Below are 230,686 nucleotides of genomic sequence, written 5' to 3'. Positions count from 1 at the left end.
AAAATATATGCTGATGATACCGGTAGTGGAAAAGGATGGAGAAGTTATACAGTATGGCAATTTAGATTATGTAACATTAATGGAACGTTTGTGACAAATCAAAGAGCCATTACGTGAGAAGAACATAGCTATTTTAGCCAACTAAATTATCATTCGCTAAATGAAGTAATATCGAATGAGGTAAAAGGTTATAAATAAAGCGAAAAAATTCGTTATTCTCTAGCCGAGAGAATAACGAATTTTATATTTTTAAACCTGTATATTCACGTTATTCACAAATTGTTCAATGAAAGCGTTATGAATATGAACAGTTTGTGAAGACCCTCACACAAAGCTTTCTTTTTTAAAAAATAGGAGTAGAATAAGAATCAAGTAAAGGTTGTTATAAAACAGTTTAGAAAAAGTACCACATTTTTACGTGGTTGTTATATTACAAAAATAAACTTAAAGGGAGATTTGACTATGTGGGTTATTACAGTATTTGAACAAAAGGACGTTCGTATTTTTGAATACACAAACAAAACGGAAGCTACAAAAGCTTTAGCAGGCTTCAAGAAAAACGCAGTATTGTCTTTCACTAAATAAGAACAAAGCCATCTCGCAATCAGAATGAATGATTGCGAGATTTTTTGTGCCAACAAAACAGTACAGCATGTCATTTTTACTATGCTAATAATGGGTGTCGCTATGTATAAAGGTTGTACTAGCAACACATACCATTAATTGCTTGCTCTTTTTTATAAAGCATATTATAATTAAATTGTAGGTGGGACATTATTTAATATAGTGGGATAAAAAACGACCCACTGTAAGTGAAAGGGAGTAGATAGATATGTTAACTGTACCTGAGGCACAGCGAAGACTACTTCCGGAAATGAATCCGCTTCTACAATCGAGATATCGTATTCTACAATCGGTACAGCTGATGCAACCAATTGGTAGACGAACGCTGGCAGAGTCACTAAAAATGACAGAACGTGAAATCCGTAAAGAAACAGATATTTTACGTGAGCAAGGGTTATTAGATTCCCAAAAGTCGGGTATGGTATGTACGAGTGATGGCGAATTAGTGATTGAACAGTTAAGAGCATTAGTGTATGAATGGTCGGGCCTTACTCAACTAGGCAAAGCGCTCGAACAACAATTAGGATTGCAACATGTGCTAGTCGTACCAGGTGATTACAACGATGACGAAACCGTTTTAACATTGCTCGGAAAAGAAGCGGCACAGCAATTTCTTTCGACTATTGCCAATGAGCAAGTAGTGGCTGTTACTGGAGGGAAATCAGTTGCCTCCTTAGCGCAGTTTTTACAACCAGTCGATCATCAGCAAAACATTACATTTGTTGCTGCTCGTGGTGGTATCGGTCATGAAATGCACATGCAGGCCAATACACTGGTTGCTACGTTCGCTATGCAAATGGATGCCCAGCACCGTACATTATTTTTACCAGAGCATTTAAGTGAACAGGCTTATCAAGCGATGTTAACAGAGCCTATGGTAACAGAAATAATGGCTTACTATGACCGCGCTGACTGCGTTATTCATGGTATCGGCTCTGCTGAAGAAATGGCGATTCGTCGTAATACATCTGCCGAAGATTTACGTATTCTCGAAGAAAAAGGTGCTGTTAGTGAAGCATTCGGCTATTATTTTAATGCCGAAGGACAAATTGTGCATCGTATTCGCACGATTGGTATTCAACTTGAACAAGTTGAAAAATGTAAGCATATTATTGCGGTGGCAGCAGGCAAACAAAAAGTGAATGCCATGCTATCTTATTTTAAGGTAGCACCGAAGCAGACGATTTTTATAACAGATGAAGCTGCAGCAAAGGCAATCGCTGAACGTTTACTGTAAAAATAAATCAATGAAAACATTATTGGAGGAATTGACAATGGCATTAAAGTTAGCAATTAATGGATTTGGACGTATTGGTCGTTTAGTATTTCGTGAAGCAATGAAGCATGATGAATTTGAAGTAGTTGCAGTGAATGACTTAACAGATGCTGGTCAGCTTGCACACTTATTAAAATACGATTCTGTACATGGTATCTATGATGCTGATGTAAATGCAGATGAAGATTCTTTCGTAGTGAATGGAAAAAAGGTTAAAGTATACGCTGAAAAAGACCCAGCGCAGTTGCCATGGGGCGAGCTTGGTGTAGATGTTGTCCTTGAATGTACAGGTCGATTCCGTTCAATGGAAGATGTAGGGAAGCATATTGAAGCAGGTGCTAAAAAAGCCATTTTATCTGCACCAGCTAAAGGAGATATGCCGACATTCGTAATGGGTGTGAACCATGAGGATTACAATCCAAAAACAGACGATGTCATTTCAAATGCATCTTGTACAACAAACTGTCTTGCACCAGTAGCCAAAATTTTGGATGAAAAATTTGGCATTGAACGCGGTATGATGACAACAATCCATTCTTATACAAACGACCAACGTATCCTTGACTTCCCGCACTCTGATCCGCGTCGTGCGCGTGCAGGGGCAGTGTCAATGATTCCAACAACGACAGGTGCAGCAGTAGCAGTTTCCAAAGTATTACCTCAATTAAAAGGTAAACTAGATGGATTTTCTATGCGTGTTCCAACACCGAATGTATCATGTGTGGATTTAGTGGTAGAACTAAAAGCAGATGTTACAAAAGAGTCTATTAATGCCGCTTTAAAAGAAGCTTCAGAAAATGAGCTAAAAGGTATTTTAGGCTACAATGAACTACCATTAGTATCAATTGATTACAATGGTAATCATCATTCTTCAACTGTGGATGGCCTTTCTACAATGGTTTTAGAAAATAGTATGGTGAAAGTTCTTGCTTGGTACGATAACGAAATTGGTTACTCTACTCGTTTAATGGATCTTGCATTATACATTGCTCAACAAGGGTTAAATCATAAATAAGTGTCATAATTCGCAATTTGAAGTAAAAAGTGTGACATAATACGGCTTTTTACGCAAAAATAGTATAGCCTTTATAATATCGAAAAGATATAATATACAAGGGTAATAGGAGTAAGGGATGTACCCTTACTCCTTTTTTTAATAAATATATTTAGAGCGCATGGCTTGTTATAACGTACACAGATATAGGAGATGTTAGATGCAAGACATCAAACGGTACTTTTGCTACTATTAAAATTGGTAAAGGTATACTTTCACTTGCTTGGACATTTTGCCATTCGATAAGCAAAGGAATTTTACAAGCATACTCGAAAAATCTTGTTACCAAAACTGTTATTCGCCAATTCAAAATGTGAACAGCCAAGATGGGTGAAGCACATTTTATTATGTCCGTACTACGAACTTTGAAGGGGGTTTCTTCATGTTAAATAAGAAAACAATGAAAGATATTGATGTAAAAGGTAAGCGCGTCTTCGTACGTGTTGATTTTAATGTACCAATGGCAGATGGGGTTATCACAGACGAAACGCGTATTCGTGCAGCCATTCCTACGATTGACTATTTAGTCGAACAAGGGGCAAAGGTGATTTTAGCATCTCATTTAGGTCGTCCTAAAGGTGAAGTAAAAGAAGATATGCGTTTAACAGCAGTCGGTATTCGCCTAGCTGAAATCATTGGCAAGCCTGTTACTAAATTAGACGAGTCCATCGGTCAAAACGTAGAAGCGACTGTCGCGAACATGCAAAACGGCGATATCGTTCTGCTTGAAAATGTACGCTTCCATGCTGGTGAAGAGAAAAATGATCCTGCATTAGCGGAACAATTTGCTAAAATTGCGGACGTTTATGTGAACGATGCATTTGGTGCTGCTCACCGTGCACATGCATCAACAGAAGGCATTGCTAAGCATGTTCCTGCTGTATCAGGTTTCCTTATGCAAAAGGAATTAGATGTGCTAGGTAAAGCATTATCAAACCCAGAGCGTCCTTTCACAGCCATTATTGGTGGCGCAAAAGTGAAAGATAAAATCGGTGTGATTGAGAGCTTACTTGAAAAGGTCGATCATTTAATTATTGGTGGGGGACTATCATTTACCTTCATTAAAGCGCAAGGTCATGATATCGGTAAATCTTTATTAGAAGAAGATAAAATTGAACTAGCAAAATCTTTCATTGAAAAAGCACAGGCAAAAGGCGTGCAGTTACATATGCCAATTGATGCGGTAGTAGCAAATGAATTTTCGAAAGATGCAGAGACAAAAATTGTCGATGTTGATGCTATTCCTGCTGATTGGATGGGTCTTGATATTGGACCGAAAACAGCTGCGCATTATGCAGAGGTGATTGAAAAATCGAAGTTAATCATTTGGAATGGACCAATGGGCGTATTTGAAATGGAACCATTCGCAAATGGTACGAAAACTGTAGCAGAGGCAATGGCAACAACTGCTGGTTACACGGTAATCGGTGGCGGAGATTCTGCAGCAGCAGTCGAAAAATTCGAAGTAGCTGATAAGATGGATCACATTTCGACAGGTGGCGGTGCTTCACTTGAGTTAATGGAAGGCAAAGAGCTTCCTGGCATTGTGGCATTAAACGACAAATAATAGCGTTTATTAAAGTAATCTTTTTAGCAAACATAATAGATAGGAGGCATAAACGATGCGTAAACCAATTATTGCAGGTAACTGGAAGATGTATAAAACATTTGAAGAGGCAATACAGTTTGTCGAAGCTGTGCAGGATAAACTACCTTCAAATGACAACGTAGATGCAGTTATTTGCGCACCGGCACTATTCCTACCAACGCTTGTGCAAATTGCTAGTGAATCTGAATTAGCAATTGGCGCACAAACAATGCATTACGAAAATGAAGGGGCGTTTACTGGCGAAATTAGCCCTGCGCAGCTTGCGAGCGTTGCTGTGGACTATGTCATCTTAGGCCACTCTGAACGACGTGAGTATTATAACGAAACAGATGAAGCTATTAACAAAAAGGTGGCTGCAGCACTTTCGCATAATATCGTCCCAATTATTTGCTGTGGTGAAACATTGCAAGAACGTGAGGCTGGTACGACAGAGCAAAAGGTAGCTGGTCAAATTACAGCAGCACTTGCCGGTTTTGCGGCACAGGATGTGGAGCATATGGTACTTGCCTATGAGCCTATCTGGGCAATCGGCACAGGTAAAACAGCAACGGCAGAAGATGCCAACCAAGTATGTGGTGCTATTCGCGCAGTTGTTGAAAAATTATACGATACCGCAACAGCACAGGCTGTTCGTATTCAATACGGTGGTAGCGTAAAGCCTGATAATATTGAAGAATTGTTATCAAAAGAGCATATCGATGGTGCGTTAGTCGGTGGTGCGAGCTTACAAGCCGAATCATATTTAAAATTATTGGAGGCGGCAGCAAATGCCTAAAAAGCCAGTAGCATTAATTATTTTAGATGGTTTTGCATTTCGTGATGAAACATTCGGAAATGCAGTTGCGCAAGCAAAGAAACCAAATTTTGATCGTTTTTGGAATCAGTTTCCACATGCAACATTAACAGCGGCAGGTGAAGCAGTAGGGTTGCCAAATGGTCAAATGGGGAACTCTGAAGTAGGGCACTTAAATATTGGTGCCGGTCGTATCGTCTATCAAAGCTTAACACGTTTAAACAAGTCGATTCGTGAAGGAGACTTCTTTAAAAACCAAGCATTTTTAGATGCTGTAGCGCATGTAAAAGCACATCACTCAAAGCTACATGTAATGGGTTTACTATCAGATGGTGGTGTTCACAGCCATTATGAGCATATGTTTGCGCTGTTAAAGCTAGCGAAGGAACAAGGCGTAGATGAAGTATTTGTTCATGCATTTTTAGATGGTCGTGATGTAGGTCCAACGACAGCAATCAACTATATTGAAGAAACTGAAAAACAAATGGCTTCGATTGGCATTGGTAAATTCGCTTCGATTCATGGTCGCTATTATGCAATGGACCGCGACAAGCGTTGGGATCGAGTGGCATTGACGTATAATGTGCTGGTGGATGGTGTAGGACAAACAGCGGACAGCGCAATTGCCGGTGTGACGGAGTCCTATGAGCGTGAAGTAACCGACGAATTTGTTATTCCATTTAGTGTGCAAGAACATGGTGAAGCCGTTGCGACAATTGCAGATAATGACGCGGTTATTTTCTTTAATTTCCGACCTGACCGCGCAATTCAATTATCAAAAGTATTTACAAATCCAACATTTGACGGGTTTGCGCTCTCTGCAAAACACCCGCAAAATGTAAAATTCGTATCGTTCACTCATTATAGTGATGAAGTGAATGCGCAAGTTGCTTATGAAAATGACAACTTAAAAAATACGATAGGTGAAGTGTTAGCCTCTAATGGGAAAACACAGCTTCGTATTGCAGAAACAGAAAAGTATCCTCATGTTACATTCTTTATGAGTGGTGGTCGTGAGGAGAAATTCGCTGGTGAAGAACGTATTTTAATTGCTTCTCCAAAGGTCGCAACATACGATTTAAAACCTGAAATGAGTGCATATGAAGTAACAGAAGCATTGCTTGCAGAGATTGCAGCCGATAAATTTGATGGCATCCTTCTTAACTTTGCGAACCCCGATATGGTGGGACATAGTGGCATGTTAGAGCCAACGATCAAAGCAATTGAAGCAGTGGATGAATGTCTTGGGAAAGTAGTAGATGCTCTGCTGGCAAAAGGCGGTGCAGCTATTATTACAGCTGACCACGGTAACTCTGACGAGGTTGTTACGTTAGAAGGGGAACCGATGACAGCTCATACAACAAATCCTGTTCCAGTAATTGTGACAAAACCAAATTTAATGTTAAGAAATGGTGGCATTTTAGCCGATTTGGCGCCAACCATGTTAGAATTATTAGAGGTGTCACAACCTATTGAAATGACAGGGAAATCATTAATCGAAAAAGAGGAGAATTAGTTATGCCATTTATTACACAAGTTTATGCGCGCGAAGTTTTAGACTCACGTGGGAACCCAACAGTAGAAGTTGAAGTATTTACAGAATCAGGTGCTTTTGGTCGCGCAATCGTGCCATCAGGTGCCTCTACAGGTGAATACGAAGCGGTAGAATTACGCGATGGTGACAAATCACGTTACCTAGGCAAAGGTGTATTAAAAGCTGTCGAAAATGTAAACACAATTATTGCACAAGAATTAGAAGGTAATTTCTCAGTTCTTGACCAAGTAGTAATTGACAAAGCTTTAATCGAGCTAGATGGCACAGAAAACAAAGGTAAACTAGGTGCGAACGCAATCCTAGGTGTATCAATGGCAGTTGCACATGCTGCAGCAGATTATTTAGATGTACCTCTTTATCAATATCTTGGCGGTTTCAACTCAAAACAATTACCAGTACCAATGATGAACATCTTAAATGGTGGTGCTCATGCAGATAACAACGTAGACATCCAAGAATTCATGGTAATGCCAGTAGGCGCAGAAAACTTCCGTCATGCATTACGTATGGGTGCTGAAATTTTCCACAGCTTAAAAGCAGTATTAAAAGACAAAGGCTACAACACAGCTGTAGGTGATGAAGGTGGTTTCGCACCGAACCTTGGTTCTAATGAAGAAGCAATCACTGTAATCCTTGAAGCAATCGAAAAAGCTGGCTACAAAGCTGGTGAAGAAGTGAAATTAGCAATGGACGTTGCTTCTTCTGAATTATTTAATAAAGAAGACGGCAAATACCATTTAGATGGTGAAGGTGTTGTCAAAACATCTGAAGAAATGGTGGACTGGTATGAACAGTTAACAGCTAAATACCCAATCATCTCAATCGAAGACGGCTTAGATGAAAACGACTGGGCTGGTCATAAATTATTAACAGATCGCATTGGCGCTCGCGTTCAATTAGTAGGAGACGATTTATTCGTAACAAATACGAAAAAATTAGCTGCTGGTATTGAGCAAGGCGTTGGTAACTCAATTTTAATCAAAGTAAACCAAATCGGTACATTAACAGAAACATTCGAAGCAATCGAAATGGCGAAACGCGCTGGTTACACAGCTGTTATCTCTCACCGTTCTGGTGAATCAGAAGATGCGACAATCGCTGATATCGCAGTTGCGACAAATGCTGGTCAAATCAAAACAGGTGCGCCATCTCGTACAGACCGCGTTGCGAAATACAACCAACTTCTACGCATCGAAGATCAACTTGGTGCAACATCAGAGTACCTTGGTTTAAACTCTTTCTATAACTTAAAATAAGGTGAATCGCTAGTACTAGCTGTTCCTTTTTGAAAATTGCCTCGAAAGCATGAATGTGCTTTTAGAGGCAATTTTTTTAGGCGAGTGCTAAAATTGTGTGAGTGCCTGGCACTGACGTGCGACATAGAGATTTTTTAGTATTATAAAATTCTGAATTGTTTCGGTGCCTGTCACCCTATATTCTGTGTTTGTCATGAGAACCTTTATTTGTTATAATATAGTATGTTGTGATGTTTCAAAGTTCGGGAGGTGCAGTGTATGCATACAGCAGTATTAGTAGCTTTAATTATCGTATCATTAGCATTGATTGTCGTAGTCTTATTACAATCTAGTAAAAGTGCAGGCTTGTCAGGTGCCATCTCGGGTGGAGCTGAACAACTATTCGGCAAGCAAAAAGCACGTGGTATGGATTTAATTCTTCACCGTACAACAATTGTATTATCCATTTTATTCTTTATTTTAGCAGTTGCGATTGCAAAACTATAATAGTTGAAGATATGCCGCCTAACCTCGAATGGTTGGGCGTTTTCTTTTATCTTTTAGTTCACTGAGTAGCATGCTGATATTATGTACATAGATAGTTATAGATAAATAAGTATGAATTATACTAAATATGCACTAAAATAAGCCAATGTATCATGGATATGGCTATAATAGAGAGTATATGTTTTACAGTGAAGGAGAACTTGCGAATGAACAAATCATTATCACAGCCATTTTTCTTTCAAGCAGGCCCTCGTGCCGTGTTATTATTACACGGCTTTACAGGTAGCTCGGCAGATGTGCGTATGCTTGGTAGATTTTTAGAGAAAAAAGGGTATACTACATTAGCGCCGCATTATAAAGGGCACGGTGTGCAACCTGAAGAACTCATTACAACTGGTCCAGCTGATTGGTGGCAAGATGTCAAAGCAGCCTACCAACAATTACAAGATGCTGGCTATCAAGAAATTGCGGTGGCAGGACTATCACTTGGCGGTGTGATGGCTTTAAATGTAGCGCTGAACAATCCTGTACAAGGTATTGTGACAATGTGTGCACCAATGACCATGCGAACAACAGATGTAATGTTCGAAGGCGTCTTAAAATATGCAAAAGACTATAAAAAATTTGAAGGTAAAACTGAAGCTGAAACTGATGCAGAAGTGGCGTTAATCGCTGACAAAGGGATGCCATCATTACAAGAACTTCGTGAGTTTATTGCGCAGACTCGAAAAGAAATCGATATGATTTATGCCCCTATATTTGTCATACAAGCGACAAATGATGAGGTAATAGAGACAGAATCTGCCAACATTATATATAATCAAACTGAGTCACTAGAAAAATATATCAAGTGGTATGAAAACTCAAAACATGTCATTACATTAGATCAAGAAAAAGATCAACTACATGAAGATATTTATCGTTTTTTAGAAGGGCTAAATTGGGCACACTAAATATGAATAAGGATTTTTATATGAAGGAGGCAATAGTATGACAGACAAAAAAGATTCACTACAAAGTCGTTTACTCGATTTTTTCGGTGAAGAAGAATATAAACCGTTAACCGTTGGAGAAATCGAAGACGAATTCGGATTTGAGGATGCAGAAGAATTTAAGGAGCTCGTCAAAACGCTCGTGCGAATGGAAGGGCAGGGCTTAGTTGTACGCTCACGCTCCAATCGTTACGGCTTACCGGAGCGCATGAATTTACTCCGAGGTAAGTTTATCGGTCATGCAAAAGGATTTGGCTTTGTGACACCAGATATTGAAGGGATGGATGATGTATTCATTCCACCGCACGAAGTAAATGGTGCCATCAATGGCGACACGGTCCTCATTCGCGTATTAAAGGAATCCTTTGGCGATCGCCGTGAAGGCACTGTGACAAAGGTTGTGGAACGTGGACAAACAACATTTGTAGGCACATTCCAAGCAAATAGAGGCTTTGGCTTCGTCGTATTGGACGATAAAAAACTACCAATGGACATCTTTATCGCAAAAGGCGATACATTAGGTGCGGTTGATGGTCACAAAGTTGTCGTGGAAATTGCCACATGGCCAGAAGATTTAAAATCAGCAACAGGCTATATTACAAAAATTTTAGGGCATAAAAATGATCCAGGTGTCGATATTTTATCGATTCTGTATAAACATGACATTCCACCAGAGTTTCCAGAAGAAGTCATCGCTGCTGCACAACGTGTGCCAGATGAAATTTCACCAGCCGATTTAGAAGGTCGTCGTGATTTACGCCATGAAACCATCGTTACTATCGATGGTGCAGATGCAAAAGATTTAGATGATGCGGTAACAGTGACAAAAAATGTAGACGGTACTTACAAGCTTGGCGTACATATTGCAGATGTTAGCTACTATGTAACACAAGGCTCTGTAATTGATATTGAAGCATATGACCGAGCGACAAGTGTCTATTTAACAGACCGCGTTATCCCAATGATTCCACATCGACTGTCAAATGGTATTTGTTCATTAAATCCACAAGTAGACCGACTAACGCTATCATGTGAAATGATTATTGATGGCAATGGGAATGTGATTGCACATGAAATTTTCCAAAGTGTTATTAAAACGACAGAGCGTATGACGTACAAAGATGTTTATAAAATTCTAGAAGAACAAGATGAAGCACTAATTGCTCGCTATGAGTCGCTTGTACCGATGTTTAAAAACATGGCAGAGCTATCGAAAATTTTACGCCGCAAACGTGAGCTACGTGGTGCTATTGACTTTGACTTTAAAGAGTCGAAAGTAATCGTCGATGAAGATGGCTGGCCAGTCGATATTGAACTGCGTGAACGCACTGTAGCAGAGAAGTTAATTGAAGATTTCATGCTTGCTGCCAACGAAACAGTAGCAGAACATTTCCACTGGATGAATGTACCGTTCCTATACCGTATTCACGAAGATCCAAAGCCAGAAAAACTACAACGCTTCTTTGAATTCGTCACGAACTTCGGTATTTTAATTAAAGGTACAGGCAATACGGTGCATCCAAAAGCATTGCAAGATGTGTTAACAGCCATTGAAGGCATGCCAGAGGAGCCAGTTATTTCGACGATGTTACTACGCTCTATGCAACAAGCGAAGTACTATCCAGAAAGCATTGGTCACTTCGGTTTATCGACAGATTTCTATACCCATTTCACATCACCAATTCGTCGTTACCCTGACTTAGTTGTCCACCGTTTAATTCGCACGTACTTAATTAATAAAGATACGTCGAAAGAAACGCTTGCACAATGGGCAATGGCAATGGATGAAATTGCCGACCATACATCTGAACGCGAACGTCGTGCAGTTGATGCAGAACGCGATACAGACTCGCTGAAAAAAGCACAATATATGTCTGATAAAATCGGTGAAGAATTCGAAGGTATTGTGTCTTCTGTTACGAACTTCGGTATCTTTATCGAGCTACCAAACACGATTGAAGGACTTGTGCATATTAGCAATATGACGGATGATTACTATCGCTTCGATGATCGCCAAATGATGATGATTGGGGAACGTACAAACCGCCAATTCCGCATCGGTGATGAAGTCAAAGTACGAGTTGCAAACGTCATTATCGAGGAGTCATCAATTGACTTTGAAATCGTAGGAATGGTAACTTCTTATGGAAGAACAAGAAAAGCCACACCTACTGTTATTCATGCACGTAAAAACTATAGCGACAACAAAGACGGACGCAGTAGCCGAAGCAATCGTTCAGGCGGTGGCAGAGGTCGCCGTGACGAGGAAAAACCAAGCCATGGCGACTCTTCAAAACGCAGAGAACGCGGTGACAGTGATCGCGATCCACGTGGCCGACGCAAAGACAGCTCAAGCCCTGGCCCGAAAAAAGGCGTAAAACAAAAACAAAAGTTTTACGAAGGCATCGCCAAAAAAGGCAAAAAGAAAAAAACAAAACGTAAATAATGAAAAAATCCAGCGTGAGCAGGCTAAGTCCTGCTCAACCTTTGAATAGAGGGTGAACTAAATGGCAAAAGGTACTGGGAAAGTATTAGCACAAAATAAAAAAGCGGGACATGACTACTTTATTGAAGACACAATTGAAGCGGGCATGGTACTAACAGGCACAGAAATTAAAGCTATTCGTGCAGGCAAAGTCCAATTGCGCGACTCATACGTTCGAATTACAAACGGCGAAGCATGGATTAGCAATATGCACGTTAGCCCATTCGACCAAGGGAACCGTTTCAACCATGATCCATTACGCGCCCGTAAATTGCTCCTACATAAAAAGCAAATCGGCGAACTAGTCGGCGCAGTCAAACGCGATGGTTACACCATTATCCCTTTAAAAATGTACATTAAAGACGGCTACGCCAAACTACTAATCGGCGTCGGCAAAGGGAAAAAAGACTACGACAAACGCGACGACATGCGCAAAAAAGAAGCAAAACGTGAAATGGAACGCACCTTCAAAGCAAAAAATCAATACTAGTAGATTACGAGGAAGGCTCACCACTTGTTGTGGTGAGCTTTTTTCAATGATGTTCGCAGGTATTTGAGAGGGTGAGGAGGTTTACCCGCAGAATTGTGGGAAATACCCGCGAAATGAGGTGATTTATCCGCGGAGTGAAGGAAAATACCGCTAAGAGAGGAGGTTTACCCGCGAAATAAGGGAGAATATCCCTGAAGAAATGTGTTTACCCGCGGAATAAAGAGAAATACCCGCGAAGAGAGGAGGTTTACCCGCGGAATAAAGAGAAATACCCGCGAAGTAAGATGGTTTACCCGCGGAACAAAAATAATATCACCTAAAGAACAAAAAATTTTCCATTTACTTGAGATTTTTTAAAAGTTTTTACGTTGTTAAAGTAAGGAGGTGGGGTCTCATGGATATGCAGCTGATACAAAAAATCATTGCCGGGGATCAACAAGCTTTTCGCATCATTGTTGACACATATAAGCAGCCACTTGTCAGCTATTTAACATATCAAACGAACGACGAGGAATTGGCGAAAGATATTGCACAAGAATCATTTATCAAATGCTATGAAAACTTACTTCATTTTAAAGGTGGCTCTTTTAAGGCTTGGCTTTTTCGTATCGCGATTAATCAACTGATTGATTTTAAAAGAAAGCATAAGGAAGATGCAACACCACTTGAGGAAACGCCCTCATTAGAAACACCAGAAGTATTAATAATCAAAAAAGAACAGAACGCGTTACTTCAGCAATGGCTTGCAACATTGGAACACAAAACGCACCAAGTTTTCGTCCTAAAGTATGCCAGTAATTGCTCTTATGAAGAAATCGCTGAGACACTTAATATTCCAATATCGGAAGTACGAAACCGACTGCATAGAACAAAGAAACGGCTAAGAAACGCTATGTTGAAGGGAGAGATTAATAATGAACTGCTTATCAACTGAAGAAATGCACGATTTTATCGATGGACGAATAGAAGATAACAAAATGATGCAAATGGACAAGCATATTCAATCATGTGCAACTTGCTCTGCATTATTGGATGAACAACTTGAAACTGAACAGCTACTAAGCTCCCTGTTTCCTCCAGTACATGTTGACGATTCATTTACAAATCAAGTGATGAATCAATTACCAAAGAAAAAGACTTCACTTACAAAAAAGCGAGACTGGCGAGCAACTTTTGTAGCAGTCGCATTCGTCACAGCGGCATTATTATTTCTAGTATTCTCGACTATGCAGCAGGAGCCAACAACTAGTTCTACACCCATTACGATAAAAGTAAAAGACGTTAAGCTCACAGACGCTTACATTACAGTGACTCTAGCTACATCTGGCTACAATGGTGATGAAAATTTCTTCAATGAAGCAACCGTGGGAGATGTAGCACTCGTACTACCAAGCGGAAAAAGTGAAATAGCTAGTTATGCTGCAGAGCAATCAATGAATGAAATTAAATTTGAGTTCCCCTTATTTAATGTGACACATGATGAATTTAAACTTCTTTTTAACTATCAACACATTTATGACGTAGATGGTCAGTGGACGTTTGAAGTACCGATTGATCGCAAGGAATTGTTAGCTCAAACAGAGACTGTCACACTACGTTCTGCGTTTGAAAAAGACGGCGTTGACGTAAACTTTATCCGTGCACAACATGGACCACAGAACTCTCTCTTCAAATTTGAAACAAAATTTACGGAGAACATGGCAACATTTGTAGAGCAACAAGTAGAAAAGTTTACAGCTGATTTACCGCTAGCTGAAAAAGAAGCTTATGCAGGCTATAATGCACAAATAATATATGACGTTATTGACGCTGATGGACAAAAATTACAACGCTCGATGCCTGAAGATAACGTCAATATTCAAAATGATCGCTACGCTCATACTGAAACAATTAGTGCCTATCCAAGTGTAAAAGAAGGCGGCTATATAGCTGTTACTGGTGCCAAGTTTGAGTTGCCGACGAATGTCCGACATCCGCTAACTTTGGACCAATTACCTTACTCCTTTACTTATAAAGATACAGTATATGAAGTAAAGCTCTTACCCAACCAACGTCTTGAAATTTCCTCAGACGCAAAGGCAACGACGATTAACGACTGGCATATTACAGTGAACAATAAAACAGCATGGGATACAGCCCGTGTTCGAAAAGATAAAGAAAAACAGTATACAACAATCACATTCGAAGAGGGTATTCAATTAGATTCGTTTATCCTTTACGGTCAAACAGAATTACAATATGTTTACTTTGATGATCCAATTCGTGTGGATATACGATAACCTAAAAACACCTTTTGATTAATAATTGTCAAAAGGTGTTTTTCATTTGCTATGCTTTTTGGCATTGAAAGGGGACCTATCAATCTGTAAATAAGGCACTATACTTGAAGTACAGCTTGGTTTGTTTTATAATATGTATTGTTAATGCCAGATGTATTGAAGCGTAGTACTACTCTTCAACCGTACTAGAAGCAATTCTAGCTCTTTGTTTGATCGACGCCACGTGCCTCGCATCATATTCAAGGGGACGTTACGGATTCGACAGGGATGGTTCAAGCTTTGGTCGCGCGTCGGAGGTCTCGGCTCCGTCATCAACGGAAGTTATATAATAACTGGCAAACAACAAAACTTAGCTTTCGCAGCGTAAGCTCGTAAGCGCTCTGCCTCTCTATCGCCCATGTAGAGTACGTAGGGCCCAACTTTAGTGGGATACGGTCGATGGTGCCACCTGAGTCACCGGCAAGAGATTTCCAGGTTAGCGTACAGGACGCCTGTTTGTCGGCATAATGCTACGCGAATCGCAAATGGACAAACTACACGCGTAGAAGCTGAAGTATTGGAGTCTTTGGACGCGGGTTCGACTCCCGCCGTCTCCATAATTGAATTTTCTAGAGTTGTCTAGAGTGGTCAAAACCCTTGTATATCAAGGGTTTTTTCTATTTTTGTTGTACTGAGTTTTCTGGGCTTTTCAGCAGAAACTGGCTAAAAAACTGGTCACTTTTGGGTCAAGTTTATGAGTTTAAGTACGTCACAAACTTATTAATTGTATCGTTTTTTGCACGCTTTGATAGGTGCGTATATATGTTGAGCGTTGTTTGCACATCTGTGTGACCTAATCGTTCTTGTACTTCTTTGACACTTGCACCTGCTTCAAAAAGTAAAGAGCAATGCACATGACGAAATGAGTGAACGTGTGTATAGGGCAAGCTGTAATTGTCGATGATTTTCATGAGCCATTTTCTAGGAACCGTTTGTTGCAATAAGCCGTTTTGTTCGTTTGTAAACATTAATTGGCTTTTGTCATTCGCTTTTGGAAATTTAACTTGCTGGATCTTTTTCCATTCAGATAAGATGCTGCATGTTTCATCATCAATTAAAAGCTGGCGTATCGTATCGGTTTTCGTTGATTTGATATAAAGCTTGTTATTTTTACCTCTTGAAAGAGCTTTTGTAATGAGCAGTTCCTTTGTATCGAAATTTAAATCCGCCCAGGTTAATGCAAGTGCCTCACCTTTACGAATACCTGAAAAAGCAAGCAGGTAGAAAAATGCGGTTATTTGAGCGTTACCATACTGCTTTAAGCATTGAAGAAAATCAATTAGCTGCTCTTTTGAATAGTAGTTGACCTCGGTATCTAATACAGCAGAAGCTTTGATTTTAGGTAGATCCACTAGCTTGAATGGATTTGAACTGATGTACTCACGCTTAATAGCGAAATCAATTACTTTAGAAGCGTAAGTTTTAACCATTCGAAATCTTTTTAGTTTCAAGGAACAGTCATCAACAAAGCCTTGGCAGATTGCTACACTCAATTTCTCAATTCGGTAGTGACCTAATGCAGGTAGAATATGATTCTTGAAAATTCCTAGCGTTTTGACAAAGGTGCTTTCTTCGACCGTTCTTTCGTAGTGTTGAATCCAAACATTATATAGATCCTCGTATGTTTCAGTTATAGGCTTCTTATATTCCCCTTTACTAACTTCGACTCTTAATTGAGCTAAAGTGAGACTAGCCTCTTTTTTTGTTAGAAAGCCTCGTCTAGTAACGTGAATTTGTTTGCCTGTTTGGCTATCTATTCCTAAATAAAGCTTAAACATGTAGTAGGTCTTGCCATCTTTTTTTGTATACGATTTAATAGGGTCTTTCATTAAAATGCCTCCTAGAACCATACAGGGAAACTAGGGATACAGTTAATGCTGCGATTAACTATATTGTTAGTATAGCTTATAAAAAATGGTTACCCAATAAATAAACTACCTTTGTTTTGGGAGCATTTAGTGTTTAAATAATGACGATAGTAAAAAGGCTATTTGTAATTAGTGGTTGAATATTTGCAAATTATTTTATTACACTACACAATTGAAACAAACGATGCATTAAGGGGGGATTATTTTGGGTACACAAAAAATAAATCTCTATGTGGATGATTTAAGAGATTGTCCGAGTGGTTTTGTTGTGGCAAGAACGTTTCAAGAAGCAATTCACTTACTTGAAAATCACGAAGTAGATATGCTTTCTCTTGACCATGATTTAGGAGAGGATCTACAAGGTAATCTATTGCCAACAGGTTATGACTTAGTAAAATATATTTGTGAAAAAGGGTTACGGGCAAACAAAATATATATTCATACGGACAACCCTGTTGGTAGAGAGAATATGTATCACACACTACGTGGAGCGAAACGGAGAGGTTTCATTGATTCAGATATTGAAATTTACCATTATCCGATTACTAAAAACAAGTACTCTGGTTAGTTAGTTGTAAAATTTTTGCTACACATTCGTTTGGAATTATTGAGTGCTTCATAGTATTTAAATAACGTTCCCAGATACTTTTGGAACGGGATTGGACTGGATTAGGTGGTGCATGTTTTAATTATTTTGGATAAACCTTCTCAAACCGAGTACAAACTGTCAGCATATCTTCCGTAAACTCCAAGTTATACTGAGGCAAAATGCGGCTAAAGAATGCCACATGTACTTCCTTCCATTCCTCATATGTACCTTCGCCTTCCGCTAGTGCAAAGTCTAATGGTACCTTGTTAAACGGATAAATATCGATGGCATAGGATTTTAAAATTGCAACTGGCTCATTGTGATTGTTCAATGCAATTTGATAATCGCCCATTTTAGGTAGTGGATTCCCCTCAATTTCATATAATGGATAGCTTAAGCATGTTGCTATTTTTATTTCATTCATTACTAAACTTGTAAGCAAATTTGCTTTCTCTCCAAATTGTAGTGTTTCCGTATAACGAATGTTTTCCAAACCTTCTATTTCACAATAATTTTGCCAAAATGCTTCGATTTTGTTCATTGTAATAACTCCTTTTATTAAAATTTTACCCATTGTTGGGACATTAGTATTGTAGAATCGTGAGGTGTATAGTTGTGGGTAAGGGCGAAGCAATGATGATAGCTATACGATTTTCAACACTTATCGTATCTGTAATTGCATTGTCATTTGCTTTTACAAAAAAATAAACCGCCCTCGCCCTGAAGTGACCCCCCAAAGTTGAGTAGTGGTTTATTTTTTTACTTTTTATTCGCGAATCGCCTTTGGATCGATTCTGCTTATTGCTAAGATTGTTTGGTGTACCACCACTAAACAGTCTTATTTATAATCTCTTGACACCGAATTATAGCGTGATTTTTGAATTTACTCAATATACTTTGAATTGATTTATTAATTATGTTGCTCTCAATAATGTATGATTTAGCCCTAGTAAAATGTGTTATTATATGATTCTTTAAAATGATTTTTCGGAGCATCTCAGAGCGTTATTTAATGTTAAAATTGAACCAACCTTGTCTTAAAGGAGAATTTTAATGAAAAAGCTATACAGGAGGGTCAAACATGGGCTTGAAACGTACTATAAAGAGAAAATCTACACAGCCTCACACCAAAGTAACTAATTTTGGATTTGATAACACGATTAAGAAAATTGATAAGGCGATTGCTCTGCTTGAACGAAAATAGCTCATTTAGTAAGCTTAAAAATTAGAAATTACTTAAAAAGTTCTTTGTGTGTATTTAAATTAATTCAAAGCGACATTTGATGACATTTTGCAATTAATCCATGCAAAAAATAAACACAGAAAAACCGCAGCACTCATGACTTCGATTTAAAATAAGCAAAAAAACTACAGATGATAGAACATCCGTAGTCACTTTCACTAAAAAAAGTAAACCGCCCTCGCACCCAAAGCTGAATAATGATTTATTTTCCTCGCTAATCGCCTATAAAGCACTTTTAATATATCAAAAAAAGAACGTTTGTTCCAATGAATTTTCTGTATTTTATTTTTTCTAATGTCGGTCGGTAGTAAATATATGTACAATTTTCTCGTTTTTTGTCTGTACCCCAGGTAATATAAAAAGATTAAAAAACCTCTTTTCGTATTTGTCCTGTGGAGAACGTTTAATTTATTCGACAATCTAGTTTATTTACCTACCAATTGAATATCGCGATTCAAAGCATGTAGATTGACGATACGAACACACTATGAAAGGAGCGATTCTTTGCAAGCACAGCAAATTAAGCACGATTTAACAGTAGCATTACAAGACGATTTCAATACACATAACCTGTACAAGCATGTAGCTCAGACGATTCGAACGCTACTTGACGCTCAGCTAGATGAAAAACAATACGTAGAATGCCATTTTAATGACTACATGGTGAGGGCTGGGGTAATAGAGCGTTCCGAAAATAAAGAACTCTCTATTATTGTTCTTGTATTTCGAGAAAATATTAACGGTGAAATATTGATTCAACTAAATATCGCTGGCAATTGGTTAATCTTGTACAATCAGTTTTCAAATGCAACGATTGAGATCATTGATTGGCGAAAAATAGAGTAGATGCATATTTTGCATCTCTTTTTTTTGCACAAAATGGGTAGGGGAGATTTAATACATGAATAAATACGAAGGGTGTATGCTGCTGTTTAAGCTATAGTATAAAGTTACTTTCTAAACAATTAAAAACATGTCTGATGGTGTATTAGAGAATATCGCAGTACACCACTTTTATAATATAATAGAGGAAACATTAGATATTATGGAGGTGATTGTATTATAAAAGAAGAAACAAGAGACATATTATTATATATTGCATCAGGTTTTTATTCGAGTATGCAACAAACCGCTAGATGCTTAGCCTACTTTTTTATCGTTTTCTATGTTCCATATGTGCTCGCTCATTGGGTGATGGTAACATATGCACAGGTTGATCCGCTACAATTCATACATGTATATGCGTATACAGTGACGCTGGCATTCCCATTAATGATGATCGTATCGCATTACATTCCAATGGAGCTAAATTTTGAAACGATGCAATTTGAGGTCGTTGACTAAATGGCTCTCAGTTGAATCGGGAATTAACTTTAAAAACAAACTTATCCATCTGAATTCATCTCATGCTTATTGGTCATATAAGATTGGTAAGCTTTTTTTATGATTACATACTGGCTATCTCTTTCCCTCTTCATTTTACATGTGTATAAATCGTTCGGACATTAGTATTGTAGAATCGCGAGGTGTAAGCTGTTGGTAAGGGCGAAGCAATGATGATGGCTATACGCTTTTCAACACTTATCGTATCTGTAATTGCATTGTCATTTGCTATTACTAAAAAAAATAAACCGCCCTCGCCCCCAAAGCTGAGTAGTGGTTTATTTTTTTACTTTTTACTCGCTAATCGCCTTTGAATCGATTCTGCTTATTGCTAAGATTGCTTGGTGTACCACCACTAAACAGTCTTATTTATAATCAATTCACATCAAATTATAGCATGATTTTTGAATTTTCTCTATATGGTTTAATTTGAATTATTAATTTTGATGTTCTCAAGTATGTTGATTTATCTCTAGTAAAATGTATGTTAAGTAACATTTTTACTATGCCTTTTAAACGTGAATTATGCCCGCAAAGAATCCGTGTAAAGCCTACCAGTAAACATGCTGTCTCGATGATCTTATCTACCAGAATAATCTAGTATTTCGGTTGCGATATGGCTCACATATCAATTACGAAATAAACGTCTATAAAACCATCGTTTAGTAGACGATTTGAAGATGGAGCTTAAATTAACGTTTAGGCTTCCTTTTTTTGTTGTTTTTGTCTATAAACTCGTCTATTATATAATGTATATAAAACGTATAAGTTTGTAGAAAGTGGTGTCTTAAATGGGACGAATAATAGGATATTGTCGTGTTAGTACGGAAGATCAAAATTTAGATATGCAGGAGCAAGCAATTGAAAAATATGCTAAAGAAAAAGGATTAGAACTAATCATGTATGTAGAAAAGATTTCTAGTCGTAAAGTAGGAAGGCAAGAACTTGAACATGCTATAAAAGCTGCAACTAGTGAAGATTTATTTGTTGTGTTTAAATTAGATCGTTTAGCTAGAAGTACGAAAGAGTTATTTACATTAACAGGTGAATTAAATGAGAAGGGCGTAGAATTTGTTTCAATTAATGATGCATTTGATACTACTACTCCAACAGGTAAAGCAATGTTTGGTATGTTAGCTGTATTCGCTGAATTTGAAAGGGATATTATTCAGCAAAGGACAAAAGCTGGATTAGAAAGTGCTAGAAAACGCGGGCGTGTTGGAGGCAGACCCGCTATTGATGATAAAGTAAAGAAGCATGTACGAGCATTGTTTGAAGCAGGAGAAAGTGCTACAGATATTGCAAAGGAGTATGGTATTGGTAGGGCAACCGTATATAAAATTATTAAAAATAATTAAATGTAAAGTAGGGGGAACTTGTATTAATGATTTGAGAGCGTACTGCATGACATCACTTCTAAGCCACCAGCAACAATTGAGACAATTGAGTGAAGATAATTAATAAAAATATAAAAAGCCTGGTAGAGCCTTATCTAATAAGGTTTTTGCCAAGCTTTTTTTATAATTAATATATAAATAAAAGGGTTAGTTTTGAGTATTTTTATACTTATTGCGAATACCTGTAAAAAAAATTTGAAAGAAAAAATGCCAAAATACAAATGTACTTTGGCACGAATTGAGATTCAACTAACAATCCCTTTTGCAGTATGATTAATTTACTTATCTGATAGAGTGTGTAATTCAGGAATACAATGAATATACGTATCTATCGTTGTTGCTATTTTTGAGTGACCTAAGAAACGTTGAATAAATTTTACATCATTCGTTTGATAATAGATACGAGAAGCACAACTGTGACGTAAGCCATGAACTGAAACGAGCTTTAAACCATGTTGGATTTGGAATCTTTTTAACCAGGCATTTAACTTGCAGTTATTATAAAAAGTATTTTTATTGTTTGGAAAGATAAACTGCTCGCTGCCTTGATGCTCAAGATTTTGCCACTTTAATTGCTCTGCTTGAAGTTCCTGCCAATTTAATAGTGCTTGGAAAGTTTCGTCATCAATATCAAGCGTTCTTTTGCCAAGATTCTTTGTACGTTTAATATAAGGCTTATTCGATTCGTCCGTACCAATTGCTTGATGAATGAGGATTTTTTTATTTTGAAAATCAATATCTTGCCATTGTAGTGCAAAAAGTTCTCCTTTGCGTAAACCTAAATTTACAAGCACGAGAAAAATTGCGATTTTTGAAATATCATCTGTTGCTTTCAGTTTTTGAATAAATGCATCCAATTCATCTGATGTATAAAACAGTTTTTCAATTTGTTGATTGTTTTCCTTACTTTCCTGCTTTTTTTCCCATGACCGCAATCCATTAAGTTTAATGGGGTTTTTGGGGATGTAATCGTTATAGAAAGCCTGTTGTAAGCATTTATTTAGTTCGATTGCTACCTTTGACGGTTTCCTTAATTTATCTTTCCATACTTCAAATGACCGTAAAGTATCTTGATAGGAAATATTTTTAAGCTTTAGATTTCCATAGAAAGGAAGGATGTGATTTTTAAACATACCTTTAATTTTCCCTAAAGTACTTTTTTCGAGATTACAAGTTAGAAGGAAGTCTTCATAGAAAGAATGATAGAATTGCTCTAATGTAAGGTTTGGATTATCAGTATCATTTCGTTGTAGCATTTCCGCTTGTTTTTGGGCATAAAAAGTTTTTGCTTCAGTTTTTGTTTTAAAACCACGCTTTGTAATATCGATTTGCTTTTTCGTATAAGGATCGATACCCCCATACATTTTCACCATATAATGAGGAACGCCTCTTTTCATATATTCTTTAACTGCTTTGTCCATTGTTGTCATTAGAATGATCTCCTTTTGTGTTTTCCATTATTTTTTATGCTTGTATATTTTTTAAAAAGTGATTGATTTCCGTTTTGGAGAATCGCTTGCTGCGACCAATTGAAATACCTTTAAGCCCTTGATCGATGAGCTTTTGTAAACTTTTATAGGAAATTCCGATATAGTCGCAAGTTTCCTGAATGTTCATCCACTCTTTAGCTGCATGCTCATTATGCTGACCAATTGTTTCACCAAGTTTTTTTTCAAGGATTTTTTCAAGGCTTTGTGTAATTAAGCTTTCAATTTTTTCTTCGATTGATTTTTCAATAGTTTGTTCCATTTGTTTGTTCCTCCGTAATAGATAGTAAGTGTTATTAAGTCAGTAAAGAATTGCTACCCCATGCTATACACTTGCAGAAATGAATATTCATAAAAAAAGTGTCGGACACATCCGATTGTCGGAAGATGTGAAGCCAGCTGAAGTATAGCTATGACACTCTACAAACTTGAAGAAATGAATATTCATAAAAAAGTGTCGAACACATCGGATTGTCAGTTATAAGATGTGAAGCCAGCTGAAGTATAACTACGACACTCTACAAACTTGCAGAAATGAATATTCATAAAAAAAGTGTCGGACACATCTGAATGTCGGTTATAAGATGTGAAGCCAGCTGAAGTATAGCTACGACACTCTACAAACTTGAAGAAATGAATATTCATAAAAAAGTGTCGAACACGTCTGAATGTCGGTTATAAGATGTGAAGCTAGCTGAAGTATAGCTACGACACACTACACACTTGTAGAAATGCATATTCATAAAAAAGTGTCGAACACATCGGATTGTCAGTTATAAGATGTGAAGCTAGCTGAAGTATAGCTACGACACTCTACACACTTGCAGAAATGGATATTCAAAAAAAAGTGTCGGATACATAGAATTAGCTATTCATCAGCATTCTAAGTACGACAAAAACCAAAATTAAGATAATTAAATTGTTTATTTCTAAACATATGAATTACGTAGCTATGTTGTTTGATTGGAAATTTTAGATGTGAGGAGAAGGATTACAGAGAGATGTTTATTTTGTATTTTAGGGTTGGAGCAAATACAAAATGTCATATTAAGTATAAGAAAGTCGACGCTAAACCATTTGAAGTAATGAAAGTAATTCTTAAATCTTAGGAAAAGAATTGCATCTATTGAGGTCTAAATACCAATTTATTTTTAATTAACAGTGTTTTGATATTCCATGATACGTGCTAGTAAACGAAATGGTATTAGCGTGCTTGGAGCGAATGTAATCTGTAAAGCTCGCTTGTAGTGATCTGACAACAAGTAGGCTTACGTACGCACGAATGTACGACAATATCTGCTTCTAGTTCGAAGGAGGAAACAAGTGCGTGCACACATATAGGAATTTGTTGTATACAGTTGTCATATTTCAGACGCCATTGTGGCATTCCTGCCGTAAAGTAATCAAAATCACAAGCCAATAATTTCAATCAAATAGGTGCACAAGAGCATTTAGATCAGTTGCTACATTTGAGGTCTAAATGCCCTTTTTTCTTTTTAATCGACAGTATTTTGATTTTATAATGCGAAAAAGTTATATAACAATTATACAACTTATGCAAGAAACAATATAAGTTATATGATATTTATACAACTTATATCGAAAAAGCCATAGGGTGTTTCTCGATTATTAATGCCGCATTTATATGGAAAATGATATAAGTTATACAACATTTATTTAACATTTATACAACTGTTATATAAGTTTAAAGAAAACTCAATAGGAAGAGAATGACCGAAAAAACTACAATTAGATTCTTCCAATGAAAAAGCTCATACAGAGCAAAATAATGCAAAAAAAGTTATATAACAATTATATAACTTATGCCAAAAACAATATAAGTTACATAACATTTATATAACTTATATCGAAAAAGGCATAGGGTGCTTCTAGGATATTAGTGCCGCATTTATATGAAAAATGACATAAGTTATATAACATTTATACAACAGTTATATAACTTATATATAACTGTTATATAAGTTTAAAGAAAATTTAAGAGGAAGAGAATGACCGAAAAAACTACAATTAGATTCTTCCAATGAAAAAGCTAATACAGAGCAAAATAATGCAAAAAAAGTTATATAACTTATATACAACTTATATCAAAAAAGCCATAGGATTTCTTGATTATTCAAGCCGCATTTATATGAAATTGGTATAAGATATACAGCATTTATATGAATAGAGGAAATTATCATTGGAATAAATTTACTAGAAAAACTATTGAATCATTCCTCCAGGACAAAGGGGATTAATTAGCGATGGAAGGATTCGACTAAAAAAACTATTATTTGATTCCTCCAAGGTTTTTAGCCTAATTAGAGCCTAAATTCTGAAAAAAATTTCGAAAAAAAAGTTGAAAAAAATATTTCATTTTTTTATTGTAAATCCTTTAGTATCAAGGGGTGAAGGGCATGATTGCTTCGGCAATATCCCCCTAACTAATCGCTTACACGTAGGAGAAATATTGCATTACTGAACTTGCTGTCATGGTTGAAGTTAAAACGGGAAAGTAGAAACGATTGCTTTCCGAATTTAGTGATGTTAAGTAGGTGGATCGGCAAAAATGATTAAACCATACACTTACTTGTATTTTGAAGAAGTTAATGAGCTTAGTTTCGTAACTACATAGATTGCTGATTCAATGTATGTAATCAGCATAGTAATTGAGAGGTTAAAAGATTTATGGTAATATATTTGATTTTATCCTTGAAGTAACCCTTTAATGAGAATAAAGTAAGAATAAGATATGAGATTTGTACTAATAATGTAATTGAGGTGTTACAGTTGGTTGTAAAACGTTTTTATCGAACACAGCGTGATTTAGCAAAGGCTATAAATGAAGTAGTAGATGCGTATTGGCAAGAGGCGATAACTGAAGAAGAGCTTATTTCAGATGTACATAGTATGTATTTAAATAACTCTGACAAGCTAATGAAGGATGGGGTTTTTACAAAAATCATTCAGCAGCAATGTGGAAAAAGAAGACTTTCATTGTTTAAGAAAATTGTAGGAATTAATTAGTGAAATAGTCTTGTAAGAGAGCGAGGAATCAATGACAATGGATATAGGATATTCTTCTGTCTTAACCGGTGCTGGATTTATGCTTTACGAGGTGAAGCAAGTAGCAAAATTAAAGCAACAAGGTTATTCGGATAAAGAAATTCGATATAAAATATTAGAAGAAAACATTTTTCAATTTGAAAAGCTATCAAGTGTTAAAAGAGCAATGCCGTATATTTTAAAGCGAGTGGACTTACTAGACGAATTACTAATGCAATTATTGATTGATGAACCGTATGAGGTGGGGAAAGTGATCAACCTTTATGCCATCATGAAATTTGATCTTCTTTTCTATGAATTCATGCGGGAAGTTGTAGCTGAAAAGTTAAACAACAATGATTATTACCTTGATAAGGTTGATGTGAATGTATTTTTTGCGGCAAAGATGGAGCAAAGTGAATTTATGGCTGGCTGGTCTGATACAACAGTAGCAAAACTTAAACAGGTATTCAAAAAAATCTTGTTAAATGCAGGTCTACTGAAAGATTTAAAATCCAATGAGTTAAACCGTTTGTATATCGATGAGCGTATAAAAATTCATCTGAATCATCTTGGTGATACTAAGTATTTACAAGCGATGGGGGAAGCAGGAGGCTATTATGGTTAATTTTAATGAGCGACTGGACAAAATTATTCCAAAGCTAAAAGAAGATAAGTTTATTGAAGGTAGAGGTCTAGGTAATGAAATTAGTTTCTATGTATTTGACTACGAACCTGTTCATGAGCTTGAAATGAGAGATTATATACAGCACATCAAAAAAGAATTCGACTATGATGGCTCAACACGCCAAATATTAGAAGTGGACTTATATAAGACGCTCCTTGAAATAACGAAAGAAAAGCGTATTTATGAGCGGATTTTTCAAATGGAAGAAAGGCAGGGCAAGGAAGCGTTGTTTAAAGCAATGACAACTTTTGCAAAGCCAGAAATCTTCCTCAATAAAATCAAAGAAAAATTAGACGGTCATAATGTGATTTTTCTTACAGGTGTAGGAAAGGTATATCCTTTTGTGCGTTCTCATAACATTTTGAACAACCTACAAGAAATTTTAGATAAGACACCAGTTGTTATGTTTTTCCCAGGGCAATATGATGGGCAATCATTACAGCTATTTAGCAAATTTAAGGATGACAACTATTACAGAGCATTTCGATTAATTGATTAGAATAGGGAGGCTTTTTAGATGATTTTAAAGGACATGTTTTTAAAGAGTATTGAGCGTGATATTCGTGGCGTTATTAAAGTAGCTCAAACGAGTGATAAAGATATTCATAATGAACTTGATGAATACGTTGTGACGCAGGAATTGAATAAGCACCTTTCGAAGTTTTATGAAAACTACCAACGAGGAATTGTTGGAAAAACAGACAAGATGGGTGTTTGGATTAGTGGTTTTTTTGGTTCAGGTAAATCGCATTTCTTAAAGATTTTAGCGTACCTATTAGAAAACCGTATGGTAGAAAATGAATACCCTGTAAATCTATTTGAAGATAAGATTAAAGATCCATTAGTATATGCCAATATGAAAAAAGCAGCAGATATTGAAACAGAAGTTGTTTTATTTAATATTGATTCAAAAAGTTCTTTAGATAACAAATCAAAAGAAGATGCCATTTTACGTGTGTTTATGAAAGTATTTTATGAGCACCGTGGCTATTACGGAGATATTCCAGGTGTTGCTGAAATGGAGAAATACCTTGATAAGCAAGGCAAATTTGAAGCATTTAAGCAGGAGTTCCAATCGCTTGTAGGCGAAAGCTGGGAAGAACGCCGTAGTACATTCTATTTTGATCAAGACTTTGTCATTGAAGCTTTAGGAAAAGTTATTAATCTGTCAGAGGCTTCTGCACGCAAGTGGATTGAAGAAAAAGTAGATGACTTTGAAATGGATATTCAAACGTTCGCGAAAGACGTAAAGGAATACATAGATTCAAAGGGGCCAAATTTCCATTTAGTATTTTTAGTTGATGAGATTGGACAGTATATCGGTGATAACCGTAATTTAATGCTTAATTTACAAACGTTAACAGAAGATTTAGGTACTTACGCCGAAGGTAAAGTATGGGTAATGGTTACTTCTCAGGAAAGCATCGATTCGATTATTAAAGTAAAAGGTGATGACTTCTCACGTATTCAAGGACGTTTTGATACTCGCTTGTCTTTATCTTCAATTTCAGTTGATGAAGTTATTAAAAAGCGTATTTTAGAAAAGCATCCGCATGTAACAGATAAATTAAATGCAATTTATCCAGAGAAAAGTGCGATATTAAAAAATCTAATTAGCTTCCGTGAAAGCACAGCAGATTTAAGGGGCTATGATCATGAACAAGAATTTGCGGAAGTGTATCCATTTATTCCGTATCAATTTAAATTACTACAAAATGTATTTGAACAGGTACGTAAGCATGGCTCATCAGGTAAGCATTTATCTGAAGGTGAGCGTTCGATGCTTTCTGCTTTCAAGGAAGCTGCTCTTTATTATAAAGAAGCAGAAGAAGGTACTTTAATTCCGTTTTATGCATTTTACGACACGATTAAAGAATTTTTAAACCCAGCTATTTCACGTGTAATTGAAGGGGCAAAAGAAAATCGAGCTTTAAAGGAAGATGAATTTAATGTCGATTTATTAAAAGTCCTATTCATGATTAAGTACGTGAAAGAGCTGCCAGCTACTATTGATAATATCGCAACATTGATGGTAACAAACATTGATGAGGACAAATTACAGTTAAAAGAGAAGATTAAATCCGCTGTTCGTAAATTGATTGCTGAAACATTAATTCAGAAAAATGGTGACTACTATGTGTTCTTGACAGATGATGAGCAAGATATTAACAATGAAATTAAGCAAGTGAATATCGATGAGGATGTATTAAAACGTGAGTTAGCAAATACGATATTCCTCGACCTTTATGATGAAAAACGTTTCAATTATTCGAAGCATTATGCCTTCCCATTTAATCAAAAGATGGATGAAAAAAATTACGGCAACCAGACGTCTTCGATTGGTGTGCAAATTATTTCACCATTATCGGATCATTATCAAAAATCACAGCAGGAACTAATGCTACTAACATCTGGAAGTGGAGAGCTGTTGATTAAGCTTGGTGCAAATGATTCTTACGTAGAGGAAATGGAAGAAGCATTAAAAATTGAGGACTATCGCAAAAAGAAAAATCCGTTACAGCAACCTGAAAACATTCAAAACATTTTAAATAACAAGCAGGTCGAAGTGAAAGACCGTAAACGGAGAGTAAGAGATTTATTAACAGAGGCGATTAAGGATGCAGAGTTCTACATTTACGGAGAAAAGGTAGAAATTAAAGGCTCTTCTGTAAAGGAAAAAATCAATATAGCATTTAAAGTTCTAGTAGATAACGTCTTTATTAAATTAGGCTATATTCAAGAGCATTTAGATAGCGAAAAAGACTTAGTTGCTTTATTAAATACGGATAACAGCCAGCTGTCATTAGATGATTCCATTGTGGCAAAACCTAACCAAGAGGCAAAGCGTGAAGTATTTGAATTTGTTGATTTACAGGATCAAATTAAGAAACAAATTACGGTAAAGAAAATATATGATCGTTATCAGGATAAGCCATATGGGTGGAAGCCGTTAGATATTGCTGCACTTATTGCTGAATTATTAACAGAGCAACGTATTCGCATTCGCTACAATTCTGAATATATCGAGCCTGCAAAAGATACAAATAAAATTATTACAACATTAGTGAAGTCGTCAGAATCAGAAAAAGCGATTATAGTAAAACGCACTAAAGTAGATGAAGCATTAATTCGAACTGCTAAAAGTATTTGTAAGGACGTGTTTAATACTACGAACTTAGCAGATGATGAGGATGGCTTACTAAAAGACATTCAAGGTTTAATGGAAACGCAAATAAGTGAAATTAAAGGCTATAAGGCTCGTTATGAAGGGCGTAAATATCCAGGTATGAGCTTATTAAATAAAGGGCTAGAGTATTTCGAGCAGTTTGATGCCAAATTAGATAGTGTATCGTTTTTTGAAAAGCTAAAAGAGTTAGAGGATAACCTGCTAGATTGGGAAGAAGACATTGCTTATGTGAAGAGCTTCTTTGAAACGAATCAAAAAGAGTTATTTGATAAAGGCTTAGCGGCATTTAAAAAATACGAGGAAAATAAATCCTACCTATTTGGTGAAGAAATTGAACAGCCAATGCAGCAGCTACAGGCGATATTATCTGATCCGATTCCATATAAGAAAATTAAAGAAATCCCAGAACTAACGAATGCTCTTGATATTTCATTTAATAAGGTCTTAACAGACAAAATTGCCTTTGCACAGGAAAGAGTACAGCTAGATTATGATGAGGTAGCATTATTATCTCGACAATATGGTGTATCTGAGGGAACAAAGCAAAATGTGGAAGCTTATTTTACGAAGCTATTAGCTGATGTTACAGTATTTACAGACATTTATAAGGTGGATGCTACGATTTCTCAAAGTGCAAGCTTGAAGGATAGAATGAGCCGCATCATCAATCAAGACATAGCACAAGAAGAAAAACGTAAAGCTGAGCAACAGCGTATAATCGGTGGGGAATCAAATGTCCCACCAGTAGAAGAACCGATTGTTCAAAAAGAATCTATAAAAGTGTCGAAATTAGTGCCAATGAAAACACTTGCGACGGAGCAAGATGTGGATCAATATATTTCAACGCTGTCTGCAAAATTAAAGCAAATTATCAAATCAAATAAACAAATTGAGTTTATTGAGTAAAGGATGTTGAACAATGAATAAATCGGCTTTAAAGAGCTTTGCAACAGAAGCACGCCTCGAACTACTTGAAAAAACCCAACTACAAGCACGTAAGCTAGGGATTACGCCTGACGCAATTCAGCATGCATCATTAGAAAGTTCGGACGCCATCTTTATTGATGGCAAGCCGCTTTCTGATGTTGAACGTAAGCAACGTAATAAATTAATTACACGTGTTAACGAAATTGGCTATGACCGTGTTATGGAAGAAGCTGCTTATACGTGGTTTAACCGTTTTATAGCCCTACGTTATATGGAAGTAAATGATTACTTACCAACAAAGGTACGGGTACTTTCTTCTGTGAATCTAGATAGTACAGAGCCAGATATGTTTAAAGAGGCATTGAATTTGGATTTACCGATCGATAAAGAGTTTGTGTATAACTTGAAAATTGAAAACAAGACGGATGAGTTGTTTGAATATCTGATTAAAGTTCATTGTAATGATTTAAATCGTTATATGCCGTTTATGTTTGAGAATGTTGAAGGATATCTGGAAATTTTGTTCCCTAAGGGTCTACTAGGAACGGATACATTTGTACGTAAAATGACAGATGTGAATGTGATTGCGGAAGAGGACTGGACAAAAGTTGAAATAGTTGGATGGTTGTATCAGTACTATATCTCTGAGGAAAATGAACGTGTAATTAAAGCGAAGAAGAAATATAAAAAAGAAGAAATTCCATATGCAACGCAGCTATTCACGCCTGAGTGGATCGTTCGTTATATGGTGCAAAATGCATTAGGACGTTATTGGATAGAGTCGCATCCTGAACAACGTGATTTAATAGGCAATTGGGAATATTACTTAGAGAATCCAAATCCTGAACCAGATTTTGATGAAAAAATTGCACCCTATGTTAATAAAGAGTTAAATGTAGAGGATATTAAATGTTTTGACCCAGCAATGGGAAGTGGGCATATCCTTGCCTATATGTTTGATGTGCTTTATGAGATTTATAGTAAATGTGGCTATATTGATCGTGAAATTCCACGTTTGATTATAGAGAAGAATTTATATGGATTAGATGTAGATAATCGAGCGTATCAATTAGCAAGCTTTACCGTGGTAATGAAAGCGGTACAATATGATAAACGTTTTCTACGGTCGATAAAAAGAGAAAGTTTGAAGTTAAATATTTTCACTTTTATTGAAAGTACAATTGATGATGACATTATTAATTATATTTGCCAAGGTAATGATTTTAGTCTAATTCAGATTGTAGAAACGTTAATAGCGGAATCTGTAAATTCAAAAATAATAGGATCATTAAAAATTAGTTCGTTAAGTAAGGATGATTTGAAATTATTGAAAAAAAGGATTCAGGAATTACTTAATAATAACACTCAAAATTTATTTGAAGTTGAATATCAGAGAATATTAAAAGAATTCTTTTTACCATTAATAAATCAAAACGAACTAATAGTAGATAAATTTGATATTGTAGTAACTAACCCACCGTATTTAAGTAGTAGTAAAATGGAAACTACTTTGAATTCATATATAAATAAATATTACCCTAAAAGTAAATCAGATTTATTCGCTGCATTTATCGAAAGAAGTTTTACTTATACAAAGTCTAATGGTCAAATTGGTTTTTTAACTCCTTTTGTCTGGATGTATTTATCCTCTTATAAAGAGTTAAGGGATATTATAGTTAATCAAAAAGCGATTACTTCATTAATTGAATTAGAGTATAATGCATTTCCAGAAGCTATGGTACCAGTTTGTACATTCACAATGAAAAATTATTTATCCAATTCAAAAGGTGAATATATACGTCTTGTAGATTTCCCAGGTCCTGATATTCAAAAGATTAAAGTATTAGAAGCAATAACTCAGGATTGTAATTATAGGTATTCTATAAACTCTAGAGCATTTTCATTAATAGAAGAAACACCTATTTCTTATTGGTTAACAAATAATGCATTAGAAATCCTTAAAAATAGCGAGGCACTTGGTATAGAGTTTGCTGCAGTTAAAAAAGGTATGAACACTTCAGATAATGAAAGATTCTTACGATTTTGGTTTGAAGTTGAAGAAGGAAAATTTGGGAAAGGGATAAAAAATAAGTTACAAGCAAAAGAATCAATGAAGAAATGGTTTCCTTACAATAAAGGTGGAGGGTTCAAAAAGTGGTATGGATATAATGAGTGGGTCATTAATTACGAAAATGATGGTGTAGAACTACAAAACTTTAAAGCCTCCGATATTCGTAATCCTCAATATTATTTTAGCGATTGTTTAACATGGTCTGCAATAGGGACTACTAAACCTTTTTCGATAAGGTTCTCTGATTATGGTGCGGTATTCGATTCAGCAGGTTCTTCTGTATTTTTAGGTGAAAATAATAAATTTATATATTATATTCAAGGTTTACTGCAATCGAGAGTAGCTAATTATTTTTTGAAGGCAATTAACCCAACTATTAATTATGGTGCAGGCACAGTATCTAAAATTCCATTAATAATTAATGAGCAACATTTAGAGGAAATTAATTCTTTAGTGAAAGAAAACATTAATATTTCTAAAAGAAATTGGGCTTATTTAGAGAAAGCGTTAGAGTATAAAAAACATTTTATATTAGATTATGAAGGTAACCTATTAGAAAGATTTAATAAGTGGTTTGAAGAGGAAAATCACTCTAGAGAGAAAGTATTGAGTAATGAAATTAAAATAAATGAAATTTTTATAGAAATTTATAATCTACAAGCAGAGATTGATTTAGCTGGTTTAGAGTCAGAAATGACTTTAGAAGTTTTTGATCAAGAGAGATTTATAAAATCCCTCTTATCATATGCAATCGGTTGGATATTAGGGAGATATTCGGGTCGTTCTAAAGATTATATCTTGTTATTTGATAAAAATGACTTAATAAATAAAATTAATTATTTTTTAGAAAATCAATTTGGTAAAGAAAATTTTACTTTTAATAAAAAATTTATTTGCAGTGTTCTGAGAAAAAAAGATGAAGCAGACGATGAGACTTTAATCAATTATTTTATTAATGATTATTACAATGATCATATTTCTGAATATAGTTCTCGAGGTAGAAAAGCTCCTATTTACTGGTTATTCACTTCAGGTAAAGAAAAAGCTTTTAACTGCTTAATTTACATTCATGGTTATGATAAAACAACACTTTCTCGTATTCGCACAGATTATGTACATGAAGTGCAAAGTCGAATGGATGCAGAGAAAAATGATTTATTAAATATTATTAATGGTGATTCAACTGTTAAAGAAATTGCAGCGGCAAAGAAAAAGCTAAAATCATTAGAAAAGAAAATTGATGAATTGAAAAAATATGATGAGCTATTGCATCATATGGCGGATCAGCAAATTGAATTCGATTTAGATGACGGTGTGAAGCACAATTATGAGCTGTTTAAAGGGTTAGTAGCACCGATTAAGTAAGTAAAAATAAAATGGAAGGGTATGCCAATTTGGTATATCCTTCTCTCGTATTCCAAGAATATTGAGGTGAAGTATGGCAAATTTAACTTTAAAGGAAAAAAGATTATTTGAAGAACTATTAGGCATGGGTAGTGGCTATGTTCTGGATTTTAGTAATAATTCATTTGCTCGTTTTATTATGGAAACTATAAATTTAGATATTTACGAAGGTCCAGGTTATACAGAATATTGTTCAAAAGCAAATAAGTTAAGACAAATATGGCAAAATGAGCAGGGTGGTATCGTTGGTAAACTAATGGAGGAATTGTTGGATTATTATATTGATCAATATAACTCTAGAGAGGCTGAGCCTACCGACAAAGAACAATTTTTGATTCAAGAATTGAAAGGTGTAGTTAAACGGCTTCAAGAAAATACAGCCGCAATAAACCTTCCATTAAAATCAGAAGATACATTAAAAACTTTATTAGAGGATATTCAAAGTTCTATAGCTAAAAATAAACCTGCATTAGTTTTAGACCGTTTACATACGTTTGCAGTAAAATATTTGAGAGATTTGTGTACAAAATATAGTATTGCTACGGAAGATCCGAATGGAAAGAAGATTGCACTACATGGATTAGCTGGTAAATTAAAAAAACATTATGAAAATAGTAGTGTGATTTCATCTAAATTTGCTTTAATGGCAATACAAAATAATATTTCCTTGTTTGATAGTTATAACGAAATAAGAAATGAAAAAAGTTATGCACACGATAATCCAATATTAAATGATATTGAAGCGGATTTTGTCGTTAGAGCGATGGCAAATGTCCTCACATTTTTAGATAAAATTGAGTTGCAAATTCAGCATTAAAGATTTCAACAAAGTGTACAACAAGATTTTGAAACAGAGCTGCCATTTTAAAAACTTATTTTATATACTGGATTCCTTACAAGCCTCTAAAATTAGAAGAGGCTTTTTTGTGTTTTCGGCTATAATATAAGGTGAGGTGATTCATTTGAATATCGAACAAATAGAATCTGCATTACAGGATGCATTTAGTGAGCCGTTGAAAAGTGGCGAGCAGCGTAAAATTGTATTCTGGGTAGATAAGGATCAAGAATTTATTGATGAAATTGATCAAATGACAATAGATGGTGTACACATACAGAAATTAACGAATAACAATCAATTTTATATGAAGCATTTATTAGAGGAAAAGGACACGCAATCGCATTATTTGATTTACACCAATTTGGAATTGAATTCCGAAGAAAATTGGTTGTACGATATTGTGCTTTATTCGAAAACATTTTTTGCGGATCGTATTTCATTAATTATTAGTGACTTACATATTGATCCATCGTTGCGAATGATTATTAAGAAATATGAAAAGTTCTTTAATAATAAAGACCGTTTCAAGAAGTTTCAGGCTTTTGGTTTAACGAACTATACAGAGGAATCGATTGAGCTTGCGATTATGAGCGTTCTTTGTGGCATTAAAACACCTGATTTTGAATCGGTCTTAAAAACGGTGTTAATAGATACGCTAGAAGATACTGAAAATAAATACATCGCACAGATGGAGAAGTTCTTTGATTTAGCTGCTTTTTGGAAACATGTAGAGCAGCTTTATGGCTATGAGCGTGAAGTAATGACCTTGAAAACATTATTTATTCATTTGACGGTTACGGCACTTAGTCATGCAATGAAAGAGGAATATTTAGGTGGATTAAAGGACTTTATAGCAGTTCGTAATCGCACGAATTCATTAGTATTCATCGACCATTGGCGACACCATAAAACGGATTACGCTGTATTTGATGAGTACGCAGCTGGAATTGAGCAAGAAGTGAAATTAGCAAGCATCATTCAATCGATTCCTGTTGAAGAATTCAAGCAAGCAGATATTTTTCCCTATTTTGATAAGGCAATCATTATTAAAATTGCGAATAGCTTGTTAGAGAATTTAGAGGACTTTGAAAATTATACAAAGCTAATTAAGCTGCGTAGAGCGAAGCATTATTATGAGCAATTCACATTTGTTTATGAGGCGTTGTACTATACCGTGAAAATGCACGAGTTTTACAAGGAGCATAAGCAGGGGCTTATGCAGGGGGAATCAATTGCGATACATGAGGCGTATGTGAAAGAGTATTACGCTATGGATATGTATTACCGTAAATTTTATGTTGCTTTTGATGAGGCTAGTAATAATGAATTGCTTAAAAAATTAAAATCACTAGTAGAAAACCTTTATACGAATTGGTTTGTGGCAGAGCTAAGTACGAATTGGTCACAGGCTGTGAAAGCTGAGATGACAGACGATTGGTCATTGCCAGGAGTGAGAAGCCAACAAAGCTTTTATTCGTCAGTTATTGCACCGCATATCCGTAAAGGTGAGCGAGTGTTCGTTATTATTTCTGATGCGATGCGTTATGAAGTTGGCGTAGAATTAGCAGAACGATTAAATGCCGAAACAATAGGTGATTGTGAGGTAGGCACGCTGTTAGGTGTAGTGCCTTCTGTAACAAAATTAGGGATGGCGGCTCTGTTACCTCATCGTAAGCTTGATTTTGATGCAACTGGACGAGTATTGATAGATGATACGGATTCATCTGGTTTAGAAAATCGTAAAAGAATACTTGAATCGTATGTGGAAGATAGTATTGCAGTGCATTTTCAGGATGTGTTAGATATGAATAAGGCAGGACGTAGAGAAGTCTTTAAAGGGAAGAAGCTCATTTACTTCTATCATGACACGATTGATGCAATGGGTGATAAAGCATCTACTGAAATCTATACGTTCAATGCCGTTGAAAAAGCGTTAGATCAATTATCAGCCTTAATAAAGGTAATACGTGATGATTTAAGTGGCTCGAATGTTTATATTACAGCCGATCATGGTTTCTTATATCAACGCGAAGAGCTTCCTGATAGTGATAAATTGGCGAAGGAGAAGATTGATTTAATAGAAGTGAAACGCCGCCATATTTTATCGAAGGAGCAGCGTGAACTAGAGGGGCAAATTGCCGTGGATTTATCTACAATTGTTCAAAATGATGAAGCATTAACGGTTTATTTACCAAATGGTACAATTCGAAATCGCCTGCAAGGTGCAGGTGTAAACTTTGTACACGGTGGAGCGAGCTTACAGGAAGTGGTTGTTCCCTTGCTAACATTTAAAAATAAACGTGCTGGTCAAAAAGGTGTTCAAGCGATTCAGAAAGTAGATATTAAGCTAACAAATACGACACGAAAAATTACAAACAGCATTTTTAACTTAGAGTTTTTCCAAACTGAAAAGGTAGAAGATAAGACGATTCCACGTACCGTTTTAATTTATATGACGGATGATGAAGGAAGCGTATTATCCAATGAAGAAACATTAATCGGGGATCATACATCTGATAAGCCTGAAGAACGTACATTTAAATTGCAATTTGCATTAAAAAGCATTACGTATGACCGTGCTAAAACCTATTATTTGAATATAAAAGATGTAGAAACGGGTGTCGTAATAGAGAAAATACCGTTTTCAATTAACTTAGGCATTGTCAGTGATTTTGACTTTTAGTAAAGAGGTGTGAACATGGACGAGGTTTCGACACTAAATTTAGATAAAAAATTAAATGAACATTTTGCTGGTCGAGTGGTACGTAAAGATTTAACAAAGCTTATTAAAGAAGGGGCAAACGTACCTGTTTATGTATTGGAGTATCTATTGGGTATGTATGCAGCTACGGACGATGAGGCAAGTATTCGTGAGGGCGTAGAGCGAGTGAAGAAAATCCTGGCTGAAAATTTTGTGCGACCAGATGAAGCAGAAAAAATTAAATCAAGAATTCGAGAGCTCGGTCAATATTCCATTATCGATAAAGTAACAGTTACTTTAAATCCTAAAATTGATACTTATGAAGCAGAGTTTTCAAACTTAGGACTAAAGGGCGTTCCTGTGCCACCAAGCTATGTGAAAGAGTTTGATAAGCTGCTAGTAGGTGGTATTTGGTGTATGGTGAAAATTGATTACTTCTTTGATGAGGAAGTACGTAATATCAATCCATTTAGTGTGAGCAATTTAAAGCCAATTCAAATGCCGAATATGGACATCACAGAGGTTTTTGAGGGGCGTAAACAGTTCACAAAAGATGAGTGGATTGATGTGTTAATTCGTTCAACAGGCATGGAGCCAACACAACTTGAAGAACGTGTGAAGTGGCACTTATTATTACGTTTAGTGCCTTTGGTGGAAAACAACTATAATATGTGTGAATTAGGACCACGTGGTACAGGTAAATCGCATGTATATAAAGAAATTTCACCGAATTCTATATTAGTATCTGGCGGTCAGTCAACTGTTGCCAACCTTTTTTATAACATGTCTACACGCAAAGTAGGTTTGGTTGGTATGTGGGATTGTGTCGCATTTGATGAAGTAGCAGGCATCCGCTTTAAGGATAAAGATGGAATTCAAATAATGAAGGATTATATGGCTTCTGGGTCATTTGCACGTGGCAAAGAAGAAAAAAATGCATCCGCATCAATGGTATTCGTCGGCAATATTAATCAAAGTGTAGATGTTCTTTTGAAAACATCTCATTTATTTGCCCCATTCCCACCCGAAATGGCGAACGACACCGCTTTCTTCGACCGAATGCATTATTATATGCCAGGCTGGGAAATTCCTAAAATGCGTCCAGAATTCTTTACAGATCGTTATGGCTTTATCGTTGATTATGTTGCTGAGTTTTTCCGTGAGATGAGAAAGCGTTCGTTTGCCGATGCAATTGACCGTTATTTTAAATTAGGTAATAACTTAAATCAACGAGACACAATTGCCGTACGTAAAACGGTGTCAGGCTTAGTTAAGCTACTATATCCACATGGTGAATATACGCGTGAGGATATTGAAGAAGTCCTGAAATATTCTTTAGAGGGACGCCGCAGAGTAAAAGAACAGCTGAAAAAAATTGGCGGTATGGAATTCTATGATGTAATGTTTTCTTATTTAGATAAAGAAACGATGCAAGAAGAGCATGTTGCTGTTCCTGAGCAGGGCGGTGGAAAGCTTATTCCAGAAGGGATGTTACGACCAGGGCATGTCTATGTTGTAGGTCAAGCACTGACAGGTATGATAGGTGTCTATAAATTAGAAAACCAAGTTGTCAGTGGCACAGGCAAATTTGATAAAGCTGGTATAGGCTCTAATCGAGAGGTGAGAGAAAGCCTCGATACCGCATTCCGTTATTTCACTGCCAATAGTAAGAGTGTCAGCAGCTCGATTAGTACCAAGACCAAGGACTATTTAATGCATCTTACAGACTTGCAGGGCATTGGATTAACAGCTCAGGTTGCAATTGCAGAATTAATCGGTCTCTGTTCAGGAGCGTTAGAAAAGCCTGTACAGGAAGGTCTTGTGATTGTTGGAAATATGACAGTAGGCGGGACGATTTCAAAAGTAGAGGAATTAGCAAATATTCTTCAAGTATGTGTGGATGCAGGTGCAAAGAAAATTCTGCTACCAGCACCATCAGCAGGAGACTTCTATACAGTACCATCAGATTTAATTGTAAAAGTTCAACCAATCTTCTATCTAGATCCTATAGATGCGGTTTATAAGGCATTAGGGGTGAGTTGATTAGCTTTAAGTATTGTTCTATATTCTGTAGTTTTTATTGTAAGTAATAGAGAAACGCCAATTATTTTTATTTAGTCTTATTGTAGTGAAACAGAGAGGGGAATGTTTAGTGGCAACAACAATAGAAGTGAACAAACAAAGTGTTAAACAATTGTTAGAAACAGGAAAAGTTAATAAGTTCATTATTCCAGAGTATCAACGTCCATATGCCTGGTCAGATGAACAAATTCAAACACTCTTTGAGGACTTAGTAGAGTATACAGAAAATAATAACGAAAGTACTTATTTTCTAGGAACAATTGTTTCTTATGAAAATGAGAATGGTGAACAAGAAATTATAGATGGTCAACAGCGAATTACCTCTTTGTTTTTATTATTACGTGCACTTTATTCAAAACTAAATTCAATGACAGAAACAAAAGAAGTTAAAAACTTCAAGGGACAAATTGAATCTGCATTGTGGGAACAAGATGAATTAACTGCTGAGGTTGATTTCGAAAAAACACTTATTGAATCCAGAGTAATGAGAGACGAGGGAAACAAAGTTTTTTCAGAAATACTTATTACAGGCGATATTGGGGTTTTGGCTAAAGATAACTATTCGTTAAACTACAGATTATTTACAGAGTTAATAGAGAGGTATGCTACAAATGAGCCACAGTTGTTTTTCTACTTCATTCGAAATGTACTAAATAAAGCGATTTTATTACCTATTACGGCAGATTCACAAGATACTGCATTAACAATTTTCTCTACTTTGAACGATAGAGGATTAGCGTTATCAGATGCAGATATTTTTAAAGCAAAAATCTACAATCAGTTGGATGCTGACGAAAAAGTAACTTTCATTGAGCAATGGCAAAAACTTGACGATGAAGCAACTAATGCGAATGAAAGTATTCAAAAATTGTTTTATTATTATATGTTCTATTTGAGAGCGTTAGAAAACGATAGAAATACCACAACACCGGGGATAAGAAAATACTATTCAAGAAATAATTTTGAACAGCTATACAAGAGCGATGTGATGGGAAATTTGAGTACTGTGCTTAACTTATGGCTTGTAGTGAATAATCGTGTAGAAATTGAAGATGAAGAATGGTCGAAAAATATTGAGATTAAACAAGTACTAGATATATTAACTTCATATCCTAATGAATTTTGGAAGTACCCAGTTGTTATATATTATCTTAAATACAATGATTCGGAAGATTTCGAAGAACTATTTTTGAAATTTCTAAAGAAACTACTTGCAGTATTGGCAGCGAGATATATAGTTACCCCGACTATTAACGCTGTCAAGAGAGGAATTTTGAATTTAAACTCTGAAATAATCAAATCACCAATTCCAACATTTGATTTTTCTAAAGTAAGTGAACAAGAATTAAAGGATAAAATCAAGCATGCTCATCGTAATACGGTTCGAATGATATTAAAAATTCTTGCTTATCAAAGTCAGAACGATATCCTACCTGAGAAATGGGAAATAGAGCATATCTTGCCTCAAAAATGGCAAACAAATTATTTTCCTAATAACTCTGAAAGTGAAGTACAAGAATTAGTAGAACATATTGGAAATAAGGTTCCATTTGAGAAAAAACTAAACATTATTGCAGGAAATGGATATTTTAAAAAGAAGCAACAAAGCTATGAAAAATCAAAAGTCCAACTAGTGCTTAATCTTTCTAAAAATCATAATGATTGGGGGTTAAATGAAATTCGAGAAAGAGATATTAGGATTTCTGATGAGCTATTAATCATTCTAAATGATTGGGGATTAAATCAACCTAATACATCTGCTCAGGATGAAATCTCTACAGTTCCAACGGCTGAAGAGTTAAAGATGATTGAAGAACTTAAAAGAAAAGGTTTAATTTAAAGTGTACTGCAAATCACGTTGACTATCTTATTGACTGTATATATTCGATTATATGATTCCCAATGCGATTAACGTGGATTAAGGAACACTAATCAACTTAGAAGGCAACATTGCCAAGAATAACGGTCATAAAAACCTACTTTTAACTTATATTAAATTCCTATCCTACATCGTAATTGGTGTAGGATTTTTTTCGCATATTTTCTTCACTCCCTCCGTTTTTCCTCTTTTAAATTGTTTGCAAAGTAACATTGAAAATAGATTTTGTGTAAATGAATTTGGCATTCAGTTTATATCATAAATGGCAATGAAGTATACTCGGCTTTTTGTAATATTATTCATACGTCTTGTCGTTAATTCAGGTTGATAAATACTATTATAAAGCTTCTTTGGCAAAGTATTTCATCATATCGAACGCCCGTGTAAAGCATAAACATTCATGTTTTTATGCATATCTACATTATCGTTTATAGCTTTTTTTAATTGACAAACATAGTGTGAAAAAATTTTTTTGAATAGTTTCTCTCGGAACTTTGTAGAATGAAAAGTCACTTGAAATATGAGCACTTAAGAGACGTAAATAAGCGGGAAATATGGCGTAAGTAAGAATCGGCAATGCGTTGATATAACTACGTTAAATAGAAAATATCCGCTTCAAAAGAGGAGAGAAAATATGATTCATACAGCAGAGTTTTCAATACAACTAGATTACGAACATATAAATTTTAGAAAGGACCACTATGGCAAGGAACCGATAAACCAAATTTTACACAGGCATATGATGAAAGGAATTAGTAGTGTGGAATACTCAAATAACTTTAATGCATTTTGTAAGATGGTAATAGATATTCCTTTAATTTTAAATAAAGGGAATGTAGAAGAAAGTGATTATGAGCAAGTTGAGCGTTATATTAAAGGAGCATTGAGCATCGTTTATGGGGATGAGCAGTTATTCGAGCAACATAATCTTAGTAGAGTTGATTATCGATTTGATATTGAGATTTCCAATGAAAATATTAGAAAGGTTTATTTTGAGTTATTCAGGAAGTTAAAAAAGAAAACCGCTCACTTGGAAAAAAAGATTTATTTTACGTCACAATATCATCAATGTAAAAGCATTCATACTATCTTCTATGATAAGGAACAAGAGCGGAGAGATAAAAATGAACATGTTGAAGTGTGGGAAAGAGGGATGATGAGGTTTGAGGTGTGTGTTAAAAAAGATCATTTGAAGTACAAAAAATATAAAAAAGGAGAGCCGCGGTTTTTAAAGGATTATTTTAAAAAAGAAAAATACGTCAACTATATGAGCAAGTACATTTTGAACATTTGCCCTACTGGTGATTTTTATTCTTATCCTAGGTTAGAAGCAATGATTGCTGCAATGGATTTATCAATTAGAGAAAAATCAGAATTGAAAAAATTCACAAAATATGTTTCTAAAGGAAACCTAGATACAACTACTAAGCATTATTCAGAAAGCACCTATCGAAAATATCTGAAACTGTTCAATGAGCATGGAATAAATCCAATCACGATTCCACCTAAGTACAAGCTAGATTATTTAGAAAGCTTAGTGAAGCAGGCTGCCTTGTAAATAGGAGTAATTTCTTCAGTGAAAAGCAAAATACCATTGCCTAATATGTACTAAGCAATGGTATTTTTTATTTACCAATAGAGTGTTCCTTTGAAATGTTCAGCAGATCGAGTGCCGTTGAAAGGATGATTTTTTTCATGTCTGTACTTATTAATTCACCATTGTAAAATATATCGTGCTCCAGCAAAAGTGATTCCAATTCTAATTTATCAGCTACTACGTTTATTCTCACTAGTCCTTTCCAATGGTCATAAAGACACCTTTTTTATTTGCTTGTTTACTATAAGCAGTAAGGGATGGAAAATTCCAATCTGATTTTATTTCGTTTTTCATTGGTATTTATCGATAGAATTAAAGATAGTGCTATTTAATTTAACTTCTAGAACATATAATAAAATTAAATAATATTTAGAGGTGACATTTATGGTGAAAATAATTAGAGGAGCTAATGAAAAAATTGCCTCTGCTGAAGATTTAGTTAGTTTTTTTGAGCATTTCGAAGATGACGGATTTTTATATTTGGGTTATCCGATTATTGGAAGTGTGGAAGGTGCATTAAATTTAGATGCAATTTATATTTCTGAGAAGTATGGAATATTAGCTTTTGATTTGGTTGAAAGTACAGTATATGAGGATAGAGAAGATATAAGGGATGAAATCTATAATAAATTAGAAATTAAATTAAAAGATTATAAAGCATTGGTAAAGAAAAGAAATTTAATGGTCGAAATTAATGTAGTTACATATGCCAATACATGGAATAATGTTGATGAAGATGATGTAATAATATCTCCGACTCATGAAAATTTAAAAAGTTATTTGGATAATATTGAGTGGGATAATCCCGAGTATTTTAATGTTTTACTACAATCTATTCAAGCGGTTACTAAGATTAGAAATAACCCTAAAAGAAAAAATGTTACTAAGGAAGATTCTAAAGGTGCTATTTTAAAGAAGTTAGAAGAAACAATAGCTAATCTAGATCATAAGCAAAGTGCAGCTATAATTGAAACAGTTAATGGTCCTCAAAGAATTAGAGGTTTAGCTGGTTCGGGAAAAACTATAGTCCTTGCTTTGAAAGTTGCTTATTTACATGTGAAAAATAGAGACTGGAAAATAGCAGTGACTTTTAATACAAGATCCTTAAAGAAGCAATTTGAAGATCTAATTACAAGGTTCACTTTTGAACTAAGTAAAGAAGAAGTTGATTGGGATATGGTTAGGATTATTCAAGCTTGGGGAAGTCCAAGGTCTGAAGGGATTTACTATAATGTATGTAAAGAACATGGCATTGAATATCACGATTTTAACTCAGCTAAGACATTATTTCCAATGGGTGATAATCAATTTGGAGGAGTAATTGACTTAGCTATATCTTCTATTTCACAGTATCAAAAATTGTATGATGTAATCTTAGTGGACGAGGCACAAGATTTTACACCAGGTTTTTTAAAGTTATGCTATGAGATATTAAAAGAACCTAAAATGTTAATTTATGCATATGACGAATTACAGACTTTAAATAAAAGAAGTATGCCTACACCTGAAGAAATTTTTGGGCTAGATAGAGATGGAAATCCTTTAGTTGTTTTAAGTAATGAAGAAGGTAATCCAAAAGCTGATATTGTGTTAGAAACATGTTATAGAAATTCTAGACCAATTCTAGCTACAGCCCATGCATTAGGATTTGGAATTTATAAAGACCCTATGGTACAAATGTTTGGTAATAAATCCCTTTGGAAAGAAGTGGGATATGTTGATGTGGAAGGTCAACTTAAAGATGGTGAGCGAGTAGTTCTACAAAGGACTACCAAAGCTAGTCCACCTTTTTTAGAGGAGCACTCATCTATAGATGATATTATTACAGTTAAATCTTTCGAAAGTGATTTAGAACAATCCCAATGGATAGCAAACGAAATTGAAAAAAATATTACTGTAGATGAATTAAGGTATCAAGATATTATGGTAATTCATACGAATCCTATTGATACTAAAAATAGAGTAGGCTTGCTAAGGAAATTACTTTTTGAGAAAGGTATTAATAGTCATGTAGCTGGTGCAGCTAACCCAGATATATTTACTGAAGAGAATTCTATCACTTTTACTGGTATTTATAGGGCAAAGGGTAATGAAGCAGCTATGGTATACGTTATTAATGGTCAAGAGTGTTATGATGGACCAGAGTTAGCGAGAAAAAGAAATATATTATTTACAGCAATAACAAGAAGTAAAGCATGGGTAAGAATTACGGGTTATGGTGCTGAAATGGTTAAATTAGTAAATGAATTTAAAAAGGTTAAGGAAAACGATTTTAAATTAGACTTTATTTATCCTACAGAGGACCAGCGTAGAAAAATGAATGTAGTAAATCGTGATATGACAGCTAATGAACAAAGATTTATCTATCAAACGAATCATGAATTGGGGAGAATAGTATCTGCACTAGAGAATGAAGAGCTATTCTTAGAGGATATACCTGAAGAAATTCTAAGATCCTTAAAAAAGAAAATTTTAGGTGAATGAGATGTCGACTAAAACTGATGTAGCGTATCTTGTAAAAGAAGAAATAGATAATATCATATCAAAACTTATTGAAGTAGGCTTATGTGTTAATCAGAACTTTACCAGTGATAAAATGATAGGAAATAATAAAGTAATAAGCTGGGGTCAAATTAAAGATCTATCTATAGTTATGAAAAATGTGGATTATGAAGATATTTACAAGGTGCTAGAAGAAGAAGGGAACTATAATATTAAACTTATAGATGGATCACTTATCCAAATGATGTATACCTTTAATTCTAATGATGAAATAATATCACATAGGTTGGGCTTCTTCCCTTCAATAAATTTATCTCCATTTGAAAAAGATCCTGAAGTTTATTACGAATTTGATATATATGCAGATATTTTAAAGAAGAATGTACTTCCCACGATTTTTAGATTCGATTTTGATTTAGATGATTCACTTTTTCAAGAGCTAGATCATTCTAAGAGTCATTTAACTTTTGGGCAAGTTGAAAATTGTAGGATACCTGTAAGAGGTCCAATCTCGCCTAATAGATTTATGGATTTCATTTTGAGGAATTTTTATCATAAAGCTATGAAACAGTATAACATCTGTTTTGATTTTATGGATTATTTCTCAAGAACTATTACTACTAATGAAGAAAATTTGATATATATAGATTTTAAATAGTATTTAGAGACACTTTCACCTTAAATCTTGTAATTACAAGTGCTTTTAGTTCACATACTATTCGATTTTATTTATATATAGTTTAAACGGTTAATGTAGTTGTAATTATAGTTGAGAGTATCTTTTTCATTTTGTAATTTCCATTTTGCTAAAAATTTTTTAGGATAAAATCTTTTTTTGATGAAAGATGTGAGCTTTATCTAGCTAACATTTCATTCGAACCAGTGTAGTAAGCCAGGTGCTTATAGAATTTACTATTTAGCGATAAAAAGAAACTAGTTCCCTGTATGGTTGTTTATTATACGGTGTTGGCACGTCTGGCTATAATCTGGCTAATAATAATCAGAAGTGCTTGGAAACGTTGATATGACTAGATTTATAAGCAATCGGTTTAAATACCCGCCGTCTCCATAATTTACCATACTATAAACAGCGGTATATCAACATTTTAAGAGCTAGGGGTATTGTACGGGAGTTGAACTCTTGAGCATTATCCCTTTTCTTATCCCTACGGAAATTACATATTTTAAGCTTATTCAAAGACCTTCTAAGTAAACATATTAGGAGGTTTTTTCTATGGCAAATAGAAAGCGAAAACATGGTGTATTCGCGGTAAATGGTGATGTAGTAGTTTTATCAAATGCTAAAGAAGAAAGAGAAGATTGTACGCACATTAATTACGCACTCGATACAGTATTTAATCAAATGCGAATTGCTGGTAATAGACCGCGCACGATTGAAAGTTATGAGTATATTTTTAAACAGTTTGTAGAGGTATGTCGCATTGAATATGTAGAGGATATTAACTTAGGTAAACTTTATCATTTTTTAGATGTATTACAAGTTACTGCCGCGACTAAACTAATCCGTTTGAAATCAATTAAAGCAGTTTTAAGTAAGTTTTTTAATAATGGTTGGATAAAAGACCGTTTTTGGAGCAACATTCAAATTAAGATTGATAAGGAAGTAAAAAAAGGAGCGGGGCTGGGTTGATTTAGGGCTAATATCAGACATATATATAGAAAAAATAGGTAGAGAATAGTTAATAGAAAAATTACAGCAATTATATATTTCTAAAGAGGTACCTGAAGAATCAAGCCAAGCGATAGTTGCTAGTATTCCATGGCAAAGAGTTTATAAAACTAATTATGATGATGTATTCGAAAAAGCAGCATCTACGAAATCCATAAAAAGAATACCAATCACATTAAGTAAATCTGCAAAAGAATATTCCAATAAGGATGTAGTTTTACATATTAATGGATTTATTAATGAATTAACTCCAAAGACATTACTTAGTGAGTTTAAATTGTCAAAAACTAGCTATTTAGTTGAGAATTTTAAAGATAGTAAAACTGGTTGGTTTGATATATTTAAATCTGATTTAGATGCGGTATCGGCAATTATATTTGTTGGAGTTTCTTTTGACTATGATATTGATTTACAAGAAGTGATATATAATAGTGAGAACTTTAAAGATAAGATTATTTTTATTGATAACATTTTACCATCAAACATTGATGAAGATGATATTACATTTAATTATTATAAAAGGAAGTTTGGTAGCGTTTATAATATAGGTATTGATGAATTTGCAACAAAATAGTAGAAATTTCAGATAAACATATTAAACAAAATAAATCTATAAATTATTCTTGTTTTAGTGAGGTAAAACAAGGGGAATTTGTTGAATTAAATTCAAATGTTAAAGGGCTTCATAAAAATTTAACGCTTAAATAACAACCAAAATATAGGCATTGGTTTATGGATTAATGACACAATGTTAGAAGATATCCTTTTAGGGAAAGAGAGTCGCAGAATTTAAATTCAACATAAAGTTGCGAATCTAAATATCGATATAAAACTAGAAGACTGTTAGGTGTTTGTCACTAGATCAAACGTCAATATTGTAACATTCTTGTTTGAACGAGCTAAAGTGAAATTGTAAGGTGGCTTGTACTTCACTCTGAAAAACATTCATTTTTATTAACATATTACTATAAGGTAAACAACACTAACATCCATGTGTTGTCAGACAAACTCCTTACATATGAAACGATGTTCACTGTTGATGCATAGGTTTAAGTAAAACGGAGATGTATTGGCATGGCAGAGGGACTTCATCGCCCTTCTTTATAAGTCTATAATAGCAATAGGGTAGATTTTTTAAAAAAATATTGTAGGAGGTACAGTTATACATGGATAGTAAAGAGAAAATTCCAAAGGTTTTTATTTCGTATTGTTGGACATCGGAACAACATATAAATTGGGTTCGTTCTTTAGCAGAAAAGTTGGTTGCTGATTCTGGTGTTGATATTATTCTTGACCAATGGCACGGTGAAATAGGACATGATAGATATCATTTCATGGAAGAAAGTATTAGAGTCGCTGATAAGGTATTAGTTATTTGTGATAAAAAATACTGTGATAGAGCTAATGATAGAGCAGGTGGCGTAGGAACTGAGACTAGAATAATTACACCTGAGGTCTATAGAAGTAATAAAAATGACAAGTTTATTCCCATTGCTTTGGAATTAAATGAACACGGTGAATATTTACTTCCTGATTTTATGAGCAGTAGGTTTGCATTAGGAATGATAAAAGAAAAAGAGTTTGATAGCAATTATAGAAAATTGGAAAGGCTGATTTGGCAAGTGCCTCTATTGAAGCCGCCTGTAAGGGGGAAGAGACCAGACTTTGAGAATAATAGGGAAAGTTATAAAGATAAATTTAATAAGCCGAAATTACTTTATCTATATGCTTACTTAGCTGAAAGCGGAATAAATCATATCAAGTCAAAGTCATTAATCGATGCTTTAAAAGAAAATTATGATATTCAATTGGCGTATGGAATATGTGAGGATGATACTTACCGGAAAATTAAAAATCCTAGCTTAAGGAAACAACTAATTCCAGAGAAGGAATTCATAAAAAGCTCTTTTCAAGTGATGATAATAGAAAATCGATTTGGGAAAATAGATGAAAATAAATTAAAAACAGAGAAGTTTAGATTAAATCTAATAGAGTTATTCATTCAAAACGGTGGACTTTGTATTTTCCTGTTAGCTGATGATATCATACAATATGGTACTTCGGGATATAATCAACTCCTTAAGAAGGCTGGCCTGCCATTGGTTAGAGAAGCTAGATCCAACTATGAATTTCCTTATCTACACTTAGTGGATGAATTGAATCTTTCGAAATACATAATTTATGGGTGGGATGAAAAATCTGCAATTGAATATCCAAGAACATATAAAATTATTGTAGATGATCAATACTATCGATTAGTTAATCGAGATGTACTTCCAATCTTTAAAGACGTTAAACAGTTAGTTGTAAGTTCGACAATGCAAGTTGATGTTGGAGTAGGAAATGTTTTGCTTACTGCAAATAAACAAACTAAAATGCTTGCAACTGGTGATTTGATGTGGGATGGAGACAATAGTCATTATTTTGGTAGTTATAAAGAAAATGAGTATGGAGTTGGTATTCTTATTGGTTCAAATATATGTAGCGATAATTTACTTTTTATGCATGAGACGGATTCGTTAATATTAATGGAAAACACTATTAATTATTTTTTGAATATTATAGAATCAAGAAAAAGTCTAATGAGTTAATTTAGTTTTTCCTCGAAATGATAAAAAATTTGTTATTGCGTTAATATAGAAAAATGATGGGGGAACATTTGTTAAAAATTGTTTTGTTTTTCCATTCATAAAGATCTCCTGGATTTTTAAATATTATAGTCCTAAAAAATTCTATATTTTAACAAGAAATGAAATTAAAATTCCAGAGTGAATATTAGGGAAACTAATATATAACTGGATTATTCATCAACCACAACACAAAATTTCATGGAAAACCTGACTTGTCGGATTTTTCATGGGATTTCCTTTAGAAGTTCTGCATTCAGCTCATGAAATTTGAGATATGTCCATGACAGAAAGCTATGTAGGAGATTTGATCTATCTAGCAACCTCTTGGTGGAAGACTTGTAGCATTTTTCAGTCCACTCTCTCAGCTAATGAGCTTTTCATTTTAAATGCTTTTTTACAATTTTTAATATAATATTTTATTCACGCGATTATCACGCCCTTTAAGAAACGGGGCACCATGGGGAATTTCATCAAAGAGGTCTTATAAAATGCATAAATAGTACAAAGGTCAAATTACAATTCAGTTAGGTACAATTGTTGAGACGCAAGAAGATAGCACAAAAGAACGCAACTCTGCACACGATGCTATCAATCTCGATTTTTTAACTGAATTAAAAGAGTTAGTGAAGGCTAAGGGCTACTCTTCAAATTTTGTTGGCTTTGATTTGCAACTCGCTGGCGATGCTACTATGACTGACATTGAAGCGTTAGAGAATACTGTTCGTCAAGCGAAAGCGAAGGAAGATATAATTCGAGGAAAAGCACCTGTTACAAAAATCTATTTTTAATAATTGGACGTTAAGCAGTCATTTAATTGATTGTTTAACGTTTTTTTAGTAAGAATTTATTAAAATAAATTTACGAAAGGATAAAATTTGAAAATAACGACAATTCTAGTAATTGAAGCGTTGCAATTTGAAAAAGTTTTATAATATATACTTGAAAAAGATAATTAAAAAGGTGACGGCTTTATTCACCTTTTTAAGAGCTAGGAAAGCCTTATATTGTCTACCAAACTCGGAAGATAATATAGCATATATAGGTGAGGATCTTTCAAGGGGGGCAGAATTGAAAGAGGAAGACCGAGAGTTAATTGCTCCAGAAGAGAATGATGATTACTTAGATCCAACTGTATTTGACATTGGCATTTTTATTGGTGATAATCTAACCAATCTACGTACCATGCATGGATATTCAAGAAAACATCTCATAGATATGTTAGGAGTAACAGAACAGGCAGTTTGGCAATACGAAAACAATTATACATCACCAAAAATGAAAACGGTTAAAGAGTTAAAAAAATCTTTAATGTAAAAAGTAAATATTTCTATACAAAAGACATACTCAGTCGAAACATGATACCTGAGAATATCAAAGTGATGAATATTGCTTATCGTTCAAAAGTTATGAATGTAATTTCATAAACTCAGGCTGAAGCTAAACATATCGAGTATTTAGATACATTTGTTAATTATTTAACAACTCAAGTAATTGTGAAATTCAGCTTTTTAAGAAACCACATTAACTACAAAGTATGCAAGTATAAATAGGTGTATTAAATTATCAAGTATAAAAAAATATGAAATATATAATCTAATATTATCCAAAAACTATTATATGAAAAATAAGTCCAATAATGTAAAATTATAGTTATTAAAACTTTTTAAGGGGCTTTGATAATGAGGGAGATAGCGGAGAAAATTTTCAATAATTATTTACCTGGTGAAAATTTAAAAGATGAACAATGGCAAGCAGTTGATGCATTACTAAATGATAATAGAGTTTTAGTAGTGCAACCAACTGGATGGGGTAAGAGTATAGTTTATTTCATTGCAGCAAAGTTATTTAGAGATCAAAACAAAGGGCTAACGATTATTATTAGCCCGTTGCTTGCACTAATTAGAAATCAACTAGAAGCGGCTCAAAAGATGGGTTTAAATGCATACACTATTAACAGTGATAATACTGATGACTGGGAAGAAGTCAATGAAGCAATTCGTAATAACAGTTGTGATATTTTAGTAGTTGCTCCTGAAAGGTTACAGAGCAATTCTTTTAAAGATACTACTTTGTTGCTAATTCAACAAGCTGGAGGAATTGGATTAATAGTTATCGATGAGGCTCATTGTATTTCCGATTGGGGACATGACTTTAGACCTAAATACAAAAAAATAGTGCAGTTTGTAAATACATTAGAGTACCAAGTTCCAATGCTTGCAACTACGGCAACTGCTAATGTAAGGGTAGCAAATGATATTAAGCAACAATTAGGAAACTCTATTATTGAAATAAGAGGCTCTTTGTTGAGAAACAATTTAAAGTTAAAAGTAGTGGGCGTTCCCAATTCTTATTACAAACTTGGCTGGCTATTAGAGCATCTAAAAAGAGGTACATTAGAAGGAACAGGAATTATATATTGCACCACACAAAAAGAAACAGAACGAGTAGCGGAATGGTTAAGTTTAAATGGAATTTCCGCAGCATATTATCATAGTGGTATACGTGATGTCACTATAAAAGAAGAACTCGAACAAAGACTTATCAATAACGATTTACAGGTACTAGTCGCAACTATTGCCTTAGGAATGGGATTTGATAAAAAAGATGTAAGATTTGTTATACATTACAATATGTCTACTTCATTAGTTACGTATTATCAAGAGATTGGTAGAGCTGGTAGGGATGGTTTAGATGCAGAAATAGTATTGTTATATTGTGAAAACGATATTGAATCTTTAGAAGGAATGATTAAAAACGGTTTCACTAGTTTTGAGGAGTATGAAAATGTTTTAAATCTAATTCAAAACGGTCCAGGATCCCTATATGAGCTTATGAGTAGACATAATATCTCTCAAGGACAGCTAACAAAAATATTAGATTTGTTGGAAGCGGATGGATTGATTTATAAGGATGGCCCAAAATATTACCGTTCAGCAAACCCTATAGAATATTCATTACTTCAAAATAAGAACATTTTAGATTCTAAACTACAAGAATTGATGCTGATGAGAAATTACGCACATATAGACAAAAGTTGTTTAATGGATTTTTTAATTTATAATTTAGGTGAGCCAGAGAAAATTGTTTGTGGTAAGTGTGATAACTGTGTAAATGATTCATCACCCCTATATAATGTAGATGAGAGATATGTAGAAAAAGCTGAAATTTATATAAAGCAGTTAGGATTGAATATAACTCCAAAAACTAAATGGCCAAGCGGAGGAGTAGGAGATTTAAGAGGTAATATTAGAGCAAATCTACAATTCAAGCAAGGGAAAGCTTTAAGTTTGTATAAAAAAGAAGGTATTGGGGAATTAATCATTCGAAATCGATATACCGACCTATATTTTAGTGATGAACTGGTGAATTACTGTGCGCAATACATTAGAGATAACTATAGTGCTTTAAATTCTCCAGAATGGTTAACTGCTGTACCTTCATTACGTAATCCGTCTCTATTGCCTGATTTTGTAATGAGACTATCACAAGAACTAAGTATACCTTATAAACAAGTTATACTAAAAACGCAACATTCCGAAGAGCAAAAGTTTATGAAAAATTCAAGTAAACAAGTAGAGAATATCAAAGATACTTTTGAAGTTAACGATTATAATTTACAGGGTCGAGTATTATTAATAGATGATATAATGAATTCAGGGTGGACATTTGCAATTTGTGCAAAATTATTAATGGAGGTAGGTTGTGAATCAGTTACGCCTCTAGCCCTTTCAAGAACTTAAATTTGAAATGGGGGAGTACTTTTTGAAAGAAATTATATCACAAGATAGCTTTGCTACAGTGTTACTTTGTGCCTATGTGATGCCTCAAGAAAAGATAGAAAATGGGTATAAACCACTTTCTCAAAAAGAATGGGTAAATCTTTCAGTTAAAATAGTTAAGTCTAATATTGCTAGACCAGCGAATTTATTTAAATTAACATTAGATGAAATATGTTCAGAACTAAGAATTTCGTTTGAAGAAGCAAGTAGATTAATTGTATTACTATCTAGAGCGCCATTAATGGCATTACAAATTGAAAAATATGCTTCTATGGGGATTAGTGTTTTAACTAGAGCAGATAGTACCTATCCGAAAAGGTTTAAAAAAATATTGAAGGGTATATCTCCAAATATTTTATATGTTGCAGGTGACTTAGAAATATTAAATTCAGAATCAATAGGCTTTGTAGGATCAAGAAAACCTTTGGAAGAATCAGGGGTTTTTACTGAAGAGGCTGTTAAAAAAGCTGTCTCAGAGGGATATACCATTATTTCAGGAGGTTCTAAGGGAATAGACTCTATAGCCCATAAAACAGCAACAGAGTCTAATGGAAAGACAATTGCTATATTATCAGACGGGTTAATAAGTTTCTTAAAAAAGAAAGAAAATATTAACAACATATTAAATAAACAAATGTTAGTTATATCACCTTATCACCCTAACGCTAGATTTTATGCTTATACGGCTTTAGAAAGAAATAAATATATATATAGTTTGTCTAATTTAGTAATAGTAGCTGCTAGTGATTATCGCAAGGGCGGTACATGGTCAGGGGCAATTGAAAATCTTGAAAATAAATGGGTTCCGTTATATGTAATGCAAAGTGATGCTTCTAAAGGTTTAGAAGAACTTCATAAAATGGGAGTGCCTCGTATAAGTCAAGAAGATTTAAAATCTATAAATTTCGCAACTTTATGTACTGGTGAAGAAAGCATTACAAAAGAAGATAAAAAGGTAGGTATATTTGAATTAGTATGGCCTTTTATTGATAGTTATATTCATAAACCGGCAAGTATAATAGAATTATCTAAAGAATTAGATATAGAAATTAATCAGTTAAATACATGGTTTAGAAAAGCAAAAGAGCTAGGTAAGATTGAATATATCAATGGTGATAAGGTGGTTTCTTCAGTATTTTACAACAAAGAACTTGATAGAGAGCAACAATTGAATTTTTTTGAATAGCTTTTGAACTTTAGGTGGATTAATAAATGATATATTTATTAATCTACCTTTTTTATTAGTAATAGTCATTTGCAGTTTTTATTCGTAGGAGTGTAAATTTGTTGAGAAAAGAATTAGGAAAAATAGTTTAGTTCAATCAACGAGAATTAAAACGTTTTATGTTTCAAAATTATGGCAAATGATAGTTATAATTTCATTGTTACTTAACATGCTAAATTGATAGTTATTTAGAAAGTTTGTACCACTGAACTGAACGGTTTACATATACCAGTCTGTTCGAAGTTAGTACCCCGTACTTTTAAAAATTTTGAAATAATATAAGACTTGGATGCAACATCTTTTAAACCATGGTCCAGGCAATAATGAAGTGTTTATTAAAATCAGATAATTCATAGTATAATTACTTTATCTGTAAAATATTCGGGATAGTAGGGAAAAACATGAGTGAAAAACAATACATAAATAAACTACTAGCACTTTTTAATGAGAAGGAAGAGTTTTCGAAATATTTCCTCCCTCATATTAAGGAATTAAATCATAAATTAGCACGGTGGGAGGACGAGTCAATTCGGATTGGCTTGATTGGGGTGACAAGTAGTGGTAAATCAACATTACTAAATGCGCTTTTAGGAGACAAAATTTTGCCAACTGCGGTTCGCCCAAGCTCAGGGTCAATAATAATTTGTTCGAAGGGTGAACGAACAAAAGCAAAAGTATTTTTTGAAAATGGTAAAACGGAAGAGGTTGATGAAAATAATATCAAAACAGCCCTTGAAAAATATGGAGATGAATTTAATAATACAGAAAATAAATTTAAGGTAAAAGAAATTCATGTAGAGTCAAAACATTTCCTTTTGCCAAATAATATTCAAATTATTGATAGTCCCGGTTTAGATGCTTATGGATTAGAACGTCATGAAGAACTTACTTTATCTACATTATTACCGACAATTGATATTTGCTTATATGTCGTGACATTGAAAGCAAACTCAGATGCAACAACGCATCGTATTTTAGAGCAAATTCAAAGTCATTTTAAGCCAATGATTATTGTTCAAAATATGCTAGACTCTATCGAACCTAAGATCGGTGTTAATGGAGTAATCGAAAAGTCGCGTGAACAAATAGCAAGTGAACATGTTGAACGTACAAAACATATTTTAGATAAGGCAGATCAATCATTACATGAAATTGTTCAAATTGTACAATTATCTGCTAAACGGGCTGTGGATGCGAGAAATGAAGGTAATCGAAAAAAGTTAGAGCAATCTCAGTTATATCACTTAATCCATATGGTTGAGTCGTATTGTGAAAAAATCGGACCCCAATTATTTAAAACAAGGGGACGTGCATTAATTCAACAAATGCAAACGATTTTACTAGAGGAAGAAAAATTATCTGGAAATCAAGTTATTTTTAAGCGCGAGATTAAGAATCTAAAGGAACAAATTGATAAAGATTTACAAATGATGGAGCAAGCTAATAACATACTCGTAAATCAAAAAAGTCATTTGAAAGAACAATTTCTAAAGTTCAATAACCATGTTGAAGGTCAAATTCGAAGTATTCAATCTATAGATGATACAGATTTTATTAGTGCTGAACGTACGATAACAGCAACGAAAAAACAAATGAACAATATTGAAATTGATTTTATAGAAGTTCTAAGGTCGAAACACAAAGAAATAGAGAAATTATTTCAATTAAGTAATACGGATTTAAATGAACTATTGCGCGGATTGGTTTCTCAAAAGAGTACTCATCGCAATACCCAATATTTCGAAATTAATTCCAAAAAGAAACAGGAATCAAAACAAGTAAAATCAGATGGGATTATTGGAGGGGCAAAACGCCTAGTAGGCGGCCTATTCAAAAAAGATTGGGGTTATGAAACGGTTTATTATGATGTTGATATTCTTGATAAACAGCAGATATGTCAAAATTTAAGAAGCCTCAGCTATATAATGCAAGATGTATTAACTCAGAAAATGGATGAATGGGCAAATCAGTTAAAGGCAGCAATTGATAGTTTACAACGACTATTAGAAGATAAAAAGTTTGCGATTCAAGAGAAAGAGCAAGCGCGTCAAAATTTGAAGAATATATCTTTTGTTCTCGGTAGTATCCGACAACTTATTAAGCAATTAGAAATTGACTTAAAAGCTAATGAAGTGAAAATTCAACAGTTTGCAAAAAAAATTAAGCATGATAGACCAATAATGCATTCTGGAAAAATGGTGAAAATGCCCATTGAACCAACAACATATTCCCTTTATAAAATGAGTAAGTTTTTTGTTAATAATATTTATCATACATGCTTTAATCATGTACAAAACGCTAATAAAGAGATACAAAATTACAATAAAACTTTAATAATTGGATGGGATGAGTATAGTTTAGTTCAGTTCATACAACGCTATCCTTCAGTGATGCTAAATAATCAAAACTTTTTAGAATTAAAGAAAAAAGGTGTTGTAATACTGCAACAATATTGTATTGTCTATGAAAATGCCCTTACAACACACCCACAGAAATTGATAGATTGGATGGGGCAATCAAATTTTAATGTTTATTTATTGGCTAATATTGTACAAGTTGGACAAGCAAAGTCACAAATTATGAAAAGTAAAGTTGTAGCAGAACTAAAGAAAAAACAAGTGCTATGCAATCTTGTCATGCAATCCTTTGTTGAATTCATTGAAAGTGGTGCATATGAGGAAGCTGCAGAAATGTTTGATGATATAAATAGTATGCCAATATTTAATAATGGTTATCGATTAATTAACGATCAAAGTCCTCTATTTTCATTAATCCATCTAGAGTTGGATCATGCTGATACGAAAGTACATCATCTAACAAAATTAACGAATACAATCGAAAAGAAAATGCCTTATTTATTAAGTTCATCACATATTGCTTTTGCCTATAAACAATATATTAATGCCGTATCCAAAAGAATGGGAGTAAATATCATATGACAAAATCAGTAATGATTGAAATAGATGAATCAACTAAAGATATAATGTCAGAGTTAGAAGAAAGCATAATGCAAAGTATTCAAACAAGCTTTTCTTCTAGTATAGAAAAATCAATCAATAATCAAGCGAGCCAAATACAACAAATTAACGAAACAGTACAAGTAGAAATAGAAAATATGAGAGATGAAATCGCTTCGTCTATAAAGCCAATTACTAGAATGTCACGTGATGTGGAAGATACTTTGCGTGGCGTAACGAAATTAGAAAAGCAATATAAAGCCCAAATGGAAGTATTACAAACTCTACAAAATGGACAACTTGAAACGATTCAAAAAGAAATTTCCAATATATTTAATGAATTTGAACAACAAAACACACAATTTTTTCAAAAAGGATTGGACCATTTTAAAAATAAAAATTCTCATTTAATAGATGAATTTACAACAAAACTAGCTGTAGTTAAAGAAGAGTTTATGACTAATTCAGATGGGATTTTAAAGCAAATAAAAGATGAACTACAATTACTTGAAAATGTCACAACAAAACTAGCTCAAAAAGAGGAAAGGTTTAACGAGTTGCTAGTTCAATTAGATGAACAAAAATTGCAACAACAGCGAATGTTTAATGAAGAACAACAAAACTTTTCAGCGCAATCACATGCTATTTTGACGAATCTTCGTGAAGAGATGACTATTTTTTGTGAAAAAATGGGGATGCAATTATCGTCGACCATTGAAAAATTAGAATCAACACAAAATAATGCAAATGAAGGATTAGCACAATCATTGAGCACATTTGAAAAGACGAATCTGAAAATAGTGCAAGATTCAATGATAAAACAGCATGAAGTCCTAGAAAGTAAGACCGAAATCCTTCTAAAATCTGTTGATCAAAAAGATTCCTTTCTTGCCATTCAAAATCGTATGAATCAAATGGAATCGACAGTTCTAGAGGCAATCAATACACAAGTTTTATTAACGAAATTAGCAGAACTAGAAAAAGATTTAGATTATCAGCGTTTGCCATTTTATAAAAAGTGGTTTACCAAAAGGGAGGATTTTTAATGTCTACAGAAATTTTAATGAATGAAAAGTTTGTTTCAATTTTAAATAAAGTACTACCTAACAAAGATCCGATTACCAACTTAACGTATTTCGAAAATTTACAGCACAAATTAACAAATCAACAACAAGATGAATTTTATATTCCAGTTTTAGGGATTCAGGGAACGGGAAAAAGTAGCTTTTTAAACGCATTGTTAATGGATGATTATATTTTACCAGTAGATGCCGATGAAACCACTTGTGTACCAGTGGAAATTCGTTATGGTGATGAAAAAATAGTTGTTCACTTCGAGGATAAAAGCCCGATTACTGTCAGATATCATAAAGAGATTGAACAATATGTACATAATAGCTACAATCCTGGAAATGAAAAGCAAGTAAAGATTATTCAAGTATTCAAAAAGCATGAATTACTTCAAAATGGTGTTGTTTTTGTAGATTTACCCGGTGTTGGTAGCTTAACACCAAGCAATGTAAAGACGACAATGGATTACATAGAAAAATTATCAGCCGCGATTTTTATGATTCGTAGTGTTCCACCAATCTTAAAAAATGAAGCTAACTTTTTAAAAATGGTTTGGCCAAAGTTATCAAAAGCTTGGTTTGTTCAAAATAAGTGGAATGACGAAGCGAATGCTGAAGTAGAAGATGGGAAAGAGCATAATGCTTATATTTTAAATGAAATTCAAAAATCTTATAAAATGAATGATTATTTGGATATTCGAATTATTAATGTTTATGGAGCTTTAACTGGAAAGTTAACTGAAAATCAGCAGCAAATTGATACTTCAGGAATTCCAGCATTTCAAACGTTTATATCGGAAGTTACAAGTAACTGGCGCTCTATGATTAATGATGAAAAAAACAATTTAGAACGACAGGCAATTATAGATGTAAAAGAAGTAATTCAAGAAAGAATAAAGCTGTATGATAAGGGTCCGGAAGAGCATTATGAATTTTTACGTGAGCAAGAAGGCATTATGCAAGAAAAGTTAGAAGAAAATAATAAGGTATTACGTGAATTAAAACGAATGTTACGTAAAGAAGAACGGCAATTGACATCTTGGATTGAATCCGAAGCACAAAAACATAAAGAGGATTTACGTACATTGATGCACAGAGTTGTAAAATCGAATGTAGTAGATGGAGATCGCTTAGCAACAGCTTTTCAAGACAGCCAAAAAGATATTGCTGATGATTTTATGGAACACTTTATTGAAAAAATGACAGACTTAAAGTTGGAGGTTCAAAGTTATTACGATTCAATCCAAATTCAACAGCCAGATGGACAATTTGTTAATTTTGATGAGTTTAATAAAAAACAAAAACTTAAAGTAGAAAAATCAATATCTACAGTAATTTCTCTTGGTGTAGGTATTGGTACGTTATTACTTGCTTCTAATCCTGTAGGATGGATAGCTGGTGCGGCAATTGGTATAATCGGTACTTTTATCGGTAGTAAATCCAAAAAATATGTACAAGAAAATAGACAACATACAACTATGAATGAATTAGAACCAAAAATCCAAGATTTTGCGAGAAAACTAGAAAATTCTCTAAAAGAGAACTTACGTGACTTTATTTTACATATAGAAGAAACAATTGAATCTATTACAGAGAAGCAAGCGGATATGCTTGAAAAAGCATATGAAGAATTGCGTGAAATGCGCTTTATTGAAATTGATGAGTACAAAGCGAAAAAGAAAGTGTTAGAGGATGATTTAGCATTTGTACAATCGTTGGAGGGATGACATGAATTTACAGGAAAATATGAGCAGAATTCAACCTTTTGTGAATAAACTTCAAAATGAATCCTTCTCAACAATGTTTAAGCTTTTACAAGAACGTGTAGATTATCCTGAAAGTTTTGTCACAATGTTAGGAGAAACGAGTTCAGGAAAATCTTCACTATTGAATGGTTTATTGGGACAAGAAGTAATTTATACTTCTGCAAGACCAACCACGGGAACAATTGTTGAATTATATGAATATGACATTGATGAAAAAATTACCCCGTATGCGATATTAAAAAATGCGAAATTACGCAAATTGACAGATGAGCAATTTCATGAACAATGTTTAAAATCTAGTGAGGATGTACTACGTCTTCGCTTACATATACCAACAATGCCTTGTCACCTTCAAGGAATGAGGTTATTCGATACTCCAGGATATGGCTCCATACATGATAAACATGAAGAAGTATTGACACAATTTGTTCCGAATAGTGATGCCATTATTTATGTAATAAATTATCGCGTAGGGATAGGTGAAGCGGATGCTGAATTTCTGCAATATATTTCTAATTATTTGCAAGATGATTTGACGTTCTTTTTAGTCATTAATCGAGTACCAGAAGGTATTACAAGTGATACCGGCCGTATAAAGGAAATTGTTAACTATGCCAAAGATTTGTTACATGAAGACATCCAACATTTTATTGTAAAATCAATCCCCGGTAATGAAGTAAAGTTACCACAAGTGCCAGATTTATGGGAAGCGGTTCGTAAAGAAATTCAATCGCAAGAACGTCAACAACGCGTAAATGAAGTATTGTTAACCTATCAAATTCAATTACTCCAAGATATTCAGTTAGAATGGCAAAAGAAAGTTGTAGGGGTTCGTTTATCCGATGAATCTATTCAACAAGCGCAACATGAAATAGCAGAATTAAAATATAAACAAAAGGAAGCGTATGAGTTAATTAATAAAACATTTAACAAGATTGAAGAAAATTTACCGCGTCTTTTTGAAAATGCAAATAACCAAATGCATCAATCCATTTCTCTTGAAATAAAAAAAACAAATAAATGGAACTCTGCTGAAGAATGTATCGGTTATACAAGCGCTCATTTAATGCCGCGTTATGAAAAGTTAGAACGTAAAAAAATTACGGATTATTTAGATCAGGAAATGACTATTTTAAATGAAAAATTAAATGAATTGATTAACCAAGCGTTTATTGATTTCACAAAAAATATTGAAATAATATCAAGTGAATTTGTGCCAATTCTTCAAGGTTTCTCGAAAAAAATCGCGACAAGAACGACAGATACCATGTTAAAATCCTTCTTATCGAATTTTGGTGGTCGTGGTGGGGCTGGAGCTGGTGTTGCAAACTTAGGGAAAAAGGTAATGAAAAAAGCTGGTGATTTAGTTGGTAAAAAATTCACACGTGATCAATATAACCAATTAGCGAAATTTTTAAAGAAAATTGGAGCTACCTCTACCCGTAATTTAACGATTGCAGTAACATTCGCACTTGAAGGAATTTTCTATGTAATTGAGGCAAATCGTTGGCAAGGTCGTTTAATAAAAGATGTGCAAAAAGGACTTAATGCTTGGCAACAGAATACATTAAAAATTGTACAAAATGATATGGAAAAATTATGTAAAACAAATATTGAGATGGTGAATGAGTGTTTTGAAGAGTTGATTGCAACTTTTGATCAATTGCATAATACTCTTGAAGTAGAAGAAATAGACGCTTGGCAACAAGAAATTGAAGATATACAACACTTATTAGATAAGATGACAAGGGGTTAATGATATGAGTAATCGTCGTAGAAGTTTAGATTTAGAAGAAGTTATTTATAAAGGTGAAATAATTGATGGTAATGTTGCAACATCACAAAAACAAGATAATGAACTAGAAAAAATACAAATTAAAAATAACCATGAATTAAATATGAAGAAAGTCGAAACAGTTACGGATTTGGTGAAGGTTGGTAGCAAAATCGTTGATATCATTTCTGTCCGTCAAACTAGTAAAGCGAAAGTACTAGAAATGGATGCGGAAATTCGACATTTTAAAGCAGAAACAAAGCGTGAAGTGGCCACTTTAAAAGAAAACCGAAAGATGATTGTAACAAAAGGTGAAATTGTAAGTGACCTATTAGGCAAACTTGCACCGATTTTAATGAATAAAGATTTAGATATAGAGTCAAAAAAAATTGCTGCGGAAACGTTTGAAAAAGTTATTATAGAGGCTATTGCTGAAAATGAATAAGTTCGAGTTTATTCATATTATTCTTACTTTACTTGAACAAAATGAAATTGATAAGGCGAAAAAAATGATCTCAGAAAAACAGCAAGAATTACGATTAGCTGAAGTTAAGAGTGTACGCGAAGAAATTAATGAAATAATTCGTTCGATTAAAGATATTGATAAAGAGTTATTAATTTTCAAGCTTAAAAAAATGAAGCTATATGAACTATGCCCAGATGTATCACTTAATTTGCAGGGTTATTTTAATCAGTTAGAAAAAACACGAGCTAGATTAGTGAAACAAAAAATGATGCTAGCCAAACAAAAAGGATAATAAGTTCGAGTTTGAAAAAAAGTGCAAATTCTTGCGTATTACAAGAGTTACTCTATTCCTTTTGTTTTCTGCTAATTGGATCTTTAACATAAAAAATTAATTAGTTAATTTTTTATATGGGATTTATAGTAAAATATACATATAAAAACTAAAGGGTTGAAGAAGATGGATTTATTAAAAAATAATTTAGAGCAAGAGTTATTCAAATATATAGAAATGTGTGAAGAAAATACAATTATTATTAGCCCTTTTATAAGCTTTAATATTGCAGAAAAATTCGTTCAGATAATAAAAGATAAAAATATAGATTGCAAAATAATTACTAGATTTGAAAGAAAAGCTTTTATAGAAAAAGCTAGCAGTTTAGAAGCATTAAAATTACTTGTTGAAAATGGTGTACAAATTTTTGCTTTGAAAGATTTACATTCAAAGGCTTATCTTATTGACTTAAAACATTGCTTTGTTGGATCTGCTAACTTTACGAATAAAGGATTGAACAAAAATCATGAATTACTATTATTCTTTGACGAAGATTCTGAGGTTGAAAAATTTAGTTCATATGCTAATGGGTTAATAAAACAATTGGTTGATTGGGCAATAACAATTGAACGAATACAAAGAGAGCAAGAAATTATAGAGGGTTACAAAGAAACCCATAAAGAAACGCAAAAAATAGACGATTCTTGGGGAGCAGATTTTAAAACAGAAAAATCAGTTGATGAGAACGCCATTGTATTATCAGTTCCAGCAAGAGACACTATACATTTGATTGGAAAATATTATGTTCATGCCCATCCAATATCTAGCGGTTATAACTATTCAACTACAAAATACATAACATTTCGAAAACCAAATGGTGGTGTAATGGATAAAATTTATAGAATTAATAAAACGTTATCTATAGAAATGAAGGAATGGAACAGCGAAATTAAAAAAATAGATATCCCTGACATAATTAAAGATAGTGTTGTTAACTATATTGTTGATCGGTATAGGGATTTTGATTTCGATAAGGCACAAAAGTATAAATTTTATCTTTTAAGTTTGCTTTGTGAACTTCCAAATGAACCGCAACCGCCAGCTAATAATGCTGGCGGTTGGTTATATACAATTAAAGATTTAAAAGAGAGTACTGGTCATGTATTCACAATTAATCAAATAAAGAAAAAACATTTAGTAGCGGTTGAAAAGGCTAAATAAAAATATTTTATTTACTGATAGAGGAATATAAATGATTGCAGAAATAAGTGAGAAAATAAGTCATTTAATAAACAAAATAAAGAGTATTTTATGTTTATAGAAAGTATATATATAAATAGTTTTAAAAATTTGAAGAATTTTAGTTTGAAATTTCCCACTTCCGAAGTAGCGGATGTAAAAGGCGAGGTTAAATTAAGACTTTCAATTTTAATTGGAGAAAATAGTACAGCTAAAACTACTTTATTTGAATTGATAACACAGGCTTTTATAGATTCTTTAGAAAGTAATTATGAAATTAATTACGTCATTAATAAGGAACTATTTCGTAAGACAAATAAACGAGCACAAACAATTCATTTATTTTGACACCTGGAGAATTAAAATTCGCCAAACAACACCCAAATAGTTTTAAGCTTTATTTAGTGACAGATTTAGATAGTGATATTCCAAACTACAAAGAATTACCCTCTCGCTTTTGGGAACAACCATCAAAATTTAAATTGAACGAAATCGTTTCAAAAATTGAAGTGGAATTTTAATGTGCTAGCAAAAAATAAATTTTGATATTACACAATCAAATTTACGAATTAGGTATTAAGAGGAAATGCTAGAAAACAAACAAGAGGGAAATTCATAATAGAGTCGAATCAATAAAGAGAGATAATAAAATTTTCTTATAGGTGAGTTTAAGGATGAATAATAATCGTAATATATTGGATGCATGGATAACTATAGAACAGCTATCAGAAGGTTCTATTAGTAAAAAAGATAAAACGTATGATTTGCTATATGGACCTGCACCAGATTGGAAAAGATTTTTTATAGAATATATTGAAAGACAGAAAAGAAAAAGTCACCTTTCTGAGAAGAGATTTATTAAATCGGGTGTTGTAATGTATTTTGGGATTTTTGATTTTGAGGAAGTTGTAGATATTTTAAGGGAAAAATATAAAATAAAAAAAACAGATGAAGACATCGCAAAATCCGAAAAATTTACGATTGCTCTTTATTTCAATCATGAAATGGAATTTTTAGAGGATTATTTATTTTTAACAATCAGTGGTTACATTCGTAATAAAGGAGATTTGCCTGAAGATTTACGAAAAGTTGAAAATGAATTTAAGGAAATTTTGAGTCGCAGATTTGAAGAAAATTTTAATGCAATGTTTAATGAATTATTTATTCGATATAATGTGACACCTGATAATTTTCGCTTCAAATATTTAACGGATATCGAAAATGGTGATGTAAACTTACATTCTTTTTTTATAGCAGATTTAAACCGAGCGAAGCTACTGAATAACGACAATTTAAATCAATATATAAAAGGGTTTAGCGGAACGAAATATAATCTAGATAGTAATAAACATTCAGCCTTTTTTAATCCGACAATTTTTGAGGAAACTGTTCTGCAACCGAAATATTATCCATTAGGTAGATTTCCAAGTAATACTTCATTTGCTCTCTCCTTTATGCAACAAGCTGCAGTTAATTTAGCGTTGAATGATAAAAATAAAATTATAAGTGTAAATGGTCCCCCCGGTACTGGCAAAACAACACTATTAAAAGAAATATTTTCGGATTTAATTGTTCAACAAGCCATTGAAATAGTTTCAAGTTCAAAGAAAAGTGTCGAGCCAACTATTATATATTATAAAACTGCCAAATTTGGTAGTTTACCAAAAGCGATTTCCGAAAAAAATATTATTGTAGCTAGCTCCAATAACGGTGCCGTTCAAAATATTGTAAATGAGCTACCGAAAATCAAAGAAATCGATAAAGAATTTATTGAGGCCATACAAAATGTAAATTATTTCACTCACATTTCAAACTGCCATTTAGAGAAAAAGTTTAGTGGTAATACGTTTGAAATTAAATCTACCTTCAAAGGTCATGAAAACTGGGGGGCGTTCTCTTTAGAGGGTGGCAAAGCTTCGAATATGGAGCAATTAATGCTAACAATAGAATCTATCATAAAAGATTTAAAGGAAAATTATACCCCCGAACCAAAAATTTATGAAGAGTTTAAAGTTATGTACCAAAAAGCAAGCTATGAAAGACAAAAGATTCAACAGCTGAGTGAAAAAATTTACAAACTTCGCAACCTAAAGCCTGAATTAGCTCAGAAAGAACAAGACCTTAAAATTAAAGAGCAAGCAAAAAAGCAAGAATTAGATTTGTTTGTAAATGAGGTTTCAGGGAAAATCGATGCACTTGAAGAGGAATTAAACAATCTAAGTAATAATCATCATTCATATTATCACCAAGTAGAAGATTTAGATTTCACTCGAGCGCAGGCTGAAAGAAATTTCGAGGTGATCCAATCTCAAAAACCGAGTTTTATTTGGTTACAGAGATTATTTTTTAGAGCTAAAATTAATCGTTATTTTAAACAATTAAATGAAGCAAATGAAGAGTTACAACAATTGATTTTGAAACGAAGCAACCTTTTAAAGCTCAAGGAAAAAAATGAACAGTGTATGAATACTACAAAAAATTTATTACTAAAACTAACAAATGAGAAACAAATGAAAGTTGCGGAATTCAATAATTGGTTAAATAATGAAATGGATAAATTAAATAAAATTAGAGAACAAATTCGTAATTTAGAAATGGAGCTAAAGGCGCATAATATAAGAGGTATACAATTTGATTTAGCTTATGAAGATTTACAAAAATCGAATCCATGGTTTACTGAAAAATTTCGTGACATACAAACTAAGCTTTTTATATTAGCTTTAAAAGTACGTAAACAGTTTTTATACGACAACGTAAAAAACTTAAATGCGGCAGCGATTATTTGGAATAAACAAGGTGAATATGCTGGTAGAGTAACCGGACAAATTATTGTGAGAGAAGCCTGGCAATGGATTAATTTCGCAGTCCCAATCATTAGCACAACCTTTGCAAGCTTTAGCCGCATGTTTAATGCACTAGATGAAAATAGTCTGGGCTATTTATTTATCGATGAGGCTGGACAAGCACTTCCACAAGCAAGCGTTGGCGCAATTTTTAGAAGCAGAAAAATAGTAGTTGTCGGCGATCCATCACAAATTAAACCAGTCTTAACATTAGACTCAAACGTTTTAAATTTAATTGGAAAACATTATCTTGCCGATGAGAGATATGTTTCATCTGATGCATCAACCCAAACGTTAACCGACGCTGCCGGTCAATTCGGTTATTTCAAAAATGAAGATGAGTGGGTAGGAATTCCGCTATGGGTTCATAGAAGATGCAATGAGCCAATGTTTTCGATTTCAAACTCAATTTCATACAACGGGCTGATGGTACAAGGAAAGGAAAAATCTGAGGCTATTGGAAAAGCTGTTTGGATTGATGTAAAAGGAAATGCGCGTGATAAATACGTAAAAGAACAAGGCGAAATGCTAAGAGATTTAATTAAATTCCAACTAGTTGAGAAGCCTGAATTAGCCAATGAGATATACGTAATTACACCTTTTCGCAATGTAGCAAACCAATTAATAAAGATATTAGATCAAATACATTTTACTCAACGAGAAGAGGGGCGCGTCACAAACGTTGGCACAGTTCATACATTTCAAGGAAAAGAAGCTAAAATTGTATATTTAGTACTTGGTGCAGACACAAAAAGCAAAGGAGCAGCTTCGTGGGCAGTTTCAGATCCCAACATCATGAACGTTGCTGCCACCCGTGCTAAGGAAGAATTTTATATTGTTGGAGAAAAACAACTCTATGCAACTCTTGGCAGTCGGGTAGCTGATGAGACTATTAAGATTATTGGGAAATATAATAGGGGGAAGTTGTAATATTCGTGCTAGGTACTCACACAATTTGAAAGTAATAAACGTTTATTTATTAATGTTTATTTCCTTTTTCTATGGAAATTGTATCTGTGCCTGGCACCGGTCATTAAGTTATATAATAGTAAGTGGACTAGCATAAGGTATTGATACAGCAGGACATGAAGGAGCACTTAGTTGTGTCTATTTGTGTGCCTTTAATATTGAGTCTAAAGCGAATGTCCATAAATTTTTTTAAAGGCAATATAGCATTCTAAAATTTCTGTTTTAGATGAACGTCTGAAGCAATATCAATCGAAAGAAACTGGTTGATAGATTTGTTTTACTGAGAAAACGCGCTTTTATTCTGAGAAGTTGAAGCTGTTTTTTCAATACATAGTTAGTGCGAGAAACATAAAATTTTATCAAACATATTAAAACACCCCGGTCCAGTTTTGAAGTGACCCCTAAAAGTTAGACACGGTTATTTCATTTAGGCAGCTTGGGTAAACTGAGTTCGGTATTGTACCGGACTCAGTTTTAATTTTGCCTTAATTCGTTTCGTATTGTAATACGTTATATAGTTTTCAAGTTCCAATTTAAAATGCTCAACACTTTCGAACTCCTTTAAATAAAGGAATTCCGATTTCAAAATCCCAAAGAAATTCTCCATCACCGAGTTGTCATAACAGTTGCCTTTACGTGACATACTTTGCACAATGCCTTTTGATGCAAGTGCGTGACGGTATTGCTTCATTTGATAATGCCAGCCTTGATCGGAATGCATCAGTAATTGGCGTTCCTCTGGTAACTTCTCTAATGCTTTCTCCAACATTTCTGAGACAAGTGAATACGTTGGTCGATGACCAATTGTGTAAGTAATAATTTCTCCGTTAAATAAGTCTAAAACAGGGGATAAATAGAGTTTTTCACCAAACAATTTAAACTCTGAAATATCTGTTACCCACTTTTCATTAGGGGCTTCAGCTGTAAATTTGCGGTCTAAAATATTCGGTGCGATTTTACCGACTGTCCCTTTATATGATTTATACTTTTTCATTCTGACTACGCACTTTAAACGAAGTGTTTTCATGATACGTTGTACTTTCTTATGATTCACTCTTCGTCCACGATTTGCGAGTTCATCACGAATGCGACGGTATCCGTAACGCCCTTCATGTTCGTTATAGATGGATTGAATTTCAGCCTTTAAGTCGGTATCTGGATCGGGACGATTCAGTTTCTTCACTATGTCATAATACGTACTACGTGGAATCTGTGCGAATTCGACAAGTGCCTTCACCGAGTATTTATGCCTTAATTCATAGATGACCTTTACTTTGTCTTCTTTGGTGATGTTTCTTTGGCTTGAACTAAGGCGTTCAACTTTTTTAAATACTCGTTTTCCATTTCAAGCTGCTTGATACGAGCTTGAAGTGCTTCTGGTGAGCCTTCTACTGGTGTATGTTTTGGTTGTTTATTGGTTTCTTTTTTCATGGATGGACGCCCCTTTTCCTTTGATTGAAGGGCATCGAATCCTTTTGTTTCAAACTGTTTTCGCCAATGAATAATGGACGATGGAGCTGCTATACCAAAGATAGCCGCTGTTTCTATTAAGGACGTGCCGTGCTCAATCATGAAGTTTAGTACGTCTAGTTTAAACTGTGCTGTATAGTTTGTATATGATTTTATAAACGCTTCAACACCGTTATACTCATATTGTTTAGCCCAGTTAAGAATAGCCTTATGATCTGTCCCAATCGATTTAGCAATTTCATGTGAACTTTCTTTGCCTTCTAAGTATCGTAAAGCTGCTTGTAATTTTTCCTCTGCAGTATATTTTGCCATTAAAAACTGCACCTCCAATTGTTAGATGTGTCTAACAATTGGGGTGCAGTTCATTTTGAAGTGGGGTGTTTTTTGTACAAGAAGTATTGGTTCAATTAGAAATTCGACTTAATGTCCATAGTACTTAATTTCGCTTCTAGAAGGTTAAAACTAAAATTTTTTAATGTAGGGTTATCTATCCTTAGATCTTCAACCATTTTTGTAAGTGTACGATTCTTTTTGTCCTTTCCTATCACATCATTCAGAGATTCGATTTTCCAATCGGCGGGGTAATTATAATAGTATTTCATTACATCTGCCTTGTAACGAGCTAGTTTTCCGTAGATAGGAATATTCCAGCAGACGATGATGAGATTGATAGCATTATGAAATTGTTCTGCGATTGGGTTCCATTTAATATCGTCACGCGGTGGTGAAATACCACCAGAAGATGATTCGGTAGTGTTAGATGAACTTATTCCTAAAAGTGGGTTAAATAATGGAATATCCTCCAAGTTTGTAAGGGCCATAAAGTGTTCAGCTGCCGCATAGCCACAAAGGAATGTTCCATTATCATATTTCTTTGCCTGATTTTTATTTTCATATTGAAATGTGTAATATTCATCAGTACACTCGCCTCCAGCACTACTCTTTTTAGATTGGCCATTTAGCAATTTTGTATGAGCAATTATTTTTAGATTATATTGTTTAACTATTTCTTCACGACGAACTTTTCCTCGACAGCTAAATTTTGGGGTGTTCAATAAAAATCCTCCTTTTTTCTCATGCATTTGGTGCGTAGTTAGGGTGAGGTCAAAGTCCCGTTTACCTTATCAAAACACAATTATTATAAGTGGATTATATCAATTTTTAGGTTTTTCTCCAAGTATTACCTAGATGGTTAAATGTATTAGCAATAAAAAGTGGTAAGACATGTAATTTCATTTACAGAAATCTATAACATTGTTACTATTTATAAAAAATGTTATATTATATTTTTATGGGAGGAAGGAATTATATGGCAAAAATATTTTTTACAAGTAAAGGGAATAGTGGAGCAATATACGATGGCGAGGATTTTAGAGGGATTGGCTGTATATTAGGTGTTTTTGCTATTTTGACAGTCGCTTTTGGAATATTAGTTACAATTGTAGATGCTGTAGCATACTTTATGATTAATTTGTATGAAACTATCGGAAAAACACTTAGACCAGCATATGAATTTATCATTATGAAAATAGTAGTTTTACCTTCTACTTTTGATATCTTTTTTAATATTCTTTCAGAAAATCATTTCATTAAAGCGCTTATTTTTAGTGGGTTAATTCTAATTTACACATTTTCACTAAAAAGTGTAAGGAATAAAAGTAAACTGGTAAATTTTTGCTTTATTACTAATATACTTATCCTTGCTATAAGGATCGTTTTTTCTTTATTATTTGCCTTAGTTGCTTTTGCAGCAGATGATACTGAACATATACATACTAATTCTTTTATACAAACTGATTTCAAGTTAGAGATACTTGAGAATGAAAATAACCTGAGATATAACACTCATATTTATACGGATGAAGAAGTAAACAAAGGAAATGCCTTTCCGGATGTAAATTCTGAAAAACAATATAAAGAGGTATTTTGGGTAGCTTTTGGTGAAAATGAAGAACAGATGGGTGTTCATTCTAAATTCTATACTAATTTTGTAATTCATGGAGTATCTTTTAATTCTATAGAAAAGGTGGATCGATACCAAACGACCTTATCTTATTCACCTACGATGGATGATTATGAATACACAAACCAAACACCATTTACTATTAGTTTTGTTGGAGATGGTGAAATATTAAAAACCTACACACTCTCAAAAGATTACAATGTAATTGAAGTTGATATCCCAGTTGATGTAAAAAGCTCTTTCGGAGTAATTATCGAAGGTGACGCAACTGATCACTCAGTCGTCACACTACTAGGTTCAAAATTTATAAATGAGTTGAACAAGTAACTTATATATAAACTCTTTATCAGAAGGCAACTAAAAAAGTTGTATTGGCATGAGTCTGATTTTGAATCGGACTCATGCTAATCGCAGGTACTTTAATAGAAAGTACTGGATAAGATAATTGCGTAGGACAAACAATACCGCGCTATAAGCGGTAAGTAACCACCTTTACCACCGTCAAGCGGTCAGATTACTTTACTACTTGCGAGTGGGGGAATATATAGGTTAATGGTTGCAGACGATCCTAACCTTGTTCATATTTTACGAGAACAAGAAATAGTATCAAAAGTTACGTCAGAAAAAATAACTGAGACGGGAACAATTTTAAGAATCAAGATGAAGAGGGAAGTAAGCATTAAGACAATCAACCCTCAAGGGGTAGTGAAAAATTTATGTTACTTAAAATACGAGTTCAAACGGCAAGGGGGATTCGGTTTTTATTCACTTTGCCATTAGAAAAATACTTGCTGTGTTTTCAGAAAGAGAGGAAAATGTGATAGATAAAATCAAAGTGTTTAGGGATAAAATGGGAATTTCTAACTGGGCTAAAGCAGCAATGATACTAGCTCTTAATGCTAGTGGGAATTCTCGTATAGGTTTGTTGTTATTTATTACATTCACTATTGGTAAGTCATTCTTGTTAACTATAGCAGCATTTTTTACCGCTGTTGTATTTATAGTTTTTTGTATGGAAGCAACATTTGTAGAGGCAAATTTAATGTTTATTCTTGTGGTTATTACAATCATGGTAGCATTGATTGCTTTTCTATTTGAGAAAACTAGGAGAGCTTTTTACCAGTATGGAGTATGAAAAAGAATTAAGAAAGGATTTTAACATTGAGAAGGTGTTTTCTATCTTTGCTGTAATTACTACCATTCTAATTCTTGGTGATGCTGCAAGTTTAGCCGTCAATCCTATACAGCCAGATAACTGTAATGAGATTCTAAAGGGACAATGTTGTACAAAAGAACTTAGCAATGATATTAAACGCTAATAATATTTTAAAAGAATATGTAAATAATGTATAAATATATAATATGAAAATTGAATTTAGAATAGGGAAACATTGTGTCTGACGTAATCCATAGGTATTATATGTTCAAGGTTATGTTTTTTAGAAAAAGAGTTAACCATTGAATGGTTATGTTTGGATCGTGGATACCGTTAGTCCCATTTGAGAAAACGAGCTGCTTTTTAGTATTTGAATTTATTACTTTTCTTTAAAAAGTTTAGCTTGTTCTTCTTTACAATCAGCTAAATACTGTAATGTCTTTTCATTAATTTTAATCGTTCTTGTTTCCCCATTTTTAGTAGAGCCAAATATAGACCATTCTTTTCACGCTCCACCTCCTTATTTTTACATAATTTAATGATAAACTCTTCTTCTCTCCAGTGAAAAAATTAAGTTCTCGTCTTGCATATTATCTTCCTCCTAACGAAAAAACTCCAACTCTAAAAAAGCGACCAAAAAGTCACCTTGTGGGTTGGACATTCCCTTGTTAATTTTAATCAATTACAAAACATTTGTTCGTAGTAGTGAGTAAGAAATTGAATATTCATTATTAGAATTTTTAACAATATTGAGGATTAATTTAGAAGTTCATAGTGATGAATTACACTAACTCATTAAAATTAATTAAATTTTACTTCTAACAGTGCAATAAATGTATCAAATACTGCCTGTGAAATAAATTCACCCTCTAGAACTAGGCGATTTAAATAATCGATAAACTCTTTTTCATGTGCTTCTAATTGGATAGAATGGTTCAAAGCAGTTTGGTGTAACCATTTAATTAAGCCTTCTTCAATATGTAGAGGGGAATTCATTTTATTAATTACGAGATTTTGATAATAGGCTACAGCATTTTCTAAAATTTCTTGTTCCTCATCTTTAATAAATACTTGAGTACTGTAGTAATCGCCCCATCCAATTTTTAATAAATTAAATTCAGAAAAATACATAGCAACATTTGCATTCAGTTCTTTTTTATTAACGATTGGTAATATATTGTTTTCGATTGTGAATGGATGCGTATACTTGCGATAAAACGTTTTTTTGTCCAAAAATCCACACTTCTCTAGGAGAACAAGATAGCTGTGAATTAAAGTAGCAACTTCTTTACTGTCTGTAATATCATATCTGAGTTGTGCCTTTATATCCTGAAATAAATATTTAGAAAAGATCAATTGTTTTTTACTGTAATTATGCTTAATAGCTTTATGAAATACTAGCAATTGCCACAAAGGATAAGGTGTATGAATAAATTTATAATCTTGCATTTGAATATTGAAGATGCCAGGGAAATTTGAATCGGTCAAACCATATTCCTTTATTAATTGTTTAAATAGAACTTGTTCCCTATGTGACATCCGCTGCAATACTTTTTCTATACTAAAGTTATTCAAATACTTTTTATATAGATTGAATCTCTTTCGCTGCTCTTGTCTTTGTTGGATTCTTTCCATTGTTATGGCGTTTTGCTTCTTACGTTCATGCCATAGTTCTGCTGCTTCCTTGGTTCTAGCTATAAAATATTCTTGAAGCTTTTCATATGAAAGTTTATTTCCTAAAACGTATTTACAAGGTGATGGGATCTTATAAATTTTCATTTCATTAATAGGGATTTGCTGCATCTTTATAGAAGCTCTTGTTTCGGTGCGATAGGAAATACCGAAAAATTTTCCTATATGTTTTACGAGATTATTTTTCACATCAATAAAGTAAACACTACGCTCTTTTTCATTAACAGTTTGCTGTAAGTACTTTAATCGGAGAACAATTTCGCCTTCCACAATATATTCAGAATCAATTTCTTTATAATAATTAGCACCAAATAGCCATATGTCTGTTATACCCGCTATAGCATAGAGTTTACGACGTTCTAGCCACTTTTCAGCTGTTTGCTCTGCGCACTGTACCTCAAATGCAAACCTTTGATCATTACCAAAATCCGCATATACATCCGCAATTTGATTTGTCTTAGTGATTCGTTCTTCTAATGCGACATAGGCATTTGGATATTGCTCTTTTAACCAATTATAAATTGCTAATTTACCTCCAAGATGTTCCTGTGTTTCAGGCTCCCCAACAAAACTACATTCAACATGAGCTTCATGGTAAAAGTGATGTATACGCTTTGGCCCTCCACGAAAGAAGACTTGCTTTTGGCAGTTTGGACAATAAAGTTTTTTTGTAGCCGATAAAGATTTTAAGCGTACCTTATCATCAGGAAAGGCAAATTGTTTCTCCCTGTTTTGATCGATTGCTACGAACATTTGCTCACCTCTTTTAACAATGAAAAAGAACTTAATTACAATTTGGTAAATACATATATTTACATATAGATATAATAAGTATAAAGAAATTTGTGATATTTGAACAGGATGAAGAGGAGAACTATTAGGATTAGAAAAGATAATATAAAAAAATCACAAAACCAAATACGATTACATAAAGTTCGAATATTTAAGTGAAATCTATATATTGTGTGTTATAAAATAAATTAATTCTATATATTGTGTCGTTGGGTGTCGGGATGATATAATAAATGAAGTGGAAATATTATCTAATAAAAATAATAGAAAGGAGAATTGTTCGTGGTTAAAGGAGATAAATACAAAAAACTATTTCAATATTTAAAAGGAAGGAATAGTGGCGAAGTACGATTAACTTTTGAACAAATAGAAACTCTGTTAGGTTTTAAATTACCACCGTCAGCGTATAATCATGCAGAAGCTTGGTGGTCTAACAACTACGATCATTCACAAGCAATTGCGTGGATGGATGCAGGTTATTATACAGATTATGTTACAGATACTTATTTAAAAAAAGAAATTATATTTAGAAGAAATTAATGGATAATTAGTCAAAGTAACCAATTACAATTTATAAGGAGAATTAAAATGGGTAGAAAAATTTTTGTTTCATATAAATATGCTGACAGTAGTGTTTACTCAATAAATAACAATTCTGATACAACAGTAAGAGATTATGTTGATGAGCTACAACAAAGACTTGATGATGAAGATCATATTAATAAAGGTGAAGCTGATGGGGAAGATCTTAGCAAATTTAAAGATGAGACTATTGAATCTAAACTTAGGAATAAGATTTTTGACAGTAGTATTACCATCGTTCTTATTTCTAAAAATATGAAGGATTCTAACGAGGAAGCAGACCAATGGATTCCGTGGGAAATCTCATACTCTCTTAAGGAAATTACTAGAAACGGTAGAACTAGTCACTCAAACACATTACTCGCAGTGGTTTTACCAGATGAAAATAATAGTTATGATTACTTTATTGAAGAAAATACTTGCTCATATTGTAATTGTTGGACATATAAAACAAATACATTATTTAAAATTTTAAAAAATAATATGTTCAATATTAAATCACCGATTTTCAATGACTGTAACAACCATAGTGATGATAATCAAGTGTATATTGGTGAACATTCTTATATAAAAGTCGTTAAATGGGAAGATTTTAAAGATAATATTGATAAATATATTAATATCTCAATAGATATTAATAAAAACATTTCAAACTATAACATTATTAAAACAGTTTAGTTATTAAAAATAATTATAAGGGGTGGGTTAGGAAGTGTTTTCTCCAAAAATTAAAGAGTTTATTCGTACTTATGTTAAGGCGTTAAATGAGTCAAATGCTACTATATTTGCAGGTGCAGGATTATCTCAGCCCGCAGGATATGTAAATTGGAAGGAGTTAATGAGGGAGATCGCTGAAGATCTTGGTCTAAATATTGATAAAGAATCGGATTTAATAGCTTTAGCTCAGTATCATGTAAATGAGTTTGAAGGAAGAGGGAAAATTAATCAAATCCTTATAGATGAATTTACTAAAGATGTGAGAGTTACAAATAACCATAATATTTTAGCACGCCTTCCAATAAAAACTTATTGGACAACTAACTACGATAAGTTAATTGAATGTAACTTAGAAGCTAATAATAAGAAAGTTGACACAAAAATTGTACCTGAAAATTTAAGTTATACAATGCCTAATACAGATGTTATTGTATATAAAATGCATGGTGACAGCTCTTTATCTCATGAAGCTGTATTAACTAAAGATGACTATGAGGGCTATGACCTTAAACGGAAATTGTTTAGTACAGCACTTCAGGGCGATTTAGTTTCTAAAACTTTTTTGTTTATTGGTTTTAGTTTCGATGATCCTAATCTATCTTATATTCTTAGTAGAATAAGAATTCTATTAGGTGAAAATTCGAGGAATCATTATTGTTTTATGAAAAAAGTAAATCAAAAGGATTATAAGACAACGGATGAATTTAAGTACGCTGAAATAAAACAAGAACTGAAAATTAAAGATTTGAAGCGTTACAGAATAAACGTACTCTTAGTAGATGAGTATGAGGAAATTACAACGATACTACAACATATAGAGAATCTCGTTAGGAGAAAGAACATTTTTATTTCTGGTAGTGCCTCTGATTTTGGGGAATGGGGGGAAAATAAAGCTTTTCAATTTAGTACTAATCTTAGTAAAGCAATAATTAGAAATGGGAATAATATAGTATCTGGTTTTGGTCTTGGAATTGGAAGTTGTATCATAGCTGGAGCATTAGAAGAGATTTATGAAAGAAAGGAAAAGCATGTTGAAGATAGATTAAAATCACGACCTTTTCCTCAAAACTCATCAGGCGAAATTCCTTTAAATGAATTATGGACACGCTATCGTGAGGAAATGCTTTCAAATGTAGGAATTTCTTTATTTATTTTTGGTAATAAAAAGGACAAAACGACCGGTGAAACTATACTAGCAAATGGTATGGAAGAGGAATTTAATATTTCAATTCAAAATGGAAGTATTCCTATACCGATTGGAGCTACAGGCTTTACTGCACTTAGATTATGGAAAATTGTTATGAATGATTTGGAAAAGTATGTTAAAAACGACTCTCTCCAATCTTTATATAAGGATTTAGGTGATTCCTCAAAATCTGAACAAGAACTAATTGAAACTGTAATTAAAATAATCAATAAATTAACAAAGTATTAAGTAATTCAATTATGTTTGGGACATCTCCTAGGTTTAGAAAAGTAGTATACAAGAAAAGCACCTAATAGCATTAAGAAATGAAGACATTTGAATCAACATGTTTGAATTAGACCCATATAATCATCTAAGTAAAAATGTTAGTTGAAATTTTTTGAAAAATAATATTTTATTGTTTTAACTTATAATCAATCACATTCGGCATGGATAAAGATCAGTACCGTTCATTCGATTACTGATTTTTTAATTTTGTAGAGTAAAATATTAAGATTCTCTATTAATAAAGAAGTATAGATATTTTTTATAGGAATTGATATTTTTTAATTGAAAACATCTGTTCTAATTGTTAGAGTATTAAATAAATGGAATGGGGGTATGGATATGTACTTAGGATTTAACTTAGATACCATAAAAGATTTTTCTCAATATAAGAAAAGGGGGGAAGATATCTTTAACCAACAAAAAAACAGAATTCAGACTGAACTTAAAAGATATTTTTATTCAGGTACGACCACTATTAATGGAAAAAAACTTGAAGAGGATTGGTTTCCACAAGTGAAATCAGATGTATTCTTATCTCATTCTCATAATGATTTAGATGAAGTTTTAGGAATTGCAGGATGGTTAAATGAAAAGTTCGGTTTAATAGCTTTTATTGATTCTTCAATTTGGGGTTACTCAAATGAATTACTTAAACAAATAGATGATGATTATTGTTACGATAAAACTAACCACATGTATGATTACAATCGTAGGAATTATTCAACAAGTCATGTACATATGATGTTGTCTATGGCCCTTTTAAAGATGGTCGATAGAACAGAAGCTTTAATTTTTATTAATACCCCAAATTCGATTAGTCCAGTATCTGAAACCATACAACAAACAACAAAATCTCCATGGATTTATTCGGAACTTGTTTATTCTAATCTAATTAGAAAAACACAACCTAGTAGGGAAAAATATATAACTAGAGAAAGTACAATATTTAATGAAGCAAGATCTCTAGATATTGCTTACGAGGTACAGCAGTATTTAAATAATTTAATTGAATTAAATGATAAGAATTTAGATTTTTGGCTAAAGAAACATGGCGAAAATGTAGTTAGAGGGGAAAATATGCACCCATTGGATTGCTTGTATGCACAATTTAAGATTAATTCAAATCTGCTTAAACCAGTATTAGGATGAAATTATGAATTGAGATATTAGAAATTTCATTAAAGAATATACTAAAGAATTAAATGATGGACGTGTTGCTATTTTTGCTGGAGCAGGGGTTTGGAAACAAAATCAAAGATGGAAAGTTGATTAATGAAGATGGCGTTCAAGAAGAATTTGAAATAGCAGCGAAAGAAGGAAAAGTCATTATACCTGTTGTAAGGTCCGTAATTGCTCCAAGTAATTTTCATTATGGTAATGCTGTAAGATAACTTCTCTATTTATCGTCTCCGTAAGCAAATTTAGTAAAACCTTATTAAAACCTTTGTAAGAGCATTATTAAGTGGAACAAAAAGCCTTGTAAACGTTGATATTACAGGGTTTTCTGATTTAATAGGTAGAACACCCGCCGTCTCCATAAGTTTAGTTTGGCTGAACTTAATAGACATATAAAGATATTCCAAAAGAAAATAAATGATAATCCTAATAGCGAAAAAGTTAAAGAATGGGAAGTAGAAATTAAAAAAGCTAAATCACAGAGAAAAAAGAGAAAAAAGGCTACGGTGAATGGATATAAATAGATATGAACTCAGAAGAGAACTGCACTTTCATTATTTTCGATAAACCTTATCATATGTAAGTGCGGATTGAGTATTTAATAAAATAAGTTTAGATAAAAATAATATATAATGGAGTGTGTCATTGTCTCACTCCATTATTATTATTAAAAAATTTATGCTTTGTATAAGCAGGGAGAAATAAAGATGGGAAAAACCGAAGCAATTAATTCACTTCGAGTTTAACTTCTATTCACCAACTAAATAATGATAAATATCATAATGTACAGGTTGTTTTAGTATTAAATTCATTGTAACGACAGATAGATGATTTCCTTTCCCATCAGGCATTACTTCGTTTTTTGCACTACCTTCTGCAATGTCTGCCTCACCCAGATAATAGAAATCTGTGCCTTCACCGTCATCTTTTTTCGTAAATAGATGAATTTCCATCCCTGACTTTTTATAATTTAAGATGTTCTTTACTTCACTGGACTCCAGTGTTAAGCGATTACGGGTGAACCATCTAAATAATTCGGGTGCTAAAAATTCATCACCATAAGCTTGGCTTGTTTCGACTTCATCCTTTTTATGATATGTAACAAAGATTGGACAAGTGTTATGCTTTGCGCGGTAACCGTATATGGTTGATGAATCATCATGTGGCCAATTCAATAATCGGCAAGCATCCCTACGAGAATATTTCTCAAATAACGTCATCGCTTTTGTTTTATCATACTTTTTATTTTTTTCATAAGCGCATTTTACAATATCCTCAATATGTACTTTGAAATACGAATTTCTCAAACTCTCTTGAATTTCCTTGTTAAATTGATAGTGTCCATCAGAGGTTTCAATAATTGGCTTAAATTTATACTTTTTCACGTCATTTTGAACATGGAATTTTAGTGAGAACATGTTTTCAACTGATTGAATTGTTGCATCATCTGCATATGTTCCAAATTCCTCTAATTTTCGAACGAAAGACTCTCTGGAAATGGAATCAGTAGAAAGTAACGTTTCAATTAAAAGAATTTCGTGTATTCGTTTTCCATTCAAAAACTCTTTTGAAAACATTGTTAAAACAGAAAGTTCGTATTCAGTGAGAGAAGGAATGGACTCTTTCATTTTCAATATGAAACTATAATAGTTATCTGCATACCCTATAATAACTTCGGGGTCGATTGAGTTTTGCTCAATAAAGTCAATGAGGAAAGGGATTCGACCCAAACGGTTTTTCATTTCTGTATAAGCATCCCGTAAAGTTTTTAATGTCGATAAATTTGTATTGTTAATAGCATCAAAAATTTTCTTTTTGGCAATTTCCTCGAAGTTTATCGTCGATACACCGTGTATATAGTCTGTATTTACCGTTTTTCGGCGGATGTTATCTTTGTTCATAGTTTGGTCCCCAGAGAGTGCGATCGGAATTAGATAGTTATTTTTATAGTTTCCAATAAAATCAATAATTGTTACATACTCTTTAGAATTGTGTTTACGTAGACCACGACCAAGCTGTTGTATAAATATAATGCTCGATTGCGTTTGGCGAAGCATTACGATTTGATTTAAGTATGGGATATCAATGCCTTCGTTAAAAATATCAACTGTTAAAATATACTCCAGTTCACCACTATTCAATTTTTGAATTGCTTCTTCGCGTTCATTTTGAGAATTATCACCAGTTAAACCAATCGTTTTAAGACCTTCACTGTTTAAAGAAGTAGAAAGTTCATGAACTTCCTCCTTGGAACTACAAAACATTAATCCGCGAATATGATCACCTGAATAGCCATAATAATTAATCTTTTCAATAATATGTTTTACACGTTCTGAAGATACTAATTTTTGAAGTTCTGTTGCATCATCAATAGTTATTCCATCTTTTTCGTAGTCCAAAACACCGAAATAATGGAAAGGGCAGAGCATCTCTTCTTCAAGGGCTGCTTGTAGACGGATTTCATAGGCGATGTTGTAATCAAACAACTCATAAATATTGAATCTATCTGTTCGTTCAGGTGTTGCGGTCATACCAAGTAAGAAATTTGGAGTAAAATAATTGATAATTTTTAAATAGGATTCAGCACCTGCTTTATGAACCTCATCTATCAACACATAATCAAATTGATCTTTCGAAAATTGTTGTAAGTATCCGTCCCTTGAAATTGTTTGGATTGTTGCAAATAAATATTTAGCATGAATATCTTTTGAAGTACCGGAAAGAATGCCAAAATCATCTTCATTTCCACCAAGAATTTTCCGATAATCTTGCATCGCTTTCTTTAAGATTTGCTCACGATGTACAATAAATAGCATTTTTTTTGGAGAAAAGCTTCGAACATCAAAAGCAGATAAATACGTTTTACCTGTACCTGTTGCAGAGATAATTAATCCTTTTTTAGCGCCTGTTGCACGAAGCGTATATAATTGTTCTAATGCAGCTGTTTGCATTTTATTTGGTTGAATTGTTAAGCTTTCTTTAAGCGTATTTGTTAAATATTCAGCATTTAGTTCTAATGTATTCGAAGTAGTATATTTAACAAGAGGCTGTAACTCGTAATGTTGTTTGTAATTAGCAATCCATTCTTCTTTTAAAGGAAGCGCTTTATTCCAAGCATCTTCAAATTGATTTTTTAATTGATTAATAATTTCTCCATTTACTAATGAAGTTAAAAATACATTCCACTCATAGTTTGCTTTTAAAGCACTATCAGTTAAATTGGAGCTTCCGACAATTAAAGAGTAGTAGTCTGGATGTTCAAAAATATAGCCTTTTGAATGAAAACCTTTTTCACTAGATACTCTCACTTCAACGTTTTCAAGTTTAAGAAGCTCTTTAAACATTTTCGGCTGGTTAAAGTTTAGAAACGTTGACGTTAAAATGCGTCCATTAATTCCTTTTTGCTTTAAGTCGTAAAGCATTGTTTTTAAGGTTGCTAAACCCCCCTCAGTAATAAAGGCGACTGAAAAAATAAATGTCTTACATGTTTTTAATTCTTGAAGTATTGTCGATAAGACAGTTTCATGATGCTTGTTTGTTAGAAGTTTTGGTTTAAATTGTGCAGTGACAGTCTTGTTTTGATCGATAAACCCCTTGTAAAGAGAGTTTTCGATTTTTTGAATCAGTTGCAATTGCTCCATATAAATTCACATCATTTCATTCATTTTATTTTGCTTCATTTGTAATCTTCACTACTGCAGGGACATCCGCAGGGGCGAAATTCAACTGTGTAAGTTTATCTCGTGTAACCCATTTCGTGGCAGCATGTTCTAATGCATTTGGTTGTCCTTCTTCTAATTTTGCTTTGTATGTTTCGAGTCTAACAATTACTCTTTCATATTCATATGTTGTATCTTCTACTTTTGCACCTACTTCAATCGTACAAGCAAATTCCTCCTGAATTTCTCGTTTTAACGCTTGTTCAGGTGTTTCTCCAATTTCAATTTTCCCACCAGGAAATTCCCAGTGATTTGCTAAATCCATTTCTGGACTTCTTAGGGCACAGAAGATTTCATTTTTTTCATTTTCGATAATCGCACCAACGACATGGACAGTTTTTTTCATAATATATCACCTTTTTTCTTTTTAATAATTTAAGTTTAGCTTATTTTAGTAGCATATTACATCTCATAGACGAACTCAATCATATTCCTTAAAGCCTAGTTTTATAAATAATGCTTAGGTTTTTCTTATTTTTGAGGATAAGATTTATCTGGAAGGTGAACAAAAAAGTAAAAATAATCAAAAGCATACTAAAAACAAAGGTCTCATATGATGACGGGATTAAAAATAAGTACGTTATTAAAAAGAAATGGTACAAGAACAAAAGAAATACATTCATTCTATTGATCAAATGAAATTGTACTTTAGTTATAATAGAAGTAATGAATAATAGAACAGGAGCACAAAATGAACCACTACATCGTTATGCAAGGGTATACCTATCAAGAAGAAAAAGAAGCACAAATCATTTGGTCACCACAAAAAGATAAAGGCGGAAACACTCCGCACTCATGGCGACGTATGATGGAAGTGAACGAGGGAGACCGTATGTTTCATTATGTAAAAGGTAAGATCGTCGCAATTAGCATTGCTTTGTCTAATTGTGAGGAAGGCATAAAGCCTACGTCAATGACATCATATGACCAATGGGAAGAAAAAGGTTTTCTCGTAAAGCTGCAATATCATGAATTAGAACATTCATTAACGATTAAAGATTATTTTAATGAGTTAAAAATGTTATTGCCTGTTAAATATTCAGCTTTTCAGCAAGATGGGGATGGAAACCAAGGTTACCTATATCCCTGTAATGAAGAGCTAGCAATCAAGCTGCTGGATATTATTAGTGATATGAATATTTATCAAGTAGATGATGAACAGCTAGAATTTGCGATTGGAACTGTAGTACGGACAGAACGAAATACGCTTATTCCTGTGATTACAGAAACAGAAGCTGAAGCGAAACGTAAAATTCGTATTGGCCAAGAGAAATTTAAAGCAACTTTATTACCTTTATGGAATCATCAATGTGCACTTTGCGGTATCAAGCTATCGGCTCTTTTACGTGCAAGCCATTCAAAGCCTTGGCGCGAGAGTTCGAATGAAGAACGCTTAGATCCGTATAATGGTGTATTGCTTTGCTGTAATCATGATGCGTTATACGATCAAGGTTATATTACATTTGATGGAACGGGCTTAATTCACATTTCAGAAAGGATTCCAACCACAGACTATGGAATGTATAACATTCACCAAAAGATGAAAGTTTCAAGGTATGAAGAGAATAAGCTGTATTTTAGATGGCATCGGAAATATATATTTCATTAAGCAGGGAGGCGTTAAAGCTTCCCTGCATTTTTAATATTTATTGAGTTATTAAGGAAGAGTTTTTTAGATGAACCTGAAATGTAGAAACTAAGGCATATTACTCAACAATTAGTAAATTTATTCTAAAATTAGAAGTTAGAAAACATAATTTAGTGGTAAAATAATCATAAAAAATAAGGTTATAAATGACCTATAAATAAAAAAAAGATGAGGTGCACGATTTGAGCGCGACAAATATCGAATGGCAGTTTTCCAAAATACCGAATATCGAAGAATCGAATTTTTTAATAAAATTTTAGAGCGTTTTTATAGTTTAGGTGTGTCGGGTATTGAGGAGCAAAATCTAGTGGGTGTGTGAAAGTAAATTGTGGATATGAATCAATAGGAGTGATTAAAATGACTTTCGGCAAAACAATCAAAATGTTTTTGATTGATGGAGACCCAAGTGGAAGATTAACGTGTGAATTATCTAACTGGACGGGGCTGGCGTATAGAATTCCTAGAACTGAAGTGAAAAAATGCTTGGATCGTCCTAATTTGAATTCTACTGGTGTGTATATGTTATTTGGTCGAAATATTGATGATAAAGAGGCTGTATACATAGGGGAAGCAGAGGAAGTTTATACTCGATTACAAAGCCATTTGCGTGAAAAAGATTTTTGGAATGAAGTGATTGTATTTATAAGTAAAGATGAGAATCTAAATAAAGCTCATATTAAGTACATTGAAAACAAGTTATATGAAAAAGCTAAAGTTGCAAATCGTTACTTTCTAATGAATGGCAATATCCCTCCCATGCCATCCATTTCTGAAGCAGACCGTGCAGAAATGGATGAATATATTAGCAATCTTGTAATGATGGTCAATACATTGGGCCATAAATTATTTGAAGAGATCAAAGATAGCTCAGAAGTTAATGCAGATGATGTTTTATCTATAAAATCGACTCGTGGTGTGGATGCTAAAGGTATCCAAACACAAGAAGGTTTTGTCGTATTAAAGGGATCTAAAATTGCAAATAGCATTGTAAATTCGTATTCAGAGCGTTTATTAGCAAAAAGAAATGATTTTTTACATACAGAAAAAGTGAAAGTTGTTAATGATGAATTTGTAGTAATGGAAGATCTTTTATTTACTAGCCCGTCGGCAGCTGCTGATATTGTAACGGGGCGAAGTGCGAATGGGTTGACTGAATGGAAAGATAGAAATGGAAAAAGTCTGAAGGATTTAGTTTGATAATTTGAACCAATTGGGGGAAATCCTATTTATAAATTATCCCCATACCCCACCCTTCCTAAGCTATACTTATACCTAAACCAATCGAATGGAGCAGGATACTAAGTGTTAAAAAATCAAATTGAAACAATAATAAATGAGCAAGCCCATAGTAAATTACTAGATGTAGAAAAGACATACGCCCAAAAGCACGAATTGTTAGACGAGGATGCAACAGTAGAAACAATTTCTTTGTCATTTGACGTGATTGAACGTTGCCATAAGGAAACGGAAGAATTACTAGGGGAAGAAACGGCTTCTTTTCTAACAAAGCCTGTGCATTATTTAAAAGAGCATGCGAATGAATTTATGTATGTGACGTCTGAACGTTTGGATGTGATCCGTGTGGATTCGTTTGCGCTTGAATTTGATGGGGCGTTTGGTGTGTACAGTGCCATGTTTGGACTGCGATTGCAAAAGAAGTATAGTGCGTTTTTGCATTCCTATTTTACAGCACATTTGCAACATAAGCAGATGACCTATAGTGTGGTGTTTTCTGGGGAAGATGGGCTTTGGGAAGTGAATCTTGCGTTAGATGCACTCGATGGATTTAGTGAGCAGCAGCCGTTTGACGAAGTGTTAGCACAATTATATTGTCTTGTTTTTGGGCTTCTTGAAGAACTTGAGGCGAGCGTATGATGCATACAAAATGGCCGTTAGAATTTTGTATCCTAGCATAATATATTGGGTTTAAAACAAAAATACATGGTGAGGGAGAAGGGAACATGAACATCGTTACAAGTCGTGAGGATATCCAAAAATATGAAACCTTATTAGAAGAAAAGTTAAAACAGTATGTTGGGACAAAAGAAGTAAAAGGTGTCACTGTGGCTGTTGCGCATGGAACGGGCAAAACGAATGTATGGCAAGTACAAGATTTAGGTTACTGGTTTGTGAAAAGGAAAGTGGATATAAACAATAAATGGTGGAATTCCTTTGGATTTACATTAGACGATAAATTTATAGAGTTTTGCGAAGTCAATGTACCTCTTGAAGGTGTTAATTCAAAAATTGCAGGAGCATTTGTTGAAGCGGATGGTAAGGTGTATTTAGTTCATAAAGGTTCAAATATTGCTGGGATGAAAAAAGAATATGTACATAGTCATTATCAAGGTGAAACAGTAGCGATTGCTAACAATGACTATCGCCTAGTTGTAGCTGAAATAACGTCGTCAAATGCGCCTGTTCAGATTGGAAAATTTTTAAAAGAAATAAAGCGCTTAAAAGAAGCGTATTGAATTTGTGACAAAATCCTATCCACTTCCTTTTTATAATAAAAAAATTCTTTAAAAGAGTAAATTGCCCTTTTTTGAATTAAACTATTAGTAAAGGGGGGCTTACCCATTATGCATTCAATAAATAAAATAGGTGATTGTTTTTGGTATATGACGCCTATAGCGGAAACGGATCGTCCCATTTTAGGGATGGTAGTTGGTCATAACAAAACATTAATGATCGATGCAGGGAATTCGGAGGCGCATGCACATTATTTTCAGGAAGAACTTTTAAAAATGGGAGTTCCTAAACCTGATATGGTTGTTTTAACGCATTGGCATTGGGATCATATTTTTGGACTTTCTGCATTACGTCAAATGGTGTCTATCGCTTCGAAAGAAACAAAAACAGCAATGGAGAAGTTAATTCCATCTTCTTGGTCAGATGAGGCACTTGATGCACGTGTGAAGGAAGGTATAGAAATTGAATTTTGTGCCAGAGCTATTAAAGAAGAATTCAAAGATCACCGAGATATTCAGATTGCTTTGCCGGATGTCACGTTTGATAAACGGGTGGAGATTGACCTAGGTGGTGTCACTTGTATCCTTCAACATGTTGGAGGGAATCATGCGGCTGACTCGGTTGTGGTCTATATAAAAGAAGAAAAGATTTTGTTCCTTGCTGATTGTATTTATCCTAATCTGTATGCTGAAAAAGTACATTATACAGTTAAGGAAACGCTTCGTCTGTTGGCTGAATTAGAGCAATTTGATGCGGATACATATATTCCTTCGCATCAACAGCCAATAACAAAAGAAGCGTTTAATCAAGAAGTAGCGATGCTTAGAACGATTGCTACATATACCGATAGTTGTGATGGAGATTCACAAAAAATTATGCAAGCATATAAAAAGCATGTGAAAAGAGAACTAACAGAAGATGAAATTGAAACTATCTCTGACTTTGTGAATGGTTATTAACAATTGTCAGAATTGTTTTAGTGCCTGGCACGAGGAAGTGAGGAAGTGGAGCATACCACTTCCTTTTCATTTTCTTTATAAAATTAAGCTTACGATAATACCTGAAAGGACACTTACAAGGGTAGCGCCAAATAATAATTTTAAGCCAAAGCGTGCGACAACATTTCCTTGTTTTTCGTTAAGACTTTTTACAGCACCGACAATAATACCAATTGAAGAGAAGTTGGCGAAGGATACAAGGAATACGGAAAGAATGCCCATTGTCCGTTCACTAAAGTGATAATCGCCTCCAGATAAATCCAACATCGCTACGAACTCATTTGTTACTAGCTTCGTCGCCATAATGGATCCGGCACTAACCGCTTCCGAGGAAGGGATGCCCATAATAAAGGCAACTGGCGCAAAGATATAGCCTAGAATCGTTTGGAAAGTAACGCCGAACAGTAACTCGAAGACACTATTAAATCCTGCCATCAATGCAATAAAGCCGATTAACATGGCACCGACGATAATCGCCACCTTAAAGCCATCCAAAATATATTCGCCAAGCATTTCAAAGAACGATTGCTTTTCGTGCTCGATTTCTAAAATATCTTCTTTTGGGTCAATATCGTATGGATTCATAATTGAAGCGATGATAAAACCGCCAAATAAATTTAAAACTAAAGCCGTAACAATATATTTTGGTTCTAGCATCGTCATATAAGCACCAACAATGGACATGGATACGGTAGACATTGCTGACGCACAGAGTGTATATAAGCGCTGTTTTGACAGCAGACCAAGTTGTTTTTTTAATGTGATGAAAACTTCTGATTGACCGACCATTAATGAGGCAACGGCATTATAAGATTCCAATTGTCCCATGCCGTTTACTTTACTTAATACCCAGCCAATACCTTTCATAATAAAGGGGAGGATTTTCAGATGTTGAAGAATACCGATTAATGCTGAAATAAAAATAATGGGTAGCAATACGGTTAAAAAGAACGGCGCTTCTCCCTCATTGGCTAAGCCGCCAAATACAAAGGTAACTCCTTCACCTGCATATTCCAGTAATTTGTTAAAGACAGTAGCAATTCCCTTAATAATAATTAAGCCAAATTGTGTATTTAACAACAGTAATGAAAACAAAATTTGAATAATTATCATTGTAATAATTGGTTTGAATTTAATCTCTTTTCGATTGGAACTAGCAAGCCAAGCGAAAAACAATACAATGAGAATACCTAAAATAGAAATAACGTATTGCATATGTAACCTCCTGATGTTGAAAACATGATGTGATAATTACCTTTTGCATAGTACCTTTATTAATTGTGAGTGTTGTCTTGAATATGTTGTCCAAATTACTAAAAAAGAACCGCACTTATTTAATATAAATACCCTTTGTTGAAGAAAGGTAACATAGAGATATTAATAGAAAGTTATTAAAAAAGCAAAAAAATATCTATTTTACTGAAATTTTGATAGGCACTAGGGAATAAAAGTAAGGATTATACTTTTTTTACAATATAGAGCTAGCTGGCAAATGCCATAGTGATATAGCATAATGAAAATAAATTGAAGATGGACAAAATCGTCACAATAGCTAACGTAAGGGAGTGCAGTGAAAATGAATGTTGAAATGGTGATGCAAGAGCTTGAAGCACTTGGGAAGGAGCGCATGAAAAAAATATATATGTCAAATGGTGCACAGGAGCCACTTTTTGGGGTGGCTACGGGGGCGATGAAGCCGATAGCTAAGAAAATCAAATTGAATCAACCATTAGCGGAAGCCCTTTATGCCACAGGAAATTATGACGCAATGTATTTTGCAGGCATTATTGCTGAGCCAAAAGCTATGACAGAGTCAGATTTTGAGCGCTGGATTGATGGGGCGTATTTTTATATGTTGTCAGATTATGTGGTGGCAGTGACGTTAGCGGAAGCGGACATTGCGCAACAGGTTGCCGATAAATGGATTGCTAGTGGGGAAGAACTAAAAATGTCTGCTGGCTGGAGTTGTTACTGCTGGCTATTAGGTAATCGTCCCGATGTTGAATTTTCCGAAAGTAAAATGGCTAATATGCTTGAAATGGTGAAAAGTGCGATTCACAATTCACCTGAACGAACAAAATCTGCTATGAATAATTTCCTCCATACGGTAGGGGTCTCGTATGTCCCGTTACACGACAAAGCGTTAGCTACAGCACAACAGATAGGTCCTGTAGAACTTAAAAAGAATAATAAAAAAAGTAGTTTCCTCCACGCTTATGAAAGTATTCAAAAGGAAGTGGAGAAAGGCAGAATTGGCTTTAAACGCAAATATGTAAGATGTTAAATCCTAGCAAGTACCAAATTAAGCGATTCCCTGTGGATTTCGTGGCGATAACACAAAATTACATGGCGATTCCAGCGCATTTGGTGAAGATAACGCAGGATTACATGGCGATTTCGGAGCATTTGGTGGCGATAACACAAGATTACATGGCGATTCCAGCGTATCTTCCGTGGAATAAGCATATTCCATCTCTATAAAAAGGAGGCACAATAATGACGCAACAAAAACTAATGATTATACCGTACAGCCCAGCATTTGCTGAGCAAACAGTAGCGATGTGGCGAGATAGCAAGGAACAGGCTATTGGTCAGAAAGAAATGCATAGCGTTGAAAATCATGTGTACTTTCTAAATCATCTATTACCAGAACAGTTTCAAATTGAGTTAGCGATTATTGATGAAACAGTTGTAGGTATGATTGCTTATAACGATAGTGAAATAAGCCAACTGTATATTCATATAAACTATCAAGGGCTTGGTATCGGGCAAACATTGTTGGAGAGAGCGAAAGCCCAATCAAGTGGAAAATTAATTCTATATACATTTGAAGTAAATGAAAAGGCCCAACGTTTTTATGAAAAACACGGATTTAAGGTGATTGGTAGAGGGCATGAAAATGAAGAAAATTTACCTGATATTTTATATGAATGGATTATTGAATAACGAGAGAGCGAAGAATGGGAGCTTGTCCTGCGTTTAGTTTTCTGTAATAAAACAAGCAAGAGAATAACAATCTTTTTGCTTGTTTTATTTCGTCTGCGATTTTTTATTGCGATGCGTCCTTAGTCCTTTATCTGATTTTAAAATGGTAAATATTGAAACTTATTATCCAATCAAACGTATAAGTAATATAGTCAGCGTAAAGGGGATGTTTAGAATGCGAGTTAGTTCAAGTGAAGTAACACCTCAAAATTTCGGGATGTTTTTTTTGCAAGAAAGATTTGATGAAATTTATAACCAATGTCATGCAACGTTTCAAGAGATGGTTTCGAATGAGCAATTTAATGAAATAGCTCAATCTTTTAATGCCAATGTACAAAACTATGAGTTATTTAATAAATCAACAATCGCTCATTATCATCAATATGTTTGGTTGGACGATCGACAAGAGAAAGCGATTCAGGTAACGATGGATTCAAGTAATATTATTCATAGCTTATTAATTAAGCCTTATGTGGTTTTTCCAGAAAGCGATAAAAAGTATAGTCAAAATACATATATAATGCCTATAAAAGAGGAGTGGTTTGTATTTTGGGGAGGGGTTAATGAGTTTGTCAATTACCATTACGCATATGAAGCACAAAGATATGCATATGACTTGGTGATCATGAAGAATGATTCGACCTTTAAAGATTCTCCTAACGTCAATGAAAACTATTATGCCTTTAATAAAGAAGTTACTGCACCTGCAGATGGGAAGGTAATTAAAGTTGTCAATCATCTAGAAGATAATATCCCTGGAGAAATGTATGAAATGGAGCCAGCAGGAAATGTAATTATTATCGAACATACCAATCATGAATATAGTATGGTAGCGCATTTAAAAAAGAACTCTTGTCTTGTGCAACAAGGAGATATGGTTAAACAGGGTGATGTGATAGCGCTTTGCGGAAATTCAGGAAATTCCTCAGAGGCACATATCCATTTTCAAGTGATGGACGCACCAGACCTTCTTAATTGTCAATCTTTACGCATTCGTTTTGCGGATGGTTTGGAGCCCATTCAAGGTGATGTTGTAAAATAAAATAGCTAAAGAACCGATGAGCGAATTTCCCGTTCATCGGTTCTTCTTTATAGGACTAATCACCATTAAATACTTTGAATTAATTCGCTATATTTTAGGGAAAGTAAGTTTAATGAATAGTTTTTAATTTTATCGGTTGCAATAATACCCGTTAGGATACATTCAATCATTTCTTTATATTGATAGATTAAATGGACTTCCTGCATAAAAGATGAATCAATCGTAATGCCGTTCGTCATCGTTTTTAAAATTACTTGTTGCTCTTCATATAAGTAAACTAATTCGAATTTTGAATTATGTATTAATGTTGTAATTTCTGGAAAAATAGTAGCGTCGTTTAAAGCCGCTACTATATCGTCGACCGGCTTTACACCTTCTATTGATTGTAAATACGAGAAAGTTTCTCTTAGTTTTTCTTCTAAAAAATCAGTACTCATTGAAAATGCTCCTTCGTGTTTTGCTTCATCCATTTTAATCATTTTATGATTATTGTATGCCTATTTTAGTGGTAAAAATTATTAAAAAAACTTACTTTTTTTTGAATTAATCGGGATAATTTCATTTTAAATAAATAATTTATAGTAGTAAATACTATTTAGATAAAATCGTAAATATGGACTATACTAATGATTGTTGTCCATTTTATTAGGAAAAATGGTTTGGTTAATGCGCATTTATTTAAAAATCTATTATTTTCGGTTTAAAATAAAAGTAGTAAAATATAAAAAATAAATTTTCACGGCATTTTATGGAGGTGCAGAGTATGAATTATGTTAGGGTCGAAATAATTGATACTGTGGGGTTAAATCCAAGGGAAAGAAAAATGTTGCAAAATACGGTGTTAAACTTTGTTGCGATGAGCAATGCGTTAATTTTGAAAGAAGATGTCGTGATGAACCCGTTGGAACCCAACAACGAAAATATTGGGGTTATCCTAATTTATGCTAAATCACTGAATGAAGAACAGTGTAAGACAATAACAGAGGCATTGTCCAATCGATTCACCACGTATTTTAAAATGACTGAGTTGGATTTGGAAGCGCAAATTAGCGTTTATTGAACGATGCGACGTGCAGTCTTTGTATATAAGCTAAAACGCCCACGGGAAAAATCCGTGGGCGTTATTTATTAGATTATTTATGCTAAAGCACAATGCTTAATTTTTTACATAATAAGTTAATTGAATCCGAGTGTCTTCGTTTAATTTATAAGCGATGATGAGCATATATGTGCCTTGTTCTTCGTGTGAAAGATCGATTGTAAAGTGGTCTGTATTTGGTGTAAGTTGTTCCACATCTACGTAGATTTCTTTCATTGTTTTCGTATTTCTTAGACCGATTTGATAAGGGTTTAAGTATTGACCATCCAAACCTTTTACTAAGTTCTCAACCGTCGCTATAGGACCTGTTAAGCTTGATACTTCCACAACTTGGGGCTGCGCAGTGATAGTATCCAATGCACCTAGACTTTGCAATGGTGAGAAATCGGTAATACTATTCGCCGAAATATCGAGTGATGTTAAATTTTTAGCATATTGTAAGCCGTCTAGATTTGTAATACGGGCATTGGGTGCATGTAGACTAGTTAGTGTAATCATATCACCTAATGTGATTTCCCCAGACAGCCCCAATGTTTGCTGAATTGCCTGTTTAAGATTGTTATCTGCAATCGGTATGATTTGAGTAAAGTCAATAGCGATAAGGGCAGCTTTAGTGCGTGTTAATTCCTCTAACGTTTCATCGATTTGTGCTTGAATTGCTTGAGGGTTGGCAAGTACTTCCTCAGCTTTTGCTATACTCGCTTCTAATGCTTGAATGGACTCCGCTGTATAGTTTTCTATAGGAATGGCTTTGGCATCCTCTAGTGCTAGCGTTAATGATTGTGTAAAAACGCGCTCTGCATTAGCGAAATGTAATTTAGTATCTCCCCATGAAGCATGGTCTGAACCGTTGCCATTGCCGCCATCAGTTACGACCAGTTTTAGTTCTTTGGCCCCTGTAATGCTTACTTCAATGTATTGTTGAGGGTCTCGCGATTGCATCAAGCCACTGTCAAATTGCTTCTCTCCATCAACAAACACTTGGAATGTTACAGAGCCTACCGTACCGTACATTTGACGGTCTACACCAACAAAGGCAGTGAAGAAATCGGCATTTTTATCGCTTAAATCATAGATAATTGTAGAGTTTGAATGGGCGCCGATACCTCTTTCGTATGCTTTCTCAAGACCATCATCACCTGTTAGGCGAATGGCATTGTGACTAATAGAAACATCTTTTAATGGTGCTGTATAGCTGTTTTGTGTAGATTGCCATTGAAAATCAGTTAAGTAATGATAATCATCCATGTTAACTACCGAAATAACGCGATTTTTCGATACTTTATTGCCATCACTGTCGACAACCGTATACGTAATGTCATAGCGGCCAGCGCGATCGAAGTTTACTTGATCTAAGCCTGTTACTTGTACTTGAGATGTTAAATCGCCATCTTCAGCATCAGTTGCCACATAGCTATCGTTCATGGTAATAGGTGTTCCAACTTTTGTTGCGATTGATTTTGCAATTGTTAGTTCTGGTATCCCGTTTGATACATAGAACTTAGCATCAGCAAAGTTAGCGTGATCGGATGCATTACCATTGCCAGAGTCATGTGCAATCAGTTTTAACTCGTTAATACCTGCAAGTGGAACTCTTACTAATTTTGCTTCTGTTTGATATTTCATCACGCCGCTGTTATATACTTCTTGTCCATCAGCAAGTATTTTAAATGTTACGCTAGAGTTAGTGTTTTCAGCTATGTTGCGGTCAATGCCAACAAGTGTTTCGAAATAATCATAGTTTTTGCCTGTTAAATCGTAAACAATTTCAGAATTCGCATGCGTACCAATACCTTTGGCAAAAGTTTTTACTTCACCATTCGTTAATACTTTAATTGAACCGCCTGATGATGCTTTGTCTTTGTTGACGGTACTATACGCAGTTTGTGCCGATTGCCAACCGATGTCAGAGGCGAATTTTTCGTCGCTATAAACATAGACAGTTCTTGTTGCTGTGACGACATTATGATCACTATCTGTTACGGTATAGTCGACGTGGTAAGTACCTGTTTTCTTCGTATTAAAACCGTTGGCAGTGACTTGGATTTGATTACTAACATCACCGTCTTCGATATCAGTTGCTGTTACATCGCTTAGTAAATCGAAATCACTGTTTAATTTCACCATCGTCAAATCTTCAGGTAGCGTTAAAGTAGGTTGACTCGAGTCTTTACCGAACTTAGCATCAGCCCAAATCGTATGGTCTGAAGAATTGCCACTATCATTGGCATCTGTTGTAATGAGCTTTACTTCCTTTGCTCCTGTAACAGGGATATGGATGTAGCCGTGATCTGTGTTTGCTTTGAATACATCACTTTCAAATTTTTTCTCGCCATCGACCCAAACTTCAAACGTGGCAGATGAAGCTTTGCCTTTTGAAACTTGATCAATACCGATGTAACTTTCAAAGAAGGTAAAGCCTTTACCTTCTATGTTATATACGATTTCTGCGTTTGCATGTGCACCGAGTCCTTTGGCATACGTTGCCTCAACACCTTGTCTTAATAACGTAATGGTGCCACCTGCAACAGATTTATCTTTTTGTAATGAACCCCAACCAACTTTGGCAGAGCTAGCTGTCATATCAGAAATATACTGCATATCACTTACAACATTGACAGTCATAGTTTTTGTTTCTTGGATGCCTTCATCGTTGATTTCATAGACAACTTCGTAGATTCCTTTTTTTGTCATATCTACTGTGTTCGATTTAATAACGACCGTATTCGTGATATCTTTGCCACTATAGGAAATTGCTTTAACATAATCCATAGGATTGAATGTTTGATGTAGCTTGACTGTAACCTTATCTTCAATAGATAGGGTAGGGGTAAATGCCTTTACTTCTACTGGTTGAAGTGCAGTTAATTGTTTATCATAGCCAACAACTTTGTACGTGTAATTTTTTGTACTATCGATATGTTGATCGATAAATTGTTGAGTACTTGTAAAGCCGATTAATTCATTATCTCTAAAAATTTCATAACCTAAAAAGTCATCTTGCTTTTCTTTATCAACGGATAAATAGAGCGTATTTGTTTTGGTAGCTTGGTTTGATGCCAATGTTACGTTTACTGCTTTTCCTTTCAAACCATTCCCTTTATAGTCGACCGCACTATTATTTAAATACCATATTTTTTTATCTGGTTTTGGATACTTACTTGTTTTTGCTCTTGTTTCGTCCGTTACGACAAAGCCATGACGAGCAAAGTGTTCACTTAAATCTAAACCGAGCGCTTCAGAAGAAAACTCGACTAAATATTGTTGTTTAGAACGTTCGCCATCTGTTAGCGTGACATTTTTTTCGCGGTAAAGAGCGTTTAATTTTCCCCAATAGCCAGGGCTATACATTTCAAGTTGCCAGTAAACGGCTAGTTTTTCAAACAAACCTTGATCGTTATAATCTTTTGTGTTTTTTTTCAATACGTTTTTATAAACATTCGCTTCATATGGAATGCGTCCATCGATTTTCCCGTAAAGTGCTGACATATGCTGTGGAAGCATATTGTTTGTTACTTCGCCGATTGTTCGTACACCTATATCCATACGGTGACCGATTTCATGGATAAGCCCCCATGAACCGCCTTTTTCTTCTATCGGAACTAAAATATCAGCCACAACATCATCCAGTGTGCCAATATGATCGCCAGCTGCATACATGTACGCATAAGGCTGTGCAAGTCGTACGTTTTCTCTTATTAATTTTGGATCATGTTTTTCACTGCGCCCATCTAAACCGTAATACTTAAATAATTCGTCCATAAGGCGATTATACGATTCAATGGTTTGGAGTGGGCTATAGCCATTTTCTATATAGGTTTTGTAAGCACCTGTTGCAGTACCTGTCCAAAATAAATGGTCACCAACGACTTCTACAATATCAAGCACTTTGCGATCTTCAACATTTGGATGCTTCGCTATATCTTCATCAATTTTTTTCTTATAGTCGATTAAAAATTGTTTGAACTCCTCTACGTTTGTAGACTTTGTTGCAAATGGAATTCTCTCAACACCTTCGAATCTTAAGGTCGGTGCTTTACCTTGCTGTTCCGCTGTATAAGGATTTTCAATATAGATTGTGCCACCAGGTGTAACGGCCTTCTTATTATAAGAAGTTTTAGGGATGGCAGGAACAGTAATGACGTTTTTACCGACTTTTAAGCTGACACCTTGTCGCCAACTATTCCAAGCACCTTCTTGTTGTGAAAATGCCAAGCGTGGTAACGGACCAGTTGTTGATGCGTCAACGTAAACGGTAATTTGATCACCCGGTTGGGCAGCAAGGCCAGTTGGTTGTAAATTGTTACCGAAGCCGAATTTCAATTGTTGATTGGCATGTTTGACCATATCCCCGTGTTGCTCGGCTACTATAATTCTTCCTTCTGTAACCACTTCACCGTTCATTATTTTTTTAGCTAATTCGATATTGTCTTTATAAGTAGCATATAGTGGATGTGTTTTCGCTTCTTCTTCTAATGCGTTAATATGTTCGATGCTGTTGAATGCAGGGGAAACTGTATTCATCGTTCCGTCAGTAAATAACTGCGCCATTTTATCGTTTAATGCATCTTCTTTATAGAAGGCTAATTCACAAAGTGTTGCCCAATTTTGATTGGATTTAGTGAATTTAAATTTCACCCGTTTAAATGTCGTCGGTGCAAATTTTGCCTCTACTAATCCTGCGACCATGTTATGTTTACCTGTTGAGACAAGTTCATAGGTTTCGCCTTTTGACGTTTGGGAAGCGTAAATTTCAAATTCCTCGGCAAAGCCTTTACGGTCAGAAGGTCTTGCTCCATAAATAATACGATTTAATGTAACAGGTTCTATAAATTCAACTTCTACTTCATTTGAGAATGTAGCTGTGTTGCTTTTATTTGTTTCCCAATATGTATGAACATCGCCATCGATGGCATTTTTGATAATGGCGCTCGCATAGTGTCCGCCATTGTTGGTAATTTCTTTAATGTTTGCCTTATCCATTCTAAATAACTTTGAATACGCTTCGTTGGCATAATGGCTAAATGACGAAGTTAGTGCAGTTGTCGCTGTAATTTTTTCATTGCTTAGCAGTGCTTTCGCATTGTCAATATCTTCTTTGAATTGTGCGTAGAAGGGGTGGCCTTGGGTTTCGACCTCTAATTGATTGATAGCATCTATGGTGTTGAATTTGTCACTTACAGCGCTCATTGTACTATCTGTAAAGAGTGTCGCCATTTTGTCAGAGACAGGATCTTCTTTATAAAATTGAAACTCGGATGCACTTGCCCAATCTTGATTTGCTTTCGTAAAAACAAATTTTAGTCGTTTAAATTCTGTAGGATTGAATTGGATTTCGACGATATCTCCAGTAGAACCTGTATATTGTCCTGATGAAACGAGTGTAAAATCATCGCCTGTATCTGTAGTGGAGCTATAAATTTCAAACTGCTGTGCAAAACCTTTTCCTTTTGTAGAAGATTGACGAGCTGCATAGACAATTCGATTTAATGTAGATGCTTCATGGAACTGAATGATCACTTCATTAGTGAAGGAGGTACTATTGGGTTTCCCTGTTTCCCAATGGCTGTTCATATCACCATCAATCGCTTTATCTATAGTAGAACTTCCATATTTTCCGCCGTTGTTCGTAATCGATTGAATGTTTGCTCTCGCTATTTTAAATACGTCATCGTATGCTTTTAAAATATCTGTTCCGTACAATTCAAATTTTTTCACCGAAGCGATGGAATAATTAGTACGAGCTTCGGCTGAAGTTTTAACTATATCTCCACTTGGATTTTCAGTGGCTAAAACATTCATTGGACCACCGACTAAATTTAAAGCAAGGGCAGATACTGTTACAATCTTTACTACTTTCATCTAAATTCCTCCTTATGCATTTTTCTTACAGAGTACATAAAAAAGCTACTCAAAAAAGAGTAGCTTTATTTTAAATAAGGCAATCATAAAAAATCCCACATTATAATAAATAGCACTAAAAAATGCCTTTCGTAAATTATATTAATATACAATTATCAGTGGGTTGTGTGTTACGTCCTTACTAAACAAAAAGTAGTATGTACTCTTCGGCAACTGGCAGACATAGTTATTAAAAACCTTAGTCCCTATAGCTTTGCGTCCCTAAATTTCTTTAGGTTTGCCTATTCAATTTTCTACAATAAAGAATAGCATAAGGAAAATCATTGCCAAAGTACAATTTGCACTATATTTTACCACCTATAATTCGGGTAAAATGGCGAGGTTTTTTTTATTGGGCGAAAAATAATGTCATTTAATGGTGGTTCATTTGTTATGTGTAAAAGACTTTAGTAAGAGAAAAATGGTTTATCTGTAAACTACTTATGTCATGGGTACTGATATTGAAAATATTTACAATAGGTGAAATAATAGATTTGATACTATTTAATGAAAGGAAATGGACTACATGTTATATAAATTAAATAAGTCCTCCTGGGATTATGAAAAGGTAAAAAGAGTGAGTCTTGATGCGATTGGTTGGAAAGAGAAGGATTTAGAAAGGTTAGTATCTAAACATCTGCAAGATTTTATTTCTAGCAAAGATTTAATGACAATATTTAACGAGCGTCCAAGACAAGAAGAACCCGATATTTTAGCAGTTGATAAAGATGGCGATTTATATATATTTGAATTGAAAAGATGGGGTTCAAATCAAGAGAATTTGCTACAAGTATTGAGATATGGTCAATTATTCGGCAATAGTAGTTACGATGAGCTCAATGAAAAATACCTCAAATATAGCCAAGGTAATATATCGTTAATGGATGCCCATAAGCAGTATTTTGATAAAGACGCAAGTAATCAAATTACCCAAGAGATGTTTAATAATAAGCAACATTTCATTGTTATGACAAATGGCTTAGACCAACAAACGGTAGAAGCAATTATTTATTGGAAGAAGAATGGTTTGACTATTGATGCCATTGTCTACTGGATATTTGAAGTCAATGGTGAACATTATATTGAGTTTAATATGTATTCGCCAATTGAAAGTTATTTAGAATATGAGAGTAGCGCCTACGTTTTAAACACGAATCATACCAATAATCCACTAACGACAGACGAAATGTTAGATGAAAAGAAAGCAGCGGCTTATCATAAAGGATGGCAAGAAAAAATAGAAAAGATTCAAAAGGGCGATATTGTATTTCTTTATAAAAGCGGCGCTGGCATTGTAGGATACGGAAAAGGTTCCGGTAAATATAACAAGCAAGATTATAATGGCTATACTAATGCAGAGACAAATACACCTTTACAAGATTTTTGTAAATTAAAGCGTCCATTAAGTGCTTCTGAAATGAAAGCTATTTGTGGACAAGGTTTTAACTTTAGACAAACGATGTTCTCAATTAGTGAAGAAAATGCCAATAAATTAATGCGAGTAATTCAAAAACATTACTTGTAACATTTTAGGAGCGATATTTTAGCCGTTTAGCGTTACCGCGGTTAACGAGCTTCCATCACCATTTACACAATCTTCTACGTCATTATGCGTAGGAGGTTTTTTATTTTTGTTTGAATAGCAAGCGGCAGCGATATTGAACTGTAATGTTTAGTTCATCTTCCGTTCATTTTCAGTTCATGTTGTGTTCATGTTGACTCTATATTCTAAGAATGTAAAAAGAAATAGGAGGGGTTTAAAATGAACCTAGCTTTAAAAGAAATGAAGAAAAATAAAGTGCGATTTGTGATTTTAGGTTCGATTGTTTTTCTGGTGAGTTTATTAACCTTTATTATTTCGGGTTTGGCAAATGGATTATCGCAAGACAATGCTGCGCTTATTAAAGATTTGCCAGCGGGGCAGTTTTACATGAATGAAGATGCAGATGAAACATATAATCTGTCTAGAATAGATAGCAGTACCCAAGATGAAATTTTAAGCAAACAAAAAGATGCTGTTGCCTTTTCTATTCAAATGGGCTTTATCAATGATAAGGCAGGAAAGCAACAAAGCGTGGCATTTGTAACAGCTACCGATTCGCCGTTATTTGCAAATGTTAAACATGAAGAAATTATTTTAGATAGCTCATTAAAGGATAAAGGTATACAGATAGGCGATACAGTAACGAACAATCAGTTTAGTGGCAAGTTTATTGTAAAAGATTTTGTTGAACAAAAGAAATATAGCCATGCGCCAGTAGCCTATATTAGTATGGAGGATTACCAAGAAATTTATCGAGTTAAAGAAATGCAATTAGTGTTTACACCAGATGGGGATGCCTCACAAGCGTATACAGGATTACAAGCTTTTTCAAAAAGTGATTTTTTAAATACGATACCGAGTTATAGCGCAGAACAAATGTCTCTTAATATGATTGTCTGGTTTTTAGTTGTCATTAGTGGCATGCTGTTTGCAATCTTTTTCTATATGATGAACGTTCAGAAGATTGGCTTATACGGTATTTTAAAAGCAATTGGTTTAAAAACAAGTAAGTTATTCAAAATGATTTGGACACAAATGATTGTGATTACTGCGATTTCTCTGGTGCTATCTATTACACTAAGCCAAGTTTTTAATCAGTTTGCACCACAAGGAATGCCATTTAGTTTAAGTTTTGCTACAATAACGCAATTGTCGATTGTATTCCTTATTATTGGATTTATCGGGGCTACCATTTCAGGGATCCAAATTAAAAAAATTCAACCATTACAAGCGATACAACAAGGAGAGGTCTAATATGACACAATTTACAATGGAGAATGTTAGAAAAACGTTTACAAATGGTGAAGTGCAGGAAGAAATATTAAAAGGCATTAACCTGACCCTGAAGGAAGGTGAAGTAACAGCATTAGTGGGCGCTTCAGGTTCTGGTAAAAGTACTTTGCTAACGATTGCAGCAGGTTTGCAACCTACAACCGATGGGCAGGTAATCTTTGAAGGGAAAAACATGACGACATTAAGTGCAGATCAAGTTCGACAAGTACGGGCAAGTAAATTTGGCTTTGTCTTTCAATTTGCACATTTAGTTCCGTTTCTTACAGTAGAAGAACAGCTCCTGCTGATGTTGGAAGTATCTGAAACGCCATTAAAGAAACACGAGCAGCAAAGAGAGGTAGAGCGTATTTTAAAATTAGTAGGGATGGATCATCGCAAAAATGCCTATCCTTCTTCATTATCAGGTGGGGAAAAGCAACGAGTTGCGATTGCCCGAGCGATTATTCATAAACCGAAAGTGCTCTTTGCAGATGAGCCAACAGCAAGTCTCGATTCGAAACGGTCGAAGGACGTAATGGAGTTAATTCGAAATCTTACTAAAACATTAAATATCACGACGTTAATGGTTACACATGATGAAGAAATGCTTATGTATACAGACCAAGTCATTAAAATGAATGACGGTAAAATTTTGCAAAATGTAAATTAAAAAAATGCGCAGAAAGTGTTAGATTGATTAGCTTCAATCTAACACTTTTTTGCTGCGCCGTTGTTGTCCGCTACGGCGGTGCTTTCCTTTCGCGACCGTCGATAACGCGCAGAATGCTCGCGTCTTATATCGTGTGCTGTTCTGAACTAGAGTCATCGCCTTCGCTCCCAACTACTAGTGAACACTTCTAATTTTTTATTTTTGCAAAAGCATTAATGGCTAAGTTCGCATAATAAAAAATTTATGAACATCTTTCCTCTGTCTCTTATTTTGCAGTAAGCGTTAATCCTGAGAAGTCAATTCGAATACTTTACTGAATCGGAACTAATATTTCGCATAAATGATTATCAATCATTTGCGACGTATATCTTTCAATTATTGGTTCTTGTCTCATGATTAGCTGATGTTGCTCGATTTCTGAAAAGACAGTGCTCCAAAATGTGCTGATTGCTTCTTTAGTATGGTCGAGCAAGAAAACAGCGTATTTCCCGCCACTAAATATACCAACATGTGCAGGTTTTGACACATGGAAATTATCATGAATCATTATGCCAACATCATAACGGCATTGCTCTTTAGGTGTTATTTCGGGATTATCTTGCGCTATGCCGAATATGGCTGATTGGTTCAACAAGTCATTTAAATGTGCCCATTGTTTAAAAGACTCCATTAACCCTTTGTTTTGCCGTTCACCATATTGACCAACGTTTCTAAAAAAGGCAATTTTTGAAGCGGGTAATTCTTCAATTGTGATTTTCATTGTATCGTCCTCCTTCTTTAGCTAAGGTAATATGATTAAAAATGTTTCTCAAGAACTTTTTTAAAAGTAATGAAATGTTTTAATTCTTCCGTATTCTATTATTCAAAGCAAATTTGCAAGAACCCATTATGTGGATGATGGCATTTTTTATGTTTTCTATGTCATACCTTCTAATTAGGGGGAATGCATGTTGAGAAAAATAGTAATGTTTGTTGGTGTATTGCTAGTAGCTATAGTTACTTTTAACCTTGTCGATAGGCTTTTAGCAGCCGATACTTCAGAAAATAAAGAAGGGCAGGGTTCATTCGTTAGTCAAGAACAATTAAGTATGGCTACATTGAAAGATAAGTTGCGTGCAATATATGTTGGAGTAGATGTGAAAACGACACCAAAGAAAGAATTGGTGTTACAAGTTGTTGCGGACGAAGATTATTTTAATTTGGTAACAAAGGATATGGAACCGATTGCCAAAAGTGTAATAGCAAACTCTCCATTTATGGACTATACGCTTGTTTTTGAACGCTGGGAACTAACCTCACGGGATGAAGAGGATATCAATCTCGATAATGGGGTATCCAATTTTATTAAAACGATTGTGGAAAGTCTTGAAAGTTATACAGTATTCAAACATGTAACGACGGATCACCAGTCTTTCATTACTATCCAAACGACAATAGATAGTTCTGAGAAAGACGCGGAAAAATTAGCGCTGGAGATGGAAGAGACAGTTTATGAAATAATTAATTTTCAAAACCGAAATGAGCAATCACAGAAGCGTACATATGACATTAAAATAGTGAGTGCTCAGGGAAAAGTATTAAATCGATAAATGGTGAAATTGTGTGGGTGACAGGCACTAAAAAAAGCCGTAACATGCGCTAAGTGCGACATGTTACGGCTTAAATTGTATGAGTGACAGGCACTAGCTTTTTAGGAAATCGGGTTTAGCGAAGCTTGGGTTAGGGTATTGGTAGAAGCCTTCACCTGTAGCTCGTCCTAATTTACCTTTATCGATATACTCTGTTTTCAATAGGTTAGCTAATTTTTTCATGTTTTCATCCCCTGTAGCGGCAGCTTTTGCTTCTACAATGTTATGGGCTGTATTAATACCTACAACGTCTAAAATAGCAAATGGTCCAAGAGGAGCGCCAGTACCAATCATCCATGTTTTATCAATTGTTTCAGGGTCAGCTACTTCTTTCACTAATAGCATTTCTGCTGCATCTAAAAATGGCACTAATAAAGAGTTTAAAATATAGCCAGGCTGTTCTTTATATAAAGGTAGTGGTACCATGCCGATTGCACGTGCAAATTCCACCACTTCATCAAATACTTTCATATCTGTACCTGGGTGTTTCATAATTTCAGCAGTATTGTTTACCCAAATAGTATTAGCAAAATGTAATGCTAAAAATTTCTCTGGACGCCCTGTTGCTTCTGCAAATTGGCTAGGTAATAAAGTCGATGAGTTCGTAGCAAAAATTGTTTTTGCGGGTGCAACTTTACCAAGGTTTGTGTAGAATTCAGTTTTAATTTTTACAACTTCAGGAATAGCTTCGATAACTAAATCAGCATTTGCTACAGCATCTGCTAAATCACTATTAAATGATAGACGAGCGTAAGCAGCATCCACTTCTTCCTGTGTGGCACCTAAATCGTGCTGGTACAATGGTTTTAACTTTGTAATACGCTCTTGCGCATTTTTTAAAGCTTCGTCATTAATATCGTATACAGTAACGTTAAATCCTTTAAAAGCAGACTGATAAGCAATCTGGCTTCCTAAAACTCCGCTTCCTGCTACAGTAATATTTTGATAATTCATCTGACTTCCTCCTCTGATAATGTTACATCAATATAATAGTTTTGTTACAAAATGATTTCCTTGTTACACTCCCATAGTACTGCTTCCAACGAACTAAAATCAAATAATAAACTCAATTATTATAATGATATAAAAATATGTCTGATTACTATAAAAAATTATCTCCTTAAAGTATGTGCTGATGGGGAATAAAAATAACGGCGCTACCATTTTTTTTAGATAGAGGTCTCTGATACTAGATGAGTACTGTACAAAGGTTGTTATCGTGAGTTGAAAGGACTATACAAGATGAGTAGTTATCCCTTTAGTGAATAAATTTATTAATTAATTAGACCTATGTAACTAATTATTTAGACGGTGAATTTAGTTTTTGAAATATAGGACTTTATTATAATTTTGAATAATTTTTACATATATTTATAGATTTGTTAACAGATGATTTAGTACACTAAATTTATGAATTGAAAGGGGAAAGAAAAATGAAGAAAACGATTTTAGCTGGAGCTTTAAGTATTGCTTGTTTTACAGGAGGTTTTGCTACACAAGCACAAGCTCAAGGCAATGACAATATTGCCAATATTATTCATCCAAATCAGGTTGTTGTAGCAACAAACCAAGCGCAGTCTATGTCTTATCAAGATATCTACAAAATGCTATTACTTTCAGAATTAGGTATTGACAATCCTGATAATATGACTGTAGTAACAACTAAAAATAGCATTACTTTGAAAATTTCACTAAAGGCAGTAATGGATAGCTATTCAGATGGGTCAAACTTATATCCTGAGGGTGAAAAAGAGTTTAAAGAAAACTACGAAGAAATTAAAAAGCTATTTGGTGATGCTATGCAAATGCGCTTTATTCAATCTGGTAATAGTTACAAAGCTGAAGTTTATGCAGAAGGGAAATGGCAAACTGCAAGTAATAAAGATGTGAATGATTGGTTGACAGTATTAAACCGTGCAGATTTTGATCTTAAACCAGGTGGTTATTTTACAGATGCAATTGGTCACTGGGCTGAAAACTATATCCAATTACTTTATCAAGCTGGAATAGTGACAGGTGTTACGGATACAACGTTTAATCCGAATGGTCAAGTAACACGTGGACAATTAGCTGCAATGATTTTCCGTGCTTCAGGACTAGATGTTAATGAAGATTATGAAGGTCCAGCTACATACAAAGATATGCAAGGCTTCTGGGGGGCAAAGGAAGTAGCGATTTTACAAGAGTATGGATTACTCGAAATTTTTGATGGTGAAAATTTTGAACCAAATAAACCGGCTACACGTGAGGAAATGGCTCATGTAACGGCAAGCTACTTGGAATCAGTGGAATTCGATGTAGAAAAGGCTAATAAAAATAATACTTTTACAGATAAAGGTGACATGCGTCAGGAAGCGGTAGCATCGATTGGCTTATTACAGCAATTAGGAATTATTGAAGGCGCAAATGGTAAGTTTAATCCAAAAGGCAATTTGACTCGTGCGCAATTTACGAAAATCTTATCGCTTACACTGATGACAGTAAATAAATAGTAAGAGTAAAAAACCACTTTGCTAAGGCAAAAGTGGTTTTTTACGTGCCAGTCACCGAAACAATTTTGACACAATTCATCCTGCAAGTACGTGGAACATATAGCTTAAAAAATAGCCTAATAATATATAGGTGAGAAAGGCTTTACAAGTGACTGTTTGTACATGGTGCAATATAAACTCTGAAATACTAGCCGTACCGATTAATCCGATTGATAAGCCCATTAATATTCCTTGTGCTCTTATTGTTAAATCCCAATACTGACCAATTAAAATAAAAATGATAAAGAAAATGGAGAATCCGATGAAATAAATAAATAGCTTCCATAGCTTTTCACTTTGTGAGAGAAAAGCTGTTGTAAGTGCAAATCCTTCAGGAAGATGATGAAGAATAATGGAAGCTGTGATCGTTATACTTAATGCAGAGTTTCCTAGTAAATTGCCTACTGTAAGACTGATTGGGATTGTATGAATGACCATTGCAATGGCGAGCAAGGAAACGGAGGGATTTTGATAATTAGTCGGGTGAAATAAACTACTAAGTAGTTGAAAAACTAAATAGCCGATGAGAATGCCTAGTATGATGCCAAAAGACTTGTACATTTGAAATGAGGATGGAATGATGTCTAGTATAAGCAATCCTACTAAAAATCCGCCACATAATAATGATAAGCCCTGGGTTGTATGTTGAAAAAGCTTAGAGAAAACCCAAGCAATTGTTCCTCCTATACTCACGCTGAAAAAAAGAAATCCTCCAAGTATCATTGCACTCAACTGCGAAATTCCCCCGCCCCATTATAATCTGAAGTCCGTTTTACAAAATATATGCAATTCAAGGGTTTATATGAGGATACGCTGTTAAAAATATACAATCTCACTATCTATGTAGAGCAGGGAAACATTAATTAGCAAATAAAAAGTTACAGCTCGTACAAATGAAAAGGAGCAGTATCAAGCTTCCCTTCCATCTGTAGACCGTATAGGGTTATTGGAAGACTTCTTCAATCGTTTGAGCAATGGTAATGAAATGTAAGTCTTTATCTTTTGTATATTCGATTGCGCCAGCTCCACCTAAATAAAATTGTATAGATGGATACTTTGAAGCAAAATCCTCTAATTGCTGTAAGAGAACAGGGTGCATTTCAAAAGGCATAGTTGTTAGAGCGGACAATATAACAATTTGAGGCTGAAACTTCGAAACAAGCGATTCAATTGCCCCTAGTGCAGGTGAGCTCCCTATTAAAAATGACTTCCATCCAAGCAACATCGCTTGTAAAAGCAAAATATGGAGTGGGACTTCATGATATTCCCCTGGTAAACATGCCCCCATAATGAGCGGGGCGTTGTCTTTATATTGATAGTTGCGTCTAATCTGTACTAAATAATCTCGGATCACCATCGTGATAACAGCTTCCTGATATTCTGACCATTCCGCTTTTTCCCATCGCATACCTACTTCATGTAACAAAGGAATAACTACAGTCGATAGAAATTTGGGTAAGCCAAGCGCATAATGGGCATCTTGAAGAATTCGGTTAATTTCAATTTCGTCACAATGCGCCCCTTTTTCTAGTAGAAGAAAAACATAATCGTTCATTTCGTGATGGATAGTTGGAACAGGAATTGGTTTAGAATCTGATTCTTGTTCTGGCTCCATTGTTTTGACAACTGTGGCCGCTTGTTTTATAGAATATCCTTGTTCGGATAGTTTTCGTACCTTTAGTAGTATTTGAATATCTTGTTCTGTGTAAACTCTATGACCGTTGTCTAATCGTTTTGGTTCAACAAGTTGATAGCGTGCTTCCCATTTTCGAATGACTTGCTTAGAAAGACCCGTTACTTCAGAAACTTGTTTAATATTATAATGCCATGTTGTTGAATTGACAGATGTCATTGTTCGTCAACCCTCTTTCCAGTTTGAAAAGTATCGAATTATCATAACAATTATACTGTAGATTTATCAAGTGGAAAATTTAAACCTATAGCTCTATTTTAAACGATAAAACATAATTTGTATAATTTTTGTATAACAAATATATATAAAAGTTTGACAATATTTAATTTTTCATGATATACAGGTACTAAACAATTATGTGATTGAGGTGGAGAATGTGGCAAAATGGTGGAAACGGAAGTTAGAAGCTTCTAAAGATGAATTATTTAGGTTGGAAGATGGCTTTGAACCAGTTATTGAATTGTCTACTATGCCAGAGTTAGAAAAACAGATGGTATTAATAGGGCTTAAACGAGAAGATTTCTACATAATAAAAGCATGTCAGTCATTTGTTCGCGACGGTATCGAAGAAGTAACAGCTGTATTTTACCAAAACATACTCGCAGTTCCATCGTTGCGTAAAATCATTGAGGAGCGTACCCAAATCGATCGCTTGAAAAAAACATTAGGGAACTATTTAATTGCAATGTTTGATGGAGCTTTTAATGTAGAAGCAATTGAAAGAAAAAGAAAGCTAGCTCGCATGCATTTTAAAATTGGTCTAGAGCCAAAGTGGTATATGGGTACTTTTCAACATATCCAAGAAGCAATCATCAATTTGATTGTAAAAGAGATGACAGCACCTGCTCTTCGTGAGCAAATTATGTTAACCATTTCAAAATTAATTAATCTTGAAATGCAAATTGTGTTGGAAGAATACGAAAAGGAAAACGTTAAAATAAGAAATGATCAATACAATCACATTAAAAATGAGTTAAAACAAAAAATATCCTTAATCAGTCAAGATTTGGCTAATTTAACTGAAGAAACAAATTCGTCTATTGATGAAGTAGATGTGCAAACGACGATGATTGCACAAATAATTGAAAGAAATGTCGAGACTGTTCATCATATTAATCAAGATGCAGATGTTGGTAATCAACATGTCATGAAGTTGGAACAAGAGATGCGCCATATATATAACCGGACAGAAGAAATGGGCACATTAATCGGCAACTTAAAAGAGTCTTCGGATCGTATTATTGATATTGTTTTGCTCGTCAAAGCCATTGCAGATCAAACCAATTTGCTTGCCTTAAATGCCTCTATTGAAGCGGCAAGAGCAGGTGAACATGGTAAAGGATTCGCGGTAGTTGCTCAGGAGGTACGCAATTTAGCTGAACAGTCAAAACAATCTGTCGAGGAAATTACGAAGCTTGTTCAAACATCTACCTCTCTAACGATGCGTGCAGTTGAAATGATAGATTGTATTGAAGAAAGCGTGGCAGATGGTGTTGAGGCTGCTGTTGAAACACAATCGAAATTTCACGATATCCTCCAAGCTATTGTGGAAAATGAGCGATGTATTGTACAGGTAGAAACGGATGTAAAAAATTTAGAAAAGGTAATTAGCTCTATTGGGAACGAAACACGCACTGTTGCCAGTACAGCTGATAGTTTATATCAGACAGCCATACATATGTAGATAACACATATGCTGATAGATTTTCACTAAGATAGAACGATCTCCAACTGTAGATCATTCTATTTTTTTTATGTCCTTGAGTAGAAACGAGCAGTATCTGTTCATCATGGACTGTTTTAAAAGTAGCCACTACAGGTATAAAAGGGGAGAGCGTGTTTTTAAAGGAAACATGTATATCAATAATTAAAAGGCTATATAGTACCTTATATAGATAAAAATAAGGAGGGATGGCTATGAAGTGGGTTGCACTGTTAAGTTATATAGCAATGATTATAATCAATGGTTTAGCAAGTACAATCGGTATTAATGGCAAAACAACAGCGGAAATATCCAATCAAATAGAGGTACTTTTCACACCAGCAGGTTATGTTTTTGCTATTTGGATTGTGATTTATATTGTTTTGGGAATATGGATTTTTATTCATTTCTTTTCGAAAACAGAAAATCAGGAGACCGCCATTATCAATCTTGTTACATTAACGTGTCTGTTTAATATTGCGTGGCTTTTATGTTGGCATTATGCATATTTCGTATTATCCATTGTAATGATGGTAGGTCTCCTTATAAGCTTAATCTTGATATACAGTAGTTATCCAAAAGGGGATACTCGTTTTGCAGGAAGATTACCGTTCTCGATTTATTTAGGCTGGATTAGTGTAGCCTTAATGGCGAATATTAGTTTTGTACTGAAGTATTATCAATGGAATGGCTTTGGTATTTCTGAAATATGGTGGACAAATTTATTGCTCTTTGTCGCTACATGTCTTGCTATTTATATACGCACTGTAGAAGTGGATGTTGTGTTTCCACTAGTTATTATTTGGGCTCTTATCGGCATTGCTGTCAAAAATGGAGTGGATGCAGGAAGTTTATTTTATATGCCTATACTGTATAGCGTAGTGCTTTTGATATGGATTTTTGTAGGAAAGCGGAAAGAGTAACTAGTTGACGGTAACAGCCATCAACGACATAGCAAAAAGTGTTAGATTGATTGCAGTTAATCTAACACTTTTTCGCTTTTGTCCCAGTCTCTTTCATTCATTGGATTATGGTCAAGGACCGTGCTAGTTGTTCTAATTTTGTTCTTATATGAATATAGTGGCTACTAAGTGCTGAAATAGGATGCGAAGTGTAACACTAGAAAATAAGCGTTTGGCAAAGAACGTGATGCTTTGTTATTGAAGGCAAAAAGGAGTGACTACACACGTGCTAGAGTATAGACTCGTGACAACGATTGACGAGCTTGAGTCGTATAAGGAAACTTGGACTAAGATACTTGAACGTGAAAAAAACGATAATCCATTTATAGAGTATGGTTGGGTGTCGACGTGGTGGTCGATACTTGGGTGCGAAGAAAATGTGGAAATTTACGTAGTTGAGCATAGTGGAGAGCCCATTGCATTTTTTCCATTTGTTCATGCTATTCGATTTGGTGGCATTCATCAATTTAGCTTTTTAGGACAAGGACTTGCTTCTTATATGGAGGTGATTTCCGAAAAAATTTGGAAAGAGCGAGTGGTGCAATATTTATTAAAAGAACTGATAAACCAATATAAACGGGTTCTTTTCTTGTTCCATGGTTTGCTTGAAAGTAAGGATACTTCTCAGATTTTAGAAAAGTTTACTTTAGAACGACAATTGCCCCATTCAATTTTTCGTGTGGTCACACCTTATATAGATTTTAGAGCAATTGAATTACCGGATTTTTTAAAGAAGCATAAGCGTAAATTTAAAAGTATTCATCGTCGAGAGAAACGATTAAAAGAATATGGTCAACTTACGTTTCAAAAAGTTGATGATGGAAATTTAGATAATATGTTTCAGTTGTTCGAAAGAAGATGGCAAAAGAAAGTAGATACGAGTGGATTTACAAAGGAGCGGACGCGGGCATTTATTGAACAGCTCGCAAAACAACAAGATGCAGCACTTGCTTTAAAAGTTCATCGGTTGCAATTTGAAAATATCTGGATTGGCTTTACAGTAGATATTTGCTGTCGAGGTAGAAACTTTTGTCACACAATGGGGCATGAACCGGATTTCAATATGTTCGGACCTGGACGATTGATCGAGAAGGAAAATATGCTGCAAGCACATAGTACAAACTTACAACTATACGATTTTGGCAGTGGCTACGAACCGTATAAGTTTGAATGGTATACTCATTTAGATTTTACAAGAAAATTCATTATGAGTACGACAGGTATTAGGGAACGACTATTTCGAAATGCAATGGTGCTCCATGAAACGGTTTTAACAATAGTAAAAGCAAATCGCAGAATGGTTGAATGGAAACGTAATACATTAGGAGAAATGCGATACTGGTTGACAAAGGCAACTTTGCACGAGTGGTTTTCAATGCTAAAATGTAGGGTTCTTAGTGGACGGGTATTTCATATTTATTATTTACAGACAAAACGAGGTCATAACAAATCGAACTTTCGTGAAATCTATATTCAATCTGTACTGAAACACGATAAGCGTTCCGAGCTCCTTATGCATTATTTTAAAGGCTATAAACTGTACGGACAAACCAATCAGGAAGTAGCTTATTTGCGACATGATCAATTGATTCGTGAAGAAGCAATTGGATTTATACAGGAGTTGCCACCGAATACTACATATATTAAAAATTATGAACTACCGAACCTCCAAATAATAGTCGGGGAAGTGCAACGGGAAGGGCGAGCAATTTGTACGTCTGCCAATTGGTTTGAATGGCGGAAACGTAAGAAGTTGTCAGCATTGGGATTTCAAAAGGTAGAACGTGTATGGGTCAATCAATTTTTAAAATGGAAAAAAATATATCGTCAACAGGAAAAATGGGAAAAATATTTGTTGAAACAAGGGCATAAATTAGAGCATATTTGGCATCTAGCCATACTTTCCTTACTTATATAACAAAAATCCTTAGCATCTTTTTATCGATGCTAAGGATTTTTTAGCTTGTCTAATTTTAATTGTAACTGTCATGCTGTAATGCAGATGATATTTTGTTAACGTAGTGCATTAGCAAAAATCAAATTAAAAGTGAATGCCAGGTTTGTCAATTAGCTTACAGCCTGTGCCGTATTTCGCTTTTAAGGCACCTTTAAAGTGTGTTTGTTCAAGCTCTGGGAATGTCTGCTTCCATAGTTCGAAGACATTATGATTTGACGCTGTGCCGTCTTTTGTTAGGCGGACAATATGAAAACCGTATTCGTCATTACAACGAGCGAGTGGACGATTTTCTCGCACTGTCATAATTCGCCCGCTTGCTGTTATTTCATAGAGTCCTTCATAGCCTGCAATTGCACGGCTTTCCTCATCTAAATTAGTTGTTTTAATAACGGCCTTGTCAACAGGTTTTTGTTCTTTAGCAGGCGCTTCGGGCTCCTGTTCCTCTGGAAGTTGGTCAACGACAATAAAATCTTTATTGGAAGCTTTATCGCTCATTGTTGCCATTACATTCATAATGGAGCCTACATAATGTAATGGTTTGTCGCTACCTTCTTCATAGACAAAAATATTATAGTCAGTTTTATTTACCTTTTTCATAATAATGTTTCCTGTCGTAATCGTAAAACCGATAAATTTGTTTTTATTTAGTGCTTGTAATGCTTGTTGCTTTGTTAAAGTCATTATTAATTCTCCTAAAAAAATGTTTTTTCTATTTTACCATAAAATTAGTAGTGCTGTTTTCTAATGCTTGTTGCAATTGCCCATAGGAAAGAAAAATGCAAGAATGCAGTTTGGAAAATTTAAGAAAAAATATGTAAAGGGTGCTTTACAAAATAAAAAAAGTAAAGTACACTTTACGTAAAGTTAGCTTTACATAGGGGTGGTGAAAAATGGAACAGCGCATAAAAGAGCTGAGGGCTTCCTTTGGTTGGACACAGGAACAACTATCCGAAAAACTAGGTGTTTCGAGACAAACGATTATTTCGATAGAGAATGGTCGTTATAATCCATCTTTAGAACTGGCGTATAAGATTGCAAAATCATTTCAACTAAGTATTGAAGAAGTATTTATTTTTGAGGAAGGTAGTGATGAATGATGACTTTGGAACAAATGCTAGGTTTACTTGGTATCGTATTAGGACTTTCAGGCGGTGTTTTTGGACTTTGGTGGGGACGTAGAATGGCTGCACGTAAAAATGGGCTAGATGAAAGATATGAAAAAATTACAGTTCATTCACTGGCGACTGGTTGGAAAATAACGATTATCTCCATTTATCTGCTACTCCTTTTAGTGATTCTTGGTACGCAGTTTTCTACTGCCCAAGTATTAGGGATTCTGTTATTCATTCATATGGCAGGATGGGCATTTTCAACATTGTATTATAATTTAAAGTTTTAGAGTTGAAGGGGGCAAATTCAATATGCAACATAAGTTTAGTATGAATTTATCTTGGTCACAAGGAAGAAATGGTACAGGCAATTTATCAGCCACTCATTTGAAAACACATGTATCTATTCCTCGGGAAATGAATGGGCCAGGAATAGGAACAAATCCGGATGAGATGTTATTGGGTGCTTCCGCAACGTGTTATTTAATCACATTTGCCGCTTTACTTGAAAATTCTAAAATTCCTGTCGTGACATTATCAATGGAGGCAGAAGGATTTGTCGACGTAACGGATGGTGTTTTTACATATGAAAAAATTATCCACAAACCGAATGTCAAAGTAGCTCATCTAACGGAGTGTGAGGAAAGACGTATTAATCGATTAGCACATAAAGCAGAACAAACTTGTATGATTAGTAAAGCTTTAAAGGGAAATGTGCAAATTGAATGTCACCTTCAAATTGAACATACGACTGATGGTCAACCATCCACCTCAACGATTTAATGACAAAAGGAATTATGCTAGAAGTTTTTCTAGCGTAATTCCTTTTGTCATTTTTACATAGTATTTACTTGGACTGAAATAGTTCTATAAATGGGCGAAATGAATATATAAAGTTAAGCACTAAAAAAATGAAAAGGATGATGTATTGCACGTACAGACAGCCGAGACACTCACATTTTACAGTCAGTATGGAAAACGAATTTTTGATATAGTAGGGGCACTTATTTTATTGTTTTTAACAATCCCTCTTATGATAGCTATTTTCCTCCTATTACTTATTACTACTGGACGCCCCATCTTTTTCAAACAAATTCGAACGGGATATGATCATCAGCGTTTTATCATATGGAAATTAAGGACCATGTCCATACAGGCAACACCTGTCAATATGCCTGTGATATGTACAGATGGTATACCAGATGATTACTATTTTAAAACTGACCAAGATACGCGCATTACAAAAATTGGAGCAGTTCTTCGTAAGTTAAGCATTGATGAAATTCCACAACTTCTCAACGTATTAAAAGGTGATATGAGTATTGTTGGGCCCAGGCCTGAAATTCCTGCAATTACAAATAGCTATAGCGCATTACAAGCACGTCGTTTAGAAGTAAAGCCAGGTTTAACAGGGCTTGCCCAAATTAACGGCCGCTCTAATATATCGCATGGACAAAAAATTTCCTATGACCTTCACTATGTGGACCATGTAACTTTTTGGATGGATGTAAAAATTGTTGTGAAAACACTTTTTGTCGTACTGGCCAGAACAGGTGCTTATTAAAAGCAGGAGGTGGAGGATACTGAAGATTGTTCAACTAATAACACGTATGGATAAAGTAGGTGGCGCTCAAAAACATGTCGAGGCGCTTGCCATAAAATTAAAGCAAGATGCTCATGAAGTGACGATTGTGACGGGGAGTTATGATCCATCATTATGGCGCTTACAAGAGGCGCAAATTGAAGTCATTCGTATCCCAGCCATGCAGCGAGCAATACATCTGACAAAAGATATGCAAGCGCTGTGGCAATTACGAGCAGCTTTTAAAAAAATTCAGCCTGATATTATTGCAGCACATTCTTCTAAAGCAGGTGCCATTGGACGTGTTGCCGGTCGTCTCTTACGTATCCCAACAATTTTTACTGCGCATAGCTGGAGCTTTACAGAGGGTGTGCCGCCAAAAAAACAATTAATGTATCGTCAGCTTGAAAAAACTGTTCAACCATTGACAACAAAAATTATTACCGTATCTGATTATGATCACAAGTTGGCGCTAACGAAAGGAATTGCACCCGCTCATAAAATGCAGACAATTCACAATGGGATAGAACATTTAGAAAGCGTAATGGCACCAAATAGAGTACGGAATGAACAGCCTCAACTTGTTATGGTCGCTCGCTTTGAGATACCGAAAAGACAGGATCAATTGCTAGAAGCTTTGTTGGCGTTACGTGATATCCCTTGGCATCTTCAATTTATTGGAGATGGTTCTTTGCGACTGTCATTAGAAAATTATGTGAAAGACAAAGGGTTATCAGAGAGAGTGACCTTTTTAGGCAATCAATTGGATGTCACAACATTACTTGCTGAAAGTCAAATCTTTGTATTGTTATCCGACTGGGAGGGCTTGCCTATTTCGATTATCGAAGCAATGAGGGCTGGGCTTCCCATTATTGCGACGAATGTTGGTGGAGTGAATGAGTTAGTGACTGATGGTGAAAATGGATTTTTAATTCCTCGTGACGATGAAAATCAGAGCCTATTAATAAAAAGGCTAAAACAACTTTTAACAGATAAATCACTTTGTGAAAAAATGGGCGATGCAAGCGAACGCCGTTTTTTACGAAACTTTACGTTTTCGCCTATGTATCAAAAGACGCTCGATATTTATGAACAAGCTATTTCAAAGTTTGCTAAGAAGGGTGATTAAATTGCAATTACTTCGCATTCGAACGGACGATGAACTTGTGCTTTATAAGGAGATATGGGATGACATTTTAGCGAATGAACAAAATGATAATCCATTTATTGAATACGCATGGTTTTATAACTGGTGGATCACGATAGGAAGAAAAGAACGAGTGGAGCTATATGCTGTTCAAAAGAATGAGGAAATTATAGCATTTTTGCCATTTACGGTAAAAATGCTTTGGGGAGTGCGCATATATGCCCTTACAGGTGAAAAAATAGCCCATTATACAGGAATCGTCGCAAGGAAAGAGTGGCAACTTTCTGCCATTACGTTCGTATTTGATGAACTTATGAAAAAGCACCGCCACGTATTATTTTCTTTTCATGGATTACTAGAAAGCAAAGAATCGTCAAAAGTAATCGAACAGTATTTTGTTGAAAAGCAATTACAGCTTCGTATTTTTCGAGATGTAACACCGTATCTCGCCTTTTGTGAAGTTGATTTCGATAGCTACTTTAAGGAAAGGGAAAAAATACATGATGTCGAACGTCGGAAAAATAAGCTGCGAACATTTGGCTATTTGCGCAAGAAATCGCCTGTACACGAAGACCTAAGAGCATTATTTCAGTTATACGATAGATGTTGGGTAAAAAAAATAGATACGAGTGGCTTTACAGAAGGAAAGAAAAAAGATTTCTTTGAAAGGCTGATGCTCCTGAAAGGAGAAGCAATGCAAGTCGAGGTAGATGCTCTTGCTTTTGACAATCAATGGCTCGCTTTTAATTACGGTATTTGTTGTCGGGGACGTTATGTAATGTATGCAAGCGGTTATGAGCCAAACTTTACAAGTTTTGGGGTAGACCATTTGCTGAATCAATCCACAATAAAACGTATTTTTACAGAAAACTACCTTTTGTATGATATGAGTGCTGGCTATGAGCCCTCTAAATTAGCGTGGCGTTCTGGTATTGATTTTACAAGGCGGCTAGCGGTCAGTAGTAACACGAAGCGTGCCAAGTTATTATTTAGACGATTAGTATGGAAGGAACGCATAAAGGAAATGTTGCGCAGTAATCAACGCGTTGTCAAATGGACACGTCATACGCTTGGTCATTTACGCTATTTAGTAAAGTATGGGAAAGGGAAAGATTGGCTAGAATATGGACAACAATTCGTTGAAAAGTTTGTTCGTTTAAAGCGCGTGGAATTGTACGAGTTATCCCCAGCTGATCGGGTAATACCACAGCAACCAGTAGGAGAGTTATTTGAGGAAATGACGATTCAAGAGGCGATACAAATCGATCAGGAAGAGCTTATTTCCTTATTGTCTAAGGGATATACCATCTATAAAGATTCCTTTGCTCAAACGAGTAAGCCTGCTTTTGCTTTTCATACGGAAACTTTACGTGTGGATGCATTGCAAATTGTTGAGCCGTTGCCAAAGCAAACCTATTTTTTAACTTATGATCTCTATAAAAATATCGACATTATCACAGCATATATTCAAAAAGTAAAACCAGATAAAACACTGTGGATAACGGCAAGTTTTTGGCAATGGCGTAAGCGAAAACGTCTACAACAAATAGGCTATAAACGTATTTCTCGAATGAAGCATTTTAAATGTGCTCGTTATGAGCGCAATCATGTAGAAAATTACACAGAGAGTGGGGGCGATGTTCATTCTATCCATTAGAAGTAAGCGATGGAATATCGCGATGCAGCATATTTACTTTGCAGAAAAGCTAGCAAATACTAGAAAGCCGATGAAGTTAGTTTGTCACACACATTCACTTGTTCCAAGTCGTAAGTTGATTAAACGTGAAGCGGTTCATATTCGATTAACAGATCATGAGTACATGATGTTGAGTGCACTGTCGAAAAACACTCGAAAACTATTGCGTCGTGCACAAGAAGAGTCCTATCAAGTTTTCTTATATAAAGAACCTTCAGAGGATAATTTACGAGCATTTCAACAGTTTTATAATGAGTTTGCCAAAAGGAAAAAAATCGACCAAATAAATAAACCTCAAATGGAAGCGATTATGCTATTAAATCAACAACAGGCTTTGTTATTGTCAGAGGTGCGAAGTATTTGTGGACAAACCTTATGCTATCGACTGGATATTGTCCATGCACAAAAAGCGATGTCCTATTATGTAGCGACTTGTCATGCTAGCGCATTACCTACACATTTAAAACGTCCTATGCGCTATGCGAATCGTTTCTTGTTATGGCACAATTTTATGTATTTAAAACAGCAAGGGTTCGTTCTATATGATATGGGTGAGCTAACAGATATCGAAACGGTTCGTCAATTTAAATTGAGTTTCGGTGGACAAGTTGTAAACGTATATTCTGGTTACATCGCACATTCGAGAATAAGTGCGTTGTTATTGGGCGTGCAAAAGTGGAGAAAATAGCAAGCAAAGTAAATCATGGAGGTTTTGTTATTTCCTTGGACTTTGAGCTAAATTGGGGTGTCCATGATGTATTTAGGTATGGGCAATATAATAAAAACTTATATGGAGTACGTCAGGCCTTACCTAAAATCCTAATGCTGTTTAAGGAATATGAAATTCATGCAACATGGGCTACTGTTGGCTTATTATTTGCGGAGTCTAAGGGAGAAATGGCGCACTACTTGCGAGGCATTCCAGTGAAGTACGAGCAGATGAAGTATGCAGCACATTCACAACTTGCAAAAGTAGGTGAAAATGAGCAAGAAGATCTTTTACACTTTGGCAAATCGTTAATAGAACAAATTATTCAAACACCTTATCAGGAAATTGGTAGTCATACGTTTTCGCATTATTATTGTTTAGAGAGTGGACAAATTGAATCGGATTTTGAATCGGATTTACAAGCGATGGCCATGATTTGTGAAGGATATATTGCACCGATGAAGTCGATTGTTTTTCCACGTAATCAGGTAAACGACAACTATTTTACTGCGTGTCAGCAAGCAGGCTATGTTTGCTATAGAGGAAATGAACGGCATGATTTATACAATCCGAAAAAGTTCACCAAAAAAAATCGACTATCATTAGGTGCAATGAAATGGCTGGATAGCTATGTTAATATTACGGGTAATCATATGGTCCGATTAGAAGAAATGAAAGAGGATGCATTTATTAATGTTCGAGCAAGTGCATTTTTAAGGCCTTACAGTCGTATTTTACGTGCATTTGAGCATCGCAAGATACAACGAATTAAAGAAGGGATGCTTGCTGCTGCTAAGGAAGGAGCTTTTTATCATTTGTGGTGGCATCCGCATAATTTTGGAAGACATATTGATAAAAATTTAGCGATGCTTGAGGAGCTTTTGCAATATTATCAAGAATTACAAAGAGACTATCATTTCCAAAGCTATTCCATGTATGAGGTAGCAATGCTATGTAAGCAATAACATTTCTGTATAGAGTGTTATTGCTTTTTGTCTTGCTTTGAAATCTAGTTGCTACTCTAAGCGAGCAATGAAACGTGCGCTAAAAATTAACTCGCTGGATGTTATAGATTTGGCAAGGGACTATTCGCAGTTCCGAACATAAGGATTCATTTTGTGCTCAAGCTTAATGGATGATAGGTATTATAGAAATTTTAAGAGAATAAGAGGGAATTGCGCAGGGCGTGACGAAGATGTAAGTACCTTACTATAGGGCTGCTTTAGAATAATAAGCGTGTTCACAATTTTAGTGAGATCATAGTAATAAGTTCACTTAACGGATGAGGGTTATACATAGACAAAGGGGAGTTAGGGATGAAGGACAAGCAACAAAAGCCAATTTGGATTCAAAATATTTCTCAATTAGTAACACTTGCAAGTGACAAGAAAGGTCCGCGAGTACGAGAAGCAATGCGAGAGCTTGCTATTATTGAAGGAGGAAGTGTTTGGCTGGAAGATGGTGTGATTCAAGATCTTGGTACAACACGAGAAATGATATTAAAATATTTACCCCGTGCAGAGGAAGCGGAGATTGTCGATGCTACAGGGAAAATTGTCACGCCCGGTTTGATTGATCCTCATACCCATGTTGTTTTTGGCGGTAGTCGTGAACATGAATTTGAGATGCGTTTAGAAGGCGCGAGCTATATGGACATTATGAATGCTGGGGGAGGCATCCATGCAACAACTCGAAAAATGCGCTCGTTGACAGAAGAACATATTTTCAATCAGACGACGAGACGCTTGGACTTATTTTTACAACATGGTGTTACGACGTTAGAAAGTAAAAGTGGCTATGGCTTAGACTTAGAAAACGAGTTAAAACAATTACGGGTTATGCAACGATTGCAAAATAAGCATCCGATGGACATTGTGCCGACCTTTATGGGGGCACATGCAGTACCAGAAGAATATCGAGAAAACCCAGAGCACTTTGTTAACTTAGTGATTGATGAGATGATTCCTGCGGTGGTGGAAGAAAAGCTTGCAAAATTTATTGATGTTTTTTGTGAAGTCGATGTCTTTACACCCGAGCAAGCAGAACGTATTTTATTGGCTGGCAAGGCACAAGGGCTTATACCTAAAATACATGCCGATGAAATTGAAGAAAATCAAGGTGCGCATGTTGCGGCAAGAGTAGGTGCTATTTCTGCTGAGCATTTATTAAAAGTGTCGGATGAAGGTATTGAAGCACTTGCTAAATCGGGCGTAATTGCATGCTTGTTACCAGCAACAGCATTATATTTAGGTGAAAATCCAGCACGTGCCCGAGATATTATTGACGCAGGTGTACCCGTAGCGATTTCCACTGATTGTAATCCAGGCTCATCGCCAACGATTTCGCTACCACTTGTTATGAACTTAGCATGCATCACAATGAAAATGACGCCGGCAGAAAGCTTATGTGCTGCTACCTATAATGCGGCTTGTGCATTGCAAATTGAAGATCGCGTAGGTTCTATCGAAATTGGAAAACAAGCTGATTTAGTGCTGTGGGATGTCCATAATCATCAAAAGTTACATTATATTTTTGGTGTAAATCATGTGAAAAAGGTTTGGAAAAAAGGTGTGAAGGTGGTAGGTTAAGATGTTTACCCAACCTGAATGGCAATGGAAACAAGAAAACGGCTCAGGCATGCATCAGTGGATTAAGCAAAAGCAAAACCCACATGCAAATGATGTAGATATTATTGTCTATGGTGCCTTATTATCTTATGCGAACGATCCTATGAAAAAAGCACAGTATCCTACTGCTTTTCGGAAAGCGTGGTCGAGCTTTCAATCTTATAATTTAGATGAACAAGTAGATTTGCGTTCATTAGCAATTGTTGATATTGGAGACGTGGCAATTGACTCGACCAATCGCATGCTTTCGGAATCTGCTATTGAGGCAGCTGCTGAAAATTTAAGTATCGCTTATCAGAAAAGCTTCACTTGCCTGATTGGTGGCGACCATGCAATTACGGCTTGTTCATTAAGGGGGATTAAAAATGCTTTTCCGAATGAGCGAATTGGCATTATTCAACTTGATACGCATTTAGATGCAAGAAATCAAGAAGATATAGGTTTAGCAATGAATTCACCGATTCATCAACTAATCGCATCAGGCGTTGTAGAGGGAAAACATATGTATAACGTTGGCTTGCATGGCTTTTTTAATTCACCAGAAATGATTTATTATGCTCGTGAGCAAGGAATTCATATGATTACGTTAAAGCAGATGCGACGTGACGGTATCCAATTGACCATCCGTGAAATGCTACGTCAGCTTATGTATGAGGTAGATAGGATTTATGCATCCGTTGATTTAGATGCATTGGATATTACGTTTGCCCCAGATGTACCTGCTGCTACACCGGGTGGATTAACGGCCTATGAATTATTTGATATTTTAAAGCTGATTGGTGAAAATGAAGGTGTACGGCATATTGACTTTATTTATCCTGATCCAAAACAAAATGAACTTCGCTTAGAAACGGTGAAAACGGGGGTTACTGCATTTTTGCAATGGCTAACCGGCATTCAATTGGATCATCGCAATCGTATATCAAGGAAAGAAAAGGCAGGCTATGGAGCTACTCCATAGTCTGTTTTGCTACGGGCGGAAGCTTCCCACAGGCACATCTAAATTGTTTGGGTGCCTGACACCTTAAACTGTTATAATAGAATAATAGATAAGAGAGGATTTTTTATTATGACTACAAAACCAAAATTACTCATTGTTGATGGTATGGCGTTATTATTTCGTTCTTTTTTTGCATCAGCAGCAATGGGGCATTTTATTCGATTAAAGGACGGCACACCAACGAATGGTGCGCAAGGATTTGTGCGCCATGTTTTGACGGCACAATCTATTATGCAACCAACACATTTAGCTGTTTGCTGGGATATGGGGGCACAAACATTCCGCAATGAATTATATGATGGCTATAAAGCTAACCGTCCAGCACCGCCAGAGGAAATGCTTCCTCAATTTGATATGGCTAAAAATTTAGCTCAACATATCGGATGGCAAAATTTTGGCGTTGTCGGTATGGAGGCGGATGATGTAATCGGCTCGATGATTACGAAGTGGCAGGATGAAGCTGATATTACGGTTATTAGTGGGGATAAGGATTTATTACAATTGCTCACACCGACAACGCAAATTGCTTTTACAAAAAAAGGTTACACTGAATATGATCTTTATACACATACACGCTTTAAAGAAGAATATGGTATAGAGCCAATTCAATTTGCACAAGTAAAAGCGTTTATGGGTGATACGAGTGATGGCTACCCAGGAGTTAAAGGAATTGGACCTAAGCAGGCACTGACACTTATTCAAATGTATGGCTCGATTGATAATGTGATTGCTTCCTTAGAGGACTTAAAACCTGGTCAGCGTACCAAAATTAAAGACAATCTGGATATGCTGAAGTTATCACATGAACTTGCAACGATACAAACGAATGTACCGATTGAAGCCGATTTTGCTCATTTAGCAGTACCAAACTATGAGCACCAGACGATTAATGCAATAGAGGAACGTGGCTTTACACTTATTGCGAAGCAAGCACGTTCATTGTATGCCCTTAGTTAGGTGCTATTTTAACGAAGCGTAATACGTTTTTATTTTGTTGAAATGAAGCACTACGGATTTGACTGGCGCGATTGTTTCCTCCGTTATCGTGGAAAATTAACAATAGCTTACCATCTTGTACTTCGTAGCCAATAAGTGGTACCCAATGGTAGGCAAAGGTCGATTTTTTATCAAACCATCGTAGGCTAAAATAACGGTCAAAGCGCATTGCCACAGGGCGACCTGCGTCAATTTCTTGCAGCGCCTCTTTTAACGTGCAATCGCGTATATCCCATGTTGGTAACAGCTTTCGAAGGTTAGAAATTAAACGCCATTTAAACAAACCAACTTTGGTGCTACCTAGGATTTGGTAAAGGTCATTTACCGATGGAGCTAAAGGATCAAAGTACTTTAGGATGACATGGACTGTTGTCGGCCCACAGGCAGAGTTACGATAATGAGATGCAATAGATGCATCGTATTGCGATTTTCCTTGTAATGACAAATGCTGTTTCATCAATATCTCCCTTCCAAAAAACGCTTTATAATCTACGTGTTTTTAATAAGGTGTTTGCTTTCGATTGATATAGAAGAAAAAATAGTATGCCAAGGGATACCTAGCATACTATTTTTACGTTTGTTACGATTTATTATTGTTGAGCAGCTAAAAACTCCGTAACTTGTTGTGGTGTTTTAGCGTTCGCACTATGTAAGTGGGCTAATTTTTCACCGTTTTGGAAAATTAATAAACTTGGAATACCCATTACATCGTATTTATCAGCGATTTCTGGCAGCTCGTCACGGTTAAGCTCATACCAATCAAATTGGTTGTATTCTTCAATAATTGGGTCGATGAACATATTCATACGTGTACAATCTGGGCACCATCCAGCATAAAATTTTACAAGTACTTTTTGTTCACCAGAAATAAGCTCATTAAATTGTTCTGCAGTTGTTATTGTTTTCATTAGTAAATCACTCTCCTTGCTTTCCATTTTACACATTTTCTCTTCAACCTGAAAGTTATCTGTTTGGGATATGTGGAAGCTACTTATTGTCTTATTTTCGCTCGTAAAAAACAAAAAAAGTTGTATATCGCAAAAATAATTATAGAAAAAAGATTGCTAATTTAGACAAAATAATCTACACTAAAAACAGAAAAAGTAGTTTTATTTTCATTCAGTGGAAGACATTTCTCGTGATTGAAGAAAGTAAATTGAGTGAAAATAAGTCTCTGGCGATTGTCACAGATTTTGAGTAATGCTAGTGTGAAAACTTCGCATTCATGCTATACGACGTTTCGACTTCCGTTTTAACCAGTAGCAGTGTCAAAATCTATGCGCAAAAACGCCGAAGCACAATTTTGATTTTTTTTGACCAAAAAATGAATGGTCATTCATTCAATGGGAGAATAAGGGGGAATTGCTTGTGACTTACAACATTAAAAAAGCGGCTGTTCTAGGTTCTGGGGTAATGGGTTCTGGAATTGCAGCACATTTAGCAAACATCGGTATTCCAACATTATTATTAGACATTGCACCGAAGGAACTAACGAAAGAGGAGGAAGCAAAGGGGCTTACGTTAGCACATCCAGCTGTAAGAAACCGCTTTGTAAATGGGGCTCTTCAAAAGTTATTAAAGCAAAAACCAGCACCACTTACTTCTAAGAAAAATTTATCGCTTCTAACGGTGGGAAATTTTGAAGACGATTTAGACAAACTGAAAGATGTCGATTGGATAATTGAAGTTGTTGTAGAAAATCTAGCGATTAAACAAAGCCTGTATGAAAAAATTGATGCTGTTCGTACGCCAGGTACAATAATCAGTTCTAATACATCGGGCATTAGCATTAATGCGATGGCTGAAGGACGTTCAGAAGATTTCCAACAACATTTTTTAGGGACACACTTCTTCAACCCTCCACGCTATTTAAAATTACTTGAAGTAATCCCGGCAACGACAACTGCACCAGACGTTGTTAACTTTATGAAAAAATTTGGTGAGGACATTCTTGGGAAAGGTGTTGTCTTGGCTAAGGATACACCAAACTTTATTGCCAATCGCATCGGCACATACGGTCTGTTAATCACTTTACAGCAAATGATGCAAGGTGGTTATTCAGTCGGAGAGGTAGATTCAGTGACAGGGCCGCTCATTGGTCGCCCAAAATCAGCTACCTTCCGTACATTAGATGTTGTTGGCTTAGATACATTTATTCATGTGGCAAAAAATGTATATGACCAAACGACAGGAGAGGAACAGCAAGTATTTGCAGTACCTGAGTTCCTACAAAAAATGGTTACGAACGGCTGGCTAGGTGCAAAGTCTGGTCAAGGATTCTTCCAAAAGCAAGGAAAAGAAATTTTAGAAATTGACCCACATACTTTAGCTTATAGTCCAGCTAAAAAATTACAAACACCTTCGATTGAAATGGCGAAACAAACGCGCGGACTAGCGAACAAAGTGAAGACATTAACGTACGCAAAAGATCGTACAGGTGAGCTTTTATGGGGAATTTTTGCACCTACACTAATTTACTCTGCGCAGTTACATGGTGAAATTGCTGATGATATCGTCGCAATAGATAATGCCATGAAGTGGGGATTCGGCTGGCAGCAAGGCCCATTTGAAATTTGGGATGCTATTGGTGTAACAGAATCTGTTGCGAAAATGGAGGCAGAAGGTCGAGAAGTTCCACTATTTGTGAAAGATATGTTAGCGCAGGGCTTTACTACATTCTATTCAGAAATAGATGGTGACGTAGCGTATTATAACGGCTCACAATACGTGAAAGTTCCAGTGAATGAGAAAGAAATTAACTTAAAGCGTTATAAGAAAAAACATGGTGTTATTAAGTCCAATAGCGGTGCTAGCTTAATAGATTTGGGTGACGGTATTGCGTTACTAGAGTTCCATTCCCAATCCAATGCCATTGGTTTAGATATTATTCAAATGATTAACTACGCAATAGACGAAGTAGAAGCAAATTATAAAGGCTTGGTAATCGGAAACCAAGGTAAAAACTTCTGTGTCGGAGCGAACTTAGGCATGATTTTAGTAGAAGCACAGGATGATAACATCTTCGAACTGGATTTTGTTATTAAAGCATTCCAAGATGCTATGCAAAAAATAAAATATTCAAGAAAACCAGTTGTCGCTGCACCGTTCGCTATGACATTAGGTGGGGGCGCAGAAGTATGCTTGCCTGCTGCACATATCCAAGCGACAATGGAAACTTATATGGGCTTAGTAGAAGTCGGTGTTGGCTTAATTCCTGGGGGTGGCGGTAACAAAGCACTCTACCAAAAATTCTTAAAAGGCTTACCGCATGGTGTGGAAGTAGATTATCAACAGATTGCCAATAAAGTATTTGAAACAATTGCTATGGCGAAAGTATCAACTTCAGGTGAGGAAGCACGAGACAATAATTTCCTAAACTTTGCAGATGGTATTTCAGTCAATGCAGATCACCAAATCTATGATGCAAAGCAGGCTGCTTTGGCACTCTATGAGGCAGGCTACCAACCACCGGTGCCAACAAAAGTTCCTGTTGTCGGTGCATCAGGCTATGGTACGTTACTAATCGGTGCTCAAGGGATGTTTGAATCAGGTTTCATCAGTGAACATGATTTAAAAATTGCCAAGAAGTTAGCGTATGTTATCGCAGGTGGAAAAGTACCATACGGCACATTAGTAGATGAACAATATCTATTAAACTTAGAACGTGAAGCATTCTTAAGTCTAGTAGCAGATCCACTATCGCAGCAAAGAATGCAACATATGTTGTTAAAGGGAAAACCACTTCGTAACTAATTAGATAGATGACTATATTTGCACATGAAACAAAGGGGGATTTAGACGATGCGTGAAGCCGTTATTGTAGCAGGAGCACGAACTCCTATTGGAAAAGCGAAAAAAGGTTCATTAGCAACAGTAAGACCAGATGATTTTGGAGCAGCAGTTGTCAAAGAGACATTGAAAAGAGCGGGCTATGAAGGGCCTATTGATGACTTAATTTTAGGGTGTGCAATGCCTGAAGCAGAGCAAGGCATGAATGTTGCACGTAGCATTGGTGCACTTGCAGGGCTACCGGATACGACACCTGCTTTGACTATTAATCGTTTTTGTTCATCGGGTTTACAGGCAATAGCGTATGCAGCTGAACGGATTATGCTTGGTCATTCAAAGGCAATTCTTGCTGGCGGTGTTGAGTCTATGAGTATGGTACCAATGGTAGGGAATACACCACGCTTAAATCCAACATTAGCAGAAACAGCCCCTCAATATTATATGGGGATGGGACATACAGCAGAGGAAGTCGCACGACAGTATAATGTTAGCCGTGAAGATCAAGATGCATTTGCGGTACGCTCGCATGTGCTTGCAGAAAAAGCAATTCAAGAAGGTAAATTTAATGATGAAATCGTCCCAATTGAAGTAGAACAACATTATGTGGATGCTAATAATAAACTACAGGTGAAAAAATTTACTTTCAGTATGGATGAGGGGGTCCGCCCTGGCACATCTGTAGAAGGTTTAGCGAAACTTCGTCCTGCCTTTCATGTAAAAGGTAGTGTGACAGCAGGTAACGCTTCGCAAACTTCTGATGGTGCAGCAGCAGTTCTGGTGATGGATCGAGAGGAAGCTGAAAAGCAAGGGATGACACCAATGGCGAAGTTTTTAGGCTTTGCGGTAGGTGGTGTTCCTCCAGAAGTAATGGGAATCGGTCCAATCGTTGCAGTACCCAAAGCACTTGATATTGCCGGTTTATCTATAGAGGACATCGATTTGTGGGAAATTAACGAAGCATTTGCTTCGCAGTCTTTACAAGTTGTACGTCATTTAGGCATCGACCAAGAGAAAGTGAATGTCAATGGTGGCGCAATTGCATTAGGACATCCACTTGGCGCAACCGGTGCAATTTTAACATTAAAACTTATTCATGAGCTGAAACGTCAAGGTAAAAAATATGGAGTTGTCACAATGTGTATCGGCGGCGGTATGGGCGCAGCTGGGGTATTTGAAATTTTATAAGTTGTGTAAAAATTAATTGTTTAAGAATTGCGAATTGTATGCGTGCCTGGCACCGAAAAATAAGGAGGAATTGGACATGACAGAAAAAACTACAGATATCATTAAAGGCGGCGGATTTATTATTGAGGATGTGGCGTTAGATCGCGTATTTACACCTGAAGATTTTACAGACGAGCAAAAAATGATCGCCAAAACAACGGAAGAGTACGTTGCGAATGAAGTATTACCTGTCGTTGAAAACTTAGAACATCATGAGTTCGAACATTCAGTACGTTTACTAAAAACCGCTGGTGAGCTAGGCCTATTAGCGGCGGATGTACCAGAAGAATATGAAGGTCTTGGTTTAGATAAAATTTCTTCAGCATTAATAGCAGAAAAAATGTCTGTAGCAGGTGGTTTCTCGATTACACATGGTGCGCATGTGGGGATTGGTTCATTACCGATCGTGCTTTTCGGGAATGAAGAGCAAAAGCAAAAGTACTTACCAAAGCTTGCTTCAGGTGAGTTAATTGCAGCTTATGCTTTAACAGAGCCAGGTTCAGGTTCCGATGCATTAGGTGCTAAAACGACTGCCAAGTTAAATGCTGCTGGTACTCATTATGTTTTGAATGGTGAAAAACAATGGATTACAAACGCTGGATTTGCTGACGTATTTGTTGTGTATGCAAAAATCGATGGCGATAAATTCTCGGCATTTATCGTAGAACGTGCATATAACGGTGTTTCTGTTGGGCCAGAAGAAAAGAAAATGGGTATTAAATCTTCATCAACTCGTACATTAGTGCTTGAAGATGCAGAAGTACCTGTTGAAAATCTGCTTGGTGAAGTAGGTCGTGGACACGTCATTGCCTTTAACATTTTAAATATCGGTCGCTATAAATTAGGTGTCGGTACAATCGGTGGCTCAAAACGTGCATTAGAGCTAGCGATTCAATATACGAACCAACGTCAACAATTTAAAACAAAGCTTTCTGATTTCAACCTAACAAAAGAAAAGCTATCGACTATGGCGTCTCAATTATATGCGTCAGAATCATTAAATTATCGTACAGTTGGATTATTTGAAGATCGTCTAAGCCAATTGAGCCCTGAAGAACAAAAGCAAGGGAAAGTCATTGCCAATGCAATTGCAGAATATGCAATTGAATGTTCGATTGCGAAAGTGTTTGGTTCAGAAACATTGGATTATATTGCTGATGAAGCGGTGCAATTACATGGTGGCTATGGCTTTATGGCAGAATATGAGGTAGAGCGCATTTATCGCGACTCTCGAATTAACCGCATTTTCGAAGGAACAAATGAAATTAACCGCATGATTGTGCCTGGCACATTTATGAAAAAAGCATTAAAAGGCGAATTGCCATTATTGCAAGTCGCACAAAATTTACAACAAGAATTGCTGATGATGATGCCAGAAGAAGTAGGTACAGAACCACTAGCACAAGAAAAATACCTTGTAAAAAATGCTAAGAAAATCGCTGTGTTAGCAGCAGGTATGGCAGCACAACGCTACGGTGCGAAGCTTGACCAAGAGCAAGAAGTATTGGTAAATATCGCGAATATCGCAAACCAACTATTTGCTATGGAGTCTGCTGTGTTACGTACAGAAAAAGCGATTGCACGTGAGGGTGCAGAAAAATCACAACAAAAATTACTTTACACGCAAATTTTCTGCCAAGAAGCATTTGCAGAAATTGAGAAAGAGGCAAAAGATACGATTCTTGCTTCAGCTGATGGAGATGCTGCACGGATGACATTGTCAGCGCTTCGCAAACTGACTCGCAACAACCCTTATAACCTTATTGCTAAAAAACGTGAAGCTTCCGTTAAACTTATCGAAGCAGAAAAATTCATCGTATAATACTAGCTATGAACAGACTGTAGATACCTTAATCTACAGTCTTTTTTGGTGCCTGTTTTGGTGACAGGCACTCACACAATTTATAGCTTTGTCTTAAGACTCACTAAGTAATAATCCACGTAGACTCCTGCGGGAACGCATAGATTTAAGTGTCAGGCACTGAAACAATTCTGAATTCCACTGGTGTCAGGCACTCAAACAATTATAATTGTTTCATTTTGGCACATACTAGTTATGATGGTATACTACAGAAAATGATAGTAGAGGAGCCTACAAATATGATTCAATTTATCCATTATCCTAAATGTACAACTTGTAAAAAAGCACAGAAGTGGTTAAACGACAATGGCGTTTCATACGAAGAGGTACACATCGTTGAACAAGCACCTACGAAAGAACAATTAAAGCAATATTGGCAAGCGAGCGGGTTGCCACTGAAGAAGTTTTTTAACACTTCTGGCATGAAATACCGTGAACTTGGATTGAAGGATAAATTGGCGGAAATGCCGGAAGATGAGCAACTTACACTGCTTGCGTCAGATGGTATGCTAATTAAACGACCAATCGTGACAGATGGAAAAAAAGTAACGTTAGGTTTTAAAGAAACAGAATTTGAGCAAGCTTGGAAATAACTGCTTTTATCCTTGTTTTTATGAAAGAAGTATGGCACACTGATAGTGAATATATTACATATTTATGGAGGGGTTTTTGGCATGAGCACACCTAAAGACTTACGTTACTCTGAAGAACATGAATGGGTAAAATTAGAAGATGGTAAAGTACGTATCGGTATTTCTCACTTCGCACAATCAGAACTAGGAGATATCGTTTTCGTTGAGCTTCCACAAGTTGGCGACGAAATTAAAACAGATGATCCATTCGGAAGCGTAGAATCAGTAAAAACTGTTTCTGAACTTTACGCACCAATTTCAGGTACTGTAGTTGAAGTAAATGCAGACTTAGAAGATAGCCCAGAATTCGTAAATGAATCACCATATGAAAAAGCATGGATGATCGTTGTAGAGCCTGCTGATGCATCAGAGATTGAAAACCTTATGACAGCTGAGCAATACGAAAAATTGATTGCAGAATAAACAAGCCTGTAATAGAAAAACGTCGGCAAATTTACCGGCGTTTTTTATTATATAATGCTACAATTTTTCGGCGCAATCTTAGGAATTGCTAGTGCCATGAATTAATGGAAACGCTAAAAAGTTGAGATGCAATAGTATGAAATTCGGTTATTCAAATGTTATGCTGTAGTAGATAACTGTCTAAATGGGGGTGGCGTGATGTTCGAAGGCAAATGTTTAATCGTGGAAGGCCGTTCGGATAAGCTTCAAATTGAACCTATTCTTAGTGAAGATGTTACAATCCTTTGTACAAATGGTACAATTGGTGTGCATCAATTAGAAGAATTACTCGACCCATATGAGGGCTGTGAGCTCTATACATTTTTTGATGCGGATACATCAGGCGATAAACTACGTGCATTAATGGATAGACATTATCCAGAGGCCGAGCATTTACGGACAATGCCAACATATAAAGAAGTAGAAACAACACCGAGGAAAGTGCTAGCGACGATTTTATTGCGTGCTCATTTTTCAATCCATAATGAATATATTTTGTAAGGTTGCGTGAAATCATGGAAGAATGGTCAAAAGAGCAGTGGGAAACGGCTGTACAGTCTGGAGACAAAACTGCCTTTTATTTATATACACCGATGTGCGGAACTTGTGCCGTTGCATCTAAAATGATGAATATCATTGAACAGTTACTGCCAGAGGTAAAAATAGGCAAGGCAAATATCAATTTTTTAGAACAAATAGCTTTTGATTTTCAAATTGAAAGTGTACCTTGTTTACTTGTTAGCGATGGAGGAGAGGTTATTGAAAAGATTTATGCCTTTCAATCCGTACCATTTTTATACGAATTGTTAAAAAAACCAATTGACTGAACTTTGCTAGCGTGGTAAAGTAACAAATATATTAAAAAACTATTAAATATATCGAACTCTTATAAAGAGCGGCGGAGGGACGTGCCCTATGAAGCCCGGCAACCATCACATTTGTGAAAAGGTGCCAAATCACCCAAAGATTTATCTTTGAAAGATGAGAGAACGGTTTAGCGTATAAAGTACGTGACCCCTTCTACTTGTCTTGAGAGAAGGGGTTTTCTATATGAGAAAAGGAGTATTCGCTATGATACAGCTTCAAAATATTACGAAGAAATACAAAACCGCAAATGGCGAATTGATTGCTGTCAAAGATGTAAATCTTTCGATTAACAAAGGTGAAATTTTTGGCATTATCGGCTACAGTGGTGCTGGTAAAAGTACGATGATTCGTTTATTAAACGGTTTAGAAAAACCTACTACAGGTACAGTGAAGGTCAATAATCAAGAATTTTCATCTATTAAGGGGCAAAAGCTCCGTGATGCTAGACAAAAGGTAAGCATGATTTTCCAACATTTTAACTTACTTTGGTCCCGAACAGTGGCAGAAAACATTGCTTTTCCACTAGAAATAGCAGGCGTTTCTAAGCGTGAGCGAGAAGCACGCGTGAAAGAACTAATTGCACTCGTTGGCTTAGAAGGTCGCGATAAAGCGTATCCTTCACAGCTATCAGGTGGTCAAAAGCAACGGGTTGGTATAGCGCGAGCCCTTGCCAATAATCCAGAAGTTTTGTTATGTGACGAAGCTACATCTGCACTTGATCCAGAAACTACAGATGCAATTCTCGATTTACTAGTTGATATTAATGAACGATTAGGCTTAACCATTGTGTTAATTACGCATGAAATGCATGTTATTCGCAAAATTTGTCATCGTGTGGCGGTGATGGAAGCTGGAGAAATTGTAGAGCGCGGTGAAGTATTGCAAGTGTTCCAAGCACCTCAAGCGGCAATTACAAAAAAATTCGTCTCTCAAATTACTGATACGAAGGAAACGCAGGAGACTGTTGCACAGCTTAGAGCGAATTATCCTACAGGGCAATTGGTCAAGCTTGTCTTTGTAGGAGAAAAAACAGAGCAGCCCGTAATATCGCATTTAGTGAAGCAGTTTGATGTAGAAATTAGTATTGTTCATGGTAATATCTCACAAACTAAAAACGGCGCATACGGCACACTTGTTGTGCAGATTGATGGCTCAGAGACAAATGTAGCAGCTGCATTAAATTATTTGAATACAGTTGAAGTACAAACGGAGGTGATTGCAGATGCTAACTAATCTCTTTCCGAATGTCGACTGGGAAAAAATGTGGTCTGCCACATATGAAACACTTTATATGACCACTATCTCAACGGTCATCACGTTCATACTTGGTTTAGCCATTGGTATTATCCTCTTTTTAACGAGCCCGAACCAACTATGGGCAAATAAAATCGTAAACTTTTTAACGGGGTCAATCGTCAATATATTCCGTTCGATACCATTTATCGTGTTAATTATTTTACTAATACCGTTTACAAAGTTTTTACTTGGAACAATCCGTGGAGCAGATGCAGCTTTACCAGCACTTATTATCGGTGCAGCACCATTCTATGCACGAATGGTATTAATTGCACTACGAGAAATTGATAAGGGCGTTATAGAAGCAGCGCGCTCAATGGGTGCAAAAACGTCCACGATTATATGGAAAGTACTAATTCCAGAATCATTACCAGCACTTATTTCTGGGATTACGGTAACGGCTGTTGCCCTTGTTGGCTATACAGCAATGGCTGGTATTATTGGTGCTGGCGGTCTAGGAAACTTAGCCTTTTTAGATGGCTTCCAACGTAATCGCCAAGATGTGACATTAATGGCAACTATTTTGATCTTAGTAGTCGTATTTATTATCCAATGGATTGGCGATATGATTACTTCGAAAACAGACAAACGTTAAAAAGGTTATACCGGTTATTTACCGCTAACATATTATTGTTTGAACAAAATAAAGGGAGTGTAGACAAATGAAGAAGTTATTAGCAGGATTATTTTTATCAGTACTTGTACTAGCTTTAGCAGCTTGTGGTGCTGGTAACAAAGATGAAGCAGGTTCAACAACTGGAGATAAGGCAGACGACAGTGCAAAAACTGAAGAAAAAGTAACATTAAAAATAGGTGCTTCTAACACACCTCACGCAGTTATTTTAGAAAAAGCAAAACCGATTTTAGCTAAAGAAGGCATTGACTTAGAAATCGAAACATACCAAGATTATGTATTACCAAACCAAGATTTAGATTCTGGAACAATTGATGCAAACTATTTCCAACATATCCCTTATTTAAATTTACAAATTAAAGATAATGACTATGATTTTGTAAATGCTGGCGGTGTACACATCGAGCCAATCGGTATTTACTCTAAAAAATATAAATCTCTTGAAGACCTTCCTAAAGGTGCAACAATCTTATTATCTAATTCTGTTTCAGACCATGGTCGTATGCTGTCATTATTAGAAGCAAAAGGCTTAATTAAATTAAAAGATGGTATCGATAAAACTGCAGCTGAAATTAAAGATATTGTAGATAATCCGAAAGACTTTAAATTTGATGCGAATACTGCACCAGAACTACTTGTTCAAATGTTTGAAAACGAAGAAGGCGACGCAGTCCTTATCAACTCAAACTACGCAATCGATAATGGCTTAAACCCAATCAAAGATGCGATTGCTTTAGAAGATAAAGAATCTCCATATGTTAATATTATTGCAGTACGTGCTGGAGATGAAAATAAACCAGAAATTAAAAAATTATTAGAAGTATTAACTTCTAAAGAAATCCAAGACTTCATTCTGGATGAATGGAAAGGCGCAGTAGTACCAGTTAAATAATATGAACTTTTAAAAAGAGTATGTAAGTGAAAACTTACATACTCTTTTTTTATGTAAGGAAAATATCCGTCGTTCAAGGCAATGTCCAATCCGTCTTTTTCGAACATATTTGTGTAAATAACAATAGTAATAAAGTATTTATTATATTAAATGTGAATTATTAACATTGTTCAGTGTTACAATGTGACTTTTATTAATACAGTTAAAAAGAGGTGCGTGAAAAAGTGAACAGTTAGGAAAAGGCCATTTTATTTTAAGCAATCGGAGTGTGACGATATTTTTTCTTTTTTTGAAATAATGCCATCTTTGCATCTGGTTAATTATATTTAGAAAAATAGTGCATGTATTAATTTACCAAAAATGATATAATACTAAAGGATTATATGAAGGTTTTTGGTGAAATCAACTTATTTAAAATAGTTATATATACATTCAATTAAAAATTGTTTAGAATTTGTTTAGTTGAAATTAGTACTATAGGTATGTTGGAAATGTGTACTTATTTTGTGGTGACAAGAGAATAAATTCCTTTTGCACAAAAAAGGATTTATTTGTATTTAATGTTTAAAATTAGGTAAAGGGGTAATTTGTTTATGGGGATTAAAATTGACTCACCAAAGTTAGCTTTATCGAAAAAAATCAAAACGAAACAGGCAAAAATTGGTGTAATCGGACTTGGCTATGTAGGATTACCACTCGCTATAGAAATGGTCAAAAAAGGGTTTCAAGTAATTGGTATTGATAAAAATAACGAAAAAATAGCTAAGCTAACAAATGGAGAAAGTTATATTGCTGATTTATCGGATGCTGTTATCCAAGAGGTCTTAAAAGAAGAGAAGTTGGAAACGACTGCGGATTTTTCAAAGCTTGCAAGTGTAGATGTCATGATTATTTGTGTACCAACTCCAACATCAGCAGATGGTACACCGAATATTTCTTACATTGAAGATGCGTCCAAATCAATCGCACAATATATTTCTGCCAATACACTAGTGATTCTTGAAAGTACGACGTACCCTGGAACGACTGAAGAAATCGTTCAACCAATTTTAGAAAAAAGTAATTATGTGATTGGGCAGGATATCTTTTTAACTTATTCCCCTGAACGTGTTGATCCTGGAAATATTAATTTTACCGTTTCAAATACACCGAAAGTAGTCGGTGGTGTGACAGAAGCATGTTTAGAAATAGCAAAACTATTTTATGAAACGATCATCAATACAAATGTTTTTCCTGTTTCTAACCCAAGGGTTGCAGAGATGGAGAAGTTACTGGAAAATACCTTTCGCCAAATCAATATCGCACTTGTTAATGAGCTGAGCAAAATATGCTACAAAATGAATGTAGATATTTGGGAAGTAATCGAAGCTGCTTCGACAAAACCATATGGATTTATGCCGTTTACACCTGGTCCAGGGGTAGGGGGGCATTGTATCCCTGTTGACCCTAAATATTTATTATGGGCAGGACAGCAACATGGTATTACGGCTTCATTAATTGAGGCGGCAGATAAAATTAATGATTCCATGCCGAGTTTTGTGGTTGAAAGACTGGAAAATTATCTTATTGACCAGAAGAAAGAGCTACGAGCTGGAAAGATTGTTGTTATTGGTGTCACGTATAAGCCAAATATTAATGATTTCCGTGAATCTCCTGCACTTCACGTCATCCAAGAATTATTGGAGAAGCAATATGATGTTATGGTTGTGGACCCATTTATCGAAACTTTTTCAGTCAACCAATACACACTTAATACTGTTGCATTATCAAAACAATTAATCGAAGAAGCAGAAGCTGTATTAATTTTAACGAATCATGCAGAAATTGATTATGGATTGCTCGATCAATATGCTGCACTAATTTTTGATACACGGAATACCCATTTTTTATTTGCCAATAAAAATTATCATAAATTGTAAGGAGAACTGTGTGGAAATGAAAAGACTAAAATTATGTAGTTTACTAGTCGCTTTGTTCATAGCAGGATGTCAATCCGAAACACAAAGTCAAGTTGCACCAGTAGATTCGTCGATTGAAATAAAAGAACATGATGGAACGATGAGCGATATTTTACATCATGCCAATATTCTTACCCCAAAAGTGGCTTTGACTTTTAATGGACTTGCAGATAATGAGACAATGCAAAAGCTTTTAAAGGTATTAGATCAAACGAACATCAAGGCAACGTTTTTTATTGAAGGTATGCGTCTAGCACAAGAACCTGAATTGGTTAAGAACATATTGAGCAAAGGCCATGAAGTAGAAAACGGTACATTAACGTTCCCTGATATGGCAGATATAGATTATGAAGAGACTTATAAAGAAATATATTTAACAAATCAAATTTTTGAAGAGCAATTAGGTTATACACCGAAGTATGTGAGAAGTCGTTCAGGGGACGCAACAGACAATATGCGTTATGCGACAAATGCTCTTAATATGAAAGCTGTTGTAGAGGCATCTGTTAATCCGAAAGATCGTAATATGCAAAGTGCAGAGGAAATAATGACGTATATTCGAAAGTATGTAGATAGTGGTTCAGTCATCCATTTAAATACGTATATTAATCCGGCCGTCATTGATGTTGTCCCGTTACTTGCACAGTTTGGCAAAGAAAAAGGCTTTACATTTTCTACGTTAACGGACGTATTTGAAAACGAATATTTGGTTAAATCATTAGAGGAAATTAAAGGCTACGATGCGATAAAAATAAATCCAGCATATGAAAATGTCCAACCGCATGTCTATTATCGGAAAAATACAACAAAAAAAGAAATTGCTTTATCCTTTGATGACTGGGCAAGTGAGGAACGAACGAAGGAAATTTTAGATGTTTTGGATAATTACAATATTCAATGTACATTTTTCTTAATCGGGAAGGGTGTTGAAAAAAACCCTCAATTAGCACGATTAATTGTAGATCGAGGACACGAAGTAGCGAGTCATTCTTATAATCATGTCGATGTAACAACGATGACACCAGAGGAGTTACAAGAAGATGTATTGAAGGCACACCAAGCACTCACGTATGCCTTACAAGAATCACCGTTATTGTATTTTAGACCAAATCAAGGTGTTATTAATGAGGAGTCTGCTAAAATTATTGCCGCTACTGGCGTTCAAACAATTGCCATGTACGATATTGCATCATTTGATTGGAACTTAGATTATACGGCACAAGATATTTATGATCGGGTTATGACTAGGGCAGCTCCAGGAAAGGTAGTGGTGATGCATATTTTAGACGGTACAAAAACAGTCGAAGCACTGCCATTAATTATTGAACAACTTCAAAAGCAAGGCTATAGTTTTGCAAAAATGTCGACTTGGATTGAAGAAGATTCAAATAAGAAAGTGAATTGATAATCATGAAAACGAAAAAAGAGATTTTAACAATGCCGCGCTCTGATCGACGTATCTTATCCAATATTCCTGACCCTGAAAATGTACGGAGCCTCGTTAATCGTCGAGGGGCTTCGTACCAAACAGAAGGGGATATTGACCCTACAAATGTAAATGAAATTTATCGTTTACAGTTATTAAGTTTGCGTTATGAAACTGCATTTGAAGTGAACATTAAAAGAGCTAGACAAAAAAATCCTTATCAATATTATGCTGAAGATATTTCGGTGACAGGTATCCTTGTTTATACGGATAGTGCAAATAGATTATTAGCTGATGAAATTGTTACGATGCAGTTCACAATACCTGATGGAGCGATGCCTGAGGGTTATGAATCAAAAGTAAAGTTAAAAGCTAAAGTAGTCCGTCAATTTACAAAAGAGATAGATGGAAAAACGAGATACTACTATGCGTTTGAATTTTTAAATCCTTTAAATGAGTATTTAACGAAAAAACGTTGGGGACTTTCAATTTTTGTAGCGAGTTTATTTTTATTTATTGTTTCACTTATCGTTGTATTAATGCGTGCTGAAAGTGTCATCTATTTTAAGTTTAATAAGTTCTTATATTTATATAGTATAATCGCAGCAACATTTCTTCTAAGTAGATATTTGTTTGGTATTTTCTATAAGAATGTGCCAATCAATCCTCAATATGAACCCGGTGTTTCTATTATTATTCCAGTATTTAATGAAGAACAATGGATTCATAGAACCATTTTAAGCTGTATAAATCAATATTACCCTGTGGATAAATTAGAAGTTATTGTCGTAGATGATTACTCTACAGATAGAACAGAGGAAGCCGCCAATAACATGATTGAGCTGATTCATAGGGAAGGTGGGCGTTTTAGAACAGAGGGACGTTTGAAATTTCATAAGCTACCTCAAAATGGGGGGAAGCGTGAAGCGTTAATAGCGGGAGTGCATTTGGCCAAACATGATTTAGTCGTTTTCGTCGATTCAGATAGCTTCTTAGAGCCTCACGCCATTCGAAATTTAGTACAACCTTTCCAAGATCCTAAAATGGGCGGTGTAGCAGGGAGAACAGAAGTAGAAAACAAGTTTACGAATGCTCTAACAAAACTACAAACGGTTCGATATTATATAGCCTTTCGTATAATGAAAGCGGCAGAGTCTTGGTTTGACACCGTAACATGCTTATCGGGGCCACTTGCATGCTATCGTAAAGAGCTTATATTAAAAAATGAAACAGCATGGTTAAATCAAAAGTTTTTAGGGCAACCGGCAACATTTGGTGATGATCGTAGTATGACAAACTATATTTTAAAGACGCATCGCACAGGCTATCAGGACAATGCAGTATGTTCTACGATTGTACCTTCAGATACAAAAGTCTTTTTGTCGCAACAAATGCGCTGGAAACGATCATGGTTACGAGAGTCGTTAAGAGCCTTTTTATTTATGTGGAAAAAAGAACCTTTTATGTTTTTGTTCTTCATTATTGGTTTAATTGTACCAATCGCAGCACCAATTGTCGTAGTTTACAATTTAATCTATGTGCCTATTATGCATGGGATATTTCCAACAACATTTTTAATGGGTCTATTGTTAATGGCAATGCTGATGAGCTTGGCTCACCTATTCTTTAGACGAAGTAAGTTGTGGATGTTTGGCTTTATATTTGTCCTTTTCTACGAATTTATTTTACTTTGGCAAATGCCTGTGGCGTGGGTGACATTTTGGAAATCAACTTGGGGTACAAGAGAAACACCTCAAGATGTATTGGCAAGGGAAAAGAAATTGGAAAAACAAAAGATTCGGAAATCCCGATTTTCAATGCTGAAAATAAGAAAAATGGGTGAGAAGGAATGAGTGAAAAAAATGTTGTATTAAATCCAGCTAAAAAAAATCGCAGAAAATTACTTCGTTCTATTGCTCAATTCGTTATCGTTGTATTTTTAGCGGTGATATTAATACGTGTCGTGTTCTTAACAGAAAAAAAAGAAGAGGAAACTGTTCCTCTAATTAATAAAGATGGTTTTATTGCATTATCCTACTTTGGCGTAAGTAGAAATGATTCTCCAAAATACGTGTCCAGAAAGAACTTGGAAAAACAGTTGGAGTTACTTGAAGGGCAAGGTTACAAAACGATTACCCAGCAAGATATATTAGATTTTTATGAAAAGAAAAAACCTCTACCAGAGAAAGCGTTGTTTTTATCATTTGAAGATGGACGCACAGACTCAAGTATTTTCGCTCAAAACATTATGGAAGAGTTGAATTATAAAGCAACCATGTTTACGTATGCCAATAAAATGGATACGAGAGACAATAAATTTTTAAAACCTAAAGATTTATTACTGATGCAAAAAAGTGGGTTTTGGGAATTAGGTTCCAATGGATACCGTCTGACGTATATTAATATTTATAATGATCAAGGACAGTCATTAGGCATGATTGACGAGAATGATGTGCCAAATAAAACGACAATCGAATATTATAATCACTATTTAATGGACTTTATTCGCAATCAGTTTATGATTCCGAGTGAAACGCGGAAAGAAATGGAGACGCGAATTAAAAAGGATTATAAATTAATGCACGATATTTATGAAGAAAAGTTAGATGAAGTGCCAAAGGCGTATGCCATTATGCATGCCAATGCACTTTACAATAATATGGACCCTTTAGTAGAGAGTATTAACGATACCGAAATTAAAAATACATTTCGTATGCATTTCAATTTAGAGCTAGGTGCCTATAATAACAAAGATGCAGATCTCTATAACTTAAGTCGATTACAAGTATCTCCATATTGGTCAACAAACCATGTGATGATGAAAATCCGCCAAGCGAGTAAACAAAATGTAGCATTTGAAGTAGGGGATGCGCAACAAGCAAAAAAATGGTCCATTATTAATGGAGCCGCAGAATTTAAAAATAATGAAATCATTATAACGTCTGCACCATCCAGTGAAGGGCGCATTATTTTAAAGGATGCCTTGCCTAATCAATATAATGTCAATTTTGCTTTTAAAGGAAATGTAGTAGGGCAGCAATCTCTATATTTGAACTATGATGAAAAAAGCAATAGCTATATACGCATTGCATTAATAGACAATGAGATCGTTGTGTCAGAAAAATTGCCTGGAGCAAGTGTTGTTGAAAAGGAACGCTTGCAGTTAAATGATATTAAGTGGGATGAAGAACAATACGCATTTAATAAAGCAACTGTCTATAACTATCAAGATACACAAAAAGGTTCGAGAATTGATGAAGATGAATATCCACGAAATTTAACACAAAAAAGAGTATTTAATATCGCTGTGAATAAAGATAAAATAGAGATAAATGTCGACGATGTATTATCGAAGACAATAAAGGTAAATCCAGTTATTAATGGGACTCAATCAATAGGAATCGGAGCAATGTATAGTAAAAAAGATACGACACATGAACAGTATGCAGATGATATTTACGATACATTGATCGATGATCTATTAATAACAGATGGAAACAAGACGACACTCTTTTCAAATCAATATACGAATTTTGATAAAGTAAAGTATAAAACAACGACATTGTTTAATAACGTTGTAGACTTCTTTATTGAAACCTTCTAAACCGAGGGAAGTTAGATTCACGTGAGAAAATTTATTTGGTTTATCTGTATGGCACTACTAATTATCACAGCATGTAGTAATAGCAAAGAAGTTCCGGTTGAAGCAAAGGAAGAGCTAAAAAATAAAAAATAAGTTGCAATTATCTATTTGGTTGCCCGAATGGCAAAAAAAATCAGCAATAGAAGACGTGAAAAATTCACAGCAGGGTTTACAGGATATTCGTGTATTTGGCGCTTATTTCAACAGTAAAGATCAATTATTATTAACAGATAATGCGGTAGAGATGTTGCAACAAACACAGCAACAATTTCATGCCACACATTTTGTGATGCTTACGTTAATCAATGACTATGTTACAGATAACGCCCCATCAGTTCAGAAGGATAGTAAGTTATTACATCGCCTGCTCCAAGATACTTCAACGAGGCAAAAGCATATCGATAATATATTGCAAATTATTGAGCAATATCAGGTCAAGGGAATAGAAATTGATTATGAAAAGGTAGCGAAAGAGGATCTTCCAAAATATATACTTTTTTTAGAAGAGCTTTATCAACAGTTATCCAAAAAAAATATCACACTAAATGTTGTATTAGAACCGCGTTTTCCATTCGATATGAAATTGCCCGATGGCCCAAAGTATACTGTTATGGCGTACAATGTCCATGGTTATCATAGTGGACCTGGAGCAAAAGCAACATTCTCATTTTTAGATGACTTACTAAAAAAAATACAAAAGTCGAATCAAAACTAGCCATTGCTTTTGCAACGGGTGGATTTAAATGGCTGCACAAGGGAAAGCAGTTGCTTTAACGGAAATTGAGGCAGAGCAACTTCTCGCCAAAACGAAAGTAAAGAAACAACGAGATCAAGCAAGCGGAGCTGCCTACTTCACTTATTCTGATGACAATAATGTACGTCATGAGGTATGGTATGCGGATCAAGAGACACTTGAAAAATGGATTAGCTATGTCCAACAAAAAAGCTACCATGAGGTAGTATTATGGCGCGCTGGCGGTTTAAGTTCAGATACATTAAAGTGGATTGACAAGCAATCTATCAAATGAAGGAAGGATAGATAAGTCAATTAAACGTATTTTTTACTGTAGTTTGAAATAGCGAAAAGCTATATAATGATTAAATATGACAAGCCCCACCATTTAACTTTTTGTGGCGAGCATCGAGCATCTTCCATATGGCATGTGCCATATGGAGGGGGCTTGTCTGACTCGCTTTCCTATAAAAGTTTATTTGGTGGGGTTTACCTTGTTTATCAATAATTATGTACGGTTAGTACAAGGTTTATTTTGTTCCTATCGGGCACTAAACAAGTAAGGCTTTGAATTATTTCGAGGAGAGCTACAAGGAGGTAGGAATAATGAATGAAGTAATTTTCGCAAAAGATATAATGCTAGAACAAGATGTTAAAAAATATTTTGAAATTATGCTTGAAAGTGCTATTCGTTCACATATGACGATTACCACAATTTTTTTAAAGTGTGTACACAGTAGCTCTTCAGAAGTAAATCAAAGCAATGTAAATGCTCAAATTACTGATTTTTTAACGGAAAATATTCGGAAGACGGATTTACTCTTCCAATTGGCAGATGGAGAGCATTGGGGCATTATTTTTTTACAAAGTAGCGATGTTGAAGCGAATGCATTTTTAAAAAGAATCTTTTATTTACTAAAGAAAGATACAACGCTAGAAAGTCACGTTGCCTTAAAAGCTTCTATAACAGAAATACGTAATAATCAGATTAACTTTGAAATACTAGTAGAAAAAAATAAAGCATTACTGGCTGATAGCAATCAACAGCAATGGTGGATTGAACAGATAGAGGATTATCGTTTACAATCCATTGAACTTGTAAAAGTGAGTATTATTGAACAAAATGCTATTTTTAGAAAAGTGTTAGAAACGACTTTAAATTCCATGGATATCGCTAATTTTACTTTTGATGTCACTGCATATGAAGATGGTTATAGTTTTTTACAATCTAATACTTATCAATCCGGGCATTTGCATTTAATTATTATGAATGATATTTTACCGCGCAATAATGGCTTAGAAATTTTACACAGCTTACGAACAATGCCGAACGAAAAGCGATTCCTCATTTACATGATGTCTGAACGTAACTCAGAGATCGCCGCACTCAATGCATATGAAGGTGGCGTAGATGAATTTATAGTTAAACCGTTTAACTTACGCTTATTAGAAGCAAAAATTAAACGAACTTTTGCGAGGTATTGGCAATGATAGACTTATCGCTTGATTTTCTTTTATCCGTAATAGCTATACTGTTCATCGTTCTGTGCGGCTTCATGATGTATATATTTTATCAACGTCAAAGTGAAGTGCGTTTTAAAAATCGAGAGATATCTATTTAAAAGACTACTCACAGCTTTGGTATGAATATCTTTTTAATAATGAAATTTTTTCAGTGGTGCTTATACCACGTGGCAAGCCGCAAGTTCAGGCAATCGAAATGATTTTTTCATCCTATTTAAAGAACATTACGAATGATGATATGAGATGGAAAATGAAGAATTTTTCCAATCAGTATTTAAAGATATTTTATGAAAATGATTTAATGAATAAACGTTGGAGCATTCGCATGAACGCATTATATCGTATCGCCGATTTGCAGCTCGATGAATTGCTCGATGCTAGTAAAAAATTAGAGACAACGAAATACTCTAAGGAAGAGTTTTTTCAATTGCTTAAAATATATTCTTTATTTCAGCCAGAATTATTTATTCAAAAAATAAAGGCCCCCAATGCAAATTACTCTGAAAGTGAATATAGAAGATTATTCGTTTTATTAGAGGAAGATATATTTATGCGATTTTTTGATGAGTTTACGAGCTGGTCAATGAGCATTCAATTTGCTGTAATCGATACGGCTGCGGCCAAAAAAAATATGCAATATATTGAGAAATTAGAGCAATTATTAACGAATGAAAATGATGAAATTAAAATACGCGCGCTAAAGGGCCTGTTTGAAATTGGTGTAATTGAAAATATCAATCCGTATATTCCTTTCGTAACGTCACATTTATGGGAAGTACGCTTAATGGTAGGGAAGATATTTAAATATGTCCCCTTGTCCTATTCTTATCCCTATTTAGAACAGCTTCTTCAAGATGAAAATTGGTGGGTTCGGTCTCAAGCTGCGAAGACGATTGCTGAAGATCGTGACGGATTAGAGAAATTAAAAGAGTTTATTTCATATTCTACTGATCATTATGCAGTGGAGATGGCACAAGAAACAATAATGAGAAAGCAGGGAACGAGATGAAAATTTTACATTACTCCATGTTGTTTTTTGGCGGCGTAATTGTATTTTATATGCTGTTTGTTATTGTTTCATATTGCACCATGTTAATTATCGCAATGCTTGATTTGCGTAAGCGATATCGTTTAGACCCTTCGGAGTATGATGATGCGCATATAGATGCCTTTTATTCCAAGCCTGTGTCCTTACTAGTTCCTGCCTATAATGAAGAAGTAGGGGTAGTAGATACCGTCTATTCATTGCTTAATTTACGTTATCCGCAAACAGAAATTATTATTATTAATGATGGTTCCACTGACAATACTCTACAAACGGTCATTAAGCACTTTCAGATGAAACCTGTAAATAAAATTATAAAAACAAATATTCATACGAAGCAAGTTATCCAAATTTATGAATCAGAAATTTATATGAATTGTATATTGGTAGATAAAGTGAATGGCGGCAAGGCTGATGCATTGAATGTTGGTATCAACGTATCACAATATCCGTATTTTTGTTCCATTGATGGGGATTCCATTTTAGATGAAAAAGCATTGCTTCGTGTAATGAAGCCGATTGTTTTATCTGATGGAGAAGTGATTGCAGCTGGGGGCAATATACGTATCGCCAACGGAGCGAAAATGCAACTTGGCTCGATTTATGATATGCGATTACCTAGTAATTATTTAGTTATCATGCAAATAATTGAATATTTGCGAGCCTTTTTAATGGGGCGAATTGCATTAAGTAAATTTAATCTTGTGTTGATTATTTCAGGTGCATTTAGTGTCTTTTCAAAAAAATGGGCTGTTGAAGCAGGCGGCTATTCGACCAATATTATTGGTGAAGACATGGAGCTCGTTGTCAATATTCATCGACTTATTAAAGAGAAAAAAGAAAATAAACGAATTGAATTTGTGCCAGACCCTGTCTGTTGGACAGAAGCGCCGCATACATTAAGTGTTTTGCGAAATCAGCGCAGACGTTGGCACCAAGGGATGTTTGAAAGTCTTTGGAAACATAAGAAAATGACGTTAAATCCACGATACGGTTTGATTGGTATGGTGTCGTTTCCGTATTTTTGGCTTGTGGAATGTTTAGGACCTGTTGTAGAACTAGGTGGCTATATCTATATTATTATCGCGTTTTTCTTAGGGCAAATTTATTATGAAATGGCGATTTTGTTATTATTGCTTTTTGTTATTTATGGTATTATTTTTTCCATTGCTTCCGAATTATTTGAGGCTTGGAGCATGAATACGTATCCAAGAAAGAGAGACTTGTTACGTATGATTACTTTAGCGTTTACTGAAATTTTTTGGTATCGCCCACTTACACTACTATGGCGTTGTGAAGGATTAATTCGATTTGTACGTAGAAAGAGTGAATGGGGAAATATGAAGCGTGTCGGGATTGCTGAAAAGGAGAAAAGTGTATGAAGCGAATATATATAGGAATTATCATTACATTAATGCTCATTATTACTCCGATTATTATTTGGTACTTGGATGATAATACCCCGCTTAACGTAGCTATTTTAGATAAAACAGTTCCAAATGAAACATATCGCGAACATCTCGGCGTGAATTGGTTTTTAAATCATTACAAGTATACGATGGACAATCAGCCTTATGATTTAGTGGACAGTTATTTCGGTACGCAACCAGATGACAAATTAAAAAGTGTAACGGAAAAAAAATTCCCAACAGACTACAGTAACTATGATGTGATTTATTTAGCAGATACGTATGGTGTGTATAAAGATGATTTAGGACAAGAAAAAAGGCTAGGACAGCGCTCAGAAAAAATTGTCGGTGGTTTAGAGATGGAAGAATGGCAGTCCATTGTATCTCGACTAGCTAGTAATAAAAAAAGTATGTTAATAGCCGAGTACAATACATTTGCTTCGCCAACAACAGAAGCTGTTCGAAAAGAGCTTCAAGATTATTTGGGAATTTCATGGTCAGGATGGATTGGGCGTTATTTCGATGAGCTCGATTATCATAAAAATTTAGAAATACCACAATGGATCGTAGATGAATACGGAGACGATTGGTCCTATAAAGGCGGAGGATTTATCGTATTTAATGAAATTACAGAAAAGCTCGTAGTATTAGAGTTGGACAAACATATTAAAACGGCAGGGATTGAGCTTCAATTTACGGAAGCGGGTAAGCAATTTTTTAATACCTCTAGCAGTGCAAAATATGAGTATTGGTTTGATATTATTACGCCGAAATATGCTGAAGATGCATTAGCCAACTATAAGTGGGATTTAACGAAAGAAGGGTCAAAGTTATTAGAAGACAATCATATTCCACAACAATTTGCAGCGATTGTCTCGCAGGATAAACGTTATACAACGAGCTATTATTTTGCAGGAGACTTCAATGATATGGGGCGTTTACCTACGCTATCTAAAGTCAAAGGTTTACCTACTCTTTATAAATATGCTGAGAAGTTTGCTGACAGCTCTTTTTATTGGTCTATTTACATACCAGTTATGCACAAAGTATTTGAGACATTTGAGAAAAAAGAAGTGCAAGCAACAAATCATGCAAACAAATTAAACTATAATGCACGTGTTCAAGGTGAAACGTTTGAAGTGTTACAAGATGGAAAATGGGAGCCGATAACATTCAAAGGTGTCAATATTGGTATGGGGAAACCAGGTGCATTTCCTGGGGAAGCAGCAATCACTGAAGAAGAGTATTATCGTTGGTTTAATCAAATTGCAGCTATGAATGCGAATACGATACGGGTATATACATTACACCCGCCAGGCTTCTATCGAGCGCTGGCAAAGTACAACGAAGAAAATCCTAATAAGCCACTATACGTTTTACATGGTGTTTGGATTAATGAAGAAGGCTTATCACAATCACTTGATGCTTATGATGCAACTACGTTAAAGGATTTTCAACATGAAATGAAGCGCATGGTTGATGTTATTCACGGTAATATTTATGTGAAGCCTGTAACGGGACATGCATCCGGCTTATACGATGTAGATGTTTCAAAATATGTAATTGGTTGGGTGCTTGGGATTGAGTGGTATCCACATATGGTCGTCGGAACAAATGAAAAGCATGCTAATTTAGGGCAATATAATGGAACATATTTCGAAACGAAAAATGCGACACCTTTTGAGCATTGGCTTGCTGAGCAGATGGACATGATTACAGTTTATGAGAAAGAAAAATACAATTGGATGCGACCGATGAGTTTTACCAACTGGGTAACAACAGATTTACTAGAGCATCCATCCGAACCATCAGAAGATGAAGATTTAGTAGGCGTTAACCCGAATGTCATCTTTACAAAAGGGGAAATGCAAACACCAGGACAATTTGCTTCATATCATGTCTATCCTTATTACCCAGATTTCTTTAATTTCGATAAAGATTATTTAAATTATGTAGATTTCCGTGGTCAAAAAAATAGTTATGCAGGCTATTTAAATGAATTGCATAAGGCGCATACAATGCCTGTACTTATCGCGGAATTCGGCATTCCAGCATCGCGTGGAATGACACATGAAAATGTCTACGGTTGGAATCAGGGGCACATGTCTGAAAAGAAACAAGGTGAAACATTGCAGCATTTGTATGAAGATATCATGCATGAAGGCTTGCTTGGTGGGCTTGTATTTACATGGCAGGATGAGTGGTTTAAACGGACGTGGAATACAATGGATTACGACGACCCGAATCGTCGACCGTTTTGGTCCAATGCTCAAACCAATGAACAGCAATTCGGTCTAATGAGCTTTGATCGAAATAAAGTAAAAGTGGATGGAAAGCTAAATGATTGGGAAGAAGGGACACAATTATATAAAACTTCGCCTTCTAGCTCGACTGATTTTGCTGTGGATTACGATGAAAAGTATGTGTATATGAAGTTGAAGAGTGATGAGATAAAAACAGCATCACCACGTATTTTACTAGACGTAGTACCAGAGCAAGGCAATACATCTGCAACAACTATTAAAAATATAACATTTTCAAATGGTGTTGACTTTATTGTTGAGTTAAATAAAAATAGCGATTCGCGAGTTGTCATTGATGAATACTACGATTTCTATGATTATTTCTATGGACATCGATTAAGCATGATTCCTCCACGCATGAAAGCAGCGGTTAAAAATAGTGGCAAGTTTGCGCCGATTTATTATGTTTTAAATAAACAACTGTACTTACCAGAACAAAAAAAGACGACAGACTTTAGCTTTTATGAAACAGGTAAATTGCTACAAGGAAATGCAAATCCTGAAGCGTCTAACTATAATTCACTCGTTGACTACACATGGACAGATGATAATGTGATTGAGCTACGAATACCTTGGCTTCTGCTACAATCCAAAGATCCAAGTCAGCGAGAGTTTATGGGAGATTTATATGCAAATGGTGAAACAGCGTCAGTTAAAGTGGATAATATTTTTGTTGGTGTAGTATTTGTCGATGAAGAAGGAAAAGTAGTCCAATCTTTACCGAAGTCTACGAATAATGTATTGCCAGCATTGGATTCATATAGTTGGGATACTTGGCAACAACCGAAGTACAATGAACGCTTAAAACAATCTTATTATATTTTACAAAAAGTATTTAAGGACGATTAACGCATACACTTGAAGCATTGGATAAACAGAAAAAGTGGCTGGGACATAACTAAAAAAATTAAGAAACAGACGAAAGATGTTCATAATTTTTTGCTGTATGGAGACTTTAGCTATTCTTGCTTTTGCAATAAAAAAAATTAGAAGTGTTCACTAGTTGTTGGTAGCGAAGGCGGTGACTCCTGCGGGACAGCACACAATGTAAGACGCGGGCATTCCGCGCGTTAGCGAGGGTTGCGGCTTACGGTGCTGAGCGGAAAGCACCGTCGTAGCGGACAACAACGGCATAGCAAAAAAGTGTTAGATTGATGGCAGTCAATCTAACACTTTTTCTCTTTTGTCTCAGCCACTTTTTTTACTGTGAATGTTGTTGTCGCACCGTCGTCGGACGCATCTCAATTGTTTAGGTCATTGAAACTGTGAAAGTCGAGAATAGAAATTAGTTACGAACTCTAAAAATATTTTTTCAGATGGAGCGATTTCACGATTTATCGGTGAAATAATGCCAACAGTTCTTGGTATTGTAGGTGATTCAATGGGTACCTTAATCGTGAAGCGGGCAGCTGAATCATATAGGGAGCTTTCAGGAAGTAAGCTAACGCCAATTCCAGCTGCAACTAGACCTTTTAAGGCATCTAAGTCTTCACCTTCCGAGATTACATTCGGTAAAAAGCCAGCAGCACGACAAGCGTCCATTGCAACTTTATGCAATATATAGCCATCTGGAAATAGAACGAAAAGGTCATTACGTAAGTCTGCCAGTTGAATGCTTTCTCGTTTAGCTAATGGATGGTTTGCTGGCAATAAGGCTGCAATGTTTTCTGTAAATAGTATAGTTGATTGGATTGCCTCGTCCTTTGGGGGAAGCGGTCCTAAAAATGCTAAATTTAACTCACGGTTTTTAACAGCATCAATTAAAAATCGATAGGAGCCCTGACGCAATTGGAATTGCAAATCTGGGTATTCGCGCTTAAAGGCTGAAATAACAGTCGGTAGCACATAGCTTGCTAGGCTTGTAGGAAAGCCTATCTTAATAGTACCTTTTGCAGGGTCTAAATATTCCTCTACCTGCTTCGCTGCAAAGTCTATGGCTTTTAAAGCAGTAATCGTATGTTCGAGAAAAGTTTTTCCGATCGGTGTTAATTTTACATTTCGACCGACGCGTTCAAAAAGTGGTGTGCCTAATTCGTCCTCTAAATTAGCAATTTGACGACTTATTGCTGACTGAGCAACATGAAGATGTTCAGCAGCTTCTGAAATATGTTCCCGTTCTGCAACCTCCACAAAATAACGTAATTGACGTAACTCCACTGGATATTCACCTCTATTAATCGAAAAATCCGATTGATTATACTTTAATTATATAATATTTAGTATATAAATAGTCTGAAAAAATAGCGTAGTGCGAAATAAAAATATGATAAATTACAGAAAAGACAATTGAAATTGAAAGATTTAACACAATCTTTTAATGATTATATTAAAAAAGGGAAATTACACTTATTCTGTTAGTAATTTGAGAGTTGGGTCTTGTAAGATGTATATGAGGTGGAAATTTATGATAAAGAAAGGGATTAGCTGGATACTAATTCTACTGGCCATTACAATGTTAGCCGGTTTAACATTTAACGATCAAGATACGAGCAATACAGATCTGCAAGCAAAAGATGGCATATTAGATCTAACGGGTATTTCTAAAAATGAAAAAGTAGTTGCCTTGTCAGGTGAATGGAAGTTTGTTGGAAATGAATATGTAAAGCCAACCGATATTCTGCAAAATGCAAAGGTGGAAATTGTGCCGGGGCCTTGGAAAGAAAACGTCCAATATGGTACTTATCAGCTTCAAGTTACATTGCCTGCCCATTTCGATAAACTAGGCATCCGTGTAAGAAATATTTGGTCTGCACATCGCCTCTTTATCAACGGAGAAGAGTTTGCTTCTTACGGAACGCTTGGAACGCAAAAGGAAGGGGCAGTACCGAGTAATCCAGTGTATGAAATCTATTTTAAGCCTAAAACAAAATCACTGACCATTACATTGCAAGTAGCAGATTTCTATAATGCACGGCATGGCGTCATTTTTCCAATTGATCTTGGTGATGCAGAAACGATTGCTCACGATGTTGTAAAGGATGTTAATTTAGAGAAAACGACAATCATTATCTTATTTATTTTTTCGATTTTTCATTTTAGCTTGTACTTATTAAGGACGAAAGATCGAGCTTTTTTCTACAGTGCTCTGTACTTTTTCACATTGGCATTATTAGTATCTACAAGGGGTGAACGGACGCTTATTCGGGAGTACCCTGCCATCTCCTTCGAATGGTATTTTCGATTACAAGATTTTATTACGTATATCAATGCCGTTACGTTATTCTTTTTCTTTGTCTATACTGTTGAAACGCTAGTGAAGCGTCGAACAGCTATTACGTTGGCGATGCCGCTAATCTTATACGGAGTAGGAACGCTACTCTTTCCTGCAAGGTCATTATCATTTTTACAATATTTCTTCTTTGGATACATAAATGTTTTGGCTTTAATAATAATTGGGAGATTGGTCCACTTACTTATCACTAAAAGTACGAAAATACCTAGAAATGAACTAATGATTTTAAGTGCCTCGATGTTTTCACTACTTATCTTTTCGATAAGTGGCACAGTCGATCAGCTTTTTTTCTCTGGCAAAAATGTTCTTAATCGCGGTGGATTACTATTTTTTATTCTAGGTATGAACGTCTTTCTCGCAATGCGTCTTATTAATCGAACGACGGAAGCGGAAGTTTTTAGCGAAAGATTGGAAAAGGCTACAATAGGTAAAGATTCTTTTTTAGAAGTTACAACAAAAGAACTCGAACAACCTCTTTATCATGCACTGAACGTCACAAAATCATTATCAGCACATCGAACTTTAATAGAGCATCAATTACTTGAGCAACAACTTGAACGTTTACTTTATTTAGTAAATGACTTAAAGGATTTTACAAGAATCCGTTTCCAAGATTTTCACATTGAAGTTCATCCGGTAAATGTGCAAATGATTTTTCAGCATGTCGTTAAAATGCATGAACGTACGATGGAAAAAGCAAATATCCGATTTTATACGCATGCAGATAGTCAATTGCTAATACAAGCAGATGAGCAAAGAATTAGTCAAATAGTTTATCGTGTGGTGGAAACAGCCATTGCTCACGCGGTCAATGGAGAAGTCGTTCTAACGATTATGCATCTTGATGCAGATGTAAGAATAGTCGTTGAAGGAACTGGACCTGACGTTATCAAGCAAATCGCTGCAGACGAAACGGGCCAATCAATCGGAAAAGCAATAATTGAACAAATGGGTGGCAGCTATTCGGTAGATATTTTACATAATGGCATAAGGTTTTTAATCACATTGCCTTTTGGGGGATATGAGAAAAAACAACACAATAAAACCGATTATGTTCTGCCGTTACCCCTTCCAACACTAAATGATAATTTACCAAATTTATTGATTGTGGAGGATGATGTTATACATGCAGAAGTATTGCGAAGTTTGCTTCAGAATCATTACGCAATATCTTTAGCGCATAGTGCTGAAGAAGCGCTTTACACTATTCAGCATAAAAAACCGGATTATTTATTAATCGACGAAGTGATGCCGGTGATGGATGGCTTAGTGTTAACCAAACAAATAAGAACTCAATATAGCTATATTGATTTACCGATTATCATGCTAGTAGCTAATGAATATCCTACGAATATTTCACTTGTACTTGAATCAGGCGCTAACGATTACATTCGAAAGCCTGCATCCAAGGAATCATTATTGGCACGACTCTCTGCTATTTCTTTAACGAAAGAAGCGATGACGAATGCTATTGAGCATGAAATGAACTTTTTACAAGCGCAGATTAAGCCACACTTTTTATATAATGCACTTAGTAGTATTATTTCCTTCTGTTATACAGATGGAGAACGTGCAGGCCATTTATTAACCATGTTGTCTACGTATTTACGATATATTTTTGATTCTGGAAAAGAAGGACATCGAGCAACGCTTGAAAAAGAACTAGAAATCATTCAGGCTTATGTTGAAGTTGAACAAGCTCGTTTTGGTAGTAGATTAAGCGTTGTAATTGAAATTGATGAATCAATTGATACAGCAAAAGTTGAGGTGCCTAGCCTGCTTATACAGCCTCTTGTCGAAAATGCGATTCGTCATGGAATTTTTGAAAAAGAAGGAAATGGCTGTGTAATTGTGAAAATAGAAAAAGAAGAAAATTTCCTTGTAGTTCAAATTATCGACGATGGCGTTGGGATGACGGCAGAACAAGTAGCCGCTTTAACAATGGGGAAAAATATCAGTTCTAATGGAATTGGTTTTACGAACGTATTACGCCGTGTTAAAGAGTTACCAAAAGCTTCGCTCATGATTCAATCTAAATTGGATGAAGGAACTACAATGATTTTAAAACAACCTTTAAAGGAGCATGCCAATGTGGAAAATTATTATGGTAGAAGATGAAGAACCTATTCTAAACTTGCATAAGCGTTTACTGGAGAAGAGTGGTCTTTTTAAGGTTATTGCATCTTATACTTCGCCCATAGAAGCAGCTAAAGAGCTTTCAACAATTCAGGCAGATGCGATTCTGTTGGATATCGAAATGCCTAAAATAAATGGCTTAGAGCTTGCGTTAAAGCTAGTAGAGGAAGGAATTGATGTACCAATCATTTTTTCGACAGCTTATACGAAGTATGCAGTAGATGCTTTCCGCGTACAGGCGCTTGATTATGTCTTAAAACCGATGACACCGAATACGGTACTGCAATTAGATGAACGACTTGCAAAATATTATGGTCGTCAGAAACAACACAATATTGCCAAGCTTGAAGTTCGCCTTCGAGGTGAAGCAGGAACTCGTATGAACGGTCAAGCGATTAAATGGCGCACAAAGGTAACAGAAGAACTGTTTTACTATTTGCTGTTGAATGAAGGAGTAGTCGTTTCTAAATATCGTATTTTAGATGATATTTGGCCAAATCTTGATGAGCGAAAGGCACTAGCGAACCTTTATAATACGATTTATCGCTTGCGCCAGCTATTTAATGAATTAGAAGTGCCAATTCAAATTGAACGTATCAATGATGGCTATGAGTTAAAAACAAATAATGCCGTTGTGGTGCAAATGCCTAATGAGCCTGATTCATTCCTTCTTGAATCAAAGGGCTATTTATGGGCTTATAAAATAAGCTGAATTATATTTTTAAAAAATAGTAAAGAAGAGAGCTTAAGACAAAAGCGTTAGATTGACCTGCTAGCAATCTAACGCTTTTTTTCTATGTTGCTAATGTCCGTTACAACGGCTATGCGCATGCACTAAGAATGCACCCCGTTATATGCCACGCTTTGTTGCATCTTCATTTCTAAGTTGTTCCTACTATAGCCATGTCCTTTGCCACAACTCGTATGCTCTTTACATTGGTAAAATAATTGCAAAGGAAGGAATCACTAGGTTTTCCATTCATTGAACCTAGCTAAAAGTTACGAACAGGTTTATTCTTGTTTTTTATATTTACATACAAAGTTTTATGGAGACTTCTGCTGAAAGCAATTTAAATTTTCATCATACAGTAAAAAAGTGTAAATCTGCTTGACGTGTTTATTATGCTAGTACTCTATAATTTTATTTCTTGAAGTGATTCCATTCGAATGAAATAGGATATAGTATAGATAGGGTTGTTTGTGCGTATTTGTCACAAAACCGTTACAATTAACGCTCTATGCGAGGTTTCCACTATGTAGCTAGATGAAATCTATTCTCAATTAGAGATATTTCATTGAAAATAAACTTTGTTGATTCTCATTGTCAGTTTCGATTTCCAATAATCTGAAAATGCTTACAAAGTCTTTATATTTCACGATTTCATCATTGAAAAGTGAAAGTGGTCAAAATGGTTTGCATAGAGAACGATTTTCAGTTAAGATTAGAATGATAATAATTAAGGAATGGTTGCCCATTCATAGAACACATTATGGAGGTATTTTCATGTCAACTTTAGTAATTAAAGATCTTCACGTTGAAATCGACGGGAAAGAGATTTTAAAAGGCGTAAACCTTACAATTAATACAAATGAAATCCATGCAATTATGGGACCAAACGGAACTGGTAAATCAACACTAGCTTCTGCAATTATGGGACACCCTAAATACGAAGTTACTTCTGGTACAGTTGAACTTGATGGTGAAAACGTACTTGAAATGGAAGTTGATGAGCGTGCACAAGCAGGTTTATTCCTTGCGATGCAATACCCATCAGAAATCGCTGGTGTGACGAACGCTGATTTCTTACGTTCAGCTATTAATGCACGTCGTGAAGAAGGCGACGAAATTTCACTAATGAAATTTATTCGTGAATTAGATAAAAATATGGAATTCCTTGAAATGCATGAAGACATGGCGCAACGTTATTTAAATGAAGGTTTCTCTGGCGGTGAGAAAAAACGTAACGAGATTCTTCAATTAATGATGATTAAACCAACTTTTGCTATTTTAGATGAAATTGACTCTGGTCTTGATATTGATGCACTTAAAGTTGTGTCAAAAGGTATCAATGCAATGCGTGGCGAAGGCTTCGGATGCTTAATGATTACGCACTATCAACGTCTACTAAACTACATCACACCAGATCACGTACACGTAATGATGCAAGGTCGTGTTGTAAAATCAGGCGGCGAAGAATTAGCTCAACGTTTAGAAGCAGAAGGTTACGATTGGATTAAAAAAGAACTAGGAATCGAAGAAGAAACAGAAGAACAAGAAGCATAAGAAGGAGGACGAACTAGCATGACAGTGGAACTTAACTTGCCTGTAACAGTACAGGACGTGCGCTCGTTCTCAGAAGCGAATGGTGAGCCAACTTGGTTTGCAGAGCTTCGTACGGCAGCACTAGACAAAGCAGCTGGTTTAGATATGCCAAAACCAGATAGAACAAATATTACAAAATGGGATTTTATGAATTTCCCAACTCACACAGTTGTCAGTGAAGAATTAACTTCATTAGATGAATTACCAGAAGAGGCAAGAGGGTTAATTAATCTTGAGTCTCAAGAAAACTTATATATTCAGCGTAACAACACACCAGCGTTTATTAAAACGTCACAGGAGCTTGCTGACAAAGGCGTTATTTTTACAGATATGTTAACAGCTGTACGTGAACATGGTGAGCTTGTACAAAAGTATTTCATGACTGAAGCAGTAAAAGTCGATGAACATAAATTAACTGCACTTCATGCAGCACTTGTAAATGGTGGCGTATTTGTTTACGTACCGAAAAATGTCGTTATTGAGCAACCGTTACAAGTAGTATTTTTAAATGATAATGCCGAAGCTTCTCTATATAACCATGTATTAGTTGTTGCTGAAGCCAATGCAGCTGTCACATACGTAGAAACATATATTTCTACAGTTGAAGAAGCGAAAGGTCAGGCAAATATTATTTCCGAAGTCATTGTACAAGATAACGCGCAAGTAATTTACGGTGCGGTTGATGTACTGGCTAAAGGTTATACTACTTATGTAAATCGTCGTGCTCGCTTAGCGCGTGATGCAAAAGTAGACTGGGCACTAGGTTTAATGAATGATTCAGATACAATCTCTGAAAACATTACACACCTTATCGGTGATGGTTCTCATGCAGATACAAAAACAGTTGTAGTTGGTCGCGGAGAGCAAAAGCTAAACTTTACTACAGAAGTTCGTCACTGGGGTAAAAACTCAAATGGTCACATCTTGAAACACGGTGTGATGAAAGATGCAGCACAGTCAATCTTTAATGGTATTGGTTACATTGAACACGGTGCTACAAAAGCGGATGCACAGCAAGAATCACGTGTGCTAATGCTTTCTGAAAAAGCACGTGGCGATGCGAACCCAATTCTTTTAATTGACGAAGATGATGTAACAGCAGGACACGCAGCATCTGTAGGACGAGTAGATCCACTACAACTTTATTACTTAATGAGTCGTGGTATCTCGAAAGCAGAAGCAGAGCGCCTTGTTATCCATGGATTCCTTGCGCCAGTTGTTACGCAATTACCAATTGAGGGCGTTCAAAAGCAACTGACGGAGGTTATTGAAAGGAAAGTTCGCTAATGATCAATAAAGACATTAAAAGCTATTTCCCAATATTAAATCAACAAGTAAATGGTCACCCGCTTGTTTATCTTGATAGTGCAGCAACATCTCAAAAGCCTATTCAAGTAATTGAAGCAATTAAGCATTACTATGAATTTGATAACTCAAATGTTCACCGAGGTGTGCATACATTGGGGAATCGTGCGACTGACAAATACGAGGGTGCTCGTGAAAAGGTTCGCAATTTCATTAATGCGAAAACGACAGAAGAAATTATTTTCACTCGCGGTACAACAACTGCGTTAAATACAGTAGCTTCTAGTTATGGTCGTGCAAATGTTGAGCAAGGTGATGAAATTGTCATCACACATATGGAACACCATTCTAATATTATACCTTGGCAACAGCTTGCAAAAGAAAAAAATGCAACATTAAAGTACATTGACCTTGAGGCAGATGGAACGCTTGACCTTGAAAAGGTTCGAGCAACAATTACGCCGAAAACAAAAATCGTGTCTGTATCCATGGCATCAAATGTTCTCGGTACGATTAATCCGATTAAAGAAATTGCTAAAATTGCACATGCCAATGGTGCAGTTATGGTAGCGGATGGTGCACAAGCAGCACCGCATATGAAAATGGATGTGCAAGACCTAGATGTCGATTTCTTAGGATTTTCAGGACATAAAATGTGCGGACCGACTGGAATAGGTGTACTATATGGTAAAAAAGAGCACCTTGAAAAGATGGAGCCAATTGAATTTGGTGGCGAAATGATCGACTTTGTTGGATTACATGATTCAACGTGGAAAGAATTGCCGTGGAAATTTGAAGGTGGTACACCTATTATTGCAGGAGCAATTGGTTTAGGAGCTGCTATCGATTTCTTAACTGAAGTAGGGTTAGACAATATCGCAAAGCATGAACATGCGCTTGTAGGCTATGCGATGGATCAGCTTGAAACAATTGACGGACTTAAAATTTTTGGCCCACGCGATCCTATGAAGCGTTGTGGACTTGTTACATTTAACTTAGATGATGTACATCCGCATGATGTTGCAACTGTTCTTGACATGAATGGCATCGCTGTTCGTGCCGGACATCATTGTGCGCAGCCACTAATGAAATGTCTCCAACAAGTAGCGACAGCGCGAGCAAGCTTTTATCTGTACAATACGGAGGAAGATATTGACCGCTTAGTTGCTGGGTTGCGTTCAGCGAAGGAGTATTTTGGCGATGTCTTTTAATAATTTAGATCAACTATACCGTTCAGTAATCATGGATCATTATAAAAATCCTCGTAACAAAGGATCTTTAGAAACAGATGCTGTCACAATTGATATGAACAATCCGACTTGTGGTGACCGTATTCACTTAACACTTAAAGTGAATGATGGTGTTGTAGAAGATGCGAAATTTGACGGTGAAGGCTGTTCAATTTCGATGTCTTCTGCATCGATGATGACTCAAATCATTAAAGGGAAAAAAGTAGCAGAAGCATTAGAACTTGCTGATATTTTCTCAAAAATGATGATGGGTGAAGAATATAGCGATAAATACGACCTAGAGGATGTCGAAGCACTGCAAGGTGTTTCACAATTCCCTGCACGCATAAAATGTGCGACATTGGCTTGGAAAGCAATGGAAAAAGGCGTAAAAGAATAATAATTCGTGAACGGAGGAGAAATAATGGCTAAAAAAATGCCGGATATTGGCGATTACAAATACGGATTCCATGACAAGGACGTATCAATTTTCCGTTCAAAACGTGGTTTGACTGAAGAAATCGTCCGTGAAATCTCAAATATGAAGCAAGAGCCAGAGTGGATGCTTGAATACCGCTTAAAAGCGCTTGAAACTTTCTATACAAAACCGATGCCACAATGGGGTGGCGATCTTGGCGATTTAGATTTCGATGAGATTACGTACTACGTAAAACCATCTGAAGCGACGCAAAAATCTTGGGATGAAGTACCTGAAGAAATTAAAGCAACGTTTGATAAATTAGGTATTCCTGAAGCAGAGCAAAAATATCTTGCTGGTGTATCAGCTCAGTACGAATCTGAGGTAGTATACCACAACATGAAACAAGATCTTGAAGACCTTGGTATTGTGTTTAAAGATACTGATTCAGCTTTACGTGAAAACGAAGAGATTTTCAAAAAATATTGGGGCAAAGTAATCCCATACACTGATAACAAATTTGCTGCATTAAATTCAGCAGTTTGGTCAGGTGGTTCATTTATCTACGTGCCACCAGGTGTAAAAGTGGAAACGCCTTTACAAGCATACTTCCGTATTAACTCTGAAAACATGGGGCAATTTGAGCGTACGTTAATTATCGTTGATGAAGGCGCACACGTGCATTATGTTGAAGGATGTACTGCTCCAGTTTATACTACAAACTCTTTACACTCTGCAGTTGTAGAGATTATCGTCGAAAAAAATGCTTACTGCCGTTATACAACGATTCAAAACTGGGCAAATAATGTTTACAACTTAGTAACTAAACGTACAGTTGTTGAAGAAAACGGTACGATGGAATGGATTGACGGTAATATTGGTTCAAAATTAACGATGAAATACCCAGCTTGTATCTTAAAAGGTGAAGGCGCTCGTGGTATGACATTATCAATTGCATTAGCTGGTAAAGGACAACACCAACATGCTGGGGCAAAAATGATTCATATGGCACCGAATACATCTTCTACAATCGTTTCTAAATCGATTGCCAAACAAGGTGGTAAAGTAACCTATATGGGTCAAGTTCGTTTCGGTCCTAAAGCAAGTGGTGCACGTGCTAATATTGAATGTGACACGTTAATCATGGATAATCAATCTACTTCGGATACAATTCCATACAACGAAATCTTAAATGATAATGTTTCTTTAGAACATGAAGCGAAAGTTTCAAAAGTGTCAGAAGAGCAACTATTCTACTTAATGTCTCGTGGTATTTCTGAAGAAGAAGCAACAGAAATGATCGTAATGGGCTTTATCGAACCATTTACGAAAGAATTACCAATGGAATACGCAGTAGAAATGAACCGTCTTATCAAGTTTGAAATGGAAGGAAGTATCGGGTAAACGTCCGGTAAACCTTTCTACATCAGCGTTTCTGTATGGTATGTGTAAGGTGAAATGTGTGAAATACCTACAAATCATCCACAAATTATAAAATTATATGTTTTTTATAGAGATCGAGTGCATTGCGCTCGATCTTTTTTATTTATATATAAGTAAGTAATTGCTGTATAGCGATTTATGACAATACAAGTCTTATCTTTAGCTTGGAAGATGCATCCGAGAAATAGAAAGCTACAGTTATGCTGTAGTAGGATAAAGGGAAAAGAACATAGCGAGGTTTATGATGAATCTGTTACCTAGGTTGAATAGACCAACAAATTAGATAAGACACTCGAGGGAAATGGATCGTAAAAGACTATAAAAATTATTATTACTATAACCGAATCCAAACAAAACTAAAAACAACCAGTAGCCGGTTCAATACCGACAACTGGTTGAGTGATGCTATTTTAATTGTTGTCCTATATACCAGGTTTAGTCCCATTTTATGCTATCGACCTTTTCTTAATTAATTACAAAACAATGGTTTGTGAACATTGTTTATGCGTTTTTTTTTATAAATTTTCTCCCAGAACTTGTTATACAAAAAATCTAAATATTTTAAGCGATCCTGCACCCCTTGTTTAAGATATAATCTTATCATCGTAGGTCTGTATTTCCCTAACGCTACAAATCTACTTTATATTTAAGAGGGGCTGTCTCATCCTAATTTTATTCTAATGAAGATCATTTATAGAGGATTACTATACATCCTGCCAGTAAATGTAGCTATATATTCCCCTTTAATATACTCATGTTTTACATATTTTAAAACACCCCTCATTACGCCGTAAACTTCATGATAATACTCATAGGGTACTTCCTTAGGAATTAATGAAGGTGTAGGAAAAGTCAAAGTGATTGTTTGAATATGATCATAAACCCAAAATGGTGATACATCAGTTTGGGTTTCTTGTATCAAGGGTATAGTTGTTTCTCTTGCCTGAACAGTTGGATTAGAAAAAGGTAAAATAAATGAAGCAACACCTACCATCAATAAACCTTTATTAAAAAAGTTATTCATATATAACACTCCTTTTTTAATAATTAATTTTACCTGTGAAAGTTGCTCTCCAAGTATATTGAAGCTTTTCTACTTCTCCAGTTCTTTTTAGTTTGCCATGATACCATTTACCATCAATATACTCTTCGTAATAAATTGAATCTGGTACTGCAGCAGCAGAAGTATATTCTTTTTTTACAGTTTTAGTTATTGCAGTCCAAGGCCATCCATAAGTTGTAACCTCATCTTTATTTATTTGGTATATTTTACCACTCGTATCACCAACCTTTTCTTTTGTATAATCTTCACTTACCTCATCTGTCGTCAATGCTTGTGGCTGAATAACAATTGAACCAAACGAAACAACCAAAATCAAAGCTACTATGAAATAAATGATTTTTTTTTGCACTTCCCTTGCCCCTTTCCTTTCATTTTTTAGAATGTTTGGTTAAAAATCGATTCTATTATATAATAAAAATGAGAATATTGCAAAAATTAAAATATTAATGTCGAAAGCTATTAAAGATTTTCAACGTGATTGGTAATCATAGAACTACAATGTATGTTTATATTAAAACAAATGTTATACGTCGTAGGAAAAGCACTTTTCTCTATGAGCATCCGACAGCTATACAAGTATTAGTAGCTATTGTTTAATCACTATAAAATGATACCGAAAACTGTGATATTATCAAATTAAGTTATCTAAAAGGGATGTATAGAAATACTTGTTATTCTAGCCCTTTTTGCCGGCTTGTTCACGAACACAGTTAATTGATGAAGTTGTATGGCAAGGGAATATGCATGTATTATATAGTAGAAAGAGGGATTAAATAGTTTTATATCCCTTCCAATTACGCTTCCTTTAGAATTTTTGCAGATGAATTATCAAACGTATTCGAGCGATTTCAATTGATTTATGGGTAAAGTGTATGAAAAGTTATAGTATAGTTGCTTGTTATGTTGTATTTCTTTCTATTCAACTGTATATGATGGAAAGTTCCATAGACTAATTTTGAAAAATACATGCGACTAGAGCTATTTTAGCTTTAGTCGCTTTTTATTTTTGTAAGTATTTGCACTGGAAAGTGTATGCTATCATTAGGTACATAGGGAGGGAGTCTTATGATTCGAATTGGGCTAACAGGCTGGGGCGATCATCCTTCGTTATACAGTGGTGTGACTGCCTCAAAGGACAAATTATTTGATTATGCAGGTCATTTTTTAACAGTAGAAGTAGACACATCATTTTATGCTATTCCATCAGTTGATAATGTACGGAAATGGTGTGAACTAACACCACATTCATTCCGTTTTGTTATAAAGGCTTATCAAGGAATGACCGGTCATTTACGTGGGGAAATCCCCTTCGAATCCAAAAATGATATGTTTAACGCGTTTATCGAGTGTGCCAATGAATTTAAACGGCATGGAAAATTAGCGATGGTACTCGCACAGTTTCCACCATGGTTTGATTGTCAGTCAAAAAATGTCCAGTATTTATTGTATATTAGGCAACAATTAAAAGAGTTCGATGTGGCAATTGAATTTCGTAATCGCACGTGGTATACAGACAAGCTTGTCCAGCAAACAATGGATTTCTTGCAGGAACATCAATTTATTCATACGATATGTGATGAACCACAAGCGGGTATTGGCTCTGTTCCCTTTTACCCTGAAGTAACGGCAAATAGGGCACTTGTACGCATTCATGGTCGTAATATTCATGGTTGGCGTAATACTGGCAATATGGAAAACTGGCGAAAAGTTCGGTTTCTATATGATTATAATAAAGAAGAATTGCAACAACTCGGCCAGCATATTCAAGCTATACAGCCAAAGGTACAGGAGTTATTTGTGTTATTTAATAATAACTCAGGGTTGCATGCTGCGAAAAATGCAAAGGAGCTTCAGGAGCTATTAGCTATACGAGATGTTGGTTTAGCACCAAAACAATTAAATATGTTTGAAGGAGAAATATAATGGAGTTTATTCTTTTAGTGATCATTGCACTAGCATCGGGGCTAATCGGCTCTCTTGTTGGGCTAGGTGGAGGGATTATTTTAGTACCGGCTACTTTATTTGTTGGGTTAAATCTTGGGTTGCTTCCAGATATAACACCGCAAAAAGTGGTTGGGCTATCTGTTGTGATGATGATTTTCACCGGGCTAGCATCAACATTAAGCTACATGAAATCCAAAACGGTGGATTATAAAAGTGGTTTTATATTTTTTTTAGGTAGTGTTCCAGGAACAATGGTAGGTGCATGGGTAAATAAAGGATTGGATTTACCTTCATTTAATTTATATTTTGGGTTATTGTTAATTGTTATATCGATTATTTTACTTGTACGCGATAAATTGAAACCTGTACAATGGTTTGTGAAAAATGGTACACAACACCAGTTTATCGATGCATCGGGACAAACATATGTTTACGGCTATCCGATTTGGTTTGCGTTGTTGTTCTGCTTTGCAGTTGGCTTTGCATCAGGATTATTTGGTATTGGTGGCGGCTCGATGGTTGTGCCTGCAATGATCATATTATTTTTATTTCCACCACATGTGGCAGTGGCAACATCCATGTTTATGGTGTTCTTAACATCCATTGTGAACTCGGCAAGCCATATTTATTTAGGTCATGTACCATGGCTTTATACGATTCCAGTTATTCCTGGGGCTTATATTGGAGCTAAGTTAGGAGCAGCACTCAATAAAAAAATTAAATCAGATACACTTGTCCTGGCACTTCGAATTATTTTATTATTATTAGGAATTCGTTCCATTATAGAGGGCTTATTGTAAAGAAGAGGTGGCTGGAATGCTAGAAAAAATTCATATTTTTCACACAAATGATTTGCATAGTCATTTTAAGTATTGGCCACGCATGCAAAACTATGTCAATGCGCAACGTGCTCAATATGCAGCTCTAGGGGAAACTAGCTTTTTAGTTGATGTTGGAGATCATCTAGATAGGTCAAATATTTATACAGATGCGACTATTGGTAAGGGAAATGTCCAATTATTAAACGATGCAGGTTATGATGTTGTGACAATCGGTAACAATGAAGGCATTACACTGTCTCATGATGAGTTGTTTCATCTATATGATGACGCGCTATTTGAAGTCGTAGTGGCGAACGTTAATGCCTCGAAGGGACAAAACCCAATGTGGCTAAAGCCTTACGTTGTGTTAACTACAAAAAATGACACGAAAATCGCGGTTATTGCAGCGACAGCTATGTTCGAAATTTATTATAAGGAATTGCAATGGCAAATAGACGATGCACGAAGTTCCCTTATTCGATTAACCCATCAACTGCGTAAAGAAGTAGACATTGTTGTTTGTCTGTCACATTTAGGAATTACTGAAGATGAACTGCTCGCAGAGGAATGTCCTGAAATTGATGTTATCTTTGGGTCACATACGCATCATACATTGCCAAATGGGAAGTTCATCAATGGTGTATTGCTTACTGGCGGAGGAAAATTTGGCCAATATACTGGACATCTCGTGATAGAATATGATAAAAAAACGAGAGAAATTGTTGAAAAAAAGGATACTTTAATTCATAATAAGGACTTGCCAATTGTTGAAAATGAAAATGAATTTTTGCTAACTTTAGAAGAAGAAGGCAAAAGGTTATTAGACAAGCCTGTATTTTCAACAGAAAAAATGTACAATAAAGAATGGTTCCATTACTCACAATTATCTCACTTATTTGCGGAAGCAATTATAGAAAAAAGCGGTGCAGATTGTGCGTTATTTAATGCAGGGATTTTTTTAGAGGGCCTTCCAAAAGGAATGGTAACCGCGCTTGATTTACATAAAATTTTTCCACATCCAATTAATTTATGTACAATCGAATTGTCGGTATCTGAAATAAAAGAGATTTTTCAGCAATCGAAAAATGAAGAGTGGCCCAATATGGAGCTTAAAGGATTAGGGTTTAGGGGCGTTGTTTTTGGTAAGATGCTGACGTATGGCTTTGCAATGAATGAGGAGCGTCAATTGCTCATTAATGGAAAGATTGCAGATAATGAACGTACTTATAAATTAGTAACGCTGGATTTGTTTACGTTCGGTTATTTTTATCCTAGCTTTAAATATGCAAAGAAAAAATATATTTTACCTGATTTTTTACGAAACATTATGTTAGATTATGGGCAAAGTTTCTTTAAGCGATAGATAAAATGCTTTAAGAATGGATTGGGGAAGAAGTCATGCGATTAATTTCAATCGATGTATTAAAAGAAGGAATGGTACTAGGAAGAACCATTTGGAATGAGGCAGGTCATCCACTTTTAAAGAAAGACGTTGTCATTAATGAACGTATTATTGAAAGACTTCAACAGTTGAATACGCATTATTTATATATTGATGACAAAATTTCTGAAGGCATTGAAGTCAAGGAGACAGTTCCTCCTGATGTCCGGAATAAAGCCATTTCAACTATTAAAGATTCTTTCCAATCATTGAATGGTTTAAGTACGGTGAATGCCTCTTATATACTGGATCAACAGTCGAAAGCGATTGTCACGATTGTCGATGAACTACTCTCAGCTATTACGGGTAATAATGAAATTTTAACGGTTTTAACAGATGCTTATTTATTTGATGAATATTTATATCAGCATTCTTTTCATGTGACTTTATACTCGATTGCAATAGCAAAAGAATTAGGTCATTCTGCTGAAGATCTTCGTTTAATTGGTATTGGTGCCTTATTGCATGATGTTGGAAAGCTTATGGTGCCGAAAGAGATATTAAAAAAACCAGGTCGCTTATCTCATGAGGAATTTGAGATGATGAAAATGCATACGCGTTACGGGTTTGATTTATTACGTAATTTGCATTCTATTTCCTTACTGGTTGCACATTGCGCTTTTCAACATCATGAACGCATTGATGGAAGTGGTTATCCACGTGGCTTAGTTGATTTTGAAATCCATCCATTTGCCAAAATAATTGGTGTAGCGGATGTATTCGATGCGGTGACGACAAATCGTGTATATCGTGAAAAAATGCTACCATCACAAGGGCTTGCCATTGTTGAAGCTGGCTCAGGCACTATTTATGATGCACGAATTGTTAATGCATTAAAAAGATCGGTTGTCCATTATCCGAATGGGCTGATTTTAAAATTATCAGATGGTCGCCGAGGCATTGTTTCTAAACAAAATACTTTGGATGCTGCTTTGCCATGGATTCGAATTTTTGAAGAGCGTAATGAATTACTTACAGCGACATATGAAATTAATTTAGTGGACTATCCAACTGTAAAAATTGATAGTATTGAAACTGATTATGTAGTACCAACGAGAGTCGTATAATTTGCTCCTTCTGTTCATACGTTGTAGAACAGGAGGAGATTTTTTTGTTTTTCCCTCGAAAAAGGATGAAATTGCGAACGAATCATAAAAGAGGAATGCAGCTCAATCGTTTAACCTTATTAATTGTCGCAAGTATTATTTGTATCGCATTATTTCTGTATTTATTAAATGAGCGTCTTAAACCCACATATTTGGAATATGCAGAAGTGCAGACGAATAAAATTGCGTCGTATGTTGTTAGTAAAGCCATTAACTCACGTACTTCTAACGTATTGGACGTTAATGATATAATCGAAGATGTACCATCTGGTACGTCAGTGACCACAAAATTTAATACAGAAATTATTAATAGAGTGCGTGCAGAAACACTTGAACTTGTGAAAATGTATTTAGAACAAGCTGAGCATGGAGAATTGTCCCATTTACCGGATTTAGATAATGTTGAATATGATGTGAATAAAATTCAACAAGGAGATGGTATTGTCTTTTTCGTTCCGCTTGCACAGGCGGCAGATATTCCTTTACTCGGTAATTTAGGGCCTAAAATACCCATACGTTTTCATGTAATTGGCAATGTCCATAGTAATGTTACAGCGGATATTAGAGAATTTGGTATTAATAGTGCGTATGTCGAAGTTGGCATTCATATAGAAGTGAATGTCCAAATAATTGTGCCATTTGCTAGTAAGTCAACGACGGTATCACAGGATATTCCTGTAGCAATGGGGTTAACGAGAGGACCAGTACCAAACATTTATACGAATGGCACAGATGCGGTACAGCCATCTATAGAAGTGCCGGTGCCATATCAATAGAAATGTTAGGTTGAGAGTAAATGTTAGTTGTTGCAGTTCGTGTAATATGATACATTGACAACAGTGATGGTAGATCATATTCAACAAAAGATTACTTTGATAGGGGCGAAATTGTATGACATCCTGTAAACCTACTAGCAATGAAAAAGAAGAACATGTAAGAAAACCTGATTGGCTTAAAATTAAACTAAACACGAACGATGAATATAAGGGTCTTAAAAAGCTAATGCGTGAAAAAAATCTTCATACAGTATGCGAAGAAGCACGTTGTCCAAATATTCATGAATGCTGGGGTGAGCGTCGAACAGCGACAATGATGATCTTGGGTTCAGTTTGTACGCGTGCATGTCGTTTCTGTGCTGTAAAAACGGGTTTACCAAATGAGTTAGACCTTGCAGAACCAGAACGTGTGGCAGATTCAGTAGCAATTATGAACTTAAAACATGTTGTTATTACAATGGTGGCTCGTGATGATTTAAAGGATGGCGGTGCAGAAGTATTAGCGGAAACTGTGCGCGCTATTCGTCGTAAAAGCCCTTTAACATCAGTAGAAGTATTGCCTTCAGACCTTGGAGGTATTAAGGAAAATCTTCAACTTCTAATGGATGCAAGACCAGATATTTTAAATCATAATATTGAAACAGTACGTCGTTTAACGCCAAGAGTACGTGCGCGTGCAAAATACGAACGTTCTTTAGAATTTCTTCGTTTAGCAAAAGAGATGCAACCAGACATTCCAACAAAATCATCTTTAATGATTGGTTTAGGTGAAACGCATGAAGAAATTTTAGAAGTAATGGATGATTTACGTGCGAATAACGTGGATATCATGACAATTGGTCAATATTTACAACCGACTAAAAAACATTTACCTGTAAAAAAATATTATTCTCCGATTGAATTCGGTAAACTTCGCAAAATTGCAATGGAAAAAGGTTTCAAACATTGTGAAGCAGGCCCACTTGTACGCAGTAGTTACCATGCAGACGAGCAAGTGAATGCCGCAACAAAAGAGCGTCAATTACAAGCCGAAGTGTAATGTAATTTAGTAGACCTAGAAAGGTGGTGTCACTTTGATCATTATTGAAGGATATGAATACGAAGTTGTTGAAGATTACCGTGAAGCTTTTCAGGAAGAAGTCTTTAAGGAGCGGTACTCAGATATTTTAGTCAAGTATGATTATATTGTAGGCGACTGGGGTTATAATCAATTGCGGTTAAAAGGTTTTTTTGACGATAAAAATCAAAAATCTACCTTTGATACAAAAATCAGTACGCTGCAAGATTACTTATATGAGTATTGTAACTTTGGCTGTGCTTACTTTGTTTTGCATAAACGCGGTAAAGCTATTATGCAGCCTGATGTTGTAATAAATGAAGCTACCGAAGTGACAAAACCAAATGACAATGAACAGATAGCAGAATAGCTAATAACAACCTGATGCCAAATGTGCATCAGGTTTTTTTATGCGATGACGGCCGTTGAACAATGAACAGCCAAGTATAGTGTGTGTAATTTGGATATAATAGTACAAAAGATTAGTGCTTTAGCATTTATTGATTCTTATTAAAGGTGTGATTTTTATAAAAAGAGCAGTCTTTTTAGATCGAGATGGGGTTATTAACGAAGTGTTGACGAAAAGAGTTAAATTTGTGAATAAGCCGCAGCAACTTTTTTTCCTACCTCATGTGCCAGAGGCGATAAAAAAATTAAACGACTTTTTTGATTTTGTCTTTGTTGTAACCAATCAAGGTGGCGTAGGCTTAGGATTTATGAAAGAAGGACAGCTCAAAAAAATACACATGCATATGACAAATGAATTAAAGACACAAGGTGCTATCATTCATGAAGTCGTGTATTGCCCTCATAAACCAAAAGCTGGTTGTGATTGTCGGAAACCAAATAGCAAGTTAATTGTAGATCTTGCTGAAAAATACAATGTGGATTTATCAAAATCTTATATGGTGGGGGATACAGATACAGACATTATTGCAGGAAAAAGAGCTGGTACAAAAGGCGTTTTTTTAGGTAAATATGATCCACTTGCGGATGCCGTATTCCCAGATTTAATAAGTGCTGTTGACTGGATAATTGAGGATGCATATTAGTTTTTTTGTTTAAGTATAAATCATTTTAAAAAGGAAAGTTTATAAAGTGGAGGTGATAATTTTGGCTAACGAAAAGCAAAAGCAAAAGAAAAAGCAATTAGACCGTGAAGAGTACGGATATGGCTTTGATATTAGTGTAGATGATTTAGCTGTTATTGGGCAAAATAAACAAGCGAAAAAACAAAATGATAATGAAAACAAAAACAAACCACATAATAAAGATAACCCTTCCACTTTAAATAAATAATGATACATCAGGGGTTCTATTTAGTGTAATATTCGATAGACATGATGGGATTTTGACAAAAAAATTTCGCTATATGCCAAAGGGTCTATTGCAGTCCCAAGCAAATGGATTAGCGAAATTTTTTTATTTAAATCTTTAAACAGTATTAGTTTAGTAATTCCCGTAAGTATTCACGCAGTTCCACTGTCTCTTCTTCCGAACGGTTGTATACGTGTTCAAGGTAGCCAGGTTCTTCTACGTCGTCTGGTCCTATAATCGCAAAACGGCCAAATTGGATATCCATCACAAGTACTTTGCCAAAGAAGCGGCTAGATTGTAAAATGGCTAAATCGTAGCGTAGTTTTTGTCCTGCAAAACTAACAAAGCGTGTTTTTGTATCTTCTACATCATCATATAAGAAAAAACGTTCCATCTTTTAATCTCCTTCCAGTCCTATAGATATGGTACTATAGAAGAGAAAAGACTATCAACTTTAAATGATTTGAATGGGGGCTTTCCTTGTGTATTTTGTAGATCGAAATAAAATCACAACAAACTTACAGTACTTAGATAAACTATTAGCTATTTTGGAGACAGAGGATAACTGGCTACAAAATGATATGAAGAAATTAGCGCTCGAACGTATTGGACATAATGTGATGGAATCAATGATGGATGTAGGTAACTTAATGATTGACGGTTTCATCATGCGTGATCCAGGTAGCTATGAGGATATTATTGATATATTAATCGATGAAAAAGTCGTATCAACTGATATGGAAGCATCGTTAAAAGCTGTTGTAGGCTTACGTAAAATGCTCGTTCGTGAATTCGCATCTGTAGATATAGCAGAAGTTGTGACGGTTTTAACAGCCAGCTTACCGGCTTTAAAGCAGTTTGCACCAGCAGTGAATAACTACTTAACAAATGAGCTAGGTCCCGTATCAGCATTTTTACCTGAGGATCATCAATGAAAACCTATAAGGCTTATTGCTTTGATTTAGATGGCACTGTCTACCGCGGAAAGGAAGGTATTCCTTCTGCGGTTGCTTTTATACAGCAATTACAGCAGCAAGGAATTGAGCCGTTTTACGTAACAAACAATTCCTCTAAAACGAGAGAGCAGTTACAAGAAGCTTTACACGCAGTTGGCGTAGAAGCACCACTTCATCATATTTATTCAAGTGCTTTAGTAACAGCAAAGTATGTAGCTATGAATTTCCCAGACAAAAGAGTAGCAATGATGGGCGCTGATGGGATTCGATTGGCGTTGTTAAATGAAGGAATTGAACCTGTAGACAATGAGCCAGATGTATTTGTTATGGGTATCGATCGCACATTAGATTATATGGCACTGGCAAAGGCTACAATTGCTGTACAAAATGGTGCTGCCTTTATTGCAACTAATCAAGATATTAAATTTCCAACAGAATATGGATTTTTACCTGGAAATGGCTCATTTGCGCGCCTAGTAGGAGAGGTTGCTGGGGTTGAACCAATCTACATCGGGAAGCCGTCTGCTGCAATGCTCGACATCATTGCGTTAGAGCATTGTTTTACAAAAGATGAGATGGTTATGATTGGTGATAACTACGATACGGACATTATGTGTGGTATTCATTTTGGCTGTGATACCATTCATGTCAATACAGGTGTAACACCAACAAGCGAAGTTTTAACAAAAGAACAGCAACCTACTTATTTAGTTGAAACGCTGGTTTAAAATTTTGCTCGAGGTATAAATTAACAAAGGATGTTATGCCGATTTTGGTATAACATCCTTTTCATATGTGTAACTTTATTTTGTTAGGACTCAAACTTTTTTTAAAATATATTGATGGTATCCATGTTGTCTACAATTACCATAATGGATTTTCATCAATAAATTGATATATAGCTTTTGTGAGCTCCTCTGGTGAAGCAGCTTCTACTAATTCACCATTGACAATCGCGTAAAAAGATTCAGAACACTTTGTACAGTAGCTAAGGCAGCCATATTCCAAAACATCGATATTTGGATCGCGTTCGAGTATTTCATAAGTTTTTTGTGAGCCATTTGCTAAATTACTTACACAAAATTCAACCATTGGATTCATATGTTCACCTCACCCTTGATATGCTACTAGCTTTTGAAACGTTCGTCAATGATTTAAATTGATTGAGTTAAAGTCGTTCCAGTTTATATGAATGCTGACTAACCGTTTATTTGTAGTGGGGAAGCAAATTATTGCAAGATACTTTTGGATGTCACCAATTTTAAGTTAAACTTTTCGAGTCGGCTTATTTATTACGGGGCACAAATTCTGCCGAAATGTAATTGACTTTGGCATAATTGTTGTGTGAAAATGCAAAGAAGTAATCGATATTGTGAAATCTTTCACAAAAATGCAATCTTATATTGTGAAACTTCTCACAATCGGTTATACTCATTTGTGGATACTTTGTGAACAATTATAATTAGATACATTAAAGGAGACTATTATGGGGAAATTAGTACTTTTAGGTGGCGGCTACGGCAATATGCGTGTCATGCTTCGACTTTTACCAAACAACTTACCTTTGGACACGGAAATCGTGTTAGTAGATAGAGCGCCTTTCCATAGTTTAAAAACAGAATTTTATGCATTAGCAGCAGGGACTTCAACAGATAAAGAAATTCGTGTAAGTTTCCCAGAGCACGAGCGTTTAACGGCTGTGTATGGTGAAGCCGTTGGGATTAACCGTGCTGAAAAAGTAGTCATTCTAGAGGATGGGCAACGTATTGAATATGATGATTTAGTTATTGGTCTAGGCTGTGAGGACAAATACCATGGTGTACCAGGTGCAGAAGAGTACACATACAGCATTCAGACGATGGCAAAATCACGTGCAACATTCCAAGCGTTATGTGGTTTACCAGCAGGCTCAACTGTCGGCATTGTTGGTGCTGGTTTAAGCGGTATTGAGTTGGCGAGTGAGCTACGAGAAAGCCGTGCTGATTTAAAAGTAAAATTGTTTGACCGAGGTTCACGTATTTTAAAAGACTTCCCAGAGAAGCTTAGTAAATATGTGAAAGATTGGTTTACGAAACATAATGTAGATGTTATTGCAAATTCTAATATTACAAAAGTAGAACCAGGGAAAATTTTTAACCATGAAGAGGAAATACCACTAGATGCAGTAGTTTGGACTGCAGGTGTGCAGCCTGTTAAACTTGTGCGTGAAATGGATGTTGAAAAAGATCGTCAAGGTCGTCCGATTGTCACGCAATACTTTAATGTGTTGGATGATGAGCACGTCTATGTTGTTGGTGACTGCGCTTCTTCTGACTTTTCTCCTAGTGCACAATTAGCGGAGGAGCAGGCGGAGCATATCGTAAAAGTATTACGTATGCGTTGGAAAGGTGAGCGTTTACCAGAAAAAATGCCTGATATTAAACTAAAAGGTTTCATGGGATCATTAGGTAAAAAACAAGGCTTTGCTTACTTAGCAGATACAACTGTTACTGGTCGTATTGCACGTTTAATGAAATCTGGATTACTATGGATGTACAAATATCAAAATGATTAATGCGTTGCTCATATTCTTTTGAGCATACTAGTAAATAATAAAAGGGATTGCTCAAAGGTAAACTTGTGAACAATCCCTTTCATGTATTATTAAACGGTTTCGTCTGGTGTAAAGCCAAGATTTTCAAGTGCATTAAAGACCGGCTTTAATTGGACATACCCTTCTCCTACTACTTCATCATTGATGAGCACGAGTGGATAGAAAAATTCATCTTCTTGAATACGTCTAGCATAATCTAAATCACGTTCATTCTCAATTGGACCTTCAATATCGACATAACGAATAGCATAAGCTTGGTCTGGATATTTACGATCAATAGCGGCTTGCAACCACTCATATGTATCCTTAGAAGATGGTGCATTGACACAGCTAGCACAGATGACCGCAGTGCCATAAATTTCGATAATTGGTTTTGTTTGATCCATAGTATTTATTCTCCCTTGTGATTCTATATTGGATTTTTTCTGTTGCTAACATTATAATCATTATAAGGAAAGGAGTCGAGACAAATGGCAGAAGCAACAATTAACGACCAAGTTCAAGAAGTATTAGATAAATTACGTCCATTCTTATTACGTGACGGTGGAGACTGTGAATTAGTAGATGTAGAAGATGGCGTTGTAAAATTACGTTTATTAGGTGCATGTGGTAGTTGCCCTAGTTCTACGATTACATTAAAAGCAGGTATTGAACGTGCTTTATTAGAAGAAGTACCAGGGATTATTGAAGTAGAACAAGTTTTCTAACATTTACGTACAAAAAGTTCTAGCTAATTTTGGCTAGAACTTTTTTTATTTACGCTTGTCGAGATTTTTCTTTTTCTTCGCGAATCAGTGTCCATTGTTCCTTTGCCATATCGATAATTTTTGCTTCGCCACCAATACTTTGTTTCTCAATAACCTTAGAAAAGAAGCGTGTCGCATTTTCGATATCACCGATACGTCGTGATAGCTCGGCAATCATATACATAATGCGTACATCAGACATTTGAGTTGCGCTGTAATCCTCATTTGAATAGGAATCCATATAAAGATCTCGCGACATTTTCATAAAACGCTGCTCTTGACCTTCATTTTTTAATGAACGATATAACCACGCAAGACGTAAAGTTAGACCAGCAGTAGCAACGAATTTTTCTTTTTTAATCGTAGCGCATAAAAATGCTAATTTATAGGCTTGAATCGCTTGGAAGACCGTACGTTCACCTTTAAAATCATGGTGAACCCATTTTTCTGTAATTTGTGTCTTTATCTCATCTTGTACGCCAGGCGCAAAATATTTTGTAAAGTCCTCTGTAAAGGAGAAGCCACAATGCTCACAAACAAAAACATTGTAGTAAAGAGCATTGACATCGTCAGCATAAATCGGCTGAAAATCGGTTTCCGTATGATCCACTTTTATGAATTTAGAGCGTACTTTTAATGTTGGAAATTCTTTTTTACAATTAAGACATTGAATTTGTTTTTCATAATACGGTGAAATCTCCATAATATATACCTCTTTCATCGATGTAATTATAACTATTATACCAATAGATGCATTTAACACATGAATAAAAAATACTAATTAAGTGAAAATATCGGGAATTTTGCTAATAATCTACTTCAAGCTGAATGTTTGTCATACAATAGTCAAAATTGATATGATAAGTAAGAAGGAAGGTGATTGGGATGACAAGTTTAAAACAAGTAATAGACGTGACTGAAGCGGCTGCATTTCATATTAATGAAATGATGGAGCATAATGAGGAGCAAGGTTCTTTTTTACGCGTAGCTGTTAATGGTGGCGGATGTAGTGGTCTATCGTATGGCATGCATTTCGATAAAGAGAAAAAAGAAGACGATTTTGAAGATGTACAACATGGTTTAACGATTCTTGTTTCCCGCGAAGATGCGCCTATTTTAATGGGAACAAAAATTGACTATAAACAATCGTTAATGGGTGGTGGCTTCACCATCGACAACCCAAATGCCATCGCATCTTGCGGCTGCGGCACAAGCTTTAAAGCAGCAAAACGTGAAGGTACGCCTGAAGTTTGTGAATAATTAAACGTGATATAAATGTTGAAGAAGGGTTGTATAGGTCTATACATTCCCGATTATAAGTAAACACAACCCTAAATTAGCGTCATTAGGGCTGTGAATACCAAGCCTTTTTGATTTGTCTGTTGCGGAAAGCATCACAAATTGAGGAGGCTTTTTTGTATGGTTTAAAAAGAGTAAACAAACACAATGTAGAAAGAATATCCAAAAACTTTGAACAATCAATTGACCTTATGGATTCTGCTAAAAATGCAGAGGGGCTTCCTATTCTTATTATAGTAACTGCGTAAGAGTGTTCCTTCTTAATAACAGGAACCCAATCTTATTTTTCTTTTATAAAAAAGAAACCTGTTCCATTTTCTTGTGGTATAAATCCTTCTTCAATGGACATTTTTTCTATAGTGTTTTGTTCATGTGCTGTAATTACAGCGGTAACATCCTTTTTTTCAGTTGGCTCCCCTTTAATAAAAAAGAAACCTGTTCCATTTTCTTGTGGTATAAATCCTTCTTTAACGGACATATTTTCTACCATTTTTTGTTCTTCTTTTGTTATAACCGTAGTAATATCTGTTTGTTCTTTAGCTGATCCTATATTGTCTTTTGCAAAACCAATTGTCAATGCTAAAACGCCTGTTAAACCAATAGTGAAGACTAACTTTCCTTTCATATAAAAACCTCCATTTGAATGTAGTTTGAACCAATAACATATTTCTTTATCATTTTTCCTTACACAATTTTATAAAGCAACTTAGAACTTCTCCGTTAGAGTTTCTCAATTTTTATTGTTATATTTTCTTCGCTAATTGTGATGTTTTCTGTTTCAGATACTTTCTTTATAGAATCTTTAATTATTTGTTTAATCATCTTATCATCAACTTTTGTATTCTTTGGAAAGCTTATTGATATATCAATAATTCCTTTAACGGGACTACCACTTACCATTATTCCTTCTATTGACTCACTATCCAATTCCGTTTGTTCTGTAATAGATGCCATTATTTCTGTTTTAAATTCTGAAATTAAATTTAATTCTTTTGATTCTGACATTACATTTGCATCATTTTTCTTGTTTTCCGTAATATCTATAATTTCCTCTTTATTGCAGCCAACTAACAAAATTGAACTAAAAACAATTCCTGAAAGCATAGCTTTTTTTAACACTTATACTCCTCCTTTATAAATAAATTACATATTTTGAAAAAATATCAATACTAAGTTTAACGATATATATTGGCGAAAGTTTCAATTTAAACATAATATCTTACCTTATTGAATTGATAAAAATAAGTAAAAATATAAACATAGAATGACTAAGGTATTTTCTAGAATGCCTTGATGTTCATTTACAAAGTATATCGAGGTTGTGCACAGTCGAATGAAGCAATGAAAGCGGATTGCATACTTGTTTATTCATTTATGTTCAGCTTTAAAACTAGGTAAAATTTATTATGGAAATATATACAGTCAATAGTAAAAATGGTAGAATAGTGAAGATTAAAAGGAGGTCATTTGATTGAATATACTTAAGAAATGGTTTGTTGCAGCCTTTGTACTCATCATGTTATTTACTTTTCAGCACCAAGTAGCCGAAGCAGCAGACTACCGAACAGTGAAAGTTGTGAGTGGCTCCAGCTTAATTGTTAGAGAGTCGCCGAGTGATACAGCCAATTCGGTTGGTAATCTAGATAAGAACCAATTTGTAATAGAGTTTTCTACTTCTAATGGTTGGTCTCACATTCAAGCTGGTGATGTTAAGGGCTACGTTAATACTTCATTTTTAAGCGTTCCACCTTCAACAATAAAAATTGCAAATTCTAAAAGTGGTCTTGTTGTAAAATCTACGCCATCACTATCGGCAGCCACATTAGCGACATTGAAGTACAATATGGTCGTTGAAGATTATGGTTCAGTAGGGAATGGATGGTCCTATGTGCAATATGGTAATGTGATAGGCTATGTTAAATCCGATTTTATGGGAAAGACTAAAACATCGACTAAGTATGTAAATACAAGTAGTGGGGTTGTTGTTCGCAATATTGCCAGTCAATCTGGAGCTTCAGTAGGTTCATTAAGCAATGGTACACAAGTAACGGTACATTCTACATTAGTAGGGTGGTCTTATGTAACTGCTGGGAATGTTAAAGGGTATGTAGTCGATTCATTTTTATCGACAAAGAAACCTGTTGTACCTTTCAATAATATTAACTTTAAATTGTCTATTCGTGATGTAGAGAGAAATGAAAAATCAACGTTTATTCAAAAAATTCAAGACGATAGAGAAACTTATTTAATTTATGAGACGAAAAAATATGGCTATTTTGCAGAGTTAACATACATTTTTATAGGTGGACAATTAGAGTATATTAGCTATGATTTCTATCCAGATCAAAATAGTTATCATACATGGGATGAAATGTCTGTTTTACATGATATTCTGCATAGAAAGGGTGTTGCAGAATTTGGTAATGACTATCAATTCACATATGAAAAATATAATAGTCTATATACTACTTGGGAAAAAAGTGGTTACAAGGCATTGCTAACAGTGCACGATAACTATCTTTATACAACGGCAAAGTTAATATATTATCGTAAATAAAATTCATATAGTTAGAACTATTAGACATAAAGCCTTTTAAGTTGGTGCTTGCAAAAGCATAATGAATTTAAAAGGCTTTTTTGTATGGTTTTAAAGAAGGTGAAAATTGCAATGGAGAATGAATATTCAGTGTTAGTAATCGGGGGTATTTATAAAAAAACCTCACATTGTTGTAATGTAAACCTCCAGTAGCGATTGAGAAAGCATAATAAAAAGACTTGTGCTGAATAGTCGATCAAACGCACAAGCCTTCACAAAAGTATTTCTTTGAAAATATATAATCCTATTAAGATGTTAAGGATACCATGAAAGTTTAGCATCACTATCTAATGGTTTATTTTTTATTTCCTCACTCAAAGTATTGAACCATTGACTTGAAATTTCTTCTGCTTTGAGATTGATATCGTCATTATCTTCCCAGATAATATGAGAAAACCAAGCTCCTGTTGCCCATTCAAATTGCAGTTCAGCAAAAGAAATTTTAGGATGGTTCATTTGAATAAATTGATCATTTACTGCTTTAGAAACGTTAGAAGCTTGAGGTAGTAACTCATTTTGAATTTTTTCTATAATAGTAGGATTTTCAAGCTCATACCACTTCAATAGATGCCCATCAATTTGGTAAAAAATATGGAAAGATGGCTGTTGACCCATATCTATTAAAATAAAGGCACGTTCTACTGTGTTGTCAGTCGCCTTCACTGCGTTTACGATAATATTTTGTGCAATTTCCTTCCAAAAGTCATTTGCCTCATCTAATGGTGACGCTAGAGTAAATGCAGACTCAAGTTCAGAAATATCAGCTTCTGCTTTATTAACCTCTTCAACTTTTTTAAAAAATCTATTAAAGAACCCCATTAATTGTCCTACTCCCGATTTTATTTATGATAAATAATTTTAGTATTGTTGCTTATTTGTTAACTAAAACATATCTATTACAAATAATAACATATAAAAGTAATAATAAATAAATGGTTATGTAAATATTTAGGGGCATAGGGTGAGCATGGTGTTGTAGATAAGTTTACTTTGATTTTGGTGAAAGGGGATATTCGTACAATAAGAAAGAAGCTGCGATATATCTTTAGATAGAGATATTTGCGGCTTCTTTATGTACAGGTAAAAGATGGTTAGCTAAGTTTCGCTACTACATAATCATAAATTTCTTCTGAAGGTTTATCGAGTGCAATGGAGAATTCCGAAAATATAATTTCTTGTAAAGAGTGCAATAATTTTTCTTCTTGATTTGGGAATTTTTTTTCGTTCGCTTCATATTCAATCTTTTTGCGTAGCAGTGTATTTAAGAGGTTAGCTTGCTTTTGTCGATCGCCGGTTTTAATAATTTCTACGTGAAATCTCATACGATGTGTGTTTTGTTCAATCCATTCCACACCAGGAGACGTGAAGGATTGTAAAATTCGAATGGCTTCTTCTTTTTGAATAACATCTCTAAGCTGTTTTTTTGCATTATCAATAGGAGTACGTATCGTTAATTTTGAATCGTTTAGTGGTTGTAAAACGTAGTAAGTTTTAGTAATGTCGCTAAAGGTTTGTTCACAAATATCTTCAACTGAACAAAGTCCATGTGATGAATAAATGACTACATCGCCAACATTATACATGTATAATCCCTCCATCAAACATTATTGTCAACTTAGTTGACTAAATTAATTGTAAACAATAAAAGAACTTTTGTCAACTTAGTTGACGATGACTTCGTTTTTTTGTATAGTAATTACGAAAATTAGGGAATGAAGGTGAACGAGTTGAAGGACGAATTGCAAAATCGAGATGTCATTGATTTGTTGAGCGAACGTCATGAAATACTTCGCCGACTTGCTGAAGAGAAATGGAATAAACATAATACAGTCCATATATCCAACTCAGAATGGCATATTTTAAGCAAAATTTATAAAAACCAACCGACTATTTCAGAAGTAACAAAAGTTGTGGATTTTTCTCGCCAAGCCACTCATAAATTTATTAAAAGTTTAGCAGCTAAAGGTTTGGTGGAAGTGAGCAACGCTGAGAATAGTAAAAAGCACAAAGTAATACGGATGACGAACTTCGGTGAACTGTGCTATGAGCAAAATGAACGGAATAAAGCAGAAATTGAACAGCAATTGGTTCGTACTATCGGAGAAGAGCAAGTAGCAAAATTAAAAAACATCTTACAACTCAATTGGATGGAGTGCCAGTCACCGAAACAATTCTGAATATTTCTTTTGCGCAGGATGCGTGTGCTTGAGTTTAAAGCTTCTGACTGCAAAGATATCGTCTTTTTTCTATAATTAAAACTTCTAACTATAGAAAGCTTAACGCTATAATATGGACATAGAGGTGAATGGATATGAAAAAAGATCGAGGCAAAGTTTGGTTAGGAGTCGCTGGTTGTACTGTCAATGAGCTTGGACAATGGCTTGTTGTCAAAAAGGCTTATAGTGGTTTAAAGGGGCGCTGGTCATTACCAGCAGGTTTTGTGAATGCAGGTGAAACAGTGGATGAGGCGATTGTTCGGGAATTAAAAGAAGAAACAGGTTTAGATTGCTATGTTTCGGGCTTAATAGGTTTCCGTACAGGTGTTATTCACGGTGAAGTTAGTGATAATATGGCTATTTTTTATTGTAAGATGAAAGACGAGCGACAACAGCTTTGTATTCAAGAAAATGAATTGTTAGAGGCAAAATGGTTATATCCATGGGAATTGGCACAGGATGAAATGACATCGGTCATGTTAAAGGAAATGGTTTCTAATCAGTTTGAACAGCATCAATTAGATGCCATTGAAGGTATCAATCCAGGAGAGGTATTCGGTTACACTTCTTACCGTTTGTTTTTTAAAAAATAATGCAAGGAACAGCTAGCTACATTTACTGAAAGTTGACGATTTACTAAAATATGACGAACATGCGAAATGAAGGATATGTTCATTGAAAGCACTCTCATAATCATGTAAACTAATGAGAGGAAAACGGAGGTTATACATACATGGGTGGTTCAGTTTCATTAGTACAGTTAATCATTTCAATTGTGTTATTTTTCGTCATGTTTTTTGGTATCGGATTCTTATTGAATATGTTACTGCGAATGACATGGTTAATGGCAATTGTATATCCAATTGTTGTTGTTTTTATTGTCGATGAAGTAAGCTTTTTAGATTATATTTTTAAACCTGGTTCAGCTTTCCCTGCGCTGTTGGAGAAATTGCAAGCACTTCAAACAGTAGATATTGCTATTTTATCTGGCGGCTTTGCAGGAGCGATTGTAGCAGGAATTGTAATGATTTATTTACGTAAAAGTGGATATCGTATGTTTTAATATTTACAAGACACAATGTAATTGTGAAAGGAGCTGGTTCGAGGATGTGAACCAACTCTTTTTTTATTGAATAAATTGATAGGCTATGATGGCGATAAAAATGCCAGTCAATGCTCCGAAAAATACCTCACTTCGCTTATGCCCAAGCAAGGTTTTTAATTCTTCCATTTTTTCTTGCCCATCCATTTGTGGCCAATCCTTTATATCACGTAACAATGTTTGAAAATCTTTGCGCAACTGATTTAAGACAACAGCATGTTGCCCTGCCTGGTATCGAACACCACTTGCATCATACATGACAATAAAAGAAAACATAGCCGCTATGGCAAAAATGGGAGAATCTAAGCCTGTTTCATAAGCGATGGACGTTGTTAACCCTGTAACAGAAGCGGAGTGTGAGCTAGGCATTCCTCCAGTGGATGTGAACAGTCCCCATTTTAATTGTTTGGTCATTAAAAAATGAATGGGGATTTTTACAAACTGTGCAAAGAGAACGGAAAAGAGGGCGACGAGTAGAGGAGTATTTTGAAGTATCGACATATTCATCACAACCTTCACTTGTAATTGCCTTTATTATAACATTCATTATTTTCTAAAAGAAGAAATAGCTAAATATTACGTGCATTTCTGAAAGTTAGGTATAATAGAAATATTGAATGGAGGAATATTTATGCATATTGTTAAAGAAGCAAAAACATTTGAAACGATTTCTACAGAAGTATTAGTGGTGGGGGTCACAAAACATCGTGAACAAATGCAAGATTGGGCAAGTTTTTCGACTTTTTACGGAGAATCTCTGAATGGGTGGCTTAGTGCAGGTGATGTTTCGACTGAACTAAAAGCCATTACGAAATTGCCATTTATGAAGGAGCATGCCCATCTAAAACGAATTTTGTTTGTTGGCTTAGATGAACGTAAAAACTTAACGGAAGGTGATTTACGTGCAGCCTTTGGTTTAGTTGGCAAAGAGCTAAATGCTTTAAAAGTGAAAGAGTATTCGATTTGGCTAGAATCATTTACAACAGAAACAATAACGGTAGATGATGTTGCATTTTTAGCAGGTGAGGGCACAACGCTAGGTTATTATACAATTCCGCATTATAAAACAACTTCAAATGAAGTAGATAAGCGCATGGAAGCTGTACATTTCGTGACTACTGCTGAAGATTTAGATAATGTTGTAGCGAGCTTCGAGGTCGGAATTATTTATGCAGATGCCGTAAATGAAGCACGTAGCTTAATTAATCTTCCACCAAATTTATTAACAGCGACAGACTTAGCAAATTATGCACAGTCCCTTGCGATGGACTATGATTTTGAAGTGGAAATTTTAGATAAAGCCCAACTAGAGGAACTGGGAATGGGTGGTATTTTAAGTGTAAATCAAGGCTCATATGAGGAACCTCGCCTTATCACTTTAAAGTATAAAGCAACAGAAGATTTCACTGATCCGATTGGGCTTGTTGGTAAAGGTGTAACGTATGATACAGGGGGCTATTCTCTAAAACCTAAAGATTCAATGGTTGGAATGAAGGGTGATATGGGTGGTGCAGCAGCTGTGCTTGGCGCTATGAAAATTATTGGTGAATTACGCCCTAATAAAAACGTTGTAGCCGTTATTGGTTCTACGGACAATATGGTTTCGGATACAGCCTTTAAACCTGATGATGTGATTACAACGTATAGCGGTAAAACGGTTGAAATTTTAAATACTGATGCTGAAGGTCGTTTAGTACTGGCAGATGCTACTACATATGCTAAACAACAAGGTGCAACTGCGCTAATCGATGTTGCCACTTTAACTGGTGGTGTTATTACAGCTCTTGGTTTAGATAAAACGGGTGCGCTTTCTAATAACGATGCATTCTATGCGAGTTTTATGGAGGCAGCACAAGAGACAGATGAGTTTGTATGGCGTATGCCGTTAACAGAAAGTGATAAAAAGCGAATTCGGAAATCAGATATTGCCGATTTAAACAACTCTCCTGGTCGCGATGGCCATATGATTTTCGGAGGTGGCTTCGTAGGTGAGTTTGTTGGGGATTTACCATGGATTCATTTAGATATTGCAGGTACATCGGATGCAGTCTCTGCACATGATTTAGGACCAAAAGGCGGTACAGGTGTCATGGTGCGAACATTAGCAAACTTTGTGCAACGTTTAGGTGAAGAGAAATAGAGTAGGCAAAGGACTTGCGGTATATGTACCTCCCTTCATACGATAGAGAAAAAGGGAGGTAGCATATGCGGAATTTCGGAGGATATCCAGGAGGCTTCGGTGGCTTCTTTTGGCCAATTGGCGCACCATTTTTTGGAGGATTTTTAGGCGGTCTACTTGGATCACAATTTAATCAATATCCAAACTATCCTAATTATCCAAATTATCGTCCATACCCACCAGGTCCATTTTACCCGCCAGGTAGACCATACCCGAGGTATCGTAGACCATATTAATGTGAATTAAACGAGTGCCAGAAGTTTAACAATGGGCTCATTAAAAAGTAAAAAAGGTGAGGCTGGGACAAAGGAGAAAAGGTGTTAGATTGATGGCAGTCAATCTAACACCTTTTTTGCTGCGCCGTTGTTGTCCGCTTCGGCGCGGTGCTTTTCACTCAGCACAGTAAGCCGTAACCCTCGCTAACGCGAGGAATGCCAGCGTCTTACGTTGTGTGCGTTCTGAGCAGGAGTCCCCCCTTCCTACCAACAACTAGTGAACCCTTCTAAATTTTTATTTATTGCAAAAGTAAAAATAGCTAAGTTCTCCGTATAGCAAAAATTTATGAACACCTTTCCTCTATTCCTCATTTTTTTTAAGTTATGTCCCAGTCTCATTTTTTTCGTATTGTAAATTTAAAATGATTGGTTTCGTCGTTTAACTTTTAAAATGAATAAAACAACTGTTGACAGAATATACTAAATTATTTATTATTCTTATTATATTACTAAGAATTAAAAATAAAAGCTGACTAGCAAACTAGAGGCTCTTATTATCCAAAGGCAGGACTGTGTCTATGGATAGTATGAGTCTCTTTTTTTATCGAATGAAAGGAGTGCAACGACATGGGAAAAGTGTTCATAGTAGGAGCGGGACCTGGAGATGTTGATTTGATTACCGTGCGTGGATTGCGCTGCATTGAACAAGCGGATGTCATTTTATATGACAGACTGGTCAATAAGGATTTATTAGCCTATGCGAAAAAGGGTGCCAAGTTAATATTTTGCGGTAAGTTACCAAATCGGCATGCCATGATTCAAGATCATATTAATCATTCGCTTGTAAGCTATGCACAACAAGGTTTTATTGTCACAAGGTTAAAAGGAGGTGACCCTTTCGTTTTTGGTAGAGGTGCGGAGGAAGCTGAAGTACTTGCACAACACCACATACCATTTGAGGTCGTACCTGGTATTACATCTGGTATAGCTGCACCTGCCTATGCGGGAATTCCTGTTACACATCGAGATTTGAGTTCAAGCTTTGCAATGGTCACAGGGCATATGCGAGAAGGAAAAGATGATGGTATTCAATGGGAAAGTCTTGCTAAAGGAATCGATACCCTTGCGATTTATATGGGCGTTGGCAATTTGCCTTATATTCAACAGCAGTTACTGCAATATGGACGTGATGCGCAAACGCCTGTCGCACTTATTCATTGGGGAACGTGTGCACAACAAAAAACGGTGCTAGGTACATTGGCAACTATTGTGGATGTCGTACAGCAAGAAGAAATTCAAAATCCGAGCATGATTGTAATTGGTAAGGTGGTGACATTAAGGGAAAAAATCCAATGGTTTGAGGAAGTTTGTCCACAAATGCCTTTCAAAGAGATGTCAGTATAAGGAAGTGTTTTGATGCAAGCGATTTTATATGTAGCACATGGCAGTCGTGTGAAAGCTGGTGTAGAGCAAGCAGTTGCATTTCTACAACGCGTGCAACAGGACATTGCATTACCAATACAAGAAATTTGTTTTTTGGAACTAGCCGAGCCGACGATTGCACAAGGTATAGAAAACTGCTTCCGCCAAGGAGCAACGGACATTGCGATTATGCCAATTTTGTTGTTAGCCGCTCAGCATGCCAAGCATGATATTCCCAAGGAAATTGACAAAGCACAAAAGCAATATCCAACAGTACATTTTACATACGGTGAACCACTCGGCGTACATGAACTATTAATTGATACACTTCAAAAACGAATTTTAGAAACACAGCTCCATTTTAACAATGCAAGTGTATTACTGATTGGACGTGGCAGTAGTGATCCAGCAGTAAGAGAGGATTTAACAAAAATCGCATTAAGATTACGCGATAAATATGGTTATGGAAAGGTCGATACGTGCTTTTTATACGGAGCGGGTCCTAATTTGGAGGAATGGTTAGCGCAAAGAAAACAAGACAATGAGCTGGTATTTATTGTGCCGTATTTATTGTTTACAGGCATTTTACGTCAAAGTATAGCCAAACGTTTACAAGGATATGAGGTAAATAACATGATTTTATGTAATAGCTTGGGCTATGACGATAATGTAAGAAAAGTATTAGTGGAACGTATTATGGACTTAATAAAACGAAATTATTTGGAGGAAGGGTGTTTTTCGTAATGGTAGATAAAAGAAAAGAAAATATAAATCTAGCATTAGATAATGTCCGACAAATTTTAAATACAGTTAACCATGGCTCGATTACATTAACTGTTCAAAACTTTTACGTTGTACAAATTGAAAAGAAAGAAAAAATACGTCTTAGATAATTTAATAATGATACGTGAGGTGGCTAAGTTGAAACTGCAAGTAATTAACAGTCCTTTTAATGAGGAACAGGTGAAGCTATTAAATGAACTTCTACCTAAATTAACTGGAGAACAAAAAATATGGTTGAATGGTTACTTAAGTGCTCCACTAACAACAGTAGATACCGTTGTAGAAGAAGCAGTATTGTCGGTAGTACCCGAGACGAAAACGGTGACGCTATTATATGGCTCACAAACTGGAAATAGCCAAGGACTCGCTGAAAAATTTGCAGCTGCGTTAAAAGCAAATGATATTGAGGTGACTGTCACATCTTTAGCAAAGTTTAAGCCAAATAATTTGAAGAAAATAACGAATCTTTTGCTCGTAGTGAGTACGCATGGTGAAGGGGAACCACCCGACCAAGCAATTCAATTCTATGAATTTTTGCACAGTAAGCGTGCGCCTAAATTAGAACATCTGCACTTTTCTGTTTTGGCATTAGGAGATAGCTCATATGAATTCTTCTGTAAAACTGGGCAGGATTTTGACGCACAATTTGAAAAGTTAGGCGCGAAACGTATCGTTCCACGTAGAGACTGTGATGTTGATTACGATGAACCAGCAGCCGAATGGTTTACAGCTGTTCAACAGGCATTATTACAGCAAAGCGATACAGCAATTGTCTCTCATACAACGCCATTATTAGAAGAAGAAGCTACATATTCTCGCAAACATCCGTATTATGCCGAAGTACTGGAAAATATCAATTTAAATGGGCGTGGCTCGAATAAGGAAACACGTCATATTGAGTTGTCCATTGAAGGTGCAAATTTACATTTTGAGCCTGGAGATAGCATTGGTATTTTGCCAGAAAATGATGAATCTTTAGTAGATGCATTAATCACAGCCTTGCAGTTTCATCCTCAAACAGAAGTAACGGTGTTTGAGGAATCTATGCAATTAAAAGAAGCGCTCCGAAAAAAATTAGAAATTACAGTGTTGTCGAAGCCTCTTTTACAAAAAATAAGTGCTTTTACGGTGCATAAAGCATTGGCAGAGCTATGTGAAAGTGCTACAGCATGGAAGGATTACGCAAGAGGAAGAGATTTACTTGATGTCGTTGAAGATTTTGCTCCTTTTACTTGGGATGCACAACAGTTTGTAGCCCTTCTTCGTAAAATTCCAGCGAGATTGTATTCCATTGCTAGTAGCCAATTGGCCAATAGTGATGAAGTCCATTTAACAATTGCTAAAGTGAGTTATGAAACGAATGGTCGAAAGCGTTTGGGCGTGTGTTCGGGCAGTATTGCAGAGCGAATTCAAGTGGGCGATACATTACCGATTTATGTCCATAAAAATCCAAACTTTAGATTGCCAGAACAAGCAGATACACCAATTATTATGATTGGTGCGGGCACAGGTGTTGCGCCGTATCGTGCTTTTTTAGAGCAGCGAGAGGAATTAGGAATAACAGGGGATTCTTGGCTGATTTTTGGCGATCAACATTTTGTCACCGATTTCCTTTATCAAACAGATTGGCAGCGTTGGCTTGCTTCAGGCACATTAGCTCAAATGGATGTTGCTTTCTCACGTGATACAGATAAAAAAGTATACGTCCAACATAAAATTCACGAAAAGGCACAAGTATTTTATGAATGGCTTGAGCAAGGGGCTGTTATTTACGTTTGTGGTGATGAAAAATCGATGGCTGCTGATGTTGATCAAACAATCTGTCGCATTATTGAGCAGCAAGGGCATAAAACGCCTGAGGAAGCGAAAGCGTATATCAATGATTTGAAACAGCAGAAGCGCTACCAACGTGATGTTTATTAGTAAAGGAGCGAGATAAATGACTGGAAAAATTATTTTACCCCCACAACCTGGAACACCAAGCGATGTTGAGCGTATTAAAAGCGATAGTAATTACTTGCGTGGAACATTAGAAAGAACAATGAACGAACCTTTAAGTTCAGGTATTCCTGAAGATGATAATCGCTTAATGAAATTTCATGGCAGTTATTTACAGGATGATCGAGATTTAAGAAATGAACGGCAACGTCAAAAATTAGAGCCCGCGTATCAGTTTATGGTGCGTGTACGTACACCTGGTGGTGCGGCAACACCTGCACAGTGGCTTGTTATGGATGAGATGGCAAGAAAATATGGCAATGGTTCATTAAAATTAACAACACGTCAGGCATTCCAAGTGCACGGGATTTTAAAATGGAATGTCAAAAAATATATGCAAGAAATAAATGAAGTACTTTTAGATTCTCTTGCTGCATGTGGGGATGTCAACCGTAATGTAATGTGTAATGTCAATCCCAATCAATCAGCATTACACGAGGAAATTTACAATTGGTCAGCAAAGTTAAGTGAGCATTTATTGCCAAGAACACGTGCCTATCACGAGTTATGGCTAGATGGCGAAAAAGTAGTGGATAGCCAAGAAGAAGAAATCGAGCCAATTTACGGTGCACAATATTTGCCTCGTAAATTTAAAATTGGTATTGCGATTCCACCGAGCAATGATGTCGATGTTTACTCACAAGATATTGGCTTTATTGCAATCGTTGAAGATGATGAGTTTGTAGGTTTTAACGTAGCAGTTGGTGGTGGTATGGGGATGACACATGGTGATCATGAAACGTATCCACAGCTTGCGCGTATGATTGGCTTTATAACGCCTGATAAATTACTTGAGACGGCAGAGAAAATTATTACGATACAACGTGATTATGGTAATCGTTCAATTCGTAAAAATGCCCGTTTTAAATATACAATTGATGCACGTGGACTCGACTGGTTTAAAGCAGAGTTACATCGTCGACTAGGGTGGGAAATACAAGCGGAGCGTCCATTTACATTTGACCGAACGGGCGATGAATTTGGATGGATTAAAGGTGCAAATGGTAAATGGCATTATACGCTATTTATTCAAAATGGGCGCATTAAAGATTTTGAGGATTATGAGCTGTTAACAGGTTTACGAGAAATTGCCAAAGTGCATACCGGAGATTTCCGGTTAACACCAAATCAAAACTTAATGATTGGCAATGTATCGCAACAGCAAAAGGAAATCATTGCTGCGCTTATTGAGCAGTATAAGTTAACAGACGGGGCCCACTATTCAGCGCTGCGCCGTAATTCCATTGCTTGTGTGTCGTTGCCTACTTGCGGTTTAGCAATGGCAGAGGCAGAACGTTATTTGCCTTCACTCATTACGAAAATTGATACGATTATCGATGAAGCGGGTTTACATGATACGGAAATTGTTATTCGTATGTCGGGTTGCCCAAATGGGTGCTCACGCGCTGCAATGGGTGAAATCGGCTTTATCGGCAAAGGTCCAGGAAAATATAACATGTATCTTGGCGCAAGCTTTACAGGTAATCGCTTAAATAAAATTTATCGCGAAAATATTGGGGAAGAAGAAATTTTAGCCGAACTACGTCCAATTTTGCTGCACTATGCAAAAGACCGTTTAGAGGGCGAGCATTTCGGGGATTTTGTAATTCGTGCAGGTTATGTAACAGCCGTCTTTGATGGCCGAGAATTTTATAAGGAGTAAAAGGAGGGTGCCTGGCACGCAAACAATTCTGAATTCTATTGCCTAAAAATTCACGAAGGCTCCTGTGAAATAGCGCAAGATGTAAGCCGCAACAGGCCCGCGACAGCGAGTGTTGCGGCTTACGTGTGCCCTTGCAAACACTTTGGCGGTAAGAACTTCTGCCATAACGGACATGAACGACATAGCAAAAAGTGTTAGATTGAAGGTAGTCAATCTAACACTTTTCTTTTTTGTCCGAGTTTTTTAAATAGAATAATCTTCTGGGATAAATACTTTTAATTGCTTTGGTCGCACAAATACATTGTCACCTACGTTAAGATGAAGACTTAAAAATTGTTCTTTTGTCAGTTCTGCTTCTAAAAATTCATCCATGTCACAACGACGGAGTTCAATTTGGACAATCGGCCCAAGCAAATGAATATGGCTGATATGAGCGGGGACAGTGCCTGCCACCGCTGTTTTTTCAATTTGTATATCGTGTGGTCGTACATAGCCTACTGCATCTTCTTGGGTATGGGCATGCGTATCTGGCACATCAATGGCAAATTCTCCATGTGTCAACTTACCGTTATGTAAACGCCCTTTAAAGAGGTTAACATTACCTAAGAAATCATAAACAAATGGACTTTTAGGGTGGGTGTACACTTCATCTGGACTTCCAATTTGCTCAATTTTGCCGTTGTTCATCACGACGATACGATCTGCGACATCGAGTGCTTCTTCTTGGTCATGCGTAACAAAAATACTTGTAATATGAAAATCATCATGTAACTTCCGCAACCAACGCCGTAATTCCTTACGCACTTTTGCATCAAGTGCTCCAAATGGTTCATCTAGTAAAAGGACTTTAGGTTCCACAGCAAGTGCACGTGCAAGTGCAACCCGTTGACGTTGCCCACCAGATAGCTGTGTTGGATAGCGATCCGAAAAATTGTCTAGTTTAACAAGTCGCAGTAGGGTCATTACTTTATCGGTTATTTCTGCTTTGGATGGTCTTGTTTTACGTGGTCGTACTTTCAACCCATAGGCAACATTATCGAAGACCGTCATATGGCGAAAGAGCGCATAGTGTTGAAAGACAAAGCCTACGTTTCGTTCCTTCGGGTGACGATTAGTAATCGTTTGACCGTCAAATAAGATTTCGCCGACATCCGATGCTTCAAGCCCTGCAATCACGCGCAGTAAAGACGTTTTACCAGAACCAGAAGGGCCAAGTAGCGCTATCAATTCACCAGATTGAATATCGATGGATACATCTTGTAAAGCTTGAAAAGAACCAAATTTCTTAGAAACATTTTGAATTTGAATGCTCACGCAAGAATACCTCCTTTAAATTGATTTCGATTTCCATGCAACAATATCTTTTATAACTAGCGTAATAATCGCTAACACACTCATCAATGAAGCAACAGCAAAAGCTGCTGAAAATTGGTATTCATTGTATAAAATTTCGATATGAAGCGGCATAGTATTCGTCATGCCTCGAATATGACCCGAGACGACAGAAACTGCTCCAAACTCACCAATGGCACGTGCATTACATAAAATCAAACCATAAAATAATCCCCATTTAATATTGGGTAATGTTACATACCAAAAGGTTTTAAAGCCATTTGCACCAAGAGAAATCGAAGCCTCTTCTTCAGCGTTCCCTTGTGCTTGCATTAACGGGACAAGCTCACGTGCAACAAAAGGCAATGTTACAAATATAGTCGCAAGCACAATGCCAGGTAAGGCAAAAACAATTTTAATATCATTAGCAAATAGCCAATCTCCAAATAGTCCTTGTGCACCAAATAGCAAGATAAATACTAAGCCTGCAATAACGGGCGATACAGCAAAAGGTAAGTCAATTACTGTTAATAATAAATTTTTACCTTTGTAATTGAATTTCGTTAATGCCCAAGCAGCCATAATGCCGAAAATGGCATTTAAAGGAACGACAATGGCTACTACTGTTAAGGTCAACTGAATAGCAGCTAAAGCATCTGGATGTGCGATTGCTGCAAAGTAGACGTCTGCCCCTTTTTGAAAGGCCGTAATAAAAATCGATACGAGGGGGAGAACGATAAAAAATGCTAAAAATGCCAGTGCAATAAATGTTAATACATAACGAAAGAAGCGAGGCTCCTGTAAGGCAGCGGGCTTTGCTGCTACAATCCGTGTTTGTGGAGCCAAAGGTTCAATAATCGTAGACTGATCCATAAATACCTCCTAATGTATAAAGCGGCGATTTGCTAGCCATTGAATAAGATTAATCGTAAATAATAAGACAAAGGATGTAATTAGCATAACAGCGGCAATAGACGTGGCACCCGCATAGTCATATTGTTCAAGCTTTGTCATAATGATTAACGGTGTAATTTCTGTCTTCATCGGCATGTTACCAGCGATAAAGACAACTGAACCGTATTCCCCTAATGCACGTGCAAAGGCTAATGAAAAGCCAGTCAAAATGGCTGGTGCAAGTTCAGGGAAAATAATCTTACATACAGTTTGCAGACGTGTAGCCCCTAAACTTGCTGAGGCTTCTTCAACTTCTACACTAATATTTTGTAAAACAGGTTGCACAGTACGCACAACAAATGGAAGACCGATAAATGTTAGAGCAATTATAATACCGAGTGGTGTAAAGGCGATTTTAAAATTGAAAAACTGTCCAATCCAGCCATTTGGTGCATATAGCGATGTTAAAGCAATACCTGCTACTGCCGTAGGTAAAGCAAATGGTAAATCTACAAGACCGTCAATAATACGTTTAAACGGGAAGTGGTAGCGTACGAGTACCCAAGCGATAATGGTGCCAAACACAACGTTTACTAAACCAGCAGCAAGTGCAGTGCCAAAGCTTAACTTATAAGAGGCAATTGCTCGAGGGTCGGTGACAATTGCGGTAAACTCTGCCCAGCTTAACGACATTGTCTGAATGAAAATCATTGCTAAAGGTAAGAGTACAAGCAAGCTTACGTAGAGCATCGTATAACCAAGTGAAAGGTGGAAGCCGGGAATAACACGAGCCGGCTTCTTTTTAAATGTTAGGCTAGTCATCATATGCCTCCTTATTGTGGAACGTAAATTTCATCGAATGTACCACCATCTTTAAAATGTGTTGTCTGAGCTTCTGTCCAACCCCCAAAGTCTTCAATGGAAATAAGTTCAAGCTTAGGGAATTGCGCTTGGTATTTTGCTAATATATCTTCATTGCGTGGTCGATAGTAGTTTTTCGCAGCAATCTCTTGACCGATGTCACTATATAAATGTTGTAGGTATGCTTCTGCGACTTTACGCGTCCCTTTTTTATCAACAATTTTGTCAACGATTGCTACAGGAGGCTCTGCTAAAATACTTAAAGAAGGTGTAATAATTTCGAATGCATCTTTCCCTAATTCATTAAGTGATAAATAAGCTTCATTTTCCCAGGCAATTAACACATCACCAATTTTTCTTTCAACAAAGGTAGTCGTGGCGCCGCGAGCACCAGAATCAAGTACCTCTACATTGCGATACAAAGCCTTCATAAAATCTTTTATTTGCTTCTCGTCATTGTTATACAACTTCGCTGCATAGCCCCATGCGGCTAAGTAATTCCAACGGGCACCACCTGAAGTTTTTGGGTTTGGCGTTATGACTGAGACATCGTCTTTTACTAAATCATCCCAATCTTGAATCCCTTTTGGATTGCCTTTTCTTACTAAAAAAACAATGGTAGAAGTATAGGGTGTAGAATTATTTTCAAATTCTGTTTGCCAGTCTTTGTTTAGTAGACTACGAGCTTGGGCAATTTCATCAATATCGTAAGCAAGTGCTAATGTGACAACATCGGCTTCTTGACCATCAATAACCGCACGCCCTTGTTTACCCGAGCCACCATGTGATTGATGAATTTTTACTTCTTGACCTGTTTCGTTTTTCCACTTCGCGATAAAGTCTTGATTAAATTCATCGTAAAGCTCACGTGTTGGATCATAAGATACATTTAGTAACTCAACTGTTTTTTGTGTGTCTTGCGAAGTTGTATTGTTATCTTTGGACGTGCTATTACATCCTGTTAACATAATTGTTAACCCTGATAAGAGTACAATTGTTTGAAAAATAGTTTTTCTTTTGTTCATTGAAAATCTCTCCTTTTTCTTACAAAATGCAAAAGGACCATCTCTTCAACATGTATCAACACATGTTAAGGAGATGGCCTTCAGATAATCTGATCAGCATGTTTTGTTTTTTAGCTTAGTACCACATTAAACATATATTTCCTATTAGTCAACAAGGAATTGAAAAATATTTAAAATTTTAGATAGGTTTTTCCCTAAGTCCAGTAACGAGTAGCAAAAGACTCTTTTTATGAATAAAATTATTTGTATATAACGATAGTGACAGTTTAAAGAGGTGCAAAATGAAATTCTTTAAATATGTTTATATTTTTACAAAACCTAGTTGACTACTAGGTGTAATTTAGTATATATTGGGTAATAAGAAAAGTGATTGTTGAATGAGGTACAAGATTACTAGTTTACAATCATCATATATGCTGGCTAGTCAAACTAGAGGCGTTTTAACGAAGGTACAATGCATTATTGTATCTGTTGTTAAAACGCCTTTTTCTATATCCGAAAATGTTTCGAGGGGGATTTTATGTTAACGTATGCAACTTGGCAGGAGCCAACGACTAATTTTGAAGTGGATGAATCCTATAAGGGTGCACTTGAGGTGTTACGCTGGAGCTATGCACAATATGGCGATGAGATTGTATATGCGTGTAGCTTTGGTATTGAGGGAATTGTGTTGATTGATTTGATTTCAAAAGTAAAGCCAAATGCTACGATTGTTTTTTTAGACACAGATGTCCATTTCAAAGAAACGTATGACACGATTGAACGAGTAAAAGCAAACTATCCGCAGCTAACGATTATACTGCAAAAGCCTAAGCTGACACTTGAGGAGCAAAAGGCGCAATATGGCGATGAATTATGGAAGTCCAATCCTAATCAGTGCTGTGACATCCGAAAAATAAAGCCGTTACATGAGGCGTTATCAGGAGCAAAAGCTTGGATTTCAGGGTTGCGCAGAGAACAATCGCCAACTCGGCAACAGACAAATTTTATCAATCGTGATGACAAATTTAAATCCATTAAAATTTGCCCGCTTATTCATTGGTCATGGAAAGATATATGGCGTTATGTTTCCAAGCATAATTTAACGTACAATCCATTACACGATCAAGGCTATCCGAGTATTGGCTGTGAACACTGCACACAACCTGCATTTACGTTGGATGATTTACGTGCAGGTAGATGGCAAGGAACGGGTAAAACTGAATGTGGGTTACATGAATAGGGGCGTTTAAATCATGCTGGAATATATTGCAATAGCTATAAGTTTATTTTTTGCAATGAATATTGGGGCAAGTGGTGCAGCAGCATCCATGGGTGTTGCTTATGGGGCAGGCGCTATAAAAAAAGCATGGCATGCATTGTTAATTTGTGCGGTAGGGGTTTTGGCAGGCGCTATATTGGGTGGCGGTGAAGTTGTCAAGACTATCAGTTCAGGGATTATGCCACAACAGTATATTACTGTGAAAATCGTCATCATTATATTAATTTCTGCGACAAGTGCGTTGTTTCTTGCCAATTTGTTAGGCATTCCCTTATCGACGAGTGAAGTAACCGTCGGAGCGGTCGTAGGTGTAGGAATTGCCTACCGCGTGCTATATGTCAAATCATTGCTCGTGATTATGGCCTTTTGGGTAATCGTTCCTGTTATAGCGTTTGTCATTGCCTTTATAGTTGGCAAAGTACTGTATAAATTTCAAGGGAAGAGCTTTTTGAAAAACCACCCAATTTTAACAGTGCTACTCATATTTGCTGGATTTTTCGAAGCTTTTTCAGCAGGGATGAATAATGTTGCCAATGCAGTAGGCCCACTTGTTGGTGCTGGTATGATTACGGTGACAAAGGGTATTTGGCTAGGCGGTGCTTTTGTTGCACTAGGGGCGTTGTTGCTAGGAAGACGTGTACTCGAAACAAATGGCAAAAAGATAGTGCGTTTTGAAAAAGCTGAAGGCATTCTTATTTCAACTACAGGTGCCTTGCTTGTTGGTATTAGTTCATTGTTTGGCTTACCTGTGCCATTAACGCAAGTAACTTCCTCTTCTATTATTGGTATAGGAATGGCGAAAAGCGGTAAACAAATTTTTCATAAACATATCGTAAAGAAAATCATGTGTATTTGGATTGTATCACCCATTTTTTCATTAGCGATTTCTTATAGTCTAATTCAGTTATTTATGGAGAAAGATTTATATGCCATCGTCATTATGGGGAGCGTTATAATCGGAACGCTTGGTGCTATTAGTTTAATGCGAACAATGCGTGAAGAAGAACGCTCAATATACGATGCAGGTGAAGGCATTTAAATATAAAACATAGTATTTGAATAAAAATAGGGGGAATATTGAATGAGTTTACAACCACATGGCGGCACTTTAGTGCAAGCTTATAATCCACAAAAATCAGTAGTACATATTGAGAAGGAGATTGTTTTGGATACCATTGCGTTAAGTGATTTAGAATTAATCGCAATTGGAGGGTATAGCCCAATCGACGGTTTCTTAACTAAAGAAGATTATGAATCTGTTGTTGAACATACAAGGTTGGCCTCTGGCATTGTGTGGAGTATACCGATCACACTTCCTGTTGATCAGGCAGTAGCAGCAACTTTACAACCAGGTGATGAAGCAAAATTAATCTATGGTAATGATGTCTATGGTGTGATTCATATTGAGGATATATATGAACCAGATAAGCAAAAAGAGGCACTACTTATTTACGGTACACAAGACTTAGCCCATCCTGGAGTGAAAAAGTTACATGAACGGCAGGGGATATATGTTGGTGGTCAAATTACGTTAATTAAGCGTCTAGAGCAAATATTCCCTACTTATTCATTTGATCCAACAGAAACAAGGCAGTTGTTTAAAGACAAAGGGTGGCAAACAATTGTGGGCTTTCAAACGCGTAATCCTGTTCACCGTGCGCATGAATATATTCAAAAGGCGGCATTAGAAACAATTGATGGCTTATTTTTAAATCCATTAGTCGGTGAAACGAAGTCGGATGATGTATCTGCTGCTATACGTATGGAGAGTTATGAAGTGCTTTTGGAAAATTACTATCCTCAAAGTCGTGTGCAATTAGGTGTGTTCCCAGCGGCTATGCGCTATGCAGGGCCTAAGGAAGCCATTTTCCATGCACTAGTGCGGAAAAATTACGGCTGTACCCATTTTATTGTTGGACGTGACCATGCAGGTGTAGGGGACTATTATGGCACATATGATGCGCAAAAAATCTTTGAACAATTTACCGAAGATGAACTTGGGATTGTGCCTTTAAAGTTTGAACATAGTTTTTATTGCACTCGATGTGAAGGCATGGCAACTACAAAAACTTGCCCGCATGATAGTGCATCACATGTAATTTTATCAGGAACGAAAGTCCGGGAAATGCTCCGTAATGGAGAAGTGCCTCCAAGTACATTTAGCCGTAAAGAGGTTGTCGATGTACTAATAAAAGGCATGCGTAAGGAGGTATTAAAATGAGTTCTAATATCGTATGGCATGAAGCTTCTATTACGAAAACAGAGCGTCGCACGCAAAACAAACATCACAGCTTTATTTTATGGTTTACAGGATTATCGGCATCAGGAAAATCTTCCGTAGCAAATGCGTTTGCACGTACATTATTTGAGCGAGGTAATCAGGCGTTCGTATTAGATGGTGATAATGTAAGACATGGCTTAAATAATGATTTAGGCTTTGACGAAGTGAGCCGTAAGGAAAATATACGACGTATCGGGGAAGTTTCTAAGCTTTTTGTGGAGAGTGGTCAAATTGTACTCACAGCCTTTATTTCACCTTATCGACAAGATCGTCAAGTCGTTCGACAGCTAGTGGAAGAGGGGGAATTTTTAGAAGTGTATGTGAAATGCTCCGTAGAAACATGTGAACAACGCGATCCAAAAGGTCTATATAAAAAAGCGCGCAATGCGGAAATTGCTAATTTTACAGGTATTAGTGCGCCCTATGAAGAACCTGAACATCCCGAATTTATTTTGGATACTGAACGCTATTCTATTGAGGACTGTGTAGAGCAGTTAACAACGTTTCTAACGGATAAAGGCTATATTTAAAGCGTGCCAGTCACTCAAACAATTTCAATGTTTGCCCTAGAGCAATGATTGGGCAGGAGAAACAGCGACAGTAACAGACAAAGATATAGCAAAAAAGTGTTAGATTGATTGTAGTCAATCTAACACTTTTTCATTTTTGTCTCAACTTTGGTTATTTGATACCTTGTTCTTTTTTCATTTTCTCAATTTCTGGCCCTAGTTCATCACGTACGGTTCCTTTCCATGGCTTAACACCTGCTATGTAGGAGGAACGAGTCATAATATGTCCTCCTACAGGTCCAGTTATGAATAGAAACAAAATACCTAATAAAATACGTGGGTTAAAATGATCCTCGATCAGCCAAAAATAAAAGAATACACCTACCAACACACACATAACACCAAGTGTGGCACTTTTAGATGCGGCATGTGCCCGTGTGTACAAATCAGGTAATCGAATCAGCCCAATAGCTGTTACAACGATAAATATTACACCAATCGAAATAAATAAAATAACTAATGTATTAGCGAGAATTGTCACGTTTAATGATATCTCCTTTCTCTATAAATTTAGAGAAAGCAACAGTACCGATGAATGATAATATCGCTAATAATAAAACAATTTCTAGGAAGAAGCTTGTTTCCACTAAAACTGAAAATAACGCGATTAAAGAAATAAGTGATACACCTAAGGAATCAAGTGCTACGACACGATCTGATGCAGAGGGTCCTTTCACCATACGGTAAATCACTGCAATCATCGATAAGCAAATCACTACGATCGCTGCAATAATAAACGTCATCATGATTTACTCACCTCCAAAATAGCTTTTTCAAAAGAGTCGCGAATGGATGCAATGGCATCATCTACATCACTAATATCAATAGCATGGACAAACAATGTTTTAGCATCATCTGAAACATGCACTACAACAGTCCCAGGAGTTAATGTAATGAGACTTGATAGTAATGTAATTTCCCAGTCTTCTTTCAATACAGTTGGGTAAGCAAAGAAGGCAGGTTGCATGTCCAGCTTGGGCTTTAATACAACTTTCAATACTTGAATATTGGCTAATATTAATTCCTTGAAAAAGAGTACAGTGAGTTTAATAATTGCCCATACTCGAAATAAATAGAGACGTGTAAAGAAAAATCTTCTCATAATGACGAGCAATACAATACCAAGGATGAAGCCTACTATAAAGCCTGTTGCTGTGTAATTAGATGAAAGGAACATCCAAACGAAGGCAAGAGCAAAATTTAAAATAATTTGAAATGCCATAGCTCTAATCTCCCTTCATTACAGCATCTATATAAATAGATGGGTCATTTAAAAGTTTTGCAGCATCATTCATAAATGGTGTCATCCATTCCGAACCAACACCATAGGCAACGGTAATAAGCACTAATAGGACAGTCGGCACAAAAAGTGTAGTATAGACTTTTTTATCGACAGTTCCCTTAGTTTCCTTTTCCTCTCCCCAGAAGGCATATAGGAAAATACGAATAACCGACAGTAGGACAAGTAAAGAGGAGGCTAAAATAAAGATACTACTCCACATACTGCCAGCCTCAAAGCCCCCCTGCACAATTAAAAGCTTTCCAACGAAACCACTAAGTGGAGGAATCCCAGCTAAACCAAAGGCAGCAATTAAATAGAACCATCCAAGAGCAGGATATGTTTTCATAAGACCGCCCATTTTACGTAAATCTGATGTACCGGTAATGTAGATGACAATACCAATTAACATAAAGAGGGCTGCTTTTATAAGCATGTCATGTATCAAATAGAACATTGCGCCCTTTAGCGCCATTTCATTCATTTGGGAAACACCAAACAAAATGACACCTACTGCAATCACGATGTTGTAAATAATAATGAGCTTGACATCGAAATAGGCTAGTGCGCCGATACAGCCAGCAATAATTGTTCCAATGGCTAGCACCATTAGTAAATCATGTGTATACGATAAATCGTGTACAAAAAATAATGTGTATGTGCGCGTAATCGCATAAACGCCAACTTTAGTAAGCAGTGCACCGAAAAGTGTTAACACGGGAATAGGTGCAGCAGCATAAGAAGTTGGAAGCCAGAAGTAAAGTGGGAATATGGCTGCTTTTAGTCCAAAAACCATTAAAAACAAAACAGCAATTACGGTTATAATACCTGGCTGATGAATGTCGCTAATCTTTACTGCGATGTCTGCCATATTTAGTGTACCCACAACCGAGTAAAGGTAGGCTACCGTAATAACAAACAAAGCAGAAGAAATAACATTAATTAAAATATATTTAATGGAGCCTTTCAGTTGTCCTTTTTCTCCACCTAGCACAATGAGTAAATACGACGCCATTAAGAGTACTTCAAAGAATACAAATAAGTTGAAAATATCTCCTGTGGTAAAGGCACCATTTACACCAGTTAAAATAAACATCATACCAGGGTAATAGAAAAAGCGTTCACGCTCTTTTGTAATAGAGCCAAAGCCGTACCAGACAACAAAAAATGCAATGAGTAATGATGTAGTTACTAACAGTGCTGACATCATATCAGAAACCATTGTAATACCGTATGGTACTGGCCAATTGCCAAACGTGACTTTCTGAATGCCATCATTTTTAACTTTTAGTAAGAGCGAAACGGCTGAAACAAAAGCAAGTAGGATGCCCAGTAAAGCAAACGAACGCTGGTATTTTAAATTTTTTTGCCCAAACATTAAAATCATACCGAAGAAGAACGGAATGATAATTGGCAGTAAAAGGAAGTTATTCATCCTCATCACTTCCTCTCATTAAGCTAATATCATCTGTCTCAAGCTCTTGATAGGAGCGATAGGCAAGTACTAGGAAGAAAGCCGTTACACCGAAGCTAATAACAATCGCAGTTAAAATCAATGCCTGCGGTAAAGGATCAGCGAACGTTTTGGCTCCTTCTTTTAAAACAGGGGGTGCCTCACCTGTTAATCCACCCATTGTTAAAATAAGTAAATGGGCACCATGGCTTAAAAGTCCCGTACCAATAATAATGCGTAATAAGCTTTTCGATAATATTAAATAAACCGCTGCCATAAACAGAAAGCCAATGACAAACGCCATAATTATTTCCATTATTCATCCTCTCCAATCGTTTGAATAATGGTCATCGTAACGCCAACAACAACCAAGTAAACACCGCTGTCAAACAGCATTGCTGTGTGCAAAGACTGCTTACCTAGAAGCGGCAATTCGAAATAATCAAAGAAATGTGTAAAAAATGGTTTTCCTAAAAACATCGGGAATGCGGCTGTCGCAAATGCCAATAATAAGCCTGTAGCCGTTAAATACGTGTAGTTTATCGGTAAAACATTTCGCACTGTATTTAAATCAAAGGCAAGGACTAACAGTACAATGGCACTGGATGTTAAAAGCCCCCCGACAAAGCCGCCACCGGGTGTATAATGACCAGCTAGGAAGATATGAATGGAGAAGAAGAAAATAATGAAGAATACAATTTTAGCTGTAAATTGTATAATCACATCATTTGTTTTCATGTGGTTTCTCCTTTCTATTCATACGCAGCTTAATCATTGCTAAAATTGCCATACCTGCAATACCTAATACTGTAATTTCAAATAATGTATCAAAGCCACGATAGTCTACTAAAATCACATTGACAATATTACCGCCACCCGCTTTAGAATAAACGGTTTCTTCATAATATTTTGAGATGGTCGGCACAAGTTTTTGCGAATGTGCAGATAAAGCGATAAGTGTCACCATCACACCAACTGCGATTGAAATAATCGCCCGATTTAATTGAAAGCGCATGCGTTCTTCGCGCTTGCCAAGCTTCGGAAGATGATAAAACGCCAATAAAAATAACGCAACCGAAATGGTTTCAATAACTAGTTGAGTTAACGCTAAATCAGGTGCATTAAAAATAACAAAGAATAATGCAACAGTATAACCGACAGAGCCTAGTCCAATAATTGCTGTCAGTCGTGATTTTGCAAAAATTGTGATCGCTGTTCCAATCATTAACACGACAATTAAAATTAGTTCGTATGAGCGAATTGGTGCTGTACCTTCAAAAGATAGTGAAAAGGCATCTTTTACAAATAAGGTTCCAATTGAAATCGCTGTGATGCCACTAAACATATACAGTAGATAGTGACGCATAGACCCTGTCATATAAAGACGTGATACACGATTTAACCCTATATCTAAAGCAAGCATCATTTGGTCATAGGCATTATTGAACGTAAGAGCACGCGGGAATAGCTTGTAGATGCCTTGCCATTTAGGTAAGGCAACAAATAATAAGACGCCTATAATAACAATGCCAATTGTCATAACTAATTCTGGTGTAATTTCGCCATGCCAAGCTGACACGTGAATGTTGATATCTTCAGGTGCATTATATAAAAACGGCTGAATAGCTTGTACAGCCGGCTTCACAAACGTATCACCAATAAGATTCGGAATGAAGAAAATAATCACCACTAATGATGCTAAAATCATCGGCGATATAAGCATGCCTATCGGAGCTTCGTGTGGTTTATGAGCGTAAAGTTCTGGTTTATATTTTCCTGTAAATGTTCTACAAACAAAGTAAAAGCTGTAAATAAACGTAAAAATACTCGCAATCCAAGCAACAATTGGGAACAGCACGCCCCATGTATCAAAGCCGAAAAATTCGAAATTCTGAAGTGATAACATAGCTGTTAAAAACATTTCCTTACTTAGGAAGCCATTAAATGGTGGTAATCCTGCCATTGAAAAACTACCGATCGCCGCAACCGTAAAACTAAGAGGCATGATGCTCATTAATCCGCCAAGTCTACGTATATCGCGTGTACCTGTTTCATGATCGATAATCCCAGCAATCATAAATAAGCTACCTTTAAATGTTGCATGGTTAATCAAGTGGAAAATGGCTGCAAAAGCTGCATATTTAAACATTGAATCTGCTGCTCCATTTACATGAAATGCAACTGCACCAGCTCCTAGTAATGACATAATTAGCCCAAGCTGACTGACAGTAGAAAAGGCAAGAATACCTTTTAAATCGGTTTGCTTTACTGCAAAGAACGAACCCCAGAAGAGCGTTAGCAGACCAACCCCTGTAACAAGCCAAATCCAAAGTTCAGAAGCTGCAAAAATAGGTGTAAAGCGAGCAACTAAGTAAATACCTGCTTTTACCATTGTTGCAGAGTGAAGATATGCGCTGACAGGTGTCGGAGCCTCCATTGCATCCGGTAACCAAATATAAAATGGGAATTGTGCAGATTTCGTAAACGCCCCAAACAGCAATAATATAAGGGCCCAAATGAATAACGGATGTTGCACTAAGTTTGGTGCCATTGCAATAAGTTCACGGATTGAATATGTTCCACCCATTAAATAAAGAAGGATAAATCCTCCTAACATCATTAAGCCGCCAAAAACGGTAATCATCATCGATTTTAGTGCACCGAAGCGAGAAGCATCGCGTGTGTACCAATAACCAATCAATAGGAACGATGAAATAGATGTTAATTCCCAGAAAAAGTACAAAGTAATTAAATGGTCTGATTGTACAACACCGAGCATAGCGGACATAAATAGTAATAAGTAAACATAAAAATTATGTAGTTTTTCTTTATGTTTATCTAAGTAGAAAATGGAGTAAAGCACAACAAGTGAGCCAATTCCAGTAATTAGTAATGAAAATAATAAACTAAGTCCGTCTAAATAAGATACAACAGAAATATCAAGTGATGGTATCCATGGAATCCCATCATAAAATACTTCGCCTTTTGCAACTCTCGCTATATAAGTAGCATAAATCACGGCGAGTGTAGCAGGTACTGCAAGAACAAACCAGCCTGTGTGAATATTTTTAATGCTTTTATATATAAAAGGCACAAAAATTGCAGCAAGCATCGGGATGAAAATATAGAGTACTTGTAACAAAAAAATCCTCCTTTATGCAGGTAAGTGTAATAATTATAACGTACTTTTGTAGGGAATGCATATCGACTCGTAGGATTTAGCTTGGATACAAGGAGAATTTTAGCTATATTATAAATAGGAAGTTATCAAAAAAAACAGAGGAAAAAAATTTTTTATGAGGAACCCTTACATATATGGTTATTTACCATTAATTACAATTTTATTATTTAGTTTAACGTTCGGCATGTATGCCGTAGGTGAAGCATTACAGTTGTTTCAAGCAATCGGTGTTTATTCTGGAATGCGAGAATTTTTATCAGATTTTGAATTACGTGTATTGTTACTCATTGTGTTTGCGCTTATCTTTTTTATGGCTTTTTCAGCACTCAAACTAGTTGGTGAAACAATTCATGAACTAGGAATGTTGTTTTTTTCGAAGGACAATGAAGGGGCTGCGGTGAGTCAAGCACGTGGAGGCTACGTCATTTTATTTATTGGTGCAATGTGTTCTGCCTTTGCAATTCAATCTATCTATGTATTGGCAGGTATTTTTGTATTAACGGTCTTTATATATTTTATTTATCGTATTTATAAAATGAGCCTTTATATGTCTATGGGTGGAACAATTGGATTACTTATATTTGAGCTTTTCATGTGGACATTACTATTCTCGTTATTAGTTTATGTCATTTTAAAATTGTACAACGGCGTACTAGCAAGTCTCCCATTTGCCAAATAAAGTGCCAGTCACCCAAACAATTCTAAATTTTTTCTAAGTAAAAACCCACTTTGACTCCTGCGAAGGCTGATGATGTGCCTGCAGAAAACAAAGTGGGTTTTTATGCTAGTGCCAGTCACCGAAACAATTCACCGAAACAATTGGCGCTGATACACTAATAGAAAATTACTCTAGTAAAACATTAAAGAGTTTGTGATGAATTTTGTACGCTTCTAGTTTTTCCATTGGCTGTGGTTTATCATAGCCAAGCCACACAGCAGCGGTATATTGGTCATTTAAACCAGCTAGCCAATAATCACGGTAATCATTTGTTGTACCTGTTTTAGCCCCAACATAGCTACTATTGCTATAAACCCCTTGCCCCGTACCATTTGAGACAACTTCTGCAAGCAGCCCACGCATATATTTTACGGTTTTAGGCGACCAAATTTGGTCACGTGCCTTGTCCCAACTATATAGCTCAGTGCCATCATTAGCTGTTACTTTTCGAATACTGTGGGCTAGCACATAAGAGCCATCGATAAAGCTTGTATAGGCATCTGCAAGTTCAAGAGCAGTGACGCCATATGTTAATCCACCTAATGAAGCAGCGTAAGTATGATCCTTTGCCACCATAGAACGGAAATGGAAGCGATCAAGATAACTGAAAGCTGTATCTACCCCCACAGCGTTAAAAATGCGAAGAGCGGACGTATTGTAACTATTCCGGAATGCTGTATGAATTGTCACATCACCGTAGTTATATCCTCCATAATTTTGAGGACAAAAAGAACCGACACAATAGCGCCCACCATTGACAATGGAGTCTGGCGTATGAGTTGTTGTTTCAAAATAGGGTGCATAGACAGCAAGTGGCTTAAAGGCTGACCCTGGCTGTCGCGGACCTTGATAGGCTCGGTGATAATCAAACTTTTCGTAATTTTTTCCAGCATAGAGGCTGACGACTTCACGAGATGAATTGTTAATAACAGCACCCGCCGCCTGTAATTGGCCATTGCCTAAAATAGCAGTTATGCGCTCTTCATCATGATTCTGTTTAGTTGGATCCAGTGCAGTATAAATAGTTAAACCATTCTGATATAAAGTATTAAGTCGTTTGTCTAGTTGTGCTTGAATAGTTTTCTTTTCTTCTTCACTTTGCGTGTTGAGCAGTCGATCTGTATAGCCTTCCTTCTCGGCTACTAGCCAGCGTAACTCTTGAAGAACGTAAGTACTATACATCGGATAGCTTTGTACCTTGTTCTTAACATTTAAAGTGATTGGTTCTGCTTTATACGTCATTGCATCTTCTTTTGTAATAACACCACTTGTCGCGAGTGTATCAAGTAGACGTTCTTGTCTTGCCTTGGTATCATCAAAATGTTTTAAAGGGTTATAAAGAGAAGGATTGTTAGGGATAGCTGAAATAAACGCTATCTGTGCAATCGATAATTCTTGGATAGGTTTTTGAAAATAATAGCTTGCTGCACTACCTATTCCATAAACTTGATTGCTAAAATAGGATTCATTTAAATACATCGTTAAAATGGCATCTTTATCGTATTTCTTTTCAAGTTCATAGGCATAAAATAGCTCTGTTAGTTTTCTTTCGTATGTTTTTTCATCAGATAAATAACGCATACGAACAAGCTGTTGGGTAATGGTACTGCCTCCTTGTGAAGCTGAATTGGTGTTTGAGTTAGCAACCACCGCGCGTAAGATAGCGCTAAGATCGAAGCCGACATGATTATAAAAGTCTGCATCCTCACTAGCAATAAAAATTTCCTGGGCAATTTGTGGAATTTCTTGTAAAGTTAAAGGTTGTCGCCATTCGACATATTCCTCACTAAAGGTTTGGCCGTTCTGATCAACTAATGTGACAGGAAGCTGTACCTGTACTTCGGGAACCTCAATTTTCTTCTGAATTTGTTGTTCGTGGGCTTGTGCTGTACTCAGCTCTGCTCGTATATTTGTACCAATCCACCAAATGGTAGGTAAACATAGCGTTACAATAATAAAACCAAAAACTTTTTTCATATATGCCTCCAACTTTGAAAATAAGTCTTTCATCAGAATAGCATATTTTGGATGTATTCCAAATACTCGTTCAGACCTATTTACACAATACTAAATTACAAAATAACAATTGCCTTGAGGTCGTCTGTCATTCCAACATGATTTTGGGTTATACTACCATTGTTACTACACAGAAGTTTCTAGATTTTCACAAACATAATTGACTAAACGATTGTAAAATTGCAAAATTCGTCAATACTTTGATGGAGAAAACAGCTAGGAAGTATGTTAGACTAATATGAGGTCAGAAATGATAAGGTATAATCATTTTCGTTGAAACTGAAATTTACATTTAAAGGAGAGACTCCAATGTTTCCACAATTAACAACTGAAGTACAAGAAGGCGAAGTACTAGTAGAAATGAAAACAACGTTAGGTGCATTAAAAATTAAATTGTTCCCAAAACAAGCACCAAAAACAGTTGAAAACTTCTTAGGGCATGCAAAATCAGGTTATTATGATGGTATTATTTTCCACCGTGTTATTCAAGATTTTATGATTCAAGGCGGTGACCCTACTGGTACAGGTATGGGTGGAGAGTCAATTTGGGGTAACTCATTTGAAGATGAGTTTTCTGATGAATTATTTAACCTACGTGGTGCATTATCAATGGCAAATGCTGGTCCAAACACAAATGGTTCTCAATTCTTTATCGTACAAATGAAGCATCTTCCAAGTGATATGCTTCGTCAATTACAAGGTGCTGGTTTCCCAGAAGAAATTATTGAGGCATATGCACAAAATGGTGGAACACCATGGTTAGACCATAAACATTCTGTATTTGGTCATGTTGTAGAAGGTATGGATATCGTTGATAAAATTGCTGAAGTAGAAAAAGACTTCCGTGATAAACCTGTTGAAGATGTGAAAATCGAGTCAATTACAGTTTTTGAATAATTATTGTAAGGACGTGTAGAAAATATGGAACATTTGATGTATCAATTTTTATATTTCCCAGAAGATAAATCAGCGTATATTCCAGCAGCTTTTGAATTTTTAATTATGCTTATTTTATGTATAGGCGTATTTATGATTTTCCGTAAAATTTCTAAAAAGCAGGAATTAAAATCTAAGGAAATCGAAGCACGTATTTTAGCTGAGAGAAACAGCACCAACAATAGACACAATTAAAAAAAGCACTCTGCAAAAGAGTGCCTCCGACTATAGACAAACTTGAGATTTCCCGAGTTTGTCTATAGTCTTTTTATATACATCCCGACAGCAGGCACAGTGTAAGCCACAGCTTGAAAATTCACAATTGTGTGAGTGACTGGCACTATGACAATGCGAGCTTAAAACGAGCAACGGCATCTTTTACCGTATCAAATGAGCAAGCTACATTCATACGCAGGAAGCCACGGCCTTCTTCACCATATTTTGAACCAGGTTCTAGTGCAAGTTTTCCAACTTCAAGCAAACGTTGCATTAATTCTTTTTCATTGATACCTAGTTGGCGGCAATCAATCCACAATAAGTACGTACCTTGAGGCTTTGCAATGTGTATGCCTGGCAATTGCGTTAACTCGGCTATAACATAATTCATATTATTGGAAATATAAAGAAGTAACTCTTCTAGCCATGGTAATCCTTCTGTGTAGGCTGCTTGCAGTGCTACAGGAGCAAAGCTATTCAATGAACCTTGCCCGCAAGCCATATTAACCGCCTCTAAAAGCACCTGCTTTTTCTTATCAGTCGTAATAATATAAGCAACTTGAATTCCTGCAAGATTAAATGTTTTAGTCGGTGCCATACAGGTAATAACACGATTAATTTCATCTCCTGCTAGTTTTGCAAGCGGAGTATGTTGTGCACCATCTAACATTAAATCAGCATGAATTTCGTCTGAAATAATGAGTACATCATATTTTGCACATAAACGAATAATTTCTTTTAATGTGGCTTCGTCCCATACATAGCCTCCTGGATTATGTGGGTTACACAATATGTATGCTTTAACGTTTTGGGCAAGTGCCTGTTCAAAAGCCTCAAAATCATAGACAAATGTTCCATCTTGCGCGACTAAAGGGCAAGTAACCACTTCACGTCCATTACTTTTAGGGATATTAAAAAATGGCGGATAGACGGGAGTAGAAATAAGCACTTTATCGCCTTGTTGAGTCAGTGCAGTCAAAATATTTGCCAAAGCTGATACGACACCGTGGCTGAAAGAAATGGCTTCTTGCTCAATGTGCCAATTGTATCGGCTTTTTTGCCAATCTACAATCGCTTGTTTTGCTTCCTCGCCTACATAGCTATAGCCAAAAATCGCTTCTTTAGCATGTTTTTGCAGTGCTGCTGCAACTGCAGAAGGTGGAGCAAAGTCCATGTCCGCTATCCACATTGGTAATATTTCTGTTGTATCGCTTAATCCATAAATTTTCTCCATTGCGTCCCATTTTACTGAGTTAGTACAACGACGATTTAAAGTTTGATCGAAAATCGACAAGCAAATCCCTCTTTTCTTTTTTTTTTACTATGGTATCATACCTATTAAGATTAAAGGATAATAGGTGAGTATTTTGGATAATATAAAAATGAATCGAACAGCCGTGCATCTGCTAGCAGAGTGGGATCCTTTCCACTTAGGTGCTGAGCATTATGATACAGAAACAGCAGATGTTGTTGCAGCACTACAAAGTATTGATGACCCATCTGCTCTTGCGAAGGTCATTCAAGAAACTTACGAGCACTCGTTTGAACAGTGGATTCCAATTGAAGATTGTGTTGCCATTTCATATAAACTACTGGCCATTAAGTTTGAAGCAAAATGTATTATTTAAATCGACATATAGTGTTTTTTTATTGGAAAGGTTTGTGTGCAAATGATTGCACGAAAGCTGCTTCCTTATAAAAGTGAGGTTGTCTTCTGTTTTTAGACAACCTCACTTTCTTATTGAAATAACGGCAAAATACCTTGGATAAAAATAAGCAAAATCGCAATAGGTGACACATAACGAATTAAAATATACCAAGTGTTAAACAGTAGACTTGAGGAAGCAAGCTCTTTACGAGAAATATCCTTTGTATAATAATAGCCTGCAAAAATAGAAATCAGTAAGGCACCGATTGGCATGCCGACACTATTTGTAATAAAGTCTACAAAATCAAAAATGGAACGATCTAATATTTTGACATCTGATAGAATACCGAAAGATAGGGCACTCGGAATTCCGAAGATGAAAATAATAAGTCCACCAATCCATGCGATTTTTTTACGCTTCTCGGGTTTGTCTCCAATGGCGATAGCTACTACAATTTCTAACATTGAAATCGAAGAAGTCACTGTAGCAAACAGTAAGAGAATAAAGAAAATCGTTAGGAATAGGCCCCCAAGTGGCAATTGCTCAAAAACAGCAGGTAAGATAATAAAAACAAGCCCTGGCCCTTGGTCGGGTGTATAGCCTAGCGCGAATACAGCTGGGAAAATAACTAAACCTGCAAGAAGCGAAATAATAATATTCATAGATGCTACATTAATGGCTGAATTACCGATTTTTTCGGTTTTAGGGAGATACGATGCGTACGTAATCATAACAGCTATACCAACACTTAAGGAGAAGAATGCTTGTCCAAGCGCTTTTAAAAATGTTTCAGCATTTAAGTAAGACCAGTCAGGTACAAACATAAATTTTACGCCTTCCATTGCACCATCAAGTGTTAAGGAACGGATTACTAACACAATAAAGAAAATAAATAGTAGTGGCATCATCCACGTACTTGCTTTTTCAATCCCACCTTTAATACCTCCAGATACGATAGCAATCGTTAACAGTAAAAATAACCCTTGCACAAGTACCGCTTCAAATGGACTAGAGATAATATTGCCAAACAAATCAGCATAATTTCCGTTATGACCATCACTTGTTAATTGAAACGTTAATGAACGTCCTAAATAACTTAAAATCCATCCGCCTACTACACTATAGAAGGATAGTATTAAACCCGCAATAATCATGCCGCCCCATCCTATTAAAAACCATGGTTTTCCTGGGGCTTGTTGTTTGAACGATGTTACAGCATCCTTTTGCCCACGACGTCCAATCATAAATTCTGCAATTAACACCGGCAAACCGATGAAAAATGTACATAAAATAAATAATAAAATAAATACACTTCCGCCGTTGGTTCCCGCCATATAGGGGAATTTCCAGATTGCGCCTAATCCTATGGCGCTACCAGCAGCAGCTAAAATAAATCCAATTTTTGTTGAAAATTGATCTCTAGATGACACGAAAATAAAGCCTCCTTATACTAAAGTTCTATTTTACCGCAAATATGGCATAACACAAGGCAAATTTCTGAAAATTGATTATAAATACTTTTTACGCCCCAACGTCTTACTACAAGTAGAATTCTTTAAACGAAATGCATGATTTACTATCAATTCTAGCGATTTTCTCAAGCTAGCCAGTTACAATTAAAATTGTAACAATTAGGAAGAACAGGTCGTTACATAGAAAAGGAGGGATAACGAGTGAATGAAACGGAATTAATCGAGCGAGCACAACAAGGTGATAAAGAAGCTTATATTGAACTAATTCGCATCCATCAGCGAACAGTTGAAAAATTTGCTTTTCAATGTGGCGTACATAGTAGTGATTTAGCGGATGTTTCACAAGAAGTTTTTGTCAAGCTATACCGTTTTTTACATCAATTTAAGCAGGATCGATTTACGACATGGCTTTATAAAGTCACACTTAATGCTACCCGTGATTATTATCGAAAAGAGCGACGTGAACAAGCAAAGGAGGAGCTGTTAAGCGCGCAGCGACAAGCCCCAAGTCCTTCAGCTGAAAAGCATGTCCTTAATTTTGAGGAAGACCGTGTATTGCATCATAGCATTCAAGCGCTTGATGAAAAATATCGCTATCCGCTCGTCTTGTATTATTTTCATGAGTTGAAGTATGAGGAAATTGCCGAGGTACTTGGCATTTCGTTATCCACTGTAAAAGTACGCATATTGCGGGCAAAAGAAAAACTTAAAGTAGCTTTGACACAGGAAGGGAGTGTTGAGAATGGATGATCAACAATTTGACAAGCGCATGGCACTGTTGAAAAAATCATACGACCGAATGGAACCTCAATTAAATCCCGACAATGTTTTCAAGCAAATCGAAGAAGAAAAAGAAGAAGCACTGCCTAAGCAATCAATTACCGCACAACAAAAACAAGCCGTAAAATGGCAGAAGCCAGCAGTATGGATAGCAAGCGTTGCAAGTGTGTTGCTAATTGGTCTCTTAGTATCGTTTTATACATTGAATCAACAGGAAAATACACACAGTGAAGTAACACAAGATGTGCCTGTTGAAAAGGCAGTTGAGGAAGAGATAGCAGATTACTTAACGAAAAAATTTAATAGTAAAAAGGAGGATATTAGAAAGGAATTAAAAGTGACCAAAGATGAGCTAGAAGCCTTTGATTTTATTAAAAACGCAAATTCAATGTTAGATTTTTATCTTACGACTAATTTGCATTTGAAATTAACGGATGAGAACTATGTGGAAATTATGGAAGAAAATATAATGAATCGGTTAATGACTCCTAAGCGGGCGGTAGAAAAGATAGAAACTTTTAGAAATTTAAGTTTTGAGGAATCGTTTGCCGTTTATAGTAACTACGTTATTTCTGTAGAGGAATTGGAGCGTTTTTATAGCAAGCTTCTTGAGCCTTACCAACAGCAATTAAAAGAAAATGAAGATGTAAAACAATATCCATCTAATTTACAAGCTATTATTGAAGCGGCAAATAATCAATATATGGAGTTGAAAACGGATGGAAATGGTGTGTTTTATTTTAAATCAAATCCAATCGATGGAGAATTTGCTCCGCAGTATATCAACCAATTACATCCGGACGTTTTCGGGTATTTCGAATATTTAAAAATGGGTTACTTATTATTGGCAGATGACTTACGATATACGCGAGAAGAAACGGCGCGCTCACTTAAAATAATGGAACGTACATTACTTGCAGATGTAAATGCTAGTTCTCTTGATTACAAGCTTTTAGAAGAAACCTATAAAAATACGTGGGTGGTATTATTGCTAGGTACAAAACAATATCCTGCCATAGCAAATGACGGGCAACCTCATCAGGACTATATGAAATTTTTAGAGGAAGTAGCTAGTGGAAAGTATGGTGAAGTAATGCAAAAGACCGCTGCTACTATTTTAGGAGAATTACAGCAAATGCAGCAATCCGCTACATTATCACAACTTGAACCTTATGATATCTGGACAATACTTTTACAGACACGGCAAGAAACAGCAGGTACTATTAACGACAGTGACTTTAATGTTGTCGATATGAATGAGTCTCGTATTGCACAAATAAAAGGAATATATGAACAATATAAAAACAATAATGATGAAGCAATCATCAATCAACTACACCCAATCAATATTGCCTCACTTTACTTATATGCTGTGACCATTGACGATAAGGCAGTGCAAAATGCTTTATTAACACCAGATGCCGAAGTGGATGCAAGTATGTTACAAACGATACAGAGTCTTGATGTTTTTAGTCAGCTAGGCGAATATAATGGAATTTTTCCTACCGTCGCTGCTCGTGTTGCTATAGGCAATCAGGAAAAGTACGGAAGGCAGTTCCTCATCAAGTTTTCAAAATCAGAGGAAGGTTATTATCGTATCACAGCAATCATGGATTGATGGGATGATTTTTTGCCCCACTTATTGACGTATGTTATAATTTATCGTGATATATACGTAGCAAACATATAGAAAGTGGGCAAAGGTTATGGCAAAAAAATATGAATTAGGAGACGTATTGACCGGAAAAGTTACAGGTATTCAACCGTACGGTGCATTTGTAGCACTTGATGACGATACACAAGGGCTCGTGCATATTTCTGAAATTACGTACGGCTTTGTAAAAGACGTCAGTGAGTTTTTATCAGTTGGGCAAGAGGTTGAAGTCAAGGTACTTGAAATCGATGAAGCGGCCGAAAAAATTAGTTTATCGATTCGTGCCTTACAAGAGCGCCCAGCAGCAAGAAAAAAAGACGCACCACCCCGAAAATCATTACAGGATCGAGTGGATGAATCCGATGCGAATGGTTTTAATTCCTTAAAAGATAAATTACAGGACTGGATCGAACAGTCAGGACATTAAAAAACGAGGATGCTTTCATGTGAAGGCATCCTCGTTTTTTATTTTTTATGATTTAGCCCTTTTTCATCTTCCGTATGCGATATTGCAGGTTTTGTCGGCTCATACCGAGAGCACCAGCAGCCTTTGTTATATTGCCTTCATATAGATTTAAGACATTTTGCACATAATAGGATTCGGCTTCTCGTAAATAAGCATCGAGAGGCATGACATCGTTTTGCTGGTGGAACATGAAAAATTCAGGTTCATGGTCAGATGTGTCTTGGCTTTGCACTTTAAATCGAAAATGAACAGGTAGTAAATCAAACGTAACGGTTGATTCTGTTGTCATAAACGAAACGATTTCATCTAGCAATAGTTCGAGTTCCTTTAAGTTTCCTGGCCAATCATATTGTAAGAATAGTGCTTGGACATCCGGTGCAAGTTCTGCCACATTTGACGCAAATCGCTCACGATGACGACTAAAATAATCTGCCACGAACGGTAAAATATCTTCTTTGCGATCTGTTAAATTTGGAATAGTAATGGACATTGTTGCAAAGAAATAATAGAGAGATTTAGACAGCTTATTTTCTGCAATAAGTGTAATTGGGTCACTGCCGACACTACCGATTAGCATATATTTGGATGGTGGTAATGACTGTAATAACTCAAGTAACTGTTCCTGAATTGGAAGACTTAAAAAATCAATACGTTCGAAGAAAAAAGTATAGGCTTTATCATCTTGTAAAAGTTCCTGCACCTTATCGAGCACTGATTTTGCCGAACGTCGACTAAATAATGTAACAAAGGCTTCAGGATCAGTAGAAGCTGCATGATGAATACCTTCTGCAACTAAATCTTTGCCTGTACCAGATTCACCGATAAGTAAAACAGGTAATTTTACCGCCGCCGCTTTTTTAGCGTTGACAATAACTTGTTGCATTGCTTCAGATACTGCTGTAATCATATCAAAAGTTAAAGGTTCACCATATCGTCGTAGCGGCTGATAGACTAATTTTTCTAAAGATGTGATATCACGTGCGAATTCAATCGCACCAATCAATTGATTATTTTTAAAAAGAGGGAATGTATCATTAATGGTTGTAATTTCATGGCCGTTTTTATTCCAATAGGTTTGTTTCACATTCATTTCTTGTAAACCGGTTTGTAACACCCGCATTAAAGTACTTTCATGTTGACGGAAGGAAAACAATTCAATAATTGAACGATCTGCTAATTCATCAAAATGAAACCCTTCGATTTCTTTCATTTTTGAATTATAGATAATTGTTTTACCCGTTACGTCAATCGCATGTATACCAACGGATACATTAGTTGCAATAAACTCATAAAAGGGTAGTAATGGTTCAGAATTATTCATAAAATGTGCACCTCAAAAATTTTTTACTTGAAATATGCAACGAAATTTTGCATTATAATAAGTGTAAGAATATTTTATACGCAAAAATATTTTGCGTCAATAGTTTTTGCATACTAAATATTTACAGCTCACAAAAGGAGGATATAGTATGATTCCATACAAACATGAACCATTTACAGATTTTTCTCAAGAGGCAAATTACAACGCATATTTAGAGGCATTAAATAAAGTCGAAAGTTATTTAGGTCAAGACTATCCATTAATTATTGGTGGAGAGCGCATTACTACAGAAGATAAAATCGTTTCATATAACCCAGCAAAAAAAACACAGGTGATTGGTCGCGTTTCAAAAGCAAGCAGAGAATTAGCTGAAAAAGCAATGCAAGTAGCTGACGAAACATTTAAAACATGGAAAAAAGTAGATCCAGCGATTCGCGCTGATGTGTTATTCAAAGCAGCGGCAATTATCCGTCGTCGTAAACATGAGTTTTCAGCATTATTGACAAAAGAAGCAGGTAAACCTTGGAATGAAGCAGATGCAGATACAGCAGAAGCAATTGACTTCTTAGAATACTATGGTCGCCAAATGTTACGTATTAAAGACGGCCAACCAGTAGAAAGTCGCCCAGGCGAATACAACCGTTATGATTACATCCCATTAGGAATCGGTATCGTTATTTCACCATGGAACTTCCCATTCGCAATTATGGCTGGTACTACAGTAGCAGCTTTAGTAACAGGGAATACAGTATTATTAAAGCCAGCTTCAACTACACCAGTTGTTGCATATAAATTTATCGAAGTTTTAGAAGAAGCAGGATTACCAGCAGGTGCTGTTAACTACGTACCAGGTTCTGGTGCAGAAGTTGGTGATTACTTAGTTGATCATCCGAAAACGCGCTTTATCAGCTTCACTGGTTCTCGTGATGTTGGTTTACGTATTAACCAACGTGCAGCAACACATAACGAAGGTCAAATTTGGATTAAACGCGTTATCGCTGAAATGGGCGGTAAAGATACAATTGTAGTCGATAAAGAAGCAGACTTAGAGCTTGCAGCACAATCAATTGTAAAATCAGCTTTCGGCTTCTCAGGTCAAAAATGTTCGGCATGCTCTCGTGCTGTTATCGTAGAAGATGTTTATGACACAGTAGTGAACCGTGTAGCAGAGCTTACTAATGAATTAACAATCGGTGACCCAGCTGACAACAGCAACTTCATGGCAACAGTAATCGACCAAGCAGCTTTCAATAAAATTACTGAATACATTGAAATCGGGAAAAAAGAAGGACGCCTTGTAGCAGGTGGTACAGCAGATGATTCTGTTGGTTACTTCATCAACCCAACAGTGTTTGCAGACGTAGATCCTTCTGCTCGCATCATGAAAGAAGAAATTTTCGGACCAGTTGTAGCAATTGCAAAAGCAAAAGATTTCGATGAAGCGATTGAAATTGCAAACGACACAGAATACGGCTTAACAGGTGCAGTTATTACAAATAATCGTATGAACCTAGAAAAAGCGCGTGAAGATTTCCACGTTGGTAACTTATACTTCAACCGTGGTTGTACAGGTGCTATCGTTGGATACCAACCATTTGGTGGTTTCAACATGTCTGGTACTGACTCAAAAGCTGGTGGCCCAGACTACCTACAACTTCATATGCAAGCAAAAACAACTTCAGAAATGCTTTAATTTTTACTGAATTTTAATGTGGGACGACACGACATGTTCAAAGATAGACTGTTATAGTAAGTAGAAAAAGTTAGCACACCTCGTAGAAAATAAATTCTACGAGGTGCGCGATTTAACCATATGAAGATCAACAAATATTTTTTGTTTCTATTATATAGTCCTTTTTCAGCTCTACTAGGCAGTCTTATCTTTCATAGTTTTTTATTATGAGTTAGTAGGGAGAGTGCTTTATGACAAAATCACAACAAGTTATTGAACAAACACAAAATTATGGTGCTGCAAACTATCATCCACTGCCAATCGTTATTGCAGAGGCTGAAGGTGCTTGGGTTAAAGATCCAGAAGGAAACAAATACTTAGATATGTTATCAGCATATTCTGCAGTAAATCAGGGACATCGTCATCCAAAAATTATTGCTGCATTAAAAGAACAAGCTGATAAAGTAACATTAACTTCTCGTGCATTTTACAGTGAAAACTTAGGTGAATGGTATGAGCTTGTAGGAAAATTAACAAATAAACAAATGGTTTTACCTATGAATACGGGTGCAGAAGCAGTGGAAACTGCATTTAAAGCAGCTCGTCGTTGGGCTTATGATGTAAAAGGTGTTGAAGAAGGCAAAGCAGAACTAATCGCTTGTAATGGAAACTTCCACGGGCGTACGATGCTAGCTGTATCTTTATCGTCTGATGAAGAATATCGCCGCGGTTTTGGACCGATGTTACCTAACATTAAACTTGTGGATTATGGTAATTTAGAAGCGTTAAAAGCTGCAATTACACCAAATACAGCAGCATTTTTACTTGAGCCAATTCAAGGGGAAGCTGGTATCGTTATACCACCAGAAGGTTTCTTAAAAGCAGCTCGTGAACTATGCCGTGAAAACAATGTGTTATTTATTGCAGATGAAATTCAAGCAGGATTAGCTCGTACAGGTAAAATGTTTGCTTGTGATTGGGAAGAAGTAGAGCCCGATATGTACATTTTAGGAAAAGCATTAGGCGGCGGTGTATTCCCAATTTCTTGTGTAGCTGCAAATCGTGATATTTTAGGTGTCTTCAACCCGGGTTCTCATGGTTCAACTTTCGGAGGTAACCCTTTAGCTTGTGCTGTTTCTATCGCATCTATTAAAGTTTTATTAGATGAAAAATTAGCAGAGCGTTCACAAGAACTAGGTGAATATTTCAAAGGGAAATTACGTGAAATTAACAACCCAATCATTAAGGAAGTTCGTGGTCGTGGTTTATTTATCGGTATGGAATTAACAGAGGCAGCGCGTCCATATTGTGAAAAGTTAAAAGAATTAGGCTTATTATGTAAAGAAACACATGATACAGTTATTCGTTTTGCACCACCATTAGTTATTTCTCAAGAAGATTTAGATTGGTCAATTGCTCAAATTGAAAAAGTATTTAAACTTTAACAAAATGTTCACATTTTATTTCGGAAGTGTGTTACAATGATGCCGATATACTATCATTATAAAAACAAAGAGGCGATTTAATATGTCTGAAAACTTAAATCTGTTCACATCAACTCAAGATGTTATTCAAGATGCTCTTAATAAACTAGGCTATGACGAAGCAATGTATGAATTACTGAAAGAACCGCTTCGTATGCTACAAGTACGCATTCCAGTTAAAATGGATGATGGTACGACAAAAGTATTTACTGGTTACCGTGCTCAGCACAATGATGCAGTAGGACCAACAAAAGGTGGCGTGCGTTTCCACCCAGCTGTTTCAGAAGAGGAAGTTAAAGCGCTTTCAATGTGGATGACATTGAAATGTGGAATCGTTGATCTACCATATGGCGGAGGTAAAGGCGGTGTCATCTGTGACCCACGTCAAATGTCAATGGGTGAGATTGAACGTCTAAGCCGTGGTTATGTACGTGCGGTAAGTCAAATCGTGGGACCAACAAAAGATATTCCTGCGCCAGACGTATTTACAAATGCACAAATTATGGCATGGATGATGGATGAATATAGCCGTATGGACGAATTCAACTCTCCAGGGTTCATCACAGGTAAGCCACTTGTACTTGGTGGTTCTCAAGGTCGCGATCGTGCAACTGCTCAAGGTGTAACAATCGTTATTGAAGAAGCTGCGAAAAAACGTGGTATTGATATTAAAGGTGCTCGCGTTGTTATTCAAGGATTTGGTAACGCAGGTAGCTTCTTAGCTAAATTCATGAATGATTTAGGTGCCAAAGTAATTGGTATTTCAGATGCATATGGTGCTCTTCATGATCCTGAAGGTTTAGATATCGACTACTTATTAGATCGTCGTGATAGCTTCGGAACTGTAACAACATTATTCGAAAACACAATTTCAAATAAAGATCTTTTAGAGCTTGATTGTGATATTTTAGTTCCTGCCGCAATTGAAAACCAAATTACTGCTGACAATGCGCATAATATTAAAGCAAACATTGTCGTAGAAGCAGCAAATGGTCCAACGACAGCAGAAGCGACAAAAATTTTAACAGAGCGTGGCATTTTACTTGTACCTGATGTATTAGCATCTGCAGGTGGTGTTACAGTATCTTACTTCGAGTGGGTACAAAATAACCAAGGTTATTACTGGACAGAAGAAGAAGTAGAAGAACGCCTGTACAAAAAAATGGTTGAAGCATTTGAAAATGTTTATACAACAGCCACTACACGTAACATCAATATGCGCTTAGCTGCATATATGGTTGGTGTGCGTCGTACTGCAGAAGCATCACGCTTCCGCGGTTGGGTTTAATCTATCGAAAAGGGTCGTCTCCAATTTGGAGCGACCCTTTTTTGTATAGAATGAAGCTGTGTGCCATTACGAAAGTTAAACTTAACAAAACTTGTTACGACGACTTTTTTGGTTTGTCAGTAGATTACAAGATGAATGAGTTGTGCCTGTGCCTGAAAAAATACATAGGGCATATGTGGATTATTGCGCGCGCGTATAATGGTGCTTAAATCTTTGCTTTCTACTCTAGAAATATGAGAAAATCCAACTAGAAAGGGGCGATTTCCATGAATTCATTTACATTTTATAATCCAGTGAAGTTACATTTTGGTGAAGATGCGTTGGAAAAATTACCGAAAGAATTAGCGCAGTTCGGACAGAAGGTGCTAGTTGTTTATGGCGGAGGTAGCATTAAAAAGAATGGTGTATATAATGCTGTCATTGAGAAATTACAAGAAGCGGGTAAGTCCATTTTTGAATTGAGCGGTGTTGAGCCAAATCCACGTGTAGAGACAGCTCGTCTAGGCATAGAGATTTGTAAAAAAGAAGGGATTGACCTTGTGCTCGCTGTTGGTGGTGGTTCTGTTATTGACTGCTCCAAATTAATAGTAGCCGGGGCAAAATATGACGGGGACGCATGGGATATTGTTAAAAGAAAATTTATTGTGAAAGATGCATTACCGTTAGGAACAGTGTTAACCTTAGCTGCAACAGGCTCTGAAATGAATTCCGGTTCGGTTATTACGAACGCTTCAACGGAAGAAAAATTCAGTTGGGGTAGCCCAGCTGTCTTCCCTAAGTTTTCTATTTTAAATCCAGCATACACAGTGACTGTGCCGAAAAATCATACAGTTTACGGTATAGTGGATATGATGTCCCATGTCTTTGAACAATACTTCCATAATGCGACCAATACACCCATTACTGATGAAATGTGTGAAGGTGTATTACGAACAGTAATTAGCACGGCCCCTAAACTTATCGAAGATTTAGAGAATGTGACATTACGTGAAACGATTTTACTAGCAGGAACAATTGGTTTAAATGGCTTTTTATCAATTGGTTCCCAAGGGGATTGGGCTTCGCACAATATTGAACATGCCGTATCTGCCATTTATGATATCCCGCATGCGGGTGGTTTAGCAATTTTGCAACCACATTGGATGCGTCTAAACGTATCGGTTAATCCTGAGCGCTTTGCGGGTATTGCGACACGTGTCTTTGGTGTTGATGCAACTGGAAAGACAACCGAGGAAGTTGCCCATGAGGGGATTGATCGTCTATCGGCATTTTGGACATCTTTAGGTGCACCTAATCGTTTAGCCGATTATGATATTGACGATGCTAAATTCGATCAAATTGTTGAACATGCCATGGAAAACGGACCTTTTGGCAACTTCAATAAGTTGCAGGAAAAAGATGTACGTACAATTTTACAAAATGCACGTTAGGTTATAGTGTGACAGTAAAAGATGTATCGAAAAGTGAGGTTATCACTTTTGATACATCTTTTTTATTTTACTCATTACATAAAATCAATTACAAACGCCTGTCTATTATTTGGGTTAATTGTCAAAATTGTTCAGAATTTGTTCAGGTAATTTTTTTAAAATGAATGTAATCATTTTTGAATTGACAGGGGATGTAGAGAGAATGTTAAAACAATTGATTGAAAATCATATTACGATGCACTGTGAGAGTCATTTTTTTCAGCCGAATATTTACGAACTGAAAAATTGTATCGAAGTATTAGGAATTGAAGCGACTGCGTTACGAATGGACAATGATCAAATTGCCGCAGGATATGTAGTCGACAATCGTATATTTTTTAAAAGCATGCGATATGGACAAACGACGATCACATTAACTGATGGTCAAAGGGAAGCGATTGTACAACTTTACGTTCGTCCTTCTGGAGAAATAATGCTAGAGGTAACGCCGAATATAGAAGATGCTGAAATCGTGCTAGTATATTATCGAACGATTTTAGCTGAAACGGCGATTGCAATTGATTTAAAAGGGGCTTTGAAACATTATTTAGTAGCGCATAATCTTATGAATGATGAAGATGCCATTACCGAAGTGCATTATAAATCGATGCATCCGAATGTACTAAAAGATTCCTATGCGGGTAATTTTGTTTTAGGGTGTCGTCCAGACGGAGAGCCGTTAACAAATGCTGAAGAATTTGATTTAGCCAATCGTCTGGCTACATTAGAATTCTCAAAAATTATAATTCAACAGGATGGCATACAAAAAATGATCTGTTTAAGAATGCTATTAACTTTTATGATTACGGATTATGTAATTGTCTCATAGAAGGTTAAATGCTTTTGTCAATGATAGAACTTTGTACGTATTCTTATACTAAATAGCCAACTGCCTAACGTTGGCAATTGGCTATTTGTTTATTGTTCTTTTGTAGGACGTTCTCCAACATGTTGCCAATTTAATCTACCATCATCCTCATCAAATAAAATGGCTACTTTTGATACGCCTTTTTGACTTAGAAGTACTTCTGTTAAATGGTCACGTACATCATCTAAATAAGCAAGGGATAAATTCGGGTCTGCTTCTGCCACAAGCTCTACATGTAGAAATTCTCCTTCTTTCATCACTTCTAAACGAACGATATCTTTAATATTTGGGTTATCCATTACAAGGTGAGCAATATGATTCAGCATTTCCTCATCCGTTTCACCGATAACACCACGTGCGTTATCTAGGAATACCTTGCCAACTACATAAAACATCATACAGCCAATAATAATTGACACAAGTCCTTCAATTCTCGCCCAACCAGTAAAATGTGCAATTAAGATGGCGGCAAAGGCTAAAACGTTACCACCAGTAGCTACTAAATCTTCCATAAAAACTAATTTAGTGGCAGGTTTTGCACGTTTTAAATACGTAAATGCTTTTGCAATAGAAGCTAGGCCAGCCTTTTCTTGTCCAGCCTCATGTAGCACCTCGACTGCTGCTTTTGCAAGAACCGTACCTTCTAATACAATCCCAATAAACAACACACCAAGTGCAATAAACATTCCTTTCGATTCACCTGAAGGATGCATAAAATGATGCCAGCCTTCCTTAATCGTCTCATAAGATAGGATGGCTACAATAATTACGGCGAATAAGCATACAAGATTAACAATTCGACCAAAGCCTCCTGGGAATTGCTTTGTAGGTGCTTTTTTCGAAAGGGCGGAGCCGATATAGACGAAAAATTGGTTTGCAGCATCACCAAGGGAATGCATCATTTCGGCAAACATAGCCACATTGCCTGTGAAGAAAAAAGCAATCCCTTTAATGATTCCTAAAAAGGTGTTTACAAATGCAGCCATAAGGGAGGGTTTATTACCGTCTTTTAATAGTTTTAATATTTCTGTCATAGAGTCCTCCAACTAGTTTAAAATTTCCATTTCTATTTTTTCAATATAAGGTAAGGTACGTAATGAACGATAAAACGACAGTAAGTTATCTGAGACAATTAACGATAAACGGAAATCTAATTCGTGTAATACTTGATTATTCGCCATTGGTATATCTTTAATACGAATATTTTCAATTACAATGTTGTTTTCCTTTAAAAAAAGAAGAAATGATTCTGTATGGTCATCATTATCAATCTGAACCTTTAATGATACTTCTCGCATCCGAATTCGTTTTGGTCCAATTTTCATAAGAAAAGGAGATAACACTTCGATGCCAAAAACAATGATAATAACAGCTAGTGTTGCATCCATATAAAAGCCTGCGCCAACAGCAATCCCAATGCCAGCAGCTCCCCAGATCATAGCTGCAGTCGTTAAACCAGAAATGCTATCATTACCGCGTCTTAAAATGACACCTGCCCCAAGAAATCCGATGCCACTAACTACTTGTGCTGCTAAACGAAGGGGATCCATTGTAATGTTTATATCTCCCCTTGGAGGTGTTGAGTATGCAGTCTCGATAGAAATAATAGTTAGTAAGCAACTAAATGTAGCAATCACTAAACTTGTTTTTAATCCAACAGGTTTCTTTTTTAATTCCCTTTCAATACCGATTACTAAACTTAATGTGGCTGCAATCACTAATTTTATTCCAACTTCATATGTAATCATATTCTCCAATAATGTTTCCAAACGCAACCCTCCATTGTTATTTCGTATTGCTAAGAGATATGCAAGCTGTCATTATTATATGTACATTACTTTTTTGTATTGTACATCACGCAAGTAATGAAGTATAAGTTTTTTTTATGGAGGTGGATTCAATGAGTGAACCGAAGATTCATCCATATATTCCAATTTTCATAGGTGTTATATCAGTATCTTTATCTGCTATTTTTGTGAAATTAGCAACTGCGGATGCTGGTGTTATTGCTTTTTATCGTATGTTGTTTTCTGTCATAATTATGGCACCACTATTTTTTTTGAAATATACCAATGAATTAAAACAGCTATCTATTCGTGATTGGTGTTTTTCTTCTATAGCGGGTGTTTTTTTAGCTTTTCACTTTATTTTGTGGTTTGAGTCACTAAATTACACATCTGTTGCAAGCTCAACTGTGCTTGTGACACTTCAACCACTTTTTGCGTTTGTAGGTACATACTTTTTCTTTAAAGAGGCAATTACTGTGAAAACTATTTTCGCGGGGGCTATTGCCATTGTTGGCAGTGTGTTAATAAGCTGGGGTGATTTTAAACTAAGTGGATCTGCTTTCTATGGGGATATGCTTGCATTAATTGCTTGTGCACTTATTACAATATACTTACTATTTGGGCAAGATGTACGAAAGCGATTATCACTTGTGACTTATACAATGATTGTTTACGCAGTAAGTACGATTACATTGTTTTTCTATGTTTTATTAAAGGGGGAATCATTCGGTCCGTATTCGTCTATGGATTGGATGTGGTTTATTTTATTGGCAATTGTCCCTAATTTATTAGGTCATACTTTATTTAATTGGTCTATTAAATATGTTAGTACGAATGTTGTATCAATTGCTATATTATTTGAACCAATTGGAGCGGCCGTATTAGCTTTTATTTTTTTAAAAGAGTATTTAATCGCTACACAAATCATTGGTGGATGCATTGTAATAGCAGGGATTCTACTGTTTGTAGTGGATGATAAAAAGATTTTAAAGTTTTTTAAGAAAAAAGCTTGATTTTTATATTGCTATATTATATATTATTACTTGTCCTTAACAAGAAGGACGACATGAAAAAAGAAATTTAAAAGTTGTTGACTTCTTGTTGAATACAAGTTATGATAATAAAGTCGCTGAAAACAAGCGAAAATAAATGAACCTTGAAAACTGAACAAGCAAAACGTAATCAATATAGTTTTTACTAGCTAACTTCGTTAGTGAACGAAACAAAATTTTGGACATCAAAATTGATGCCAGCAAAACAATTTGAGCTAATCAAATTTCTTTTATGGAGAGTTTGATCCTGGCTCAGGACGAACGCTGGCGGCGTGCCTAATACATGCAAGTCGAGCGAACAGAGAAGGAGCTTGCTCCTTTGACGTTAGCGGCGGACGGGTGAGTAACACGTGGGCAACCTACCCTATAGTTTGGGATAACTCCGGGAAACCGGGGCTAATACCGAATAATCTATTGTCCCTCATGGGACAATACTGAAAGACGGCATCTCGCTGTCGCTATAGGATGGGCCCGCGGCGCATTAGCTAGTTGGTGAGGTAACGGCTCACCAAGGCAACGATGCGTAGCCGACCTGAGAGGGTGATCGGCCACACTGGGACTGAGACACGGCCCAGACTCCTACGGGAGGCAGCAGTAGGGAATCTTCCACAATGGGCGAAAGCCTGATGGAGCAACGCCGCGTGAGTGAAGAAGGATTTCGGTTCGTAAAACTCTGTTGTAAGGGAAGAACAAGTACAGTAGTAACTGGCTGTACCTTGACGGTACCTTATTAGAAAGCCACGGCTAACTACGTGCCAGCAGCCGCGGTAATACGTAGGTGGCAAGCGTTGTCCGGAATTATTGGGCGTAAAGCGCGCGCAGGTGGTTTCTTAAGTCTGATGTGAAAGCCCACGGCTCAACCGTGGAGGGTCATTGGAAACTGGGAGACTTGAGTGCAGAAGAGGATAGTGGAATTCCAAGTGTAGCGGTGAAATGCGTAGAGATTTGGAGGAACACCAGTGGCGAAGGCGACTATCTGGTCTGTAACTGACACTGAGGCGCGAAAGCGTGGGGAGCAAACAGGATTAGATACCCTGGTAGTCCACGCCGTAAACGATGAGTGCTAAGTGTTAGGGGGTTTCCGCCCCTTAGTGCTGCAGCTAACGCATTAAGCACTCCGCCTGGGGAGTACGGTCGCAAGACTGAAACTCAAAGGAATTGACGGGGGCCCGCACAAGCGGTGGAGCATGTGGTTTAATTCGAAGCAACGCGAAGAACCTTACCAGGTCTTGACATCCCGTTGACCACTGTAGAGATATGGTTTTCCCTTCGGGGACAACGGTGACAGGTGGTGCATGGTTGTCGTCAGCTCGTGTCGTGAGATGTTGGGTTAAGTCCCGCAACGAGCGCAACCCTTGATCTTAGTTGCCATCATTTAGTTGGGCACTCTAAGGTGACTGCCGGTGACAAACCGGAGGAAGGTGGGGATGACGTCAAATCATCATGCCCCTTATGACCTGGGCTACACACGTGCTACAATGGACGATACAAACGGTTGCCAACTCGCGAGAGGGAGCTAATCCGATAAAGTCGTTCTCAGTTCGGATTGTAGGCTGCAACTCGCCTACATGAAGCCGGAATCGCTAGTAATCGCGGATCAGCATGCCGCGGTGAATACGTTCCCGGGCCTTGTACACACCGCCCGTCACACCACGAGAGTTTGTAACACCCGAAGTCGGTGAGGTAACCTTTTGGAGCCAGCCGCCGAAGGTGGGATAGATGATTGGGGTGAAGTCGTAACAAGGTAGCCGTATCGGAAGGTGCGGCTGGATCACCTCCTTTCTAAGGATATTTTCGGAATACAAACCTTGGGTTTGTAAGATTACGTTTTGCGTTCAGTTTTGAAGGTTCATCATTACGATGAAATACTTCAAAACTGTGCTCCTGTCGCTACGCTTTCGTCGCAAATTTGCGAAGAAGTAGAAACAGGTAGTGAATTTGTTCTTTGAAAACTGGATAAAACGACATTGAAATTGTAACAAACACATTTATTTTTTTAAGTTTTTTATAGGCTTAATAACGAAATAGGGTTTCAAGACACAAGCAGTTCTAGGAAGTGAACGAGTGAATGAAGGAGCGTACTTACGTACGTGACTGATTGAACGAGAGAAGCTGACAACGAAATGCGCAGTGGATTGGAAGCCGATAGGTTAAGTTATTAAGGGCGCACGGCGAATGCCTTGGCACTAGGAGCCGAAGAAGGACGGCACTAACACCGATATGCTTCGGGGAGCTGTAAGTGAGCTTTGATCCGGAGATTTCCGAATGGGGGAACCCACTACGTTTAATCGCGTAGTATCTTGACGTGAATACATAGCGTCTTGAAGGCAGACCCAGGGAACTGAAACATCTAAGTACCTGGAGGAAGAGAAAGAAAAATCGATTCCCTGAGTAGCGGCGAGCGAAACGGGAAGAGCCCAAACCAAGAGGCTTGCCTCTTGGGGTTGTAGGACACTCTATACGGAGTTACAAAGGAATGAGTTAGATGAAGCGACTTGGAAAGGTCCGCCAGAGCAGGTAAAAGCCCTGTAGTCGAAAGTTCGTTCCCTCCAGAGTGGATCCTGAGTACGGCGGAACACGTGAAATTCCGTCGGAATCCGGGAGGACCATCTCCCAAGGCTAAATACTACCTAGTGACCGATAGTGAACCAGTACCGTGAGGGAAAGGTGAAAAGCACCCCGGAAGGGGAGTGAAAGAGATCCTGAAACCGTGTGCCTACAAGTAGTTAGAGCCCGTTAATGGGTGATAGCGTGCCTTTTGTAGAATGAACCGGCGAGTTACGATTACGTGCGAGGTTAAGCTTTAGAAGGCGGAGCCGCAGCGAAAGCGAGTCTGAATAGGGCGAATTAGTACGTGGTCGTAGACCCGAAACCAGGTGATCTACCCATGTCCAGGGTGAAGGTGAGGTAACACTTACTGGAGGCCCGAACCCACGCACGTTGAAAAGTGCGGGGATGAGGTGTGGGTAGCGGAGAAATTCCAATCGAACTTGGAGATAGCTGGTTCTCTCCGAAATAGCTTTAGGGCTAGCCTCGTGATGAGAATACTGGAGGTAGAGCACTGTTTGGACTAGGGGGCCATCCCGGTTTACCGAATTCAGACAAACTCCGAATGCCAGATATTTATACACGGGAGTCAGACTGCGAGTGATAAGATCCGTAGTCAAAAGGGAAACAGCCCAGACCACCAGCTAAGGTCCCAAAGTAATCGTTAAGTGGAAAAGGATGTGGCGTTGCACAGACAACCAGGATGTTGGCTTAGAAGCAGCCATCATTTAAAGAGTGCGTAATAGCTCACTGGTCGAGTGACGCTGCGCCGAAAATGTATCGGGGCTAAACGATTCACCGAAGCTGTGGATTGACATCTACGATGTCAGTGGTAGGAGAGCGTTCTAAGTGCGTTGAAGTCAGACCGGAAGGACTGGTGGAGCGCTTAGAAGTGAGAATGCCGGTATGAGTAGCGAAAGACGGGTGAGAATCCCGTCCACCGTATGACTAAGGTTTCCTGAGGAAGGCTCGTCCGCTCAGGGTTAGTCGGGACCTAAGCCGAGGCCGATAGGCGTAGGCGATGGACAACAGGTTGATATTCCTGTACCACCTCCTCACCGTTTGAGAAATGGGGGGACGCAGTAGGATAGGGTAAGCGCGCCGTTGGTTGTGCGCGTCCAAGCAGTAAGGCGTGTGTGTAGGCAAATCCGCACACTGTAACGTTGAGCTGTGATGGCGAGTCCGTATGGACGAAGTTCCTGATTTCACACTGCCAAGAAAAGCCTCTATCGAGGTGAGAGGTGCCCGTACCGCAAACCGACACAGGTAGTCGAGGAGAGAATCCTAAGGTGTGCGAGAGAACTCTCGTTAAGGAACTCGGCAAAATGACCCCGTAACTTCGGGAGAAGGGGTGCTCTTGAGCGTGCAAGCGCATGAGAGCCGCAGTGAATAGGCCCAGGCGACTGTTTAGCAAAAACACAGGTCTCTGCAAAACCGTAAGGTGACGTATAGGGGCTGACGCCTGCCCGGTGCTGGAAGGTTAAGAGGAGTGGTTAGCGCAAGCGAAGCTGCGAATTGAAGCCCCAGTAAACGGCGGCCGTAACTATAACGGTCCTAAGGTAGCGAAATTCCTTGTCGGGTAAGTTCCGACCCGCACGAAAGGCGTAACGATCTGGGCACTGTCTCAACGAGAGACTCGGTGAAATTATAGTACCTGTGAAGATGCAGGTTACCCGCGACAGGACGGAAAGACCCCGTGGAGCTTTACTGTAGCCTGATATTGAATTTTGGTACAACTTGTACAGGATAGGTAGGAGCCAGAGATCTCGGAGCGCCAGCTTCGAAGGAGGCGTCGGTGGGATACTACCCTGGTTGTATTGAAATTCTAACCCATGCCCCTTAGCGGGGCAGGAGACAGTGTCA

Annotated in this window: 199 protein-coding genes, 2 rRNA genes, 1 other RNA gene, 1 pseudogene and 2 riboswitches (2 of these 205 running past the window's edge); of the genes and pseudogenes, 155 read left to right on the top strand and 48 right to left on the bottom strand. The window is 35.9% G+C overall.

From position 1 onward, the window contains the following. The 15 genes from I5435_RS18645 to ssrA form a co-directional block, all read left to right on the top strand. Positions 1-94, top strand: partial view of a glutaredoxin family protein gene (locus tag I5435_RS18645; protein WP_337982765.1) — the 3' portion only. The gene continues 134 nt to the left of window position 1, outside the view; only the last 94 of its 228 coding nucleotides appear in the window; the start codon falls outside the window, past its left edge; its stop codon occupies positions 92-94. Positions 95-462: 368 nt separating this feature from the next. Continuing rightward, positions 463-585, top strand: coding sequence for a hypothetical protein (locus tag I5435_RS18640; RefSeq protein WP_255313811.1), 123 nt, complete (start codon positions 463-465; stop codon positions 583-585). Between the two features lie 247 nt (positions 586-832). Then, positions 833-1,861 carry a sugar-binding transcriptional regulator gene (locus I5435_RS18635; RefSeq protein WP_231785047.1) on the top strand — a complete coding sequence of 343 codons (1,029 nt, stop codon included), beginning with the start codon at positions 833-835 and terminating at the stop codon, positions 1,859-1,861. Positions 1,862-1,898: 37 nt separating this feature from the next. Next, positions 1,899-2,915, top strand: coding sequence for a type I glyceraldehyde-3-phosphate dehydrogenase (gene gap / locus I5435_RS18630; RefSeq protein WP_025220486.1), 1,017 nt, complete (start codon positions 1,899-1,901; stop codon positions 2,913-2,915). A 421-nt stretch (positions 2,916-3,336) separates the two neighbouring features. Then, complete coding sequence (locus tag I5435_RS18625) at positions 3,337-4,521, top strand: phosphoglycerate kinase (protein ID WP_025220485.1); 1,185 nt, start codon at positions 3,337-3,339, stop codon at positions 4,519-4,521. 55 nt (positions 4,522-4,576) lie between these two features. Next, the gene (gene tpiA / locus I5435_RS18620; protein ID WP_025220484.1) at positions 4,577-5,338 is read left to right on the top strand and encodes a triose-phosphate isomerase; all 762 of its coding nucleotides are present in this window, start codon (positions 4,577-4,579) and stop codon (positions 5,336-5,338) included. Continuing rightward, complete coding sequence (gene gpmI / locus I5435_RS18615; RefSeq protein WP_337982764.1) at positions 5,331-6,872, top strand: 2,3-bisphosphoglycerate-independent phosphoglycerate mutase; 1,542 nt, start codon at positions 5,331-5,333, stop codon at positions 6,870-6,872. The genes tpiA and gpmI overlap by 8 nt, the downstream gene beginning before the upstream one ends. A gap of 2 nt (positions 6,873-6,874) precedes the next feature. Beyond that, positions 6,875-8,167, top strand: coding sequence for a phosphopyruvate hydratase (gene eno / locus I5435_RS18610; protein WP_024363916.1), 1,293 nt, complete (start codon positions 6,875-6,877; stop codon positions 8,165-8,167). 258 nt (positions 8,168-8,425) lie between these two features. After that, on the top strand, positions 8,426-8,653 hold the full coding sequence (secG, locus tag I5435_RS18605; protein WP_024363917.1) for a preprotein translocase subunit SecG: 228 nt from the start codon (positions 8,426-8,428) through the stop codon (positions 8,651-8,653). Positions 8,654-8,859: 206 nt separating this feature from the next. Then, positions 8,860-9,606 (top strand): alpha/beta hydrolase, encoded by a 747-nt coding sequence (locus I5435_RS18600; RefSeq protein WP_337982763.1) that lies wholly within the window; start codon positions 8,860-8,862, stop codon positions 9,604-9,606. Positions 9,607-9,643: 37 nt separating this feature from the next. Next, positions 9,644-12,091, top strand: coding sequence for a ribonuclease R (gene rnr, locus I5435_RS18595; protein WP_108031034.1), 2,448 nt, complete (start codon positions 9,644-9,646; stop codon positions 12,089-12,091). A gap of 61 nt (positions 12,092-12,152) precedes the next feature. Then, positions 12,153-12,620 carry an SsrA-binding protein SmpB gene (gene smpB / locus I5435_RS18590; protein ID WP_024363920.1) on the top strand — a complete coding sequence of 156 codons (468 nt, stop codon included), beginning with the start codon at positions 12,153-12,155 and terminating at the stop codon, positions 12,618-12,620. 394 nt (positions 12,621-13,014) lie between these two features. Next, positions 13,015-13,554, top strand: a complete 540-nt coding sequence (locus tag I5435_RS18585; protein ID WP_024363921.1) for an RNA polymerase sigma factor — start codon at positions 13,015-13,017, stop codon at positions 13,552-13,554. Further along, positions 13,535-14,899, top strand: a complete 1,365-nt coding sequence (locus tag I5435_RS18580; RefSeq protein WP_337982762.1) for an anti-sigma factor family protein — start codon at positions 13,535-13,537, stop codon at positions 14,897-14,899. The genes I5435_RS18585 and I5435_RS18580 overlap by 20 nt, the downstream gene beginning before the upstream one ends. A gap of 243 nt (positions 14,900-15,142) precedes the next feature. Next, positions 15,143-15,498: a transfer-messenger RNA gene (gene ssrA / locus I5435_RS18575) on the top strand. A 132-nt stretch (positions 15,499-15,630) separates the two neighbouring features. On the opposite strand, the gene I5435_RS18570 is transcribed toward ssrA, so the two are convergent. Then, positions 15,631-16,767 (bottom strand): site-specific integrase, encoded by a 1,137-nt coding sequence (locus I5435_RS18570; RefSeq protein ID WP_238602034.1) that lies wholly within the window; start codon positions 16,765-16,767, stop codon positions 15,631-15,633. A 244-nt stretch (positions 16,768-17,011) separates the two neighbouring features. On the opposite strand from I5435_RS18570, the gene I5435_RS18565 reads away from it, so the two are divergent. Further along, a complete protein-coding gene (locus I5435_RS18565; RefSeq protein WP_107949309.1) occupies positions 17,012-17,374 on the top strand; it encodes a cyclic-phosphate processing receiver domain-containing protein in 363 nt (120 codons plus the stop codon). 121 nt (positions 17,375-17,495) lie between these two features. Here the strand turns inward: I5435_RS18565 and I5435_RS18560 are convergent, their stop codons facing one another. Then, a complete protein-coding gene (locus I5435_RS18560) occupies positions 17,496-17,936 on the bottom strand; it encodes an ASCH domain-containing protein (RefSeq protein ID WP_337982761.1) in 441 nt (146 codons plus the stop codon). A 540-nt stretch (positions 17,937-18,476) separates the two neighbouring features. Here I5435_RS18560 and I5435_RS18555 point away from each other — a divergent pair. The 4 genes from I5435_RS18555 to I5435_RS18540 all read left to right on the top strand — a co-directional run bounded on the left by I5435_RS18555 (position 18,477) and on the right by I5435_RS18540 (position 21,379). Continuing rightward, on the top strand, positions 18,477-18,599 hold the full coding sequence (locus I5435_RS18555) for a hypothetical protein (protein WP_263642154.1): 123 nt from the start codon (positions 18,477-18,479) through the stop codon (positions 18,597-18,599). 543 nt (positions 18,600-19,142) lie between these two features. After that, entirely contained in the window at positions 19,143-19,484 is a 342-nt protein-coding gene (locus I5435_RS18550) for a hypothetical protein (RefSeq protein ID WP_337982760.1), read from the top strand. Positions 19,485-19,757: 273 nt separating this feature from the next. Continuing rightward, entirely contained in the window at positions 19,758-19,982 is a 225-nt protein-coding gene (locus I5435_RS18545) for a hypothetical protein (protein WP_036221088.1), read from the top strand. An 830-nt stretch (positions 19,983-20,812) separates the two neighbouring features. After that, positions 20,813-21,379, top strand: coding sequence for a recombinase family protein (locus I5435_RS18540; RefSeq protein ID WP_337982759.1), 567 nt, complete (start codon positions 20,813-20,815; stop codon positions 21,377-21,379). Between the two features lie 317 nt (positions 21,380-21,696). Here I5435_RS18540 and I5435_RS18535 read toward each other — a convergent pair whose 3' ends face one another. Then, entirely contained in the window at positions 21,697-22,848 is a 1,152-nt protein-coding gene (locus I5435_RS18535) for a tyrosine-type recombinase/integrase (RefSeq protein ID WP_337982758.1), read from the bottom strand. A 34-nt stretch (positions 22,849-22,882) separates the two neighbouring features. Next, a complete protein-coding gene (locus I5435_RS18530) occupies positions 22,883-23,167 on the bottom strand; it encodes a helix-turn-helix domain-containing protein (RefSeq protein ID WP_337982757.1) in 285 nt (94 codons plus the stop codon). Positions 23,168-25,686: 2,519 nt separating this feature from the next. Here I5435_RS18530 and I5435_RS18525 point away from each other — a divergent pair. The 27 genes and pseudogenes from I5435_RS18525 (at position 25,687) to I5435_RS18395 (ending at position 68,466) form a co-directional block, all read left to right on the top strand. Further along, positions 25,687-25,932, top strand: a complete 246-nt coding sequence (locus I5435_RS18525; protein ID WP_337982756.1) for a TIGR04540 family protein — start codon at positions 25,687-25,689, stop codon at positions 25,930-25,932. 37 nt (positions 25,933-25,969) lie between these two features. Next, positions 25,970-26,578 carry a DUF1819 family protein gene (locus tag I5435_RS18520; protein ID WP_337982755.1) on the top strand — a complete coding sequence of 203 codons (609 nt, stop codon included), beginning with the start codon at positions 25,970-25,972 and terminating at the stop codon, positions 26,576-26,578. Beyond that, positions 26,571-27,137, top strand: a complete 567-nt coding sequence (locus tag I5435_RS18515) for a DUF1788 domain-containing protein (protein ID WP_016993251.1) — start codon at positions 26,571-26,573, stop codon at positions 27,135-27,137. The genes I5435_RS18520 and I5435_RS18515 overlap by 8 nt, the downstream gene beginning before the upstream one ends. An 18-nt stretch (positions 27,138-27,155) precedes the next feature. Next, entirely contained in the window at positions 27,156-30,731 is a 3,576-nt protein-coding gene (gene brxC, locus I5435_RS18510; RefSeq protein ID WP_337982754.1) for a BREX system P-loop protein BrxC, read from the top strand. 13 nt (positions 30,732-30,744) lie between these two features. After that, a complete protein-coding gene (gene pglX / locus I5435_RS18505) occupies positions 30,745-34,188 on the top strand; it encodes a BREX-1 system adenine-specific DNA-methyltransferase PglX (RefSeq protein ID WP_337982753.1) in 3,444 nt (1,147 codons plus the stop codon). 73 nt (positions 34,189-34,261) lie between these two features. Continuing rightward, entirely contained in the window at positions 34,262-35,044 is a 783-nt protein-coding gene (locus I5435_RS18500) for an abortive infection family protein (protein WP_337982752.1), read from the top strand. A gap of 145 nt (positions 35,045-35,189) precedes the next feature. Then, complete coding sequence (pglZ, locus tag I5435_RS18495) at positions 35,190-37,748, top strand: BREX-1 system phosphatase PglZ type A (protein WP_337982751.1); 2,559 nt, start codon at positions 35,190-35,192, stop codon at positions 37,746-37,748. Between the two features lie 15 nt (positions 37,749-37,763). Continuing rightward, on the top strand, positions 37,764-39,809 hold the full coding sequence (brxL, locus tag I5435_RS18490) for a protease Lon-related BREX system protein BrxL (RefSeq protein ID WP_337982750.1): 2,046 nt from the start codon (positions 37,764-37,766) through the stop codon (positions 39,807-39,809). Between the two features lie 109 nt (positions 39,810-39,918). Further along, a complete protein-coding gene (locus I5435_RS18485; RefSeq protein ID WP_337982749.1) occupies positions 39,919-41,688 on the top strand; it encodes a DUF262 domain-containing protein in 1,770 nt (589 codons plus the stop codon). Between the two features lie 673 nt (positions 41,689-42,361). Further along, the gene (locus tag I5435_RS18480) at positions 42,362-43,285 is read left to right on the top strand and encodes a hypothetical protein (protein WP_337982748.1); all 924 of its coding nucleotides are present in this window, start codon (positions 42,362-42,364) and stop codon (positions 43,283-43,285) included. Positions 43,286-43,708: 423 nt separating this feature from the next. Continuing rightward, entirely contained in the window at positions 43,709-45,808 is a 2,100-nt protein-coding gene (locus I5435_RS18475; protein ID WP_337982747.1) for a DEAD/DEAH box helicase, read from the top strand. Between the two features lies 1 nt (position 45,809). Further along, entirely contained in the window at positions 45,810-46,484 is a 675-nt protein-coding gene (locus I5435_RS18470; protein WP_026023472.1) for a DUF2290 domain-containing protein, read from the top strand. Positions 46,485-47,060: 576 nt separating this feature from the next. Continuing rightward, positions 47,061-47,477 (top strand): hypothetical protein, encoded by a 417-nt coding sequence (locus tag I5435_RS18465; RefSeq protein WP_337982746.1) that lies wholly within the window; start codon positions 47,061-47,063, stop codon positions 47,475-47,477. 52 nt (positions 47,478-47,529) lie between these two features. Next, entirely contained in the window at positions 47,530-48,090 is a 561-nt protein-coding gene (locus I5435_RS18460) for an SIR2 family protein (protein WP_337983879.1), read from the top strand. A gap of 592 nt (positions 48,091-48,682) precedes the next feature. Beyond that, the gene (locus I5435_RS18455) at positions 48,683-50,107 is read left to right on the top strand and encodes an SEFIR domain-containing protein (RefSeq protein ID WP_337982745.1); all 1,425 of its coding nucleotides are present in this window, start codon (positions 48,683-48,685) and stop codon (positions 50,105-50,107) included. 1,185 nt (positions 50,108-51,292) lie between these two features. Next, positions 51,293-51,636, top strand: a pseudogene (locus tag I5435_RS18450) (helix-turn-helix domain-containing protein); the annotation flags it as partial. A gap of 189 nt (positions 51,637-51,825) precedes the next feature. After that, positions 51,826-53,886 carry a RecQ family ATP-dependent DNA helicase gene (locus tag I5435_RS18445; protein WP_337982744.1) on the top strand — a complete coding sequence of 687 codons (2,061 nt, stop codon included), beginning with the start codon at positions 51,826-51,828 and terminating at the stop codon, positions 53,884-53,886. Positions 53,887-53,908: 22 nt separating this feature from the next. Beyond that, complete coding sequence (locus I5435_RS18440) at positions 53,909-55,111, top strand: DNA-processing protein DprA (RefSeq protein ID WP_337982743.1); 1,203 nt, start codon at positions 53,909-53,911, stop codon at positions 55,109-55,111. Positions 55,112-55,551: 440 nt separating this feature from the next. After that, the gene (locus I5435_RS18435) at positions 55,552-58,089 is read left to right on the top strand and encodes a dynamin family protein (RefSeq protein ID WP_337982742.1); all 2,538 of its coding nucleotides are present in this window, start codon (positions 55,552-55,554) and stop codon (positions 58,087-58,089) included. After that, positions 58,086-59,153 (top strand): coiled-coil domain-containing protein, encoded by a 1,068-nt coding sequence (locus tag I5435_RS18430; RefSeq protein WP_337982741.1) that lies wholly within the window; start codon positions 58,086-58,088, stop codon positions 59,151-59,153. Before I5435_RS18435 ends, I5435_RS18430 begins: the two co-directional genes overlap by 4 nt. Beyond that, complete coding sequence (locus tag I5435_RS18425; RefSeq protein WP_337982740.1) at positions 59,153-60,904, top strand: dynamin family protein; 1,752 nt, start codon at positions 59,153-59,155, stop codon at positions 60,902-60,904. The genes I5435_RS18430 and I5435_RS18425 overlap by 1 nt, the downstream gene beginning before the upstream one ends. Position 60,905: 1 nt before the next feature. Next, entirely contained in the window at positions 60,906-62,699 is a 1,794-nt protein-coding gene (locus I5435_RS18420; RefSeq protein ID WP_337982739.1) for a dynamin family protein, read from the top strand. Positions 62,700-62,703: 4 nt separating this feature from the next. Next, a complete protein-coding gene (locus I5435_RS18415; RefSeq protein ID WP_337982738.1) occupies positions 62,704-63,162 on the top strand; it encodes a hypothetical protein in 459 nt (152 codons plus the stop codon). After that, on the top strand, positions 63,155-63,475 hold the full coding sequence (locus I5435_RS18410) for a hypothetical protein (RefSeq protein ID WP_337982737.1): 321 nt from the start codon (positions 63,155-63,157) through the stop codon (positions 63,473-63,475). Before I5435_RS18415 ends, I5435_RS18410 begins: the two co-directional genes overlap by 8 nt. A 165-nt stretch (positions 63,476-63,640) precedes the next feature. Continuing rightward, positions 63,641-64,675, top strand: a complete 1,035-nt coding sequence (locus tag I5435_RS18405) for a phospholipase D family protein (RefSeq protein WP_337982736.1) — start codon at positions 63,641-63,643, stop codon at positions 64,673-64,675. A gap of 90 nt (positions 64,676-64,765) precedes the next feature. After that, positions 64,766-65,041 carry a hypothetical protein gene (locus tag I5435_RS18400; RefSeq protein WP_337982735.1) on the top strand — a complete coding sequence of 92 codons (276 nt, stop codon included), beginning with the start codon at positions 64,766-64,768 and terminating at the stop codon, positions 65,039-65,041. Positions 65,042-65,367: 326 nt separating this feature from the next. After that, entirely contained in the window at positions 65,368-68,466 is a 3,099-nt protein-coding gene (locus I5435_RS18395; protein ID WP_337982734.1) for a DEAD/DEAH box helicase, read from the top strand. A gap of 466 nt (positions 68,467-68,932) precedes the next feature. On the opposite strand, the gene I5435_RS18390 is transcribed toward I5435_RS18395, so the two are convergent. Together I5435_RS18390 and I5435_RS18385 are read right to left on the bottom strand one after the other, a co-directional pair. Then, a protein-coding gene (locus tag I5435_RS18390) for an IS3 family transposase (protein WP_337982349.1) occupies positions 68,933-70,287 on the bottom strand; the annotation gives its coding sequence in 2 pieces (ribosomal slippage) (positions 68,933-69,834 and positions 69,834-70,287; 1,356 coding nt in all). Between the two features lie 95 nt (positions 70,288-70,382). Beyond that, positions 70,383-71,030, bottom strand: coding sequence for a hypothetical protein (locus I5435_RS18385; RefSeq protein ID WP_337982733.1), 648 nt, complete (start codon positions 71,028-71,030; stop codon positions 70,383-70,385). A 254-nt stretch (positions 71,031-71,284) separates the two neighbouring features. On the opposite strand from I5435_RS18385, the gene I5435_RS18380 reads away from it, so the two are divergent. The 3 genes from I5435_RS18380 to I5435_RS18370 all read left to right on the top strand — a co-directional run bounded on the left by I5435_RS18380 (position 71,285) and on the right by I5435_RS18370 (position 73,257). After that, on the top strand, positions 71,285-72,265 hold the full coding sequence (locus I5435_RS18380) for a hypothetical protein (protein ID WP_337982732.1): 981 nt from the start codon (positions 71,285-71,287) through the stop codon (positions 72,263-72,265). 490 nt (positions 72,266-72,755) lie between these two features. After that, complete coding sequence (locus I5435_RS18375) at positions 72,756-73,073, top strand: hypothetical protein (protein ID WP_337982731.1); 318 nt, start codon at positions 72,756-72,758, stop codon at positions 73,071-73,073. After that, positions 73,063-73,257, top strand: coding sequence for a hypothetical protein (locus tag I5435_RS18370; RefSeq protein ID WP_337982730.1), 195 nt, complete (start codon positions 73,063-73,065; stop codon positions 73,255-73,257). The genes I5435_RS18375 and I5435_RS18370 overlap by 11 nt, the downstream gene beginning before the upstream one ends. Positions 73,258-73,895: 638 nt before the next feature. Here I5435_RS18370 and I5435_RS18365 read toward each other — a convergent pair. Then, positions 73,896-75,539 carry a competence protein CoiA gene (locus I5435_RS18365; protein WP_337982729.1) on the bottom strand — a complete coding sequence of 548 codons (1,644 nt, stop codon included), beginning with the start codon at positions 75,537-75,539 and terminating at the stop codon, positions 73,896-73,898. 321 nt (positions 75,540-75,860) lie between these two features. Here I5435_RS18365 and I5435_RS18360 point away from each other — a divergent pair, with 321 nt between their 5' ends. The 5 genes from I5435_RS18360 (at position 75,861) to I5435_RS18340 (ending at position 79,742) form a co-directional block, all read left to right on the top strand. After that, positions 75,861-76,118: a DUF7662 domain-containing protein gene (locus I5435_RS18360; RefSeq protein ID WP_337982728.1), complete on the top strand. Its 258-nt coding sequence runs from the start codon at positions 75,861-75,863 to the stop codon at positions 76,116-76,118. Positions 76,119-76,166: 48 nt separating this feature from the next. Beyond that, positions 76,167-76,838 (top strand): TIR domain-containing protein, encoded by a 672-nt coding sequence (locus tag I5435_RS18355; RefSeq protein ID WP_337982727.1) that lies wholly within the window; start codon positions 76,167-76,169, stop codon positions 76,836-76,838. A gap of 34 nt (positions 76,839-76,872) precedes the next feature. Next, positions 76,873-78,312: an SIR2 family protein gene (locus I5435_RS18350; protein ID WP_337982726.1), complete on the top strand. Its 1,440-nt coding sequence runs from the start codon at positions 76,873-76,875 to the stop codon at positions 78,310-78,312. A gap of 378 nt (positions 78,313-78,690) precedes the next feature. Continuing rightward, on the top strand, positions 78,691-79,500 hold the full coding sequence (locus I5435_RS18345) for a hypothetical protein (RefSeq protein WP_337982725.1): 810 nt from the start codon (positions 78,691-78,693) through the stop codon (positions 79,498-79,500). A gap of 56 nt (positions 79,501-79,556) precedes the next feature. Beyond that, positions 79,557-79,742, top strand: coding sequence for a hypothetical protein (locus I5435_RS18340; RefSeq protein ID WP_337982724.1), 186 nt, complete (start codon positions 79,557-79,559; stop codon positions 79,740-79,742). 534 nt (positions 79,743-80,276) lie between these two features. Here I5435_RS18340 and I5435_RS18335 read toward each other — a convergent pair. Both I5435_RS18335 and mutT read right to left on the bottom strand, forming a co-directional pair. Continuing rightward, positions 80,277-83,168, bottom strand: a complete 2,892-nt coding sequence (locus tag I5435_RS18335; protein WP_337982723.1) for a DEAD/DEAH box helicase — start codon at positions 83,166-83,168, stop codon at positions 80,277-80,279. A 25-nt stretch (positions 83,169-83,193) separates the two neighbouring features. Then, positions 83,194-83,592 (bottom strand): 8-oxo-dGTP diphosphatase MutT, encoded by a 399-nt coding sequence (gene mutT, locus I5435_RS18330; RefSeq protein ID WP_337982722.1) that lies wholly within the window; start codon positions 83,590-83,592, stop codon positions 83,194-83,196. A gap of 345 nt (positions 83,593-83,937) precedes the next feature. Between mutT and I5435_RS18325 the strand changes: the two genes are divergently transcribed. The 5 genes from I5435_RS18325 to I5435_RS18305 all read left to right on the top strand — a co-directional run bounded on the left by I5435_RS18325 (position 83,938) and on the right by I5435_RS18305 (position 88,325). After that, positions 83,938-84,855: an HNH endonuclease gene (locus I5435_RS18325; RefSeq protein ID WP_337982721.1), complete on the top strand. Its 918-nt coding sequence runs from the start codon at positions 83,938-83,940 to the stop codon at positions 84,853-84,855. A gap of 396 nt (positions 84,856-85,251) precedes the next feature. Next, positions 85,252-86,091 carry a GIY-YIG nuclease family protein gene (locus I5435_RS18320; protein WP_337982720.1) on the top strand — a complete coding sequence of 280 codons (840 nt, stop codon included), beginning with the start codon at positions 85,252-85,254 and terminating at the stop codon, positions 86,089-86,091. Positions 86,092-86,196: 105 nt separating this feature from the next. Then, on the top strand, positions 86,197-86,769 hold the full coding sequence (locus tag I5435_RS18315; protein ID WP_337982719.1) for a branched-chain amino acid aminotransferase: 573 nt from the start codon (positions 86,197-86,199) through the stop codon (positions 86,767-86,769). An 86-nt stretch (positions 86,770-86,855) separates the two neighbouring features. Next, complete coding sequence (locus tag I5435_RS18310) at positions 86,856-87,368, top strand: hypothetical protein (protein ID WP_337982718.1); 513 nt, start codon at positions 86,856-86,858, stop codon at positions 87,366-87,368. 108 nt (positions 87,369-87,476) lie between these two features. Next, complete coding sequence (locus I5435_RS18305; protein WP_337982717.1) at positions 87,477-88,325, top strand: MBL fold metallo-hydrolase; 849 nt, start codon at positions 87,477-87,479, stop codon at positions 88,323-88,325. A gap of 75 nt (positions 88,326-88,400) precedes the next feature. Here I5435_RS18305 and I5435_RS18300 read toward each other — a convergent pair whose 3' ends face one another. Further along, positions 88,401-89,579, bottom strand: coding sequence for a NupC/NupG family nucleoside CNT transporter (locus I5435_RS18300; RefSeq protein ID WP_024364193.1), 1,179 nt, complete (start codon positions 89,577-89,579; stop codon positions 88,401-88,403). A 361-nt stretch (positions 89,580-89,940) separates the two neighbouring features. On the opposite strand from I5435_RS18300, the gene I5435_RS18295 reads away from it, so the two are divergent. The 3 genes from I5435_RS18295 (at position 89,941) to I5435_RS18285 (ending at position 92,391) form a co-directional block, all read left to right on the top strand. Continuing rightward, complete coding sequence (locus tag I5435_RS18295; RefSeq protein ID WP_337982716.1) at positions 89,941-90,648, top strand: DNA alkylation repair protein; 708 nt, start codon at positions 89,941-89,943, stop codon at positions 90,646-90,648. Between the two features lie 212 nt (positions 90,649-90,860). Beyond that, positions 90,861-91,310: a GNAT family N-acetyltransferase gene (locus tag I5435_RS18290; RefSeq protein ID WP_337982715.1), complete on the top strand. Its 450-nt coding sequence runs from the start codon at positions 90,861-90,863 to the stop codon at positions 91,308-91,310. 214 nt (positions 91,311-91,524) lie between these two features. After that, positions 91,525-92,391 carry a M23 family metallopeptidase gene (locus I5435_RS18285; RefSeq protein WP_038509921.1) on the top strand — a complete coding sequence of 289 codons (867 nt, stop codon included), beginning with the start codon at positions 91,525-91,527 and terminating at the stop codon, positions 92,389-92,391. A 65-nt stretch (positions 92,392-92,456) separates the two neighbouring features. Here I5435_RS18285 and I5435_RS18280 read toward each other — a convergent pair whose 3' ends face one another. Then, entirely contained in the window at positions 92,457-92,828 is a 372-nt protein-coding gene (locus tag I5435_RS18280; protein ID WP_025220440.1) for a hypothetical protein, read from the bottom strand. Positions 92,829-93,154: 326 nt separating this feature from the next. On the opposite strand from I5435_RS18280, the gene I5435_RS18275 reads away from it, so the two are divergent. Beyond that, a complete protein-coding gene (locus I5435_RS18275) occupies positions 93,155-93,451 on the top strand; it encodes a hypothetical protein (protein WP_108031011.1) in 297 nt (98 codons plus the stop codon). Positions 93,452-93,547: 96 nt separating this feature from the next. On the opposite strand, the gene I5435_RS18270 is transcribed toward I5435_RS18275, so the two are convergent. Then, a complete protein-coding gene (locus tag I5435_RS18270) occupies positions 93,548-99,352 on the bottom strand; it encodes an NPCBM/NEW2 domain-containing protein (protein WP_337982714.1) in 5,805 nt (1,934 codons plus the stop codon). Positions 99,353-99,557: 205 nt separating this feature from the next. Then, positions 99,558-99,644: riboswitch (cyclic di-GMP riboswitch) on the bottom strand. A 273-nt stretch (positions 99,645-99,917) separates the two neighbouring features. Here I5435_RS18270 and I5435_RS18265 point away from each other — a divergent pair. The 3 genes from I5435_RS18265 (at position 99,918) to I5435_RS18255 (ending at position 102,876) form a co-directional block, all read left to right on the top strand. Beyond that, a complete protein-coding gene (locus I5435_RS18265) occupies positions 99,918-100,916 on the top strand; it encodes a PDDEXK family nuclease (RefSeq protein ID WP_108031009.1) in 999 nt (332 codons plus the stop codon). A gap of 237 nt (positions 100,917-101,153) precedes the next feature. Beyond that, positions 101,154-102,188, top strand: a complete 1,035-nt coding sequence (locus I5435_RS18260; protein ID WP_337982713.1) for an ABC transporter permease — start codon at positions 101,154-101,156, stop codon at positions 102,186-102,188. A 1-nt stretch (position 102,189) separates the two neighbouring features. Next, positions 102,190-102,876, top strand: coding sequence for an ABC transporter ATP-binding protein (locus tag I5435_RS18255; RefSeq protein ID WP_024364202.1), 687 nt, complete (start codon positions 102,190-102,192; stop codon positions 102,874-102,876). A gap of 310 nt (positions 102,877-103,186) precedes the next feature. Here the strand turns inward: I5435_RS18255 and I5435_RS18250 are convergent, their stop codons facing one another. Then, positions 103,187-103,636, bottom strand: a complete 450-nt coding sequence (locus I5435_RS18250; RefSeq protein WP_337982712.1) for an AraC family transcriptional regulator — start codon at positions 103,634-103,636, stop codon at positions 103,187-103,189. A gap of 190 nt (positions 103,637-103,826) precedes the next feature. Between I5435_RS18250 and I5435_RS18245 the strand changes: the two genes are divergently transcribed. Continuing rightward, positions 103,827-104,465 carry a hypothetical protein gene (locus I5435_RS18245; RefSeq protein WP_141316387.1) on the top strand — a complete coding sequence of 213 codons (639 nt, stop codon included), beginning with the start codon at positions 103,827-103,829 and terminating at the stop codon, positions 104,463-104,465. 93 nt (positions 104,466-104,558) lie between these two features. Here the strand turns inward: I5435_RS18245 and I5435_RS18240 are convergent, their stop codons facing one another. Continuing rightward, the gene (locus I5435_RS18240) at positions 104,559-105,458 is read right to left on the bottom strand and encodes a 3-hydroxyacyl-CoA dehydrogenase (RefSeq protein ID WP_024364205.1); all 900 of its coding nucleotides are present in this window, start codon (positions 105,456-105,458) and stop codon (positions 104,559-104,561) included. A 479-nt stretch (positions 105,459-105,937) separates the two neighbouring features. On the opposite strand from I5435_RS18240, the gene I5435_RS18235 reads away from it, so the two are divergent. Further along, positions 105,938-106,996: an S-layer homology domain-containing protein gene (locus I5435_RS18235; protein ID WP_024364206.1), complete on the top strand. Its 1,059-nt coding sequence runs from the start codon at positions 105,938-105,940 to the stop codon at positions 106,994-106,996. A 75-nt stretch (positions 106,997-107,071) separates the two neighbouring features. On the opposite strand, the gene I5435_RS18230 is transcribed toward I5435_RS18235, so the two are convergent. Together I5435_RS18230 and I5435_RS18225 are read right to left on the bottom strand one after the other, a co-directional pair. Continuing rightward, positions 107,072-107,758: a ZIP family metal transporter gene (locus I5435_RS18230; RefSeq protein WP_229389871.1), complete on the bottom strand. Its 687-nt coding sequence runs from the start codon at positions 107,756-107,758 to the stop codon at positions 107,072-107,074. A gap of 220 nt (positions 107,759-107,978) precedes the next feature. Next, positions 107,979-108,887 carry a MerR family transcriptional regulator gene (locus tag I5435_RS18225; protein ID WP_337982711.1) on the bottom strand — a complete coding sequence of 303 codons (909 nt, stop codon included), beginning with the start codon at positions 108,885-108,887 and terminating at the stop codon, positions 107,979-107,981. Between the two features lie 217 nt (positions 108,888-109,104). On the opposite strand from I5435_RS18225, the gene I5435_RS18220 reads away from it, so the two are divergent. The 3 genes from I5435_RS18220 (at position 109,105) to I5435_RS18210 (ending at position 113,310) form a co-directional block, all read left to right on the top strand. Next, positions 109,105-110,412: a protoglobin domain-containing protein gene (locus I5435_RS18220; protein WP_337982710.1), complete on the top strand. Its 1,308-nt coding sequence runs from the start codon at positions 109,105-109,107 to the stop codon at positions 110,410-110,412. A 233-nt stretch (positions 110,413-110,645) separates the two neighbouring features. Further along, positions 110,646-111,353, top strand: coding sequence for a tryptophan-rich sensory protein (locus I5435_RS18215; protein WP_036205485.1), 708 nt, complete (start codon positions 110,646-110,648; stop codon positions 111,351-111,353). A gap of 265 nt (positions 111,354-111,618) precedes the next feature. Then, the gene (locus tag I5435_RS18210; protein WP_337982709.1) at positions 111,619-113,310 is read left to right on the top strand and encodes a GNAT family N-acetyltransferase; all 1,692 of its coding nucleotides are present in this window, start codon (positions 111,619-111,621) and stop codon (positions 113,308-113,310) included. A gap of 123 nt (positions 113,311-113,433) precedes the next feature. On the opposite strand, the gene I5435_RS18205 is transcribed toward I5435_RS18210, so the two are convergent. Then, the gene (locus tag I5435_RS18205) at positions 113,434-114,030 is read right to left on the bottom strand and encodes an NUMOD4 domain-containing protein (protein WP_024364212.1); all 597 of its coding nucleotides are present in this window, start codon (positions 114,028-114,030) and stop codon (positions 113,434-113,436) included. A 209-nt stretch (positions 114,031-114,239) separates the two neighbouring features. On the opposite strand from I5435_RS18205, the gene I5435_RS18200 reads away from it, so the two are divergent. From I5435_RS18200 to I5435_RS18150, 11 genes are all read left to right on the top strand, one after another. Beyond that, positions 114,240-114,446 (top strand): helix-turn-helix transcriptional regulator, encoded by a 207-nt coding sequence (locus tag I5435_RS18200; RefSeq protein ID WP_024364213.1) that lies wholly within the window; start codon positions 114,240-114,242, stop codon positions 114,444-114,446. Next, positions 114,443-114,748 (top strand): hypothetical protein, encoded by a 306-nt coding sequence (locus tag I5435_RS18195; RefSeq protein ID WP_227665378.1) that lies wholly within the window; start codon positions 114,443-114,445, stop codon positions 114,746-114,748. The genes I5435_RS18200 and I5435_RS18195 overlap by 4 nt, the downstream gene beginning before the upstream one ends. A 22-nt stretch (positions 114,749-114,770) precedes the next feature. Further along, on the top strand, positions 114,771-115,241 hold the full coding sequence (locus I5435_RS18190; protein WP_337982708.1) for an SACOL1771 family peroxiredoxin: 471 nt from the start codon (positions 114,771-114,773) through the stop codon (positions 115,239-115,241). A 145-nt stretch (positions 115,242-115,386) separates the two neighbouring features. Continuing rightward, positions 115,387-116,022: a sugar transferase gene (locus tag I5435_RS18185; protein WP_337982707.1), complete on the top strand. Its 636-nt coding sequence runs from the start codon at positions 115,387-115,389 to the stop codon at positions 116,020-116,022. Positions 116,023-116,068: 46 nt separating this feature from the next. Then, positions 116,069-117,169 carry a glycosyltransferase family 4 protein gene (locus tag I5435_RS18180; protein WP_337982706.1) on the top strand — a complete coding sequence of 367 codons (1,101 nt, stop codon included), beginning with the start codon at positions 116,069-116,071 and terminating at the stop codon, positions 117,167-117,169. Between the two features lies 1 nt (position 117,170). Continuing rightward, the gene (locus I5435_RS18175) at positions 117,171-118,844 is read left to right on the top strand and encodes a GNAT family N-acetyltransferase (protein WP_337982705.1); all 1,674 of its coding nucleotides are present in this window, start codon (positions 117,171-117,173) and stop codon (positions 118,842-118,844) included. After that, positions 118,825-119,571, top strand: coding sequence for a hypothetical protein (locus tag I5435_RS18170; protein ID WP_229387530.1), 747 nt, complete (start codon positions 118,825-118,827; stop codon positions 119,569-119,571). Before I5435_RS18175 ends, I5435_RS18170 begins: the two co-directional genes overlap by 20 nt. Then, on the top strand, positions 119,559-120,557 hold the full coding sequence (locus I5435_RS18165) for a polysaccharide deacetylase family protein (protein WP_337982704.1): 999 nt from the start codon (positions 119,559-119,561) through the stop codon (positions 120,555-120,557). The genes I5435_RS18170 and I5435_RS18165 overlap by 13 nt, the downstream gene beginning before the upstream one ends. A 351-nt stretch (positions 120,558-120,908) precedes the next feature. Then, complete coding sequence (gene hutI, locus I5435_RS18160) at positions 120,909-122,180, top strand: imidazolonepropionase (protein WP_337982703.1); 1,272 nt, start codon at positions 120,909-120,911, stop codon at positions 122,178-122,180. A 1-nt stretch (position 122,181) separates the two neighbouring features. Continuing rightward, positions 122,182-123,180, top strand: a complete 999-nt coding sequence (locus tag I5435_RS18155) for an agmatinase family protein (protein ID WP_337982702.1) — start codon at positions 122,182-122,184, stop codon at positions 123,178-123,180. 108 nt (positions 123,181-123,288) lie between these two features. Further along, positions 123,289-124,176 (top strand): 5'-3' exonuclease, encoded by an 888-nt coding sequence (locus I5435_RS18150; RefSeq protein WP_025220421.1) that lies wholly within the window; start codon positions 123,289-123,291, stop codon positions 124,174-124,176. Here I5435_RS18150 and I5435_RS18145 read toward each other — a convergent pair. Further along, entirely contained in the window at positions 124,169-124,672 is a 504-nt protein-coding gene (locus I5435_RS18145) for a C39 family peptidase (RefSeq protein WP_025220420.1), read from the bottom strand. The two genes, I5435_RS18150 and I5435_RS18145, sit on opposite strands and share 8 nt — an antisense overlap. 133 nt (positions 124,673-124,805) lie before the next feature. After that, positions 124,806-125,150, bottom strand: coding sequence for a thioredoxin family protein (locus tag I5435_RS18140; RefSeq protein WP_081769927.1), 345 nt, complete (start codon positions 125,148-125,150; stop codon positions 124,806-124,808). 433 nt (positions 125,151-125,583) lie between these two features. On the opposite strand from I5435_RS18140, the gene I5435_RS18135 reads away from it, so the two are divergent. From I5435_RS18135 to I5435_RS18040, 20 genes are all read left to right on the top strand, one after another. Further along, positions 125,584-127,968, top strand: a complete 2,385-nt coding sequence (locus I5435_RS18135) for a 3-hydroxyacyl-CoA dehydrogenase/enoyl-CoA hydratase family protein (protein WP_337982701.1) — start codon at positions 125,584-125,586, stop codon at positions 127,966-127,968. 48 nt (positions 127,969-128,016) lie between these two features. Further along, complete coding sequence (locus I5435_RS18130; protein ID WP_024362693.1) at positions 128,017-129,189, top strand: acetyl-CoA C-acetyltransferase; 1,173 nt, start codon at positions 128,017-128,019, stop codon at positions 129,187-129,189. A gap of 76 nt (positions 129,190-129,265) precedes the next feature. Continuing rightward, complete coding sequence (locus I5435_RS18125) at positions 129,266-131,050, top strand: acyl-CoA dehydrogenase family protein (RefSeq protein WP_024362694.1); 1,785 nt, start codon at positions 129,266-129,268, stop codon at positions 131,048-131,050. A gap of 278 nt (positions 131,051-131,328) precedes the next feature. Then, positions 131,329-131,682, top strand: coding sequence for an arsenate reductase family protein (locus I5435_RS18120; RefSeq protein ID WP_025220417.1), 354 nt, complete (start codon positions 131,329-131,331; stop codon positions 131,680-131,682). Positions 131,683-131,763: 81 nt separating this feature from the next. Further along, positions 131,764-132,144 (top strand): glycine cleavage system protein GcvH, encoded by a 381-nt coding sequence (gene gcvH / locus I5435_RS18115; RefSeq protein WP_024362696.1) that lies wholly within the window; start codon positions 131,764-131,766, stop codon positions 132,142-132,144. 198 nt (positions 132,145-132,342) lie between these two features. Further along, positions 132,343-132,684 (top strand): toprim domain-containing protein, encoded by a 342-nt coding sequence (locus I5435_RS18110; protein ID WP_024362697.1) that lies wholly within the window; start codon positions 132,343-132,345, stop codon positions 132,682-132,684. A 14-nt stretch (positions 132,685-132,698) separates the two neighbouring features. Further along, positions 132,699-133,010: a thioredoxin family protein gene (locus I5435_RS18105; RefSeq protein WP_024362698.1), complete on the top strand. Its 312-nt coding sequence runs from the start codon at positions 132,699-132,701 to the stop codon at positions 133,008-133,010. Between the two features lie 56 nt (positions 133,011-133,066). Continuing rightward, positions 133,067-133,171: riboswitch (SAM riboswitch) on the top strand. 83 nt (positions 133,172-133,254) lie between these two features. Further along, positions 133,255-134,283, top strand: coding sequence for a methionine ABC transporter ATP-binding protein (locus I5435_RS18100; RefSeq protein WP_024362699.1), 1,029 nt, complete (start codon positions 133,255-133,257; stop codon positions 134,281-134,283). Further along, positions 134,273-134,941: a methionine ABC transporter permease gene (locus I5435_RS18095; protein ID WP_024362700.1), complete on the top strand. Its 669-nt coding sequence runs from the start codon at positions 134,273-134,275 to the stop codon at positions 134,939-134,941. Before I5435_RS18100 ends, I5435_RS18095 begins: the two co-directional genes overlap by 11 nt. Before the next feature lie 67 nt (positions 134,942-135,008). Continuing rightward, the gene (locus I5435_RS18090; RefSeq protein ID WP_024362701.1) at positions 135,009-135,872 is read left to right on the top strand and encodes a MetQ/NlpA family ABC transporter substrate-binding protein; all 864 of its coding nucleotides are present in this window, start codon (positions 135,009-135,011) and stop codon (positions 135,870-135,872) included. Between the two features lie 593 nt (positions 135,873-136,465). Next, entirely contained in the window at positions 136,466-137,791 is a 1,326-nt protein-coding gene (locus I5435_RS18085; RefSeq protein WP_024362702.1) for a nucleotide sugar dehydrogenase, read from the top strand. Positions 137,792-137,807: 16 nt separating this feature from the next. Next, positions 137,808-139,235 (top strand): polysaccharide deacetylase family protein, encoded by a 1,428-nt coding sequence (locus I5435_RS18080; RefSeq protein WP_337982700.1) that lies wholly within the window; start codon positions 137,808-137,810, stop codon positions 139,233-139,235. Positions 139,236-139,240: 5 nt separating this feature from the next. After that, positions 139,241-141,109, top strand: a complete 1,869-nt coding sequence (locus I5435_RS18075) for a glycosyltransferase family 2 protein (RefSeq protein ID WP_051147740.1) — start codon at positions 139,241-139,243, stop codon at positions 141,107-141,109. Next, positions 141,106-142,860, top strand: coding sequence for a polysaccharide deacetylase family protein (locus I5435_RS18070; protein WP_337982699.1), 1,755 nt, complete (start codon positions 141,106-141,108; stop codon positions 142,858-142,860). The genes I5435_RS18075 and I5435_RS18070 overlap by 4 nt, the downstream gene beginning before the upstream one ends. Before the next feature lie 187 nt (positions 142,861-143,047). After that, positions 143,048-143,614, top strand: a complete 567-nt coding sequence (locus I5435_RS18065) for a glycosyl hydrolase family 18 protein (protein WP_337982698.1) — start codon at positions 143,048-143,050, stop codon at positions 143,612-143,614. Positions 143,615-143,642: 28 nt separating this feature from the next. Continuing rightward, complete coding sequence (locus I5435_RS18060) at positions 143,643-143,927, top strand: glycoside hydrolase family 18 protein (protein WP_337982697.1); 285 nt, start codon at positions 143,643-143,645, stop codon at positions 143,925-143,927. A gap of 311 nt (positions 143,928-144,238) precedes the next feature. Then, positions 144,239-145,123, top strand: coding sequence for a response regulator (locus I5435_RS18055; protein ID WP_108030998.1), 885 nt, complete (start codon positions 144,239-144,241; stop codon positions 145,121-145,123). 283 nt (positions 145,124-145,406) lie between these two features. Then, complete coding sequence (locus tag I5435_RS18050; RefSeq protein ID WP_337982696.1) at positions 145,407-146,165, top strand: HEAT repeat domain-containing protein; 759 nt, start codon at positions 145,407-145,409, stop codon at positions 146,163-146,165. Further along, positions 146,162-147,583 carry a glycosyltransferase family 2 protein gene (locus I5435_RS18045; protein ID WP_337982695.1) on the top strand — a complete coding sequence of 474 codons (1,422 nt, stop codon included), beginning with the start codon at positions 146,162-146,164 and terminating at the stop codon, positions 147,581-147,583. Before I5435_RS18050 ends, I5435_RS18045 begins: the two co-directional genes overlap by 4 nt. Further along, positions 147,580-150,762 (top strand): hypothetical protein, encoded by a 3,183-nt coding sequence (locus I5435_RS18040; protein WP_337982694.1) that lies wholly within the window; start codon positions 147,580-147,582, stop codon positions 150,760-150,762. The genes I5435_RS18045 and I5435_RS18040 overlap by 4 nt, the downstream gene beginning before the upstream one ends. Positions 150,763-151,167: 405 nt before the next feature. On the opposite strand, the gene I5435_RS18035 is transcribed toward I5435_RS18040, so the two are convergent. Further along, positions 151,168-152,070: a glutamate biosynthesis transcriptional regulator GltC gene (locus I5435_RS18035; protein WP_025220406.1), complete on the bottom strand. Its 903-nt coding sequence runs from the start codon at positions 152,068-152,070 to the stop codon at positions 151,168-151,170. Positions 152,071-152,317: 247 nt separating this feature from the next. Between I5435_RS18035 and I5435_RS18030 the strand changes: the two genes are divergently transcribed. The 7 genes from I5435_RS18030 to sufB all read left to right on the top strand — a co-directional run bounded on the left by I5435_RS18030 (position 152,318) and on the right by sufB (position 161,960). Then, positions 152,318-155,263 (top strand): histidine kinase, encoded by a 2,946-nt coding sequence (locus I5435_RS18030; RefSeq protein WP_024362712.1) that lies wholly within the window; start codon positions 152,318-152,320, stop codon positions 155,261-155,263. Continuing rightward, positions 155,235-155,993: a response regulator gene (locus I5435_RS18025; protein ID WP_024362713.1), complete on the top strand. Its 759-nt coding sequence runs from the start codon at positions 155,235-155,237 to the stop codon at positions 155,991-155,993. Before I5435_RS18030 ends, I5435_RS18025 begins: the two co-directional genes overlap by 29 nt. Before the next feature lie 792 nt (positions 155,994-156,785). Continuing rightward, positions 156,786-157,565 carry a Fe-S cluster assembly ATPase SufC gene (sufC, locus tag I5435_RS18020; RefSeq protein WP_024362714.1) on the top strand — a complete coding sequence of 260 codons (780 nt, stop codon included), beginning with the start codon at positions 156,786-156,788 and terminating at the stop codon, positions 157,563-157,565. An 18-nt stretch (positions 157,566-157,583) separates the two neighbouring features. Then, positions 157,584-158,891 carry a Fe-S cluster assembly protein SufD gene (sufD, locus tag I5435_RS18015; protein ID WP_024362715.1) on the top strand — a complete coding sequence of 436 codons (1,308 nt, stop codon included), beginning with the start codon at positions 157,584-157,586 and terminating at the stop codon, positions 158,889-158,891. After that, complete coding sequence (locus I5435_RS18010; RefSeq protein ID WP_024362716.1) at positions 158,891-160,120, top strand: cysteine desulfurase; 1,230 nt, start codon at positions 158,891-158,893, stop codon at positions 160,118-160,120. Before sufD ends, I5435_RS18010 begins: the two co-directional genes overlap by 1 nt. Continuing rightward, the gene (gene sufU / locus I5435_RS18005) at positions 160,110-160,538 is read left to right on the top strand and encodes a Fe-S cluster assembly sulfur transfer protein SufU (RefSeq protein ID WP_024362717.1); all 429 of its coding nucleotides are present in this window, start codon (positions 160,110-160,112) and stop codon (positions 160,536-160,538) included. The genes I5435_RS18010 and sufU overlap by 11 nt, the downstream gene beginning before the upstream one ends. A 24-nt stretch (positions 160,539-160,562) precedes the next feature. Beyond that, complete coding sequence (sufB, locus tag I5435_RS18000) at positions 160,563-161,960, top strand: Fe-S cluster assembly protein SufB (protein ID WP_024362718.1); 1,398 nt, start codon at positions 160,563-160,565, stop codon at positions 161,958-161,960. 730 nt (positions 161,961-162,690) lie between these two features. Here sufB and I5435_RS17995 read toward each other — a convergent pair. Together I5435_RS17995 and I5435_RS17990 are read right to left on the bottom strand one after the other, a co-directional pair. After that, on the bottom strand, positions 162,691-163,023 hold the full coding sequence (locus I5435_RS17995; protein ID WP_024362719.1) for a hypothetical protein: 333 nt from the start codon (positions 163,021-163,023) through the stop codon (positions 162,691-162,693). A gap of 16 nt (positions 163,024-163,039) precedes the next feature. Continuing rightward, positions 163,040-163,411: a hypothetical protein gene (locus tag I5435_RS17990; RefSeq protein ID WP_024362720.1), complete on the bottom strand. Its 372-nt coding sequence runs from the start codon at positions 163,409-163,411 to the stop codon at positions 163,040-163,042. A 716-nt stretch (positions 163,412-164,127) separates the two neighbouring features. Between I5435_RS17990 and I5435_RS17985 the strand changes: the two genes are divergently transcribed. The 9 genes from I5435_RS17985 to I5435_RS17945 all read left to right on the top strand — a co-directional run bounded on the left by I5435_RS17985 (position 164,128) and on the right by I5435_RS17945 (position 171,506). Beyond that, a complete protein-coding gene (locus I5435_RS17985; protein ID WP_229387507.1) occupies positions 164,128-164,985 on the top strand; it encodes a DUF72 domain-containing protein in 858 nt (285 codons plus the stop codon). Then, on the top strand, positions 164,985-165,806 hold the full coding sequence (locus I5435_RS17980) for a sulfite exporter TauE/SafE family protein (protein WP_025220403.1): 822 nt from the start codon (positions 164,985-164,987) through the stop codon (positions 165,804-165,806). Before I5435_RS17985 ends, I5435_RS17980 begins: the two co-directional genes overlap by 1 nt. Before the next feature lie 16 nt (positions 165,807-165,822). Continuing rightward, on the top strand, positions 165,823-167,190 hold the full coding sequence (locus I5435_RS17975) for a bifunctional metallophosphatase/5'-nucleotidase (RefSeq protein ID WP_337982693.1): 1,368 nt from the start codon (positions 165,823-165,825) through the stop codon (positions 167,188-167,190). A 35-nt stretch (positions 167,191-167,225) separates the two neighbouring features. Next, positions 167,226-168,335 carry an HD-GYP domain-containing protein gene (locus I5435_RS17970; protein WP_024364829.1) on the top strand — a complete coding sequence of 370 codons (1,110 nt, stop codon included), beginning with the start codon at positions 167,226-167,228 and terminating at the stop codon, positions 168,333-168,335. Positions 168,336-168,379: 44 nt separating this feature from the next. Then, on the top strand, positions 168,380-169,150 hold the full coding sequence (gene yunB / locus I5435_RS17965; RefSeq protein WP_025220401.1) for a sporulation protein YunB: 771 nt from the start codon (positions 168,380-168,382) through the stop codon (positions 169,148-169,150). Positions 169,151-169,265: 115 nt separating this feature from the next. Then, positions 169,266-170,189: a lipoyl synthase gene (lipA, locus tag I5435_RS17960; protein WP_024364831.1), complete on the top strand. Its 924-nt coding sequence runs from the start codon at positions 169,266-169,268 to the stop codon at positions 170,187-170,189. Between the two features lie 34 nt (positions 170,190-170,223). Then, positions 170,224-170,577 (top strand): YutD family protein, encoded by a 354-nt coding sequence (locus I5435_RS17955; RefSeq protein ID WP_024364832.1) that lies wholly within the window; start codon positions 170,224-170,226, stop codon positions 170,575-170,577. A gap of 157 nt (positions 170,578-170,734) precedes the next feature. After that, positions 170,735-171,259, top strand: coding sequence for a D-glycero-alpha-D-manno-heptose-1,7-bisphosphate 7-phosphatase (locus I5435_RS17950; protein ID WP_024364833.1), 525 nt, complete (start codon positions 170,735-170,737; stop codon positions 171,257-171,259). Positions 171,260-171,320: 61 nt separating this feature from the next. After that, entirely contained in the window at positions 171,321-171,506 is a 186-nt protein-coding gene (locus I5435_RS17945; protein ID WP_370510647.1) for a hypothetical protein, read from the top strand. 145 nt (positions 171,507-171,651) lie between these two features. On the opposite strand, the gene I5435_RS17940 is transcribed toward I5435_RS17945, so the two are convergent. After that, positions 171,652-171,918, bottom strand: a complete 267-nt coding sequence (locus tag I5435_RS17940; protein WP_024364835.1) for a DUF3055 domain-containing protein — start codon at positions 171,916-171,918, stop codon at positions 171,652-171,654. An 88-nt stretch (positions 171,919-172,006) separates the two neighbouring features. Between I5435_RS17940 and I5435_RS17935 the strand changes: the two genes are divergently transcribed. Together I5435_RS17935 and I5435_RS17930 are read left to right on the top strand one after the other, a co-directional pair. Then, the gene (locus I5435_RS17935; RefSeq protein WP_024364836.1) at positions 172,007-172,459 is read left to right on the top strand and encodes a DUF86 domain-containing protein; all 453 of its coding nucleotides are present in this window, start codon (positions 172,007-172,009) and stop codon (positions 172,457-172,459) included. Further along, positions 172,456-173,208 (top strand): TIGR01457 family HAD-type hydrolase, encoded by a 753-nt coding sequence (locus tag I5435_RS17930; RefSeq protein ID WP_108030993.1) that lies wholly within the window; start codon positions 172,456-172,458, stop codon positions 173,206-173,208. Before I5435_RS17935 ends, I5435_RS17930 begins: the two co-directional genes overlap by 4 nt. A gap of 136 nt (positions 173,209-173,344) precedes the next feature. On the opposite strand, the gene I5435_RS17925 is transcribed toward I5435_RS17930, so the two are convergent. Continuing rightward, complete coding sequence (locus I5435_RS17925) at positions 173,345-173,581, bottom strand: YuzB family protein (RefSeq protein WP_024364838.1); 237 nt, start codon at positions 173,579-173,581, stop codon at positions 173,345-173,347. A 385-nt stretch (positions 173,582-173,966) separates the two neighbouring features. On the opposite strand from I5435_RS17925, the gene I5435_RS17920 reads away from it, so the two are divergent. Further along, the gene (locus tag I5435_RS17920) at positions 173,967-175,034 is read left to right on the top strand and encodes an NAD(P)/FAD-dependent oxidoreductase (RefSeq protein WP_024364839.1); all 1,068 of its coding nucleotides are present in this window, start codon (positions 173,967-173,969) and stop codon (positions 175,032-175,034) included. A gap of 89 nt (positions 175,035-175,123) precedes the next feature. On the opposite strand, the gene I5435_RS17915 is transcribed toward I5435_RS17920, so the two are convergent. Next, positions 175,124-175,459, bottom strand: a complete 336-nt coding sequence (locus tag I5435_RS17915) for a YuzD family protein (protein WP_024364840.1) — start codon at positions 175,457-175,459, stop codon at positions 175,124-175,126. Between the two features lie 84 nt (positions 175,460-175,543). Here I5435_RS17915 and I5435_RS17910 point away from each other — a divergent pair, with 84 nt between their 5' ends. Then, complete coding sequence (locus I5435_RS17910) at positions 175,544-175,780, top strand: NifU family protein (protein ID WP_024364841.1); 237 nt, start codon at positions 175,544-175,546, stop codon at positions 175,778-175,780. 49 nt (positions 175,781-175,829) lie between these two features. Here I5435_RS17910 and I5435_RS17905 read toward each other — a convergent pair whose 3' ends face one another. Continuing rightward, positions 175,830-176,522, bottom strand: a complete 693-nt coding sequence (locus I5435_RS17905) for a DUF2225 domain-containing protein (RefSeq protein WP_337982692.1) — start codon at positions 176,520-176,522, stop codon at positions 175,830-175,832. A gap of 182 nt (positions 176,523-176,704) precedes the next feature. Here I5435_RS17905 and I5435_RS17900 point away from each other — a divergent pair, with 182 nt between their 5' ends. Together I5435_RS17900 and I5435_RS17895 are read left to right on the top strand one after the other, a co-directional pair. After that, complete coding sequence (locus I5435_RS17900) at positions 176,705-177,079, top strand: HesB/IscA family protein (protein ID WP_024364843.1); 375 nt, start codon at positions 176,705-176,707, stop codon at positions 177,077-177,079. Between the two features lie 155 nt (positions 177,080-177,234). After that, on the top strand, positions 177,235-177,366 hold the full coding sequence (locus tag I5435_RS17895) for a hypothetical protein (protein WP_255313804.1): 132 nt from the start codon (positions 177,235-177,237) through the stop codon (positions 177,364-177,366). 32 nt (positions 177,367-177,398) lie between these two features. Here I5435_RS17895 and I5435_RS17890 read toward each other — a convergent pair whose 3' ends face one another. Both I5435_RS17890 and I5435_RS17885 read right to left on the bottom strand, forming a co-directional pair. Further along, on the bottom strand, positions 177,399-177,743 hold the full coding sequence (locus I5435_RS17890) for a hypothetical protein (protein ID WP_337982691.1): 345 nt from the start codon (positions 177,741-177,743) through the stop codon (positions 177,399-177,401). A 95-nt stretch (positions 177,744-177,838) separates the two neighbouring features. Further along, the gene (locus I5435_RS17885) at positions 177,839-178,237 is read right to left on the bottom strand and encodes a topoisomerase (protein ID WP_337982690.1); all 399 of its coding nucleotides are present in this window, start codon (positions 178,235-178,237) and stop codon (positions 177,839-177,841) included. A gap of 352 nt (positions 178,238-178,589) precedes the next feature. Here I5435_RS17885 and I5435_RS17880 point away from each other — a divergent pair, with 352 nt between their 5' ends. Beyond that, positions 178,590-179,675, top strand: a complete 1,086-nt coding sequence (locus I5435_RS17880) for an SH3 domain-containing protein (protein ID WP_024364846.1) — start codon at positions 178,590-178,592, stop codon at positions 179,673-179,675. Positions 179,676-179,969: 294 nt separating this feature from the next. On the opposite strand, the gene I5435_RS17875 is transcribed toward I5435_RS17880, so the two are convergent. Continuing rightward, the gene (locus I5435_RS17875; RefSeq protein WP_337982689.1) at positions 179,970-180,533 is read right to left on the bottom strand and encodes a hypothetical protein; all 564 of its coding nucleotides are present in this window, start codon (positions 180,531-180,533) and stop codon (positions 179,970-179,972) included. 272 nt (positions 180,534-180,805) lie between these two features. Next, positions 180,806-181,297, bottom strand: a complete 492-nt coding sequence (locus tag I5435_RS17870) for a CarD family transcriptional regulator (RefSeq protein ID WP_024364848.1) — start codon at positions 181,295-181,297, stop codon at positions 180,806-180,808. Positions 181,298-181,432: 135 nt separating this feature from the next. Between I5435_RS17870 and I5435_RS17865 the strand changes: the two genes are divergently transcribed. The 3 genes from I5435_RS17865 to I5435_RS17855 all read left to right on the top strand — a co-directional run bounded on the left by I5435_RS17865 (position 181,433) and on the right by I5435_RS17855 (position 182,993). Next, positions 181,433-181,891, top strand: coding sequence for a MarR family winged helix-turn-helix transcriptional regulator (locus I5435_RS17865; RefSeq protein ID WP_337982688.1), 459 nt, complete (start codon positions 181,433-181,435; stop codon positions 181,889-181,891). A 134-nt stretch (positions 181,892-182,025) separates the two neighbouring features. Further along, entirely contained in the window at positions 182,026-182,523 is a 498-nt protein-coding gene (locus tag I5435_RS17860) for an NUDIX hydrolase (protein ID WP_024364850.1), read from the top strand. Positions 182,524-182,663: 140 nt separating this feature from the next. Beyond that, positions 182,664-182,993, top strand: coding sequence for a YuiB family protein (locus I5435_RS17855; RefSeq protein ID WP_024364851.1), 330 nt, complete (start codon positions 182,664-182,666; stop codon positions 182,991-182,993). Between the two features lie 63 nt (positions 182,994-183,056). Here I5435_RS17855 and I5435_RS17850 read toward each other — a convergent pair whose 3' ends face one another. Continuing rightward, positions 183,057-183,539 carry a divergent PAP2 family protein gene (locus I5435_RS17850; RefSeq protein ID WP_036205676.1) on the bottom strand — a complete coding sequence of 161 codons (483 nt, stop codon included), beginning with the start codon at positions 183,537-183,539 and terminating at the stop codon, positions 183,057-183,059. 124 nt (positions 183,540-183,663) lie between these two features. On the opposite strand from I5435_RS17850, the gene I5435_RS17845 reads away from it, so the two are divergent. From I5435_RS17845 to cysI, 7 genes are all read left to right on the top strand, one after another. Then, on the top strand, positions 183,664-185,172 hold the full coding sequence (locus tag I5435_RS17845) for a leucyl aminopeptidase (protein ID WP_024364853.1): 1,509 nt from the start codon (positions 183,664-183,666) through the stop codon (positions 185,170-185,172). A gap of 65 nt (positions 185,173-185,237) precedes the next feature. Continuing rightward, on the top strand, positions 185,238-185,447 hold the full coding sequence (locus I5435_RS17840; RefSeq protein ID WP_024364854.1) for a hypothetical protein: 210 nt from the start codon (positions 185,238-185,240) through the stop codon (positions 185,445-185,447). A gap of 606 nt (positions 185,448-186,053) precedes the next feature. Then, entirely contained in the window at positions 186,054-186,830 is a 777-nt protein-coding gene (gene cobA / locus I5435_RS17835; protein ID WP_024364855.1) for a uroporphyrinogen-III C-methyltransferase, read from the top strand. 12 nt (positions 186,831-186,842) lie between these two features. Then, positions 186,843-187,592 (top strand): sirohydrochlorin chelatase, encoded by a 750-nt coding sequence (locus I5435_RS17830; RefSeq protein ID WP_337982687.1) that lies wholly within the window; start codon positions 186,843-186,845, stop codon positions 187,590-187,592. Beyond that, on the top strand, positions 187,580-187,741 hold the full coding sequence (locus I5435_RS17825; protein WP_227665373.1) for a YezD family protein: 162 nt from the start codon (positions 187,580-187,582) through the stop codon (positions 187,739-187,741). The genes I5435_RS17830 and I5435_RS17825 overlap by 13 nt, the downstream gene beginning before the upstream one ends. 28 nt (positions 187,742-187,769) lie before the next feature. Next, positions 187,770-189,554 (top strand): assimilatory sulfite reductase (NADPH) flavoprotein subunit, encoded by a 1,785-nt coding sequence (locus tag I5435_RS17820; RefSeq protein WP_337982686.1) that lies wholly within the window; start codon positions 187,770-187,772, stop codon positions 189,552-189,554. Positions 189,555-189,570: 16 nt separating this feature from the next. Further along, a complete protein-coding gene (gene cysI, locus I5435_RS17815) occupies positions 189,571-191,292 on the top strand; it encodes an assimilatory sulfite reductase (NADPH) hemoprotein subunit (RefSeq protein WP_337982685.1) in 1,722 nt (573 codons plus the stop codon). Between the two features lie 243 nt (positions 191,293-191,535). Here the strand turns inward: cysI and I5435_RS17810 are convergent, their stop codons facing one another. Genes I5435_RS17810 through I5435_RS17795 form a run of 4 tightly spaced genes read right to left on the bottom strand, consistent with a single transcriptional unit; the run spans position 191,536 to position 195,404 of the window. Further along, complete coding sequence (locus tag I5435_RS17810) at positions 191,536-192,606, bottom strand: sulfate/molybdate ABC transporter ATP-binding protein (RefSeq protein WP_108030986.1); 1,071 nt, start codon at positions 192,604-192,606, stop codon at positions 191,536-191,538. Positions 192,607-192,621: 15 nt separating this feature from the next. Next, positions 192,622-193,497, bottom strand: a complete 876-nt coding sequence (gene cysW, locus I5435_RS17805; RefSeq protein WP_337982684.1) for a sulfate ABC transporter permease subunit CysW — start codon at positions 193,495-193,497, stop codon at positions 192,622-192,624. Between the two features lie 9 nt (positions 193,498-193,506). Then, positions 193,507-194,340: a sulfate ABC transporter permease subunit CysT gene (gene cysT / locus I5435_RS17800; RefSeq protein WP_024364861.1), complete on the bottom strand. Its 834-nt coding sequence runs from the start codon at positions 194,338-194,340 to the stop codon at positions 193,507-193,509. A gap of 11 nt (positions 194,341-194,351) precedes the next feature. Beyond that, complete coding sequence (locus tag I5435_RS17795) at positions 194,352-195,404, bottom strand: sulfate ABC transporter substrate-binding protein (protein ID WP_024364862.1); 1,053 nt, start codon at positions 195,402-195,404, stop codon at positions 194,352-194,354. Between the two features lie 520 nt (positions 195,405-195,924). On the opposite strand from I5435_RS17795, the gene I5435_RS17790 reads away from it, so the two are divergent. From I5435_RS17790 to cysC, 4 genes are read left to right on the top strand one after another with little or no spacing between them, the layout of a single operon-like run. After that, positions 195,925-196,626, top strand: coding sequence for a phosphoadenylyl-sulfate reductase (locus I5435_RS17790; protein WP_024364863.1), 702 nt, complete (start codon positions 195,925-195,927; stop codon positions 196,624-196,626). 16 nt (positions 196,627-196,642) lie between these two features. After that, complete coding sequence (locus I5435_RS17785; RefSeq protein ID WP_024364864.1) at positions 196,643-197,704, top strand: sulfate permease; 1,062 nt, start codon at positions 196,643-196,645, stop codon at positions 197,702-197,704. A gap of 42 nt (positions 197,705-197,746) precedes the next feature. Further along, complete coding sequence (gene sat / locus I5435_RS17780; protein WP_024364865.1) at positions 197,747-198,886, top strand: sulfate adenylyltransferase; 1,140 nt, start codon at positions 197,747-197,749, stop codon at positions 198,884-198,886. After that, positions 198,883-199,476, top strand: a complete 594-nt coding sequence (gene cysC / locus I5435_RS17775) for an adenylyl-sulfate kinase (RefSeq protein WP_025220383.1) — start codon at positions 198,883-198,885, stop codon at positions 199,474-199,476. Before sat ends, cysC begins: the two co-directional genes overlap by 4 nt. Positions 199,477-199,627: 151 nt before the next feature. On the opposite strand, the gene mnhG is transcribed toward cysC, so the two are convergent. From mnhG to I5435_RS17740, 7 genes are read right to left on the bottom strand one after another with little or no spacing between them, the layout of a single operon-like run. Then, on the bottom strand, positions 199,628-199,996 hold the full coding sequence (gene mnhG, locus I5435_RS17770) for a monovalent cation/H(+) antiporter subunit G (protein WP_337982683.1): 369 nt from the start codon (positions 199,994-199,996) through the stop codon (positions 199,628-199,630). Beyond that, a complete protein-coding gene (locus I5435_RS17765) occupies positions 199,980-200,261 on the bottom strand; it encodes a Na(+)/H(+) antiporter subunit F1 (RefSeq protein ID WP_024364868.1) in 282 nt (93 codons plus the stop codon). The genes mnhG and I5435_RS17765 overlap by 17 nt, the downstream gene beginning before the upstream one ends. Next, positions 200,258-200,737: a Na+/H+ antiporter subunit E gene (locus I5435_RS17760; RefSeq protein ID WP_024364869.1), complete on the bottom strand. Its 480-nt coding sequence runs from the start codon at positions 200,735-200,737 to the stop codon at positions 200,258-200,260. The genes I5435_RS17765 and I5435_RS17760 overlap by 4 nt, the downstream gene beginning before the upstream one ends. Before the next feature lie 4 nt (positions 200,738-200,741). Beyond that, positions 200,742-202,229, bottom strand: coding sequence for a Na+/H+ antiporter subunit D (locus tag I5435_RS17755; RefSeq protein WP_108030981.1), 1,488 nt, complete (start codon positions 202,227-202,229; stop codon positions 200,742-200,744). Beyond that, positions 202,222-202,563 carry a Na(+)/H(+) antiporter subunit C gene (locus I5435_RS17750; protein ID WP_024364871.1) on the bottom strand — a complete coding sequence of 114 codons (342 nt, stop codon included), beginning with the start codon at positions 202,561-202,563 and terminating at the stop codon, positions 202,222-202,224. The genes I5435_RS17755 and I5435_RS17750 overlap by 8 nt, the downstream gene beginning before the upstream one ends. Further along, entirely contained in the window at positions 202,563-202,985 is a 423-nt protein-coding gene (locus tag I5435_RS17745; protein WP_024364872.1) for a Na(+)/H(+) antiporter subunit B, read from the bottom strand. The genes I5435_RS17750 and I5435_RS17745 overlap by 1 nt, the downstream gene beginning before the upstream one ends. Further along, the gene (locus I5435_RS17740) at positions 202,972-205,389 is read right to left on the bottom strand and encodes a Na+/H+ antiporter subunit A (protein WP_337982682.1); all 2,418 of its coding nucleotides are present in this window, start codon (positions 205,387-205,389) and stop codon (positions 202,972-202,974) included. The genes I5435_RS17745 and I5435_RS17740 overlap by 14 nt, the downstream gene beginning before the upstream one ends. Positions 205,390-205,543: 154 nt before the next feature. Here I5435_RS17740 and I5435_RS17735 point away from each other — a divergent pair, with 154 nt between their 5' ends. Then, on the top strand, positions 205,544-206,107 hold the full coding sequence (locus tag I5435_RS17735) for a DUF5366 family protein (protein ID WP_024364874.1): 564 nt from the start codon (positions 205,544-205,546) through the stop codon (positions 206,105-206,107). A gap of 165 nt (positions 206,108-206,272) precedes the next feature. Here I5435_RS17735 and I5435_RS17730 read toward each other — a convergent pair whose 3' ends face one another. Beyond that, complete coding sequence (locus I5435_RS17730; RefSeq protein ID WP_337982681.1) at positions 206,273-208,123, bottom strand: transglycosylase domain-containing protein; 1,851 nt, start codon at positions 208,121-208,123, stop codon at positions 206,273-206,275. A 348-nt stretch (positions 208,124-208,471) separates the two neighbouring features. Between I5435_RS17730 and I5435_RS17725 the strand changes: the two genes are divergently transcribed. Together I5435_RS17725 and I5435_RS17720 are read left to right on the top strand one after the other, a co-directional pair. Then, positions 208,472-209,059, top strand: coding sequence for a peptidylprolyl isomerase (locus tag I5435_RS17725; protein WP_024364876.1), 588 nt, complete (start codon positions 208,472-208,474; stop codon positions 209,057-209,059). A 24-nt stretch (positions 209,060-209,083) separates the two neighbouring features. After that, entirely contained in the window at positions 209,084-209,293 is a 210-nt protein-coding gene (locus I5435_RS17720) for a hypothetical protein (protein ID WP_025220379.1), read from the top strand. 145 nt (positions 209,294-209,438) lie between these two features. On the opposite strand, the gene I5435_RS17715 is transcribed toward I5435_RS17720, so the two are convergent. Continuing rightward, positions 209,439-210,608: a MalY/PatB family protein gene (locus tag I5435_RS17715; protein ID WP_337982680.1), complete on the bottom strand. Its 1,170-nt coding sequence runs from the start codon at positions 210,606-210,608 to the stop codon at positions 209,439-209,441. 73 nt (positions 210,609-210,681) lie between these two features. Here I5435_RS17715 and I5435_RS17710 point away from each other — a divergent pair, with 73 nt between their 5' ends. Continuing rightward, positions 210,682-210,942, top strand: coding sequence for a DUF1871 family protein (locus I5435_RS17710; protein ID WP_024364879.1), 261 nt, complete (start codon positions 210,682-210,684; stop codon positions 210,940-210,942). A gap of 110 nt (positions 210,943-211,052) precedes the next feature. On the opposite strand, the gene I5435_RS17705 is transcribed toward I5435_RS17710, so the two are convergent. After that, a complete protein-coding gene (locus I5435_RS17705) occupies positions 211,053-212,393 on the bottom strand; it encodes a sodium-dependent transporter (RefSeq protein WP_107894868.1) in 1,341 nt (446 codons plus the stop codon). Between the two features lie 243 nt (positions 212,394-212,636). Here I5435_RS17705 and I5435_RS17700 point away from each other — a divergent pair, with 243 nt between their 5' ends. From I5435_RS17700 to yugI, 3 genes are all read left to right on the top strand, one after another. Next, positions 212,637-213,185 carry an RNA polymerase sigma factor gene (locus tag I5435_RS17700; RefSeq protein ID WP_337982679.1) on the top strand — a complete coding sequence of 183 codons (549 nt, stop codon included), beginning with the start codon at positions 212,637-212,639 and terminating at the stop codon, positions 213,183-213,185. Further along, positions 213,178-214,833, top strand: a complete 1,656-nt coding sequence (locus tag I5435_RS17695; RefSeq protein WP_337982678.1) for a hypothetical protein — start codon at positions 213,178-213,180, stop codon at positions 214,831-214,833. Before I5435_RS17700 ends, I5435_RS17695 begins: the two co-directional genes overlap by 8 nt. 88 nt (positions 214,834-214,921) lie before the next feature. Then, positions 214,922-215,296: a S1 domain-containing post-transcriptional regulator GSP13 gene (gene yugI, locus I5435_RS17690; RefSeq protein ID WP_024364883.1), complete on the top strand. Its 375-nt coding sequence runs from the start codon at positions 214,922-214,924 to the stop codon at positions 215,294-215,296. Between the two features lie 52 nt (positions 215,297-215,348). On the opposite strand, the gene I5435_RS17685 is transcribed toward yugI, so the two are convergent. Continuing rightward, complete coding sequence (locus I5435_RS17685) at positions 215,349-216,656, bottom strand: sigma-54-dependent Fis family transcriptional regulator (RefSeq protein ID WP_024364884.1); 1,308 nt, start codon at positions 216,654-216,656, stop codon at positions 215,349-215,351. A gap of 148 nt (positions 216,657-216,804) precedes the next feature. Between I5435_RS17685 and pruA the strand changes: the two genes are divergently transcribed. The 5 genes from pruA (at position 216,805) to I5435_RS17660 (ending at position 223,398) form a co-directional block, all read left to right on the top strand. Continuing rightward, the gene (pruA, locus tag I5435_RS17680; RefSeq protein ID WP_024364885.1) at positions 216,805-218,349 is read left to right on the top strand and encodes an L-glutamate gamma-semialdehyde dehydrogenase; all 1,545 of its coding nucleotides are present in this window, start codon (positions 216,805-216,807) and stop codon (positions 218,347-218,349) included. 230 nt (positions 218,350-218,579) lie between these two features. Continuing rightward, on the top strand, positions 218,580-219,773 hold the full coding sequence (locus I5435_RS17675; RefSeq protein ID WP_024364886.1) for an ornithine--oxo-acid transaminase: 1,194 nt from the start codon (positions 218,580-218,582) through the stop codon (positions 219,771-219,773). An 82-nt stretch (positions 219,774-219,855) separates the two neighbouring features. Then, on the top strand, positions 219,856-221,100 hold the full coding sequence (locus I5435_RS17670; protein ID WP_024364887.1) for a Glu/Leu/Phe/Val family dehydrogenase: 1,245 nt from the start codon (positions 219,856-219,858) through the stop codon (positions 221,098-221,100). A 266-nt stretch (positions 221,101-221,366) separates the two neighbouring features. After that, complete coding sequence (locus I5435_RS17665; RefSeq protein ID WP_025220375.1) at positions 221,367-222,530, top strand: iron-containing alcohol dehydrogenase; 1,164 nt, start codon at positions 221,367-221,369, stop codon at positions 222,528-222,530. A 202-nt stretch (positions 222,531-222,732) separates the two neighbouring features. After that, the gene (locus tag I5435_RS17660; protein ID WP_337982677.1) at positions 222,733-223,398 is read left to right on the top strand and encodes a hypothetical protein; all 666 of its coding nucleotides are present in this window, start codon (positions 222,733-222,735) and stop codon (positions 223,396-223,398) included. A gap of 89 nt (positions 223,399-223,487) precedes the next feature. On the opposite strand, the gene I5435_RS17655 is transcribed toward I5435_RS17660, so the two are convergent. Then, the gene (locus I5435_RS17655; RefSeq protein ID WP_024364889.1) at positions 223,488-224,471 is read right to left on the bottom strand and encodes a cation diffusion facilitator family transporter; all 984 of its coding nucleotides are present in this window, start codon (positions 224,469-224,471) and stop codon (positions 223,488-223,490) included. A 12-nt stretch (positions 224,472-224,483) separates the two neighbouring features. Beyond that, entirely contained in the window at positions 224,484-225,206 is a 723-nt protein-coding gene (locus I5435_RS17650) for an MgtC/SapB family protein (RefSeq protein ID WP_024364890.1), read from the bottom strand. Positions 225,207-225,337: 131 nt separating this feature from the next. On the opposite strand from I5435_RS17650, the gene I5435_RS17645 reads away from it, so the two are divergent. The 3 genes from I5435_RS17645 to I5435_RS17635 form a co-directional block, all read left to right on the top strand. Further along, on the top strand, positions 225,338-226,237 hold the full coding sequence (locus tag I5435_RS17645; RefSeq protein ID WP_337982676.1) for a DMT family transporter: 900 nt from the start codon (positions 225,338-225,340) through the stop codon (positions 226,235-226,237). Positions 226,238-226,505: 268 nt separating this feature from the next. Next, a 16S ribosomal RNA gene (locus I5435_RS17640) occupies positions 226,506-228,058 on the top strand. 366 nt (positions 228,059-228,424) lie between these two features. Continuing rightward, positions 228,425-230,686: ribosomal RNA gene (locus I5435_RS17635) — 23S ribosomal RNA — on the top strand; it runs 666 nt beyond the window's last position. Together the 16S and 23S rRNA genes form the textbook arrangement of a ribosomal RNA operon.

This window comes from Lysinibacillus sp. C5.1 (assembly GCF_016350185.1).
GTDB lineage: Bacteria > Bacillota > Bacilli > Bacillales_A > Planococcaceae > Lysinibacillus > Lysinibacillus sphaericus.
The sequence above is the reverse complement of the archived record's forward strand: the minus strand, read 5'-3'. Positions and strand labels throughout refer to the sequence as shown.

Bases quoted from the DNA above. Each gene is read 5' to 3' on its own strand.
- I5435_RS18640 (WP_255313811.1), top strand. From the start codon at position 463: ATGTGGGTTATTACAGTATTTGAACAAAAGGACGTTCGTATTTTTGAA.
- I5435_RS18635 (WP_231785047.1), top strand. From the start codon at position 833: ATGTTAACTGTACCTGAGGCACAGCGAAGACTACTTCCGGAAATGAAT.
- gap (WP_025220486.1), top strand. From the start codon at position 1,899: ATGGCATTAAAGTTAGCAATTAATGGATTTGGACGTATTGGTCGTTTA.
- I5435_RS18625 (WP_025220485.1), top strand. From the start codon at position 3,337: ATGTTAAATAAGAAAACAATGAAAGATATTGATGTAAAAGGTAAGCGC.
- tpiA (WP_025220484.1), top strand. From the start codon at position 4,577: ATGCGTAAACCAATTATTGCAGGTAACTGGAAGATGTATAAAACATTT.
- gpmI (WP_337982764.1), top strand. From the start codon at position 5,331: ATGCCTAAAAAGCCAGTAGCATTAATTATTTTAGATGGTTTTGCATTT.
- eno (WP_024363916.1), top strand. From the start codon at position 6,875: ATGCCATTTATTACACAAGTTTATGCGCGCGAAGTTTTAGACTCACGT.
- secG (WP_024363917.1), top strand. From the start codon at position 8,426: ATGCATACAGCAGTATTAGTAGCTTTAATTATCGTATCATTAGCATTG.
- I5435_RS18600 (WP_337982763.1), top strand. From the start codon at position 8,860: ATGAACAAATCATTATCACAGCCATTTTTCTTTCAAGCAGGCCCTCGT.
- rnr (WP_108031034.1), top strand. From the start codon at position 9,644: ATGACAGACAAAAAAGATTCACTACAAAGTCGTTTACTCGATTTTTTC.
- smpB (WP_024363920.1), top strand. From the start codon at position 12,153: ATGGCAAAAGGTACTGGGAAAGTATTAGCACAAAATAAAAAAGCGGGA.
- I5435_RS18585 (WP_024363921.1), top strand. From the start codon at position 13,015: ATGGATATGCAGCTGATACAAAAAATCATTGCCGGGGATCAACAAGCT.
- I5435_RS18580 (WP_337982762.1), top strand. From the start codon at position 13,535: ATGAACTGCTTATCAACTGAAGAAATGCACGATTTTATCGATGGACGA.
- I5435_RS18570 (WP_238602034.1), bottom strand. From the start codon at position 16,767: ATGAAAGACCCTATTAAATCGTATACAAAAAAAGATGGCAAGACCTAC.
- I5435_RS18560 (WP_337982761.1), bottom strand. From the start codon at position 17,936: ATGAACAAAATCGAAGCATTTTGGCAAAATTATTGTGAAATAGAAGGT.
- I5435_RS18555 (WP_263642154.1), top strand. From the start codon at position 18,477: ATGGGCTTGAAACGTACTATAAAGAGAAAATCTACACAGCCTCACACC.
- I5435_RS18545 (WP_036221088.1), top strand. From the start codon at position 19,758: ATGCAACAAACCGCTAGATGCTTAGCCTACTTTTTTATCGTTTTCTAT.
- I5435_RS18540 (WP_337982759.1), top strand. From the start codon at position 20,813: ATGGGACGAATAATAGGATATTGTCGTGTTAGTACGGAAGATCAAAAT.
- I5435_RS18535 (WP_337982758.1), bottom strand. From the start codon at position 22,848: ATGACAACAATGGACAAAGCAGTTAAAGAATATATGAAAAGAGGCGTT.
- I5435_RS18530 (WP_337982757.1), bottom strand. From the start codon at position 23,167: ATGGAACAAACTATTGAAAAATCAATCGAAGAAAAAATTGAAAGCTTA.
- I5435_RS18520 (WP_337982755.1), top strand. From the start codon at position 25,970: ATGGATATAGGATATTCTTCTGTCTTAACCGGTGCTGGATTTATGCTT.
- I5435_RS18515 (WP_016993251.1), top strand. From the start codon at position 26,571: ATGGTTAATTTTAATGAGCGACTGGACAAAATTATTCCAAAGCTAAAA.
- brxC (WP_337982754.1), top strand. From the start codon at position 27,156: ATGATTTTAAAGGACATGTTTTTAAAGAGTATTGAGCGTGATATTCGT.
- pglX (WP_337982753.1), top strand. From the start codon at position 30,745: ATGAATAAATCGGCTTTAAAGAGCTTTGCAACAGAAGCACGCCTCGAA.
- I5435_RS18500 (WP_337982752.1), top strand. From the start codon at position 34,262: ATGGCAAATTTAACTTTAAAGGAAAAAAGATTATTTGAAGAACTATTA.
- brxL (WP_337982750.1), top strand. From the start codon at position 37,764: ATGGACGAGGTTTCGACACTAAATTTAGATAAAAAATTAAATGAACAT.
- I5435_RS18480 (WP_337982748.1), top strand. From the start codon at position 42,362: ATGATTCATACAGCAGAGTTTTCAATACAACTAGATTACGAACATATA.
- I5435_RS18475 (WP_337982747.1), top strand. From the start codon at position 43,709: ATGGTGAAAATAATTAGAGGAGCTAATGAAAAAATTGCCTCTGCTGAA.
- I5435_RS18470 (WP_026023472.1), top strand. From the start codon at position 45,810: ATGTCGACTAAAACTGATGTAGCGTATCTTGTAAAAGAAGAAATAGAT.
- I5435_RS18465 (WP_337982746.1), top strand. From the start codon at position 47,061: ATGGCAAATAGAAAGCGAAAACATGGTGTATTCGCGGTAAATGGTGAT.
- I5435_RS18455 (WP_337982745.1), top strand. From the start codon at position 48,683: ATGGATAGTAAAGAGAAAATTCCAAAGGTTTTTATTTCGTATTGTTGG.
- I5435_RS18445 (WP_337982744.1), top strand. From the start codon at position 51,826: ATGAGGGAGATAGCGGAGAAAATTTTCAATAATTATTTACCTGGTGAA.
- I5435_RS18435 (WP_337982742.1), top strand. From the start codon at position 55,552: ATGAGTGAAAAACAATACATAAATAAACTACTAGCACTTTTTAATGAG.
- I5435_RS18430 (WP_337982741.1), top strand. From the start codon at position 58,086: ATGACAAAATCAGTAATGATTGAAATAGATGAATCAACTAAAGATATA.
- I5435_RS18425 (WP_337982740.1), top strand. From the start codon at position 59,153: ATGTCTACAGAAATTTTAATGAATGAAAAGTTTGTTTCAATTTTAAAT.
- I5435_RS18420 (WP_337982739.1), top strand. From the start codon at position 60,906: ATGAATTTACAGGAAAATATGAGCAGAATTCAACCTTTTGTGAATAAA.
- I5435_RS18415 (WP_337982738.1), top strand. From the start codon at position 62,704: ATGAGTAATCGTCGTAGAAGTTTAGATTTAGAAGAAGTTATTTATAAA.
- I5435_RS18410 (WP_337982737.1), top strand. From the start codon at position 63,155: ATGAATAAGTTCGAGTTTATTCATATTATTCTTACTTTACTTGAACAA.
- I5435_RS18405 (WP_337982736.1), top strand. From the start codon at position 63,641: ATGGATTTATTAAAAAATAATTTAGAGCAAGAGTTATTCAAATATATA.
- I5435_RS18400 (WP_337982735.1), top strand. From the start codon at position 64,766: ATGTTTATAGAAAGTATATATATAAATAGTTTTAAAAATTTGAAGAAT.
- I5435_RS18395 (WP_337982734.1), top strand. From the start codon at position 65,368: ATGAATAATAATCGTAATATATTGGATGCATGGATAACTATAGAACAG.
- I5435_RS18380 (WP_337982732.1), top strand. From the start codon at position 71,285: ATGGCAAAAATATTTTTTACAAGTAAAGGGAATAGTGGAGCAATATAC.
- I5435_RS18370 (WP_337982730.1), top strand. From the start codon at position 73,063: ATGGAGTATGAAAAAGAATTAAGAAAGGATTTTAACATTGAGAAGGTG.
- I5435_RS18365 (WP_337982729.1), bottom strand. From the start codon at position 75,539: ATGTTCGTAGCAATCGATCAAAACAGGGAGAAACAATTTGCCTTTCCT.
- I5435_RS18355 (WP_337982727.1), top strand. From the start codon at position 76,167: ATGGGTAGAAAAATTTTTGTTTCATATAAATATGCTGACAGTAGTGTT.
- I5435_RS18345 (WP_337982725.1), top strand. From the start codon at position 78,691: ATGTACTTAGGATTTAACTTAGATACCATAAAAGATTTTTCTCAATAT.
- I5435_RS18340 (WP_337982724.1), top strand. From the start codon at position 79,557: ATGGACGTGTTGCTATTTTTGCTGGAGCAGGGGTTTGGAAACAAAATC.
- I5435_RS18335 (WP_337982723.1), bottom strand. From the start codon at position 83,168: ATGGAGCAATTGCAACTGATTCAAAAAATCGAAAACTCTCTTTACAAG.
- mutT (WP_337982722.1), bottom strand. From the start codon at position 83,592: ATGAAAAAAACTGTCCATGTCGTTGGTGCGATTATCGAAAATGAAAAA.
- I5435_RS18325 (WP_337982721.1), top strand. From the start codon at position 83,938: ATGAACCACTACATCGTTATGCAAGGGTATACCTATCAAGAAGAAAAA.
- I5435_RS18320 (WP_337982720.1), top strand. From the start codon at position 85,252: ATGACTTTCGGCAAAACAATCAAAATGTTTTTGATTGATGGAGACCCA.
- I5435_RS18310 (WP_337982718.1), top strand. From the start codon at position 86,856: ATGAACATCGTTACAAGTCGTGAGGATATCCAAAAATATGAAACCTTA.
- I5435_RS18305 (WP_337982717.1), top strand. From the start codon at position 87,477: ATGCATTCAATAAATAAAATAGGTGATTGTTTTTGGTATATGACGCCT.
- I5435_RS18300 (WP_024364193.1), bottom strand. From the start codon at position 89,579: ATGCAATACGTTATTTCTATTTTAGGTATTCTCATTGTATTGTTTTTC.
- I5435_RS18295 (WP_337982716.1), top strand. From the start codon at position 89,941: ATGAATGTTGAAATGGTGATGCAAGAGCTTGAAGCACTTGGGAAGGAG.
- I5435_RS18290 (WP_337982715.1), top strand. From the start codon at position 90,861: ATGACGCAACAAAAACTAATGATTATACCGTACAGCCCAGCATTTGCT.
- I5435_RS18285 (WP_038509921.1), top strand. From the start codon at position 91,525: ATGCGAGTTAGTTCAAGTGAAGTAACACCTCAAAATTTCGGGATGTTT.
- I5435_RS18280 (WP_025220440.1), bottom strand. From the start codon at position 92,828: ATGAGTACTGATTTTTTAGAAGAAAAACTAAGAGAAACTTTCTCGTAT.
- I5435_RS18275 (WP_108031011.1), top strand. From the start codon at position 93,155: ATGAATTATGTTAGGGTCGAAATAATTGATACTGTGGGGTTAAATCCA.
- I5435_RS18270 (WP_337982714.1), bottom strand. From the start codon at position 99,352: ATGAAAGTAGTAAAGATTGTAACAGTATCTGCCCTTGCTTTAAATTTA.
- I5435_RS18265 (WP_108031009.1), top strand. From the start codon at position 99,918: ATGTTATATAAATTAAATAAGTCCTCCTGGGATTATGAAAAGGTAAAA.
- I5435_RS18260 (WP_337982713.1), top strand. From the start codon at position 101,154: ATGAACCTAGCTTTAAAAGAAATGAAGAAAAATAAAGTGCGATTTGTG.
- I5435_RS18255 (WP_024364202.1), top strand. From the start codon at position 102,190: ATGACACAATTTACAATGGAGAATGTTAGAAAAACGTTTACAAATGGT.
- I5435_RS18250 (WP_337982712.1), bottom strand. From the start codon at position 103,636: ATGAAAATCACAATTGAAGAATTACCCGCTTCAAAAATTGCCTTTTTT.
- I5435_RS18240 (WP_024364205.1), bottom strand. From the start codon at position 105,458: ATGAATTATCAAAATATTACTGTAGCAGGAAGCGGAGTTTTAGGAAGC.
- I5435_RS18235 (WP_024364206.1), top strand. From the start codon at position 105,938: ATGAAGAAAACGATTTTAGCTGGAGCTTTAAGTATTGCTTGTTTTACA.
- I5435_RS18230 (WP_229389871.1), bottom strand. From the start codon at position 107,758: ATGATACTTGGAGGATTTCTTTTTTTCAGCGTGAGTATAGGAGGAACA.
- I5435_RS18225 (WP_337982711.1), bottom strand. From the start codon at position 108,887: ATGACATCTGTCAATTCAACAACATGGCATTATAATATTAAACAAGTT.
- I5435_RS18215 (WP_036205485.1), top strand. From the start codon at position 110,646: ATGAAGTGGGTTGCACTGTTAAGTTATATAGCAATGATTATAATCAAT.
- I5435_RS18205 (WP_024364212.1), bottom strand. From the start codon at position 114,030: ATGACTTTAACAAAGCAACAAGCATTACAAGCACTAAATAAAAACAAA.
- I5435_RS18200 (WP_024364213.1), top strand. From the start codon at position 114,240: ATGGAACAGCGCATAAAAGAGCTGAGGGCTTCCTTTGGTTGGACACAG.
- I5435_RS18195 (WP_227665378.1), top strand. From the start codon at position 114,443: ATGATGACTTTGGAACAAATGCTAGGTTTACTTGGTATCGTATTAGGA.
- I5435_RS18190 (WP_337982708.1), top strand. From the start codon at position 114,771: ATGCAACATAAGTTTAGTATGAATTTATCTTGGTCACAAGGAAGAAAT.
- I5435_RS18180 (WP_337982706.1), top strand. From the start codon at position 116,069: ATGGATAAAGTAGGTGGCGCTCAAAAACATGTCGAGGCGCTTGCCATA.
- I5435_RS18170 (WP_229387530.1), top strand. From the start codon at position 118,825: ATGTTCATTCTATCCATTAGAAGTAAGCGATGGAATATCGCGATGCAG.
- hutI (WP_337982703.1), top strand. From the start codon at position 120,909: ATGAAGGACAAGCAACAAAAGCCAATTTGGATTCAAAATATTTCTCAA.
- I5435_RS18155 (WP_337982702.1), top strand. From the start codon at position 122,182: ATGTTTACCCAACCTGAATGGCAATGGAAACAAGAAAACGGCTCAGGC.
- I5435_RS18150 (WP_025220421.1), top strand. From the start codon at position 123,289: ATGACTACAAAACCAAAATTACTCATTGTTGATGGTATGGCGTTATTA.
- I5435_RS18145 (WP_025220420.1), bottom strand. From the start codon at position 124,672: ATGAAACAGCATTTGTCATTACAAGGAAAATCGCAATACGATGCATCT.
- I5435_RS18140 (WP_081769927.1), bottom strand. From the start codon at position 125,150: ATGGAAAGCAAGGAGAGTGATTTACTAATGAAAACAATAACAACTGCA.
- I5435_RS18130 (WP_024362693.1), top strand. From the start codon at position 128,017: ATGCGTGAAGCCGTTATTGTAGCAGGAGCACGAACTCCTATTGGAAAA.
- I5435_RS18125 (WP_024362694.1), top strand. From the start codon at position 129,266: ATGACAGAAAAAACTACAGATATCATTAAAGGCGGCGGATTTATTATT.
- I5435_RS18120 (WP_025220417.1), top strand. From the start codon at position 131,329: ATGATTCAATTTATCCATTATCCTAAATGTACAACTTGTAAAAAAGCA.
- gcvH (WP_024362696.1), top strand. From the start codon at position 131,764: ATGAGCACACCTAAAGACTTACGTTACTCTGAAGAACATGAATGGGTA.
- I5435_RS18110 (WP_024362697.1), top strand. From the start codon at position 132,343: ATGTTCGAAGGCAAATGTTTAATCGTGGAAGGCCGTTCGGATAAGCTT.
- I5435_RS18105 (WP_024362698.1), top strand. From the start codon at position 132,699: ATGGAAGAATGGTCAAAAGAGCAGTGGGAAACGGCTGTACAGTCTGGA.
- I5435_RS18100 (WP_024362699.1), top strand. From the start codon at position 133,255: ATGATACAGCTTCAAAATATTACGAAGAAATACAAAACCGCAAATGGC.
- I5435_RS18095 (WP_024362700.1), top strand. From the start codon at position 134,273: ATGCTAACTAATCTCTTTCCGAATGTCGACTGGGAAAAAATGTGGTCT.
- I5435_RS18090 (WP_024362701.1), top strand. From the start codon at position 135,009: ATGAAGAAGTTATTAGCAGGATTATTTTTATCAGTACTTGTACTAGCT.
- I5435_RS18085 (WP_024362702.1), top strand. From the start codon at position 136,466: ATGGGGATTAAAATTGACTCACCAAAGTTAGCTTTATCGAAAAAAATC.
- I5435_RS18080 (WP_337982700.1), top strand. From the start codon at position 137,808: ATGAAAAGACTAAAATTATGTAGTTTACTAGTCGCTTTGTTCATAGCA.
- I5435_RS18075 (WP_051147740.1), top strand. From the start codon at position 139,241: ATGAAAACGAAAAAAGAGATTTTAACAATGCCGCGCTCTGATCGACGT.
- I5435_RS18070 (WP_337982699.1), top strand. From the start codon at position 141,106: ATGAGTGAAAAAAATGTTGTATTAAATCCAGCTAAAAAAAATCGCAGA.
- I5435_RS18060 (WP_337982697.1), top strand. From the start codon at position 143,643: ATGGCTGCACAAGGGAAAGCAGTTGCTTTAACGGAAATTGAGGCAGAG.
- I5435_RS18055 (WP_108030998.1), top strand. From the start codon at position 144,239: ATGAATGAAGTAATTTTCGCAAAAGATATAATGCTAGAACAAGATGTT.
- I5435_RS18050 (WP_337982696.1), top strand. From the start codon at position 145,407: ATGAAGAATTTTTCCAATCAGTATTTAAAGATATTTTATGAAAATGAT.
- I5435_RS18045 (WP_337982695.1), top strand. From the start codon at position 146,162: ATGAAAATTTTACATTACTCCATGTTGTTTTTTGGCGGCGTAATTGTA.
- I5435_RS18040 (WP_337982694.1), top strand. From the start codon at position 147,580: ATGAAGCGAATATATATAGGAATTATCATTACATTAATGCTCATTATT.
- I5435_RS18030 (WP_024362712.1), top strand. From the start codon at position 152,318: ATGATAAAGAAAGGGATTAGCTGGATACTAATTCTACTGGCCATTACA.
- I5435_RS18025 (WP_024362713.1), top strand. From the start codon at position 155,235: ATGTGGAAAATTATTATGGTAGAAGATGAAGAACCTATTCTAAACTTG.
- sufC (WP_024362714.1), top strand. From the start codon at position 156,786: ATGTCAACTTTAGTAATTAAAGATCTTCACGTTGAAATCGACGGGAAA.
- sufD (WP_024362715.1), top strand. From the start codon at position 157,584: ATGACAGTGGAACTTAACTTGCCTGTAACAGTACAGGACGTGCGCTCG.
- I5435_RS18010 (WP_024362716.1), top strand. From the start codon at position 158,891: ATGATCAATAAAGACATTAAAAGCTATTTCCCAATATTAAATCAACAA.
- sufU (WP_024362717.1), top strand. From the start codon at position 160,110: ATGTCTTTTAATAATTTAGATCAACTATACCGTTCAGTAATCATGGAT.
- sufB (WP_024362718.1), top strand. From the start codon at position 160,563: ATGGCTAAAAAAATGCCGGATATTGGCGATTACAAATACGGATTCCAT.
- I5435_RS17995 (WP_024362719.1), bottom strand. From the start codon at position 163,023: ATGAATAACTTTTTTAATAAAGGTTTATTGATGGTAGGTGTTGCTTCA.
- I5435_RS17985 (WP_229387507.1), top strand. From the start codon at position 164,128: ATGATTCGAATTGGGCTAACAGGCTGGGGCGATCATCCTTCGTTATAC.
- I5435_RS17980 (WP_025220403.1), top strand. From the start codon at position 164,985: ATGGAGTTTATTCTTTTAGTGATCATTGCACTAGCATCGGGGCTAATC.
- I5435_RS17975 (WP_337982693.1), top strand. From the start codon at position 165,823: ATGCTAGAAAAAATTCATATTTTTCACACAAATGATTTGCATAGTCAT.
- I5435_RS17970 (WP_024364829.1), top strand. From the start codon at position 167,226: ATGCGATTAATTTCAATCGATGTATTAAAAGAAGGAATGGTACTAGGA.
- lipA (WP_024364831.1), top strand. From the start codon at position 169,266: ATGACATCCTGTAAACCTACTAGCAATGAAAAAGAAGAACATGTAAGA.
- I5435_RS17940 (WP_024364835.1), bottom strand. From the start codon at position 171,918: ATGGAACGTTTTTTCTTATATGATGATGTAGAAGATACAAAAACACGC.
- I5435_RS17930 (WP_108030993.1), top strand. From the start codon at position 172,456: ATGAAAACCTATAAGGCTTATTGCTTTGATTTAGATGGCACTGTCTAC.
- I5435_RS17925 (WP_024364838.1), bottom strand. From the start codon at position 173,581: ATGAATCCAATGGTTGAATTTTGTGTAAGTAATTTAGCAAATGGCTCA.
- I5435_RS17920 (WP_024364839.1), top strand. From the start codon at position 173,967: ATGGGGAAATTAGTACTTTTAGGTGGCGGCTACGGCAATATGCGTGTC.
- I5435_RS17915 (WP_024364840.1), bottom strand. From the start codon at position 175,459: ATGGATCAAACAAAACCAATTATCGAAATTTATGGCACTGCGGTCATC.
- I5435_RS17910 (WP_024364841.1), top strand. From the start codon at position 175,544: ATGGCAGAAGCAACAATTAACGACCAAGTTCAAGAAGTATTAGATAAA.
- I5435_RS17905 (WP_337982692.1), bottom strand. From the start codon at position 176,522: ATGGAGATTTCACCGTATTATGAAAAACAAATTCAATGTCTTAATTGT.
- I5435_RS17900 (WP_024364843.1), top strand. From the start codon at position 176,705: ATGACAAGTTTAAAACAAGTAATAGACGTGACTGAAGCGGCTGCATTT.
- I5435_RS17890 (WP_337982691.1), bottom strand. From the start codon at position 177,743: ATGAAAGGAAAGTTAGTCTTCACTATTGGTTTAACAGGCGTTTTAGCA.
- I5435_RS17875 (WP_337982689.1), bottom strand. From the start codon at position 180,533: ATGGGGTTCTTTAATAGATTTTTTAAAAAAGTTGAAGAGGTTAATAAA.
- I5435_RS17870 (WP_024364848.1), bottom strand. From the start codon at position 181,297: ATGTATAATGTTGGCGATGTAGTCATTTATTCATCACATGGACTTTGT.
- I5435_RS17860 (WP_024364850.1), top strand. From the start codon at position 182,026: ATGAAAAAAGATCGAGGCAAAGTTTGGTTAGGAGTCGCTGGTTGTACT.
- I5435_RS17855 (WP_024364851.1), top strand. From the start codon at position 182,664: ATGGGTGGTTCAGTTTCATTAGTACAGTTAATCATTTCAATTGTGTTA.
- I5435_RS17850 (WP_036205676.1), bottom strand. From the start codon at position 183,539: ATGAATATGTCGATACTTCAAAATACTCCTCTACTCGTCGCCCTCTTT.
- I5435_RS17845 (WP_024364853.1), top strand. From the start codon at position 183,664: ATGCATATTGTTAAAGAAGCAAAAACATTTGAAACGATTTCTACAGAA.
- I5435_RS17840 (WP_024364854.1), top strand. From the start codon at position 185,238: ATGCGGAATTTCGGAGGATATCCAGGAGGCTTCGGTGGCTTCTTTTGG.
- cobA (WP_024364855.1), top strand. From the start codon at position 186,054: ATGGGAAAAGTGTTCATAGTAGGAGCGGGACCTGGAGATGTTGATTTG.
- I5435_RS17830 (WP_337982687.1), top strand. From the start codon at position 186,843: ATGCAAGCGATTTTATATGTAGCACATGGCAGTCGTGTGAAAGCTGGT.
- cysI (WP_337982685.1), top strand. From the start codon at position 189,571: ATGACTGGAAAAATTATTTTACCCCCACAACCTGGAACACCAAGCGAT.
- cysW (WP_337982684.1), bottom strand. From the start codon at position 193,497: ATGGATCAGTCTACGATTATTGAACCTTTGGCTCCACAAACACGGATT.
- cysT (WP_024364861.1), bottom strand. From the start codon at position 194,340: ATGACTAGCCTAACATTTAAAAAGAAGCCGGCTCGTGTTATTCCCGGC.
- I5435_RS17795 (WP_024364862.1), bottom strand. From the start codon at position 195,404: ATGAACAAAAGAAAAACTATTTTTCAAACAATTGTACTCTTATCAGGG.
- I5435_RS17790 (WP_024364863.1), top strand. From the start codon at position 195,925: ATGTTAACGTATGCAACTTGGCAGGAGCCAACGACTAATTTTGAAGTG.
- sat (WP_024364865.1), top strand. From the start codon at position 197,747: ATGAGTTTACAACCACATGGCGGCACTTTAGTGCAAGCTTATAATCCA.
- cysC (WP_025220383.1), top strand. From the start codon at position 198,883: ATGAGTTCTAATATCGTATGGCATGAAGCTTCTATTACGAAAACAGAG.
- I5435_RS17765 (WP_024364868.1), bottom strand. From the start codon at position 200,261: ATGATGACGTTTATTATTGCAGCGATCGTAGTGATTTGCTTATCGATG.
- I5435_RS17760 (WP_024364869.1), bottom strand. From the start codon at position 200,737: ATGGCATTTCAAATTATTTTAAATTTTGCTCTTGCCTTCGTTTGGATG.
- I5435_RS17755 (WP_108030981.1), bottom strand. From the start codon at position 202,229: ATGAATAACTTCCTTTTACTGCCAATTATCATTCCGTTCTTCTTCGGT.
- I5435_RS17750 (WP_024364871.1), bottom strand. From the start codon at position 202,563: ATGGAAATAATTATGGCGTTTGTCATTGGCTTTCTGTTTATGGCAGCG.
- I5435_RS17745 (WP_024364872.1), bottom strand. From the start codon at position 202,985: ATGAAAACAAATGATGTGATTATACAATTTACAGCTAAAATTGTATTC.
- I5435_RS17735 (WP_024364874.1), top strand. From the start codon at position 205,544: ATGAGGAACCCTTACATATATGGTTATTTACCATTAATTACAATTTTA.
- I5435_RS17730 (WP_337982681.1), bottom strand. From the start codon at position 208,123: ATGAAAAAAGTTTTTGGTTTTATTATTGTAACGCTATGTTTACCTACC.
- I5435_RS17725 (WP_024364876.1), top strand. From the start codon at position 208,472: ATGTTTCCACAATTAACAACTGAAGTACAAGAAGGCGAAGTACTAGTA.
- I5435_RS17720 (WP_025220379.1), top strand. From the start codon at position 209,084: ATGGAACATTTGATGTATCAATTTTTATATTTCCCAGAAGATAAATCA.
- I5435_RS17695 (WP_337982678.1), top strand. From the start codon at position 213,178: ATGGATGATCAACAATTTGACAAGCGCATGGCACTGTTGAAAAAATCA.
- yugI (WP_024364883.1), top strand. From the start codon at position 214,922: ATGGCAAAAAAATATGAATTAGGAGACGTATTGACCGGAAAAGTTACA.
- I5435_RS17685 (WP_024364884.1), bottom strand. From the start codon at position 216,656: ATGAATAATTCTGAACCATTACTACCCTTTTATGAGTTTATTGCAACT.
- pruA (WP_024364885.1), top strand. From the start codon at position 216,805: ATGATTCCATACAAACATGAACCATTTACAGATTTTTCTCAAGAGGCA.
- I5435_RS17675 (WP_024364886.1), top strand. From the start codon at position 218,580: ATGACAAAATCACAACAAGTTATTGAACAAACACAAAATTATGGTGCT.
- I5435_RS17670 (WP_024364887.1), top strand. From the start codon at position 219,856: ATGTCTGAAAACTTAAATCTGTTCACATCAACTCAAGATGTTATTCAA.
- I5435_RS17665 (WP_025220375.1), top strand. From the start codon at position 221,367: ATGAATTCATTTACATTTTATAATCCAGTGAAGTTACATTTTGGTGAA.
- I5435_RS17660 (WP_337982677.1), top strand. From the start codon at position 222,733: ATGTTAAAACAATTGATTGAAAATCATATTACGATGCACTGTGAGAGT.
- I5435_RS17655 (WP_024364889.1), bottom strand. From the start codon at position 224,471: ATGACAGAAATATTAAAACTATTAAAAGACGGTAATAAACCCTCCCTT.
- I5435_RS17645 (WP_337982676.1), top strand. From the start codon at position 225,338: ATGAGTGAACCGAAGATTCATCCATATATTCCAATTTTCATAGGTGTT.